The sequence below is a fragment of the Chryseolinea sp. T2 genome, from assembly GCF_037203685.1.
In the GTDB taxonomy this organism is placed as follows: domain Bacteria; phylum Bacteroidota; class Bacteroidia; order Cytophagales; family Cyclobacteriaceae; genus Chryseolinea.
In genome coordinates this window covers 922,744-1,153,429 of the sequence record NZ_JBBCAU010000001.1, presented here as the reverse complement: position 1 = coordinate 1,153,429, position 230,686 = coordinate 922,744, and the positions used below count along the sequence as shown (strand labels likewise).

At 46.9% G+C, this 230,686-nt stretch carries 157 protein-coding genes (1 of these 157 cut by a window edge); 74 read left to right on the top strand and 83 right to left on the bottom strand.

All coding sequences use genetic code 11. The features are described from left to right. Together WBG78_RS04650 and WBG78_RS04645 are read right to left on the bottom strand one after the other, a co-directional pair. Positions 1-642: the 5' portion of a hypothetical protein gene (locus WBG78_RS04650; protein WP_337325212.1), read on the bottom strand. The gene continues 555 nt to the left of window position 1, outside the view; only the first 642 of its 1,197 coding nucleotides appear in the window; it begins with the start codon at positions 640-642; its stop codon lies off the left edge, out of view. Continuing rightward, the gene (locus WBG78_RS04645; protein WP_337325211.1) at positions 643-2,061 is read right to left on the bottom strand and encodes a TPR end-of-group domain-containing protein; all 1,419 of its coding nucleotides are present in this window, start codon (positions 2,059-2,061) and stop codon (positions 643-645) included. It lies immediately after the preceding gene. A 286-nt stretch (positions 2,062-2,347) separates the two neighbouring features. Here WBG78_RS04645 and WBG78_RS04640 point away from each other — a divergent pair, with 286 nt between their 5' ends. The 8 genes from WBG78_RS04640 to WBG78_RS04605 all read left to right on the top strand — a co-directional run bounded on the left by WBG78_RS04640 (position 2,348) and on the right by WBG78_RS04605 (position 8,870). Continuing rightward, complete coding sequence (locus WBG78_RS04640; protein WP_337325210.1) at positions 2,348-4,726, top strand: ABC transporter permease; 2,379 nt, start codon at positions 2,348-2,350, stop codon at positions 4,724-4,726. Between the two features lie 145 nt (positions 4,727-4,871). After that, positions 4,872-5,450 carry a Crp/Fnr family transcriptional regulator gene (locus tag WBG78_RS04635; RefSeq protein ID WP_337325209.1) on the top strand — a complete coding sequence of 193 codons (579 nt, stop codon included), beginning with the start codon at positions 4,872-4,874 and terminating at the stop codon, positions 5,448-5,450. Between the two features lie 41 nt (positions 5,451-5,491). Next, the gene (locus WBG78_RS04630) at positions 5,492-5,956 is read left to right on the top strand and encodes an organic hydroperoxide resistance protein (protein ID WP_337325208.1); all 465 of its coding nucleotides are present in this window, start codon (positions 5,492-5,494) and stop codon (positions 5,954-5,956) included. Between the two features lie 155 nt (positions 5,957-6,111). Then, positions 6,112-6,651: a YceI family protein gene (locus WBG78_RS04625; RefSeq protein WP_337325207.1), complete on the top strand. Its 540-nt coding sequence runs from the start codon at positions 6,112-6,114 to the stop codon at positions 6,649-6,651. Between the two features lie 12 nt (positions 6,652-6,663). Continuing rightward, positions 6,664-6,882, top strand: a complete 219-nt coding sequence (locus tag WBG78_RS04620) for a tautomerase family protein (protein ID WP_337325206.1) — start codon at positions 6,664-6,666, stop codon at positions 6,880-6,882. 11 nt (positions 6,883-6,893) lie between these two features. After that, complete coding sequence (locus WBG78_RS04615) at positions 6,894-7,268, top strand: nuclear transport factor 2 family protein (RefSeq protein ID WP_337325205.1); 375 nt, start codon at positions 6,894-6,896, stop codon at positions 7,266-7,268. Positions 7,269-7,362: 94 nt separating this feature from the next. Beyond that, positions 7,363-8,433, top strand: a complete 1,071-nt coding sequence (locus WBG78_RS04610; RefSeq protein WP_337325204.1) for an NAD(P)H-dependent flavin oxidoreductase — start codon at positions 7,363-7,365, stop codon at positions 8,431-8,433. Between the two features lie 41 nt (positions 8,434-8,474). Next, a complete protein-coding gene (locus tag WBG78_RS04605; RefSeq protein ID WP_337325203.1) occupies positions 8,475-8,870 on the top strand; it encodes a response regulator in 396 nt (131 codons plus the stop codon). 146 nt (positions 8,871-9,016) lie between these two features. Here WBG78_RS04605 and WBG78_RS04600 read toward each other — a convergent pair whose 3' ends face one another. Further along, positions 9,017-9,556, bottom strand: coding sequence for a tetratricopeptide repeat protein (locus WBG78_RS04600; RefSeq protein ID WP_337325202.1), 540 nt, complete (start codon positions 9,554-9,556; stop codon positions 9,017-9,019). 495 nt (positions 9,557-10,051) lie between these two features. Between WBG78_RS04600 and WBG78_RS04595 the strand changes: the two genes are divergently transcribed. Both WBG78_RS04595 and WBG78_RS04590 read left to right on the top strand, forming a co-directional pair. Next, positions 10,052-11,821 carry a tetratricopeptide repeat-containing sensor histidine kinase gene (locus WBG78_RS04595; protein WP_337325201.1) on the top strand — a complete coding sequence of 590 codons (1,770 nt, stop codon included), beginning with the start codon at positions 10,052-10,054 and terminating at the stop codon, positions 11,819-11,821. A 174-nt stretch (positions 11,822-11,995) separates the two neighbouring features. Continuing rightward, positions 11,996-13,750, top strand: a complete 1,755-nt coding sequence (locus tag WBG78_RS04590; RefSeq protein WP_337325200.1) for a PAS domain-containing protein — start codon at positions 11,996-11,998, stop codon at positions 13,748-13,750. A gap of 17 nt (positions 13,751-13,767) precedes the next feature. Here the strand turns inward: WBG78_RS04590 and WBG78_RS04585 are convergent, their stop codons facing one another. From WBG78_RS04585 to WBG78_RS04570, 4 genes are all read right to left on the bottom strand, one after another. Beyond that, positions 13,768-16,149 (bottom strand): ABC transporter permease, encoded by a 2,382-nt coding sequence (locus tag WBG78_RS04585; RefSeq protein ID WP_337325199.1) that lies wholly within the window; start codon positions 16,147-16,149, stop codon positions 13,768-13,770. Between the two features lie 62 nt (positions 16,150-16,211). Further along, positions 16,212-16,832 carry a response regulator transcription factor gene (locus WBG78_RS04580; RefSeq protein WP_337325198.1) on the bottom strand — a complete coding sequence of 207 codons (621 nt, stop codon included), beginning with the start codon at positions 16,830-16,832 and terminating at the stop codon, positions 16,212-16,214. Further along, positions 16,829-18,796 carry an ATP-binding protein gene (locus WBG78_RS04575; RefSeq protein ID WP_337325197.1) on the bottom strand — a complete coding sequence of 656 codons (1,968 nt, stop codon included), beginning with the start codon at positions 18,794-18,796 and terminating at the stop codon, positions 16,829-16,831. Before WBG78_RS04575 ends, WBG78_RS04580 begins: the two co-directional genes overlap by 4 nt. A 67-nt stretch (positions 18,797-18,863) precedes the next feature. Beyond that, complete coding sequence (locus tag WBG78_RS04570) at positions 18,864-19,223, bottom strand: hypothetical protein (protein ID WP_337325196.1); 360 nt, start codon at positions 19,221-19,223, stop codon at positions 18,864-18,866. A gap of 34 nt (positions 19,224-19,257) precedes the next feature. Between WBG78_RS04570 and WBG78_RS04565 the strand changes: the two genes are divergently transcribed. The 3 genes from WBG78_RS04565 (at position 19,258) to WBG78_RS04555 (ending at position 22,055) form a co-directional block, all read left to right on the top strand. Continuing rightward, a complete protein-coding gene (locus WBG78_RS04565; protein ID WP_337325195.1) occupies positions 19,258-20,781 on the top strand; it encodes a hypothetical protein in 1,524 nt (507 codons plus the stop codon). A gap of 206 nt (positions 20,782-20,987) precedes the next feature. After that, the gene (locus tag WBG78_RS04560) at positions 20,988-21,551 is read left to right on the top strand and encodes a DUF4142 domain-containing protein (RefSeq protein ID WP_337325194.1); all 564 of its coding nucleotides are present in this window, start codon (positions 20,988-20,990) and stop codon (positions 21,549-21,551) included. A gap of 9 nt (positions 21,552-21,560) precedes the next feature. Beyond that, the gene (locus WBG78_RS04555) at positions 21,561-22,055 is read left to right on the top strand and encodes a hypothetical protein (protein ID WP_337325193.1); all 495 of its coding nucleotides are present in this window, start codon (positions 21,561-21,563) and stop codon (positions 22,053-22,055) included. A gap of 38 nt (positions 22,056-22,093) precedes the next feature. On the opposite strand, the gene WBG78_RS04550 is transcribed toward WBG78_RS04555, so the two are convergent. Continuing rightward, complete coding sequence (locus tag WBG78_RS04550) at positions 22,094-22,291, bottom strand: hypothetical protein (protein WP_337325192.1); 198 nt, start codon at positions 22,289-22,291, stop codon at positions 22,094-22,096. A gap of 226 nt (positions 22,292-22,517) precedes the next feature. Here WBG78_RS04550 and WBG78_RS04545 point away from each other — a divergent pair, with 226 nt between their 5' ends. Then, positions 22,518-23,447 (top strand): NAD-dependent epimerase/dehydratase family protein, encoded by a 930-nt coding sequence (locus tag WBG78_RS04545; RefSeq protein WP_337325191.1) that lies wholly within the window; start codon positions 22,518-22,520, stop codon positions 23,445-23,447. On the opposite strand, the gene WBG78_RS04540 is transcribed toward WBG78_RS04545, so the two are convergent. Continuing rightward, positions 23,448-24,128 carry a hypothetical protein gene (locus WBG78_RS04540; protein ID WP_337325190.1) on the bottom strand — a complete coding sequence of 227 codons (681 nt, stop codon included), beginning with the start codon at positions 24,126-24,128 and terminating at the stop codon, positions 23,448-23,450. It lies immediately after the preceding gene. A 313-nt stretch (positions 24,129-24,441) separates the two neighbouring features. Between WBG78_RS04540 and WBG78_RS04535 the strand changes: the two genes are divergently transcribed. After that, complete coding sequence (locus WBG78_RS04535) at positions 24,442-25,557, top strand: DUF2652 domain-containing protein (RefSeq protein ID WP_337325189.1); 1,116 nt, start codon at positions 24,442-24,444, stop codon at positions 25,555-25,557. Between the two features lie 27 nt (positions 25,558-25,584). Here WBG78_RS04535 and WBG78_RS04530 read toward each other — a convergent pair whose 3' ends face one another. Next, positions 25,585-26,619 (bottom strand): hypothetical protein, encoded by a 1,035-nt coding sequence (locus WBG78_RS04530; protein WP_337325188.1) that lies wholly within the window; start codon positions 26,617-26,619, stop codon positions 25,585-25,587. 686 nt (positions 26,620-27,305) lie between these two features. Between WBG78_RS04530 and WBG78_RS04525 the strand changes: the two genes are divergently transcribed. The 7 genes from WBG78_RS04525 to WBG78_RS04495 all read left to right on the top strand — a co-directional run bounded on the left by WBG78_RS04525 (position 27,306) and on the right by WBG78_RS04495 (position 42,165). Further along, entirely contained in the window at positions 27,306-31,001 is a 3,696-nt protein-coding gene (locus WBG78_RS04525) for a caspase family protein (protein ID WP_337325187.1), read from the top strand. Positions 31,002-31,025: 24 nt separating this feature from the next. Next, positions 31,026-33,668: a S8 family serine peptidase gene (locus tag WBG78_RS04520; RefSeq protein ID WP_337325186.1), complete on the top strand. Its 2,643-nt coding sequence runs from the start codon at positions 31,026-31,028 to the stop codon at positions 33,666-33,668. Positions 33,669-33,676: 8 nt separating this feature from the next. After that, entirely contained in the window at positions 33,677-35,425 is a 1,749-nt protein-coding gene (locus tag WBG78_RS04515) for a caspase family protein (RefSeq protein ID WP_337325185.1), read from the top strand. Continuing rightward, on the top strand, positions 35,415-36,608 hold the full coding sequence (locus WBG78_RS04510) for an AAA family ATPase (protein WP_337325184.1): 1,194 nt from the start codon (positions 35,415-35,417) through the stop codon (positions 36,606-36,608). Before WBG78_RS04515 ends, WBG78_RS04510 begins: the two co-directional genes overlap by 11 nt. Next, a complete protein-coding gene (locus tag WBG78_RS04505) occupies positions 36,605-37,780 on the top strand; it encodes a hypothetical protein (protein WP_337325183.1) in 1,176 nt (391 codons plus the stop codon). The genes WBG78_RS04510 and WBG78_RS04505 overlap by 4 nt, the downstream gene beginning before the upstream one ends. Further along, complete coding sequence (locus WBG78_RS04500) at positions 37,777-41,007, top strand: pYEATS domain-containing protein (RefSeq protein WP_337325182.1); 3,231 nt, start codon at positions 37,777-37,779, stop codon at positions 41,005-41,007. The genes WBG78_RS04505 and WBG78_RS04500 overlap by 4 nt, the downstream gene beginning before the upstream one ends. 153 nt (positions 41,008-41,160) lie before the next feature. Then, on the top strand, positions 41,161-42,165 hold the full coding sequence (locus WBG78_RS04495; protein ID WP_337325181.1) for a hypothetical protein: 1,005 nt from the start codon (positions 41,161-41,163) through the stop codon (positions 42,163-42,165). On the opposite strand, the gene WBG78_RS04490 is transcribed toward WBG78_RS04495, so the two are convergent. Next, positions 42,152-43,195, bottom strand: coding sequence for an SGNH/GDSL hydrolase family protein (locus tag WBG78_RS04490; protein WP_337325180.1), 1,044 nt, complete (start codon positions 43,193-43,195; stop codon positions 42,152-42,154). The two genes, WBG78_RS04495 and WBG78_RS04490, sit on opposite strands and share 14 nt — an antisense overlap. 302 nt (positions 43,196-43,497) lie before the next feature. On the opposite strand from WBG78_RS04490, the gene WBG78_RS04485 reads away from it, so the two are divergent. After that, entirely contained in the window at positions 43,498-46,755 is a 3,258-nt protein-coding gene (locus tag WBG78_RS04485) for a two-component regulator propeller domain-containing protein (RefSeq protein ID WP_337325179.1), read from the top strand. A gap of 312 nt (positions 46,756-47,067) precedes the next feature. Further along, a complete protein-coding gene (locus tag WBG78_RS04480) occupies positions 47,068-48,093 on the top strand; it encodes a DUF4097 family beta strand repeat-containing protein (RefSeq protein WP_337325178.1) in 1,026 nt (341 codons plus the stop codon). Positions 48,094-48,171: 78 nt separating this feature from the next. On the opposite strand, the gene WBG78_RS04475 is transcribed toward WBG78_RS04480, so the two are convergent. Together WBG78_RS04475 and WBG78_RS04470 are read right to left on the bottom strand one after the other, a co-directional pair. After that, a complete protein-coding gene (locus tag WBG78_RS04475) occupies positions 48,172-53,481 on the bottom strand; it encodes a CHAT domain-containing protein (protein WP_337325177.1) in 5,310 nt (1,769 codons plus the stop codon). A 23-nt stretch (positions 53,482-53,504) separates the two neighbouring features. After that, complete coding sequence (locus WBG78_RS04470; protein WP_337325176.1) at positions 53,505-54,281, bottom strand: hypothetical protein; 777 nt, start codon at positions 54,279-54,281, stop codon at positions 53,505-53,507. Positions 54,282-54,809: 528 nt separating this feature from the next. On the opposite strand from WBG78_RS04470, the gene WBG78_RS04465 reads away from it, so the two are divergent. Genes WBG78_RS04465 through WBG78_RS04450 form a run of 4 tightly spaced genes read left to right on the top strand, consistent with a single transcriptional unit; the run spans position 54,810 to position 60,703 of the window. Next, entirely contained in the window at positions 54,810-55,793 is a 984-nt protein-coding gene (locus WBG78_RS04465; protein ID WP_337325175.1) for a toll/interleukin-1 receptor domain-containing protein, read from the top strand. Further along, on the top strand, positions 55,790-58,093 hold the full coding sequence (locus WBG78_RS04460) for an ATP-binding protein (protein WP_337325174.1): 2,304 nt from the start codon (positions 55,790-55,792) through the stop codon (positions 58,091-58,093). The genes WBG78_RS04465 and WBG78_RS04460 overlap by 4 nt, the downstream gene beginning before the upstream one ends. A gap of 37 nt (positions 58,094-58,130) precedes the next feature. Next, entirely contained in the window at positions 58,131-59,723 is a 1,593-nt protein-coding gene (locus WBG78_RS04455) for a S8 family peptidase (RefSeq protein WP_337325173.1), read from the top strand. Continuing rightward, entirely contained in the window at positions 59,720-60,703 is a 984-nt protein-coding gene (locus tag WBG78_RS04450; RefSeq protein ID WP_337325172.1) for a DNA/RNA non-specific endonuclease, read from the top strand. Before WBG78_RS04455 ends, WBG78_RS04450 begins: the two co-directional genes overlap by 4 nt. A 7-nt stretch (positions 60,704-60,710) precedes the next feature. Here WBG78_RS04450 and WBG78_RS04445 read toward each other — a convergent pair whose 3' ends face one another. Both WBG78_RS04445 and WBG78_RS04440 read right to left on the bottom strand, forming a co-directional pair. Beyond that, complete coding sequence (locus WBG78_RS04445; protein WP_337325171.1) at positions 60,711-61,184, bottom strand: SgcJ/EcaC family oxidoreductase; 474 nt, start codon at positions 61,182-61,184, stop codon at positions 60,711-60,713. A 136-nt stretch (positions 61,185-61,320) separates the two neighbouring features. Next, on the bottom strand, positions 61,321-64,668 hold the full coding sequence (locus WBG78_RS04440; RefSeq protein WP_337325170.1) for an ELWxxDGT repeat protein: 3,348 nt from the start codon (positions 64,666-64,668) through the stop codon (positions 61,321-61,323). 384 nt (positions 64,669-65,052) lie between these two features. Here WBG78_RS04440 and WBG78_RS04435 point away from each other — a divergent pair, with 384 nt between their 5' ends. Further along, positions 65,053-65,340 (top strand): hypothetical protein, encoded by a 288-nt coding sequence (locus tag WBG78_RS04435; protein ID WP_337325169.1) that lies wholly within the window; start codon positions 65,053-65,055, stop codon positions 65,338-65,340. 70 nt (positions 65,341-65,410) lie between these two features. Here WBG78_RS04435 and WBG78_RS04430 read toward each other — a convergent pair whose 3' ends face one another. The 5 genes from WBG78_RS04430 to WBG78_RS04410 form a co-directional block, all read right to left on the bottom strand. Continuing rightward, positions 65,411-67,369, bottom strand: coding sequence for a tetratricopeptide repeat protein (locus WBG78_RS04430; protein WP_337325168.1), 1,959 nt, complete (start codon positions 67,367-67,369; stop codon positions 65,411-65,413). Between the two features lie 260 nt (positions 67,370-67,629). After that, complete coding sequence (locus WBG78_RS04425; protein ID WP_337325167.1) at positions 67,630-68,349, bottom strand: hypothetical protein; 720 nt, start codon at positions 68,347-68,349, stop codon at positions 67,630-67,632. Positions 68,350-68,454: 105 nt separating this feature from the next. Next, complete coding sequence (gene ligD / locus WBG78_RS04420; protein WP_337325166.1) at positions 68,455-69,378, bottom strand: non-homologous end-joining DNA ligase; 924 nt, start codon at positions 69,376-69,378, stop codon at positions 68,455-68,457. A gap of 66 nt (positions 69,379-69,444) precedes the next feature. Further along, on the bottom strand, positions 69,445-69,975 hold the full coding sequence (locus WBG78_RS04415) for a hypothetical protein (RefSeq protein ID WP_337325165.1): 531 nt from the start codon (positions 69,973-69,975) through the stop codon (positions 69,445-69,447). Between the two features lie 75 nt (positions 69,976-70,050). Then, positions 70,051-70,263 (bottom strand): hypothetical protein, encoded by a 213-nt coding sequence (locus WBG78_RS04410; RefSeq protein WP_337325164.1) that lies wholly within the window; start codon positions 70,261-70,263, stop codon positions 70,051-70,053. A 315-nt stretch (positions 70,264-70,578) separates the two neighbouring features. Here WBG78_RS04410 and WBG78_RS04405 point away from each other — a divergent pair, with 315 nt between their 5' ends. From WBG78_RS04405 to WBG78_RS04375, 7 genes are all read left to right on the top strand, one after another. Next, positions 70,579-74,697 carry a two-component regulator propeller domain-containing protein gene (locus WBG78_RS04405; protein ID WP_337325163.1) on the top strand — a complete coding sequence of 1,373 codons (4,119 nt, stop codon included), beginning with the start codon at positions 70,579-70,581 and terminating at the stop codon, positions 74,695-74,697. A gap of 1,080 nt (positions 74,698-75,777) precedes the next feature. Then, complete coding sequence (locus WBG78_RS04400; RefSeq protein ID WP_337325162.1) at positions 75,778-78,969, top strand: SusC/RagA family TonB-linked outer membrane protein; 3,192 nt, start codon at positions 75,778-75,780, stop codon at positions 78,967-78,969. Between the two features lie 21 nt (positions 78,970-78,990). After that, positions 78,991-80,691 carry a RagB/SusD family nutrient uptake outer membrane protein gene (locus WBG78_RS04395; protein ID WP_337325161.1) on the top strand — a complete coding sequence of 567 codons (1,701 nt, stop codon included), beginning with the start codon at positions 78,991-78,993 and terminating at the stop codon, positions 80,689-80,691. A gap of 96 nt (positions 80,692-80,787) precedes the next feature. Next, entirely contained in the window at positions 80,788-82,059 is a 1,272-nt protein-coding gene (locus WBG78_RS04390; RefSeq protein WP_337325160.1) for a glycan-binding surface protein, read from the top strand. A gap of 14 nt (positions 82,060-82,073) precedes the next feature. Then, entirely contained in the window at positions 82,074-84,071 is a 1,998-nt protein-coding gene (locus WBG78_RS04385) for a hypothetical protein (protein WP_337325159.1), read from the top strand. Positions 84,072-84,189: 118 nt separating this feature from the next. Next, positions 84,190-85,596 carry a glycoside hydrolase family 30 beta sandwich domain-containing protein gene (locus tag WBG78_RS04380; RefSeq protein ID WP_337325158.1) on the top strand — a complete coding sequence of 469 codons (1,407 nt, stop codon included), beginning with the start codon at positions 84,190-84,192 and terminating at the stop codon, positions 85,594-85,596. A 7-nt stretch (positions 85,597-85,603) separates the two neighbouring features. Continuing rightward, entirely contained in the window at positions 85,604-87,391 is a 1,788-nt protein-coding gene (locus WBG78_RS04375) for a hypothetical protein (RefSeq protein WP_337325157.1), read from the top strand. A 221-nt stretch (positions 87,392-87,612) separates the two neighbouring features. Here WBG78_RS04375 and WBG78_RS04370 read toward each other — a convergent pair whose 3' ends face one another. Further along, the gene (locus WBG78_RS04370) at positions 87,613-88,911 is read right to left on the bottom strand and encodes a Na+/H+ antiporter (protein WP_337325156.1); all 1,299 of its coding nucleotides are present in this window, start codon (positions 88,909-88,911) and stop codon (positions 87,613-87,615) included. A 127-nt stretch (positions 88,912-89,038) separates the two neighbouring features. Between WBG78_RS04370 and ligD (WBG78_RS04365) the strand changes: the two genes are divergently transcribed. The 3 genes from ligD (WBG78_RS04365) (at position 89,039) to WBG78_RS04355 (ending at position 94,339) form a co-directional block, all read left to right on the top strand. Continuing rightward, positions 89,039-90,478 (top strand): non-homologous end-joining DNA ligase LigD, encoded by a 1,440-nt coding sequence (gene ligD, locus WBG78_RS04365; protein ID WP_337325155.1) that lies wholly within the window; start codon positions 89,039-89,041, stop codon positions 90,476-90,478. 70 nt (positions 90,479-90,548) lie between these two features. After that, positions 90,549-91,835, top strand: a complete 1,287-nt coding sequence (locus WBG78_RS04360) for an MFS transporter (RefSeq protein ID WP_337325154.1) — start codon at positions 90,549-90,551, stop codon at positions 91,833-91,835. A gap of 116 nt (positions 91,836-91,951) precedes the next feature. Then, entirely contained in the window at positions 91,952-94,339 is a 2,388-nt protein-coding gene (locus WBG78_RS04355) for an arylsulfatase (protein WP_337325153.1), read from the top strand. 106 nt (positions 94,340-94,445) lie between these two features. Here the strand turns inward: WBG78_RS04355 and WBG78_RS04350 are convergent, their stop codons facing one another. The 3 genes from WBG78_RS04350 to WBG78_RS04340 form a co-directional block, all read right to left on the bottom strand. Then, positions 94,446-95,189 carry a DUF2490 domain-containing protein gene (locus tag WBG78_RS04350; RefSeq protein WP_337325152.1) on the bottom strand — a complete coding sequence of 248 codons (744 nt, stop codon included), beginning with the start codon at positions 95,187-95,189 and terminating at the stop codon, positions 94,446-94,448. 13 nt (positions 95,190-95,202) lie between these two features. Then, positions 95,203-95,649 carry a YqhA family protein gene (locus WBG78_RS04345; protein ID WP_337325151.1) on the bottom strand — a complete coding sequence of 149 codons (447 nt, stop codon included), beginning with the start codon at positions 95,647-95,649 and terminating at the stop codon, positions 95,203-95,205. Positions 95,650-95,746: 97 nt separating this feature from the next. Next, positions 95,747-96,418: a hypothetical protein gene (locus tag WBG78_RS04340; RefSeq protein WP_337325150.1), complete on the bottom strand. Its 672-nt coding sequence runs from the start codon at positions 96,416-96,418 to the stop codon at positions 95,747-95,749. Between the two features lie 162 nt (positions 96,419-96,580). Here WBG78_RS04340 and WBG78_RS04335 point away from each other — a divergent pair, with 162 nt between their 5' ends. Both WBG78_RS04335 and WBG78_RS04330 read left to right on the top strand, forming a co-directional pair. Next, a complete protein-coding gene (locus WBG78_RS04335; RefSeq protein WP_337325149.1) occupies positions 96,581-98,167 on the top strand; it encodes a hypothetical protein in 1,587 nt (528 codons plus the stop codon). A 135-nt stretch (positions 98,168-98,302) separates the two neighbouring features. Then, positions 98,303-98,962: a hypothetical protein gene (locus WBG78_RS04330; protein WP_337325148.1), complete on the top strand. Its 660-nt coding sequence runs from the start codon at positions 98,303-98,305 to the stop codon at positions 98,960-98,962. A 78-nt stretch (positions 98,963-99,040) separates the two neighbouring features. Here the strand turns inward: WBG78_RS04330 and WBG78_RS04325 are convergent, their stop codons facing one another. Continuing rightward, on the bottom strand, positions 99,041-100,723 hold the full coding sequence (locus tag WBG78_RS04325; RefSeq protein WP_337325147.1) for a sensor histidine kinase: 1,683 nt from the start codon (positions 100,721-100,723) through the stop codon (positions 99,041-99,043). A gap of 182 nt (positions 100,724-100,905) precedes the next feature. Here WBG78_RS04325 and WBG78_RS04320 point away from each other — a divergent pair, with 182 nt between their 5' ends. Then, positions 100,906-103,326 carry a glycogen debranching protein gene (locus tag WBG78_RS04320; protein WP_337325146.1) on the top strand — a complete coding sequence of 807 codons (2,421 nt, stop codon included), beginning with the start codon at positions 100,906-100,908 and terminating at the stop codon, positions 103,324-103,326. A gap of 36 nt (positions 103,327-103,362) precedes the next feature. On the opposite strand, the gene WBG78_RS04315 is transcribed toward WBG78_RS04320, so the two are convergent. Continuing rightward, the gene (locus tag WBG78_RS04315) at positions 103,363-103,953 is read right to left on the bottom strand and encodes a hypothetical protein (RefSeq protein ID WP_337325145.1); all 591 of its coding nucleotides are present in this window, start codon (positions 103,951-103,953) and stop codon (positions 103,363-103,365) included. Positions 103,954-104,002: 49 nt separating this feature from the next. Beyond that, positions 104,003-104,542 (bottom strand): lipocalin family protein, encoded by a 540-nt coding sequence (locus WBG78_RS04310; protein WP_337325144.1) that lies wholly within the window; start codon positions 104,540-104,542, stop codon positions 104,003-104,005. Between the two features lie 200 nt (positions 104,543-104,742). Here WBG78_RS04310 and WBG78_RS04305 point away from each other — a divergent pair, with 200 nt between their 5' ends. Then, a complete protein-coding gene (locus WBG78_RS04305; protein WP_337325143.1) occupies positions 104,743-105,636 on the top strand; it encodes a hypothetical protein in 894 nt (297 codons plus the stop codon). A 26-nt stretch (positions 105,637-105,662) separates the two neighbouring features. On the opposite strand, the gene WBG78_RS04300 is transcribed toward WBG78_RS04305, so the two are convergent. The 11 genes from WBG78_RS04300 to WBG78_RS04250 all read right to left on the bottom strand — a co-directional run bounded on the left by WBG78_RS04300 (position 105,663) and on the right by WBG78_RS04250 (position 117,583). Further along, the gene (locus WBG78_RS04300) at positions 105,663-106,733 is read right to left on the bottom strand and encodes a phytase (protein WP_337325142.1); all 1,071 of its coding nucleotides are present in this window, start codon (positions 106,731-106,733) and stop codon (positions 105,663-105,665) included. A gap of 6 nt (positions 106,734-106,739) precedes the next feature. Then, the gene (locus WBG78_RS04295; protein ID WP_337325141.1) at positions 106,740-107,768 is read right to left on the bottom strand and encodes a hypothetical protein; all 1,029 of its coding nucleotides are present in this window, start codon (positions 107,766-107,768) and stop codon (positions 106,740-106,742) included. Between the two features lie 12 nt (positions 107,769-107,780). Continuing rightward, positions 107,781-110,876, bottom strand: a complete 3,096-nt coding sequence (locus tag WBG78_RS04290) for a TonB-dependent receptor (protein WP_337325140.1) — start codon at positions 110,874-110,876, stop codon at positions 107,781-107,783. A gap of 138 nt (positions 110,877-111,014) precedes the next feature. After that, the gene (locus WBG78_RS04285) at positions 111,015-111,992 is read right to left on the bottom strand and encodes a FecR family protein (protein WP_337325139.1); all 978 of its coding nucleotides are present in this window, start codon (positions 111,990-111,992) and stop codon (positions 111,015-111,017) included. Positions 111,993-112,072: 80 nt separating this feature from the next. Continuing rightward, entirely contained in the window at positions 112,073-112,621 is a 549-nt protein-coding gene (locus WBG78_RS04280; RefSeq protein WP_337325138.1) for an RNA polymerase sigma-70 factor, read from the bottom strand. 143 nt (positions 112,622-112,764) lie between these two features. After that, positions 112,765-113,196 carry an rRNA adenine methyltransferase gene (locus WBG78_RS04275; RefSeq protein ID WP_337325137.1) on the bottom strand — a complete coding sequence of 144 codons (432 nt, stop codon included), beginning with the start codon at positions 113,194-113,196 and terminating at the stop codon, positions 112,765-112,767. 42 nt (positions 113,197-113,238) lie between these two features. Beyond that, positions 113,239-113,928: an outer membrane beta-barrel protein gene (locus tag WBG78_RS04270; protein WP_337325136.1), complete on the bottom strand. Its 690-nt coding sequence runs from the start codon at positions 113,926-113,928 to the stop codon at positions 113,239-113,241. Positions 113,929-114,158: 230 nt separating this feature from the next. Next, the gene (gene arr / locus WBG78_RS04265; protein ID WP_337325135.1) at positions 114,159-114,596 is read right to left on the bottom strand and encodes an NAD(+)--rifampin ADP-ribosyltransferase; all 438 of its coding nucleotides are present in this window, start codon (positions 114,594-114,596) and stop codon (positions 114,159-114,161) included. 175 nt (positions 114,597-114,771) lie between these two features. Further along, complete coding sequence (locus WBG78_RS04260) at positions 114,772-116,319, bottom strand: HEAT repeat domain-containing protein (protein WP_337325133.1); 1,548 nt, start codon at positions 116,317-116,319, stop codon at positions 114,772-114,774. A gap of 105 nt (positions 116,320-116,424) precedes the next feature. Continuing rightward, entirely contained in the window at positions 116,425-117,063 is a 639-nt protein-coding gene (locus tag WBG78_RS04255; protein WP_337325132.1) for a hypothetical protein, read from the bottom strand. A gap of 112 nt (positions 117,064-117,175) precedes the next feature. Next, a complete protein-coding gene (locus tag WBG78_RS04250; RefSeq protein WP_337325131.1) occupies positions 117,176-117,583 on the bottom strand; it encodes a hypothetical protein in 408 nt (135 codons plus the stop codon). 494 nt (positions 117,584-118,077) lie between these two features. Here WBG78_RS04250 and WBG78_RS04245 point away from each other — a divergent pair, with 494 nt between their 5' ends. Continuing rightward, a complete protein-coding gene (locus tag WBG78_RS04245) occupies positions 118,078-118,959 on the top strand; it encodes a hypothetical protein (protein ID WP_337325130.1) in 882 nt (293 codons plus the stop codon). 82 nt (positions 118,960-119,041) lie between these two features. Then, positions 119,042-120,118, top strand: coding sequence for a mannonate dehydratase (locus WBG78_RS04240; RefSeq protein WP_337325129.1), 1,077 nt, complete (start codon positions 119,042-119,044; stop codon positions 120,116-120,118). Between the two features lie 75 nt (positions 120,119-120,193). Here the strand turns inward: WBG78_RS04240 and WBG78_RS04235 are convergent, their stop codons facing one another. From WBG78_RS04235 to WBG78_RS04225, 3 genes are all read right to left on the bottom strand, one after another. Further along, positions 120,194-121,468, bottom strand: a complete 1,275-nt coding sequence (locus tag WBG78_RS04235; RefSeq protein ID WP_337325128.1) for an MFS transporter — start codon at positions 121,466-121,468, stop codon at positions 120,194-120,196. A gap of 72 nt (positions 121,469-121,540) precedes the next feature. Next, complete coding sequence (locus tag WBG78_RS04230; RefSeq protein WP_337325127.1) at positions 121,541-122,254, bottom strand: hypothetical protein; 714 nt, start codon at positions 122,252-122,254, stop codon at positions 121,541-121,543. A gap of 41 nt (positions 122,255-122,295) precedes the next feature. Next, positions 122,296-123,186: a hypothetical protein gene (locus WBG78_RS04225; RefSeq protein WP_337325126.1), complete on the bottom strand. Its 891-nt coding sequence runs from the start codon at positions 123,184-123,186 to the stop codon at positions 122,296-122,298. A 142-nt stretch (positions 123,187-123,328) separates the two neighbouring features. On the opposite strand from WBG78_RS04225, the gene WBG78_RS04220 reads away from it, so the two are divergent. Next, on the top strand, positions 123,329-123,862 hold the full coding sequence (locus WBG78_RS04220; protein ID WP_337325125.1) for an AAA family ATPase: 534 nt from the start codon (positions 123,329-123,331) through the stop codon (positions 123,860-123,862). Positions 123,863-124,305: 443 nt separating this feature from the next. Here the strand turns inward: WBG78_RS04220 and WBG78_RS04215 are convergent, their stop codons facing one another. The 4 genes from WBG78_RS04215 to WBG78_RS04200 form a co-directional block, all read right to left on the bottom strand. After that, complete coding sequence (locus WBG78_RS04215) at positions 124,306-124,569, bottom strand: hypothetical protein (protein WP_337325124.1); 264 nt, start codon at positions 124,567-124,569, stop codon at positions 124,306-124,308. Between the two features lie 129 nt (positions 124,570-124,698). Continuing rightward, the gene (locus tag WBG78_RS04210) at positions 124,699-125,766 is read right to left on the bottom strand and encodes an ABC transporter substrate-binding protein (protein WP_337325123.1); all 1,068 of its coding nucleotides are present in this window, start codon (positions 125,764-125,766) and stop codon (positions 124,699-124,701) included. A gap of 66 nt (positions 125,767-125,832) precedes the next feature. Next, positions 125,833-126,585, bottom strand: coding sequence for an ABC transporter ATP-binding protein (locus WBG78_RS04205; protein ID WP_337325122.1), 753 nt, complete (start codon positions 126,583-126,585; stop codon positions 125,833-125,835). Further along, positions 126,575-127,342, bottom strand: coding sequence for an ABC transporter permease (locus tag WBG78_RS04200; protein WP_337325121.1), 768 nt, complete (start codon positions 127,340-127,342; stop codon positions 126,575-126,577). Before WBG78_RS04200 ends, WBG78_RS04205 begins: the two co-directional genes overlap by 11 nt. A gap of 330 nt (positions 127,343-127,672) precedes the next feature. On the opposite strand from WBG78_RS04200, the gene WBG78_RS04195 reads away from it, so the two are divergent. Both WBG78_RS04195 and WBG78_RS04190 read left to right on the top strand, forming a co-directional pair. Then, positions 127,673-128,056 carry a hypothetical protein gene (locus WBG78_RS04195; protein ID WP_337325120.1) on the top strand — a complete coding sequence of 128 codons (384 nt, stop codon included), beginning with the start codon at positions 127,673-127,675 and terminating at the stop codon, positions 128,054-128,056. 158 nt (positions 128,057-128,214) lie between these two features. Beyond that, positions 128,215-128,475, top strand: coding sequence for a hypothetical protein (locus WBG78_RS04190; protein WP_337325118.1), 261 nt, complete (start codon positions 128,215-128,217; stop codon positions 128,473-128,475). Between the two features lie 64 nt (positions 128,476-128,539). On the opposite strand, the gene WBG78_RS04185 is transcribed toward WBG78_RS04190, so the two are convergent. The 4 genes from WBG78_RS04185 to WBG78_RS04170 form a co-directional block, all read right to left on the bottom strand. Beyond that, complete coding sequence (locus WBG78_RS04185) at positions 128,540-130,426, bottom strand: cytochrome c peroxidase (RefSeq protein WP_337325117.1); 1,887 nt, start codon at positions 130,424-130,426, stop codon at positions 128,540-128,542. A gap of 86 nt (positions 130,427-130,512) precedes the next feature. After that, the gene (locus WBG78_RS04180) at positions 130,513-132,024 is read right to left on the bottom strand and encodes a hypothetical protein (RefSeq protein WP_337325116.1); all 1,512 of its coding nucleotides are present in this window, start codon (positions 132,022-132,024) and stop codon (positions 130,513-130,515) included. Between the two features lie 282 nt (positions 132,025-132,306). Further along, the gene (locus WBG78_RS04175; protein ID WP_337325115.1) at positions 132,307-132,945 is read right to left on the bottom strand and encodes a lipid-A-disaccharide synthase N-terminal domain-containing protein; all 639 of its coding nucleotides are present in this window, start codon (positions 132,943-132,945) and stop codon (positions 132,307-132,309) included. Between the two features lie 5 nt (positions 132,946-132,950). Then, positions 132,951-133,907, bottom strand: a complete 957-nt coding sequence (locus WBG78_RS04170) for a glycosyltransferase family 2 protein (protein ID WP_337325114.1) — start codon at positions 133,905-133,907, stop codon at positions 132,951-132,953. Positions 133,908-134,018: 111 nt separating this feature from the next. Between WBG78_RS04170 and WBG78_RS04165 the strand changes: the two genes are divergently transcribed. Further along, on the top strand, positions 134,019-135,620 hold the full coding sequence (locus tag WBG78_RS04165) for an ArnT family glycosyltransferase (RefSeq protein WP_337325113.1): 1,602 nt from the start codon (positions 134,019-134,021) through the stop codon (positions 135,618-135,620). Positions 135,621-135,652: 32 nt separating this feature from the next. Here the strand turns inward: WBG78_RS04165 and WBG78_RS04160 are convergent, their stop codons facing one another. The 6 genes from WBG78_RS04160 to WBG78_RS04135 form a co-directional block, all read right to left on the bottom strand. Then, positions 135,653-136,321: a phosphatase PAP2 family protein gene (locus tag WBG78_RS04160; RefSeq protein ID WP_337325112.1), complete on the bottom strand. Its 669-nt coding sequence runs from the start codon at positions 136,319-136,321 to the stop codon at positions 135,653-135,655. A gap of 172 nt (positions 136,322-136,493) precedes the next feature. Then, positions 136,494-138,086 carry a glycoside hydrolase gene (locus tag WBG78_RS04155; RefSeq protein ID WP_337325111.1) on the bottom strand — a complete coding sequence of 531 codons (1,593 nt, stop codon included), beginning with the start codon at positions 138,084-138,086 and terminating at the stop codon, positions 136,494-136,496. Between the two features lie 106 nt (positions 138,087-138,192). Beyond that, positions 138,193-139,890, bottom strand: a complete 1,698-nt coding sequence (locus WBG78_RS04150; protein WP_337325110.1) for a RagB/SusD family nutrient uptake outer membrane protein — start codon at positions 139,888-139,890, stop codon at positions 138,193-138,195. 2 nt (positions 139,891-139,892) lie between these two features. Further along, entirely contained in the window at positions 139,893-143,018 is a 3,126-nt protein-coding gene (locus WBG78_RS04145; protein WP_337325109.1) for a SusC/RagA family TonB-linked outer membrane protein, read from the bottom strand. A 157-nt stretch (positions 143,019-143,175) separates the two neighbouring features. Further along, on the bottom strand, positions 143,176-147,324 hold the full coding sequence (locus WBG78_RS04140; RefSeq protein ID WP_337325108.1) for a hybrid sensor histidine kinase/response regulator transcription factor: 4,149 nt from the start codon (positions 147,322-147,324) through the stop codon (positions 143,176-143,178). 138 nt (positions 147,325-147,462) lie between these two features. Then, entirely contained in the window at positions 147,463-149,787 is a 2,325-nt protein-coding gene (locus WBG78_RS04135) for a T9SS type A sorting domain-containing protein (RefSeq protein WP_337325107.1), read from the bottom strand. Positions 149,788-150,113: 326 nt separating this feature from the next. Here WBG78_RS04135 and WBG78_RS04130 point away from each other — a divergent pair, with 326 nt between their 5' ends. The 8 genes from WBG78_RS04130 (at position 150,114) to WBG78_RS04095 (ending at position 162,098) form a co-directional block, all read left to right on the top strand. Beyond that, positions 150,114-151,283 (top strand): dipeptidase, encoded by a 1,170-nt coding sequence (locus WBG78_RS04130; protein WP_337325106.1) that lies wholly within the window; start codon positions 150,114-150,116, stop codon positions 151,281-151,283. Between the two features lie 27 nt (positions 151,284-151,310). Further along, positions 151,311-152,852, top strand: coding sequence for a phytoene desaturase family protein (locus WBG78_RS04125; RefSeq protein WP_337325105.1), 1,542 nt, complete (start codon positions 151,311-151,313; stop codon positions 152,850-152,852). Between the two features lie 90 nt (positions 152,853-152,942). Further along, a complete protein-coding gene (locus tag WBG78_RS04120; RefSeq protein WP_337325104.1) occupies positions 152,943-154,652 on the top strand; it encodes a choice-of-anchor tandem repeat GloVer-containing protein in 1,710 nt (569 codons plus the stop codon). 150 nt (positions 154,653-154,802) lie between these two features. Further along, positions 154,803-155,870, top strand: a complete 1,068-nt coding sequence (locus tag WBG78_RS04115; protein ID WP_337325103.1) for a linear amide C-N hydrolase — start codon at positions 154,803-154,805, stop codon at positions 155,868-155,870. 45 nt (positions 155,871-155,915) lie between these two features. Then, positions 155,916-156,812 (top strand): helix-turn-helix domain-containing protein, encoded by an 897-nt coding sequence (locus tag WBG78_RS04110; protein ID WP_337325102.1) that lies wholly within the window; start codon positions 155,916-155,918, stop codon positions 156,810-156,812. A 52-nt stretch (positions 156,813-156,864) separates the two neighbouring features. Continuing rightward, positions 156,865-157,212, top strand: coding sequence for a DoxX family protein (locus WBG78_RS04105; RefSeq protein ID WP_337325101.1), 348 nt, complete (start codon positions 156,865-156,867; stop codon positions 157,210-157,212). Positions 157,213-157,542: 330 nt separating this feature from the next. Beyond that, a complete protein-coding gene (gene glsA / locus WBG78_RS04100) occupies positions 157,543-159,333 on the top strand; it encodes a glutaminase A (protein ID WP_337325100.1) in 1,791 nt (596 codons plus the stop codon). A gap of 83 nt (positions 159,334-159,416) precedes the next feature. After that, positions 159,417-162,098, top strand: a complete 2,682-nt coding sequence (locus tag WBG78_RS04095) for an HD domain-containing protein (RefSeq protein WP_337325099.1) — start codon at positions 159,417-159,419, stop codon at positions 162,096-162,098. A gap of 547 nt (positions 162,099-162,645) precedes the next feature. On the opposite strand, the gene WBG78_RS04090 is transcribed toward WBG78_RS04095, so the two are convergent. The 4 genes from WBG78_RS04090 to WBG78_RS04075 all read right to left on the bottom strand — a co-directional run bounded on the left by WBG78_RS04090 (position 162,646) and on the right by WBG78_RS04075 (position 173,538). Beyond that, a complete protein-coding gene (locus WBG78_RS04090) occupies positions 162,646-164,598 on the bottom strand; it encodes an adenylate/guanylate cyclase domain-containing protein (protein WP_337325098.1) in 1,953 nt (650 codons plus the stop codon). 307 nt (positions 164,599-164,905) lie between these two features. Then, positions 164,906-170,215: a S8 family serine peptidase gene (locus tag WBG78_RS04085; RefSeq protein WP_337325097.1), complete on the bottom strand. Its 5,310-nt coding sequence runs from the start codon at positions 170,213-170,215 to the stop codon at positions 164,906-164,908. A gap of 282 nt (positions 170,216-170,497) precedes the next feature. Next, a complete protein-coding gene (locus tag WBG78_RS04080) occupies positions 170,498-173,194 on the bottom strand; it encodes an ABC transporter permease (protein ID WP_337325096.1) in 2,697 nt (898 codons plus the stop codon). Beyond that, entirely contained in the window at positions 173,191-173,538 is a 348-nt protein-coding gene (locus WBG78_RS04075; RefSeq protein WP_337325095.1) for a PadR family transcriptional regulator, read from the bottom strand. The genes WBG78_RS04080 and WBG78_RS04075 overlap by 4 nt, the downstream gene beginning before the upstream one ends. Positions 173,539-173,850: 312 nt before the next feature. Between WBG78_RS04075 and WBG78_RS04070 the strand changes: the two genes are divergently transcribed. The 3 genes from WBG78_RS04070 to WBG78_RS04060 all read left to right on the top strand — a co-directional run bounded on the left by WBG78_RS04070 (position 173,851) and on the right by WBG78_RS04060 (position 175,680). Next, positions 173,851-174,765, top strand: a complete 915-nt coding sequence (locus WBG78_RS04070; protein WP_337325094.1) for a helix-turn-helix transcriptional regulator — start codon at positions 173,851-173,853, stop codon at positions 174,763-174,765. Between the two features lie 183 nt (positions 174,766-174,948). Further along, positions 174,949-175,362 (top strand): DinB family protein, encoded by a 414-nt coding sequence (locus WBG78_RS04065; RefSeq protein WP_337325093.1) that lies wholly within the window; start codon positions 174,949-174,951, stop codon positions 175,360-175,362. A 6-nt stretch (positions 175,363-175,368) separates the two neighbouring features. Then, a complete protein-coding gene (locus WBG78_RS04060; protein ID WP_337325092.1) occupies positions 175,369-175,680 on the top strand; it encodes a DUF1330 domain-containing protein in 312 nt (103 codons plus the stop codon). A 63-nt stretch (positions 175,681-175,743) separates the two neighbouring features. Here WBG78_RS04060 and WBG78_RS04055 read toward each other — a convergent pair whose 3' ends face one another. Continuing rightward, complete coding sequence (locus WBG78_RS04055) at positions 175,744-177,150, bottom strand: RtcB family protein (RefSeq protein ID WP_337325091.1); 1,407 nt, start codon at positions 177,148-177,150, stop codon at positions 175,744-175,746. Positions 177,151-177,339: 189 nt separating this feature from the next. Here WBG78_RS04055 and WBG78_RS04050 point away from each other — a divergent pair, with 189 nt between their 5' ends. Further along, positions 177,340-179,079, top strand: a complete 1,740-nt coding sequence (locus WBG78_RS04050; protein WP_337325090.1) for a phytanoyl-CoA dioxygenase family protein — start codon at positions 177,340-177,342, stop codon at positions 179,077-179,079. Here the strand turns inward: WBG78_RS04050 and WBG78_RS04045 are convergent. The 11 genes from WBG78_RS04045 to WBG78_RS03995 all read right to left on the bottom strand — a co-directional run bounded on the left by WBG78_RS04045 (position 178,997) and on the right by WBG78_RS03995 (position 195,039). Next, positions 178,997-180,124 (bottom strand): Ig-like domain-containing protein, encoded by a 1,128-nt coding sequence (locus tag WBG78_RS04045; protein WP_337325089.1) that lies wholly within the window; start codon positions 180,122-180,124, stop codon positions 178,997-178,999. The genes WBG78_RS04050 and WBG78_RS04045 overlap by 83 nt on opposite strands. A 38-nt stretch (positions 180,125-180,162) precedes the next feature. Next, positions 180,163-181,278, bottom strand: a complete 1,116-nt coding sequence (locus WBG78_RS04040; protein WP_337325088.1) for a hypothetical protein — start codon at positions 181,276-181,278, stop codon at positions 180,163-180,165. Between the two features lie 268 nt (positions 181,279-181,546). Then, on the bottom strand, positions 181,547-181,828 hold the full coding sequence (locus WBG78_RS04035; RefSeq protein ID WP_337325087.1) for a GNAT family N-acetyltransferase: 282 nt from the start codon (positions 181,826-181,828) through the stop codon (positions 181,547-181,549). A gap of 47 nt (positions 181,829-181,875) precedes the next feature. Next, positions 181,876-184,035: a xanthine dehydrogenase family protein molybdopterin-binding subunit gene (locus WBG78_RS04030; RefSeq protein WP_337325086.1), complete on the bottom strand. Its 2,160-nt coding sequence runs from the start codon at positions 184,033-184,035 to the stop codon at positions 181,876-181,878. Between the two features lie 204 nt (positions 184,036-184,239). Continuing rightward, on the bottom strand, positions 184,240-184,683 hold the full coding sequence (locus tag WBG78_RS04025; RefSeq protein WP_337325085.1) for a DinB family protein: 444 nt from the start codon (positions 184,681-184,683) through the stop codon (positions 184,240-184,242). Between the two features lie 12 nt (positions 184,684-184,695). Further along, positions 184,696-185,019 carry a hypothetical protein gene (locus tag WBG78_RS04020; protein WP_337325084.1) on the bottom strand — a complete coding sequence of 108 codons (324 nt, stop codon included), beginning with the start codon at positions 185,017-185,019 and terminating at the stop codon, positions 184,696-184,698. Between the two features lie 104 nt (positions 185,020-185,123). Continuing rightward, positions 185,124-185,615: a nuclear transport factor 2 family protein gene (locus WBG78_RS04015; protein ID WP_337325083.1), complete on the bottom strand. Its 492-nt coding sequence runs from the start codon at positions 185,613-185,615 to the stop codon at positions 185,124-185,126. Between the two features lie 151 nt (positions 185,616-185,766). Beyond that, a complete protein-coding gene (locus WBG78_RS04010; protein ID WP_337325082.1) occupies positions 185,767-186,510 on the bottom strand; it encodes a LytR/AlgR family response regulator transcription factor in 744 nt (247 codons plus the stop codon). Continuing rightward, entirely contained in the window at positions 186,507-188,576 is a 2,070-nt protein-coding gene (locus WBG78_RS04005; protein WP_337325081.1) for a tetratricopeptide repeat-containing sensor histidine kinase, read from the bottom strand. Before WBG78_RS04005 ends, WBG78_RS04010 begins: the two co-directional genes overlap by 4 nt. Positions 188,577-188,770: 194 nt before the next feature. Further along, positions 188,771-192,331, bottom strand: a complete 3,561-nt coding sequence (locus tag WBG78_RS04000) for a hypothetical protein (RefSeq protein ID WP_337325080.1) — start codon at positions 192,329-192,331, stop codon at positions 188,771-188,773. Between the two features lie 218 nt (positions 192,332-192,549). After that, entirely contained in the window at positions 192,550-195,039 is a 2,490-nt protein-coding gene (locus WBG78_RS03995) for a mechanosensitive ion channel family protein (RefSeq protein ID WP_337325079.1), read from the bottom strand. Between the two features lie 532 nt (positions 195,040-195,571). Here WBG78_RS03995 and WBG78_RS03990 point away from each other — a divergent pair. The 5 genes from WBG78_RS03990 to WBG78_RS03970 all read left to right on the top strand — a co-directional run bounded on the left by WBG78_RS03990 (position 195,572) and on the right by WBG78_RS03970 (position 200,767). After that, positions 195,572-195,898 (top strand): metalloregulator ArsR/SmtB family transcription factor, encoded by a 327-nt coding sequence (locus WBG78_RS03990; protein WP_337325078.1) that lies wholly within the window; start codon positions 195,572-195,574, stop codon positions 195,896-195,898. Then, positions 195,895-196,398 carry an SRPBCC family protein gene (locus tag WBG78_RS03985; protein WP_337325077.1) on the top strand — a complete coding sequence of 168 codons (504 nt, stop codon included), beginning with the start codon at positions 195,895-195,897 and terminating at the stop codon, positions 196,396-196,398. Before WBG78_RS03990 ends, WBG78_RS03985 begins: the two co-directional genes overlap by 4 nt. Before the next feature lie 365 nt (positions 196,399-196,763). Further along, complete coding sequence (locus tag WBG78_RS03980) at positions 196,764-198,698, top strand: alpha/beta hydrolase family protein (protein WP_337325076.1); 1,935 nt, start codon at positions 196,764-196,766, stop codon at positions 198,696-198,698. A gap of 226 nt (positions 198,699-198,924) precedes the next feature. Then, positions 198,925-200,268: an NAD(P)/FAD-dependent oxidoreductase gene (locus tag WBG78_RS03975; RefSeq protein WP_337325075.1), complete on the top strand. Its 1,344-nt coding sequence runs from the start codon at positions 198,925-198,927 to the stop codon at positions 200,266-200,268. A gap of 271 nt (positions 200,269-200,539) precedes the next feature. Beyond that, on the top strand, positions 200,540-200,767 hold the full coding sequence (locus WBG78_RS03970; RefSeq protein ID WP_337325074.1) for a hypothetical protein: 228 nt from the start codon (positions 200,540-200,542) through the stop codon (positions 200,765-200,767). Positions 200,768-200,982: 215 nt separating this feature from the next. On the opposite strand, the gene WBG78_RS03965 is transcribed toward WBG78_RS03970, so the two are convergent. From WBG78_RS03965 to WBG78_RS03950, 4 genes are all read right to left on the bottom strand, one after another. Next, positions 200,983-202,014 (bottom strand): LLM class flavin-dependent oxidoreductase, encoded by a 1,032-nt coding sequence (locus tag WBG78_RS03965; RefSeq protein WP_337325073.1) that lies wholly within the window; start codon positions 202,012-202,014, stop codon positions 200,983-200,985. Between the two features lie 129 nt (positions 202,015-202,143). Continuing rightward, positions 202,144-202,590, bottom strand: a complete 447-nt coding sequence (locus WBG78_RS03960; RefSeq protein ID WP_337325072.1) for a KTSC domain-containing protein — start codon at positions 202,588-202,590, stop codon at positions 202,144-202,146. Positions 202,591-202,689: 99 nt separating this feature from the next. Next, entirely contained in the window at positions 202,690-204,096 is a 1,407-nt protein-coding gene (gene xrtN, locus WBG78_RS03955; protein WP_337325071.1) for an exosortase N, read from the bottom strand. After that, complete coding sequence (locus WBG78_RS03950) at positions 204,066-206,633, bottom strand: XrtN system VIT domain-containing protein (RefSeq protein WP_337325070.1); 2,568 nt, start codon at positions 206,631-206,633, stop codon at positions 204,066-204,068. Before WBG78_RS03950 ends, xrtN begins: the two co-directional genes overlap by 31 nt. A 269-nt stretch (positions 206,634-206,902) precedes the next feature. Between WBG78_RS03950 and WBG78_RS03945 the strand changes: the two genes are divergently transcribed. From WBG78_RS03945 to WBG78_RS03915, 7 genes are all read left to right on the top strand, one after another. Further along, positions 206,903-207,703 (top strand): helix-turn-helix domain-containing protein, encoded by an 801-nt coding sequence (locus tag WBG78_RS03945; RefSeq protein WP_337325069.1) that lies wholly within the window; start codon positions 206,903-206,905, stop codon positions 207,701-207,703. Between the two features lie 68 nt (positions 207,704-207,771). Next, positions 207,772-208,164 (top strand): VOC family protein, encoded by a 393-nt coding sequence (locus WBG78_RS03940; RefSeq protein ID WP_337325068.1) that lies wholly within the window; start codon positions 207,772-207,774, stop codon positions 208,162-208,164. Next, positions 208,164-208,532 carry a nuclear transport factor 2 family protein gene (locus WBG78_RS03935; protein ID WP_337325067.1) on the top strand — a complete coding sequence of 123 codons (369 nt, stop codon included), beginning with the start codon at positions 208,164-208,166 and terminating at the stop codon, positions 208,530-208,532. Before WBG78_RS03940 ends, WBG78_RS03935 begins: the two co-directional genes overlap by 1 nt. A 117-nt stretch (positions 208,533-208,649) precedes the next feature. Continuing rightward, positions 208,650-210,728 carry a PQQ-dependent dehydrogenase, methanol/ethanol family gene (locus WBG78_RS03930; RefSeq protein ID WP_337325066.1) on the top strand — a complete coding sequence of 693 codons (2,079 nt, stop codon included), beginning with the start codon at positions 208,650-208,652 and terminating at the stop codon, positions 210,726-210,728. A 137-nt stretch (positions 210,729-210,865) separates the two neighbouring features. Beyond that, entirely contained in the window at positions 210,866-211,648 is a 783-nt protein-coding gene (locus WBG78_RS03925; protein WP_337325065.1) for a hypothetical protein, read from the top strand. Between the two features lie 41 nt (positions 211,649-211,689). Further along, a complete protein-coding gene (locus tag WBG78_RS03920; protein ID WP_337325064.1) occupies positions 211,690-212,439 on the top strand; it encodes a carboxypeptidase-like regulatory domain-containing protein in 750 nt (249 codons plus the stop codon). 429 nt (positions 212,440-212,868) lie between these two features. Continuing rightward, on the top strand, positions 212,869-213,771 hold the full coding sequence (locus tag WBG78_RS03915) for a hypothetical protein (protein ID WP_337325063.1): 903 nt from the start codon (positions 212,869-212,871) through the stop codon (positions 213,769-213,771). A gap of 3 nt (positions 213,772-213,774) precedes the next feature. On the opposite strand, the gene WBG78_RS03910 is transcribed toward WBG78_RS03915, so the two are convergent. From WBG78_RS03910 to WBG78_RS03875, 8 genes are all read right to left on the bottom strand, one after another. Further along, positions 213,775-214,614 carry a cyanophycinase gene (locus WBG78_RS03910; protein ID WP_337325062.1) on the bottom strand — a complete coding sequence of 280 codons (840 nt, stop codon included), beginning with the start codon at positions 214,612-214,614 and terminating at the stop codon, positions 213,775-213,777. A 135-nt stretch (positions 214,615-214,749) separates the two neighbouring features. Next, a complete protein-coding gene (locus WBG78_RS03905; RefSeq protein WP_337325061.1) occupies positions 214,750-215,886 on the bottom strand; it encodes a PKD domain-containing protein in 1,137 nt (378 codons plus the stop codon). A gap of 9 nt (positions 215,887-215,895) precedes the next feature. After that, positions 215,896-217,245 (bottom strand): PKD domain-containing protein, encoded by a 1,350-nt coding sequence (locus tag WBG78_RS03900; RefSeq protein WP_337325060.1) that lies wholly within the window; start codon positions 217,243-217,245, stop codon positions 215,896-215,898. Between the two features lie 109 nt (positions 217,246-217,354). Then, entirely contained in the window at positions 217,355-218,674 is a 1,320-nt protein-coding gene (locus WBG78_RS03895) for a RagB/SusD family nutrient uptake outer membrane protein (RefSeq protein WP_337325059.1), read from the bottom strand. Positions 218,675-218,679: 5 nt separating this feature from the next. After that, positions 218,680-221,610 carry a SusC/RagA family TonB-linked outer membrane protein gene (locus WBG78_RS03890; RefSeq protein ID WP_337325058.1) on the bottom strand — a complete coding sequence of 977 codons (2,931 nt, stop codon included), beginning with the start codon at positions 221,608-221,610 and terminating at the stop codon, positions 218,680-218,682. A 288-nt stretch (positions 221,611-221,898) separates the two neighbouring features. Then, positions 221,899-223,917 (bottom strand): T9SS type A sorting domain-containing protein, encoded by a 2,019-nt coding sequence (locus WBG78_RS03885; RefSeq protein ID WP_337325057.1) that lies wholly within the window; start codon positions 223,915-223,917, stop codon positions 221,899-221,901. Between the two features lie 184 nt (positions 223,918-224,101). Beyond that, positions 224,102-226,474 (bottom strand): ABC transporter permease, encoded by a 2,373-nt coding sequence (locus tag WBG78_RS03880; RefSeq protein WP_337325056.1) that lies wholly within the window; start codon positions 226,472-226,474, stop codon positions 224,102-224,104. Between the two features lie 267 nt (positions 226,475-226,741). Beyond that, the gene (locus tag WBG78_RS03875; RefSeq protein ID WP_337325055.1) at positions 226,742-228,775 is read right to left on the bottom strand and encodes a M13 family metallopeptidase; all 2,034 of its coding nucleotides are present in this window, start codon (positions 228,773-228,775) and stop codon (positions 226,742-226,744) included. Between the two features lie 297 nt (positions 228,776-229,072). On the opposite strand from WBG78_RS03875, the gene WBG78_RS03870 reads away from it, so the two are divergent. Beyond that, a complete protein-coding gene (locus WBG78_RS03870) occupies positions 229,073-230,584 on the top strand; it encodes a hypothetical protein (RefSeq protein WP_337325054.1) in 1,512 nt (503 codons plus the stop codon). The last annotated feature ends 102 nt before the right edge of the window (positions 230,585-230,686 follow it).

Genomic DNA, 230,686 nt, shown 5'->3' with positions numbered 1-230,686 from the left:
ACTTGAATCCCACAACTCCTGATCAATAATTAAGAATGTCTTTTCAATCTGTTCGCCTCTTGAATTGACCAGCCTGATGTGCTTATAAACTTCGCCCGGCATCATCGGCCCTGAGAAGCAGATGTACATCCTCAACATATTTTCCGGCAACACGTCTGATTCCGGATACACAAACTCGACAAAAGTGCGAGAAACATTCTTACGAGGAACATGAAACTCAAAGTGCATTCTATCTGCCGGTGGGAGCACTCTGCTATCACCCGTATTCCTTAAAAAGCCACTTGAAGAAAATATGACGTGGTAGTTTGTTGCGTCCGAAAATGAATAAAGTGGAGTGAAGGACACGCCGTCGGAGGTCAGTGCGTAGGTACCAGCAACTGGTTGATTCAAGTTCCGGACATAGGCTTCTTCGGTATAGACAGAAAATATGTCTTCCCATTTCTCGGAGGATATGTCGGATTTGACGGAACCGTCTACTCCCGGTCTAAGCGAAAAATTGGAAACGTTATTTGTACCAGTCGAACCACCGAGACCAATGACATAAACAACACCATCAACAACGTTCATGCGCGGCGATAGCTGTCCTTCGGCGTCAAACACCGAGCAGGCCAGCATCACCATCGCTATGACTGAATACTTCATTTACTTCAACCGGGTTGAAAGCTCCTTCCAGCGCTTGTCACCTTTCAGAGAGACAAGGTCTGGATCGTTTTCATATTGTCCGCGCTCATTGTATCCAAGAACCAGTGCTTTGTCCAGATACTTGAATGCATTGTTAGTATCGTTACCCAATGCATAGGAACATGCAAGATTGTACCACATCACCGAAGTACTTCTTCGATCGCCGGTTGGTTCATACTTTACGATCTCATCTTCGGCCTGTTTCAACTTGCCTGCAAGGCGAAGTTCTTCAACCAGTCCGCGCACTCTGAATGTCGATGGCTTGAGTTTTCCCTTTGACCTCAGGTTCAAAGTACCGTCATCAACATTGCGCTGAACAACGAGATAACTTTGATCATTAAAGTCATCCAGTTGAAGAATACCAACCTCTGCTATGGAAAGATATTTTACGCCCACAGAAGCATACGGAGGCACTCGAGTGTCACCCTTTACGACTCCAGTTTGTTTATCGAGATCTTCCGATGATATCTGCATGAGTGTTCTGTCGCTGTTTGCAATAAGCATGTAATCAACATTGCCATCCTTGAATGAAATCATGTCGAGGGGGCGATTTCCACCGCCAAGTTCAGCAACGGTTACACCTCTTAGTTGGTCTTTGGATTGAACGTCGCTCAATTGAAATTTTGCCAGAGGCGCACATCCATATCCCGCCAGGATGTGCATCTTACCATTCACTGGAAATGGAAGAAAGGTTTCTATCGGCGCATTGGTCTCAAAACGATCGTGTGAGGGATGAAAGATCTCCAACTGAATTGCCTGCGTTTTATTAGTGAAGGGATATTGAAAACGCCGTAGTTTTGAATTGAATTCATCTCCCGAGAGACCGGCAACGTAAAGCTCACCGTCGATAAACGCCATGTCTGTAATTGCCGAGGATAGTGGAAAGTACTGATGTGGAGACTTGGCCGGTATATCAGCAAGTGATGTTTCATAGTAGCTCACGTTATTCAGGTTGAAAGCAGAAATGTTGCCCTTGCTGTCAACCCTCGCGATTGCCGGCTGCAGCGAAGCCCCACGGCGCGTAACAGCGAGGTACACGTCGTGTGAAGTCGGATTCACGGCCATATCCTCGATCTTTATATCCTTCGTGCTGACTCCAAGCAGAGCAGCAATCTTCTCATCGATATTTGTTACTTCCAGTTGTTCCACCGGCCCAGCCGTTGTGCGCTTCTCGTCTAGCGCATAGATCTTCATTCCTAATGGGTCCGCAAGGAAAAGGACGCCTTCTTTGCTGAATGCGATCGACGTCAATGACTTCAATTGAATCTCGCCCTTAAGCATCACAGGCGAAGGTTCAACAGGTTTTGCATGGGCATTCTGAAGCGTTGCTACAACAGCAACTACAAGCCAGAGTTTAAGTTTAGCAATAATTGATTTCATGATCTTTTCGGTTGGAGTCTTGAGATGGACTCAATGAATTTCGGGAAATTACCACTGAGTTCGAAGTCGCGGATATCAAATCACGACCTATGGGGGAGTGAAGATAGCGCCCGCCTGCGAACGATAATGCCCGCATTCGAAGCCATTTTGAAATTGATACCTGATTTCCATCGAAATTGGGCCACTTTCCCTGGCACGTGAATAGCAAGACCCCCAGACATGAAAAGTCGATTACAAGATCGGCCAAGCAGCAGGCTACTCATTCCTAACTCCTAACTTCGGTCCTATGTTCCGAAACTTTTTAATCACCTCACTTCGTCACCTCTCGAAGAACAAAGTATTCTCAGCAATAAACATTCTCGGCCTCACCGTTGGGCTTACTTGCTTCACCATTATCGCGCTCTATGTTGAGAATGAATGCAGCTATGATCGTTTTCACGATCGCGAGGAAGACATCTATCGCGTCGTAACTAACTTCATCAATTCCGATGGCACTATCATTCCTGATGCCACTACACCTTCTGCCCTTTCCACAGCACTTCGAAACGAAGTCACAGATGTTGAAAGCGCTACACGACTTTCTCCTGCAGCGGGCCGTCTCTACTTATTTGAGTACCAGGACAAGCGATTTTATGAAACGGAGGTAATCCGTATAGATACGTCCTTCTTTAAAGTGTTCAGTTTCCCGTTTGTAAAGGGTGATGCAAAAACTGCAACCGCGGACAATCGTTCAATTGTCGTCACAGAAAGCACGGCCAGGAAATATTTCGGTGATGAGAACCCCATTGGAAAAGTCGTAAGAGTTAATCTCAACGGAGGTACCGACTACAAGATCGCTGCTGTGCTGGCTGACATACCAGAGCAATCACACTTTCGTTTCAACTTTCTCTTACCGTTTGAAAGCAGGCGAAATCCCGATACCGACTGGGATAGAAGTGTCTTCTATACCTACGTTAAATTGCATCCTGGAACCAATATTGATGAGCTCAGCCAATCCGTAGCCACTCTATTCAAAAAGAATAAACCGCAAAGCATCGACGATCACATTATCCAGCGCCTCGACGAAATACACCTTCACTCCGATCTGAAATGGGAGCTCGGCGTTAATGGCGATATCGTTCGCGTGCAGGTACTCGTCGTTATTGCAATCTTCATTGTCGTGCTCGGAGGAATCAACTACATCAACCTTAGCACAGCCCAGGCGTTGCGCCGTTCCCGTGAGGTGGGCGTCCGTAAAGTCGCTGGCGCATTCCGCAGCTGGCTCATATTTCAGTTTCTCACGGAATCTGTCATCGTTGTCAGCATCTCATTGCTATTGTCCGTAATCGTTACTCAACTTTCATTGCCGCTGGCGCATTCTGTGTTTGGCAATGATCTGATCGCAGCATTTAATGAAAGTCGGTATGTGTGGTTTATCGTGCCAGCAGTCGCATTCGTTATTGCAATCGGGGCAGGCATGTATCCGGCATTCTACATGTCCTCTTTCAAGCCTGTGAAAGCATTGAAGGGTAACGTGCTTCAGGTACCAGAGGGCGTCGGACTGCGGCGCGCGCTGGTAGTGTGTCAGTTCGCGATTTCAACTATTCTCGTTATCGGATCCATTACTATCGCCAATCAGCTCGACTACATGCAGCGTAAGCAAATGGGGTTCAATGCTGATGACGTACTCATCCTTCCCAATGTTCGCGGCGGCATAGGCGCCACGCCAGTGGACAACGACGCGATGCTTCGTGAAATGGGCTCACTTGCGGGGGTTGAAAATGTGTCGCGTGCCGATGGTATTCTCGGATTCAACAACTCTGTGACTGGAGTAAGCACGAAGGGAACAAATCATACTGCCCTCAACTTCATTCGCATCGACTACGAATTCATCCCTACGCTTCAGCTGGACATCATTGCGGGTCGGAACTTCTCGAACCGATTTCCTTCTGATTCAGCAGGCATCATCCTGAACGAAACAGCAGCCACTCAGTTAGGACTTGACCACGAAGCAATAGGTGAGCAAATCGAATGGGACGATGCCTCGGGCACTCATCCGGTAACAATTCTGGGCATTGTGAAGGACTTCCATTTCCGCTCTCTTCGGGAAACCATTAAACCATTCGGCTTCATTCTGGAAGTAGGAAATGGGAGCAACTTCTTCGTGCGCGTGAATTCAAAACGTCAGCAACAAACTATCGCCGAAGTCAGTGGTCTCTGGAAGCGTCATGCACCAGAACATCCCTTTGACTACATATTTCAAAATGCACCATTGGCACAGTTTCACATCGCAGAGACCCGTTTTCAAAAACTCGTAACAGGCTTCACAGCCATCGCGATTATCATTGCCTGCCTCGGTCTTTTCGGCCTCGTGACCTATCTCACCGATCTGAAGACGAAGGAGATTGGCATTCGAAAATTATTGGGTGCCTCGTTGCCGCACCTGGTCCAACTCATGTCAAGAGATTTCTTCCTGCTAATTATCATCGCGCTAACATTATCCATTCCTATCTCCTGGTACATTATGAACCGATGGCTGGAGTCGTTTGCCTATCATTCAGACTTCCAGCTTACCACAGTACTAGCCGCGATTATGTCAATCCTCCTGGTGACGCTATTCACCATGGGATACAAAATTGTTCATACAGCACTTAGAAACCCTGCTGACAGTTTAAAGAATGAATAGTCGAAAACTGTAAAGAGCAGCTGTTGATAGCGCACATACGTCATCTAAACATACTCCACTCACGACTTTAGCAATTCACTGTGTCGCCCTTACCAGATAACCAAGAGACTTTTTACATATCTTTAGCAAAAGCCTGGAGTTTCCAATGATTGCTAAAGACATCCTGAAAGCTCACCTTTCTCAAATCATTACACTCACAGAAGCCGAGTTCGACTACTGCTTTTCTCATTTTAAACTCCTGTCGTTTCAAAAGGGGCAAACTCTTATTACCGCAGGCGATCACGTAGAGTCCGAATACTTCGTCGTCTCAGGTTGCCTGAAGTCTTTCTATATCAATGAAGACATGAAAATGTTCATCCTCCAGTTCGCCATGAAGAACTGGTGGACTGCTGACTATGCCGCACTATACAATGAAACACCAGCTACTATAAGCGTTGACTGTGTACTCGACGCCGAAGTGCTTTCGATAACAAACCGCGAACGTGAAAAGCTCTGCAAAGAAATTCATGCAATCGAGCACTTCTTTCGGTGGAGAACAAACAAGGGATACGTCGCTACTCAAAAGCGATTGCTTTCCATGATGAACAATAATGTCAGGGCCAGATACGAAGAGCTTATCAAACAGTACCCTGACCTTCATCAGCTTCTCCCCAAGACCCTGATTGCTGCTTATCTGGGCGTGTCACGGGAAACGTTGAGTCGTCTTTATAACGACGAAAAGTGATCTGCATCACAATTATTTGTGTACAATCAAAAGACAAAAACATGGAAACAACCAAAGTTGAAATGAAAGAGGGCAAACGGATTCTGTATACCGGCAAGACAACAACGGTGGGTGGTCGCGACGGTGGGTCGTCCGTTAGTTCGGATGGTCGCCTGAACATCAGGCTTGCGACACCCGGCACCGCTCAGGAAGGCACCGCTCAGGAAGGCACCAATCCGGAACAATTGTTTGCAGCCGGTTGGTCAGCGTGTTTCATTGGCGCATTAAAGCTGACCGCCGCAAAGATGAAAGTTCGATTTCCCGAAAACGGTGCTGTAGATGCTGAAGTAGACCTGGTGCTTACTGGCGATCAATACTCGCTGCGGGCACGACTGCATGTAACACTTCCTGGCGTTGATGGAGACATAGCAAAAGCACTTGTCGAGACCGCACATGCAACGTGTCCTTATTCAAAGGCCACACGCGGCAATATCGACGTAGCGATATCAATACACACGGACCTGTAAATTTGACCTCATCAACGTAACCGCTGAAGGCGCCGGTCAATCGGCGCCTTTTTTTATGTGATCTACATCACTATCGATTTGAATGTGATGTAGATCACTCGACCAACTTCGTGTTCCGGCGTTCATTTGTGTATAACATTTAAACAAAAGTAAAAATGGAAAACACAATTTTCAGAATCGCACCCGCTCAGAGCAGGATCGAATGGGTAGGAAAAAAAGTTACCGGTACGCATGATGGAACGATCCAATTGAAAGGTGGAGAAATCGTAATATCTCCAGATGGCAAACTTGTTGGCGGCCGGGTAATTGTTGACACCACAAGTATCAAAGTGCTGGACATTACCGACCCCACAACCAACACACAAATGACAGGTCACCTTGCCTCCGACGACTTCTTTTCGAGTGAACAATTTCCGGAAGCATACTTAACAATCACCTCAGTAGAAAACCATCATGTAAATGCCGACCTCACCATCAAAGGCATTACGCATCCTATCGCCTTCGACGTGTCCCTCAACACCGGTTCATCATCGCTGACGGTTTCTGCCAGGCTGCTCGTGGATCGAACGAAGTACGACATGAAGTTCCGTTCGGGAAACTTCTTTCAAAACCTGGGCGACACGCTCATTTACAACGACTTTGAATTGAATGTCAGTCTCACGGCAAAAGCAATATCAGAAACTGTGCTATCATAAAACAACAAAAGCATGCCATATATCAAGATTGAAGTTACCCGCGAAGAGGTGACCAAGGAAAAGAAGAGAGCGCTCATCAAAGGCGTCACCACACTGGTCACAGAGGTTTTGAACAAAGATCCACACCTTACTCACGTCGTGATCCAGGAAGTTGAATTGGACGACTGGGGCTATGCAGGAGAACAGGTCTCGGACCTCCGCTCAAAAGGAATTACCGCAGACAAGAATTAACTCCTAAGGCCATGAACACTGACAAGCAAGATTCTAACGCAATTTCAAAAGCTCTTGAAGAATTCTACTTCAAGGGCATCTACGAGGGAAATGTAGAAGCACTGCAAGAGGTCTTTCATCCAGGCACTTTACTATTCGGAGATGTAAAAGGTCAGCCGTATGCAAAGACGTTGGATGTCTACCTTGACGGCGTGAAAAACCGCCAGAGTCCTAAGGAATCCGGTACGCCATTCAATGGTACGATCAACTCCGTCGAGGTGATCAACTCCATTGCAATAGCAAGGGTACATGTAAAAATGTACGCCTTCAACTACGACGAGTTCCTGTCTCTCCATAAGATCGACAACCGATGGCTGATTGTGAACAAGATGATTACAGACAAGTAAGAATAATTACTCCCTACTGCCAACTTAAAGCACCAATTAAGGATACGCTTTCAGGAAGGACATAGTATAATTTTAATTCAATAACTTTAATAATATGTGGAACAAAACATCAGCCGCGAAAAAACTCGGCATTGAATATCCAATACTCCAGGGCCCCTTTGGCGGAAACCTTTCGTCCGTTAAGTTGGTCTCTACAGTATCTAATCTGGGAGGACTAGGAGGTTACGGAGCATATACATCAACACCTCATGAGATAAGTGAACTGTTCCGGCAAATCAAAGCATCGACGACCAAACCCTATAACATCAACCTCTGGGTTTCGGATAGTGATGCCGTTGATGGCACTATCACGGATGAGCACTTTAACAGAGTTAAGCAACTCTTTCGTCCCTATTTCGAGGAGATTGATGCTGAACTTCCGGTGAAGCCAGTGCCGTTTAAGGCGCGCTTCGAAAATCAGCTGGAGGTGATCCTTCACGAAAAGCCGCCGGTATTCAGTTTTGTATTTGGAATCCCTTCACAAGATGTCCTGGAACAATGCAGAAGGCTTGGAATCATCACCGCGGGTGCAGCGACTACACTGGACGAGGCAATCGCACTCGACGCAGCTGGTGTCGACATGATCATCGCCTCAGGTTTTGAAGCCGGCGGACATCGGCCATCATTCCTTGCCTCCGCGGAATCATCGGTCACAGGAACATTCGTACTCATACAACTCATCAAAGAAAAAGTAAAAGCTCCTGTGATTGCAGCTGGTGGCATAGCCAACGGAAAGGGAATCGCTGCTGCGTTCAAGCTCGGAGCTGATGCAGTACAAATAGGCACCGCGTTCTTAGCAACAGATGAATCCAACGCACCGGCTATTCACCGCGAGATGTTGTTCTCTGATGCGGCCAAAACCACAACCCTCTCCCGCGCCTTCACCGGACGACTCGGAAGGGGCATAGCCAACCGTGTTACTAACGAAATGCTTCATCAGGAAATAAACTTCCTGCCATTCCCCTTACAATCGCATTTCACGTCCCATCTGAGAAAAGCTGCCATAGAAAAGCAACGATGGGACCTTATCTATTTGTGGAGTGGGCAGATCGCGCCAATACTTAAACACCGAAGCGCATCGAACCTGATGAAGTCACTCATCGGGGAAACAAATCAATACTTCTAACTGGCGTACAAAATCCGGCGATTGCTATCTTGCATTCGCCCATGATAAATGCTAATACCATAATTGTAATCGACGATGACCTGGACGACCTCGACATTATGTCCGACGTCATTGCAACGGTTGATCCATCCGTCAATTGCCTTACTTTTAAAGATCCGGTGGAGGCGGTGAACGAACTACTATCGATCTCAGGTTCTCCACCCAGGTATATCTTTATCGATCATAATATGCCCATCATGCGCGGCGATGAAGTACTAAAAAAACTAAGAGCTGATGACCGCTTCCAGGAAAGCATCATCGTTTTGATTTCTACTTCCATGCCCATGACAACTTCATCATTGCTCTATGAAGGTGGTGCCAACTATGCCGTTGAAAAGCCGAACAGGCTGGCAAACTACTATACTTTGTTAAAGAGTATTTTTAGAAATCACCGTTAACAGTTAAACACATCGGACGACGCTCGCTTCCGTTCGGAAATCGCTATACGAACACAAGTCAAGATCTTGTAACGGAGGAAGACGAGTTACAAGTGTTTTGGGATAACAAACAATCAGACGACGCTAGAACAGCCCGGTGGTAGACTCTAACCCTTTTCCTTACTCAACAGCCACTCTCTGACTTTTTCCTTATCCACAAGGCTTTTCACGCCATCGGACATAGCCTTCAGGTAGCTGTTCCTATATCGCTTCGACAGTTCCTTATAACCCAATTCATCGTATGTCACTGCCAGCATGAGTTTCGAATCAGCCACCAGCGTCCGGCCAAGCGACTCCCACATGCAAGGGCAGGACTTTCCAAACTTCTCATCTGCAGGATCCTGGCAAGCCACCGATTCCCATATTCCAACTGCACTCTGCCGATCACCATGATCCCTCAAAAGATTTCCCATTAGCCACAATCCCATCGGACAATCATTATGAATCTCCAATGCTGCACCAAGATGCTGAACAGCCTTTTCAAAATCCTGCGTGTAATAGTAGCCCATGCCTGTCATACTTTGAAACCAATGATTGCCGGGCTCTATGACGGCAAACGGGCCAACAACGTCTATTATACCCTTCCAGTCTCTGGCACTGGCGAGGTGATGTACTTCTTCGACCAGTTGTTCGGATTGATGCGACATATTTGAACAGGTTGAGAGGATTAAGATATGTATTTAACGTACAAAAACTATCTGAGCCACAAGCGAGCCCTGGATACCTGTTAACGTAAATTGCCCGTTACTGTTTTGGTTCCTGCCTGCAGATCTTCAATTAAACTACCAAAGAATTTGCAACCATACAATGAGCCCTCTATTATTCCCTTGAGCTCCATTATTCCCTTGAGCTCCATGTGCCTTCAACACAGTCATAAGCAATCATCACCTACAAGCCACATCGACATTTGTGTGCGTTGTGTTTGCCCAAAAATCACTGCCCAAATTCATGTCTGAACATTCAAAGCGCGTTTTTATGCGATGGAAACGATCCTAGGGCCGGCCAACGCCGTCCCCACCCGTTGAAAAATTAAAATACTCGCCTGTTTCTTACATAAGCCACACACATCGCAATAGGTTTCCAAAATACATCATCAGCTCATGTATTTTTGAAGTTCCGTTGTACCCTAGACAACGAATTTCATGGAACACGTCGAAATTGAAACATTGCTTGATCAGGCGTACGCCACGCGCGGCAATGATATTCATGGTAGTATTCAGATGGCCGATGAGGCCCTTCGGCGCTGTCACGAAGTTCAAAATCATTCCGGAAAAGCAAAGGCCGAAAATCTGCTTGGATTGTTTCACCTGGTGAAAGGTGAATTTGAAAAGTCCCGCACTTTTTCCGAATCGGCACTCGCTTATTTTACGGATCGCCAGGATATCAAAGGAATTGCCGATGCCAACTACAACCTGGCCAGCATTTACTACAGGACTAACGACTATCATAAAGGACTTCGAATTCTGCTCGAATGCCTCAAAGCATATCGTTCGATTGATGATCTACACAATCAGGCAAGGGTGCTGATTCCCATCGGTACCGTTTACGAATACTTCGGTGACTATGAACATGCTGCCGAAGCATACCTTCAGTGCATTCAGATCAGCAAGGAGGTTAACGATCTCAACCTGGAATCAAACGCCTACAACCCACTGGCAGGCATATTCCTCAAACGTAACGAGATCGATCGTGCGTTTGAACTCATACAGAAAAGTATCTCTATCAAAACCATGACGGGCGACAAGCGGGGACTTGCATTCGCCCACTACACAAGAGGTAAAGGCCACCTGCGAAAACAGGAACTTGAAAACGCGCTAGAAGATTTCAATGTGGCCCTCACTATAACTGTTCAAGCAGCCGACAGACTTGGTCAGGGAATGGTGCTCAACAAGATGGGGTCCGCATGGCTGGCGAAGAACGACCTCCATCGTGCACGAAGGTGCTTTCTGCAGGCTGAAGAAGTGGCACGACGGCACAACATCACATTTGTTCTTTCAAGGGCACACTACAATCTGTACCTCGTGATGAAAGCGGCAAACCAGCCCGTAGAAGCGCTATCCTACCTGGAGCAATCGATCAAGATGAAGGATGCTGTTGTGAATAAAGAAACCTTCAATATCATCAAGAGCTACGATTCTCTCATGAAGATCGAAGCACTGGAGCACGAGGCCCGCTTGCAGAAGCAAAAACATGCTATCATCGAGCAGAAGAATGCCGAACTTGATTCTTTCTTCTACCGCGTATCACACGATCTGAAAGGTCCCCTCTCGTCATTGCTGGGACTGCACAATCTTGTTCAAACGGAGGTCGGCGATAACAAAGCTTTAAAGTTCTTCGATCTTTACAACGGTCAGGTTAACCGCATGAATAATATAGTCATGGGGTTGATCAATCTCACTCAAATCAAAAACACGAAACAGCTCAAGGCAAAGATCGACTTCAATAAGCTTGTAGATGAATGTGTCGAGTCGTGTCACTATCTCGATCAGTCTACAAACGTGGTTATTACCAAAAATATTGAGCAAGTTGAATTCGAATCGGAATGGGCTATCATTAACAGCATTTTGCAGAACCTCATTGAGAATGCGATCAAGTACGGTCGCACGGACATCACCCCAAAGGTCGACATATCCATCTTTGCTGAGGGCAACCAACTTGTAATTGAAGTCAAAGACAACGGTCAGGGTATCCCGGAACAACATGTCAATTTTATCTTTGACATGTTTTATCGCGCAAATGATAAGGTTAAAGGATCTGGTCTTGGACTATATATTCTTAAGCGCGCTGTAGAGCGTCTGCATGGCACCATCGCAGTCGACAGCGAGTTAAATGTTGGCTCCGTCTTCACTGTAAAGCTCGCTCTTGCTGACCACAGCGTTAACAGCAGCCCTGCCATCTCGCGTTCTGCTTGATTTACTGCACTGATTCTTTACACGGGAACCCGACTTCTTGCGCATGGAGAGACGGCCAAAGATCTTTTCAAAAAAAACTTGCTTTCTGTCCTGCCTTCACCTTTAACACGACGGTTACGGTATCACTGGAATACTCCTTTTAGTCACTACATTAGTTGATAAAATGACACTCTGATGGAAAAGGATATTCCTGCCGGGGAAAACATTCACTTTAATGCCAGTTTTGTCGAGGCGGTGCTTCACTCTTCCATAGTATCCAGAACAGATCGCTTTGGAAAAATCACTTATGTGAACAAGGCCTTGGAAGCGATCAGTCAATACACCAACCGAGAATTAATTGGTAAAGAATTCCGAATAGTCAGTTCAGGCACCCACTCACCCGAATTCTGGAGTGACATGTGGAGCACCATTGCAGGCGGAAATAGCTGGCATGGTGAAATCTGTAACCGTGCCAAAGACGGTTCATTTTTCTGGGTAGACATGTTTATCTATCCATATCACAATACCAACGGCGAGCTTGTAGAATTCGTTTCGATCGGCCACGACATTACTCAAAGCAAAAGTCAACAGGAAGCACTTACGAAATCCGAAGTGCATATGCGGGCAATCGTAAACAGTACAAGCGACATATACTTCTTACTTAGTCCGGAGGCAAAATTATTGAATATCAATCAAGCCGGGCAAAAAAATCTGGCTGAGTACTGGGATGCAAGGGCCAGCGAAAATTATGAAGCTGCCCTTTTAAAAGCGTTGAATACACATCCTGAATCATGGAATGATTTCAGACGAGCGCTCGCTGGCGAAATCGTCGAATTGGAAGTTAAACTCACGCGACTCGACGGCGAAAGGATATGGCATCACGTTCGACACCTTCCTGCTTACGGCGATGATCACATCATTATCGGCGTGTCTATCGTATTAACGAACATTCATAATAGAAAAGTTCAGGAGTTAAAACTTCGGGAATCAGAAATACGCTATCGTTCGATATTTAACAGTACCAACGATGCCTTCTTTTTGATAGGTCCCGACCTTCAGCTACTGGCATACAACAAACTAGCGCTGAAATTGCTTGGTGGTCATCCCAATCCGGAAGATGTCAGAGAGGCTTTCTTCCGGCTTTGGCGCATGCAGGAAGGTTCCCAGGAAAGACTGCGGCGCGCGCTGAACGGCGAGATCGTTGAATTAGAAAAAGTCTCCACACATTTTGATGGATCTAAGGCGTGGGATTTTGTTAGATACATGCCTGCGTACGATGACAACAACGCAATTATCGGTGTGTCACTTTCAGTTACCGACATACAGGCTCGTAAGACCCAGGAAATACTATTACAGGAATCGAAAGATCATTATCGTGCGATCCTCAACTCGACTTCTGACGTATACTTTCTCGTAAGTCCCAACTTGAAATTGCTGGCCACAAACTCCACCGGTGATGAGTCGCTGGAGCGCATTGTGAAAACGTACAAGCTAGCTGACAAGCAAACTGCATTCGAAAATATATTCAAACTTCAGGAAGTTTCTCCTGAGTTTTTTCAGCGTGCACTGGCTGGAGAAGTTGTTGAGTCGGAGCATCAGGTTACGCGTTACGATGGAACGAAAGTCTGGTACTATCATCGTTATCTCCCCGTTCTCAACGATGCAAAGGAATCGATTGGTGTTTCAATTAGTATGACTAACATACACACCCGGAAGATGCAGGAGCTGGAAATTGAAGCGAAAAATCAGGCGCTGATTAACATAGCTTGGTCGCATTCGCATGAGATGCGCAGGCCCGTTGCCAGTATCCTTGGTCTCATTCAACTAAAGAAGGCAGAAAAGGCGATGATCACTGATGAAGAGTTTATGTTTCACCTGTCAACCATGGTAAACGAACTGGATCTGTTCATCAGAAAGAATGTGGAACGCACCTATCTGGCAAGTCAATAAGTCCGCTTTGAGTTTCGTCAATGATCCTTTCTCAGACTGTCGACAGGATTTTTGAGCGCTACACGCATCATCTGATACGAAATGGTCACAGCGCCTACAATCAAAATCATCGCTGCTGACACGAGGAAACTCCACGTTGGAATAGTTATTCGGTAAGCAAATCCATTGAGCCACTGTTCCATCGTCCACCATCCCAACGGAAGCGCCAGAGCAACTGAAATAATAATCAGGCGCATGAAGTCGAATGTGATCAGCACAAACAAATTACTGACTGACGCTCCCAAAACCTTTCTGATCGACAACTCACGCGTCCTTTGCTCCGCGGCATACGCGGCCAGGCCAAACAACCCAATGCCTGCAATGACAATTGACAGAACTGCGAAAATGGTGAACAATTTCTCCATCTGTTTTTCACTGCGATAGACGGCCGCAAAGTCCTCATCCATAAACGAAAACTCAAAATCATGATCAGGATTCAATTGTTGCCATGATTCACGGGCAGCTGCGAGCACGTGCTCAAATTGACCAGGCGCCGTCCTCACAATCAAACTTGCTCTCCAGTCGCTCCCCAAAGTCATCACAAGCGGTGTGACATTCTGCCGTAAGGAAGTGAAGTTAAAATCCTTTACTACTCCTATCACAGTGAAGTGTTTGCCGTTAGCCTCAAGCTCTTTTTGCAATGGATCTTCACCTTCGAATAGAGTTATCGCTGTTGTTTCGTTTATGATTATTGAGGTGGAATCGCCAACGGCGTCCGCAATGAAATTCCTACCACTAACTATATTCATTTGTAAAGTTGAAACATAATCGCAGTCGACAGTCCAAAACTCCGTCATGACCCCTTGCTGACCGGCTACGGAAACAGGGCTTTGCCACCTAGCATCGTTAGTTGGAAGATAACCCGAAATCGATGCATTCACGACACCGGCTACCTGTTTCAAATTCTGTTGCAACAACACCGGATCATCCATAGAACCAGCATTGTTGATCACAAGCACCTGCTCTCGGTTAAAGCCGATATTCCTGGATTGAATAAACTTCATCTGGTGCAGTATCACAATTGTACCCAGCACCAGAGACGTAGCAATGCCGAACTGGAATACGACCAATACGCTTCTGAGTCTTGATCCTTTGAAACCTGAAGTTCCTTCGCTCTTCAGGACCTTCGCTGGCTGAAATGAGGAGAGATACACCGCCGGATAAAGTCCGGCAATGATTGAAACAATCATAGTGAGCACGATGGATAACGGAACAATTGCTGCGAGATCAATAAATGAAATTTTAAACTCCTTCCCTGAAAGAGCATTGAATGCAGGCAGGAGCAACACGGCCAGTACGACGGACATCAATATTGAGATCAAAGTCATTACAAACGCCTCAACGAGAAACTGCAGAACGATATTTCCCCGAACGGAACCCATAACTTTTCTTACGCCTACCTCTCTGAGTCGATTGGCTGATCTTGCTGTGAACAGATTGGTAAAATTGATGCAGGCAAGAATGAGGATTAAAACGGCAATCGCAGCGAAGATATACACGTAAGCTATATCAGAATTTGATTCAAGCTCACGCTGCTTGTTCGAAAGCAGGTGAATGTCATCCAGCGGGGTAAGGGCAAGCCTGATATAGTTTCCGCCTTTTTCAAAAGCGTCCACATTCATGTCGGTCCCCAAATGCTTCCTTAGAAACTGGGGCAGTTTTGCTGCGAGGCCTTCGGCATTCTGCTTGCTATTTAGCAGGACATAAGTATTAAAACTGAACTGATTGTAATGAGTTCCTTCGGCCTTGGCATTTCCCTGTAGAGGAAGAATCAGGTCGGCATGAAAATGAGATTGCCGTGGCATGTCCTTTACAACGGCAGAAACTGTGTAAAGAGAGTTATCATTTGCTGTGATCAGGCTTTTGCCAACCGCATTTGTTGTGTTGAAATACTTCAGAGCGATGCTTTCAGAAATTACAATGGACGCAGGATCTGTCAGCGCGTTCTGCGGTGTGCCGTCAATCACGTCTAATGTAAACACTTCAAAAATTGACTGGTCCGCATAAACAGCACGCTCTTCCTGTATGACCTCCTGTCCTATCTTCAACTGGATATTCAACGCCCTCTCTATGCGTGCTGCTTTCTGCACTTCCGGAAACTCCTGGCGCATGGCTTCAGCTACCGGCGGAGCCGCCAACGCAAAAGAAGTTACGGCTCCTCCATATTTCAATTCCGTATCCACACGAAATATGCGGCGATGTTTCTCATTGAAGGTGTCGTAATTCAATTCGTCGGCGACGAATAATATGATCAGAAGAAATGCCGTAAGTCCAATAGCAAAACCTCCAATATTGGACACAGCAAAGCCCTTATTGCGCGCAATATTTCGCAGCGCGATGGTAACATAATATCGAATCATAACTAAATTATTAGTTAATGTAGTCACATTGACTGAATATTACAACAGGACACTAAAGCCGGCTACGATAGCCCGTGCTCCTTTGCATATTGCATGAGCTGCGACAATGTGGTTAGCTTCAACTTGCGTTTAATGTTGGTGCGATGGGTATCGACTGTCCGGTCGCTTATGTAGAGCTCCGCCGAGATCTCCTTATTACTCTTTCCAAGAACAATTTGCTTGAGGATGTCTTTCTCGCGGTCAGTAAGTTCGTCGTCCGGAACGTTGACCTTCTTGTGAGCCAGTCCTTCAATGACAAAACTATTTCCCGACATTACGCGGTTGATCGAATCAATGAACGACTGACGCTTTACGTTCTTCAGTACATACCCATTGGCCCCTGCAACAATCATGCGATTCACAAAGTGTTGCTCATCATGCATGGTCAGGGCCATGATTTTCATATCAACAAATTTTTCACGGATCAGGCGCACCGTCTCAATACCATCAATGCCAGGCATTTCTATGTCTATCAGGCAAACGTCTGGGAGCCGCACAGTCTTAAGCAGGGTATCCAGCAGATCCCGGCCCGATGCAAATTTGCCAGTCAACTCAAGGCCTTCAATGCTGCCAATGAGCGATGCCAGCCCTTCAAGCATCAGGTGGTGATCATCTGCAATGAAGAGGCGTATCGGTTTCTTCATATTCCGAGCGTTAATTCAATACGTGTTCCCTTCGGCAGTGCACTTGAGATCGTTATCGATCCATTCATCATCTCGGCGCGTGTCTTCAGGTTGGAAAGACCAACACCCTGTGATGGAATCTGTGGATCAAAACCTTTGCCGTTATCTTCAAAGATCAGTTTCAATTTACCACTCTCAGATACGATCACCAATCGGACAAAAGATGCTTCGGCATGCTTGCGAACGTTGTTAACAAGCTCCTGAACAATGCGAAATACATTGATCGATTTACTTTCGCTGAGGTTCAGTCCACCGGCTGGCTTTTGGAATTCGTACTCATCAAAGTTCCTTGACATCAGCTCCTCCAGCGCTTCGACCAATCCACCTTTCAGTATCGAGTAAGGCAACACCTGATGTGAGATGGAACGCGCCTCCATTACAGCATCGTCAAGGATACCCGAAGCGGTTCTAATTTGCTGATGAAGTTTAAGCGGATCTGTGGTATCACTAACTGACTCCAGCGATAGCTGCGCAGCACCGAGTACCTGAACAAGCCCGTCGTGCAGATCGCGGGCAATTCGTTGTTGTGTTTCCTCCTGCGTGCGAACAACTGCCTGAAGACGAAGTTGTTTTTCATTTTGTAATCGGCTGCTACTGCGGCTTTTCAATACAATGAACACTACCGCAGATGCCAGGACAGCAATCACCAACGCACCTAACATCACTGCGCGTTGATACTTTTGCTCTTCAATCTGCAGCTCCTTTTCTGCAATTATCTTCTCCTTTTGCTCGGCCTCGTATTTCTCCCTGATCTCATTCACCGCCCGCAGGTGATCGACAGAGAAAGTGCTGTCCTTGTAAGCCACAGCTTTCACCATATCGCTATACGCCAGTCGATAATCGCCGGTTGCAGTGTCGAGCCGCGCGCGCATGTTGTAGAAGTATTTCAGAAATACAACGTCGTGAAGATCGTGTCCGATGGATATACCCTCGCCTAATAGCTTCCTGGCTTCCTCATTTTGCCCGATCATCATTCGAAGCTCAGCAACGTTAAGCAAGTCCTTTTGAAGTTGCCGTTTGTCATCAAGCTGACGATTGATTCGTATCGGTTCATCAGCAAAGTCGGCGGCGGCTTTATAATCGCCGTGCTCTGCCAGAAGAATGCTCCAACTGGAAAGAACATATGCCTTTAAGGGAAGGTATTCTGTTGACTCAACCCATCGCCGGGCGCGCCTTAGATTCTGTTCTGCCAGTTTAAGGTCTCCAGTCACCATATACGAGTTTGCCATACGACACGTCGTTCGGATATAAATTGGTGATGGCTTCAGTGAATCACCTAAGTCGTTGGATCGACGATAAAAGTCGAGCGCTACATTCATGTCGGGATTATGACTGAATAGGACGCTGCCAATGCTACTCAGAATGATTGCCAGAATATTGTCGTCGTGTATGGCGGATGCATTATCAAGAGCGCGGTGCAGAGCTTCAAGTGCTTTGTCGTATTGATTTTGCGCCTGCCAGTATCTGCCTTCTGCCTGATCGGCCTCTATGAGATTTCCGCGTGTCGAATCCAGCTCACGACTCAGCGCCAGATTCAAAAGCACCGAGTCGTAGCTCCCGTAATTAGTTTGCATACGGGCCAACCCGTTCAATGAACTGGCCCCCCACGTGCGATCATTTATCTTGCTAGATGAGGTAACGCCCTTCCTATACGCGACCGCTGCCAATGAGATGTAGCCCTGATCTTCGCATACACTTCCCAACATTGAATACAACGCTGCTGTCTTTGACGTTCCATCGTTGGGTTCTGAAAGCGATCCTTCTGCTCGAATATGTTTTTCCAGCATTTCCCGGGACGCCTGGAGTTTCCCGCCTTGCTGGAGTCTCTTTGCGGCTTCAAGTACGTCAGAAATTGAACTTTGCGCATAAACCAGAACGCTAAGCGCTGAAAGGATAATCGCTAATACTAAACGAACTTTCATCATTAAGGGGTCGCTAAAGATAAGCGGCTTCGTCCTTGGTGTCAACCAGCATTTGATCAACAACATGTTTTTACAACGCGCGCCAGTATCCGTAAGATTTTCTGTCGGATGAATCGGAACAATTAACAAGAACGAACACCGTTACAAGGGCTACGACTAGCCCAAGAACAAGCGTGATCAGTCGCGCTACGGACTTGCTCTGTCCAAAAGATTGATGCCGTTTAACCGGGATTCTGTTCATGGTGATCGTATGCAAGCCCATAACTGACGGATGACCATCAAAGTTGTACAGTCCCGCGCGTATTCTATTCGAAAGGTGCCCAAATACGGAGATTACCGTAGGAACGGTGATCAGCACTACGGGATTTACCGTATTTGTCACTCCCTCCACCCGAAACGGCAGCAGAATCGAAACCTGAAGGGCCATCATCAAGTTCAGTTCATCAGATTGAAAACTACAACTCGTGAAAACAAAACTCTCCTTCATTTCAATACTTCTTATACTAGCTGCGATCAGCTGCGACGACCACGAAACACCGATTGAACAATATGGTCATCTGTCGTTCCATATTACAGGCCTTACACCACGGTCGGGCGATAGCGCGGAGCACCCAACGCCCATGCTCTTACTAAGTCTTGAAACTTCCGATGGCCAGAAAATATTTGATCAGGAATCGTTTAACCTGGTGACTACGGGCCAGGAGTCGGAAACTGAAAAAGCAATTTTGCTTCCCGTGGGTGACTACGAAATAACGAAGGTCGTTTTGATTTCTGGTGATAAGGCATTTTATGCCATTCCACGAGAGGGATCAGCCCGGGCAAGCTCAGCCGCGAACGTAGCGCCTATACGCTTCGAAATCTTGCCGGGAAGTCAAAAACTATTGACACAGCATGTGATGGTCGTTCACGACGAAGATCGCGCGCAGGACTTCGGATATGACAGCTTCGGAGTGGGTGAAGAACCAGGCAACACTTCATGGATGGATATTCGCGTCAAATTCGAGCCTACTGTTGGCAAGATATTTTATGCCAACATTGATGCCGAATTTATGATCACCGGCTATGATGAATTTAACAATGAAAAATGGAGAGCCAGGCTTCCCTATACTGGCCCAGGCGACAACGATCTGAAGATCAGAACCGGATTTGACCATTATGTTTTTGAAGTGGAGAAATGGAAAGTGAAAAGCAGGCAGGAGTTTAAGGGCGCATACCTTTGGGAGCGTCGCGTACAGGCCGATGTTGTGCCAACAACCTTCGTATTTTCAGGCTCCACTGCGGTTAAGAAACTCGCGTACGTTGTTAATTACACCCGCAGCAATGGATCACTTACAACTGATGGCAAGACGAGTTATCAATACAACAACGACGGAACCTTAGCGTCGACTATACAGTATCAATACTCAAGTGCCAATAACTCGTTCGTGATTAGCGGAAACTCCAGGTTTACTTACCAATCGGGTCGCGTAAGCAAAATAGAAACCTTTAATGCAAACCGCACAACACCCAGTGAAACCACCATTTACGCTTACGATGAACAAAACCGACCTATACAGATACAACACAGACCTCAGCCCTCTGGCATCTCGACAGAAGTCACATTGCAATATTCATTTGGAGGAAGGGTTGTCAATACGATATACAAGTCTTCGAATGGGCAGCAATTTGAATACTCTCTTGTGAATGAGCTGGGCAGCATAAAGAGCGATAAAACTACCCGCGGCGATGCACTTTGCAGTGAGGGGACCTACAGCTACGACAAAGGCATTAATCCGTTCAGCCACCTCGGCTATGTGGACTTCCTCCTGCGAAACTTCTCTATCAACAACCGGATTACCGAACAGGTACAATACGTTGGATGCTCGTTCCCCAGCTTCATACCAGAATTCACAGACTACAATTACGATGGTGACGGATATCCTGCTTCGGCAACGAAGCATTATAAGGAAAGCGATGTTGAGTCTATTACCCGCTATTTTTATCAGTAGCTATGAAGTAACCAGCCTCAATTGTTGCGCAGTTTAATCATCGCGTGGGATTATTATTCCCAAACGATACCCAGTTCACAGTAAAGCAACGCACGTAATACTGCATAATTCTGTTCAAAAGGACTGCCGACACTCAGCGTCAGATCTTCAATTTCTCCCTGCCTGATGGCATATCCTTTGTTCCCGGTTCTAAAACAAATACTACTATGAAACCGGTAATTGTCATTGTATCAACTATCATCTCCTTAACCACAATTTCCTACACCTCACGATCCCAATCAACGGACGCGGTAGAGCAAGCAGAGAGATCCAACGATCGAAAATCTGACGACAAGGAGGTAAATGAAGAGGATGCAAATTTCCTGGCCCGGGTAGCTGACGGACGAATGGCCGACTTACAGCAGGGGAAGCTTGCAAGTGAAAAAAGTGCCAACGGCCTCATACGAGACTACGGAAAGCTGATGATGAAGGATCAGCAGATGCTTCTGGCGCAAGTCAAATTGCTGGCCGCTACCAAAAATGTCACCCTTCCTGACAACATGAGCGAAGGAAAAAGTGATGAACGTACTGATCTCGTAAAAGAAAGCGGGAAGAGCTTTGACAAAAAGTTTGTCGACATAATGATTTCAGAGCATGAACGCGATATCAGTTCCTTTGAAGAAGCAGCCCAATCCTCAGACAGAAAGATCAGTCAATTCGCGGAAAAATATCTACCCTTACTTGAGTCACATCTGGAAAAGATAAAAGACATCAAAGATCAGATGCAATAAGTGGGGGTAATGGAAACTTTGGTGAGCACGTTCAGCATGAATACATTGATTATTCCTAACTGCATAGAGGCCTTAAGAAGAAATGTATATATCGGATTATTATTCGGATGCGTACTATTTCTGTATAGTTGTGGTTCATCGAATCGTTTGCGTGAACCTGAAGGTGATTGGGTGTTCCTGGCTCAAGGCCACGCTAATCACATTCGCGAGACAGACGTCTTCAACATTAAGAGCAAAGAAAAGTTTGCAGCATTGAGGATATACGTATACGATCGGGCTATCTCAATCCGCAGTGTAAAGATCACGTTGATAAATGGTGACATGCTCACACCACAAATGGATAATCGCCTTAATGCCGGTCAGAGCAGTCGCACAATAGAGCTCGCAGCCGATGGGAGACAACTGGAAAAGGTCACAATTCGATATAAATCCGAGGGCAAACTTTTCACGGACAAAGGGCTCGTTCAGATCGGCGGGCTCAAGCCCAGCCGCGACATGCGCTAAACACGTCATACAAATATTCTTGCTCAAAGGGAAGTAGTCTATTTGCGGATCACTCCACCTCGATCGCGCATATCAATCTCGGACTGAATAGCGGAATAAAGATCAGCAAGAGTTTTCGAACCGTCGATCAATTTTTCCATATCCATATCCGCCACGAGTTCATCCTTAAACCTTTCCCGAACTGCGGATAAAATCTGTGTCTCTGTCAGATCCTTTATTAATGTAGTTGAGTTCATTATATATGAAGTTGATTCATTCCAGCATTTCAGCACAAAGATCAAACCAAACGCCGATTTCACCTCCCGGCGATTCTACGAACGCCAACACCTACGTGAAACGAATAAGTCAATTTGGTTTGGATTAACTACTTTACAGGAATTTGAATCAGTGACAGCTAAACTACTGGCCGAATACTGATAATGTAACAGAGACTAATAGAGCAACAATTCGCAGGTTCACAGTATGAAGGTGGTAGTTATCGGTGGCACAGGTCACATCGGCACGTTTCTAATCCCCCGTCTGGTAAAAGAGGGTTATGAGGTGACGGTCATCAGCAGACAGCAACATAAGCCATACGTCTCGGATGCCACATGGCAAAAGATTCAATGGATAAACGTCGATCGTGGTCAACTGGAAAAAGAAGGAAGATTCGGGCAGATGGTTGCCGACCTCGCCCCGGATGTTGTCATCGACTTGATATGTTTTACAGTGGAAAGCGCAAATCAGCTGGTTAGCGCGCTTCTGGACCGCGTGCAACACTTTCTTCATTGTGGAACTATGTGGGTACACGGCTACAAGGTCGAGGCACCTTCTGACGAGTCACATCCACGGCGGCCCCTTGGAGAATATGGTATCCGAAAGGCAGCAATAGAAGACTATCTATTGAATCAGGTCGACCAGCAGCGTTTACCCGTCACAATATTACACCCTGGACATATCGTTGGACCAGGATGGACGCCTCTGAATCCCCAGGGGAATTTTAACCGCGAAGTATTCACGGCACTGGCCAGCGGTCAGGAACTGATTATGCCCAACCTGGGTCTGGAGACGCTACACCATGTTCATGCCGATGATGTCGCAGCCGGATTCATGCAGGCACTTGTGAATAAAGAAAGGGCGACCGGCCAAAGCTTCCATGTGCTTTCGGATAAGGCGTTAACATGGCGTGGATATGCAGAAGCAATAGCCGAAGGTTATAATCAAAAGGCAAATCTCCTATTCAAACCCTGGGATGAATTTCGAACCATGGTGTCGGAATCCGATGCCCAGTGCACCTGGGATCATTTAATGCACAGTACTATCGGAAGCATTGATAAGGCCCGAAGGCTTCTGAATTATATGCCCCGGTACAGTTCATTGGAGGCAATTCGAGAATCGCTCAGTTATCAATAGTCAGACGGACTCGACAAATTCCACTGGGTTTCTTGACTTCGCCGACCACGATGTGAGCTGCCGCTTAATTCGACTTATTTCCTCCTGGGTCATCTCAGTCCGCGTGGGAATTGACCAATAATTGATTTTCTCCAGACAAAGAACCAATCTGCTCGCCGCTAGTTCAACGTCTATTTCGGCAATCCGCCCCTTGTCAACGAGATAAATGAAACCTCCGAGATCATGAAGTTTTAAGTGTACACCATCCTCGGCAGAAAGAGCCATGACCTTGTCCTTCTTGCGTCTCATTTCTGCGTTCTCATCTTTCAGTCTGGTGGAAGTGTGATATTGAACGTGCGTGTCGTCAATTTTTTCTAAAGTTGACCCAAATGGAATTTTTGATCTCAACTCATTCTGGCTACCGGCGGCCTGCTCCCTGCAAAAATGGACTTCTTCTTTAAGTCCCATTTTGCTGGCTGCGTCTGATAATCCGGCCCAAAACTCCTCTGAAAAATTGTGCCCCGTCTCCTCAGTCAGTTCTATCAGGCTATTCAAGGCAAGGCCCAATTCTCCCTGCTTAAAGTACTGAACACAGTTTTCAAACTGACGATGATTGCGGTAGAATTCGGGCATGTAATCAATCATGCGTTGAATAGTTCTTGCTGGATCCGACTCCCTTTTCTTAAAATTAAATAGTCCCATGATTGTTAATCGGTTTACGGGATAGGGTTTGTAGAATTCAAGGACGACCTGCAAGGGTCCGCCCATATAGCTGTCTGGTCAAAATAAATATAAACAATTAAGGGGAATTTATTACGCATCGCCTCGGCATCGCTCGAACACCATGCCTCCGCAACAAAGTTGAGGCGACAACTTTGTTGAAAAATTCAGATTTTATTGCTGCCCCACACACTGATCGGCATTAGCAACTCAGTCGCCTATTATTCCATCCTGGAAAGTTTTGCTATATTGAATAACCTAAGATTTGTCAACCGACAATGTTCCGGGCCCAATCATGAACCCACGAACTCAAAGAGGTTTTTTAATTCTGGCTGACATCACGGGATATACTCCCTTTGTCGCAGAAACAGAGCTTGAACATTCACAGGAGATCCTTCGGCGAATGCTCAACAGCATCATCTCAACGCTTACGCCCGTGTTCACTTTAGCAGAAGTGGAAGGAGATGCCGTGTTTGTTTATTCGAAGGACCCTCAAAACAATACGAATTCAACAACTGATAGCAACAGCCGTGGACGGCTCGCTGACATCGTACCGGATATGATTGAGTCGTTATACTATTCATTCAGAGATAAACGAAAGTCAGTCAATCGCGCCATGACATGCGAATGCAAAGCCTGCAAGATGGCAACTACATTGGACCTGAAATTTATCGTGCACTATGGTGAATACATTCTCAATAATGTTGGCGGCAAAACCAAGCCATTAGGTTCTTGCGTAAATGTGGCCCATCGTCTTTTGAAAAATCATGTCACAGAAACTACCGGATGGAAAGCGTACGCATTGTTCACGAAGGAGTGCCTCGACCACATTAAACTAAACTCTACACAATTACACTCCGAGACCGAAACGTTCGATCACATTGGAACCGTCGAAACCTTCAGCATGGATCTGGACTCGATGTATAGGAAGTTCGTCGATGAAAGAGTTGTCTATGTTACCGCCGATGAAGCTGACTTTATTGTACAGAGGGATTTTCCGGTAGCACCATCGTTGTTGTGGGAATGGTTCAACGACCCAAAGATGAAAACACGATGGAACGACGGCTCCAACTGGGATATCCTCGCCCGGCCAACGGGACGGCTAGGACGAGGAGCCACCAACCACTGTGTAAACAGCAAGGTCATTGAGCGGATACTTGACTATCGTCCTTTTGATTATTATACATCCTCGTTAGGTAGAGGTCCCGTTGATTTCACACTCACCTGCAAATTCCAGAGTGTCGGAGAAGGATGCCGACTAACCTGGTACATAAAAATGAATGGATTCCTGCCGGCGGGCATTAAGAAACCGTTAACTAAGCTTCTGTTCGAAAAGGGAATGGGCGTACACAAAAACTTGGACAGACTGCTCAACATTATTGAAGCAGAACAATTGATGGAAGAAGTCTGATCAAATTCATCCAAATAATCCGGTTCCTCAACCCACCGGTATGTTTGCGATAAAATCAAGCTGGAATGGCCGGACCTTATTAGCAATAGCCGGCCCCAGATCCTCCACCATCTCCTTGTCTAATGTAACCGTACCCGACGCATGTTTCAACGTAACACTCGAAGAGTTGAATTTGAAGAATAACACCTGAGTCAAATTATTCTTGCCTTCAAGTTCAAATGCCATCAACGATATCTTGCATCCGCCATCACCAATCGGTTCTACTACCGTAACCTGAAACTGAGCCACTTTTCCCCGTTCGCTCTTTTTCTTAAAGATCGTCAGCCATGGACCATCACCCATCTTCTCCAACGCATTCAATGTCGAGGTGATAATTGCAAGTGCGGTAGCGCCGGCACTGAACACAGTTGCAGCTACTGCCAGAATCGCCTTATGGACTTCGAACTCTTTGCCACTCTCCTCGTGTTCCGTAAAGCCCTGTTCCTGGATGACCCATCCCAGTGTAGTAAGCACATTGAAGTATGTCTTGTACCACTCGGTTGTCTTTTCGGAATCACCAACCTTCTTTGAAGCGGCCAGTTGTGCAAGCAGTAATGAGTTGGTAATTACGGTACGCATACCCTCTGGCAGTCCCGCAGCAAATGATACGATGTCAGATCCTACCATCACTGATTCTGATTTTTCAGTAGTGAACGAGATCACATCTTGTCCATCCAAGCCTCTCGTTCCGTCGGGTTGTGCGGGCAACGGCAATGCGGAAATGAAACGTAAGGCATCAACAAATGGTGACCTTGACACTGCAATGTCTGCTGCAGGTTTAACCTTCCTGGCAACTGAGGATTTTCGTTTAGTAACCTTCACAGGACTGGCCTTTCGTTTCGCAGCCTTCTTCGCAATTTTTACGCGCTTGCCACCCATTACGCTCTTCGCTGAACCAACTTTCTTCAACGACTTCTTCATTGTCTTTGAACTACTGAGCGTCCGCTTCCTCGCTGCGGACTTCTTTTTTTTGGGCGCCGACTTCTTTGTTGTCTTCGCTTTCTTCAATGGTTTCTTTGCCATAAATATTTCAAATCATTTGATGAATAAAGTCGGCATCAAAAATCTGGATCGATCGGGGTATTGATAGTCATGGCATGCACCATGAATGTTCATCTAAATTCTAACAAACGGAGAATCCCAATAGATAAAACAAACAATGAAATATAGATAGACAGGGAATCTTATGACTAAGTTAAGACTATTTCGTGATCTCACAACGGATGGCTATGACCCGGATGCTCTGGTATCAAAGCGCAGGGCACAACGGCCTTATTATATCCGATCCACATTTTCAGGGATATTGGCGACAACCTGTGTCACTACCTCTCAAAAATCTCAACTGTATAGATTGATCATCGTATCAAAATTGAATAACTTGATCCATCATCCGCGCTTCAATCGCCGTCGCCTGATGAATGGGAGAATTCTACTGTGCGGGCTCCGCGTTGCCGCACCCCAGCTATCGGGTTGTTTGAAGGGTAGGACATCGATCGGATTACAATTTTTGAAGTCTTCGCAGTAGGACACCTCGACCCGTTTTTGTCTGCCCGGTAATTTCATCTCTGTGTCCAGGCTGTGAGTGGATTTTGCTTCCCATTGTTGCTGCAGGCTATACGACGAACCTGCACGCAATGGAGCAGCCCTTGTTTCAAATGTAAGCTGGCTGCTTACGCGAAGTTTTGAAGTCGCCCGTTAATGTTAAACCTATGGCTAAGAAACCGACCAGGTCATCGTCAGGAACACCTTCACGCACATCGAAGCGAGCCCCTGGGGCCGCTAAGCGCACCTCAAAAAGCGCGTCCTTGCGCACAACGACGAAGCCATCAGTTCCAACTCCCAGGAGCAAACCATCAGCCCGGCCAGCTGCTGCAAAGACACTTCCCAAACTTTACGCTACGCTAATTGGGATAGATGCCTATCCCGACCATGAACTCTATGGTTGTATCCGCGATGTGCTCGATGTTGACCTTCTGCTGCGAGAACTTACCGCTCAACAACAGGATCGCAACTATGAGCCGCTCTATATGCTCGCGCCGAACAGTACTGACAAACAAATCATAAAAGAATACCAGGACAAGAAACGTGTCGATATCAAGTCAACAAGTCCCACGTTCGATAACATCACCTCAAAAGCCTTCGCTCACTTGAAGCAGGCAAAGGCGGGCGATGTGTGTTTACTTTACTACAGCGGTCACGGTTCGCATACGCAGGCACCAGAAATGTTCTGGCATACAAAGCCGGATCGTCAGAACGAAACGTTGGTTTGTGTCGATAGTCGAACTGCAAAATCCCGGGACATAATCGACAAGGAAATTGCCTATTTGCTTTGGGACGCACTCGACGGCAAAAAGGATGTGCATTGCGTTGTAATCACCGATTGTTGCCATTCGGGTGGCATTACCCGCAACGTCATTGAAAATAATAATGGCATCAGAGTTCGTCAGCTGCAGCCTTCACGCAACGACATCCCTCTGGAGAAATACATCGGATTCAAAACTGGCTATTACAGAGTTAAGAACAAACGAGCCGACATTGCCATAGCCCGCTATGTACATATGGCTGCCTGTCGCGATAATGAACTCGCGCAGGAGAATCTTAACGGCGGGCTCTATACTCGCAAGCTGGTTGAAATGCTTAGAGGTGGAGGTGGATCAAAGTCATACCAGGAATTATCAGGTAACCTCGCCATCTCCGTGCAGGGCAAATCTGGTCGTCAAAATCCCATCTCATTCGCCCGCGACCCTGAAGATCTGAACCTTACTTTCTTAGGCGGTAAGCTAAAACCATATATTTCTTCATTTGAAATCAAACGCGATGCATCCATCTCAAAGTGGGTGCTTTTTGCGGGACAAATGCATGGAATCTCCAACGATACATTGATCAACATTTCTGGTACGGAAACTATCGTCAAAGTAGAATCCGCCGGGACTGTTCGCTCCATCCTTGACATCAAAGAATCACTGCAGTTGAAAAGTGACCAGTCATACAGTGGTGTTATTGCATCGATGGGTGGTAAATCAATGGGCGTCGGTTTTTCCAGTAGTCTGCCAAAAACAAAAGCCACTGAGCTTCGAACAACATACAAGGGGAATGAATTCGCATATTTCAAACTGAACGATGATGGAAAGGAGGAGACCGATTTTATCATCGATATCACGAGTGATAGCGAGTACTCATTGATAAAACGCGGAGCAGGTTCACCGGTGATCATGCCGGAAAAGGACGCCGGAAAATTCCTGGGACAGGTAAACAGCGTTGGCAAGTGGTTGTCGGCGCTTGCATTGATAAATAGTCAAACGAAATACACACCGAATGATTTTGAGTTCGTTGTAGAACGAATCGAAGGTGAAGGAATCACCGCTGAAAACGCCGAAAGGTTAAAAGGCAAAATCGAACCAGTTAAGCCCGATGACGACCTGACATTGTCTTATGCTACAGACTCAAATGGAGAAGATCAGCAACCTGCCTTGCGATTCAAGATCGCTATTCCCGCTGTGTCAAAAGTACAGCAGTGCTACGTCGGCGCGTTGTTCCTCGATTTCGAATATGGCATCACGAGTCAATTCCTCACACCTGAAGGCACTTTGCTAAGGGCGGGTGAAGAGCTATCGCTCAACTATATATCGAAGTCGAACATCACTTATAAGACAATACCGTTATCCCTACCCGCTGAATATCGCAATGCGGGAATCAACGAAGCGTCCGAATACCTGAAAGTGATTATTTCAAGCGTTCCCCTGAACCTTAAGCCATACGATCAGGATAGACTGAAACTTTACGTTCCAAAGTCAGGATCACGCAGTATAGAATTTCAAGCACCAAAAACCGGTGATCGGGACGAATCGGAATGGGCGGTATTCACCTTTCCGATTCGATTACTTGGCCCTAATAAATCCAGATCCCTGTCTTCTGGTACCAACGACTTCCAATCTTTTACACTCAATGCTCCGGACAACTTTTCCGCCAAAAGTTACCTCATCACCCGCAATGACATAAACAGAAAGGCAACTACAGCTAACATGCGCGGAATGAATGAAGCTTCCGATCGTGCTTTGAAGAGCATTTCACCACCAGCGTCTCTCTGGGGCGATGATGCATTGGTTGAAGATGATGCATTCAACAACGGCCTGGGTATGCAGTCAAATTCGCTTGAAGCACTGGAGCTTCTTCCAGCCAATGGCCGTCCGGTTTCGCTGGATGGTAAAGAGATAGTGATCAAACCTAAAGAGACCTTGTCCCGAACACGCTCACTGGAAGGCAGTGACGAGTTTGTGCTCCCCTATGGCTATGATTCGAAAAGTGAGCTCTATTTCCCATTGGGGTATTCTGATAAAGACGGCAACATTCACATTCAATATCTGCCAGAGCCAACGCCTGGAACTTTACACGATAGCGATTCACTGATCTCGACGAGAAGTCTTGCTGGTTCTGTAAAATTGTTTTTCAAAAAGTTTATCAATCGCAAAAAGGACCTCAACACACTTGCTTTATATAAAGTCGACAAAGACAAAGTATGGTCACTCGTAACAACCGACCCTGTTGAGATGAAGTCGATTCTTCAAAAGGGGAAGGGTGCCCGTACGGTAATGCTTATTCATGGCATCACAGGCGACACGAAACACATGGTTGAGTCAATGAAGGAGATGTCGAATCTCTTCAAGGATGTGCCCTATGTACTAACTTATGACTATGAAAATCTGGCCACACCCTTGGAGAAAACGAGCAAGCACCTGAGTGAATCGTTGCAGGCGGCGGGCTTTGGGAATGGGAAAGACATGCCATCGCTCACCATTATTGCGCATTCGATGGGCGGCCTGATCAGTCGCAGACTAATTCAAAACGAGGGAGGAAACGCCTTCGTCAAGCATCTGATACTCGTGGGCGTTCCAAGTGGCGGATCCGAGATAGCGACGTTGGGCAAATCAGTACTCGGTCTGTTAACACACGCAATGAATGTGACAGGTCCTATTAAGCTTGCGATCTCAGGGCTATGCTTTCTGCTGAAGAAGATGGAACTGAATCTCACAGGCACACTGGAACAATTGCAGCCTACATCCGACTTCATTAAAGAGCTGACGCACTCGAAGCTTCCAGCGGGTGTGAAGGTTAGCATCATTGGTGGAGACACAACTCTCCTTAAGAAAAAGTATGATGGCGATGACTTCTTCCTTAAACGTTTGTCCGAAGCGTTGGTAAAGGGCACTGTGTATCCCGGCCTTACTCAATGGCTATACGACAAGGAATTGAACGACATGGCTGTGACCTTAAAAAGCATGAAGGATATCAATAACTATGATAGTTCTGTGTCGACAAACAAAGTTGTTGCGAGTAATCACCTGGCCTACTTCCGCGAAAAGAACTGTCAGGACGAACTGCTCGCACTGATCAAATCAGTAAAGTGATAACCATAACAAAACCCTCTATATATGTCAGTCGGTTATTCTATTCATATCGGGCTCGACACCGCCGACCCCAGTAAGTACCCAGGCCTCCCAAAGCTCAAGGCATGCGTAAAAGACGCTAAAGACTGGAAGTCGTTTGCTGTTAAGAACGGATTCAAAGCGACGAGCTTCCACGACAAACAGGCTTCGTCAAAAGCCATAGAAAAGGCTTTAAACGATCACGCAAAAAAGTTGAAACCAGGTGATATCCTTCTCTTAACCTATTCCGGACACGGAGGGGAAATTCCCAACGAAAATGGTTCCGACAGTGATAACGAATTGATTGACCAAACCTGGTGCCTCTATGATAGACAGTTCCTCGATGATGAAATCTTCGATTGCCTGAAGAAGTTCAAAAGCGGCGTGCGCATCACTGTGATCTCTGATAGTTGCCACTCGGGAACAGTTACCAGAGTGCAGGGCGAATTAAACCTCTCGGATCTCTTGACACAGGGTTTGACTACTGAAACCAACCGATCAGGTGCGCGTTCGAGAAAGATGACGAAGAAAGTTGCTGCTGCCTCATACAGAGCGTCTGAAGAACTTTACAAAGGCGTTCAGCAAAAAATAAAAGCACATCGTCAAAAGGAGAGCGAATCATCAACTGCAGGCAAGATCAATGCGTCAGTAAAACTTTTAGCTGCCTGCCAGGACGATGAGGAAACGCTGGATGGCAAATCGAACGGATTGTTTACAGGAACATTGTTATCGCTGCTGGGTGACTCCGAGTACACGACCAGTAATGCTGAAAAGATCATCGCAGGCGTAACTAACAAATATCACTTCCCGACACCCAACTTCTTTCAGTATGGCGGAATAATCGCCGCTTATGACTACGGTTCTCCGTTCTCAATAAAGATACCAAACGCCAGCGCAGTAACAGGATATAGAAAGCCCGACCCGATGTCATCGCGTAGCCCGAAAGTGGTTAAAAGCTTCGAAGGTCCCTGGGACACACTCGACTCGAAATGCCCGGCCGTGCTGCTGATCGAGTCGCCGCAAAAGTTGGAGAATGTTGTAGAAGGAACGCAGGCTACGATCCTGAAGAACGAACAAAAGAACGGTAAGCATCGAATTACCGTCGAGCTTCACAACGTACCGGTTGAGCGCGCCTGGAGTGCAGCGCATGCTTTAGCAACACAACTTTCGAAAGAAACACCCGGCGTAAAGGTGGAACCGTTGATCAGTAAAACTCCTGGCCAACGTGAAGCAGTAACACGTGCGGCCGATCCCAACAATACAGGATACATCAAAGAATGGCCTCCGGCGCCAGATCAGTCGCAGGACGGCACAAGAATAGGATGGCACCTCGACGACAAACACTCTCAGCTGGCTAAAGCGTTTAACACGGTCATGACTGCCAACCCTGACGCTACGGTCGTCGTTGGGCACTTTGATACGGGATACATCCCTGGACATCCGGCATTGCCAATGAATCTCCAAGTCGACAAAGCACGAAGTTTCGTGTCCGGTGACGATCCGAATAAAGCCATCGACAAGACCGACTCGGGTCAGGATGGTCACGGACTTGGCACCCTCACCTTACTGGCGGGCAACAAAGTCACTAAGGCACAGACATTCGATGAGTATGAAGGATTTGTTGGCGGCGCTCCATTTGCCAAAGTTATTCCCATTCGAATCTCGGAGTCAGTTGTTATCCTGAACACTCAAAACTTCTGCGACGCGGTGGACTACGCTATCGCAAATAATTGTGAAGTAGTGTCAATGTCTATGGCAGGAAAGCCAAGTGTGCGAATGGCGGAGGCAGTAAACGCCGCCTATGAGGCAGGAATAGTACTAGTCACTGCGGCAAGCAACTGTTGGTATAAGGGGACTGGTGCGCTACTTCCAAAATGTGTGATGTTCCCGGCAGCATTTGAACGCGTCATTGCTGCAACAGGTGCAATGTTCAACCACATGCCATACGATGTTGAATACGTGCAACAGTCGCGAATGGCAATCGGAACGCAATACATGCAGGGCTGTTGGGGACCTCCTTCCAGAATGAGAAAAGCACTGGCAGGCTACACGCCAAACATACCATGGGCATGTGTTACCCCGGAATTCGTCCGTAGCGGCGGTGGAACTTCATCTGCCACACCGCAGGTTGCCGCTGCAGCTGCATTGTGGATCGCGCATCATCGAAAAACACTGGAAGAAAAGGGCTACTACGACAAAGGCAATGGTTGGAAGAAAGTCGAAGCAGTTCGCAATGCATTATTTTCCGCCGCTGCCAAAGGAGAAGTCTTTCCCTATTGGGAGAAATACTTTGGCAACGGCATACTCCGGGCAAACGATGCACTCTCAGTAGGAGTGCCTGACATTACAAAACTGAAGAAATCAAAAGAAGCACAAAGCAGCATATTCGGGCTTACTGAAACCGTAGGTGCATTCTTCAAAAACAGAAAGCTCTTCCGTGGCAAATCCGAGCGACCAGAGCCAGATGCACTGGCCATGGAGTTGCTTGATCTCCTTCAAACAGATCCTGCATTCTATAAAGATTTCTCATGCCTGGATATGGACGATCCGACAGCCGTGAAGAAGCTGATCAATCGCGACGACTTTGCAACACGTATTCAACAATCGCCATACGCTTCAACCTATCTGAAGATGGCGGTGGCTAAGTAAAGTGAATCATGGTAGGTTTCGAAAACGACAGCGCGCAGTTAGCTCCTCCCAGGAAAATTGACAAGTACTATGTATTTGTCGTGGGTATAGATCATTACCAGGATGGCATTCCTCAACTGAAGAATCCTGTACTTGATGCTAATCGCGTCCTTAATACGTTACTGGAAATCTACAAACTGCCAACGCCGAAACCTGTCGGAGACCTGAGAGAGAAGTACCCAAAGTTGTATGGCGATGTCAAAGACCCTATTCCCATTTACGACGATGTCCAAATCACAAGCATTTACGATGGAGATGCTACTCTGGATGTCGTCGATGAAAAATGGAGAAGGATATTCAAAGTCATCGGTGAGAACGACGCGCTTCTGGTATACTTCGCAGGTCATGGCTATAAAGATTCCAATGAGTATTATATCCCAATGGCCGATAGCCCACCTGATAAATGGGCAAGGTGGTTCAACGTCTCACTGCTCTATCAGCGTTTCAAAAGCTATTCAGAAGACAAAAAATGCAAGGATTATCTTTTGATTCTCGATTGCTGCTATGGCGGACAAATCGCCCTGGGCACCGGCCGGCTAACCGAGCACGACTACTCGAGATATGTACTCACCTCATGCCTGCCGTATCAGTTGGCAAATGATGGGCCTCCTGGAAAGGGAAGCCCATTTGCCAACGCTCTTGTTAGATATTTGCGGAGTTATCGATGGCCCTTTCTCACCTTCGATAGAAGTGAATGGCAGCGGCTATCTACTTACTATATTGAGATTGCAAGAAGGCGTTCCGTTGCAAACCAGGAATTGTTATATGAACGTCTTCCGGAAGCAGACACCGGTCCAACGAAGTTTATTTTTGAAAAGAGAAATCACCGGCTCGATGTCACATTCCTGAAAGACTCAATCATCAATAACCTCAACTTCAGTTCTCAGAAATCAGACCTGGAAGACTATTACACTAACGCAAACGATCGTCTTAACTTCATTTACACGCAGGCCGAATCCAGCGAGATCAACGCCGTACTGCTGAAGGTAATTCTCAAATGGTTCTCCAATTCAAATTACGTTGAGTGGGAGCCGTCAGCATGCAATGGCATTGAGAGGGTAACAATCGATAAGTATCAGCAAGACGAAATCTGGAATGTACTCACAAAGCAAATACGCTCGCACGGCGAAGAAGTAACCCGCGAAAATGTACTTGAATGGTATTTCGAAAAACTTAGGAGTGACGAGCCTGACTTCGATGGCAAATGTCACTTGATCCTTTGGTTAAATTTCCGACCTGAAAGCAAGAATGTTGTGGAGCGCATTCGCTCGTTCATTCAGCAATTCAGCAAAATGTTCTGGGACCGTCTCGATCAGGAGCCGGAAGAAACGAGAAATGGCATGGGAAAACTCTTTATCATTTTTTCCGATGAGAATGTCGTGCCTGTTGATAACACGAATGAGTTGAAGACCATTGACAGGACAACGTTCAACTTCATCCCTACACGTCCGGTCTCAAAAGTAAGACTCCCGAATCTTAAGCCGTGGATGGAAACCTTCCGTGGTGACCAATTTGAAGAACGAATAAGCCACCTCAATGATGAGTCAATACTCCGCTCACTTGCCGGGACTGTGCGCGAATGGACTCTTCCCGACTTCATCAACATTGTTTGTAAACACTGCAAACTATCTCAAGCCGAAAAGGACGACTTACTCACCATGCTATACGCCTCGTGCGACAAATCATTGATTCCTAACAAAATCTCCGATGAAGATTAGAAGCTATCCAACGCCCAATCCACTGGTTCCCAACTCACGTTCACGGTTTGCCACTGGCACAACGACCATAAAAGAAAACGGAAAAGAAACTTCCGTCGATATCTTAAATGCGGTCCAGGCTAAGTGCCCCGTGTCGCGTTTTGCTTTCGACAAAGTCACGGGCACTGGTACCTTTCAGCATGAACTGGTCAACGGTGTCCCAAGGACGCAACCGGACAGGCTGTTATTCCCCTATATACCGACTGCCGATCTCATTGAACTTGTTCGTATCGCACAAATCCTGCAAAGGCCCATACTCATCAAAGGCGAACCCGGAAGCGGCAAGACACAACTCGCCAAGTCGGTAGCTTACGAGTGGTATGGCGACGAATACAAGGATCACTTCTTCGAATGGCCCATTAAATCAATGTCCAAGGCAGTTGACGGCTTATATACTTTCGATCATGTTGCACGCTTACGTGATTCGTACAGAGAACGCAGTGCCGGCGATAACGGTACACCTATCAGCAGTTCAGAAAGTGCAGCCCAGGAGGACAAAACAATTTACCGTCAATTCGGCCCTTTGGGCAAAGCCTTCCTGACTTCAACGGAGGAGAATCCTTCAATACTTCTCATTGACGAAATCGACAAAGCCGACATTGACTTTCCCAATGATCTTCTACTCGAGTTAGATGAACGACGGTTCAAGATTCCCGACTCTGAAACAGGAGAAGTAATTGCCGCCCGATATCCTCCGCTTATTTTCATCACCAGTAACGATGAACGTGAATTGCCCGAAGCATTTCTTCGTCGCTGTCTTTTCTTGTACATAAAGTTTCCCGATGAGCCAACCTTACTGCGGATTATCGACGCACATATCCCCGGGATGGTAGATACCTATAAGGAATTTGTCGGAAAAGCGATAACCAGGTTTGTGAAATTGCGCGATGAAATTCTTAAAGACCCGGGCGACAACAAACGGGTCTCAACCAGCGAGCTACTTGATTGGTTGAGAACGTATCACCATGACCTTCAGGAAGGACGATCACTCGAGGTGAGCGTCAATGGCAAGTCAGAAATGAAGCGCATCGACGAAGTGGATCTGACTAACCTTCCACTCTTTTATCAGGCATTGTTGAAAACTTACCAGTCGGTTAACCGCCGGCAGGTTGCTATTGATACAGCACAAAAGAAACAATCATGACAGCTGACTTACCGTTCTGGCATTTCTTTGAGGCACTCAGGCACGAGCTACGTTATTCGATCGACGTTGACAAATACAAGGAGTTCGTAAAGTTTGTCACAGAAAAAGTGCCCTCACTGGAAAACAAGGAAGCGTTGGGTCAGATTTGTAAATTCCTTTTCCTGCAAAATCTGAGAGATGAGGAAAAGTTCGTCCGGATTTTTAATGATGCCGTGAAGAAGGAGATTCAGCACGCTTTAACGAAAGCCGAAACAATCTCGAACACAAGTAATTCTTCGCCATCAGATCCTTCGAATCGCACGTCAACGCCATCTGATGTGAACAAAAAACAGCCGATAATAAATAAGCCAACACGCGAAAAGTCAGAGACCCCCGAAGACATCGAACACACGCGCGAGGTTCCGTTATACTTTCAACTTCCATCGCTCCAAAACGCGCAACAATGGCCTGACACAACTCAGGATAAGGTTATCGTGAATTACCTGCAGACAGATGAATACTTTCCGATCACCAGACGCAACATGGTAAAGGCATGGCAATTCCTCCGTCATAAGGATAAACAGGGATTCGAAAACGAAATTGACGTACAGGAAACAACGAAGCAGATCGCACGTGACTTCTTTTTTATCAATCCAAGATATAAGGTCAGTCTTGCAAACCGAAAGGACACGTTAATGATCTTTGCCGACTATCGTGGATCGATGGCACCGTTTCACGAGTTGAGTAACCGTCTTATACATACTGCCACCACAGAAGGCGGACATCCCAAAGCCTCGGTATGGTACTTTCAAAACTGTCCTTCTGGATATGTCTACAGGAAATCCAATCTCACGCAGCCTGTCAAACTCAAAGAGGCGTTGTCCTCCGCGAATAAAAACTTCACGCTTGCTATTGTGATCAGTGATGCAGGTTCAGCACGAGGCAACAAAGATCCGCAGCTCGTTAATTCAAGAATGAAGATGACATTGCCTTTCCTCGATTCGCTCGACAAATCCTGTGCTCACACCATCTGGTTAAATCCCATGCCAACGCATCGATGGAAAGGAAGCTGTGCAGAGCAGATCCTCAGCAAAGTATATCTGATGGCTCCCATCCTTGAGCACGACGCCTATAATTTCCAGGAGACATTGCGTTTGGTTTTGAAACAGGACAAGAAGCTGGCAACATCATGATTCCGGAAGACTTTTTGATCAACTCATTGCCCGACCTCGATGCATCGAAGGTTCGCTCATTCTGTTATCGTTTTGTCGATGACTTCTTCCTTGAATATCAGTTTGGCCATTTCATCTTCGCCGCCTACGCCTCGGTTCCGGCAACACTTACGCCCGATCTTCTTTACAAGCTCTGGCAGAACTTCAATCAATACACATGGATGGGCAATCCAACAATGATCCACCGCGTGGCCGTGGCCGATGTACTACTATCGCCTATGTGCGATGAAGTCGGGTTTGAGTTATATGAAATGAGCTATCCTATCCGGATCGAGTTTCAGCGCTGGCTAAAGGTCGCATACGACGATGAAGACGGCTTGTGGAAAGAGCGCGGACTTCACAGCCTTGAAGAGATCGCAGATTTCTCCGAACAATACTATCGTATTCCCAACGATGCCACTCAACGCTGGGGCACGGCGTACACCGAACACCAGGTAAACGAGGCACTATCGAATACAAATCCCGGCAAATACATAAGGGTGCTGCGCGACAAGTTCTACATAGCAGCCCGGGAAAACAACGAAAGTGATATGCTGCGGTTGCTGGACACCGTAGGCAATACCACTAAACGCTGGCAACATCTCCAGGGTGCGAATCCGAACAACGTTCTGAAGCAAGTGCAGGCACAATCGCCGTGGATGGACGCGCTAAAGTCACTACTGGAAAAAAATGATCCTGCCTTTCAAAAGCAACTCGACAACGAACCTTCAATTCTGTCGCGCATCGCCGACACTGACGAGGGAGGTGCCGTCACGGTTCCCGTGCAGATCACCGGCATTGACAAGTCCGCTCCAAAGAATCACTCTGACAGAAAGATCAGGATGCTCGTCGTATGTACAGGTCCGGATCCCATGGCAAAAGCAAATGGGACTTTCGATGTCAACAGTGCCATGCTGTTCACCAAAACAATCGAAGACTGTTTTGGTAAGAATAACGTAAAGGCTACGGTTCTTCATGACGACAAAGCCACGCGCGCGGGAATCCTCGATGCCTGGACCAAACTAATGAAGAGCACTACTGACAAAGACGACATCATCCTTTACATCGCCACCGATGGCACACGCGAAGACGACCATTGCCTGGCTCGTACGGCGGATTCTCAGGCATTGAGGGATGACAACATCAGCTATATCGCGCGCTCGGGAAAGTATCACTCAATTACGATCGTCCTGCAACTCGATTACGCCGGAACAAAATACTGGCTCGACGAAACGGACCCACGACATATGGTGTTTGCCGCATGCGGTCTCGAGCAACCGGCCGATACGATGAATGTGATGGAACATGACAAACCAATCTGCGCGTTCACTCACTCACTTTGTTTGGCGTTGCGGTCAGATCCTTCACTGCACTTTTCAAACCGTGATCTCTTTCAGTCTGCACTGAACTTCTACGATCAGATTGATCTCGTCCCAAATGAAGGCAGAAACAAAGCCACCGTATGGGATACTAAAGCCCCGCGACTCATAGGAAGCGAACAGGCTAAAGATCAATTCTTTCTCCGCGGACCGAATTTCATGATCCGTTTACAAACAGCCCTCTTCAACGTTGGGCTACTGGACAAGCCTCTGACAGGAAAACGAGATGCCAACACTTTACGCGTGATCGAACAATATCGAAAACAAAAGGCGCTGCCTGAACGCACTGATTTCAATGAGTACCTGGCTCACCTTGAAAAAGAACCCGCAAGAACTAATCCCGCAATTTTGCTTTTCATCTTTTCGGACAAGGTCAAAGCTCGTCTTCAAATCGATGATGAATATCAGGTAATTAAAGGAATGTTCGATTCTCAAAACCTTGATCCTGCAAGATGGCGTGTAGAGTTTATGTTCAATGTCCCTCTCACGCAAGTCATGGATTTCATCCTGAGTCCTGAGAATAGGGGACGCATCCAAATGATCTATTACGGCGGGCTGGACGACAAAGGCCGTTGGAGTTTTCCGGAAGATACTATCGGCATCGCCGAACTCAGTGGTATAATAGATCACCAGCGAAATCTTCAATTAATAGTCTCAAATACCTGTCGCTCAAAAATCTTGTCGCAATATGCGGTCATGCTCGGGGCCAGGGCAGCGATCGGCTTCGACGGAATAGTCGACGACACCACCGCCATTAGATTCTCCGAAGTACTCGTGGGCTGGATTCTATATGAAGACGAAAGAATTCTAAGCACATTCGGTGCGTATGTAGATAAGCGCATCACTTTTAGCGGAGACCAGGCGCATGGCAGTTTAAGACGACCGCTTTCAGTTTTCATGACAGACAACTCATTTCACATCAACTGGAACTTCAGGAAGGAAAATGATTCTTCAGAAAATACCATTAATGAGAGCGAAAGAGAATTCCGACTACTTGCAAGAGGGGACAACGAAAGCAGAACGATAATAGTCAAAGACGACCTTCAAAAACATCGCTGGGGAGGCCAGGCCACAAGAAACGGATTTACTTTTCTCGCCGATGTTGAAGACGGACAGTTCAAGTATTATCGTGTTACACTCGTCGTTGAAGCACCAGACCCAAGGATGCATGGCGAAGTAGCCTTTTTTCTTCATGATACGTTTACGCCTCAGGTCAGATTCACGCGGTTCAGATCGGGCGCGGCAATACTGCGCCTCTCTGCGGTGTATGAGGCTTTTACTGTTGGTGCCATGCTTGAAGATGGAACAACGCTTGAGCTGGATCTGAATGAAGGAGTCGACTATCCTAAAGGATTCTATTACCCTCGTGATAATTTCAAAGCAACCGTGCTCAATCTCTATGCATCGAACGCTATTACTATAAACACAGATCTTCAAAAAAACCGCTGGGGAGGAAAGGCCGAATCCAACAACAAACGTCTTCATGCAACCGTCAATGAGCGGCTGGTGCCTGGAGCATTTAAAGTTACACCCATTGTCTCTTCAACAAACGACATCCCTCTCACAGGCGATGTTGCCTTTTTTGTTCACGATTCATTTTCACAGGAAATTCAATACGCTAGAGCCGTGAGGGGAGAAGCGAGCATCACACTCATTGCTTACGAAGATTTCACTTTAGGCGCTTACACAGAAGACGGCACTGTACTTGAATTAGATCTAAGTGAAGTACAAGGGTACCCAAAAGGATTCTACTCCACACCTCCGCCAATCAATAATCCGGACACTTCACCGGGCGACAGAGAAAAGAAATCACCGAGAAAGAAGAAATAGCGAACGGTATTGTAACCGTTTGTAACTGTGATTTTTGATCACTTCCCGGATCACCTCGCATTTTGCGCCTCATGTGTCGTGATATGGGCATCAACCTTTTCGTCCATGTGCTATTTTTGAGCTCTTTGAACTGTTGTCCTTAACCTCGTACCTATGGACCTTTTTAGAACGATCGTGAGATCCGGCATTGAAGAAAGGATGACCTATAAGACGAAGCGATCAATTTTAATATCGAACTATCTTTCTCTCATTCTCACGGTCGCCATCAACGCAGTATTTATTTTCAGGCTTACAGTGTTTTCAAATCCACATGTCGACATACATTGGATACTGGGTACTATCATTTTCACATCTCCGATTTTCATGAATCGCCTGCATCTCACTACCGCAGGGCGTCTCGTCCTTTGTATCGGCCCGATTCTTTTTCTGTGGTACTCATTCATCGGTCAGATGCATGCGTCCACTGCGATTGAAGTAAGTCAATATGATGGACTTCGCATCTTCTTGCTCGGTGTGAGCTTTGTACCTTATCTTATTTTCGATAGAAGCCAGCTCCCTCTACTCATCCTTGGAATTCTTCCTTCGCTACTATCAGTTCTGTTCTTTAATAAGTGGATGAATCTCGCGGGCCTTGATATCTCTGAACGCATTTCAGGAGACAGTGACTATCAAATTATGTGGATGAGAACATTGGTATCATACCTGGTCATCAGCGCCGGATGTATTTCATTTCAATCAATCATCTCATACAATGACCGGTTAACTGAAAAGTTGATGCTCAAGGTTCGGGGGAATCTCGAAAAGATTGAAGATCAGAACCGGGCGCTGCTGCGACAAAGCCACGAGCTGAACATGCTCAATAGCGATCTTGGAGAGCTCGTGGAAAAGAAAACGCGAAGCATCAGAGATCAAAACGACATGCTCGTAAAGTTATCTTTCACCAATGCACACAAAGTACGTGGACCCGTCGCTCGGATCCTTGGCCTCATCTCTGTGTCCCGACTGAATACGGACCTGAACAGCGATTGGATCTTCGACAAAGTAGAAGGCGAGGCCCGGGACATCGACGAAATTCTTGTCGCCATCTCACGTGATCTCGACGACTCAGTGAGAACGCACAGCAGCGTGAACGCATCCCATGCGATCACCATCCAGTGATCTTCTTAACAAAAGGCAAAAGGACGGCTGCCATTTGCTCGTGTTCCTTTAAGTTAGGATGCCAGTCACTTCCATGTGAATCAATCCTGCCAAAGTAAAAATAATGTACCCGCTTGTCGCCGGGACCAAAATAGTCAGTCACAGCTCTTATGTAAGATTGGAATTTTGATTCCTTCTCGTCAACTCCATCCGGCCCTGCCGCACAAATGATCCTGGCATCTGCATACTGGCTCCTTATCTTTTTAACGAACTGAATATACGTATTGACAAAAGCTGCACTGTCGAGAGTTTTTGCAAGGTCATTCGAGCCCAGTTCAATAACCACCACATCCGGCTGATAGCTTTTATAATCCCACACTGACTTACTGCCCACAACAATCTCGTCATACAACTTAGGTTGTACAAACTCCTTCTCTCCGCCATAGGACTGATACATACCGATGCCTGATCGGCATACTGCTACATAATTCGCTTTCACCGCCCTTGCCACTAGTGTCCCGTAAGTATGATAATTGTTTTCAGTTTCGTACGCAAAGTGCTCTTCCCGGGTTTTCCCTTCATTCCCATAGCCACATGTGAGTGAATTCCCGACAAACTCAATTGTTCTTTTTAACTTCGGCAAACTGAACAGCTTGCTTCCGTCGTCAATGACGAATCCGTTAACCCTTGTCGTACCGCCGTGCCACTCGGTCCTCCTGCTGATTTCGATGCTGTGTTTGGTATTCCGCAGAGCATGTGCAAGCTCATACAGTCCATCCTTTCGGTCTGATTTAAAAATGAAAACGCTATCATCCAGTTTTACGGTATACCAGTTCCGGAGGCTGTCATCCTGTAGCCTCACCGTGAGCGACGTTCCGGTAAATCCTGTTCTGAGCATGCAACCGGAATACATAAAAGCAGGGCGCTGCCTGTCGGCAAAGTCAAATCTTCCCACATATTCGATGGATGGGTCAGTTGCGCTTATTACTTGCTGACCCCTTGAACTAAAGGAGGCAACAAGTAAGAAAGCCATTACAAGGATTGTTCTCATGATGCAATTTATGAGAATAGCTCGTATAGAATAACAGGCAGTTTCTGAGATGCGTATGGCGCGGCCAAACAGTCTCACAATCAAGATAACCGCGGTATCTGTTTCGATTGCCTTTCCCTCACTATATTTGTTTAACCCAGTCGATGCTGTATCCACGTCTCCATAAAAGAAAAGCCTGGCCTTTTGAGCTGTGCTTACGCGCACGCCTTTTAATTTTTGCAGTAGTCATTTTTGCTCAGCAGTCCCGTGCGCAGCGTATCACACATGACGCCAAATTCCGACGCCTGGTTGAAAATATTCAATTGTCCAATCTTAATATCACCACGATACAACAAGACTCAAAGGGATTTCTATGGGTCGGGACTATGGACGGGCTCAACCGTTTCGATGGATATGAATTCAAAATCTATCGAAATATCGAAAACGATACGACGTCCCTCGCAAAGAATCGGGTTGAGGCTGTCTATGAAGACAGGGAGGGGGTGGTTTGGGTATCAACTTTGAACTCCGGATTGCAATACTATAACAGGACTACCGATGCCTTTACCCGCGTGCCTGAATTTTCACAACGCTATTGCCAGGTCTTTCGCATCACCGAAGATGCCCAGCATAACCTTTGGATCGGCGGCGCTTTCAACGAACAGGCCTTCGTTGCAGTCAGGGACGCCAAAACCCATAAATGGGAAAAGTTCCTCCTCTTCCGCGCCGCCGAGGGCATCTATAGCATATTTCAGATCTCCGAGAATGAGTTCTGGTTAGGGTCGCAGTCGAACGGCCTCCTCAGGTGGAACAGGAAAACTAATATCATTGAGAAGCACTACATCCATGATCCAAACAATCCCAACAGCTTGCCCGGGAATGATGTGAGGAAAATTGTTCGTGACAAAAGCGGAAACCTTTGGATCGCAACCCACGATGGAGGCCTCTCGAAATTCAACATCAGAGACAATCAATACACCAACTATACGGCTCACTCGGCTCAGGGTTTACCCTCATTACCTAACAACACCATCCGGTGCATGATCGAAAGCGAGAATGACCTTTGGCTGGCAACTGAGAATGGCGGTCTCAGTCGCATGAACATGGAGACGGGCGCTTTAACAAACTTTCTTTATGACAAGTCGAATCCAAACACCATTATAAACAACTCTATCTGGTCCGTATGCAAGGATGCACAAGGTCGGATATGGGTGGGATCGTTCGCTAAAGGCTTATGTGTGCTGGATGTCCTCGAGGATAAACTTCCGATCTATGATCCAATGCTGAAAGACGATCTCGTCAATATCATTTTCAAAGATTCAAAAAACCGGATGTGGATAGGGACGGAAGATGGTCTTATACTCAAAGACAAGACAGGCTCACACCGCTTTACGTACGACCCAGCGAATAAGGGCAGCATTAGTAGCAATGCCGTGAACTGTGTGTTTGAAGACCGAAATCATCGGATCTGGATCGGAGTGTGGGAAGGTGGGGTAAACCGGTTCATCGAAGAATCCAGAAGTTTCGTACGATACAATCACGATCCACAACGCAACGAAAGCCTCTCAGATCCAAACGTCTTTAACATCACTCAGTCCTCTCAAACCGGTGAGCTGCTGGTGTCAACCTTTGGAGGACTGAATATTCTCAAAGATGAGAAGAAGGGAATCTTCGAGAATCCCTTTATCTATCCACACGAAGGCGATCAATTCCATTTCACTCTGCATGAAGACAAGGACCATAACATTTGGGTTGGTGCAAGAAGCGGCCTGGCTATTTATTCACTGGAAACAAAAAGAATCAAGCAGGTCAATGTCTGGGACGATAAGAACAAGACCAGCGAGCAGATCAATTGCATTTTCGAAGATCACAACGGAACACTATGGGTCGGATCAAGCGGCGGCCTTCACAGGATGGCGGCCCCAGGGAAGTTTGATTCCTATACCGTAAAAGACGGTCTGCCAGTAGATTTTGTTCAGGGAATATTGGAAGATGATAAGGGCAATCTTTGGCTGGGTACCAGCAAAGGTTTGTGTGTATTTAATCCTTCAACCAAAAAGTTCAAGACTTTCGATGAAAGCGATGGTCTCCTCTCAAACGAACTTAGAAGAAAAGCATTCCTCAAAATGGAAGATGGACGCATGCTTATCGGTGGAAAGGGTGTTAACGCATTCTATCCCGATAGCATCTCCTTCAATCCCAACCAGCCGTTCGTCTATATCACAGACCTGAAAATATTCAACCGTTCAATAAAGCCAAATGCTGACGACGGAATTCTGAAGACCGACATTGCCGAATCAAAGGAGATCTACCTCAACTATGATCAACTCTTCTTCACCATACATTATGTTGGCATAAACTTCACGTCCAGCTATAAGAATCAATACGCGTACAAACTTGAAGGATTCGATGCAAACTGGATCAACGTTGGCACGCAGCGCTTCGCCACGTTTACGAATCTCGATCCGGATAAGTATGTCTTTCGCGTAAGAGCCAGCAATAATGATGGCGTTTGGAATGAAGAAGGAGCTTCTCTTATTATACATGTTCTGCCGCCATGGTGGAAGACCTGGTGGGCACGATCACTCATGCTGTTGACTGCCGCCGGCATTGCTACTCTTATCTCGTTCCTTCGAACAAGAAGCATCCTCACTGCCAACCGTGAATTGGAAGAAGCAGTAAATCAAAAAACAGAAGAGCTCCAGAAAACGAACGTCGCCTTAAGAAAAAGCGAGGAAGAGATCATCGAAAAAAACAAACGGCTAACCGCGCAAAGCGAAGAACTGGCAGCTCAGAACGAAGAGCTGCTTCAGAGTCAGGATGAGGTGTCCAAGCAACGGGACCTGGTAGAAAAGCAAAATGAAAATCTTGAGATAGAGGTTGCCAAGCGCACAAACGAACTCGTTGACTACAACCAGCAGCTTCAACAATTTGCCTTCATAGCCGCTCATAACCTGCGGGCACCTGTAGCGCGGATACTAGGCCTGGGACAAATACTCGGAATGCTGGAGAATACACCTGAGAAAAAGAACGAGATCTATCCAAAGCTCATTCAAACTGCCAATGAACTCGATGGTGTCGTAAAGGACCTTAATACAATTCTCGATTCCAGAAAGAATAGCGAACTCCACCTAACAGAAGTGGACTTCGCCACGGAGGTCACCAAGATTCTGAGTACCCTCGAGCGCGAAGTTGCCAGCACATACGCACTCATTACAACAGACTTTAAAGAAGTAGAAAGCATTCGCACAGTAAAACCATACCTCGAAAGCATCTTGTACAACCTGATCAGTAACGCGATCAAGTACCGTGATCCGTTGCGTTCGCCCGTCATACATGTCAGGACCGAACGGCTTGAAAATGAGATCCGTCTAACTGTCTCCGACAACGGACTGGGTATCGACCTGGCATCACATCGCGATAAACTCTTTACTCTGTATAGCCGGTTTCATATTCATCTTGAAGGCAAAGGGCTCGGTCTCTATCTGGTAAAAACACAAATCACAGCGCTGGGAGGAAGAATAGAGATTGAAAGCGAAGTAAACAAAGGCTCGACGTTCAAGGTATATTTCAAAAGCTAGCATTCACGCACTTCAAAGCTATATCAGCGCCCACCCAAAACAACCGGTCAACCGTTTCGGAAATTTTCTGGCCACCCAGGTGCAACCATTTTACAAATAGCCAGTCTATAGTTTGTTCCTGAGAAAGCGCAGGAGCTGGAACGACACGTCTCACCGTCCGGATTCGCGCATCGAACAATGGAATTTGGACACAAGGGAGCGCGGACAAACTTTAGATAAGCTTGTTTCAGCCCTTTTTCCCGTGGCATACGAATTGAAAACAAGTAAACAACATTAAGAACCACCTACATCAGACATACCAAATCTCGAAATATGAAACACATCTTCACTCTTCTACTGTCCATCTGCCTGTTGGACATCACGGTCTTTGCTCAGGACCGCGCACCGTATCTGACAAAATCCTTGTCGGGTAGCAATGTTAATTCTGTGTATGCGCGTACATCCGGCGGCAATATCCAGGTAACAGGCGTGAGCGCCAGCGAAGCACGCATTGAAGTTTATATATCCGATAACGGAAAAAATCTTTCTAAAGAAGAAGTTAGTAAAAGACTGAAGGACGACTATGAGCTTACTGTTGAAATGGATGGAAACAAATTGGTTGCCACAGCCGAACCAAGACACTCATTCAGCAACTGGAGAAACCAGTTGAATGTTTCTTACAAGATTTATGTCCCCTCTGATGTAACTACAGACCTTTCTACAAGTGGCGGCGGCATTGACCTGACTAACCTTAAAGGTTTTCAAAACTTCAGCACCAGCGGCGGGGGACTTACACTCAATAAAGTTTCCGGAAAGGTACGTGGAAAGACCTCGGGCGGCAGTATCAACCTTAATGATTGCAAAGATGATATCGTACTCAGCACAAGTGGTGGCGGCATTCAGGCAGCAAATTGCTCTGGTAAGTTGCGTCTCAATACCTCAGGTGGCGGTATTGAACTTGAATCGCTCGATGGAGAAATCGAAGCTGAGACCAGCGGTGGATCAATTCGCGGAGAAGGAATCCGGGGAAACCTTTATGCTCACACCTCCGGTGGACCAATAAAGATGCGTAGCCTTTCTTGTGGACTTGATGCTTCTACCAGTGGCGGCAGTATCGATGTTGAGCTTACTGAAGTTGTTGCTGCAATTACATTGAACAACTCCGGTGGAAACGTTCACCTGAAGATGCCTTCTAACAAAGGTCTGAGCCTTCGCCTGCGTGGCGATAAGATCAGCGTTGTTGATCTCAAGAACTTCAGCGGAGATCAGGATGAAAACAGCATCACCGGTAAGATTAATGGTGGTGGCATTCCCGTAAGTGTTTCCACGAATGGAAATCTGACATTCGCCTTGAAATAGATTTTTTGAAACCTGACAGAGCAAGGGAAGCCTCGGGTAACCGGGGCTTTCTTTTTTACATTCAATCGGAGTTCACATTCATACGAGCTTCAACAGTTCCGTCTTCAGGTGTTGGAGCACCGTCAGCGCGCCGTTGCGTTTGGTCTTCGGCACTTGTCCATAAGCGTCGATGAGGAAATCAAAGTGCTCAATCTCACTGGATCGCTTCCCTATTGAACCTGCTTTCTTCCAGATGTTCTTATATATATCAAGCAGCGCATCGGCCGATGCAGACTTGGGCTCTAGCAAATGCAAGCATAATTCTAACGAGGCATGACCAACCAGGTCGCGATAGTCCATCTTGTCGGGGGGCATGTTCGCTAAAGCATCTCTTAAACTTGTCACGTCCTCTGCAGCTGCTTTCAATGATGCTGGCAAACGATATGCCTTTCTGCCGGAAGTCTTCGCGGAGTCACCCCACTTACGCTGACCTAACAACACAAGCACGTGCTCAGCCTCTATCCAGTTTGCAAATGAATTCGCTTTGTATGGATTGTTCGGTGCTGCGTATGCGAGCTGATAGAAGAGTGCAGTCTGCACATAGGCCTTTCCCTTTTGCACCTTTGGAAGCAAGATCGACTTTCTCTTAAACGTTGCACCCAAGCCGGCGTAACGCATAGGAGTGGCTCCAAGTCTTAACATGCTGTTGAAATCCTGAACAACATCATCAATCTTTTTGATATAGATATTTACGTCTTTAGGTGCTTTTGCAAAATCAAGAACGTACTGCTTCACACGGATGCTGCAATAGCGCTCCATCGCAGGGGGTGAAAAGGATACATTCTCTGCGCGCAGATTTTCAAACTTCGAAATGGCAAGCACATACTCATACAGGTCGGCGTAGATCATCGCCTCCTTTTCGGTAATCAGGTAATCACGAAGAGAACTCTCGTCAACAACTTTGGAGATCTCCACAAGTCTGTCGAGGTAGACATCCTTTCCCCAGTTGTTCGTTTCGATTTCGCTGTGCAGGTTAGCCAGCTCAATAAGTGCCTCTCCGGAAGTAACAAATGAATACTTCTTCTTCCCCGTACCCGCATCAAATTCGCGGAACTTATAAAACTGGTCACCATAACACTGATACGCACCCCACGTGTTGGTCGCGTGATCTTCATAAATCGCCGCACGGGCTTTCCTCACTGCGTCACCAAACGTGCAATCCTCAAACATGCTCTTATAGAAAACCTCGGTGAACTTTAATGCCTTTGAATCATCAACTGCCCATCCCGCAGCGATCACAGCCTTAACTCCATTTTGAATCAATTGTACACCTATGTTTGCTGCCAGCTTGTTCCGATTCTGATAATAACGCTCATCGCCACCATCGACTTTACCCAAATGGCAACAGTTTACAAATACCAGCTCCGGCACACTACTCATCTGACTGATCTCACCTGTGGTGAGAAATGCATTATTGCCAATCACCATTCCGGAATGTTCGGGTCTTTCGGGATCATACACGCCATGACCTGCGAGGTGAATGATCTTGTATTCGGCGCTAAAAAGTGCCTCGATAATCTGACCCGATGAACTCTTCAGCATCGGTGTTGTTTCGAATCCCTCAGCTGACAACAAAGAAGAAACGACCTGCGCTTCTTTATAAGCGCCTGGCAATTGGGAGATCATTCCTCCCAACTCAGGATCTCCAATAACAAGCGCCTTAGTATTGTTGACCGCGTTTATCTTAATCCTATAATCTTCTGTCACCAACTGGCGAACCATGCCAGCATTAATCGCTAATGGCTTCCCCGATTCAACGCTGTCCTGAAGAAGTTCCCAGGGAAAAGCAGCCGTATCTTCATCCAGTACCCAAACGATGTTGTTCTGCTTCTTTACCTGTTCTTTGAAATCATTAGGAATCAGCAGCTCAAAGATTGTTCTGGCCTTACCCAATGACCAGTTGTTTTCAACAGAGATTTCCTTCAACAACTGATCTATGATGTCCCTGCTGGTTTGTAAGGACCTCTGCTCCTCCCGTGATCCGCCAGTCGATATGTTGAATATGAGATGCTGGAGCTTGTCATTCCCCTTTTCTTTCTTGTCACGTTTCACAGTAATTCGGGTCCACCATCCAATTCCGCTGTCCAGCGTATAGCTCTCCGTTAACCCGGGCTTTTCAACGATGATCTTCTTTTCAAGAACTGCCGCCAATGATTGGTCGCTGTTCTTTTCTATCTTATACAGCGCATAAAGACAGCTCAGCGCCTTTCGCCGATCCTGCTCAACGAACTCAAGATTGTTGATTAGTTGCGCGCGATCACCATATAGCTTGCTGATCTTGTTATTCGCGTTATTGACTCCACTGGCAACTGCGTTGATCGAACTTTCTATGCTTAGTCCTCCATAGCCACATCCAATGATCAATGAAGTTATTCCCGGTTGAAGTTTTGCCTTCGCATGCTTATTGTTCAACTGAAGAAGGTAGTTACACGTTCCCTGCTCTACAGACTTCGCGAGTTGAAACGCAGTGAGGGTGCCAAAGTCCCCGAGACCGACAATAACCGCGCCCCTGAAATCGTCCTTTGAAAATGATAACATTACTTCGCTGGAACCAACGGGGCCTGGATAAAGTCCGAGGCGGTGCCTTTCACTCAAGGCTCCTTTCAAATAGAAGTCTATGGCCTTCTCAGCGTACAAAATACCGTCGCCAGTAAAGTGTCCGCAGAGTACCGGATACGTTGCATACTTCAAATCTCCATTGCAGACAGACAGCTTAAGCAAATGTTGACTTGATCTGACCTTTTCTCCAGGTTTAATTCCAAGAATACTATTCTCGACTCCTTCCGGTGTAAGATCGAAATCAATTAGCTCAGGACTTCTGAAAAGCTTTTGATCGCCGCGGACCGTCGGCCTGACCCGACTGAGCAGGTTTGTAAAACCATTTGTCAGAAGCTCGCTGATGCCTTCAAACATGCTCGGCTCATTCGCCAGTGAACCATGGGAAACGTCAACGTAATAGACGGAATCGCTCTTGATCATCCTGGAAGGAATGCCACTTTCCCATGTCACGCTTTGGTCACCCTCGGCAGTGCTGAGAAACACCAACTCCTTGCCTGCCGGACCATCATCAACCCTATAACCGCATGTTGTCGCCCGGTCTCTTCCGGCGATGTAAACAACGTTTCTGAAGTCGATATCATCCAATGCCTTGTGTATCTTATCGCGATACTTCCCAAAAGCCTTTAGATCTTCCGGCGCCGGCACGGGCCAGTCCGGAATGTCAATACCTGCGCGCATAGCCTCCCAGGTATCCGGATCGGAAAAGTCGTGTTCGCTGCTGTGAGGCAGCAAACTTAATATCCCCGGCAGCCGCGAAAAGATCTTCACGAGTTCCTTCTTCGTATGAAAGATATCGATCTTGCTGAGCTTGTCGATGATTCCATCGTGCCCGAAGAGAACAGAAGGAATCCGAAACGCACCTCCAAGTGGTGCGCCAAGAAAGATCAGACGAAAACCTGCCGAACGATTAAGTTTCTCCCACGTGTCTGACTGATACACCATGAAATCCCTGACAAGTACACCGCCCATCGAATGACCGATCACTTTTATCGGCTGATTGAACTTCAGGAGCGCTTCGATTGTATTGCTAAACTTTGCCGCTGACTCAGTCAAGGGCAATCTCCAGTCATAAGGGAAAGTAACCACATCATATTCCAGGGAAAGATGTCTGACAATTTTTCCATATGACGTCTTCACCAGCGACGGCGCGTCTATGTTTTTTGTCGTGATATCAAGCTTCCTGAGGTCTCCCCCTAAAAACTTCAAATAGTCAATCCATATCAGCACTTTCTGTTGTGCCAGATTGGAACCCATGATGCCAGGTAGCAGTACAACGATTGGCCTGGAGCCGCTCACATGATTCTGAAAGACCTGTCCTATTTCTAAACCAAAAATGCCACGACTTGCTTCAGAGGGCTGTACCTCCCGCACTCTAAAATCCTTAATCGTTTCACCTTCCTTTGCCTTAAGCGCATTAAAAAGAGCTTCGTTGGTCCGCTTGTTTTTGAAATAGTGGAAATGATCCACCTCGGCACCCTCATCGAAAAAGTATTGCACCTTCCCTTTCCTGCGCGTACCCAGATACATGGAATCCGTATTCACAACGAGATCATTCTTCTCTCCAAAGAAAAGCTTGGTAGCTATCACCAGAAGGCCTTTGAGATTGACCTTCATCTTACAGTTTCCCGATATGATGATCAGCGAATTGTCGATCTCCACAGGCGAACCGGGAAACACCAATGCCTCAATAAACGGCGACTTAGGACTCAATGCTTCAACTCCTGGCAGTGTATCGACATCATTCTTTGCCTCAATAACAGCAGAGATCAGGTTCCTGAATGCGGTTGTGATCGCGCCTCCTACCCCGCCGGTTCCGAAGGTGATCAGATTGGCAAGCACGTTCAACAGGTGATCGAGTCTTCGGGAAGCAAGTGTCGACCCCCCCGCAGGACAGGCAACACGTATGAATTTTTCAATTGTAATATTCTTTGTAGCGATCGCCTCCCGGATAAGTCTAATGTTTTTTACATCATCCGTTCTCTTCGACTTCTTCAGCAGATTGATCTCATCATCACCAAACCCAACATGATGCTGGTCGGAGTTACAAAATCGTGAAAGCAATTCGCCCACAAGCCCACCATGAGACTGCGTGATAATATGCAGCAAACAATTCTTCGGCAGGCTTTCAATTAACTCCAGCACGTTCTGAAGCGGTCCCTTCGTCAACGACTCATGCTGGAATGCGATAACACGTCCACCATAGTTTTCATGGATGAAGTTCCAGGGATCAGTTCCATCCAATCCGCCAAATGATCCTTTAGTTGACGTAGCGGTACCATGTATGAAAAGGAGGTAAGGCCGCGTAGACGTTTCTGCGATAAGCGGCTGCAGTTTAAAACTTCTGTCAAGGCGAAACAATCCGACCTGATTTTCGAGTTGCTTCATTTCAAGGTCCTGTGCCAGGTCCTTAACCTTCTTCGTCAACTTCTTCCTCGAGAAAATGTTGACAACTTTTAACAGGATGTTTCCTATCAGTCCCCGTTCAACGTCGCTGCTCACCAGCATAAGTGGGATCTCTGCCTTTTCAGATGCGGACCGGCTTGCAGTCGTTACTTCAGGGAATATCTCGTCGATCGTGTTCGAATTACAAATCCAAGTCGTACCATCTTCGAATACAAACTCTACAATTGAGTCATTGTTCAGGGGTACTTCGTGCCTTTCCGATGCACCACGGGTGCCGCTTCTGACAACGAACGATTCCTCAAGCTGAAGGTCATCCTGAGTCTCAGTAGACCTCACTTCAGAAATAGCCTGCCGTTCTCCCCGAATGACAATTTTGCTGATTCTCATATTATAAATGTTCTTTCAGATATTCATCGATTGTCTCCACGAAGGTATTTGCCACTGATTGCGAAGTAGGCATCTGATGTCATTCTTCCCGCCTTACCATCAATTCGCAACGGCACCCCTGCCCTGTTCAATAATCTCTGCAGCTCCTGTGCGTTTGCTTTGAATCTGTTGGGAGCAAATTCAACGGTACCTCCCAACGCTTTTATCTGAGATATGAGATCCAGCTGACCCGTCACGGCTATTTGTCTCTCGCCTAACCTTCTGAGCAGGACGGCCGCACCACATTGTTTCGATACTGCCGATTCGCTGAACAAGCCATCCTGAACAAACTTTCCTTTTGTATAATGATTCGAATAACTCCACAGGTAAGGCGATTCGATGCCATAGCGCCTGTAGCCAAAGCCGTTGTATCGTTCCAGTTGGAACAGTAGCCCAGGTATACTCCAGTCAGTCCATTGATCCAATGCCTTTTGTTGCAATGCATCAATAGCACTGACGGGCCAGGTAAAGGGCGGATTTCCGTTCCTCGGCCTTCCTGCCGGAACATGCGTTGTTCTGGCAGCCAGCGGATCCCCATTGTGCAGGTGTTTGGTCAGGTCGCTGCTGCATTCGAGGTTATGAACAATACCCACGAAATACCATGGAACACCAGTCGAGGTCTCCACAGCTTCATAGTTTGGTCTCTTCGACAGGATCGTTTGCATGCACTTGTCGATCTCGGTAAACCTATTCGGCTTGATCACGCAGCTATCGAACAGCCGCTGATAGTCGGATCTCAATTGGGGTGTTAATGTTGGCATATATCAAACTATTCTTCAGCACAAAGGCAAAGCTGAGCTGTCCACAGGATTAATCACAAAAGGAATAGACAACTCGTACAGACTAAAAAACTACTTCGACCGTAAAACAAATGATCGTGTTAGAAAAGGACCGAGCTAACTCGACGATCAACATCGGCACCCGACGTGGCACCATAGCTAAATTAAAGATAGGAACTTCATTCCAATGTTTGGAGGCCATTATTTCTCTCCTCACCGTAACCAGGTATATCATAATCATTACCTAGCCTTGCAAAACTCTCTCACTCTGGCTAACTTAGATGATAACCCATCTTATCATCAATTTTTAGCAACTGACAGGATGAGAAGGTTGGTTTTGTCCTCTGGCAAGAATGATATGCATCCCTGAGAGTCCTGATCAAAGGGCTTTTACTCAGACTGTTCTTAGAGCTTCAATGGTCATTTCAGGATCGGCGCTACTTACCTTTTTCGCATGCGATCATAAATGACATATTAGTTTGTTTGATGAGACCTTGAAAAATTAAAGTTATGGCTGAGATTTTTCTAAGTTATGCGCGGGCCGATAATGAAGATCCCGATGGATGGGTGATCAAATTTCATGAACAACTCAGGAAGCGTCTTGGATCAATCCTTGGCGAAGAGGTTTCCGTATTCCTCGACCAATACGACTTTAAAGGAAATCTCCTTCGGGAACAAATCATTGGCGAAATCAGAAAGGCAGAGATACTCGTAACGCTGCTCTCGCCCTGGTATCTCAAACGTGAATGGTGTCAGGAAGAGCGCACCGAATTTATCCGAAACCTAAGTCAGAGGATGCCTGATACAAATCCTGAAGAGCGCATCTTCGTCGCCATTAAGCGATTGCTTCATGGCCATAATCAGGTTGACAAAGAATTCATCAACAAACTACCTGTCGAATTTCGCGGCCAGCTCTTCTTCAATTTCTTTACGGTCGACAAGAACAACAACCTGACTCACCTCGATCCGAAATGCGAGGAGTTCGACACCGCTTTGAATAATCTGGCTAATAAGCTTGTTCATATCTGGGTAAATCTCCAAAGCCAACGCTCGAAGCGCTACGTCTATGTGGCGGAGACAACAAAGGACTCAGAATCGGCAAGAGCTGACATCGTTAAAGAACTGGAATCGCAGGGTTTCGTCGTGTTTCCACCAACCTATCTTTCAGACTCCAAAACAGAGGCAGAATCACAACTCGACGTCTATCTGAAAGATTGTGAACTGTCGATCCATATCATTGGCAAAAACTATGGACTGTTGCTGCCTGAGACCAGCGAATCGCTCAATGATCTCCAATATCAAAAGGCGATAAAGCGCGGGTTGCCCATGTTAATCTGGGTACCAAAGGGATTGTTGACGACGGACGAACGACAAAAGTCATTCATAGATAACGTCAGAAATTCAGTCAGCGAAACGAGTGACCTTATCGAAGGCTCGCTGCAGGATTTTCTGGCAGAAGTTTCCACGAGATTGAAGGAAACAGTGGAGAAATGAATCTCAACGACTTCAATATCTATCCGGGCATCAGGCCGTTTGACAAAGACGATGCGCCTTACTATTTCGGCCGCGACACTCAGATAGCCGAGTTGAAGGCACGTCTGATTTCTTCAAACTTTCTCGCCATCGTAGGATCCTCAGGAACAGGAAAATCATCGTTGGTGAGGGCCGGGTTGGTGCCTCAGTTGGAAAGAGCGGGTAACTGGCTCATTGCCGTATCACGTCCGGAAAACGCTCCTGTTTCAAATCTTGCTATTGCACTCAACAAAGCTGAAGTACTCGGTGGTCATGAAGACGTGTATGAGACCAAATACACGCGCATGAACCTGGACTACAGTTCACGCGGCATACTGGATTCATTGAGACAAAGCAAGCGACAGGAAAAGCTCTTAATAGTCATTGATCAGTTCGAAGAGATATTCAGGTTCAAAGACCAGGAAGAAAATCGCGACGAATCGCTCAGATTCATTAACCTTTTGCTTACAGCCGCCAACGATCCGGTGAGCAAAGTATACATCATTGTAACCATGCGCTCCGACTTTCTGGGCCGCTGCTCTGAGTTCCCCGGACTTCCGGAAAAAATTAACGAAGGCCAGTTTCTCGTACCGCGACTAACGCGCAGCCAGTACAAAGAGGCAATCTTAAGACCATTGGAGGTTTCGCGGATCAAGGTGAATATGTCACCGTCTTTAACTTCAAGGGTATTAAATGATATTCAGGATGATCCCGATCAACTGCCGGTACTGCAACATGCGTTGATGAGGACCTGGAAGTTGTGGCTGGCGAAAAGCCAGGAAGGCAAAACCTCCAGCATCATAGATATTGACGTCTATGAAGAAGTCGGAGGAATGCAAACAGCACTTGGGAAACACGCAGGAGAGATACTTTCTTCCCTCGCTCCAAATCTCCTGCGAATAGTCAAGGTAATATTTCAGCGCCTGACGGAATTCAACAGCGACGGTCTGGGTATACGCCGCCCGACGCAACTGGAGGATCTGGTGGCTGTTAGCGGTGCGTCTTATGAAGACCTGAAGAAAGTGATCGATGCCTACCGTGCCGAAGGTGTAAACTTTCTCATGCCGCCACCTGGCCAGGTTCTGTTACCTGAAACATTCATTGACATCTCCCACGAAAGTCTCATCCGGAAATGGCCAGAGCTGAATACCTGGATGAAAGAGGAACAACTTGATAAAGCAACGTTGATCAAACTGGCCGAAGACTCGGACGACTACGACTCAGGCAAAGCACGGCTACTTTCAGATAGACAGTTAACTGGGCTATTGAAGTGGGAAAAGCTCAACGACAAAAAGTTTTCGGAATGGGCTTCTATCTACACGAAAGATCCCAACAGGAAGCTCGATTTCCTGCAACGCAGCAAGAGTTCGAACTACCGAAGCTACCTCTTTAAGATCGCCGGCATCCCTGCATTCATAATTGCACTGCTCTCATTCGGATACTTGTACTACATCGGCCGTGTGGAGTCGGAAAAGGCCGCTAACGAGGTGCTCTTCAGCAGGTCTAAGGATTACGAGCAGATCAAAGCTCTGGTGGCCGACTCACTTAAACGAGCCAATCAGATTGTTGAACTAAACAACTCCCTTACTGATGCTCGTCAAAGAATAAGTGAGCTGGAGCGCTATCTGAAACCGGCCAGCAACGCAGTTCAAAAGGGACCATCAACAAGACTTACTGATGGACAGGCGCAGCAAAGTTCATACAACACCAAAGACGTGTCGATGCTCCGCAAGGAAAATGAAGACCTGAAAACACAATTGAAAGACTTAAAATACCAGCTCTCTCTGAGAACCGACAGTCTTGACATTCTCAAGAAAACCCTGGCAGATCAACGCACGCGATACGCGTCGCTATTGCGGGAGGTGAACAATTTGAAATCACAGGGAACAGCAACCGACGCCGACTTCTCAAAGCTTTCCGGCACACCCATACTGTTGTACTTCACATCTCAACAGGACTCCATCGACGGTGCAAGGGTAGTATCTGCAATTCGCAAAGGCACAAAAACTGTGGACGTAGAGCTTACCAACAACTCCGCCAGAATTAACGACCTGTTCATTAAGGGCACGAGGTATCCGAAGGGGATTTACATTGCAGGTGCATTCTCGGGAAATGTAGCAGATGACTTTGCCATACTCCGAAACCAGTTAAATAAAATGAATCTCGGTCCTTACAAAGTCGACAAGCTGACTGCAGGCGAATTCCAGGCTTTAACGAGGTCTAAGCACAATTCCGGTCTGGTGGTCCTGTTGGGAGAGCAACAGCCTAAATCGAAACAGTAAGTCAGAAGATATAGTAAAACCCTCTAATGCTCACGATATGTTTACTTATGAAATTGATGGAAAGAAACACGAGCTTGAATACAGCAACAAGTTCGTGGTGATCCGCACAAAAGGTAACAAGGCACTAAATACCTCTGTAAAGAACAAATCGAGCAAAGCGCTGCTCGATAAGCTCGAACCCTTTGACGAGTATCCGCATAAGGGCGTTTATATAATGAAAGTTCAGGAAGAAGCATCCCGCGCGATAACAGTTCGCAACGATGTCCGAGAAAAACTAAACAAGGAGGATAAGATAAGATTTGCCGGCCGGGCGTTGGAAGATCCAAAAACCGGAAGGCCGGTCATATACACCGAGAATGTCGTAGTAAAATTTAAAAGTGGCATCGGTGCAGAGGAAGCAGAGAAGCTCCTGAAGTCAAAGAAGCTGACTGTCGGCGCAAAGAAGGGTGATATGAATTTCACCAGTCTTCTCGACAATGTATATGTCGCGAAGATCGCCGAAGGTTCCGGCGCCGAATTGCTATTCGATACTGTGAACGAGTTATCAGCAAACAAGAGTGTCGAGTATGCATATCCGGAATTAATAACAAAGAGAAAATTTAAAACCGTTAATCCGCTACAATGGCATCTGATCCCCGCGACCATTAATGGATCTCCGGTAAAGGCAAACATCGATGTGGAGAAAGCCTGGAAAACTACCAGAGGAAAGAATGTAGTGATTGCTATCATCGACGATGGTGTCGACAACTCACATCCTGAATTTAAAGACAAGATCGTTCATCCATACGATGCATCTCTCCGCACCTCCAATCCTAATCCAAAGTATAAGGAAGACAATCATGGAACCGCCTGCGCAGGAGTAGCTTGTGCGGCAGGCGTGAAAGCGTCGGGTGTTGCACCGGAGTCAACACTTATGCCCATTCGATTGAGTTCTAACCTCGGATCAATTGAAGAAGCTGAAGCATTCGCCTGGGCGATCAATAATGGCGCCGATGTCATATCCTGCAGCTGGGGACCACCCGATGGTGCCTGGTGGGACCAGGTCGATGATGGTGACGAATTTCCTTTGCCTCCTCTTACAAGAGATATTATAAGGAAAGCAGTTACTACCGGCCGTCAGGGAAAAGGTGCCGTCGTCCTCTTCGCTGCTGGTAATGGAAACGAAAACATTGAGAACGATGGCTATTCAAGCAACGATGATGTCATTGCTGTTGCCGCATGCAACGATACCAATAAGCGCTCCGTATATAGCGACTACGGAAAGTCAGTATTCTGTTGCTTTCCAAGCAATGATTTCGAATACCTCGACTTCAACCATCCTGCACCGTTAACAAAAGGAATTTACACAACGGACAGGCGAGGCGCCAAGGGATACAAGAGAACCAACTATACCGACGAGTTTGGTGGCACATCAAGCGCAACGCCCGGCGTAGCAGGAGTAGTCGCCCTGATGATTTCAGCTAATCCCAACCTTACCATTGCGCAGATCAAAAAGATTCTGAAAGACAGTTGCTCGAAGATCGACAAACCCAAAGGTCAGTACGATGCGAAAGGGCACAGCATATTCTATGGGTATGGAAAAATAAATGCCGCCAAAGCCGTGCAAGGCGCAAAAAAATTAAAGAAATGATCTTCCCATCGTATCAGGAGAATTTCATCAGCGGCTTCTCCATTCCCCTTCCGAAGATTTCGAAAAGTATAACACAGATTGCTACGCTGATTGACTCCGACGATGCATCAATAATAGAGTATCCACATTATTGCTGCATTATGCACAAGACGCGGAAACTTGCATTTTACTCTGCCTGTAACATCGATGGCAACTCTGTTGATGATGTCAACCGTTCCGGAGATTTCAAATCAGAAACCAGAATTAATTCCTCCTTCCAAACGGGCGACGAATTTTACGAGGGAAGAAACGACATCTTCGATAAAGGTCACCTTACGAAATACGAGGACGTGATGTGGGGAACGAGCATCTCAGCCGAGCTAAAGAAACTTGGAGATACAACCTTCCGGTTTCCAAACTGCGTACCGCAGCATCAAACCTTCAATCGCGGTATGTGGAGCAGCCTGGAAAAGTACATCCTCGATCAGGAGACGGATAAACTTAATCTTCGGATATGTCTCTTCACGGGTCCGTTGCTTCAACAGAGTGACCCTGTTCTCGTTGAGAAGATCAATGGAAAGTCATACAAGGTTCCAATACTGTTCTGGAAGGTGGTCATCTATAGCCAGGACAACAAGCTTTATGGAGTGGCTTTTATAATGAGTCAGAAGACGTTGGTTAAGCAATCGGGTTTGGTTAAGACCAACAGGGTGATGGAAATTATCACCCGGGCTATGCGCAATATAGATGCTCCTGCCTTCATGGACTACAAACACAATAAACCTTATCAGGCAAGGGTCGAACTGATCCAGCAGCTAACAGGAATTAAGTTCAAATACAAGAATATTATCTTTCCCTATCAGGAGTCCAGGCCCAAAGAGCTGATATTTGAAGAGGTGGATATTATCAAGCCAAGGTCAATGGATGAGATTGATCACGGGCCTGCAAGCAAAGTAAATACACGAAGCAAATATGTTTTTAAGAATATGAAATTGTCATAAGAAAAGACTAGCTACTTAGCCTGTTTTCGTCTGCCACTTTTTGAAGTTCTTCCGTCAACTGTTTCTGCATTTCAGGTCTGCCATGGTATTGTGCGGGCGTGTTTTGAAATGAGGATATTTTAGCAACACCCTGATGATCCGCCGCAACCATCAATTGAATTGCATTCATTGAAGGCTCAATCGTCGACTTACCCGGCTGAATCATTCCTACCTGTGCGTGGAGAAGAAATACATCGTCCGTTAACATCTTTACATCGCGAACGATGGTCACATAGGTAGCCGTTTTATGATCATTGAAAATCTGTGACAGCTGCTTCAGAATCGTTGCCTTACCCGCCATTTCACTGCCATCAAACCCAATACAAATTGAATCATCAGCAAAGCATTCTGAAAATGCAGATGCATCTCTTTTGTTCCAGGCTTCGATTAAGCGCTGATATAGTTGGCGTATTTCCTGAGCATCCATAACTGATAGCATCATAAATATAGTTGCACGAAAACCGTTCCAAATCCTCCAACTAATATAGTGTGTCCCAGCACCAATGAAAATGAGTTTCCAGGCTCCAATATGATTCAAGGATGTAGAGAATTAGCACGTGTTCAAAAAAATGCTCCTACTAGTTCACCATAATCCTTGTGACATGAATTGATTCTCCGTCTCCTATCTGCAAAAGGTAAAGCCCATCAGGAACTTTACTGACATCGATAACAAAGCTGTCCACATTTACTTCAGACATCGACCAAACTATATTGCCAACGACGCTTATTAATGATGCCGACACTCCTTTCCGGTCGACATGAACCACTACGACATCATTTGACGGATTGGGAAATACTCTTAATAACTGGTCTGACTTTTCGATTGAAAGTACTGCCATCGCATCGAAGGTTTGTGCCACGTCAGCTGCAGGCTCATAAATGTTGTTACCTGGTTGAGATGCTTTCACAGTTATATTTCCTGCTCCCGTTATAGTAAGCGTATTTCCAGCTATTGTTGCAGGACCAGACTTGATCGAAAACACTACAGCCAACCCGGAAGTCGATGCCGCCAACAATGAAAAGGGGCTATCACCAACTGACCTATCTCCAATTTGCTCAAAAGTAAGCGACTGAGTTGCCTTTGCCACAAAAAATGATCTCTCAGCGTCGGCGGCCGGTCTATAAACAGCGTTTCCCTGTTGAGACGCCTTTATCGTAACCTTACCACTTCCTGACAGAGTAACTGTCGATCCGGAGATTGTCGCTGATCCTTCGACGACCGTCAGTGAAACCGGAAGTCCGGTGTAACTCATGGCGCTAATGGAGAACGGATCATCTGTAGCAACCTTATCAGAGATTGGATCAAACTTGATAAACGCAGGATCAAATGACCATACCTGCCTGCCATGGGTTCCGTCATCGGCTGTGAAGAATAGAAGGTTTTCAGTTGCTATCAGGTCTGACGGCATAGATCCATATTGAGAAGGATTTATGTCTTCCACCATATATGTACCATCGAAGGTTCCATCGCTCCTCCACAATTCTGTTCCGTGAACACCATCTTCGGCATAGAAATAAACGATCCCCTTTAGCTCTTGGAAGCGGGCACCTCCTGATCGTGATGATGCCGGCCCGGGAAAAATATCTCTAACCATTTGAGTGCCATCTGCCGTCCCGTCGCTTTTCCAAAGCTCTCTTCCGTGCTCACTGTCTTCACCCTGAAAGTAAAACATATCTCCAACGACGCACATCCCAATTAACATGGTTAAGGAAGCTGATCCGGGAGCGATAAGTTTTAACATGGACGTTCCCCCGTCCGTTCCATCACTTCTCCATAGGGCAGGACCATTTATGCCATCGCTTATCATTAAGTAAACAACTCCATTGACTGCACCAAAGAGACTATTAGGAAACTGTCCACCTGCACCTTTATAAATATCCTTGACCAGTACTGTTCCAACAGTCGTTCCATCGCTTTTCCATAACTGACAACTATTATTCGCGTCGACTGTCGCAAAATAAAGAATGCCATTGTTATTGACCATCCCGGAAATTGATCGACCTGTGCCCGAAGGATTGATGTTTTTTATCGCGAACGTTCCACCGGATGTACCATCACTTCTGTACAATAAATAGTCATCGAAAAAATAAAACAAGTTCCCTACCGCCAGCGTTTCTCGTGGTGCAAAAAAGATCATATCGTTAAATGGCTTAACTAATTTGGTACCTGCCTCAGTCCCATCGCTTTTCCAGAGCCCTCCACCAGTACCATCATTTGCCATGAAATAAACGTTCTCTTGCAATTGAGGCATTGGATGGAACAAGTAAGGTTCTAAGCCATTGGAAGATCCAACGCGGATATCCTTTACCATTTTGCTCCCTTCACTAGTGCCATCGCTTACCCATAGCTCGTTACCATGCATACCGTCATTAATCGAGAAGAAAATTTTACCAGATGTAGCAGTAGTAGAGCCTCCGGGTAAATCGAATGATACCGATCCGGGAGCAATATCTTTCGTGAGTGTTGTCCCTTCGGGCCTCCCATTGCTTTTCCACAGCTCATATTTTTTGTCGCCCGGACTGACAAATAAAATATTGTCTTTCTGCAACTGCATCAGACCATCAGGAGAATAGAAGGGGTTGTTGCTCAAGTCATGCACCATAAATGTTCCATCGCTAGACCCGTCACTACGCCACAATTCAAAACCATGAATGCCATCGTCAGCAGTACACAATAGCAAACCGTTCACTGTCGAAAAATCCATGGGAGATGAACCTGCATTGGGATTTATTTCGCGCACAACAACAGTTCCATCTGCCGTTCCATCCGAAATCCATAGCTCAGTGTTTGAGGTGCTACCTGTACCTTCGCCTGCTGCGCTAAAGAAAAGAGTGTTGCCTACTGCAATAAGATTAGAGATAGAAGGATCGCTCGATGCATTAATGTTCTTTACCATCATCGTTCCTGCACTTGTGCCATCACTTCTCCACAGCTGCGGAATATTCATGTCGCTTGCTGCGAAATAAAAGTAATCCCCAACAGCAACCATACCCTCGTTATTCTTGATGCCGGAAAACGATGAACCAGTGCCTGCGCTGATGTCCTTGACCATTACAGTACCGGCCGTCGTGCCATCAGTCTTCCACAATTCAATGCCATTGCCATCACGTGCAGAGAAATAAAGAGTACCATTAAAATTTATAAATCGCCCCGGCATGCTGCTTCCACTCGTCCAAATATCTTTAACCATTACAGTACCGGATTCTGTACCATCCGTTTTCCACAGCTCTTGTCCTGCACCAGCGACATTAGCGGAAAAATATAAGGTTGTATTAACTGCTATAAAGCTGCCGAAAGTGGTAGATAATATCCCCGGAGCAAGGTCGCGCACTAATACCGTTCCCTCGTCAGTCCCGTCACTTTTCCAGAGTTCTTGCCCATGCATTCCATCATCGGCAAGAAAAAAAACAATGTTGCCTACTCCAATTAGGGTTGAAGTTGCAAAGGTCATTGAACTACCTGAACCCGATCGGACATCCTTGATCATCGACGTGCCAGTAGCAGTTCCGTCACTTTTCCAAAGTTCTCGTCCGGTTTCCGGAGTAACGGCAGAAAAATAAACTGTACCGCCTGCATTTACCATATTCGTCGGCATGGATGAAACTATGCCGGGACTAATGTCTTTGATTAATTGCGTACCCTCTGCAGTTCCGTCAGATCTCCAGAGTTCTTGTCCATTCGAGGTACCGGTTGCATTGAAAATGATGTAATCGTTGAGTCGAGTTATAAATTCCGGGCGACTGTTGCTTAGTCCTGGATTAATATCTTTAACGAGCATTGTTCCTTCAGTTGTACCGTCACTCTTAAATAACTCATCGCCGAGGCTGGAACTGTGCGAGCGAAAATAAACAGAGCCTTTTAAGGCAACGCCGGCAAACGGTTCAGAACCCTCATTGCTTGTACCGTTATAATCAAAACTTGTCAATGGTCTTATTTGCGCAGATAGTGAAGTCGCAAAAAAGATACAAGAGGCATATAGGCACCCAGTGGTGAAAGATCGATGGTTAATGAAAACGAACATAGGTCAAAGAATAATGAGAAGTAATTCCGGATTCAGCTATAACTTTTTTTGTATCGCACCGATTAAATCTGTGCGAAGCGTGTTCTGCGAAGCTCCGGAACGAGAGAGGCGGCGAAATACTTCATCCAACAGGCCAAGACCCCAAGTGCGGTCTTGGGTCCAAGATATTGCAAACGACGCAAAATTAAAATCAATTTGACCAGAATCACCCTGCTAATTGTCGCTATCGGCCCCTCAATTACGGTAAGGTGGTCCTTACCTTTCCCACGGTTTAAAACATCATAAGCTATGATCATCGTACATGATATTTTCGTTTGCAAGCCCGGCAACGCCTCGAAGCTTGCAAAGCTGTGTAAGGAACACATGAGCAGCCAGAAAGAATTCGTCAACATAATGACAGACATGACTGGTCAATTCAATCGCGTCATCATCGTAACAAAATACGAGAACCTCACTGGTTATGAAAAAAGCTGGGAGTCGATGAGCGAAGAAGAAATGAAGAAAATGCAGGAGGCTATGAAAGGATACACCGAAATGTATCTGACAGGCTCAAGAGAAATATATAGAGTTTGGTAGCTCCGGCATTCATTTAAAGAAAGGCGAATCTCCCTGGGATTCGTCTTTTCTTCCCACATGGCTGAACCGATTACTGCCCGGCTTTAACACTTGCCAGTACTTCCCCCGCGTCCTTCCTTCCAAGACTCATCGCCTTATTCAAATCGGAGATCGCCTTGCCTGATTTACCTGCATGGGCATGTAGTTTCCCGCGCTCCAAAAAAGCTAGGGCGTTTTTCTTATCAACGTCAATGGCCTCACTAAGGATTTCAATCGCCTCATCATATTTCTTCGCACGGCTCCTGGTAATTCCCTTCACCGTAAGCAAATAAGAGTAGCTTGCTTTTGCGTTGACATTTCTGTTCGTAACCGCGTGATCAATCTCGCTGCTAACCTGGTCCCACTTACCCATGTTAATTAACAGTTTGATCTTGTGCGCATAGACATCCGTTATCCAGGGCGCCTTCTTTGTTATTGTATTAAGCGACCTGATCACCTTTAGAGTATCACCTCCTGCGACCAGCACGGAGTCAACGTATTGAGAAAGCTTCACCGCATCTATAGCATCAGACCTGTCTGCATTTACATAATCCACCGAACCAAGCAGGACATCATTCAATCGTACATACATTAATCCGCGATAGGCCATCACTTCCAGATTAGTGCTGTCAATCTTCAGGTATTGATCGAAGTCAGAGAAAGCCTCCGCAAAGTGATCACCCTTCAGATAGGACACGCCGCGGGCACTAAGTGCGATCAACATCTTCGGCCGATATTTCAACACAGTTGTAAAGTCGGCAACCGACTTGTCCCACATTTTCATTTCCTGATAGTAAATGCCTCGCTTCTTGTAAGCGTCAACGATATCTTTGTCGAGCTGCAATGCCCTGTTGTAGTATTCAAATGCTTTACCATGCTTCGATGTGTGCTCCATAGCAATGGCCTTGAAGTACACACACAACGGCTCAGAATCTGCGATACTCAACGCATCGATAACATTCACGCATTCCTCAGCTCTCCCTGACACGAGAAGGCAGTATGCCTTCTTAAGAGCCGTACCCTGCTCATCGGGCAATCCATAGATGCGGGATACCGTGTATGCCCCAAGATTTTGAATGTCTATCTTCTTGTCTGTCCACGTTTGCCTTCCCGTATATTCGTTATCATCGGACGCGGTTGATTCAACCAGTCGCTGAAAATCAGTGAAAGCACGATCGAAATCATCGAGATCACAGTAGACAATACCGCGGAGATAACGGCCTACAAGCATATTTGGATTTCTGATAAGCAGGTTGCTGAAGTCCCGTATTGCCAGCTCCTTATTATCTATTGTTCTTGCGAGACCACGTAATAACAATGCATTGGCGTTCAACGAATCACGTCGCAGCACTTTATTGAGATAGGGAAAAACATTATTGAGGTTCTTCTTTGAGCTGAGCATGGCAAGTCGCACCAGCGCATCATACATCGTAGAGTCCTTTCCAATACATTCACGATAGCTATTCATAGCGGCCTTGTCCATACCCCGAAGCATGTAGTTGTTAGCCTTCAGATAAAGCGCGTATGCATTGTTGTTAGTCGCTTTGATCGCTTTGTTATAGTAGCGATCCGACTCATCAAGGTCATGTTGAATTACTGCAATTTTGCCCAATTCAATCTGGCTAAAATATTTCTCTTTATTACCGTCGATAAGAAGCTTGAAATCCTTTTTCGCTTCGTCAAAATTCTCAAGGTTCTTATTAGCTATGCCACGATAGTAATAAACCTCCCAAAAGCCACCATCTTCTTCTATTGCTGAATTGAAATTTGTGATTGCACGTTGCTCATTTTCCTCAGCGAGATCATTTAGTCCTTCGTTAAAAGTCGCTTGTGCACGACCTTTCATTTTCCAGTCTATAGTAATATCGTGATGCGTATAGAGTTCGTTCGAAGAACTCAGAATAGCATCCACAGCAGTGGAGACGGGCGAGTTCTGGCTAGTTGCCGGAATTATAGAAATAACAAGCAGGAGTACGGCCAGAAGAAAACGGAACGATGATCTTGCACTCATAGCTATCGGATTTGTGATACGAAGCTCAAGTTAAATATCGGGACACCGGAGCATGTAACCGAAGACAAATGTCGTGCGTTGCGAAGATCAATATCATCTCCACAATCTCATACTGCTTATTTGAGGCGTTTCAGGCTTTTTCCGCAAATGGGACAACTTGCGGTCGGAAAAATTTAAGGTTCGCAATGTCCCTTGTGCGATTGAACTGGTCAGTGAAAAATCAATGAACCTGAAAGAGAGATAAATGCTACTCTCAGTTGCTAATGCTGCGCTTTGTCAATTGCATCTATAATCCTCTTCGACTTTACAATACAGGTGTCATAGCGACCTATGATCTCGTCCGTAAAATACAACGTGCGGCAAATGTTCCTCGCTTCGTCTGTTGCCATGATGGTGCTTAGATTATAAGTTGATTCGGACTCCTGCTTCATGTTTTTCGTAAGGTAATCAACAAGCTTTCCCTTGCGTTCGGAGAAGAAAGCGGTACTCGATACCAGCGCTCTGATGTCTTCCTGATAAAGATCCATGATGTCATTCTGCAACTCCTTGTCTTCAATATCGCCTACTTTGCCCGACGATTTGAATCCCTCGAATCTACCGTCATTAGGTACGAATCCAACTTCATTGAAGTACCAGTTGTAATAGAATTTCAGACTGTCTGCCAATGGTTTCTCATGGAAAGCAACGCCATTTATATACGCAAATGCCTTTTTCATTCTTGTGTAGCCTTTTCGGTCAGCCTCGAGCTCAACGATGTCACGCTGCAGGTCAGTCTTTAATCCTGCCAGAAATTCCGATACGTCGTGCTGCTTGTGCCTTTTTTCACTAAGATCGTGAAACCAAATGGTAATCGTGACAGCGAATACTATAATGACAATTTCAATCAAGAATTCCTTCACCTTGTGCCACCACGACAGCTCCTCGTTCTTCAAGATATTATGTATTTTTTTGGTGTGTTTGACTACTTCCAGTTCAGCCATATGGCGGGTCTGTTATTGAAATCCATTCCTGCAAAAGTGTGCTTTTTTTCGGAATTACGAGTGGTGGTACCGTTGCAATTACTTTCAGCTTTCGAAGTTCAAACACTACTTGTCCTTCCGTAAACCCAGAAACGATGGATGCCTCACATGGCCATCATCCGTCATTTCAGCATATTGAACCTGCGCGGAATACTTAGGTTTTGTCCAGTGAAAACCCTTTTCCTTTTTAACTGGAACATCCAGAGGGCAATCGTCAGTTTCCAAAGGACGAAGCTTCGTATGAAGGCTCTTTAGCAACTCATGTGTAAATCCGGTGCCCACTTCGCCGGCAAATATCAGTTGATCGTTCACCTCGTGCGCGAGGAGCAGCGCTCCAAAATACTGTCGGCTCGCCTTCGGATCAGTCCATCCAACAATTTTGAAATCATCGACATTTACGTTCTTGATCTTCAACCAATCTTTAGAGCGTTTGTCAGGCGAATATCTGCTGTCTGATTTCTTCGCTATTATTCCTTCAAGGTTGATCTTCCGTGCCTGTTCAAAAAGCGCGATCCCCTCGCCTTCAATGTGATCGCAGTACCTGATAATCTCGTTCTCCGGAAGTATATCTTTCAGGATCTCTTTACGTTCTATAAGCTTTAGTCTGGTGAGGTCTTCTCCCTTGTACTGGATGCAATCGAAAACGATAAACTGTATTGGAAGATTTTGTGTGCTCTTATAGTTTTGAATCGCCTGAAAGGAAGGCAAGCCATCTCTGAACACCACTACCTCGCCGTCGAGCACAGCATCGAACTTTAACTTTATCAGTTCGTTGTAAATCTTTGGATATGCCTTTGTATACGATAGCCCATTCCTCGAATAGAACCGCGTGTCTTTTCCTTTCAGCTCGGCAACAGCGCGATACCCATCCCATTTTATTTCGAAAAGCCAGTTCGGATCATCGAAGGCGGGCTTATCACTTAATCTGGCACTCATGGGCGATATGAATTTCGAGAGCTTAATACCACCCTCGATCTTGACATACTTCATTGTTCTGCAAATTGAAATTCAGAGCTCAGAATCGGACGACCGCGAATTGATTACCCAATATAGGATCTACATGTCAAAGTCGAAAAAATAAGCTTTGCCGGACTTGTCGTCATACCAGTAATACTTGAAGTGGCCGTGACCATCAGTCCAGGCGAGCTTTTGCAGACTTGCAATATGGTTTTTATCCCACCAATCGAAGTCATGCTGCATGCCAAATCCGTTATCCATGTTGGCGGTATCAATTTGCAGCACATTAAACTTTATTATCGCTGCCGATGTAACCGCATTGCAATCAAACGCAAACATGTAGTCCTGATCGATTCCTATGGCATCATCGAAACAATAGAGGTTCTTAACGTCTGGGCTAGGCTCGATCTTCAGAAAATCACGAAAGCGTTTCCTATTGTTTTCGGTATCCGGAGTGTAAGCATCAAAGGTTGGAAATACTTTTTCTACCTGCCGGGCAGCCTTGTTCTTTATTCTGTCGGATAATCCGTCGGCCTTTTGCTTCATCCTGTCGCATGAAGTTACCAGGAGCGCACACATCAGGTATAGTATCGTAGAACTGAAGGCTGTAGAAATAACACCTCTTAACATCAATTGGACTGTTTCATTGATCTGAAACGCTGTTCACAACTATTAGTTGCCAAGATGCGACTCAGTTCCCCCTTGTCAATTCAAAAACAAATTGTCGGTAAACTGAATCTCCTTCGAGGTCACAATCATAACGAACAGCGCAGTCAGTCCAACGCCTATAATGTAAGCCTCCCAGAAACTTCCCGATTTCAAAAAGCGGCTACCATCCGTCTTCACCATTCGATCTTTGATCATGGCAACCAGCAGCAGCGCGAGAATAAGCAGGTACGACATGAATATGAATATCATAACTAAGACATTTTTATCGAGGCACTAGCAAAGTCTGTGTCAGTCGAAAATGGGCTGATTTAAAGTACTCCCTCAAACCTTTGTTCAATCAGTGTGGAGTTTCGGCCTCAGGAATTGAGGTGAGGACGCAACTTTCGCATCTTCGCAAACGGACAGTCACCGCTGTCGTGTGCCTTAACATATAATGGATTGCCTACGATGTATTCCTCGCCTCATTGATAGGTAACATCCCCAGCTACCTTTTCAATAATCCGCTTTCTTTTATTCTTCTGTTTCGGTTAACTTTAGATTGGCCCCAACCAGGCACCCCAACTGATGCGCTACTCTTTGCTGCTTCTCGTCATCGTTACCTTAATTGGCAGCAAGTGTCTTGCACAATCGCATCACTATCAGTTCGGCCGTATTGACATTGCCAAAGGACTTTCACATCAAACCGTAAACGACATTCTCAAAGACAGCACTGGTTACCTGTGGTTTGCTACCGCCTCCGGGCTCAATCGATATGATGGCTATTCAATTAAAGTATTTCGGACTATCCCCGGCGATTCAACTTCACTTGGTGCAAATGAAATAAACAGAATATGCGAGGGCCCCAATGGCATGCTGTGGTTGTTTTCTCACGCCGGCAACAACGTATATAACCCAAAAACCGAAACTTTTATCAGGAACACAAACCAGATGCTCACCGAAATGAACATCGCTACCGGCCTGATTACGTTCATCAAGAAAGACAGGGCCGGAAACTTCTGGTTCATTCACTACAACCAGGGCCTCTACTGTTATAAGCCTGCCACGAAAGAAACGTTCCGCCTGGTGCCCAAGGAAGGTGATAATGGAAGCATCTCCTCCCTGAAGATGTCAGCGTTGGAGGAAGATTCAAACGGCCACATGTGGCTTGTTCATCAGAATGGTACCTTCGAAAAGATCGATCCGCTTACCATGCGTGTAGTTTATCGCAATGTCGAATTGCGCGAACGCTTCGGGAATCAACTCTTTGATTACATTCTGATGATCGACGCCGACAACGATCTGTGGATGGCCAGTGATCGGAACTTCGGATGCTTTCAATTTGAAGTAGCAGAAAATAGACTCACAAACTTTAATCGCTCCTCAGCAACAAAGCTAACATCTAACATTGTTAAGAAAGTTGTCCAGGATAATGAAGGAAAAATATGGATCGGTACAGAGAATGGCGGAGTAAATGTGATTGATAAAAATGACCACTCCATCATCACACTCCTTAACGATGAAGAGGACAATCGTTCATTAAGTGAAAATAGCATTCATTCGATGCTAAAAGACCGCGATGGCATCATCTGGCTTGGTACTTACAAAAGCGGGATCTCATTTTACCATCCCGATATCTTCCGGTTTCAGATGTATAAATATCAGCGCTCGAAGTCCAATGGTCTACCCTTCAGAGACATCAACGCGCTCGCTGGCGATGCACTGGGCAACCTATGGATCGGTACAAATGGAGGAGGCCTTATCTACTTCGATCGTGCAAAGAATTCGTACCGGCAATATCTCCACGATCCATCGAATCCGCATTCACTGAGCAATAATGTAGTTGTGAGTCTCCTCCTTGATCACGAGAACATGCTATGGATTGGTACGTACTATGGTGGGCTAAACCGGTTCGACGGAAAACAATTTCATCATTATCTGCACGATGCCTCAAATCCCAAAACTCCAGGCGATGACAATGCATGGACGATCATGGAGGATTCAGAACGCAATCTATGGTTAGGCACACTTAAGGCTGGTGTCGACGTATATGATCGAAAGCGAAATGAATTCTATCACTATAAAAACGGAGAGCCGAATTCCATCCATACTTCATATGTTCCTGCAATCGCCGAAGACACGAACGGCAACATCTGGATGGGTACCGGCTATGGCGTAGAAATGCTCGACAGGCAGTCAGGCCGATTTATTCACTATCTGAATGCTCCGAAAGATTCAACGTCAATCAGTGATAACGGCACTACTTCGATCATTCAGGACCACCGTGGATTGATTTGGATCGGCACTCATAGCGGACTGAATTTATACAATCCCAAGACGCGATCTTTCCGCGTGTACCGTGAAGAAGATGGCCTTGGCAGCAATTACATTTTGTCGCTCATCGAAGACAATGACCACAACATCTGGATAGGAACGCCACAAGGATTATCCAAACTGATGATAAAAGAATCCTCAGGCCCTCAATCGCCGGAGAAACAAGCTGAATTCTCGTTCACGAATTATGGTGAATCGGACGGCCTTTGGGGGAGTGCATTCCATGAGAATGCCGCTGTTAAACTGCTTACTGGCGAACTTGCATTCGGAGGATTGCAGGGCTTTATCATTTTCCAGCCCAACGGCATCACTGAAGACAAAACAGTATCGAATGTTGTCTTCACCGATTTCCAACTATTCAACCGAAGCGTTAAGATTGGCGAAAGCAGGAAGGGTGATGTGGTTCTCCCTGCGGCGATGCCCTATCTGAAAGAGATCATCCTAAAGCCGTACAACAACATCTTTTCAATTGGCTTTACAGCGCTTGACTTCTTCCATCCCGAGAAAACGAAATACAGGTACAAGCTGGATGGATTCAACAAGGAATGGCTCACAACGGAAGGCTCTCAACGTAGCATAACGTTTACCAACCTCGATCCGGGCGACTATAGTTTTCAGGTTCTCGCTTCCAATAGTGATGGTGGCTGGACTGCCGAGCCAGCAACTATTCACATACGCGTGCTGCCCCCGTTCTGGAAATCCAACACTGCCCTTGTGCTCTACTTTGTTTTCATCATGGGCAGTTTGTTACTAGTTAGATGGCTGACGCTTTCACGACTTAAAATGAACTTCCGGATTCATCATGAAAAGCTGGAGGCGCAACGCATGCATGAGCTCGATACCATGAAGATCAAGTTTTTTACCAACGTCAGCCATGAGTTCAGAACACCACTAACATTAATCATAACACCACTTGAAAAGCTCATTGCAAAATCATCCGGCGACGATGTGGCACAATTGCAGGTAATTAACCGCAATGCACGCAGGCTGCTGAATCTTGTAAATCAGTTGTTGGATTTCAGAAAAGTGGAAGTTCAGGAAGTAAAATTGAACACTTCCGAAGGAGACATCGTTGGTTTTATCAAATACCTTGTCTATTCATTCTCCGACCTGTCGGAGAAAAAGAACATCCATTTGTCATTCACCACCACAGTGCCTCAGCTTGAAACGTTTTTTGATCAGGATAAGGTGGAAAAGATTCTGTTCAACCTGCTGTCGAATGCATTCAAGTTTACTTCAGAAGGCGGCAACGTGAAGGTTGAACTGTCTCTGAAGGAAAAGGACGGCGACAACTTTCTTTTAGTTAAGGTGATCGATACGGGTATTGGTATTCCCGCAGATAAACATCAAAAAATATTTGAGCGCTTCTACCAGAACGATCTGCCTGAAAACCTTGTCAACCAGGGCAGCGGCATCGGTCTTTCGATCACCGCGGAATTCGTCAAGGTGCACGGCGGATCAATTGAAGTTGAAAGTGAGCCTGGCAAGGGAAGCTGCTTTACCGTTTCTCTTCCGATTACTCGTCTTGAGTCTGAAACCGTTATGAACTATGTACGCAACGGTGAGGAGGATGCCGAACTCTCCGAAGCACCGGAGCAGTCGGGCAAGCCCGTCATTCTTCTCGTAGAAGACAATGAAGACTTCAGATACTATTTAAAAGACAACCTGAAGTCGCACTACACAATTCTTGAAGCAGCTAACGGTAAGGCTGGGGTTCAAAAGGCTCAGGCAGTTGTTCCCGACCTGATCGTCAGCGACATCATGATGCCCGAGGTTCACGGAATCGACCTTTGCAAGAAGATCAGGAGTGATGTTCGCACGTCGCATATTCCTGTGATCCTTCTTACGGCGCGCGCGGCAGAAGAGCAAAAGATCGAAGGCTTTGAAGCAGGCGCCAACGATTATATCACCAAGCCATTTAGCTTCGAGATACTTCAGTCAAGGATCAAAAACCTGTTGTCTCAACGCGAAGCATCTCAAAAGCAATTTCAAAAGCATTTTGATGTGAAGGCCAGCAACATCGAAGTGACTTCACTGGATGAAAAGTTAATAAAGAGAGCAATTGAGGTTGTGGAACAAAATATAATGGAGCCCGACTTCTCAATCGAGAACCTCAGCCAGGAGCTGGGCATGAGCCGCGTCTACTTATATAAGAAGCTGGTATCGCTTACCGGCAAGTCACCATTGGATTTTGTAAAGTCTATACGCCTGCAGCAGGCCGCTCAGTTACTGGAAAAAAGTGACCTAAACGTTTCGGAAGTAGCCTATCGCGTAGGATTCAGCAATCCAAAATATTTCGCGAAGTGCTTCAAGGAAGAGTACAAAGTGTTGCCCTCTGCTTACGCCACATCTCAACAATCAGAAAAGAAATGAGCTGTTCTAGTCGAGCTACTGATGCAAATACCAGGCATCCACATTTAAGATCTGGGAAAGTAAAGGCGCAGTCTCCCGTCCCTCGGAATTAACCAACCTCTACGCACGAGCCGTCCAAACAACCAAAGCAAACGTGCTGAGCTTTCAAAATCAACGCGCCTCCCGAAAACTCTAAAACTCCCATTCCTCCCGATCCTGCATTTATTCGTGGCGACATACGCATAGCCTACAACGGACTGGACCGGACGTCCACAGTTAGTTGAAATAGAAAGAATGGCAATAGCTCTGTCAGAGAGCCACAAATTGTCATTGCGCTACAACCTCACCAGCTGATCAGGAACGCAATGAATACGGCGATCAACAAATAGACGACCATTTCTATAATCAATACGAGTCGGTTCTTTTTCTTCAGGTCATCCATGAATGCGCCGGATTTGCGATGGCACTAATCTACATGCGCATTCAATCATCGAGGGGCAACAAATCGTTATGATATGGGTGTGATTTGTTAGTAACGGCTTCAATACCCGAAAAAAATGAAAGAATCCGCCGCGTTCCGGGTCGTCTTGGATCCAACGGCACCACTATGCTCCTGAAGAAATATTACCCCTCCCTACGACTCAATTCACGATACCTGTTAATAGCGCCATTTGAAGGGTACGCAAATTGGAGAAATGTTCCGGGCAAAAGACAGCCGACATTAGAATTGTAGGCAGTAAGGAAAAACACGGACGCATCAGCAATCTCCATCAGATTCTTGTGTATTTGCTCCTGCAACATCCTGTTCATCAGATCACTTAGCCTCAAATTGACCCAACTCTTTGCAATCGATTGTTAACAATTGAACCCCTCATCGTTAACAATTTTTGGCCCGCAGTTAACAATTCCGGGAGCACTCCTGAAGAATCGAGTACCTCCGTCGGCTCGCCATCGGCCTAATTTACGCAATCGATCCCACAGCCGATTTCAGGACTAGCCCCAAAGCCTGTTCGATTGACGCCAGCCAGATCAAAACGACATTCCCAAACAGGAAACACTCAATTACGGAACTCACTAACCATCCAATTAACCATCAATTCTATGATCAAAAAACTCTACAGTAGCATGTTCGCAACTGTGGCGCTATTGCTCCTTCTCTGCTGCAACCTCTATGCACAGGAACGGGTGATAACCGGCACGGTTAAGGACAAGTCCGGGCAACCGGTCATCGGTACCAACATTTTAAGAAAGGGTACTGCCACAGGAACAACGACAGACACCAATGGCAAGTTTGCCATCTCAGCAAGCGACAACGACGTGCTGGTGTTTACATTCATCGGCTATGCCGCCCAGGAAGTAAAGGTCGGCACGCAAACAGCAATCTCTGTTGCCCTTGAAGAAGACGTAGCTCAGCTGAGTGAAGTAGTCGTTGTCGGATACGGCACGCAGAAGAAAAGCGACCTTACAGGCGCTATATCATCTCTCGCCGGTGACGTACTGAGAGAGTCAGTAACAGCGAGCGTAGACCAGGCGTTGCTTGGCCGCGTTTCCGGTGTCCAGGTAACTCAAAACTCTGGTCAGCCAGGTGGCGCCGTCTCTATCCGAGTGCGGGGCACAACTTCACTGACACAAAGCAGTGAGCCTCTCTATGTGATCGACGGCATTCAGGTTGGTGGAAATGCACAGGGTATCTCCGGCTTCGACTGGCAAGGTGGTGCCGGAGGACAACAGGCCGCTGCATCAAACCCGCTTGCATCGATAAACCCTAATGACATTCAAAGCATCGAAGTATTGAAGGACGCTTCTGCAACTGCTATCTACGGCTCGCGTGCTGCCAACGGCGTCGTGATCATCACAACCAAACGCGGAAGAAAAGGCAACTCCACCGTGAGTTACAATGGCTACTACGCACTGCAGGAAGTGTACAAGACTTTCGATATGATGGACCTTCCGACTTATGCCTCCTATAATAATGAGGTAGCCCAGGAAGTATCGACGATTGTCTCCAATCCCAACTTCGCAGATCCAAGCTTGTTAGGTCGCGGTACTGATTGGCAGGACGCCGTCTTTCAGGTTGCACCTATGCAGAGTCATACAATCACCGCCTCGGGTGGAAGCGACGGTACTCAATATATGGTATCAGGTGGTTACTTCGGACAGGATGGTGTGATCATAGGATCCAACTTCGATCGCTTTAACGTACGCACGAACATCGACAGCCGCGTGCGCGAGGGAATCAATGTAGGAGCCAGTATCGCTCTGTCCAGAAAAGATGAAAAGATCACACTCAATGATGGTGGTGATGGTGTGATCTCGCAGGCCGCACAGATGGGACCTCAAATCCCGGTTAAAAACTTTGATGGAACATACGCAGGACCAACTCAGCAAAACGGCTCTGCTCAGATCAGCTCTAACCCGGTAGCCCTGGCGTTACTGCGAAACAATACCGTGCTCAACAATCGAATCATGAGCAACCTGTTCGCAGACGTGCAGATCATCAAAGGACTTAAGTTCAGAACAGAGTTTGCCGTCGACTACAGCAACACGCTCAACAAAGCATTCCTTCCTACCTATAAATGGGGAACGCTTGTTAACAACACCAGCCAGTTTGCACAGCGTTCTGATCAAAGCTTCTTCTGGTTGTGGAAGAACTACCTGACTTATAATAAAACATTTGGTGCACACGACCTCACTTTGCTCGCAGGTACCGAAGCACAAAAGGGAACCTGGGAAAGCTTCACGGCCTACAAGATCAACCTGCCTAATGACATCCAGGTGATGAACCAGGGCCAGATCTCCAACATCCCTAATACAGGCGCATCCGTATGGAACTCACTGGCATCATTATATGCACGCGCCAACTATGGATATAAGGACAAATACTTATTGACAGCAACTGTACGCAGAGACGGATCATCCCGCTTCGGTCCAAACAACCGCTGGGGTGTGTTCCCTTCCGTATCCGGTGCGTGGAGAATATCCAATGAAGAATTCTTCCCTTCGAATGCAGAAGTATTAACGAGCCTGAAGTTAAGAGTTGGATGGGGTCAGGTGGGTAACCAGGAGATCAGGAACTATGCCTTCGGTTCTGCACTGAACAGCCTGAATTCATACTTCGGTCCTGCAGTCATCAACAGCGCTTACTCTAACCCCGATGTGCAATGGGAGTCCACTTCGATGACTAACGTCGGTGTCGATCTCGAAATGTTTAATGGTCGCCTCGATCTGTCGGTTGAAGCATACAACAAAATCACCGATAACCTCCTCCTTCAGGTAAACCTGCCCGCGACCTTTGGTGAACAGGTCGCCGGCCCTCAGGCAAACGTCGGTAGCATGAAGAACAAAGGCATTGAAGCAACATTGAACACAATCAATATTGACAAAGGAAACTTCAAATGGACAACCAACGCCAACATCTCTATTAACCGGAATATGGTTACAGACATGGGTGGCTACCCGATCTTCAATGCACTCTATTGGTATACCGGCTTCCAGACGGCCACAATGACCAATGCAGGTTATCCTGTAGGACAATTCTATGGATATGTGATGGACGGAATCTTCACAACGAAGGAAGAGATCCAGAATCACGCCGTACAAATTCCTAGTGACGAAGACCCGACCAAGAACAAGATTGAAAGAACAACCGGCGTGTGGTTAGGTGACATCAAATGGAAGGACCTCAATGGCGATGGCAAGATCACCAATGAAGATCAGAAAGTGATTGGTAACCCAAATCCCGACTTCACTTTCGGTTTCAATAACTCCTTCTCTTACGGACCTGTTTCCCTTGATGTGTTCCTCATCGGTTCCGTGGGTGGCGACATCCTGAACTACTCACGCGCACGAAACGAACAAATGCTCAGCAACTTCGACAATCAGTCGCTCACGGTACAAAACAGAGCACGCACTCAGCTCAAAGAAGGCGGTACAGACATCAACAATATTGATGATGTAGAACTCATCAACCCTGAGACCAACATGCCGCGCTTCGACAATGGCGGTGAAAACTTCAACCACTATATGTCTACACGCTGGCTGGAAGACGGAACGTATGTAAGAGTTCAAAACCTGAGACTCGCCTACTCGCTTCCCTCGTCACTCATAAGCAAAGCGAAGATCTCAAGACTGCAGTTGTACGCCAACATCCAGAACCTGGCAACTTTCACGAACTATTCAGGTTTGGATCCGCAGGTCGGCGCATTTAACCAGAGTCCGTTGCAGCAAAACATCGACATGGGACGCTATCCCCTGCCGCGTGTATACACGTTTGGTGTGAATCTCGATTTCTAAACGACTAGCCGAAGACTATTTATGAAAAGATATATAAAGTATTTTCTCGCAACTGCGCTCACAGTTTCATTGAGCGCTTGCAAGGATGAATTTCTGGAATATGTACCCCAGGACCAGGCAACGGTCGATGGATGGTATCGCAACGAAAAGGAGATCCGTCAGGCTACAGCATCACTGTACGGCCGTCCATGGTTTGGTTTCAATGATGAATTCAACTGGCTCGCAGGCGATCTTATGGCTGGTGATATGCACCACAACTGGGACCAGGAAGGTCAGTTCTTCTACATGTCATTCAATGAGAACAATTCTTACATTGGTGATGGCTGGCAGGGCTTGTACGACGTAATCTCTTACGCCAACCTGATCATCGACGACATGCCGGTGATTGCAGGTCGCTATGGCGTAAGTGAATCAACTATCAATGCCGGACTTGCTGAGGCACGCTTCATGAGAGGTGTAGCCTATTTCCTTTTGACTGAATACTGGGGTGAAGCACCTATTATCGAAAAGCCAGCTTCCAAGATCGCTTCCGGCGATCTGCAACTTCCCAAGAACACAACGGCCAGTCTATACGAGTTTGTTCGGCGCGATCTGGCATTTGCCGCAGACAACCTTCCCTCAACTGACGAAGCAGGTCGTGTCACGTCATGGGCTGCAAAGGGCATGCTTGCTAAGCTTCATGTCACCCTTGGCCAACGAAGCGTGGGTGGTTCCCCTGTCGGTTCCGCCGCAGATTTCACAACAGCTGCCAATTACGCTGCCGATGTAATCAACAATAGCGGCCTCACACTCTTCGCCAATTACGAAGACATGTTCAAGATTGAAAATGAACACAATCCTGAAATACTCTTCGCTCTTCAGTGGATTAATGGTGGTTATGGTTATGGCAACAGCCGCCAGGCACGCTTTGCACGTAGCAGTCGTCAAACCGGCGATTCCCAGGCATGGGGCGGTGGAAAGTGTATGACACAAAGTTTCCTCAGCACCTTCCAGGAGAATGCAGGAACGGCGGTCGACAAAAGAAGAAGAGGTATTTTCATGCAGACCGGCGATACTTATAACTATATCGCTACTGCCGATGGCGGATACAAGTATGAGATAGTCTCACGCGATGAAAAGGGAGTTCAACTCGAAGGAGCTACACCTACGCTCAACAGCCTTAAGAAATATGTAGTAGGCAGCGCAGCAGATCACGGATATGTAATCTCCAACCAGGATTCTCCCCTGGACAATTACATGCTGCGGTTGTCGGATGTTTACCTGTTGTACACTGAAGCACTCATGGGCGCATCCAACACACTGGCTAGTGGTCCAGGTCTCGATTCTTACAACGCAGTAAGAGATCGCGCTGGTCTTGCTCCCAAAACATCAGTGAGCTATGTACAGTTGTTCAACGAGCGCCGTATAGAGTTTGCCCTCGAAGCGCTCTCATGGCTGGATGTGAAGCGCCGCTACTATCGCGATGCATCCGATGCGCTCGCGTATCTTAATAGCCAGGGCCGAACCGATCGCTATTACCGGATCAATTCCAACGATAATCTTGAGAACGACCCCGCTGGTTATGAACTGGTACCTGCAGGTACAACGTCTTCTCACGGCAATCAAAATACGGACCCTTTAGTAACCTTTAGCGCTGCGAAGATGACTCTTCCTATTCCCGGCAGCGAGATGGTTGCCAACCCGCTGCTGAAAGAAGAAGCTGTTGACTATGAATTCGAATAAGGACTACGACAATGAAATCTCCTCGTATTGCTTTCAATGGCAGCAATGAAAATATGACTGGCGATTCAATGTCTTTGAACAAATAAATTCTAACACATGAAATTCACTCGATATAAAACTTCGCTGATTGGCCTGGGCAGGATTGTTCCCGGGTTGATGATCAGCGTCATGCTGGTCTTCTCGTCCTGCGAGCAGGATGGCGACGGCACGTCTCTCGAAACACCGAATGGTGATGCCGGCATTAATTACATCCGTCTGCCGGAACCGACCACATCAGATTCGTTACTGGTAAGCGCAACCCTTGGAACAGGAATCGTGATCGTAGGTGAGAACTTAGGTGGCACCCGCGAAATTTGGTTTAACGACCAGCAAGCCAGTCTCACTCCAACCTTTGTTACGAACAAGACCATCTTCGTGAGTGTTCCAAGTGTCGCTCCTTCAAAGGTCACGGACAAACTTTATCTCGTTGACGCAAACAAGGATACACTTGTCTATGACTTCGTCGTGTCGATACCCGTACCTGAGCTCTATGCCGTTAAGAACGAATGGCCGAAACCAGGCGAGCATCTCCTGATTGCAGGAAATTATTTCTTCGAGCCTGTTACAGTTACATTTCAGGGCGGCGGTGTCGGCGACATAGTTGCCGTCTCTCAAACTCAGATCGAGGTTGTTATTCCCGAGGGCGCTACTGAAGGTCCAATTAAGCTTTCAACCAACTTCGGCGAAACTGAGTCTACGTTTCACCTCTGGGACAAGCGCAACATCATCCTCAACTTCGATGATAAGGTTGCCAACGGATGGCGTATTGGTCTGAGGGAAGATCTCGATGGCCCTATTGATGGAAAGTATCTCGTTGTTCGTGGCAACATAGCAAAGAACCAACGCGATGAAGGGCCTGGAGCTCCTGCCGAATCACCTCTGACAATGGAATTCTGGGGTGGTCCCGCAGGTCGCACCGAAAACTTCTATCCCTCTTACCCGAATTCATATCGCGACTATGTATTGAAGTTCGAAGCTAAAGTGAAGAAGTGGTATGGCGGTTCCCTCAACCTTTGCCTGGCCACACCTGGTCACTCAGCAAGCAACCAGGAGATTTGGAGCAACAGCATCAACGCACGTGCAGTATGGGCACCGTGGGCTGCCGCTGGTGAAGAGTTCACTACAGGCGACGAGTGGATCACTGTGGTTGTGCCCATGTCGGAGTTTCAATACTTCATGGATGCTCCCAGCGATGTGGTCTACACACCAAATCAGAAGTTCGTCGAATCAGCAGCCGGATCTTTCAGCACCTGGATGTTGGGCTCGCCGGAAAACACCGGCAACGCCGTCGAGTTTTATATCGATAACGTGCGATTTGTTAAACCTTAGTAAATGCTTGAATCATGAGAAACATTATTCGATATAAGATAAAAGCATTTGCATTGCTGCTCGTATGGGCGGGATGGATATGCGCGACTTCGTGCCAGGAAGATGAACCGTCCGCAGAAGTTCAGTTGATGAGCTTTGGACCAAGCGGAGTTCATCATGGAGATGAAATAACATTCTTCGGTGCAAACCTTGATAAAGTGACCGAGATCGTTTTCAAGCCTTCCGTTAGCGTACCTAAAGGATCATTTGCCTCAGTTTCAAAAGACAGAATCAACATCATCGTTCCCGACGCAGCAGAAGCAGGGAAAGTGGTTTTGAAAACACCTGATGGAGACATCGAATCGAAAACGATCCTGAACTTTAAAGTTCCCGTTGTGATCACGAGCATCACACCTGAGGCGAAGCCTGGTACCAACGTCACCATCAAAGGTGATAAGCTGAACTGGATAGAAGAGTTGACATTCGCCAGCGATCTCACCATCAAGAAAGAAAACTTTGTAAGTCTTTCGCTTACGGAACTCGTCGTGACACTTCCTATGGAAGCACAATCAGGATACATCCTGTTCGCAACGGGTGGAACAGATCCGCTTACATTCGGCTCCGAAAATCAACTGCAGGTAACTCTTCCCGCAGTAACAGCATTCAATCCTTCATCGGCAAAGCACACCGAAGTGATCACACTGGAAGGAACGAATCTTGACCTCGTAACATCAGTCGTTTTCGCGGGCGGAACTGAAGTATTTGCTCAGGCATTTGTGTCTCAGGAAGAGACGGCCATCAAGCTTGCCGTCCCTGCCACAGCCATTAAAGGCAAAGTCACATTAAAGCAATACTCTCCCGTAGAAGTAACGCCGACCAGTGAGTTAACGATCATTCTTCCCACAGCGACGGCGGTGACACCATCACCGGCTAAGCCTGGCATAGATGACATCACCATCACTGGTTCCAACCTCGACCTTATTGCAGAGCTGGGATTACCCGGATCAGGTGCGATACTCGCATCGGCATTCAAATCAGTTTCAGATACACAGATCGTGTTGACGCTTCCGGCTGGCACTAAATCAGGAGGTATTACTTACAAGACCATCCACGGTTATTCCAATAACCTCGGTGTAACGGTACGAGTACCCGCTCCAGGCCCGGCTCCCCTGCCTATAACATTGTATGATGAAACAATCGCACCAGGCGGTGGTGACTGGAGCTGGAATAAAGTAGTGTCAGATCCGGCAAGCACCGAACAATTCTATTCAGGTGATGTTTCCTGGAAGTTCCAGACAAGCAGCGATGGAGGTCTTTCATCCGGCGGAATAACAGCGATCGATGCTTCCGGTCAGCAGGTATTTACTTTCGCCCTGTACGGCGGACCAGGTACTGACGGAGCCAAGGTAGCAGCAATTCTCAATGACAACTGGGGTGACTACAACTCGGTAACGCTTGTAGAAGGGAAATGGACTGAATATCAGATTCCGCTCACATCATTCCCGACTACCGATGTAACCAAGATCGTTCGCTTCGCATTCAAAGTCGATGATCGCTCTTCTTCAGTAATCTATGCGGATCGTGTAGGCTTTGGCCCTGCAGGTCCTCCACCATTGGACTACTATTTGTACAATGACGCAACCCAAAACGGATGGGGTGCATGGGACGGATGGGATATTGTTTCAAAAGACTTTGCTTCTGAAGAAGAAGTCTTCAAGGGGACAAAATCAATCAAAGCCGTTTACAGCGGACAATGGGGAGCAATTCAAATTGGACGAGACGACGCGATGGACATAACCGGTTATTCAAAACTCACGTTCCGTGTATACGCCGCCGCTGCACAGGACTTCATCGTTCAGCTTAACAACGACGCCGACAACTACATCAGCATACCGCAAGGATGGAGCGAGGTGAGCTTGCCGATTGCCACGATGAAGGGAAATACAAGCGCGGTGAAAGAGCTGCGCCTCAAGAATAACAATGGATCAACACCGGTCACCATCTTCTTTGACGAGATCGGCTTGAGAAATTGATGTCTTTAATAAATGTTGAAGTAGTGTTTAGTTAGTGTGAAGGGGTTGCTTTCGGGTGACCCTTTCATTTCTTCTATCACCTTCGGCATAATTCTTTTTTTATTTGAACTTACAGGAGATGTTGATTATGACTCGCAAGTGGTTGGTGATGGGATTTCTTTTTACTTGTAGTATGTTCTCATGTGGCGGCAGCGATCCTGAGCCTGAACCGGAAGAACCTCCGGTTACGGTCGCCGACAGCGTGGCAATCGTTGTGAACGTAGCAGACATTAAACAGGAAATGGTTGGCTTTGGAGGCGCACTTACCTGGTATAGCCCCTGGGTGGCAAACAACAACAAGGCAAATGAGATCGCCGATCTGATGTTTAGCGATCTGGGCATAGACATTATCCGATTTAAGAACTGGTACTATCCCAACAATTACCCGACCGACAAGACTACTACCGATATGCCCGACGACAACGCAAAAGCTCATTGGGATGCAACAAACAAACTGTATGATCTTGCCAAAGCCCGAAATCCGACTGCTAAAGTATTACTCAGTTCATGGGGCCCGCCAAAGTCTTTGAAGAGCAACAACAAGCTTCAGGAGGGTACACTCAAGAAAGATGACAATGGATTTATGTATGATGCATTTGCCGATTATTGGGTCGACGTGCTTGATCACGTTCCATTTAATCCGGACTACATCAGCATTCAAAACGAACCCACCTACATAAACGCGGGTTGGACAACGTGCGAATGGGCCATAACGGAAACTTCGGCCTTGCCCGGATACAATACTGCCTTCAATAAAATTTATGATAAGATAAAGGGCAGACCTCACGTTCCCTTAATGGTTGGCCCCGAATCGCAGGACATTCCAAAGTTTACTTCATTTGCAAATGTTTTGAAAGACAACGCCAACTGCAGCATCTACGGTTTCCATCCATATAACATCACTGAAGGAACTTCCGCTGATGCAACGATCGCGTCATTGAAAAGTGTAGGAAGCTTCTCCACCAAGCTCAATCTCATGACGGAGTTTTCAGACAATCTTCCTGACTGGCTGAGTACCGGAGTGTTTATTCACAACGCGCTGGTTCACGCCAATACCTCCGGCTACATCTACTGGAAGCTTGCCTGGAGCGCACCTGCATCAGGCGAAGATGCCGCTATGATCAGCGTTGCTTCGTCTTCGGCTATTGCCACTTACAAGGTTACTCCATACTACTACCTTATCAAACATTTCTCCAAACATGTCGATGCGGGCTATCATCGGATAGCAGCAAGCTCCACGAATACTTCCCTATATACATCTGCATTTATCAGTCCCGATAATAAACAAATCACTGTCATTGCGATTAACAGCGGAACGGAAGCAGCAAAAGTCTACGTCGATGCTACAGGAAAAACCGTCACCGCTCTTAAGGCTGACCAGAGCAAGTCGGATAGCTACTACAAGGCACTGGAATCAACAGCGCCTAAGAAGTCAATAAGCCTTCCGTCAAAGTCAATTACAACCATAGTTCTGAATCTCAATTGATCCAAGCATGAAAAACCTATATAGTGGTGTCTTTTTATTGTTGGCGTTAGCGCTGTTTAGCGGTTCCTGCAAACATGACGAAGATCCTGAACCAACTCCCGAGCCAACGCCCGACCCGACGGAAGAGACAGTGTTGGATTCTCTTTACCGTCCGGTCGATCCTGCCATCGCTTCATCGATTGGTTTCTTCCTGGATGATTGGACGCCAAAGTCTTTCGTCATACCCGCAGCAAGCGACGAAGGTACCATCACCGACAATGACGCAACGGATACTATCAACATCGATCTCAACAAGGTGATTACAAAAATTCCGAAATATATATTCGGCAACAATGCAAACCAATGGATGGGTCAGATCGCCGATCAGCCAGTACTCATGGGCTTCCTCAGAGATCTGAATACCGGAGTAATGCGTTTTCCGGGAGGAAGCATCAGCGATGTTTACTATTGGAATTCTCCCGTCAACTCCCCTCCGGCTGATGCTGCAACCACCATATACAATATTGACGGAAGCGCTAAAACAATGGCCGCCTCCGACTGGTGGTACGGCACACGTTCGAAAAGCGAAAACTGGACTATTGCGCTCGACAATTATTACACCATGCTTGAACAAACGAACAATGTGGGCATGATCACCGTGAACTATGGGTATGCCCGCTATGGAAAAGGTAATGACCCTGTAGCGGCTGCTGCACATCTTGCTGCCGACTGGGTGCGCCACGACAATGGCCGGTCAAAATACTGGGAGATCGGAAATGAAAGCGCCGGCACCTGGGAAGCTGGGTACAAAATCAACCTGGATGATAACAAGGACGGTCAGCCGCAGATCATAACGGGGGCACTATACGGAAAACACTTCAAAGTCTTTGCAGACTCAATGCGTAAGGCCGCGCAGCAGATCGGCGTTTCAATAAAAATCGGTGCACAAGTGATTGGCAATCCTCAGGCGAGCTCCGGACTGACCAACTCTACCTGGAACAGCAGCATGTTTGGCTCACTTGGCAACGACGCCGACTTCTTCATTGTGCACAACTATTATGCGCCGTGGCATCAAAACTCGACAGGAGCCGTCATCCTGAAATCAGCACTCACTGAAACAAAAACGATCAGCAACTATGTGACGAATAGTGCATCGACCAATCAGGTACAGATGAAACCCATCGCGATGACCGAATGGAACATAGAGTCCGAAGGAAGCAAACAGAAAGTCTCCGCTGTCGCCGGCATTCACGCTGTACTTTGTGTCGGCGAAATGCTCACCTATCGCATTGGCCAGGCCGCAAGATGGGATCTTGCTAACGCCTGGGAGAATGGAAACGATCACGGTCTCTTCAACAACAGCGCCGGTTCAGCCAACCCGGGTGAAGGTACCTGGAATCCACGCGCCGCTTTCTACTATTTGTACTACATGCAAAAGTATTTAGGCGATCGACTCGTAACAACATCGGTAACGCCCGCTAATTCCGACATCGTTGCGTATTCCTCTACCTTCAGCTCCGGTGAGGCTTCTACTATTGTTGTGAATACCGCCACCACCAACCGCACAGTAATGATTAATATCAACCACTTCAGGGCCGGAACAAAATACTATTGGTACTCCCTGAAACCGGGAACAGACAATGGTGAGTTCTCAGCTAAGGTGATGGTTAACGCAACCAATGGGGCGGGGACAGTAGGCGGGCCGTTGACCTATGCTTCAATCAAACCATTTTCAGCAGCGATGTCATCTCAGTCAATTAAGATCACAGTTCCAGCCAGGGCCACAGTTTACATTGTAGCGGAAAAGAAAAGATAATATTGTAACGGCATTGCAAGTCAACAACAAGTCCGCCGGCCCGATGCGTCTGTAAGGACCGCCTCTTTACAGACGCAATCTGTGCCATCGAGCTTTTTCCCCTACTTTGACAATTACCGGGGCTGAAGGGGCATGAACCTTTTTAATTACAGAACTCGACCTCTGAGCCACATGTCATGTCAGGTTCATTTTCAAGTCTCAATTGAGAAAACTTGCTCAGCCTATTGATTCACATGAGCCTCGCTTTCAGCCGAAGCATTGTTTTCTTTTCGAATCCTCTTAACAATAATCGGAAGCAACAATCCTTGCCCGAGGATCGTGAAAAGTACTACCGCAGTTGTTATAAAGATAATTTCATTGCGCATCGGAAATGGCTCACCATTAGCAAGTGTGACCGGCAAGCTGATGGCCATTGCCAATGAAACAATGCCTCGCATACCCGACCAACTAATGATCACACCGTCCTGAAAGGTTAGCAGCATACTTTGCGACACCCTTCGTTTTCCATTCTGATATCGTGGATTATGGAATACCATCAACAGTTTCCTTCTTTGTAACACCACGCGAACACTCCGAATGATCAGTGCCACAACGGTGATAATAAACGCATAGCCAATATATGGAAGCCATAAATGTTGGTCGATAGATTTCAAAACGAGCGGAAACTCAATTCCGATCAGAATAAAGATCAGTCCATTTAACAGGAATACCACAATGTTCCAGATCGTCTTTGATGCCTGCTTAAGATCAGCCGGGAACACCTTGTCGCTAAGTCTGGTGAAACCAAAACCAAGCGCCACCACAGCGATTACCCCCGACACGTGTACCTCCTCAGCTACCAGGTATGTAACAAATGGAAGGATGAGGATCAAACTGAGTAGCGCAAGATGCTGTGACCACACCAACCGAAGAAAGAATCTAAGCAATACAAAAATTACGGCACCCACGCCGATGGCGCCGCCGATCAGTACCAAGAATTTTAAAATGGCATTCCACCAGATAAATTCGGTACCCGCTACAGCAGCCACAGCAAACTGATAAGCAACCAGTGCAGACGCATCGTTGATAAGGCTCTCACTTTCAAGAATGGTTGAGGCAAGCTTCGTCATGCCCAGGTTCCTCGTGATGCTGATGGCAGCTACCGCATCCGTTGCCGCTAATGTCGAACCTAGAACAAACGCAACCGGCCACGTCATGCCGGGTATCATATAATGTGCTATTACGGCAATACCTGCAGTGGTGATGAATACCAACCCGAAAGCCAATGCGCCTATTGTATCCAGATTATCCCTAAAGTCCTTAAATGAAATGTTGAACGTCGCTTCGAACAATAGCGGAGGCAGGAATAACAAGAAGATGATTTCCGGCTGCACCTGAAGCGACGACATAGAGGGCACAAATCCAAACGCCAACCCCACGATGATTAATAGCATTGTTGACGATACTTTCAGTCGCTGCGACACACCCTGTAACACGGTCATCACGCCGAGCACCATCAAAATAGTTACATAGCTATCCATAGAGCTAATATATAATCGGAGCACATGAACCCACGTGCAGCTGAACCAAAATCTTTCACATAAATTTAAGATTACATGTCTGTGCTTCGGAAGAATTGTTAAACTTCACAGCTCAATCAGAATAAACATGCTGATCCGGAAAAATACCAAGGCATTCAAAACCATTCTGGAAATCGTCAGTACCTGCCAGGACCGTCCCGACCGCGACAAGCTCGTACGACTCTACATTACGAAGGCCGGACACTCAATCGATGATCGCATTAACGTCGAAGGCATTCAGGGTGAATCAGGTCTCTTTTACGAGATGACTTACCAAACCGTGCTGAGTAACCTTCAATCTTCAAATCATCAACTCTGCGTAAGCGATAACATACCCGGCATATACTTCTTTCACAGCACTTCCAACAAAATCTGGGACGAAGCGCCTTTCGAATTTGATGAGGAAATTAAATCGGAATTCAGTTCTCTGCCTGAGCTTCCTGCGGTTAGAAAGAAGGAGAAGACGGCAAAATTTGAGATTACAGGACCAAATCAAAAGTCAGAATCTTCCCCGGCCAAAAAAGATAAAGCAACGGCATCCAATACAAAAGCTGATGTCGGCAAGGCTGCCAAACCCGTCAAGCTGCAGGCGGTACCTACGGGTGCAAAGCAACCTGACTTCGATCTGAAACATGAAATTCATTTCAGCAACCTTGACCGGATCATCTTCCGCGATTCGAAACTCGACAAGCGGGGACTGTTAGAATACTACAATGAAATTTCAGATTACCTCCTGCCCTATCTCAAAGATCGCTTGCTTTGGACTAAACGGGATACGGATACTTTGAAGCCACCCATTGAAATGACGGTCGGGACTTTATTTAGGAACAACGAAGATGAACTCCCACGATGGATTAAGACACAATTAACAGGGAGCAGGCAAAAGAAAAACAACCTGCAATGCAACGACAGGGAACATTTGTTGTTCTACGTGGAAAACGGAAGCCTGCAGTTTGATCACGAGTTATCCAAAATCAAACACCACGATACACCCGACTATCTGATCATCGGCATTGATTCGCCTGAGTTCGACATCACAAAAGCCATTGATGTTGCCCTCGCAGCAAACGAGGTCCTCGAAGGGTTACAATTGCGCTCCTGTCCCAAGACCGATGGTGTTTCAGGATTTCACATTTACATTTCACTGGAAACAACCTCCACGTTCGATACAAGCTTTAAAGTTGCAGAGTACATCTGTAAGTTGATTGGCCTGAAAATCCCCGACCGTGTTTCGTTGATCGGATCCGAAAGCCATGGTTATGGAAAAGTGACTTTGGATTATTCAATGAACGCTCCAGACAAAGCAATCGTTGCTCCATATTCCCTCGTTCCCGGGCAGTCGACGATTGTGGCAACTCCATTGTTGTGGGATGAAGTGAGTAAAGACCTGCGCGTCGAAGAGTTTAATCATGAAACAATCTTCAAAAGATTAAAGCACTCAGGTGATCCGCTTGAAAATCTGAAGAAGAGAGTAAATGCTGATGATCTCCTGGAACGACTGGAGACTCATTACTCGTTTCTCTTTTAGCACAAACAGAAAATGTGGACTGCGTTTGGCCCGACAAATGCATAGATCAATTAAAGTCAGTGACACCAAATTGAAACGAGCAGTTGAACCGCGATTTCAGGCACTACGGCCTTTCGAAAGCAGAAACTACCGTCTGTATTTCTTTGGGCAATCGCTGTCATTGATTGGCACCTGGATGCAGCGAACTGCTGTCTATTGGCTGGTCTACGACCAGACATCATCGTCATTCATGCTCGGAGTTGCTGTCTTTTGTACACAGTTTCCCTCGTTCCTGTTGTCAATTCTTGGAGGCGTTATCTCCGATCGGTATAATCGCTTCAAAGTATTGCTCAGCACGCAGGTTGCATCGCTTATCCAGGCAGCCGCACTCACGGCACTTGTTATCTCTGGAAACTATGAAGTGTGGCAGATTCTCACGCTAAGTGTTCTATTGGGTATCATTAACGCGTTCGATGTACCGGCAAGGCAGGCAACCGTCTATGACATGATGAACAACAAGGACGACGTCCCCGGTGCCATAGCCTTGAACTCTTCTATGGTACATATGGCCAGACTCATAGGCCCTGCGTTATCTGGCATCGTTCTGGAGAAACTAGGTGCCGGCGTTTGCTTTGCTATCAATGCATTCAGTTTTATTGCCGTGATAGTGTCTCTGCTCATGATGAAACTTCCGCATCACAAGATCGCTTCCCATCCCACGAATGCACTCGCAGACCTGAAAAATGGTTTCACCTACTTACGAAACACACCCGAGATCAATCGCGTCATGATGATGCTGGCGCTCATCAGCCTGCTGTCGCTTCCCTACATCACCTTGTTACCGGTTTATGCCAAAGACATTTTCGCTGGCAGTGCATCAGTGTTTGGATATCTGAACAGTTTCATCGGATTGGGAGCGATCAGTGGTGCATATTTCCTTGCTTCAAGAAGTCCTGGCGCCGACCTCAAAGGAATTCTATTTATCAACACTATTGTATTTGGCGTCGGTCTGTTGTCCTTTTCACATGCAACCGTCTTTCCCATCGCTCTTGCATTCCTGTCTGTAACGGGCTTTGGCATGATGTCACAAACAACCATCAGCAATACACTTATTCAGCTGGCCGTAACACCAACGATGCGCGGTCGCGTGATCAGTTACTATGCCATGGCTTTCTTTGGTATGCAACCCATCGGAAGTCTCCTGATCGGCGCACTGTCGCATCGCATTGGCCCGCAAAACACAATGTTTGTTCAGGGCATCGTCACCATCATCATTGCATTGATCTTCATTCCGTTTCTAAAGGCAAAGTTGCTGCGACGCCGTGATAAGATGAAGATTGAACAACTGAAGGAAAGGACCATCGAAACCACCGGTTAGGATATCGTCATTGATCAGTGTTTGGGGCATTTAACGTCCGTTTAACAGTTACATGACATTTCTTTTCCGGGAGATTTTTTTAACCTTCACAGATTAATTCATTTCCATCACCCCCAATGAAAAACTCTCTCTCACGCCTGATTGTCCTGGCGCTGGTGCTTGCATTGCAAGCCTGCAATAGCAATGCTCCAAAAATCGAAAGCAATTCTCAAAACGCTTCAACGGGATCGCCGGATCGCACCATGCTGCCAATCCGCGAACCGATCTATCCTAAAGACACTATCCTGGACGCACGCAACGCTAAAGTACCTGCGCGCTTTGAAGTAAAAGCACCGCAGAATGCACCCAACGTTGTTATTGTGCTGATCGACGATCAGGGCTTTGGACAGTCGAGCGCATTCGGTGGTCCTGTTAACGAGGCAACGGCTGACAAACTCGCAGTAAATGGATTAAAGTTTAATCGCTTTCATACTACGGCGCTTTGCTCACCATCGCGGGTTGCAATTCTTACCGGCCGTAATCATCACCTTAACAACGCAGGGGCTATCATGGAACTGGCTACGGGCTTCCCTGGTAACACCGGCGTTCGCCCGAACAGTATTGCTCCACTCGCCGAAATGCTTCGACTCAATGGTTATAGCACCGCCGCTTTTGGAAAATATCATGAGACAGCTCCCTGGGAAGTGTCGGTGTCAGGGCCATACGATCGTTGGCCAACGCGTTCAGGGTTCGATAAATTTTACGGTTTCATTGGCGGCGAAACCAATCAATGGGCACCGGCAGTTTACGACGGCGTCACGCGCGTTGAGACGCCGAATGATCCCAATTATCATTTCACCACTGACATGACCGACCAGGCGATCAATTGGGTCAATGCTCAGCAATCGCTCACGCCTGATAAACCGTTCTACATATATTTTGCAACAGGCGCAACACATGCTCCTCATCATGCTCCCAAAGAATACATAGAAAAATATAAGGGTAAGTTTGATCAGGGTTGGGACAAACTCCGGGAAGAAACATTTGCGCGTCAGAAGGCATTGGGTGTAGTTCCGCAGGATGCCCAGCTTACTCCACGTCCGAAAGAGATTCCAGCATGGGATGATCAAACTGCAGATCAAAAGAAATTATTTGCCCGTCAGATGGAAGCGTTTGCCGGCTTCGCAGAACATACTGACCACGAAGTGGGGCGTTTGGTTCAGGCTCTGGAAGAGATGAAAGAACTTGACAACACGATCTTCTTATACATTATTGGTGATAATGGCGCAAGTGCAGAGGGAGGTCCTGAGGGAGCCTATAATGAAATGATGGCGCTCAACGGTATCCCGGGCAATGCATCACAAATGATGAATCATATCGATGACTGGGGAAGTCCGAATACTTTTCCGCACTACGCCATTGGATGGGCTCACGCAGGTAACACACCGTTTCAATGGACGAAACAGGTTGCTTCCCATTTTGGAGGAACGCGCAACGGCATGGTCGTTCACTGGCCAAATGGCATCAAAGCGAAAGGCGAGATCCGTTCACAGTTTACGCATGTAACAGATATTGCACCGACGATAATGGAGGTTGCCGGTCTTCCTTTTCCAAAATCTGTAAACGGAACCGAGCAAACACCGTTCAGCGGAGTATCGTTCGCGTTTGCCTTTGATGATGCAAAGGCAGCTGATCGTCATACTACTCAGTACTTTGAAATGTTCGGAAACCGCGGCATCTACGACAACGGTTGGGTTGCCTGTACACGCCACTCAATACCATGGGTACTTAACTCCACTCCACCATTAACTGAAGATGTATGGGAACTTTATCACGTTGATGAAGACTTCAGTGAAGCTGTCGATCTCGCCTCAAAAAATCCTGAAAAGTTGAAAGAGCTTCAGGCAATCTTCTTTAACGAGGCCAGGAAAAATCACGTCTTCCCAATTGACGACCGTCGCTCTGAAAGATTCGATGCATCAATCGCTGGCAGACCAGACCTGATGGGACCGCGCACTACACTTTCAGTGTTTGAGGGCATGACCGGCATTTCAGAAAATGCATTCATCAATGTTAAGAATCGAAACTATACGGTAACTGCGCAGGTGGATCTGAAAGACGGCAACACAAACGGAGTGATCCTTGCGCAGGCCGGACGCTTTGGAGGTTGGGTAATGTATATGAAGGGTGGAAAACTCCATCATGAATACAACTTCTTTGGAATCGAAAAAACGAACATTGCAAGTCCAAAGAATGTCGCTGCTGGCAAACACGAATTGAAATATGAATTCATTGCCGACAAGCCACTTCAGCCGGCCACGGGCGGCAAGTGCACGTTATACATAGATGGTCAGGTCGTGGCCAATGGTTACATTCCCAAAACACAACCCTTCGCCTTCTCCGCCGATGAAGGCGTTGATGTCGGTGTTGATAGTGAGACTAACGTATCTGGCGACTACAAGGAGCGAAACAATAAATTCACTGGTAAGATCCATAAGGTCACCGTGGATACCAGCAACAACTAAACTGATATCCGTTTCAGTGTATTTGCATGCGCAAAGAAAATGGAGCCGAATAAAGTCTGCACCTGAAAAAAAAAGAAAGAGCCCGGAATCGTGCTCTTTCTTTTTTTTAGTTGCTTATCCCATCAGTCTGCGATGGTTTCGACTTATTAAGAAAATGCTTGACCCGGATTCTGAAGATATTGTCCGTCGTTTCATAGCCATTATCAAGAGTATTCCTCGACATCTGCAAGGTGTACATCAACTCAAATCTCACGCTGTAGTTTAAACGATAGCCAATGCCCGTACGTAGTCGAAACCTATTGGCAAACCGCTCCTGCACATCCTGATCCATGACAATGAAAAATTCTCCATCCACGATCGCATACCATAACTTGTCACCGGCCTGCATTGATCTCTTGTTTATTGGCGTCAAAGTTTCCGCTCTCAGCCTTGTTCGCGTACTATGCTGCCATGTGTGAGTCTCCCTTTCCAATTGATTGCGCTGTTCAAATCGGATGAGAAAACGCGTGAGCACGCGCTTGTTTGGCGTAAAATGGATTCGGGCACCAAGCATCTCGCGTATTTCTGATGTCGTTACCGTCGCCTCCTGAAACGTTCGTCCGGCAAACACCGCCCCCATCAAATCGATATGGTTTGAAACTGAATACTCCGGCGTTATCTGGACGTCGAGCGATCGCCATTTTGGCTGCTCCAGCACAGTGCTGTAGGTGGAAGCAAATTCTATGTTCCATGAGTTGGCAAAGGGCAGGTTGAGCATGTACTCAGCCCATATTTGTTCACTCGGTGATTGAGCCAGCAGTGCTGCGGTAGTCCGGAGCAGGATTACAATCGATAATATCGTCCTTTTCACATGCAACTATTCTCTAATGTCGAAGGACTCTGGCACTCAATGCAAAGAGTAGAACGGAAACAGGAATGATCAGAAATGTCCATTGAAATGAACCGCTCGCGCGAAGCACTTGCGTACCGAATGTGATCAGGAGAGTGAGAAGAAAAGCGTTCCAGACAAGTTCCTTGAGTTGATTAAAATTGTCAATCTTTAGCCACGGCCATTTCAACGATTTGAATTCACGCATCTCGGGATAGAACAACTTCATAAAGCCCGCACCCAGAATTAGGAAAACCAGGGCCACCAGGAACAGGTCCAGTGATTCCACAATCTCAAGGCCCGGTTTTCCAGGGGCTCCATCCCTTAACAGCACATCGAAGCCATGAAAAGTTTTGTATACGCCAAAGCCGACGATAAATAAAAAGTTAACCAACATCGTGATACCAATAATGGCTATGGCTATTTTAAATACTCTTTCCATTTCACTTAGCGATGATAATTCTTCCTTCCTGTTGATGTGTCAGCTCGAATGTCACAAACTCAATGAATGTGGACCCGCGGTTGTAATAGTCCGGAGCCTACTTGACCCGGATCGTATAATCCTGATTCTGTGCATCGATGGTCATCTTCTTTGCCGGTAGGTCCAGCGTTGTCGTTGAAATGTGATTTGTACCGTTGCTGAACATCTCGTAGTTAAGTTCCCCCTCCAACTTGTCCTTTCCCAACAGGCTGCTGAATTCGCGATACCCGCAGAGGTAAGTGGTCGGATCAATGCGCAGCAATAATCTGTCACCCGGAACCTTCACGTCGCTCGCAACTGCTTCAATCTGTCCGTTTTTTTCTGTCACGGTTGCCTTGCTGAAGAAGTCGAGCATTTCACCCTTTGTCAGGAAGGTATACTGCAATGCAAGACCAAGGGCCTTTTCAATGTAATCCATTTTGTCCTCAGCGGCGTTTGCCTGGGCCGCACCTCTCAGACCTGGTTTCTTCTTCACCGTTGACTCTGCGTCTACAATTTTTGTGTCGAGCTTTCCGTCCGGAGTGAAGCTGAACTCAGTAATGGTTGTTAGCTTCAATTGGCTCTCAATAAATACCTGCGACTTCCGTTTCCACACATACTCTTTCAGCTTTTGCAGATTGGCGTCTTCAGCCTTCGAGATCTTCAATGACAGGGCTTCCTTGTCTGTTTGCGAAAAACCGTAGAACGGAGCGAATAATACAAAAACGAGAATCAGAGCAATTGCTTTCATGTACCTTCCTTTATTTGCTTGTTTTTCTCCCGTTCTATGAGATTCCGGGGAGACGGAATATGATGGCTAGAATTTGGCTGTGTATACCTTCCAACACATTATCGGACGAAACTAGAACCTGCTCTTTTATTGATCAAAAAGTTCCTGTTAATTAACTGTATAATGGCATCACCCACTCCTTTTAAAGCTGCTGAAATAAAGGCTCAACTTGAGCGGATCTTAAACTTTCCAGTATTTACAAACTCTCCGATACTTTCTGCATTTCTCAGATTCATCGTTGAAAGATCTCTGGCCGGCGAGACGCACGTCTTGAAAGAATACACCATTGGTGTGAATATCCTTTCAAAAAGGGACGGGTACAATCCACAAACAGATGCTACTGTCCGGATACATGCCGGGCGATTGCGCCGGGCCCTGGCTACGTATTACAGCGGTCCGGGACGAAATGATACCATCAACATAAGTGCGCCGAAAGGAAGCTACATTCCCAAATTTCAACTCCATGTCCCAACACCACAGCAGGAGGAAACGTCTGTTCAAATAATGCCAAGACTTGCCGTGCTTCCCTTTCATACAGGAGAAGAAAATACACTCATGTCATTGGCAGATGGGCTGTGCGATCAGATTTGCACTGAGCTCGGAAATTTTACCGAACTGGCAGTTGTGTCTTACTACGCTTCACGAAAGGCCTTGCTACAAAATGATGATCTCGTTAAGACGGCGTTGCTGCTGGATGCCGGTTATCTTCTAACGGGTAGCATACAGGCAATCGATGACACCGTGCGAATCCGCGCACAACTAATACAGGCACAGAACCAGCAACAACTATGGACAGTATCCTATGAAAAAGAGAGGTCCGCGCTGAACACCTTTCAAATTCAGGATGACATTGTCATTCACGTTGTTAATCAGATTGCCGGAAGTCATGGAATAATATTTCGGAACGTAGCACGCGTGACGCCCGGTAAAGATCTTCTTGATTTAAAGGTTTACGATGCCGTGTTCTGGTATTACCACATGGTCAACTATCAGAATTCAACAGTTTTTGGGAAGGCTCTTTCATCAATGAAAGAAGCGATTCGGCTTAGTCCCCAGTATGCATTGGGATGGGCAGTTCTCGGAGAGACTTACGTAGCGGGAGTATTTAATGACTTCGACTGTGAAACGGAAAATCCGTTGCACGAGGCTGTCAGGTGCGGGAAGGAAGCATTAAAAGTCGATCTCCGTTGTCATCATGCGTATCAAACGTTGTCACTTGCCTATCTGTTTCTTCACCAGAAGTCAGAGTGTCAGAAGATTATTGAGCAGTGGCTGAGTCTTAAATCCAATGCAGCAGGTATTTCCGGAGGTTTGGGTTTCTGCCTTATCTGTGCTGAAGAATATGACAAAGGCTTCGCCATGCTGATGGATTCAATACAGCTCAATCCATATTATCCATGGTGGTTCAATGGTGGCCTTTGCTTCTATTATTTTGTAACCGGCGAATGGGATGAGGTCATTTATTGGGCCGAGAAGATGCACCTTACAAGCGAATTATGGGAGCTTACGCTGAAGGTCGCTGCATATCACGAAATGGGAGACACCGCGTCAGCTCGTAAATTTGCAACCGAGGTACAGCAAAAGTTCCCGAATGTCAAAGACAATCCTGGTAATCACATCAATGCATTTCTACAAAGTGAAAAATTAATCGGACGACTCACATTTGCAGTGCAGAATGCTTTGAAAGACGTAGCCAGGGTGCCATCGTAACGGCACAAAATGTTTGACATAGCACGATGATGCGTTCAGTCGAAAAGCCGTTTAAAAGGCTTTTCTATTTTCATAATTTTATTGATGCCCCGCTCCCCGAGAACAACACATCCTCTTGTAATTTTCACCCTTGCGATGGCTGTTATAGTGATCGGCGTTGCCTGGCTCGAGTATAAAAATTCACTCACATTTGCGGCAATATTCTGGTCGACAATAGCGGTACTTTTTGGCGTTGCCTTTTTCCTTGCTAAGAAGCCGCGCAAGACAGATCCTGTTGCTAAACAAAATCTTGCCGATCTGCAGAACAAAGGCATTGCTCTTCATTATGAGCAGGAAACATCGCTAAGCAGCACAGACCTCGCCGCATTGTCAAAGACGATGCGCCAATCCATGGCAGTGTTACCAATATGCGCCATTGTCGGATTCGTTATCGTTTACTTCTTTATTGATGGCGGTCCTTTTGCGTATGCAATAGCCGCTGCTGTCTTGATCCTAATCGCAGTGTCATTGGCATCTGTGCTGAAAGCGTACCGCAGAATTGTAAGTCGGGGCGTAAAGACGGTGATCCGTGGTGTTGTTACAAACCGTCTCGAAACTACAGCAGACTCCGGTGACAATAAAAAGACAACGTACTATGTTATCATTGGTGACAGACAACTTCGGGTAGACCAGGAATTCTACAATGAATACCTTCCCGGAGACGCATTGGAAGTGCACTTCGCAGAAACAAATGGCATCATCCCTTACATATTCCAGGTCACTAGAATACCGATTGAAAATCAGGCCACCAATTGATACACCGATCCCTCCGTATTCTGTGATTTCAAAGAAAGGATTTTAGTCAGCTGCTTCCCGAATTCAACGATACGCGTCTCAGGCCAATGGCAGCTTCACCCAAACGGAGGTGCCCACGCGCGGTGTGGAAGATATACTAATAGTTCCTCCGAGTTTCTCAACAATCTCTTTGGTAATAAAAAGCCCCAATCCTGAACCGCTCGAATTCTCTGTAGCGCGATAGAACATTTCGAAAATCTTCTCGTGATGTTCCTTGCCGATACCGATACCGTTGTCATGCACTGCGATCATGCAGGCGTTGCTATCGAGCGTCGTCTCCAACTTGATGAAAGGCTCATCCTTTCTCGGATCGGAATACTTGATCGAGTTACCGATCAGATTTCCAAGTACCGTCTTCAGGCGACCGTAATCCGTTACTATAGTCACATCGTTGCTGACCGCTGGCGAGATGTCAATGGCCACTTTGGAATCTGCATACTTCAGCTCGTCAACGGTCTCCTTCGCCAGCTGTGCAAGCGAGACTTCCGACTTCACTACCTCACGGTGACTATTCCTGGAGTAATGAAGCACATCCGTCACAAATTCATCAAGCTTGCGCACCCGGTCACGTATCATACCGTGATACGCGTAAATCTCCTCCTTGCTGCCAGCCATCTCAGAAATCGTTAATAATCCGAGCACCGAACTCAAAGGCGAACGCAGATCATGTGAGGCACTATGAACAAGCTGATCAAGATCGCGGTTTGTTTTCTTTAACCATTCGTTCTGATCATGCATGAGTAGCTCGGCACTTTTCCTCTCAGTTATGTCAATGATCGAACCGACAACGACATCAATATTTCCATTCTCATCGGTGGTACTTAAACCACTGTCGTAAATCCAACGGTACGTCCCATTCTTGTGACGTCGGCGCGACTCATTCTGAAAGGGCTTCCGGTCAGCAAAATGCTCTTCAATTTTTCTGTGCAATTCAGGACGATCATCCGGATGCATGAGGCCCGTGAGATCCTCGATCATGAAGTCTTGCAAATCGTCGGATGAATAGCCCATGATCTGCTTCCACTCATTGCTGAGATAAAGCGTATTCGTTTTTACATTCCATTCGTAAATGCCTGCGCCGCTTCCCTTGATAACCAAAGAAAAGCGCTCTTTGCTTTTCTGAAGGTCGTCAGTTAACTGCAGGAGGTGACGTCGCTGTTGTTGCAGGTTCGCCTCCGTAGCCTGAGTTTGGCGGATCCAGAACTGCAATACGACCAAAAGACATACGATCGCTGTCGTTCCACTGGCAAAGAACACGACGGATTCTCCAGTCTCATCAATATCAACCCTGAACAGTTCAAAGTCGCCGAACAAACTGATGCAAAACAAAGTGTAGCTCAAGATCACAAATCCCCACCTGGCAGCTCGGTATTCAAAGGGAATAATTACCAAAGCCCCGACAGCGACCGGGGTGAACAGCATCAATACTTCATCCAGAGAAAGTGAGAATGAAAAGACAATAACATTGAGTGTGCCCAATGCCACATACGAAGACGCAGCAAACTTCCTTCTTTGGTTGAGATATAACGCCAGGCCTAAGCCTCCGAAAAGCAACGTGTAAAAAGGAAGAACTCCGGGAATAAGACCACGGATATGAAGCAGATCAAAGAAAAACAGAGCGGTAGCTACCGATAAGGCCAGCATGAGCACCTGAGTCCGTAACACAGCCTGCCTCTCCTCTGTAGAGCGCAAGTTTAACGTTATGTCCGGCTTAGGGGGCATGAGGGTCGTTTAGCCACAAGAAACAAAAATTACGCTAGAATACTATCATCCTCCCTCAGTCAAAACAGGAGACTCCTTCAACTATACCGATGGCATTCAAAAGCGGAGGATATTTCAATACATTTGAAGTAGTGATAACGTAACATATTTCATTACGACAAGACTTTGCAGAATAATAATTTATGATCCGACTCTGGATTCTATCGATTGCAGTTCTATGCTGCGCGTGCAGCCGCCGCGAAGGTACCGATTCAGTTAAACCTCTCCCTGTTATCAGGGACCTTCCTTCTATTACGGGGCAGCAAAATTATCTGCAATCTCCATTTGTAACCCCCGGAAATCGGGTCTACATGATTGGCAATCAGAACGGATCCTTCACCGACCTGGGATGGCATATCAATGGCGAAATGGGAGGCATCTGGGACCATCCTGTCAAGTTGCTGGATGGATTTACAGCTGCGCTCCAGTTAAATGGTGATAAACAATACTGTCTTGATTCCGCTATTCGATTTGTTAATTACCCGGTCGGAAATGAAAATTACTTTTCATGGCCTTCGGTTGATATTGATGTCGAGCGGTTTCAATTCGTTCCCGACAACACGGAAGGTATCGTCGTTCAATATAAACTGATCAATAAGAGCGCTGACCGAAAGCAAGTCAAACTTTGCATTAACGCCAAATCCGACCTCCGTCCAACATGGCTCTCCGATAGCCTGAAAATAAACGATGGCAAAGACGAAGTCCGGTTTGATTCAAAGCTCTCAGCACTGGTATTCAGAGACCAATCCAATCCATGGTTTGCTGTTGTCGGTTCGATGGCGCCAGTTGTACATAACGAAACAGGTATTGATTGCCAGCCTGCGCATGCGCCCGACAACGGTGTGACTGGCAGCCTTTGTATGGATGTCACACTGGAAGCAAATAGCGATTCGGTTATACCCGTCTACATTAGTGGCTCCTCTCAGTCGGAGGAAGCCGCGATAAATACGCTCGAACTGTTGCGTTCAAATGCCAGTGACTACTTGCTGAACAAGATCAAACGGTATGGTCAGATCGTTCATCGCTCTGCAATCACCATTCCCGACGAAGGCATATCGGACATGTATGCCTGGATGAAATTCAATACCGACTGGCTGGTTCGGGAAGTGCCAAATGAGGGCATTGGCCTTTCAGCCGGGCTTCCGGATTATCCCTGGTGGTTCGGCGCGGATGCAACCTATGCACTACAGGGCGTGTTGGCAACAGGTGACCACGAGCTCGTAAAGAATACCATCCTGCTGTTGAACAAAATTTCCAAACGCACAAACTCTAACGGCCGCATCATCCATGAGGTATCGACCAATGGCGTTGTGTACAACCGGGGAAATGTCAATGAGACTGCACAGTTCATAACCCTCATATATAATTACATGCAATGGACTGGCGACGTGCAATTAGTAAAAGACATATTCCCGGATCTGAAAAAGGGCGTTGAGTGGCTGCTTACCTCGAAAGATCCTGATCACAACGGATACCCTAATGGAAGTGGAATGATGGAGATCCCGGGCTTGGAGTCCGAACTCGAAATGATCGACGTTGCCGTTTACACTCAGCAGGCGTTGGCCAGTGCCGCAGCCCTGGCATCCACTATCGGCGAAACGGAGCTCTCAAAAGAGTATGGAGCGCAGGCCGAAACTCTAAAGAAAAAGATCGATACTCAGTGGTGGGTAAACGATCAGCAATCGTTTGGCGATTTCCGCTCGACGGCGGAAGAGGGCAGCCATATCCTTAACTCCGCATTGGTGAGGTCCGATACCATGAAAAAGATAGAGTCCGTAAAGGAATTGAAAGCATTGCAAAATCGACTTTCATCGAATCCGGTTCAGGGTCAGCGTACCTTCCTCATCTACAATAATTGGGTGGTCAACACACCGATGGAAACAGGAATCGCCAGCCGTGAACATGCCCTGAAGGCACTGAAGAAATCAGAAAAATTTCAGAATGTATTCGGTTTGTTTGTAACGGGAATCGACAAGACAGACGAGCCCGACAGTGTAGTCCTTGCATCCCGTAAGAAAATATTTTCGTATACGGGCGCCGTAATGACCTTGCCGACGGGAGTCATTGCAGTAGGCGCGACCCGCTATGGTCAGGTAGACCTGGCGTTGCGCATGATGAAAAAGCTCGGACGCTCTTTCAGCTATGCATTGCCAGGCTCAATGTATGAAGTCTCGCCCGACTTCGGAATGATCACACAAGCCTGGAATATCTACGGCGTGGCTGTACCTCTCGTATCTGGCATCTTCGGCATTCATCCCGACGCACCCAATAGGCTCATTCGACTATCACCCAAGCTTCCTGCTGACTGGAATGAAGCCGCGATCAGACATGTGCGAGTCGGGAATAATGAAATCAATCTTTCCGTAAAACGCGATGGCAAATTTCTGATCTGTGAAATCGAACAAACTGATCCAACATGGTTGATCGCAGTGAATGCAAATGGTTCCGAGGCGTCATCTGATGTAACCGCTGCCGATCAAGCTGCAATCATCAATGGATATCGCCACGCGACCGGAAAGAAGATTACTGTAAAGCTTGATCTGGAAATAGACATTACACGTTAAATCATCGTATGCACGATGAGAATGATGCATCCTGTATTAGTTGTTCTTTGTGTCTGTCGTGATCAGCCTGAGAATCTGCTCATAGTTCATCACCAATAACTTTTCACGTCCGGCAAGCTCCTGCATATTCATTAACAGGCCATTCATCGTGGCCTGCGGATCCTGTGTCGAACTATTTAGAATAATATCAGCAACGGCTGACACCTGATCAATTACATTCTGCTGCAAGGAGTAATTGTCAGTGAGCAACTCCAGATGAGTAAAATCAAATTCAGCAACAATGCCCGAAGCGTTTGCTGCATTCCACGAAGTCGCTCGTGGATAAACTTTGTAGATCGGTTGTGCACCCAATACGCGACGGATATCAAATGGTTTTTTCGAAAGGTAAGCCTGTATGGAATCCGAATGACTAAGTCGTCGGATAATGAGCTCGTGGTTTTGTACAGCCTCGGCAACAACATCTTTATTATGCGAAATCTCCTTGATTACCCTCGAAAGCGCAATCTCCTTCTTAGCTTCCACCTCCCGCTTGTCGGCTAGACTCTGAAAATAGAGACCCAGCAATATACCAAAGACGATGAGCGCACTCTCTACGAGCACGTCCGTCAATTTTCTACCCGATGACATAAGCACAAGGTCTTAAAATCGGAAGAATACGCGAAACCCAACGGTAACCTTATTGGTCGTGCTTCACCCAGATAAGGTTCTTAACCTGATAGCCAAGCGCAGACGCCTTCTGCAGAAATGACTTGCTTACACGCTCAGGCATAGTTGTTTCACGCGACAGCAACCACAGGTAATCAAGGTTGCGCCCGGCGACAAGAGCGTATTGATAATGCTCGTCAATGGCGATAACATTGTACCCCGCGTAGAACGGTCCGAAGAAAGAAACCTTAAGCTTTCCAACACTCGGGTCATCGGCAAACTTGGCCTTTCCAATACTTTCCTTCCACTTATTTTTTAACACATCGAAGCCTTTATTGTCAACCCGGATGGTCCCATCTTCATTGAGTGAATAGGTAGCAGTTACGTTGTCGAGGTTTTGCTCGAAATAGTAATCAAGTCGTGCAATCTCGTACCATTTTCCCAGGTACTTCTGCTTGTCAAATGAGGTCACCGGCTTCGCTCCGCTCGGTGCCGTTGAACGTGTATAGTAAAGGACGGGTACCATGGCCGCAGCGGCCATGGCCGTCCAAAAGAGTTTCTTGTGCTTCATGACTTGCTGCTCTCAAACCATAGACCAATCCGGTAAAAGGCCGATCCTTGTGGAAAAGCGCAACAGTTCAAAGCTTTTGGGAGCGCTCATTATTACACGATCGAGGTATTTACTCCACGAAAATGCGATAGTTTATTTTGATTCACCTCCAGTTGTTAACTTAGATGACCCAATCGCAAGTCGATAAAGCCTCCTCTCCAATGTCCAAAATAGAAAGTTTCTTTCTGAACACGTTCCTCGCAATGAGTATTGTGGGCACGTTGCCGGCGCTGGCTGCCAACATTATCCTGCATCCGTCGAATCATGTTTCCATCGTCGCGCAGACAATTGCATTGGCGGCTAATGTGATTGCCTTTATCATACGAAAGAAGTATCCAACGATCGCGGTACTGATCCTTACCGGGTTGATCCTGGCAACCATCGCCTTCGTAGCATTCACGCCACCCCACAATATTGTCACTCATCTCTCGGTAATCATCCTATGCGGATTTATTCATTCCGTGATGCTCAGAGGCAGACTCCTGGTCATCATGCACCTGCTATGTGTGATCTGTATTGTGCTAACCTTCCGGTCATCGATTGGTGACATCACCACCCGTTTCAGCTTGAACATGAACGAAGCGATCTCGGGAGCCATCACTTACTTTGTGCTCTATCTGGTACTCACTTACACCACCTACATTCTGAAATCCAGTTACGATAAAACGCAGGATAGTCTCCAAACAGCAAACCATGAACTTCATAACAAGGCTCACGAAATTGAAGCGCAGAATGAACAACTGGTCCATACGCAGGATGTACTTAGCGCAGTAAACCGGGACCTTGAAAAGATCGTCAACGAACGCACTAATCGCATCAAAACGCAAAACGATGTATTAATAAGATACAGCTATACAAACGCTCACCAGCTGCGGGGACCAGTTGCGCGATTAATGGGACTGGCTTCGATATCTCAGCTAACGGGTGGGCCGGACGCGCAGTTTATTATCCAAAAAATGGTGGCCGAAGCCCATGCAATCGATTCTGTCGTTAAACAAATCAACCGCGAACTGGACTCGGGCCACCTTGATTCAAGTAATATGGCAGTGTTGTAGAATGATAGCAGTTGTCGAGCTGATGATCAATCATCGAGCTTCATCCACTTCATAACATCAATCCAGGGATAAATCTGGAACGTCTTGTCATCGCTCATCGCAATGAAGAACCCCTGCGGATATCCTGGCAGGGCAACATTCGTTACCTCGTTCCCGTCGCTTTCAACCGTTGAAGCCTTTAGAATTCCCACGGATAGGTGTTTGTGCGGATTCGCACTTGAACCTTCGCGTCTGAAGAAATGGAATTGGTTAGCCTGCTGATCAGACACAATGATATATCCACGAAGCGAGTCACTCTTATAGATCGAAATTCCCTCATGATTATCAGCAAATCCCGACGTGCCAAAGAAGGCTAGCTCACGATTTGAACTGTCCGGATGCGCATAATATTTCCTGATACCCGCCCCTTCATCACTAAAATAAATGTAACCTGCTTCGTTATCGACGGCAACGGCCTCGATCTCGTGCATGCCGCTGTACTCCCCGAACGCGCGTACCTGGGTCGCCTTTAGCTTCCCGCTCTTACCATCGAGCAGGTACTGATGAAGATACGATCCTGACGGCCCCGACTTTCGTGAAACGATCGCGTATATATCCTCCTTGTGTTTATACAACGCTATGCCCATGGGCAAACGCGCGGTATCATTCTCGAATACGGGCAGTCCTCCACCGTCGAGGGCTTTCATGTCTGGCAAGCTGAATACGCGAATCGAGTTCGTATTTCGCTCCGTGCAAACTGCGACGTCAAACATTTCCTTACCGATCGTGAGGCCATAAGCGACATCGACATTGTTGGGACGCTTAATGCCATGAATCGTCTTCTCCTTGATCTCACGGCCGTCTAGGCCAAACACATACAATGCACCATCGCCGGTGTCACCACCTTTGTCAGTACCAATGATCAGACTCTGTGATTTGTCCAAAGGATTGATCCAGATAGCAGGATCATCCGTGTCATACTTAACAGAATCTGTTACAACTGCCGGCCTGAGCACCGATACGGAATCACGGTTTTCTTTAATCTGTTCCGAAGACTTGTTCTTGCAGGCAAATGCTGAAAGCACCATCAGCATGATCACTATTTTACGTACGTCCATCAGCGCTTAGTCTTTCTCAAATGTAAATATAGCACCGCCTTCTTCCGCATAAAGTTCATCGCCGTCCTCGAAGTGGTCTTCGTCAATAACCTTAAGGAATGAAATTGTCATCGTTTCAGTAGCAACATCATAAGTTGCCTCAATCTGAAAATCGAGTTCGTCTTCAACCTCACCGTCGTCACCAAGAATAAAATGGCTTCCCTCAAACGACAGCTCACCATCCTCAGCCTCATAATCTGCCTCGATTTCAATTTCCAAATGCTCCATCTCCGTTTCTGTCTCGCCGTCCTCGCAGGTAATAACCTCCTCCTCTTCAGCCAGCTCCACAACAAACTTCATCTCACCAAACTCAAACTCGGCCGTAACTTCTCCGGTGATATCTTCAAAAGATAATTCCTCTAATGAAGAATTCAACGGTCCAAATACTGCTTTGAATTTTTCAAAGGCTTCCTCAGAATCCAATTCCAGTTTCCATTCTCCGGCAACGTCAGAATCCAACACTTCATACTCAAATGTCAAAGGTGCCCCGAGGATCACATTGTCTCCGCCTGAAAGATCAGAGAGCGTAAACGAGAAGCTTCCCTCAGTGTTCTCCTTGCCCGGAAGTTTGAATACAATCTCAAATGACTCGGGAACCGTCTTCAGATCCTCATCAACATGAAGCGTAATCGTCCCCGAAGTACCCTCACCTTCTGCACTAAATTCTAATTCTCGCTCAAAGACACAATCATCATCTTCATATTCGTATATGACCTTTTCGATCATCACCGAACCGGCCATATCCTCTTCCAGATCTTCAATTACATAGTGCAACGTTAAGGCTTGACCGGGCAGATCTCCAATATGGTCTGCAAAAGCAACTTCGAGTCCGTAGTCCTCAGCATCGGCAAGGTCGGCGCCCTCATCCGCATCCAGAACCAGCTGCAATGGAAAGTTCTCATCATTTGGATAAACGTCGAGGTCGTTTTCGACGCACGACCATCCGAGTACAACAAACAGCAGGAATGTATATCGACTTAATTTCTTGATACGCATAGTAGTTCTGGATTAGAGATCAAACTTTAGACCGACGCGGCTCCACCACGAGTAGAACTCCCGTTGGATGTAATGATTTTCATCACCCATAAACACTTCGAAAGGCTGATTGGTGATATTGAGGAACTCTGCGAACAGACGCAGCCGCTGGGTTACGGCCACCGTTGCAGTAGCATCAAGTTGTACACGACGTCTTACGAAGAGATCCTCGCTGGCATCGCCGCCAACTTCACTGAGATATTCTCCATTAAAGTTACTTGCAATTCTGAAGTTGACGCGCTTATGATCATATGCCAACGAGAAGTTACCGACGCTGGTAGCCTGGCCCGGCAGTCTGATCTTTTCAGTACCACTGGCATTCTCACGTGATTGAATCCGTGCATCGGACGATGTGTAAGTGTAATTCGCGTAAACTGAAAGACCCTTAAGAAATCCTGGCAGGAATGTAAGGTTCTGTTGATACGCTACCTCAAATCCGACGAGATCAGCGCTCTCGCCATTTTGTGCCTGCGTTAAAGTCAGATCAACACCTTCCGCTCCTGGATAGTTAGAGCTTGCAAACCGATGATTAAAAATGAAGTTGTCGAGATTCTTATAGAAGAATCCACCGGAAAGAATACCAACGTTTCCAAAGTAATGTTCAACCATTAGGTCAATATTCGAAGCATCAACAGGTTTGAGGTCCGGATTGCCAATAGTACCCTCACGTGCACTGAACTCAATCTCCTGGCTCGGAATGATGTCCTGAAAATTAGGTCTCGCATAAGTACGCGTAAGAGCAAGTCGTACGTTCGTGTTGTTGTCGATCGCATACTTCGCATGCAATTGCGGAAGAAAGAAACCATAATCGGTAGACCCTTCAATGGGAACGATATCCTCTACTTCATCTTCGAAATTGTAGATCGCCTCGCTTGAGCGGTAGTCAACTTTGGTAAGTTCGTAGCGCATACCACCCAGCAACATCAACTTCTGAAACTGTAGCTTGGCCATCAGATAACCGGCGTATACATCTTCCGTTGCCGTGTACGCCTCCAGCGCTTCCGCGGTCTGCTTGTCTTCCACGTCAAGCTCGTAACCGTACTGGTTCGCATTAAAGTGTGAGATAACTTTTGAGGGATCTGCACTCGCGCGCAATGTATAGCGTCCTGAGAAGAAGTCTTTGTCGACAAGCCCGCCGGCGTATTTCTCAAGCGTATAATCGCCCGTTTCAAAACCGGGGAACGTCACATCCCCGCCGTTCCATCCAAACACATTTTCTGATACGCGATACTCCTTCTCCTTCATTCGTACCTTTCCACCAAACTTGATGAGCCCATCACCCGAACCTGCTTTGAACGGCACAGAGATGTTCATCTTCGCCGTCTTGTTTACATCCAGTGCGTAAGTCCTGCCCATAACGAACTCGTCGAACTCGTACAGCGTGTTATCGAGATAAGGATTCTCCGGGTTGTTCTGCGCGATGCCATCAACCGTAAAGCTTGGAAACTTCGGATTAGTAGTGTAATCGATACTCAGTGCATCAAACTCGCCAACAGATCCGATCTCCGTGTCAAATGGTGTATCCTGAATCGCTTCAGCATAAGCCACTTCGTAGTCGAGGCGGAATTTATTGAAGTCATGCTTAGCCCCAAGGTTGTAACTGGTGATCATTTGTTTCTCGAGGCGGTCTTTGGTATAGCGTTCAATCGAATTGTCTTCAAATGGCGACTCGTCAATATTAGGAACAAAGATGTAGCGACGTCTTACCTCGTGATCAGTAAATCGGTTATAGATCGTTCTGAAATAGATCTCGTTCTTGTCATTAAAGCGGTAATCCACAGTTCCACTAAGTCCAAGTCTGGTACGTTGCAGAATGTAATCGCGTAGCTCGAAATCATTGTCATCTCGTTCCCAGTCGTCGGAGCCGCGGTCAGTAACATAGTAGCTGGAGTTCAGCATAACGCCGAGCTTATTCTTGAGAAACCTCTTGCTGAGTTCAAGTGAGCCCTGGAAGTTGGCCTTCTCAACAAGGTTGTTGTAACCCGCCAGTGCCGATGCACTAATTCCAAGATTCTCCGATTGTGCCGTGCGCGTGATCAGGTTAACGCTTCCACCAATAGCATCGCCATCCATATCGGGCGTAAGCGCTTTGGTGACTTCAATAGATGCCAGCTGATCCGCCGGAACGGCATCAAGGGCAACATAGCGAACGCCTGCTTCAGGAGATGGGATCTGCTCTCCGTTAATACTCACATTTGTAAATTGAGGAGCAAGACCACGTACCAAAACGTATCTTCCTTCTCCCTGATCGCGTTCAATATTCACTCCCGGCACACGCTGCAACGCCTCGGCTACGTTCGGATCGGGAAAGCGACCAATCTGATCCGCACTAACAATATTCTTGATATTATCTGCTGTCTTCTGCTGGTTGAGCGCCTTTTGCTGACCCATCAGCGAACCAGTAATCACCACGTCGTCCAGCGTTTTGAAATCGCTGGCAAGCTTAATATCGTGTTCAATGGTTTGAGCGCCAGCAACGGCAACTGTCTCCGAAAGTACTGCATAACCGATATAGGTTACCTCAAGTACTATATCACCTTCCGGAACACGCAGGAGATACTCCCCGTTTACATCCGTCGTCGTTCCGCTAGCCGTCCCTTTAATAATGACTGATGCACCCGGCAACACTTCACTGGTTTGAGCATCTGTCACTCGTCCGCGAATAATTCCTATCGCGGTTGCCTCCGACCGAACCAGGTGTTTTGCCGTGGCCTTGACCATGATTGTATAGTTCGACTGTCTGAACTCAAGCGCTGCAAGTGAGGCGACCTGGTCAAGGGCAGCACCAACCGTGGTTTCCTTCGCCGATATTCTCACTTTACGACCGAGGGGCATTGCCTTGTTGCTGTACGAAAAATTAAAATCCGTACTGGCCTCAATAGACTGAAACAACTCGCTTATCGTCATGTCTACACGCGCGAATCGGATCGCGACCCGGTGAACGTCCTGTGCGTTGCCATCATTGGCAAACAGAACGTTGAACAGGCAGCATTGCAGCAATAGCGCAACCTTAATTCCCCGAAAAAGGAAACACGCGGCGCCGCACCTGAATGGTATTAGTTTATTCATTTGTTATTGTGGGGTTATTGAGTTAGTCTGTTTTCTCTCCTGGTCGGTGTAGTCTTCAAAGGCACTCACATCCTGAATAAGCGATTCTTTATATGATGTCATTGCCCGTCTATTATGATGTCATTTACAAAGCGCACATTACTCACATCCCTTTCCTGACAAAGTCACACGGCCGTTATCTGATATTTGAAACTGTGCACCTGTGGTGAAATGGATCGCTTCCAGCACGTGTCTTAAACTTTCACCTCTGTATGTACCAGTGATCCTGCAGTGCGACAATCGCGAACTTTCAAGTACTATCTTTACGCCATACCAGCGTTCAAGCTTTCGCGCGGCGTCGTCAAGTGCCACATCGTCAAATACAATGGTGTTATTCATCCATGCTAAGGCCACACCCAGTTCCACGTGCGAGCGATTCATTTCACCTGAATGTCGCACGATATCCAGGTGTTCATTCGGTAAAAGAATTTCCTGTTTCAAATGATCTGAAACTCTGACCTTACCCGTCGCCACAGTAACAGCAACCGTTGCACTGTCAGCATTTATATTAAAGGACGTTCCTAATACTTCAGTGGCAACGGCGTCGGTATGCACAATAAATGGTTTCGATGGATCGCGCGACACTTCGAAAAATGCCTCGCCCTCGAGAAAGACTTCACGCGTATCGTCATTGAGTTGTATGGGATATCGCAAACTACTGGAGGCATTCAGATGAACTGTGCTTCCATCTGCAAGTTGTATCGTGGTACGTTGGCCGGAAATTGTAGAGGCTACCGCGTATTCAATCTCACTTGGCGAAAGGACTACACTCCATACGAAAAAGCTGGAAATGGCAAGTATCGTGACAGTTGCTGCTATCTTAAGCCACAATGGTCGCGAGCGCTTCAAAGACTCTTCCTCGATCAGATCGATGTGCCCATTTAACGATTGAAGCGCCCGCGTCTTGTTAACTACGGGTATACGTACTTCATCCTTGTTCCAGGCAACGGCATACTGCTGAAATATTCTTTGATTGTCAGCGCTCGCACTCACCCAGTTCAGCAGTTCTTCCTGTTCTTCGGGTGTTGCCTCGTTCGATAAGTAGCGAACGATAAGATGTGAGGGTTCGTTTGACATGAGTCCGGTTTCTGATGTTGTAGAGCATCAAAACCAGCTCACCCACTATTTGATAATGTTATCGTTCGGTTAAGCGAATATTACGCTTTCTCATATTGCAGCAGGTTAGCTCGGATAACCTGCAGGGCCTTCACCAATTGGTTCTCCACCGTCTTCTCAGAAATGCCCATGATTTCCGCAATCTCCTTGTAAGAAAGTCCATCATAACGGTTCATGATAAATACCTGTCGACATCGGGGTGGAAGTTGTTGTACAACAGCAGAGACGAACGACTGCGTCTCCTTAAAAATAATGTCATCGTCCGGACCGCGCGATGCTGCAACATCTACAACGTCTTCGAGTTCGTCAAGGCTCAACGTATTTAGCTTTCTCGCAGATATGACGCGATAACATGCATATCGCACTGACGCATAGAAGTATGCGCGAACACTGCTTTCGATGCTGATCGTTTTTCGGGCACGCCAAACTCCAACAAAAACATCCGACACGAGTTCCTCGGCTTCACTGAGTGCCACATAGGAGCAGGCAAACCGGCAAAGCGGCACATAGTATTGCTCAAAGAGCTCGTTCATCGCATTGCGATCGTCACGTCTTAGTCGCGAAAACAAATTGGCCGGAGTAGTTTCCATTTCCGGCGAAAAGATGTGCCGGCAATTGGAATTGACAAAAATGTGCGGATTATCAAATTAATAAATCGGAGCAGACTACAGATTCAATGCGAGGCGGTGGCACAGCCCAATAAAGAGCCGCGACAGAAAGTTTTGGTTCCTGCTCACTCATCAGCCGTCACTCTGGAAAGCCCATTCATTATTCCCCCTCTGATCATATTCCCATATCCATCATCGTGCAGAAAGTTTGTGAACGAAAGCGCTAACTCATAATTCGCCTTCGCATCCTGAGGCCTTTTCAAATCTTCATAACATTTGCCGACGTTCAGATACAACGAAGGCCATGCTCCCTTTACGTTGGCATCATCAATTTCCAATGCCAGTCGCAATGCTGTTTCGTCCCATTCCAATTTTTCTGTTACGCTATTCTGATGCCGCGCAACATAATGCGCAGCGATAAATTTCTCAAAGTTGTTCGATGCCTCACCCCACGCCTGAAGAAATAACCTCAAGGCATCTTCCGACTTGCCCAATCCTTCGAAGTCCATGCCCTGAGCACAGAGCTTGACTACATGGTTATCTGCTGCGAATTCCATTTAAAGTCTTTGTTTTCGTCGATCCTGGATAGCTTTTCTAACCTACCTGCACATCATGAACAGAAACGTCACTCCAATTTTCATCCCACTCGGGTTGATCTCCGGCGCGTTGTCAACTGTGGCGTCATCAATCGTCCACTTGCTGCTTGTTTTGAATCCATAGCCAACATCGAGCACTATGTAACTAAAATCTCCGTCCCCGAGTGGCATCCATATCTTAGCACCCGGATTTACACTAAAAGTATCATTGTCCAGGGAAATGGAATTTCTGTCGGTCGTTACATTTTGAAACTCGAAGTTCGGGCCTGCCTTATCACTGATCTTTGTTTTGAATGTAGTTCGGGATATACCCAGGTAAGGCATTATTTTAAACTGATCATACAACTTAAGTTCATATCCATAATTTATATTCATTGAATAGCCATAACTCGAAGTACCAATATCACTGTCATTATACGCTGTCGTCTCATTTATATCTACGTCGCCAGCAACTTCAAAAAAATGCCTGTTGAATTTATAATTTATTCCGGCGCCAATATTCCCGTATCCGGACTTTACATCCTTTAAATCATTGCTTCTTAAAAAATCGTTCAGTTTACTGACATCTATATGATGATACTTTACAGACAGAGAGAGACCAAATGATAAAATTGCTGGTTCCTTGTCCACGAATTGTCCATGTGCTGATATGGACACAACAATCAATAGGGTTGATGCTGATAACGTTCTCATAACAAAGCTGAATTAAGAAAGCTCATCCTTTCCGATCGGTTAACCACAACAAAAGCAAATGGCCCAACTACATTGGATTTGTTCGTTTTCCGAAGTCCGGATTTACTTTCAGATTCAGATCCGTTACCGATTCCATACTTTACCGCACGAAATCTTTAAAATGCCTTACAAAGCGCAAATGGATTTGGCTCAGGCCTGTAGGCCACCATTCTATCGTCGATTTCCGTCATTCAATTGATGATCTCGGCTTTCGGATTTGCCTTTATGTTCGCCAGCCTCTCCTGCCACATCTGAAGTTCTTCGGGGGTTAATCTCACCCATTCTGTCACCTCGCCGATAATCTTCAACGGCGCCTGACTGCGATATGATCGGGTTGGGTTGCCGGGAAATTTCTTGTCCGTTACGTTGGGATCATTTTCAAAGCTACCCGTAGGCTCAACGATGTAAACCCGCTCAGTTCTGTCGCCAGGTGCCAAAGCCGCAGCGAGACCCGCTCCATTCACCAACGCAGTGAAATAGATGTGATTCATGATCACTTCCGGCTTGTAATTCGACCTGAATCCCGCGGTTAGAAACTCACCAATCTGCAGATCAGCCTTTGTCCCGTGATAAAACGGACCACTATCCAATACGCCGATACTGACTGTTACGATCTCTTTGTCTTCCATCCCCTTAATGTTGAAGTGCTCACTATATAAAAACAAATCGCGCTTGCAAATATATTTAACAAACGATCAATGTGATGTAATGCGCGTCAATCACCCCGACGAATCCCTGCACCAATAATATAAACCAGCCCTTCTCACCTCAAAGTAGCACCCGCAAAAATGAACGGTATCGTCTTCACAATTTCTCAATTCCATAAGGCAGTTCCATTTTATCCAACTGGTATGCTTTGTAAACACCCATCACATATTCCCCGTCTTCAGGATGCTGCGTCGTTCCAAGTCGTGTAGAATATCTGGACCATCGCTCCAGGAGTGCATAGCCAGTCTCTCTCAAATTCTTATCTTCCTCAACAATACTCTTGAGAAGATCTCCTGCAATACTCCATCCGCCAGCCGAACTTATAGTTTTCAGGATAAAACGTTTCGTCTCATTCGTTCCTCCGTCGTACATCGATCGAAGTGCCTCAACATCTGATGCAAGTATTCCCTTCTGAATGATTAAACAACTCATCTTCTTCACCGTGTTCGAGTCGTCGCTTAGGAGATCAAAGGCAAGCGACTTTGCACGCTGGTTGTCCAGAATAGAAATACCAAATAAACCTGCAGCTCTCAGTTTGGAAGATGGCGATTTTAAAAATGGCTCAAGGATACTCAGATCATTCTCGGCACCAACCTCTGCAAGCCCGACAATACTTCCAACTCCTGGCTCAACAACCAACGCATCCCGGTAGATCTGCGGAAAGTCATATTGACCCGTCCTGGAAAACATTCCCCTTACTGCTGCCCTTATACCCGCAGATGAGTCAAACAACAATTGAAGTATCGGTGTCTTGAAGGCGTCAATCTGACTGTCGGAAATCCTATTTACCGCGTATTGTCTGATCTTCTGACTTCGATCACCCAGAAGTCTCTTCATCAGCTGCAGATCATTTACAAAATCAACGTTTCGAATGACCAGCAACCTTATCAAATAGTTTTTATCCGATAAAAACTCCTCCATCGCGGAACCCGTCAACTTACCTCTCTGTATTAGGTTCCTGACAATGAAAAACCTGCTACTATCCGAATACTTTTCAAGCGACTTTAAAACCTTTCCTATTGTGTCGTCCGAGAATATAAAGGTCGTTATATCATCATGAATGTGTTTAAGATCACTTCTCCCAACCTTTAACAATGAGTCAATCAGTTTATGATGCCTGATCAGAAATTCAGGATCCTCGCGACGGATAACTTCGCCAATTGCTTTCTCTGCCGTTAATCTTATAGCCGGAACCCAATCCGATAATCTGAATAGGATAAACCGAAATGTCGATTGCTTTGGATTAATAAGCAGTCTGTTTAGCGCCTCCTGACGAACGTAGCCATCACTGTTCATCGATGCTATACTGAGAAGAGTCAACTTCAACACCTCCTCGAACCTGTCAAATTTTTCTAATTGCGACTTCTTAAGATAGATGTTGCGCAGGTCCTTATATAGCGGCTTCGTTTCGAACGAGGACTGTTCGAACGAGGACTGTTCGGAAAACAAGCGGTGAATTGCACGTGCGCATTTCGTAGCTATCCCGATATCAGCGTGAAATACCCAATCAAACTTACTGGCTATCTGCCCAAGATCCTGAATCGCATCAAAGTCCGGATTGTATTCAGTAACGGTCCTTGAATGAGATTCAATAGCCCCGCCCGTCGCTTTCTTTTGCACAAAGATCCAATCCCAGAAACCCATTTACTCTTTTTTTACCAGTTATATCTCAACAACGTCATAAAATACCCCAATGTTATAAAGTAACCAATCACCAGTAGGCAAACCGTCAACAGTCTATTTAATCCATCACTCACCAAACAATAGTTGAAGATCCTGAATAGGAAAATCATCCGTCTCTAACAACCTGATACCTCCCTGATACCTCTGCCATTCATAATCATACATGAAACGATTCAGCAGCACCCTCCTGCTCACAGTTTCAATCAGCCCTCGCTCACCATAAATTGGATGCTTGAAGTCTGTATGCGTATAGACCTTCTGTTCCTCTTCGTCCTTATCAGTTGCTACGGAACACTGATTGATAAAATCTTCTTCAGGCAATGCTGTCCCTGAGTTAATCGGGGCTTCAAGTTCAGCATTGATCCAAAATCTCTTGCTGCCCGATCCTGATTCATACAGCGAAAAGCCGCGCCCACCGGCACTATCATCGAGAAAGAATCCAAGTATCACGGACGAGTTAAACTCCCCGAAAATGTTGTTCTCCAGCTCCGAGACGTCAACATCAAACAGCATTCTGGTCAGATCCTCATTTGAGAAGAAGACGTTGCGTGTAGTCAACTCGAGATACATCCTGTTATCAGACCAGTCCTTGTCGTAATAGTTCCCGAACATGGTTGTAAGTATTCTGTGTAATCCGCGCTTTACATCGTCAAGTGATGTATCCTCCTTGAAGTCAAATCCAATTCCAAAACTTCCGTTTATCATAGTATAAATCAACAACGTATCGTCTAATATAGCATACAACTATCTATTGCAGCATACAACGTGGCCACCAGGGTACGGTTTTAATTTAAGTCGTCGCATGCCGTAACACATTTCATTCCAGCCGATGCATCTCAGTCGTTTTGCTCACCGTCAGCGCAGGGACAAAATCCGGACTAATTACTTTTAATCGATCCAGTATCTCACCAACCTTATCAACAATCGAATCTATATCCTCTCCGAAATCGTACAAAAGCACGAGCCATCTTTTCTCGCTAACTGTTTTGAATTGTTTTAGTATGTCCCGGGTCAACTCGCCAACGATCTTCTTTCCTTTTCCGGATACATTCTCGATGGAAACATAAAGCGTGAATCCGGATGCTTCCCGTTTGCCCATATAGTAGGCCATCGTCACGGATTGAAAAACTTTGATTACAATTTTTGGTGGCAAACCATCAACGGTTACCGTGAACGACATGTCATGTGAGATGTTATCGGTAAGAATCTTATGGAGTTCGTCCATTGTGGTTAAATCTTAATTCGCAGGTTTCCAAAGATAAGCAATGCACCAACATCGCATTGCTCATTCAAACTCCAGTTGAGGCAGCTAACGGAGAGGCGCGGCTCCCCTCGAACCACATAATATCCACTGAATATTTTCGGTCGACATTTTAGGAACATTTGCTCAGAGGATATTGTATATTCTAAGTTGGCTGGCCCGGAACTGTGTAAATGTTCCGCCATTTACTTCAGTCACCACCGCACCGCCCATTGTGCACCCCTTCTGCACTCATTCTGCACTCCTTCTGCACTCGGTGATTAAGTTTGGCGTCATCTGTCGTTCAACTTCGGTTAAACTCTCCGTGGTTCACCTTCAATAAGTGTAAAAAGGACACCCCTCTTTGCCTCTAAATTCAAACGCGCACCGAAGCTGCATTTTCTGAGAACGGAAAATTTTCCTCCTGCACTCAATTTACCTTTTCCTCTTTTCCCGTATATCGATTAAAAACTCTCAACATGGCTTATTCAGAAAACAACAACCTCACGAACAGCGTGAAAGGTAAACTGGGCGACTCCGTTGTGTTCAAACAGTATAATGGCAAGACCATCTACTGCAAAACACCGCAGTCACCCAGAAGCGAATCTTCGGATCAGAAGATGAACCGTGACCAGTTCCGCGAAGCATCGGCATGGGCAGTTAAAACATTGCTCAACCCGGTGGACAAAGAAAGCTTTCGCCTCGAAGCGAAGCGTTTAAAATTGAAAGATCCTTACACTGCTGCCCTCCAATTCAAACTCAGAGAGATCAAGGCACACATAACAGCGGGGTTCGAGTGGGCACCAATCCTCACGTTGAAGCAAGCAACGGAGGCAGCTACACGCAAAAGCAAAAGACTGGCAGAACGGGCAAGAGCATTAAATGCTTCACCAGCACCTGGGGTCCAATCAGTCTCGCCGACCGGCGGCATTGATTCAATTGAAGCAACTGAATTGCGCAAGTCGGTGGATGAAATGAACCGCTCACTGCAGGAGAATCTATTGGCAATGCAGAAGTCGATCCAGGAGTCATTATTGGAGATGAACAAGGCGGTGCTCGCGATCAGTGAACTGGTGAAGTCATCACTCGAAGCCCAGCGGCAGCCGCTTCAGCGCGAACAATTGAAGCAATCTATTCATACAAGTCTTCGCCCCGCAATTGCCTCAATGGAATCAGTTCGGCGATCATCGGAGTCTATGCCTGCAGCAGTCTCGAATTCTATGCTATCGCCTGGTACTGCTCTGCTGAATGATACGCTATTGCATGTTAATGCTTCCGAGACTAACCTTCTGAATTCAGAGATTAATATTCAGAAACAGAAATCCAACACATATGATACAACCTGTGACCGGCCTGGATAGGCCGCGCCTGTATTGTCCACACATGTAAATTATAAGCGGACTCTTAATTGTCAATTGTAAATTGTCAATTATCAATTTGCACGTGTCCAACCGAAGAGAATTCATTCGCAGGAGCGCAGCGCTTTCCGCACTGACCGGATTTGATTTCCAAAAGGTCACAGGAAGTGATGCCTCCATCGATCTTTGCCTCGCCTATTTCTATGGCGTGCAGGAACGCAAGATGGAACTGCAGAAGCAAATGGGAATTACCGGTGCCGTATCTCCGTCTGCTCCCGCAATGGCCGGCATGCCGGATGCAAAGCCATGGACACTTGAGGCCGTCACTGCAGTAAAAAATGCTTTTGCCCAGCGCGGACTTCGATGGACCGTTTTGGAGGGCACACCTCAACTCGACAAAACGAAACTCGGAATTGCCGGACGTGATGAGGAAATCGACAACTTCATCACCCTCATGCGCAACCTCAATAAGGTGGGCGTGAACACGATCTGTTATAACTGGATGCCGGTAATCAACTGGGCGCGTACCGACATGGCACGTAAAGGCCGCGGTGGTGCATTAGTCACTGCCTTCGATTATGATGCGATCAAAGATCAGCCCGTTACTGAGTTTGGCGAAGTGTCCGAAGAGCAGATGTGGAAGAACCTCACTTACTTCCTGAAGGCCGTAGTGCCCGAGGCAGAGAAGAATCAAATTAAACTTGCTCTTCATCCAGACGATCCTCCAATACCAAAGATCCGTGGCATCGCTCGCATCATGCGGACAGCAGAAGCTTTCAAGCGTATGATTGAGATTGCACCGAGTCCAAACAATGGGATTACTTTATGCCAGGGCACGTTCGCTACCATGGGTGAGGATATCCCTTCCGTTATTCAATACTTCGGCGAAAGAAAGAAGATCTTCTTCGTTCATTTCCGCGATATCCGTGGAGACAAATGGCACTTCGAAGAATGTTTTCATGATGAAGGCATCACCGATATGTACAAAGCGATGAAGATGTATCACCAGGTGGGCTTTAACGGACCGATGCGTGAGGACCATGTGCCAACAGTATCTGGAGACAGCAACGATCACCCTGGATACAGTGAGTACGGGACGTTGTTTGCAATGGGATATATCAAAGGATTGATTGAGGCTGCAAAAAAAGAAATGAAGGCCTGAACGCGAGGGACAACCACAACAAGCTTTACTTCACGAACCTTACTTCAGTTACCGAAGACGCACTATCAGGTTAACTCATCTTCTCATCAGCGACCTCGATGCAATTAATGCAACCGTGCTGATCGCCGCCCCAAAAGACAAGTAGTATCCCACATACGCAAGCCCATAACTGGTGGCTAACGTTGTCGCCAGGTATGGCGTAAGCGAAGCACCTAAGATCCCAGCTATTGTAAAACATAACGACGCTCCGGTGTAACGTACTTCCGGAGGAAAGATCTCCGCCAACGCAGTGCCTATGGGAGCGTAGTTTAAGCCCATCAGAAACAATCCAACGGACTGAAACATCACCGTCACCAGCAAACTCCCCGTACTGAAGAAGGGAGCAAAGAACAGCCCAAAAACAAAGATGCCGATGGTCGAGCCTATAAGAACATAACTCCAGCCCTTCCGGTCAGCGATTAATGCCGATATGGGAATACCCAAAGCAAAGAACAACATAGAAATCATCTGCGCGATAAGCATGCTCTCCCTCGGGTAATTCAGTGCCGATGTTCCCCAGCTCAACGTAAAAACAGTCATAAGATAGAAGACCAGAAACGTCGTGATAGTGGCAACCGTTCCCAGCAAGACAACTTTACCATGCCTGACAAACACCGTAACAACAGGCACCTTCACGCGCGCTTGATTGTTCATGATTTTTATAAAGTCGGGCGTCTCCGTTATTTTCAATCGAATATAAAGACCCACCCATACAAGCAAAGCACTCGCGAGAAACGGAATGCGCCAGCCATAATTCAGGAACTGTTCATCAGTGAGAAACTTGCTGAGGATGAAGAACGACCCGCTCGACAAAAGAAAACCGATTGGCGCACCCAACTGAGGAAACATTCCATACCATGCCTTCTTATGCTTTGGCGCGTTTTCCGTCGCCAGCAATACTGCCCCGCCCCATTCTCCTCCAAGTCCCAACCCCTGGCCAAAGCGACACAATGCGAGCAGAATAGGAGCAAGAATCCCGATGGTATGATAGGATGGCAATAAGCCAATTAACACCGTTGATGGACCCATAGTCATCAATGAAGCTACCAACGTGGCTTTCCTTCCCTTTCGGTCGCCAAAGTGACCAAACAACGCAGCCCCCAGTGGTCGGGCAAAGAATGCGAGCGCGAAAGTAGCCAGCGATGCCAGTGTTGCTGCCACGGGATCTGCCGCAGGAAAGAACAACTTCGGAAAGACAAGTACCGCGGCAGTTGCGTAGATATAGAAATCAAAGAATTCGATGGTGGTGCCGATCAGGCTTGCGGCCAGTATTCGTGCTGCTGAATTCGTAGCACGGGATGTTTCTGTCATAGCGACGGTGCGTATTACTTAAGCTATGCAAGATCACACTTTTTACTGGCAATTTGCCCGCACTTCTCCGAATCATTTCGTCTCCTTCTTGGGCACGGTGACCTTGAAACCCCAATTCAAATACTGAAGTTTTTGAAATGACTTGACGGGATCTACCGTATCAAATGTCAGGGTGGTATTTTGTTTGGCTCCGGTATAATCAATATAAAGAGCGCCTCCTATAATGTCCTTGATCAATGGAAATCTAAACTCCAGACCAGCAGTATAAGCAAACGCCACATTGTTGTCGAAATTCACTGCCTCCTTTATAATCTCGTTTCCGGAATTATCATACACCCTGATACCAAAGGCTCGCGTGTTGTTGAACATAATACCCGCAGTTCCATTCAATACGAGCTGAAGCTTTTCTGTTAACGGGATCCGATAGGATGGTCCGAGCGTTGTAAGCAACGGCGCATAGCGGCTCTCCCCAACAACGGTACGGTAGCCCAGGGATTCCGTAAAAGCAGCAGAGATTTTCTCATTGTCCATTTCATTCCATTGATAGGTGGTATGAACATAGAGAGAAAGGTTTTCAGGAAAGTACTTTGCCCGCGACTTCGAATCGAAAACCAAACCCCATCCTGTTTTTGCAAACCCTCCATCCTTTATGTCCGTCGATTTGAAACTTCCTACGGGCATAGCAACAAAGGCACCAAATGAACTGCCCTCCTGTGCCCTGCTTACAAAAGGCATCAGCACTACTGCAAAGGCCAGAAACCACGAAACACCTATCATTCTTTTCATATCAATTGGTTTATCTTTTTCCATATCTCCAACTACCCCGGCTACTTCGCCTTCGACCCAAAGGGAGTGCGCTTACTCATGTAATCCAGCGATCCGATGTACGCATCTATTGTCGACCCAAACGTATCGCGCTTCTGTGAAAACACAGAGTTTCCTTCGTCGTCATAGATATCCATAGCTACCTTCGTTCCGTACTCAATAACGGTTGTAGAACTGGAAGATGAGACCGCTGTACCCGACGACTTGGAATTCTTCTTATCACCATCCTTATTCTGGCTGTCTTTGTCTTTATAGGTTGATACACCAGAACCATAACTTTGTGTACCCTTATTCATAATCTCGGCCCTTCCAACAACAACGTATTGCACACCTAACATAAGCGCAAGATCCTTTGGAGCTGTTGTCGTCAATTGCGCTGATGTAACATTGTGTTGCGCAAGCAATGCGTTGACGGTCTGAGGATCCACAACGGTAAGGCCATGAGTATACTTCCTCATCGCGGTAATACAGTCCGCCTGTATCTGCTGCGACATTTTCTCAGGGCCAATACCAGGATCATTCGTGTTTAAATCAAATGGAATAACTGCAATCTTTCCCTTGCGATCTGCAGCAGACGTCGATGTCATTGCAGTTGCGGCAGTCGTGGCCGCGCCAGCGTCTGGACCTTTGAAAACTTCTGTGCGCCTACTGGCAAACTGAATTTTATCAATATCGGATTTGTTTAATTCGTATTCGAGGTCCTCGCCTTTATACTTGAACTTGATTGTCGTTTGATTTACAGCGACAACTTTTCCTTCCTTCTTTTCGCCATTCGACATAATGACGACATCAACGGGTTGCTGTGCGTTAACAGAGGGTAACACAACAACCAATAGCAACCACGCTACAACCAACCTGGTTATGGCGCTCACAACGAAGCGTTTGTTGTTCATCTTAAGTGGGTTTTTTGGGCAATATAGCCAAAGATCGCTATCGACCTATCGCAGCAAACGCTATGTATGATTGGAATATCGTTTGCTATTTCTAAGCTCGTGTATTATCTTCTCTAACTTTTTTTTGCAACCGTTTACTGCAATGCAAGGCGACACCAAAGGCAAGTTCGTATTTTTCCTGACCGGCGCCTCTGGCGTTGGAAAGACAACCCTGGTGCGAGCACTTGAACAATCACAGCTCAACAAGGACTGGCTGTTCTTCCATTTCGATTCAATCGGAGTTCCTTCTGCTTCAATGATGCAACTTCATTATGGCTCACCTTCCGAGTGGCAGAAGGCGAAGACGTTTGAATGGGTTGATCGTTTACTTTCACTTGAAACTAATCAAAAGATTATTCTGGAAGGACAAGTGAACCTTCAGTTCATTCGCGATGCCTTCAAACGTCACGACTTCAATGACTACCTTATAATTCTCATCGACTGTCATGAACTGGATATGGGTTCAAGACTCGCCCTTCAACGCCAGCAACCCGAACTATTTACACCCGATATGAAACGGTGGCGCGAATACTTAAGACAACAGGCCAAACAGTTTCAGACAGACATCATCGATACTAGCCAGCTCTCACCAGACGAAGCAGTGCAGGCACTGGCACGAATTATCGATTTAATCTAACCTTCCTCCCGACCCTGCATTTCCCTACGGCCCCGCACACTGTACTACTTCTGAATATCAATGCCGACCTCTGCACATTCGACTACAACAGTCATTAACCGAATTTAAAATGTGGGAAAGCAAAGCCGCAGTCTCCCCTGCCTGCGGCGCTCCGCGCTTTCTCGGAACTAAACAGACTACGAAGCACAACCTATCCAAAAACAACTTTAGCAAACGCACTGACCTTCCAAATCAACGCACCTCCCGAAAACTCTAAAACTCCCCTTCCTCCCGACCCTGCATTTTATTCGCGACGGCCCTGCACACTGTACTACAACAGTCATCAACCGAAATTAAAGTGTGGGAAAGCAAAGCCGCAGTCCCGCTGTCTCATGATTATCATAAAGACACAAAAAAAGGCATTGAGCTTAAAACCCAATGCCTTCGAAATATATCGTTGCTTGTTATTTCTTGATCGCTTTCAAAATCGACTGCTGATTCTTAACAATCGTATCAAGCGTCTTCTGATTTCTAAGTATCGCATTCTGATTCTTAATGATGGTCTTCTGATTACCTACTATAGTACGCTGATTCTCCTTCAACGCTCTCTGATTCTCAACTATAATCTTCTGATTGCTTTTGATAACATCCTGATTCTTCAGGATCGATCCTTGATTGCCTTTGATCTTGCCTTGGTTAGCAAGGACGAGCTTCGTTGATTCTGCCATGTTCTTTTTGTTTAAAGGGTATGTTTTTTCTTTAAAGTTATGCTCAAAAGCTTAACTATTTGGTAAGTTATAAAATTGGAAATCGTTTTACAATTCGGTGCCTGACTTCACCGTGACGCCAACATCAAACTATGGATTACCTGCCGGTATCTTAGAGGCATCTATCGGAGCCGGGCTCACAGCCTCAGGCACGAACTCGCGATCAATCAACTCATCCATGGGTACTTCTTTCTTCAACATCCCCATCCCCAGTCCCATCTGTTGTATCATCCGAAGATCAGCATCGGTAGGGACAAGGTTCACATAACTCACACGCTTTGGGTCCGCCGTAAGCACATAGTTCAACACCTTTTCATCCTGACGATAATAGGGCGCAACAAGTTTGGCTGCTTCCGCCCGATGCGTTTCCGCCCACTCTCCCGATGCAGCTATGCCGCGAACGAGGTCTCTAACGACGTCGGGATTACTGTTGATGAGGTCCTCATGAACGACGAGTGCACATGAAATGAAGTTGGGCCATATATCCCGTGCATAGTAAAGGACCCGACCGATGCCATCAAGTTCGGCCTTTGCACAGAACGGCTCTCCAACAAAGTAAGCATCAATGGCACCGGCAGCGAGTGAAGTCGGCATGTCGGGCGGAGGCAAAATAACAAAGGTCACATCCTCTTTCTTCAAACCGTAGTCGTTCATCAACTTATAGAACACAAAATGCTGATTGCTGAACAGGCTAGGAACGGCAACCTTCTTTCCCTTCAGGTCGGCCATACTTCTTATCTTGCTGTTCCTTGCCACCACGATCTCGGATCCATCGCGATGACCGAGATAACAGATCTTTACAGGCACGCCTTGTTCGCGTAACTTCATGGCCAGGGGAACAATCATGAACGTTGCCTGCACCTGCTTTGCCTCTAGCGCCGAAACCACCGTAGGAAAATCGGTGAACACGCGTGAATTGAAATTTGTATTTGTTTCGGTAGTCTTTGATGCGTAATCCGTAACGGGACAGGTAAGGTGACAGGTAACAGGAAGAAATCCGACGGTAAGCTCGCGTGTAGCTTTGGTGTTGGATCCTTCGTGAATCACATCACGCACGTTTGCCGCGCCCCGATTATTCCAGGGGCGATATCTTAACAATCCCAATGCTGTGATGGCAAGTACTACACCAATAACAACGCGGCCGAGTGTGGGTTTCATACTATTTAATTATCAAATGATAACTGAAAACTACGTTAACATCTATCCAATGAGATTCGGATCCAGCTAGTGTGTACCCGGCGTATTCAACCCGAGCTCTTTCAATATCTCTTCCATTGCACCAATCACCAACGGATCGGACAACCGCCTCGGCTGACTGGCATCAATTCGCAATTCGCGACATATTGTTGCTGGCCTGTTCGACAATACCAGTACGCGATCAGCTATCTGTGCCGCCTCCTCAATATCGTGCGTGACAAACACGACCGTACGAGGACGCTTCTCCAGCAATAGTATCAGCTCACGGCGCATCCGCAGACGCGACTGATAGTCAAGCGCAGAGAATGGCTCATCCATTAAAAGGATATCGGATTCGCCGGCGAGCACCCGGGCGAGCTCAACGCGTTGCTTCATACCTCCCGACAACTCATGGGGGTAGTGATTCTCGAAACCCTGCATCCTGATCAACTCGATCAGCTCCTTTACTTCATTGCTTTTTGAGCTTCCACCTTTCGAATGGCCGTTACTATTTTCAGAAGAACGCAATCCCATGGAAATATTCTCCGACACCGTAAGCCATGGAAACAAACCATCCTGTTGATAAACCGTCCGCGTGATGCCATCCTTGGTCACGCGGCCATCCCGCGGGCGAAGGAACCCCGACAACAAATTAAGTATAGTTGTCTTTCCACATCCCGATGGACCAACCAGCACAACGATCTCGCCGCGGTTGACAATAAGATTTAGATTATTCAATACCTCAACATTGCCATAGCCATGAGAGACATTCTCAAGATGAAGTGCACGCTTATCTTTCATATCCCCATCTGATTCCAGGCAACTTGGTCAACTGCGCAAGCAGGCGATCAATACCCATACCGAGCAAACCTATCACGATCATATAACATACTGCAGAATCAAGCCGCAAACCATTGCGTGCCTCCCATATACCATATCCCAATCCATCCTGACAACCCACCATCTCTGCCGCAACGATCACCACCCAGGCTATTCCATAGCTCACGCGTAAGGCAGTGATGATCTGCGGAAGTGCAGCAGGAAAGGTTACTTTAGTTAGCAGCTGCACGCCCGTATAATGATAGTCTCTCGCTACTCTAAAGTATATACTTGGTATCGACGCAACGGCAACCATAGTGGCCAGCGTTAGCGGAAAGAATGTTGCCATGAAGATGAGGAAGATTGCAGGTTTGTCACCGATGTGAAACCAGAGTATGGCAAAGGGTATCCACGCCAGGGGAGACAGGAACCTGAAGAAGTTTAGCATTGGCACGAACGACTGGCGTATCATCAGATGCTGACCTAGCCAGAGACCAATGGGGATGCCCAATACCACTGAAATCGAGAATCCAATGGCGACGCGCCATAACGAGGCGATAATGTCGTTGAATAACCTTCCGGTAGCAATCTCCTCCCTGAAACTGGTAAACACCGCCGCCGGCGACGGGAACGCATAGGCAGGGAAAAGGTTGAAGTAGGAAATCAGAAACCACAGCAGCAGTGCGCCAAAGAGTACGACGACAGGCAGCGACAGGCGCAAAACATCAGTTTTCTTCATAGCGAGGGACAACACGAAAATAGAAAGAATCCGGTGATAATTGAATATCACCAAATTCCCACGACGGTAGAGACGCAATGCTTTGCGTCTCCCACGCGTTGGTGGTTTATCGGCGCAAACACCTTATGAAATAAAACCAAAAACATCCCTCCACAACATCATACAGATTTTATTCCGACTTCCTTTAACGTTAACACGTAATGCACTCACAAAAAAAGCCTTCATGTTAGCTTTGCACCATAGCATTTGACTAGCAGCCGAACACTGCCATATGACATAGGGATTGCCTGTTTCAAAGGCCAATATGACGGACACATATAAACGAAAAGCATGATGATGAACACAGCAGAGGTAAGAAGAGTTTCGTCAATACTAACCAGCCATGCAATTGTCAGAACTTTTTTAATGGGTGCACGACATCCACAATATATCTCCGACAATCAGGCCGTGATTTATGCAAGCCTTCGTTGCTACAGCAAATACAAGATATATGAGTGCAACGCGGAGATCGCGATTCCCGTCAACTTCGGCGATTCAGATCATCTCATGCTCCTGGATGGCGATCAGCTTCTTTTCGAGACGTACATCATCGACCTTCTTGAATACGATGATATCATTTACTCATTTGGACGAACAAAGAACGTGCTCATCGCAGAGAGAGAGGGTATGCCGCCGGGCAGATTTCATCGAATCGATCTCGAAGAGTTATCATAACCTTTCGCGGTATTGAATACATCCTCCGCGTGCCGAGTTTGCGCCAACACCACACAACGGTACGTGTACATCAGCAAGCTTCCTGTGTTAAGTTTCTGTTAAGTCGTGGCAATATCGAATTAACACATCTATGTTTGTCGTCACGAACTTACGCCCAAATGAAAAAAACTGTAAAAGCCGAGATCAAAGCAAACGTCGACAAGGCGGTCTCGGGAGCTGTGGAATCTCTCCACGTAGCCAAACCCTCAAAGAAGACACGTAAGGCCATTGACAAGGTGGCCAAGAACCTCACCCGCGACATCAGAGACGAAAAGAAGAAGGTGGAGAAGGAAGAGAAGAAGGTTGAGAAAAAGGTAGAGAAGGAAGCACGTCGCGCAGCGAAGAAAGAAAGCAAAATCGAAGGAGCCCAAAAGTCCTAAATCGCAGAGGCAGCAGACCCGACATCAACTGACAACTGATTGCCACATATCGCTTGCAAATGCCTCAGTATTCACCGCCAATCTTCCTCTTATTCAGTTGATCATCCGACAACATTGGTAGATGCGTCGGCTTGCTCGTGAGCGCCGTTGTATCAGTAAGCGTATACAGAAACTTAATAATGTCACGCTGCTCAGCAATCGAAAGATTGAGCTTATCCGATGGCAGCGTTTGATTGTCCAGTTGAATACCAATACCTTTGCCTCCACCCCGATTATAAAAGTCCAGAACATCCTCGAGAGAATTGTACACGCCATTGTGCATGTAAGGCGCCGTGAGCGCAATGTTGCGTACCGTGGGCGTCTTGAATGCGCTTTTGAATAACTCACGTGGATAAGTGCTGTATTTCCCAGGATCACCATCCACGGTTGCGTTAACAGTATCCGGACTGGAAGGAACACCCAGCACCTCAGACTCCGTCTCAGCATACATCGGTGGAACGGAGCCATTGAACAAAGGCATGAAATGGCATGTAGCACACTTCGCCTTTCCCATAAATAAATTGAAACCATTAATCTCCTCCTTCGAGAGCAACGCGGTACTGTCGCGCATGTACTTGTCGAAGCGGGATTCAAATGAGCTAAGCGATTGCACATATGCTGCAAGTGCTGATCCGATCATCTTCGGCGTGATCGGTTCGTTGCCGATGTCTTTACGTAACGCATCATTGAAGGCTGACTTGAAAGCTTCCTGATATTCCTTGCTGGCATTTAATAGTTCGCTCGCCTTATCAAGTGAGTTGTGCATCTCGTGACGATTGCTCAAAACGTCTGTGATCTGATCCTCTACAAACATCACGCGCTGGTCCCAAAACTGCGAGCGCTGAAAGGCAGCATTTATGAGCGTGGGTGCATTGCGGTCAACTGATCCTTCAAAATCAAAAGCAACGCTCCGAACCTTGCCATCCGTAAATGCAAGCTCTGGCCTATGACATGATGCGCATGCCCTCTTGTTATTACCCGATAGCGCCGGATCAAAAAAGAGCATCTTGCCGAGAGCAACTAATTGCGCACTTGCAATCTGTCGCTCATTGGTGAAGAAACCTGCCTGGTATACATTGGGCTCAAAGAAGTCCTGCTTGCGCATATCGAGAGCCTCCTTCCATTTGTTATCATCAATTCCAAGCTCATTCTGAAAACTGAATATCGACCTCGAAAGCGGATTGAGAAATCGTCGGATGAAAGTGGCACGATCAAATGAATCGAAGTTGTCGTGGCTGCCAAGATATTGCTGAGCTCGCATAAGGATGCTCAATGTTCTTCCCCATGACGGCGAATCGTCAGAGGCAAAGGGCATCATAAGTTGCTGCATTCCGCTAAGCGCGGCACCACATTCCGGAATAGATAACAAAGCAACCGGTGAATCGAATCCTGTTATCCCAAGACTCATAATGCGAAGAACGTGCAACCGAACGGCCTGAAAGATATTCTGGTCAGTCAATTCAGTACCCTTCATCAGTGCATGGATCCTCACACCACACGATTGAAGAACAGCAACTTCATGTTTTAATTCCTCAACACGGACAGTGTCCACATTAGGATAAAGAAACTCCTCTGCCACCTGGAAGCCCGTAGCATAGTTTACTTTGTCGTCGTGCTCATCGGCCTTGTCGATAGCCGGCCCGTTGATGGCCTTGCCTGCCCCGGCAAAATAAAAATCGATTATCGGCTCGATATGTTTATACGTGTGTCTCGCTCTTTCAAATTGCACCTTCGCGCGATCGTACTGTCGGTTGTCGACGTTGGCAACGAGACTATCCAGCTGCACCTGGAGTGAACCCACCTGGTCCATGACATAATCTTTTACAAGCGCCAAACGCTCTTGTTTTTCTCTGGTGCCGCCACAGGCGAACAGCACACCCGCCAGCAGTAACATAAATAGGCTTCTTCTCATCTCTAATAAACCATTCGCGGGAGCACCGGGGCCGTTGTTTTGAATACAACCTATAGGAAATCAGGTTGTACTAATATTTTGAATATTTATCTCGCCAGCCCTTTCACGATGATGATCTGGCTACCCTGTCTTTCAGACGCACGCAGTGCTCCTCCATCAACACCAGCAAACTCCGGTCTGAGCCATGTGTGTGGTTGAATGCAAAGCATAAACACGTCGTCAATACCTATGATGCCGGATATGTCTGTCATCGCGCCATATTCCCACGACCCTTTCGCCGATGATCTTGACATAAACTTATCGCCGAGCGGATCATTCGCATCACGATGATGATCAAGTTCAAAAACAGGCTTCAACTCCTTAGTATCAAGATTGTACTGGTATATGTACGAGTCGTGTGTCTCATCGCCATATCCATTCGGATCTTCCTGTACGTAGAGATAGTTTTTAGTAACAACAATATTATCAACATTCTGGAACAACCTTGCCTTCCCTGTCGTTTTGTTGTCGCCATCGAGAACCAGCTGCAATGTTCCTTTCAGTGGATCAGTTGCATCGAGCACGAGTTTGTAGGTACGTCCGTATTTGCTGCGATCTGCGTTGCCGGTGTGACCTGGTACGTTAAAATAGATCTCACGTCCAAAACCATCCTTACGATAGTCGATGTCTTCAACGCGACCAAACGCCATGCCGTTAAGTGCAAGTACTTCGCTGTTGATCTGAGCACCAGTGAGAGTTGTGTGATTGGCGATTTCAACGAACTCAACGCTCGTTGCAGTTGCGTCCTCAACGAAATCCATTTCGCGCATATTAAGATCTGTCCTTCTCAGCGCGTACAACTTCCCCTTGTCAAGGTCTCCAACTTCGCCAGAAAGATACATCGCCAACTGACCACCTGCAGTTCCTCCTGCATCGTCATCACCGATGAGTACCACAGTCTTACCTGGATAGGCAGTCTTGGGTAGAGGCACGGCATTCTCCGCACTCCAGCGTCCTAAGCCTGCAAGCTCTCTCGAAACAGAAGCATTCGCCGCACTCGCGAATGGGCTGATAGCATGTACTCTTGATTCAACACTGCTTTCACCACACGTGATATAGATCGGGCCAAAGCCGTGCTCCTCCACAGTTGCTAAAGTGGCAGAACAAAGTTTCCACAGCCCTCCGTCGGAATTAAGAATGTATTCGCCACCAACTGGTTTAAATGTTTTATCAAGCGTGATGCGTGAAACAGAAAAATTTTGTTCATGGTTTACAAGCAGCATGTAGCCGTCCGTTGCCTTCACCAATCCCGAGCCGTCGGCCGTCCCACCAAATGTGTAAGAAGGGGCACCGATGAGTTTGTCTTCACTGCTGATGAGTGAGAAGACTTCAACACTTTCAAAGCCACTGAGCTTTTTAACGAGCGCAGGAGTAATAGAATGATTTTGAAGAACGACATCAGTAGGGTAATCGGCACCGTTTTCTCCAGCGTCGCCCTTGTCCCCTTTATCACCCTTGTCGCCTTGCGGACCAATCTTCCCTTCGGGACCTTCACAGGACACAAAGGCAACGGTAACTGCCATCAGTAAGACTAACAGTTTTGTAACAACGTGTTTCATTGTAACGGATAGATTAAAGACAAAGTTAATTGGATAATCGGTGACTTCATATATGTATTCCGACCGGAGGATCACCGATCTGTAGTGGGCGAACGTTCAGGGTACACGTGTCGAAGGAACATTAATTGCTGTATGAAACATCGTAACGCACGCAATGAATTTCGATCGTGTAATCCGCGCAATTAACGTACGACATTTATTGAACACGTCAAGCGTCGCAGGAAGAATGTTAGCGACGTTAGTGGCTGTTAATCGGTGATTCTTGCCGGAGCGGGATCCTGTTCAGCTCTTCACGGTCGCGCTTCTTAACCTAACAATATTCCTCGCATATACGAACATCGACGCGAATTGCACAAGAAGCAAAACGACGTCGCTGCGAAACCAGGCATATATTATTACCAGCAGACTTCCCGCCAGGCTGATTATCCAGAACTCCCGCGGCAGAAGAGAAACTTTCCTTTTCTCTGAATAGTAGAGCTGTACGACGAACCTGAACGACAGAAAGAATTGTCCGCTTCCACCGGCCAAAACAACCCAGTCGCTGGTACCGGAAAATGCCGCATCCACTTCACCTGCTGCTGAACTGTGAAGTAACAGGCCTCCGATTCCGACGGGAAGGCACCAGATCACGGCACGCAAACTTACAGGCACCGTCATCCATACGTGCTTAAGCTGAAGGTTCCTGATATAAATAAAATATGAAAGAACCTGCGCCACCACAATGATTGGATCATGCCGCAGCAATCCATAAATCATGAATAATGTGGAACCGGCAAGACTTGCATACCAAAAGTAGATTGGAGAAACAACGGCACCTTTTCGTTCTGTCTGCCACCACTGAATTACTATACGCAGTCCGAAAAGTGCCTGCGCCACAAAACCTATCCCATACACCCAGATTGCAGAAGCGCTTGCATTCATAGATGTCAGTACTCCATCTGGTACGATAAATTGATGGGCTTAAAGATCTCTTTGATCTGGTAAGTCTTCTTGTGCTGTGACTCAAAATAGACACGCATCACAAGTTCGGCAATGATTCCGAACGTGAGGAATTGAATACCGGCAAGAACCAGAGTAATGCCAAGGATCAAAAGTGGTCTTCCCCAGATGTCATGGCCCATCAGCTTCACCGTGAGCAGGTAAAAGCTGATAGCAGAGCCTGCACCAAAGCAGAGAAGTCCGAGTGGTCCAAACAAATGAATGGGTCGTCTGAAATACTTTTGGAGAAACAGCATAAGGATCAGATCGCTGACGACCTTAAACGTTCGACCTAATCCATACTTCGATTGCCCGAACTTTCTCGGGTGGTGTTTTACCGGTACATCTGTAATTCGTCCGCCTTGAAGAATGGCAAGGATAGGTATGAACCGATGAAGCTCTCCGTATAATCCAAGACTCTTTGCTAGGTGGCTGGTGAAAACTTTCAGCGTACATCCGTAATCACTGATCGTAATGCCTGTAAGTTTTCTGATGAGCATATTGGCCATGCCGCTGGGGACCTTACGAAGCAACGTGTTGTCCTTTCTATCCTTCCGATTGCCCGCAACCATGTCCCACTCCTCTGTCTTAAGTTTATGAAGCATGAACGGAATGTCGGCGGCGTCGTTCTGAAGGTCAGCGTCCATCGTAGCAATGTAATCACCACTTGCCTCCTGAATTCCCGCCGACATGGCAGCGGTTTGTCCATAGTTCGAATTCAGCACAATAAGCTTGACGTGTTCGTCGGCGTGTTGTTTAACGCGCGACACCGTGCGGTCCGTAGACCCATCGTCGACGATGATAACTTCGTATTCGAAATGCGAAAGATTTCGTCGGATGTTTTCAAATAACGGGCCGATGTTATCCTGCTCGTTAAATGCGGTGATAACGACAGATAATTCCATGATACAAGGTCACTATTCGCTATGTCGCTATCATGAAGCGGTCGTTGTGATATCATTAATTATGTGATGCTCTCACCTGGCTGTTCAAAGAGCGCTTAACTTTGCGCTGAGATGAATACACGATTCCTCGTATTGATGGCGATTGCCGTCCTGGTCTACTTTGTAAACCTGAATGGCTCTTCAATCTACATACTGGATGAAGCCAAGAATGCCAGCTGTGCGATGGAAATGGCAGAAAGAAACGACTGGGTTGTCCCCACTTTCAATGGTGAATTGCGTACCGACAAACCACCGCTCCATTACTATGCAATGAGACTGGCGTATTTCGTCTCGGGTGGTATAACACCAGGTGCCGCACGATTCTTCTCTGCAGTATGCGGTGTGTTAATGATCATGCTCGTTTATGGCGGTACAAAGAGGATCTTGAATGAACCCATTGCGTTCTGGTCATCACTTATTCTGTTGAGTTCGGTACAGCTCAGTATTCAATTCCGTCTTGCTGTTCCCGACCCGTATCTTATTCTTGCTATAACCTCCACGTTGTATTGCACCTTCCTGGGAATTCATGGGAACAGGAAGGCCATGGTGGGCGCCTACGCCTTTGCTGCGCTCGCCTTCCTATGCAAAGGATTGATCGCACTTGTTTTACCATCGCTCGTCGTTTTCGTGTACCTTATCGTTACGCGACGACTTAGTTTAAAAACCATCAATCTCCTTCGCCTGCAGGTAGGTATTCCGTTATTTGCAATCATCGCTCTTCCCTGGTATATCGCGGTTGGCGTAGCAACAGACGGAGCATGGTTGCACGGATTCTTTGTTGAACACAACGTCAGCCGCTATACCAGCACAATGGAAGGCCATTCGGGATTCCCTCTGGCTCCGTTCGCCATTATGATCGTTGCATTGCTACCTTTTTCACTCGTCGTCGTTCCGGCAATTATAAACGCTGTACGCCACAGAGCAGAACAACCCTTTATTCTCTTTGCCCTCATCGTAGTAGCCGTAGTTGGCATTTTCTTTTCAATATCCAGAACGATGCTGCCAAGCTATCCGGCACCTGCCCTGCCCTTCCTGGCCATTGTACTGGGTGCGTATATTCAACAGGTGATCGTACGGCAGGATTTGCAGCGACTCGCTGTTAATGTTCTGTTCTTAATCGCCTCGGTAATTGCATTAGGTGTACCTGCTGGCATTTATATCGCTCTGAAGCAGGAGGTCCAACTGATGATACTGACGGGACTTGCCTGGGTATTTACATTTCTTCCGGTAGGATCTTTCACCGCCTGGTTCCTGTTCTTTAGAAACAGATCAGCGTCGCTTTACGTTCTGGCCCTCACGTGGACAATGGTTTCAATTGTCTTCTTCACGATCGCGTATCCTCAAGTCGATGCGCTGAATCCGGTGTCGATGGCAATGAAAGTCAAAGAACAGCAATACAAAGATCTGCCGTTGTTAAGTTACAAACGCTTCAATCCGGCATTTGTTTTTCAGGCGAGGCAACCGATAGATGTCGTGAATAGCGATCAGGAGCTAAAAGCCTGGCTCGATAGAAATGGAGATGCCTTCATCATTTCACGTGCAGACGTTGCAATGGAATCAGAAGTATTGAATGGCCTTACCGTTGCTTATCGAGGTAGAGATCTTTTTGAGAGAACGGAGACTGTGGTACTGGTATCACATAAGAAGTCCGCCGCGAAAGTAACGGACAAGTAAGAGTCGTTCGATTGCAACCCGGCACCGTCTGCTCAGCTCCACGAACTGCGGCTTCGGTCGCGGAATGCAACTTCAAGCCTCTGATACATCCACTTCGGCTTCACGATGTTTTGTGAAACAAAAAAGGCAAACATACCTATAGCCGATCCGATTACTGCACCCGCCGCCACGTCCCACAGGAAATGCTGAAGCAGGTACACTCTTGATATCGCCACAAGTGTCGCAGCAATCATCAGCATCCACGACGCGCCCCGGTTATTAAGATACAATGCAATGAAGATGAAGATGCCAAATGCCGTCACCGTATGTCCCGATGGGAATGACATGAGCTTATGAATCTTAACCTCTGATATGATGTGAATTGTATCATGGTCGAGAAAGTTGATCGGCCGAAGTGCATGAGGAAACAGAATCCGCTTGCAGAGACTTACCACTCCGCCTTGAAGAATTCCATTAAACAACAGACCCATGGCCCAGTACACTCGTTTGAATAAGAGGAATATGAAGATAGGAAGTATAATCACTCCATCACCAAGATTGGTGACACCCGATATAAGGGCATCAACCAATGGTGAATGAGCGCCATTAATAAGTTCAACTGCCTGCAACGGCGCAAGCATCAGAGATGACACCATCAGGGAGATGGTCGCAACGGCAAAGATTTGTAGTGCATGTCTCTGTTCCGCCGTGGTGTTGAGCATATGACTGGTCCCACTCAAACTTACCACAACGGTGCAACGGTAGGGTTAAGCTAACGTCAAGCACTTCTTAAGATCTTCTGGAGCCAGTAATATTTTCATAACGATCATGCTCCAGATGCAAGGCCGTAAAATCCAAAAGACGTACATAGGCAATGCATTGCATCTCCTGTACCTACTCCATCTTCCCCACAAACGTCGTCACCGAATTCCTTACCAACAAAGCCTTATTCCCCGTTACGTCGCCGGCGGGTTTCAGATTCTCATCGCTGGCAGTTCCCGTTACATATGACTTGAATTGCTTCACACTGCCGTTCTTAAGCTCAAACGTTATCTCGCGATCCTTATCTGTGTTGTTAATCGCCACGATCACCACTTCATTATCTGCGTTGACATAAGATGAAATCAACGCTCCTTCAAAAGCATTAATGTCTGATGCCTCTGCAGAAACATTAACTCTCACCGCGCCAGGCCGGATGAACCGGCTGAAGTTGCCAAGCGCCCACAGCAGCTTGCTATCGGTGATATTTCCATCCGTTTTCGATTGATCGATATAAACGAGACCATCTTTGTAGTCATACGGAGATATCGATAACCACCAATGCCAGGCCGACGCATTGGCCACGGTAAGATCATAGTGGATCGTTCTTGCTACATAAAGCGCAGGAGCAATTGATGTATCCCTGCCACTGCCCTTCACCTCCTCCTGGTCGCCCAGGATACAATACTCGCTCTGCCAGAACTTCAACGGCACAGAAGCATTCGCCGCTGCTATTCCAACTTTTCTTCTTACTTCGCGAAGCGAGTCGCGAGGGGTTGTGCTGAAATAGCTATGACCTGATATCGATTTGTCTACGTGCTGAAGCCCGCCAACGTAATAGGGCGAGCCTTCACGAAAGAACTCACCGATCTGATTTCCGCGTCCGGGTTTGTCACCAACGAGGTACAGGTAGTTGAGTACTGCTGCCTCCGATATTTGAATCCTTGTGTTGAGATTGGCTTCGGCCAGTTTCTTGTCCAGTCGCTTCGTTACTTCATATATGTCCTTGTTCAGAAATGGCGTTCCCTCTTGTGAATTCTCCGTCCAGTCCCACTGAGGCTCATTGAACGGACTGATATAATCGAACGGCCTTCCGGTGTCGTTGAAGTTCTTCAAGACACTTACCAGGAAGTCTGCAAAGGCATCAAACTTTTCGGGCGACAGGTTCGTCTCGTCACCCTTCGATGAGAAACCTTTATGATTCGCTGTCATGACAACGGGGGGACTATTCGTGAAGGCAAGAAATTTCTCAACGTTTCGTTTCCGCGCTGCCTCCAGAAACCATTGCTGGCCGGCCTGCTTTGTGAAATCATATCCCTTATCGGACAGAAAACACTCGGCTGCACGCCATTCATCTTTTATATTACCCTGGCCCGCGCTGCCTGCACCGATGTTGAATCGCCACATGGACAATCCGATGCCCCTAGGCCTGCCGTTAGCATCCATTTCCTTACTAAACAACCAGTCAGCAAGCTGATTGCGTTTCGCGTCCGGCCATAGTCCGGCATACTGTGCACTCCAGGCGTCCGAAGCGCCGAAATGTTCGATCGTTTGCTTCCGGTCTGCCAAATCAATCACCACCAGACTCTGTTCAGCACTGACGTCGGGCTTCGTCGTCTCCTGCCGGCACGCGCTGAGCAGTAAAGCGAACGTCAATGAAAAGGTCGCGACGATGGTCGCGGCTGTTAGTCCTTGGTGAAAAGAATAGCACCTGCCAACTAGTATCATCTCACTTTGCTTTTGAAGTTCATTATTCAATTTACGTATGGGCTGGTAAAACAAATGGTGAAGGTCAGGACAACCTCCACCATTGCTATTCAAACCCAAGTCTTAATTATTTGTAGTCAGGATTCTGATCCAGAGCACCGTTGGAAGCATTGATCTCCTCGATAGGTATAGGGAACCAGTAATGCTGTTTTCCGAAGGTCCTTCCACCAAGAGCAATCTTCTTCGTGAACGTAAGCGTGCTTCCGCTCTTTGTTATTGAAATACCCTCGGCTGGTTCGTTCTCAACAGTTTCTGCAATCAACCAGCGACGCACATCAAAGTAGCGATGCTCTTCATACGCCAGCTCTATACGACGCTCATTCCGAACGCGATCGCGCATCTGTGCCTGAGACAATCCCGCAGGCAATGCAGGCATTCCCGCGCGCTGACGCACTGCGTTAACGGCACTGTAAACACTTTGATCAGGTCCAACCGCTTCGTTCTGCGCCTCAGCATAGTTAAGGAGCACTTCGGCGTATCTGAAGTAGCGCCATGTCGCAGTTCCCATGTTGTTCCAGTCCTCAAGGCCCACGGACTCCTTCAAAAACTTCCTTAAATAATATCCGGTTGGCGATGTATTCCAGGGCTCGTTGCCATCGGGGCTATCCTTTCCGGATGGAAGAAACGTCTCAACCTGTCTGCCACGATACGCTGCACCATTAAATAAGATGGTTGCATAGAAACGCGGATCGCGATTCACGTATGGATTCTGTGGGTCATAGCCCGATGCAGGATCAGATATCGCTCTGCCATCCATGGTCTCATAATCATCCACCAGATTCTGCATTGGACAGTTACCTCCCCAGCCGCCATATCCATTGGGAGCATTCATCCGTTCCATCGCCATGCTTGGACTTGTATTCGTATACTCACGGAAAAAGATGTCTTCCTGCGTTGGAGTGGATACGAATAGCAAGCGGTAATTCTCTGCAGCATCTGCTGCAAGATTGGTGACCAGCGAGAACTGATTAAGATCCATGATTGCTTTGGCTGCATTTGCAGCTGCCTGCCATTTGGCAACGTCACTTGTTCCGCCTGTGTACAACGGACTGGCTGCATACAGCAGAACACGTGACTTCAACGCCATGGCTGCTGCTTTCGTAGCGCGACCACGCTCCCAATCGCCATTCGGCTGGGCCGGCAATATTCCAGCGGCAGCATCCAGTTCGCTTGCAATATAGGCAACGGTCTCCGCTACAGATTTGCGGTCATAGAGATCAGAAAAGTCATCAGTAAGTTCAGTAACGCGATCGCCCACAAGAGCAACACCACCAAACCCCTTCAACAGATCGAAGTAACGGAAGGCACGAACAAATCGAACTTCTGCCGTCAGGATCTCACGACGGACATCCGATACAGGCGTCTTGTACAGGTTTGCAAGGGCGAGATTGGCTTCGCGTATTCCGCGATAGCTGCGACCCCACACGGTGCTCATCCATCCATAGTTGCTTGGACTAAGCTGTCCTCGCTGAACGAGATACGTCTGATCGTCATTGCTATACACGGCCTCATCAGTAACTGACGCGTACATGGCCCAGTGGAAACCTCTGCCGAAACCAATGTAACGTTCACCCTTACTCGGCTCTTTCTCTGTTAGTCTGATGCCGGTGTAAAGATTGATGATGTATGCCTCCGTGAGGCTGGCATCCTTCCATACCGCCTCATCAGTCAACTGTGTTGGCTTTACGTTCAGGAAGTCATCGTTACACGAAACGAGACAAACGCAAAGTGTCGTGATCAGAATATACATTGAATACTTCTTCATAACTAGAATTTTAGATTGACGCCTACGTTGAAGATCCGCATCTGTGGATAGAACTGCGCGCTCTCACTCTGACCTTCCGGATCAAAGTCTTTCACCTTCGTAAATGTGGCCAGGTTGAATGCGCTCACGTAGATACGTGCACCGGTTAGCAATACACGGCTTGCCGCAGCAGACGGTATGTTGTAACCGAGTTCAATGTTCTTGATGCGCATGAACGCCGTATTGTAAAGCCAGAAATCATTTCTGTATAACGAGCCGTTAATGCTGGATGAAGTCCGAACATCAACACGTGGATAGGTACCGTCGGGATTGGTAGGGCTCCAGCGATTAGAAGCCCATGAGTCGAAGTAGTTACCGACTTCACCAGCTTCTGTCAACACGTACTGCACTGACTTCGCCTGACCTTGCAACAACATTGAGAAGTCGAAGTTCTTGAATGCAAGCGTCGTATTGAAACCATAGATGATCTGAGGAACATTGCTGAGGTTTTGTCTAACCATATCGTTGGCTGTAACAGAACCATCACCGTTAGTGTCCTGATAAATCAAATCACCTGGTTGATTGCCTGGCAAACGTGGATACTGTGTCAACTCCTCAGCAGAGTTAAATAGGCCGATTGTCTTATATAACAACTGCGATCCAAGTGGAGCACCTTCGCGACGCTGATAGCTTGGAATGCCTTCGGGGTCATCCATGAATACTACTTCGCTCTTATTATAAGTGAAGTTTCCGCCAACGTTCACGAGAAACTGTCCGAAGCTGTGAGTATATCCGAGTTGTGCCTCAAAGCCGCGGTTCTTCACGATACCAATGTTCTCATCAGGAATAATAGCTGCAGGATCCGGAGGCGTATGCTGCGAACCATACTCATTTACGATACCGGATACATAAGGAATCGAACCGGTACGCGGAATAAGCAGGTCCTTGCGCTCTTCACTGAAGTAGTCCAACTCAAGTGACCAGTCCTGGAACAGCTTGGTTTCTATACCGATATCAAGCTTGCGCGCTGTTTCCCAGGTGATGTTTGGATTTGCAAGCTGAGCAATACCAAAGGTTGATACCGGGGTTCCATCAAGTACATAGTTCGCAGTTCTGATGTTGAACGTGTTCAGATACTGGAACGGACGAATGCGGTCGTTACCCAACAAGCCATATGATGCACGAACCTTCAGATTGTTGATGGCTGCCACACTGAACCATGATTCCTCCGAGATCCTCCATCCCACCGATGCACTTGGGAAAAATCCATACTGATTGCCTTCCTGGAAGCGGGATGATCCATCATAACGGAACTGCACTTCGGCGAGATAACGCGACTTGAAATCGGCAGACAAACGTCCGAAGTAATTCCTCCTCGTAAAGCGCTCGCTGTTACCGGAGTTCGTACGTTCTTCCGGCGCCGATCCACCAAGATCAATTTCCGGAATCGCTGGCGACAGAAAACCTCTTCTGAACGTTTCAAACCAGTTGGCTTCCTGAGCATTTTGCTCATAGGCAAGGAATGCTTTGATGAAGGTACTGCCAAACATCTGCTCATAGTTGATGCTGATGTTCGCTGTATTAAGTACATCGTTACGCTGACGTTCGGTCAACTCAGCGGTTACGGGGCCGCGCGATACCGGATCGAATGTTTCCGGATTAGTGCTGTTGTTGATTGTATATACTGTCCATGGCTGTCTGAAGTATTTGCGTGATTCGAATATGCGGTCATACGCATAGAACCCTTTCAAAGAAAGCCCTTTCAGGAAGGGCACTTTGTAGTCAAAGTTCAGCAACGTGTTGACTACTGTTTTTGGTTGCTCATCAAATCCCGCTTGTGCGGTTGAAATGACAACAGGATTCAGGCCGGCCTCAATACCTGGTGATGGCAAATTTCCCGGGTAATACACAGCCATTGTCGGGTAGGTACGGAAGGCCGAACGGAAAATGCTTCCGGCAGATTCGGTGGGAAACACACGATCTTCCTGACGACCCGCGACGTCGACACCGATCTTCAGGTCCTTCGTAACATTGATGTCGACGTTGGAGCGAATGTTCCACTGCGTATAGTCAAGGTTGGTATTCTTATAGATACCTTCCTGGTGTCTTCTTCCCAGCGACACAAAGTATTGAACACTTTCACCGCCACCAGACACTGACAAATTTTGCTGGTCCTGCAGTGAGTTATCACGCATCACTGCACCGATCCAGTCACTGTTGGCATAGTTCACAGGATCTGTTCCATTGCCAAACTTAGTGATCTCGTCAGCTGAATAGATCTGATTCATACCACCGGTTGGAGTCCGATAATAGTTGATCTCGTTGAGGATGGTGGCATACGTTGGAGCATCCGCCATCTTCGGCAAACGGGTGGGCTGGGCGACACCCAGGTTGTAAGTGAAATTGAAAACGGGCGCACTTGATTTTGTTCCCCGTTTTGTAGTAACGAGAATAACACCGTTAGCTGCCTGTGCACCATAGATCGCTGCCGACGCATCTTTAAGAACAGACACGCTTTCGATGTCATTCGGATCCAGACGCTCAAGACCACCTAGCCGGTTGGCGACGCCATCAATGACGACCAATGGTGAGTTATCGCCTGTTGTGCTTTGTCCGCGAATTAGCAGTCGTGCATTGTCGGAGCCGGGCTCACCACTCGATGTATTCGCAACGACACCGGAGACGCGACCGGCAAACGAGTTTGACAGGTTGGGCTGAGGGCTTTTCACAAACTCTTTACCCTTTACCGAGCTGATAGCGCTCGTCAATGATTCTTTCTTCGTCTCACCATAACCGACCACTACGATTTCGGAAAGCGTTTCTGTGTCGGCATCGAGGACAACATTGATAGTGGTTTGCGATCCTGCGGTGATCTCTTTCGATTTATAACCGATAAAAGAGAACACGAGTACCGCATCAGCGTTCGGGACGTTAACGACGAAGTTTCCCGATTGATCAGTCGTCGCGCCTGCGGTTGTGCCTTTCACCACGACGTTCACTCCGGGGAGTGGTGATGCGTCATCACCGGATGTTACCGTCCCGCGAATTGACGATTGGGCAAAAACCGGTACCAGCGCCAGTTGCAACACTGCGATCAACGTCATCGCAGCAAACAACTTCATGCTTGATTCCTGTAGTGTTTTACTCATATACTTTGGGTTAGATGGAAATTAACTGACCCACACACCGATGTTGCGGGCTGATGCAAATGTTGCCGGAATCGATTGTTCGAAACGGGTGTTAATTGTGATAAAAGAAGGGGTAAATGTGGAAATCTGACCCGCTAAAACGTTTGTAGGCGGCGTTTTAAGGATTTTGAGACTCCACTTGCCTGATGTAATCGGAAGGCGACACACCAAACTCTTTCGCGAAACACTTTCTGAAATACTTGAGGTCCGAGAAGCCAACCATGTACACAACCTCGAACACTTTATATTGATGCGTGCGCAACAATTTCGCCGCCTCCTGCATCCGCAACGAACGCACATACTCAACAGGCGACAGACCGGTAAGCATCTTCACCTTCTTATACACCAGCGAACGACTCATATTCAACACATCCGCAAGTTCATTGATGTTGAAATCGGTCTTGCTGAGGTTCGCTTTCAGCTGATCATATATAGAGTGAAGAAATTTCTCATCCATCGCATTCCTCTCCTGCTCAGGTTCTGGCTGCGACGTCTCCATAAAGAGGTTGCGATAGAAACGCATGAGACTTGTGCGCGACTTAAGGAGGTTAGATATGGTGAGCGATAGTATCTCAGGGCTAAACGGCTTGGTCATGTAGGCATCTGCACCGATCTCGATCCCTTCCTTCTGATGTTGCAACGAAGTGCGCGCCGTGAGCAGAATAACCGGAATATGACTCGTCCGCACGTTTTGTTTCAGCTGACGACAAACCTCGATGCCCTCAATTCCAGGCATCATGATATCGCTGATAATCAGATCAGGATGTTGCGTCTGCGCGATCTCCAGTCCCTCCGTTCCGTTTTCTGCTTCAAGAACACTATAGGTGTCAGACACATATTCCTTTATAAATCCACGAATCTCTTCGTCGTCTTCAATGATCAATACAACATTTTCATTCTTGCGATGTGGCGCTCCATCTGCCAGCTCACCCATGTCGTCATGACCATTAACAACAGTAGCAACAGGGTTGTCTTCCGGTTCTGAGGTTACAAATGTCACTTCACCCTCATTGAAATGGGCCTTGCCCAAAGGTATTTTGATGCTGAATGTAGACCCTTGCCCTTCTGTGCTCTCGACATAAATATCTCCCTTATGAAGATGCACAAGCTTTCTGGCAAGCGACAATCCTATCCCCGAGCTCATGGCAACTGAGTTGTCACCCTTGTAAAACCATTCAAAGATGCTGCTCATGTGCTTCTTTGATATACCCATCCCGTTGTCGCGTACTTTAATGACAATTCTTCCTTGCGGATACTTATCTGAAAAATGAGAACCAACGGTGACAGTGATTTCGGTCCCTTCGCCTATGTATTTGAATGCATTGGAGATGATATTGCTGATGACCATCTCAAGCCGCTCGCGATCAAACCAGACCCGGACTTCTTCCTGTTCAGCGTGAAACGTGTAACGAACATTCTTCTTTTCTGCAAGATCGTTGAACATTGAAAAGATCTCACCGGTAAACGAAACAACATCGTCTTCACGTACTTTCAGCATAACACTGCCGCTTTCGATCTTCCGATAGTCGAGCAGTTTGTTAATGAGCTCAAGCAACTTATGCGCATTTCGATGAACCATCCGCAGCTTTCGTACATGCGGTGAATTGAGAGACTCCCGTGACAATAACTCCTCCAACGGACCAATAATTAAAGTCAAAGGCGTTCTGAATTCGTGCGAAATCTCGGTGAAGAAGGTAAGCTTCTCCATTGCCATTCTCCGGTCATGCTTGCGTTGTGCCTTCTCAATCTTTAGCCGCTTTCGAAGACTTATCTGGCGACGACTGACCCGATAGATGAGAATACCAAGCAGCATTGCCGTTGCGAAATACAAGGCATAAGCCCAGGGCGTACTCCAAAACGGAGGCTCGATTACAACGGTAAGCCTGGCGTATTCGTCCGACCAGCGATCGCTCTCGTTCGATGCCTTCACTTTAAACACATACTTACCGGGTTTCAGATAGCGATACGTGGCCGTTCGTTGATTGCCTACGTAATTCCAGTCGTCGTCGAGCGCCTCCAGCTGATATGCATATTTCATCCTCTCTGTGTGACTATAGTCCAGACCGACAAATTCCAGAGTTATAACCGATTGATCATGACTAAGCGTGATCTCATCCGTCTTCGAAATCACCTTTGTCAATATGGGCTTACCACTAGCCCTGTCTCCCAATGATACCGGCCGATTAAATAGCTGCAGGCCAGTGATCATCACTACTGGCTTGTTGACATGTTCTTCCATTTGCTCGGGGTGGAAAACATTGAGTCCCTGAGTTCCACCGAAGCACATATAGCCCGCTATATAATTATAGAGTCCGGACCCTGGATTAAACTGACCTTCCTGCAAACCATCAATGGCCTGATAGTTAGTGAACCTGCGCGATCCCGGATTAAAACGCGATACGCCGGTATTTGTGCTTACCCAACACTGGTTGTTATTGTCAATGAGTATTGCATATATAGTATTGTTGATGAGTCCGTCCCTCTCTGTGTAGTTGCGCAGATTCTTTCTTTTAGGGTCATACTGATATAAGCCTCCACCGGCAGTGCCAACCCAGAGATTATTTTGTCTGTCGAGGGCAAGCGAGTACACAATCCGATTGTTCAGTTGGCCACGCGGATCCTCTTCTCCAAAATAATGCTCCAGCTTTCCACTCGCGGGTTCAAAGCGATGTACACCATCACCATAGAACCCAAGCCATAAACTGCCACCTTTATCTTCTATTATCGTTCGGATGTCTCCACTATATAGAAGGTCGGGTAGCCCTGCCGGTGTAGCGTAACTTTGGGATTGCTCATCAACAAGGCAAATGCCACCACGGTTTGTGCCTATCCACAGCCTGTGCTTGCTGTCTTCAAAAATTGCACGGATGTCGTAGCCGCCGGAGCGAACAGCGTCAGTGCCTTTGAACGCATAATGCACAAATGCATCGCGCTGCTTGTCATAGCGGTACAGCCCATGCGAATAGGTGCCGAACCACAGTCGTCCTTTGGAATCGCAAAGTGCCGCTTGTATAGCGTTGTCTTCAAGACTGCCCGGCTCTCCGTCAGCAATGAAGTGCCTCCGGTCCTTCCCCGACTGTTCCTTTACAATCAGTCCATTACCATCTGTTCCCAGCCAGAGATTTCCATCATGGTCGTAACAAATGCCATAGTAAGAGACAAGGCTCATTGCCGATTGGTTATACAACGGTGTCTGTACGCGCGCAAACTTTTCTTTATCATGACTGATCATGTAAAGGCCGTCACCGAACGTTCCTAACCAGAGGTTCTTGTTTTTGTCCTCATAGAAGCACTGAATCGTGCGCTTAGAAATATCGTAGTCGGCAAGATGCGTATGGCGGGTGAAGATGAAGTCGTTCGGCTGTCGTGTGTTAAACTGCCGCAGATCCAGTTGATATAGACCTGAGCCCTGCGTACCTATCCAAAGATTGTCATTGCTGTCAACAAGCAATGCAAAGATCCCCTTGCCGGAAACCTCAAATCTGGGATCATCAAAAGTATAGAACTTGTTCTGCTGCCGCAGGTAGACGGTTATGCCTTTCGAAGTTCCTATCCAAACGTTGGTGAACCTATCTTCGACAATCGTGCGCACGTTTGCCGACGGCAGTTGTTCCTGGTCTGAAAGCATCCCGATCCGCTCACCTAGTTGTCCGTTCGATACCTTGTATACGTTCAGCCCCCCGTTTTGAGTGCCGATCCACAGGAAGCCAAGCTTGTCTTCGTGTATCGCAACGGTGTGACTACTCGATAGTGAAGAGGCAGAAGCAACGTATGGCGTAAATTGTTTCGTGGTTTTATTGAACGACGCCAGCCCTTCTGCATACCATGCCACCCAGAGATTTTTGGATGCTCCCTCCGTAATGAAGCTAACATCATTGATGGCCGACTTGCCTGTATATCTGAAACGCTTAAATGATTCCCTACCGGGATCAAAACTCAACAAGCCGTTGCGTGACGATATCCAAAGTGTATCATTCGAATCGCGAAAAAGAGATTGGATGAAATTGTCCGAATTGACCTTGCCATCGCCCTGGTCCTGCTTGAACACTTTGAAGTTGTAGCCATCAAAGCGGTTAAGGCCATCCTCAGTGGCTATCCATATCATATTGTCCGCGTCCTCGACAATACTATTCACAACTCCCTGCGAGAGACCGTCGCGAATGCTGTAATGCTTAATGAGCGGGTTGGGCTGGAACTGAGCAAAGCCAATATTTCCCGTGACGATTCCCAGGCAAACACACCAAACCAACTTCGACACTCTTATCATAGGGTCCCCGGTCCAACAGTGCCGGTTTATACGCCGCATAAATCTAGTGCATTCGTGTGCATGCGCATAAGAACCACGATGCATTTATGGGGTACGGTTGGATATTTCGGGAGGGGCAGATGTGGAAAGGGGCCTATTTCAGCGCTTGATGATCCCCCGACGATAGTCTATTCTCCCATTTGTGGCCCTGATAATATAGTACCCCGAATGGAGATTTGTGACGTCCAGCGCGCCACCACGAGCATCGGTCATTTGGTTTTTTTGAATGACATGACCCATCATGTCGTATATCACAATGGTAGCCGGACTTTGCGCTGACATGCTGATTTCCACATTCACAATGTTGTCAACAGGATTGGGAAACACTGTGAACGATTCTTGACCTGGAAACTCAATAGCAGTAACAACGTCCTCAACAGTAAAGTCAACAGTGCTTGTTGTAGTCTGTCCAAGCGCCATCACAACAATTTTACCCGTTGTAGCGGTCGAAGGTACGGTGACCGTTAGTGTCGTGGCAGTAGCACTAACAACTTTTGCCGCTACACCATTAAAGGCAACCGAATTTCCATCCGGAGTAGTGTCGAAGTTATTTCCGGTGATGGTTACCGTGGTTGAAGGTGGACCACTCAGGGGTGAAAATGAAATCATCTTAGCTGCAAAGTCTGAGAGAGATCTGACCCAGATGCTTTGATGTCCTGTGAATCCACCAAAGAGTTTGTCATTGTATACGAACAGGGCAGTGTTACTTCGCGACGAAAGCCCCGCACCCCCATGCACGAAACTGCCGCCGGAGTCCTTTGACCACATTACGACATTGTTAGACAAAGACTCACCTAAAAAAATATTTGCTTCCTTTAACTCTAAAGAAGTCTGGCCCGAGATCGAACCAACGTTCAGAGTTTGCCAATTTGCGCCACCATCAACAGACCGAAACAACTGGTGGAACAGCACATAACTAATTTTGTCGCCGTCTGCCGCAAGCGTCATAAGGTAGTCTCCGCCTGACGTATTCGACTTCAGCAAAGTCCAGGTGGCGCCGTCGTTGGTTGACTTATATAGTGACGCGTCCACGCCAGCATACAAAATTCCATTTGTAGATACCAGTGCACCCACCATCGAGCTCGCAGGTAAGTTGCTCGTTAATTCGGTCCAAATAGAGCCATCAGTGGTAGAATAAATTCGTGTACCCTGATCAGGTCCGAAATTTGAAAAACCGGCAAGGATCTTATCCTTGTGCTTAACAAATTTTGTTGGCATGTGATTTATCGGAATTCCATTATTGGAAAACTCCCAGTGATCCCCATTGTCATTGGAGACGTATACTCCCTTTTGTGTCGCTGCGTATAGCCTTGTACCATCCGATAACAAGTTCAGCACATAAATCCCGGTACCCGTAAGCTCGGTTCGTGCCGACCGCCATGTGACACCTTCGTCGGCCGAACGAAACACACCGGCATTGGTACCTGCATAGATATTGCCATTAGAAGAAATAAAACATGATACCTGTGGATTGTTAAGGCCTGAATTAACTGCCGACCAGTTATTTGCGTTGCTGGCAACATAGATACCTGTATTTGTTCCGGACAATACTTTTCCTCCATGAACAACAAAGGCATACACACTTGTTTCATCGGGCAACGCATCACTCGATAATGTCCAATTCGACGCCTGAGCGTCTGCCCGATAAACACCCTTCGTGGTAGCGGCAAGAATCTCATCACCGTATGAAAACAGTCTCGTCACACGTACGTCCACGGGCAGTCCGTTGGACACAATTGACCAGTCTGACCATCCGCCCTCATTAAGCGTCGATTTTCGTACTTCGTTTCCTGCCGATACATATAGAGTCTCACCTTTAATTATGACCGTCGTTGTTGCAGAGATGTTTGCACCGACTCGCGTCCATGACGTACCGTCGTTCTTACTTTCATATACACCGTCACCGGTTGAAACAAAAATGCTGTTCTCGTTGCTTGTAAAAGACCATACAGTATTGTTATTGGAAAGTCCACTATTGGCCAAATTCCAGCTGCCACCATTGTTGGACGATGTATAAACTCCCACTGAGGTTCCGGCGAAAATTCTGTTATGAAATATATGCACGGCTCGAACCGCGCTGGTTATTTCTGAACCTGCTTTTGCCCATGTCTTACCGCCATCTTTTGAGCTGAACATTCCACCAAAGTTGGCACCTAAGTACAGATTAGCACCTGATCCTGTCACGCACCTTGGCTGAAAGTCACCGATGCCAAGCGAAATAGGTCTCCAGAATTGTCCGCCATCTCCTGACACGTACAAGCTCGCGGACGTAGCCGCAAAAATGTTCACGCCATCCGAATACAAATCAGAAACCTGTCCTCCCTCGAGGCCATCGCTTTGAGGCTTCCATTGTGATAACGCTGGGACTATACTACAAATGATGAACGAAATCGCCATGCAGGCGATGGAGAACCTATGCTTCATATGGTGGAGATGACTGACATCGATCAATGTGCCGGCATGAGGACTTTACAGAATAACCGCCGATACAACCTTATGCATAATAAGCAACACTAACTTAATATGCCACGCGCTTTGCATGTAAATATTACACAATGATCGACTTGCGAATATTCCAGGCGTTGCGGGCCGGCAATTCAATCGGGAATAGAGCTTTGTCAATTTGCATTCGGATTCAAGGGCAACTCTGACATCGCAACTTCATAGTCAGGCAATGCATAGAGTTTGGATCCAAATGGCTATTTTGGGTGTTACCAACTCATTCTGAACCAAAACCTGAATTCTACCCTGTGAACACGAAATTCCTGCTCATTTTCCTCCTTTTCGCCTCTTACACGTACGGTCAGTCATACAAACAGATCCATCAAAAGGCCATCGTCGTCGATACTCACAATGACATTCTTATGAAGGCCGACGACCAGAAACTTGTATTTGACCAGGACTTGCGTGGGAAAGCAAGTACCGACCTTAAGCGATGGAAAGAGGGTGGCCTCGATGTTCAGGTGTTTTCTGTATACTGTGATGGTGCCGCTGAAAAACCCTTCGCCTATGCCAACCGTGAGATGGACATCCTGGATGCAGTTGCTGCACGCAATCCCGATAAGATCGTAAAGGTGTTTAACTATGCAGAGTTGATGAAGGCGGTAAAGCAGGGAAAGATCGCTGCCATGTTTGGTGTAGAGGGTGGCCACATGATTGAAGACGACCTCAACAAGCTTGAAGCACTTTACAAACGCGGAGCAAGATATCTCACATTGACTCACAACGTAGCACCGTCGTGGGCTACAAGCGCTGCCGATGAAACAACAAAGCCTGATCTTCCTCACAAAGGACTTACTGATTTTGGAAAGCAGGTAGTGCAACGGATGAATCAACTGGGAATGATGGTTGATGTTAGTCACGTCGGCGAACAAACGTTCTGGGATGTAATCAAGCTTACCTCAAAGCCAATCATTGCTTCTCATAGCTCTGTTTATGCACTCACATCACACAGACGAAATCTGAAAGACGATCAGATAAAAGCAGTAGCCAAAAATGGAGGAGTGATTCAGATAAACTTCAATCCCGGATTTATCGACAGCACATTCAGCAAAAAGGAAAATGCTTTTTTCAAGAAGCACGCCGCTGAAAATGATTCACTGATGAAAAGTGGTATGGATGATTTCTATGCCTCTGATTATTTGTTCCACAAATACGCCGACGAAGTAAATGCAATTCGGCCACCACTTCCCCTGGTGATCGATCACATTGATTACATCGTTAAGCTGGTCGGCGCCGACTATGTCGGACTCGGTTCTGACTTCGACGGGATCACCCTCAACCCACGTGACCTTGATGACGTGACCTCATATCCTTTGATTACTAAAGCACTGGTTGAAAAAGGATACAGTGAAAAGGACATTGACAAAATTCTTGGAGGAAACTTTCTGAGGGTCTTGAAAGCAAATGAAGCACGGTAAAAGGATACGCATGTTTATATCGGAAACATGAGCACGAAAAAATATGACGTGGTGATCATCGGCGCAGGGCACAACGGCCTGGTCGCTGCGGCATATCTCGCTAAGGCTGGCAAGCGTGTAATCGTTCTCGAAGCTAACTCAGAAGCCGGCGGAGCGACAACCAGCGTGCGCGCGTTCCCCGAATTCGACGCTCACCTTTCACGGTATTCCTATCTCGTTTCGCTGCTTCCCGATAAGATCATCAGGGATCTCAATCTCAACTTCAAAACCATTTCCCGGAGTGTAGCGAGCTTTACCCCATTCTCTGACGAGCGCGGACATCGTGGTCTTCATATTTCAAGAGTTTGGGATGACAAAACATCGGCATCTTTCGAAGCAATGAAGCTTGGTCGTGAAGACATGAAGGCATGGAAAGCATTTTATAGCGATACGGCTGAATTCGCCAAACGTATAGCACCTTCGTTACTTCAACCTCTTCCGACACGTTCGTCACTAAGAAATGAGATAGGACTTAATGCAACATGGGACCAGCTTATCGAAAGTCCAATTGGTAACACTATTACTGCAAGATTCAGAAGCGATGTTGTACGCGGCATCGTACTTACCGATGGACTGATAGGCACATTTGCATCTGCATTCTCACTGCAGGCGAATAAGTGTTTTCTTTATCACATCATAGGAAACGGCACCGGAGAATGGAAAGTCCCCCAGGGAGGAATGGGACAACTCACCGAAGAGCTAATGCACGTAGCACAAAAATCGGGAGTGACTGTTCAGCTAAGTAGTCGTGCAGCGAAAGTTGAAACCTCGGCGACTGAAGTAAGCGTCACACTGAGTGACAATACTTCTGTTGTTGGAGACTATCTTCTCTCCAATGCCGCTCCTCAGGTGTTGTCAAAGCTCCGTGGACAAGTTGCAACGGACAGCCTGGACGGAGCGCAGCTGAAAGTGAATATGCTGGTGAAACGATTGCCTGCACTAAAATCCGGTGCTGATCCCCTGCACGCATTTGCAGGAACATTTCACGTGAATGAAGGCTTCGACCAGCTCGAAGAAGCCTACCAGCAGGCATCGTCAGGAGAGATCCCATCGCCGCTGCCATTGGAGTTGTATTGTCATACGTTGACCGACAACAGCATAATGAGTCCGGAATTGCAGCGCAGGGGATATCAATCACTCACACTCTTCGGCCTTCACACACCGGCTGCACTCTTCGACCAGCATCACGACAACCAAAGGAAAACTGCCCTGAACGCTGCACTCGCTTCATTAAACGAGTGGCTTGCCGAACCAATCGAGTCGGTACTTGCTCAATCGAATAATGGTGAGCCGACTATTGAAGTAAAAACACCTCTGGATATAGAAGCTGCTATTGGCATGCCACGAGGAAATATCTTTCACCGCGACCTTAGCTTTCCTTTCCGCGAAGATGATGCTCCTCCCGGCTGGGGTGTAGAAACTGATCATCCGAAAATCTTCATCTGTGGTGCCGGTGCTATTCGGGGCGGCGGTGTAAGTGGCATTCCTGGCCACAACGCAGCGATGGCCGTCATCAACGATCGCCGCTGAATTGAATATATCCGTTCGGGTCTTTGCTGAACTCAGCGTGAATCGATAAATTCACTTGCTCCCCAAAAAAGATCCTTCACCTTAGCCACTATGAATACCCTCCGTAATCTCGTCCTCGGTTGTTTGCTCCTATCTGCCCAATCCGGAATTTGCCAGGACAAAATCCTGGGTATGACGGCAACGGGTGGCGAACATGACTATGGTGTCATCTACACCACCAACGCGGATGGATCAAACTATCAGGTCATCCATCACTTTGACAGTATCAATGGATCGTTACCGGAAAGCAAAATGCTCAAAGCTCCAAACGGCAAATTGTATGGCATAACTCACAGTGGTGGACGACATAATGGAGGAGTGATCTTTGAAATCGATCAGAACGGAGCATACCACAAAAAGACTGAGCTTGAATACTATGCAACAGGATCAGGCGCAATGGGTGGACTCACCTGGGCTCCCAATGGCAAATTGTATGGCGCGGCCTGGTCAGGCGGCGTCAATCACGATGGAACGATCTTCGAGTATGACATTGTAACGAACCGCCTTCGTAAGGTGGCAGATTTCAGCAATGAGGCGCTTTCTACGGGTGTCTTTCCTTTTGGCTCATTGGTTCTCGCTTATGATGGTAAGTTATATGGAACAGGCTATGAAGGTGGCAAGTACACGCTTGGTGTTATCTTCGAAGTTGACCCGAACAAAGGAACACTAACGAAAAGATACGACCTGGATTTTGTTACAGGCAATAGACCTCCGTTCAGTCTTACTCTTGCTACAGATGGAAAACTCTATGGCATGGCCGGTGGTGGCGGCGAATATGGCTTCGGTACAATCTTCGCCTTCGATCCTGCTACCGGTAATTGCGAGAAACTTCACGACTTTGATGGTCCGAAAACCGGATCGAATCCCCTGGGTACTTTGACGCTCGGATATGATGGAAAGCTTTACGGCACTACTTCATGGGGTGGTCAATACAACGACGGTGTCATTTTTGAGTTTGATTATCATACCCGAACACTTGTTACCAGATTCGAATTCGATAGCAACAGCAATACTGGGAAGGCTCCCCGGGGCGGCTTGCTTCAATCGTCCAATGGTAAGTTTTATGGAACCACTGAACAGGGAGGAACAACTAGCCAGGGCGTTCTTTTCGAATTCGATCCTCACACAGATGCCTTTGCAATAAAGCGCGATTTCTCAAGACCGTCAGGCGGAATGCCGCAAAGCTGTGAGTTGATATTGGTGCGGAATCGCGACGACAGAGCCTTTCAGGCAATCCAGTTTGAACCATTTGAGAAGGTTTCATTGGAGGAAAAGCAAATCAAAATGCCACCGACAGCAACCAGTGGATTGCCCATAACCTATTATAGCTCGGATCCCGACATCGCATCAGTATCTGAAAATGTATTGTCACTTAATAGCACCGGAACAATAACAATAACGGCAACGCAGTCCGGCAACGCCAGCTTCCAGCCTGCTCCCGATATCGCACGGGTGATAACGGTTGACAATGAGTCGAGAACTAATCTGATCACTGGAGCAGGTGTTTACGATGCGTCCTTCAATGTCGTGCTGAGAGAGAATCCTTTTCATGGCACGCTGAAACTGCAGGTGAACTCCCCCCGACAGACATCGGCTTCTATAACCTTGTACACAATAACCGGTCAGCGTATTCATGAAGCGACAGCGGAAACCAACGCACCGGTTGAGCTTCAGACGAATGCTAGCCCTGGCCTCTATCTTCTCGATGTCCAAAGTCCTCACGGGCGAAAGGTTCTTAAGGTGTTTTGCCAGAACCCTTAGCTTTAACGCCTTCGGGACCCAACGCCAATGAAGGCGTCACTGTCTTCGAAATCAGCTCAAATTTCAAAGAATGTCGGGTAAATGACGGGTAAACTCCTGGTCTAAAAATTGGTGAGCATCAGTGCCCGGTCTACCATTGTGTAAAAAATTATGAACCTCACCACGATCCTCCGCCTCCCGGTAATTGCCTTTCTGTGCGTTTGCGGCATTTCATCTGAAGCCTGTACAACGTTCTGCTTTCACAATAAAGATCAGCTCATCTTCGGGAAGAACTTTGACTTCTACATGGGCGACGGACAAATCATAGCAAACAAGAGGTCCATATCCAAGACATCATTTCCAATGCCGGGTGAACCTACCATCCAATGGACTTCGAAGTACGGAAGCATTACTTTCAATCAGATTGGACGGGAATTTCCCTTTGGCGGCATGAACGAGAAAGGTCTGGTAGTAGAGCAAATGTATCTGGCAGACACCGGTTATCCTGAAACTGATAACCGTGCCGGCCTGGCTGAACTGCAGTGGATTCAATATCAACTTGACAACAGTGCGACCGTTGATGAGGAATTAGCCACCGACGCCGTTGTGAGAGTCTCTAAACATTCGGCTCCCATTCACTTTCTCATTTTTGATGCAAAAGGAAATACTGCTGCGCTGGAGTACATCAACGGAAAACTGGTAGTAAGAAAAAACGGAGATCTTGAAGTATGTGCGCTCACCAACGACACCTATAACAACAGCTTAGATTATTACCATTCCGTAAAGGACACGAACATGCCGACCGGATCATCTTCATTTGAAAGATTCGCTATAGCCGGAAAGATGCTCGGAAACTTTGATGTGAGCAGACCGGTGGACTATGCTTTCGGTATTCTCTCTGCATCAGCCCAGCCTGAACTTACTTTCTGGAGCATTGTTTACGACGTGAAGAATTTAACCATTCACCTGCAAACGCGGAGTAACACGAACAGGCGTCAACTCAACCTTCGCACATTCGACTTTGCGTGCAGCTCACCCGTTATGTTTGCAGACATTGATACGAATTTAAAAAGTGCTGGCGATTTCAAGCCTTATTCGCCATCCTCAAATGCAGAAATTATCCGGCGTGTTTTTAGAATACTGTCAACCAAACCATTGTTTGCTAACCTGATTCCAAAAGAAGAAGAACAACGGGCACTGGCCACTTACCCGGAAACCACTCATTGCTCTCGACCATAATTTGGGCGACCTTCAGGCATACTTTCCAGGACAACTCATACGAACATGAAGCAACCAGACCTTGGCAAGAAATTAACTGAACTCCGAAAGAACCGCGGCCTCACTCAGGAAGAGCTGGTCGAACGCTGCAACATCAGTGTTCGAACAATTCAGCGGATCGAAACCGGAGAAGTAATGCCACGCAGCTATACGATAAAGACGATCGTCACTGCTCTGGACTACCCGTTCGAAGAAATCTTCGGCACTTCCAATGATGAAACTCAAAGTATTAATCACGAGCACAATGAAGATACGGCTAACGCGGATAAAGTTCCGATCACTGCAACAACATCCACATCAACCAATACTCAAAGACTAAGAGTTGCCCTGGTGTTCGGCTTCATCTATTTCATCCTCACGTTTCCCGAAGCATTTGCCGAATACTATCGCTTCAGCACGGACCTGATTGTCTTCGGCGACACACCTTATACACTGCTTAAGATCCTGATTGGAATTTCGTTTATTATATTTCAACTAGGATACGTCCATATAGGAAAACTTGTTGATAACTATCTGATCCGTATCGCGGCAACTACGCATATCGTCATTACCGCTGCCATCTGCATATATGATGTCATCTCAGTATACCTCGTTCATGATCGCACGTTCTCGATCTTCACTATCGCCATGTTGTATGGATCGATTGGTCTGCTGTATGGCTATGCGATTATTAAACTGCGACGCGTGTTGGGTGTCATTGCGTTCATCGCCGGCGCATTGGAGATTCTGTCAGCCTGTCTTTTCCTCACTGTTGTATTGATTCCACTGGCCGATGTCATCAATATGTTCGCTGAGCTGCTGGAAGTGATTATCGTCTTCAAGGTCTTTGACATGCTAAAAGAGCCGGTGACCGGAACGGTTCAGAGAGATAGGTCATCAGCAGCAGCGAGTTTGCAAAGGTAAAGTGTCTTTGATGAGATCGGATAATGTTATATTTAGAGAAATGTCTCTCGTCATGGTTTTGAAAATCATCAATGGTATCCTGATAGCTGTTGCCGTATTCATGGGCCTCAAACAAGGCTGGGCGATGCTCTCGGGCAAAGAGGAAATGCTCACCATGTTTGGCAAATGGCATTTCAGTAAAACTGCGGTTGCCATCAACGGCGCAGTAACGATCATCAGCTCCCTGTTGATCCTCTTCCCAAAAACATTTCTGTGGGGTAACTTCGTTATGGCCGCCAGCATACTCCTGATCATTTGCTTCCACCTGCTGGAGAAAGATCTTAAAGGTATGGCGATAGAGTTGCCGTTCTTTTTCCTCAATCTCATCATCATCTATTTGGGCCATCCTTTGAAGAGCTAAAAATTTCTAAGGACTGAAATTGATACGTTATCAAACCAGAATAGTCAAAAAACTGCCGGATGCTACAGCACTATTTCAGATCAGAAGTCATCCGCGAACGATTGCATTGATTATGTCTCCAGCGCCTGCGGAAGAATGCATCACAAGGACGCAATCGCCTCTTTGTATTTTGTCGGCAGTTCACTATTTTTAATTGACGCCCCGAAGGTTTTCAATTTTTCTTTTGCTGGCATTAAGACTTGGTTGTCTGCTGAATCCAATAAAACTGGATTGTGTATAACTATTGTCCCGCCTAAACCTTTACACCCCCCTAGCGTCCCAGTCATGAACATGGTCGACAAAATCCTCTCGGAGCTCTATGAAGATTTCCGCAGAAGAGATAATCACGGCAAACTTGCAGATTACATCCCCGAGTTGAGCAGAGTAAACCGCGCCAATTTTGGTATCGTGCTCACAACAATTGATGGCTATCAATATTCCTACGGTGACTCCGAAGTAGAATTTACTATCCAGTCTGTATCAAAGCCTTTTATTTATGGAATGGCTCTCCAGGAATATGGAGTCGACAAGGTGTTGGAAAAGATCAGCGTCGAACCATCCGGCGACGCTTTTAATTCCATCAGCCTTTACCCTGAATCAGGCCGGCCGTTCAATCCTATGATCAATGCCGGTGCCATCACCGCCACCGATATGGTATGGCAGTTGTATAAGGACGAAACCTTCGACCGTATCCTCAAGAACTTCAGTACATATGCAGGATCGCCCCTGAAACTTGACACCTCCGTATACAATTCGGAGAGCGAAACTGGGCACCGAAATCGCGCTATCGCCCACCTCCTTCGAAACTTTAATATTCTTCGATCGGAAGTGGATGCGCCGCTGGACGTCTACTTTAAACAATGCAGTATCAAAGTAACCTGCCGGCAGCTGTCTATCATGGGGGCAACTTTAGCCAGCCATGGTACGAATCCGATCACCGGGAAGAAAGCATTGAAGGGAAAGTATGTCCCTAATGTACTCAGCGTAATGGCCTCCTGCGGAATGTATGACTACTCTGGTGAATGGATCTACAACGTGGGTCTACCCGCCAAGAGCGGAGTCGGAGGTGCTGTGCTTGCCGTGCTTCCCGGTCAGTTGTCGATCGCTGTGTACTCACCTCCGCTTGACAAGAAAGGCAATAGCGTATTCGGCATAGATCTTTGTAAGACAATAGCAGAACAGTTCTCTCTTCACTTATACAAGACACCGCGACAGATCAAACACGTGCTAAGACGACAGCTTACGCTCCGTACGGCACGATCAAAATTCAAGCGCGATCTCGGTGCCGAAAATCTCTTTGACAGATTTGGAGGCGACTATCACGTGATGGAATTGCAGGGCGACCTTTGCTTTGCCACCTGCGAGCTGTTCATGAGAAAGATCTCCGACGATGCTCAAACTCTTGTACTGAATGTACGTCGATGTACCACCATCGATGATGGTGCTTTCATGTTGATCTATAAGTTGCATGAAGACTTTCGTCAGTCAGGCCGTTGCCTATACATCACGGATTACACCCATCTGGACCTGCTCTTTGGGTGGTCGCAGAAACAGGTTGAATTCCTTCGGTTCAGGGAACATGACGACGCACTGAATTATCTTGAAAACATCATTCTTGAGGCCAACGACTACGAAGTGAAGCTGGAGCCCGTTTGTCTGATGGATCAACAACTGCTCGCAAATCTGACAGAGTGCGAAATCGAAGAACTGAAAAAGCACCTCGTTCACAAAACCTATTTGCCCGGCGAAACGATCATCAGAAAAGGCAGTGCAGCCGAACACATCTTCTTTATAGAGTCAGGGCGGGTTTCGATTCATGACACTGTTGATGGGCACCGGGATGTGACGTTGGCCGTGATCAATTCAGGTAATTGCTTTGGTGAAATGGCGCTGCTTGACAAGCAAAGCCGGTCGGCAGATGTAAAAGCACAGACTACGGTTGCATGCTTCGTCATGCTCTACGAGATTCTGGACAGGATAGAAACGCTGGCCGGCATCAAGGTAAAGATCCTCACGAACCTGGGAGCTACGCTATCCTCCAGGTTACGAAGGGCCAACAAGGAGATCGCCAGTTTCACCTGACCTATAGTCAGCATACACGTCGCAGCTTCATTAATTTCGGGTCGGCTTATTGGCATCAATGCCTCAACTTGGTATATTGGTAGATGCCTTCCATTCTACCTGGTTACGAATACGACATCTTTATCTCGTACCGTCTTAAAGACAACCGTGTTCCGTTCAGTTCGCCAGGTCAGACCAACCATGGAAGCGGCAGCGGTTGGGTAACGGGCTTCGTACAAAATCTCAGGACCGAGATCGAAAGTACGTTCAAGGAAGATATCAGCATCTATTTTGATTCCAACGCGCACGACGGTCTATTGGAGACACACGACGTCGACAAGAGTCTTGAGAACAAGGTGAAAAGCCTCGTTTTCATACCCATATTATCTCAGATCTATTGCGACCCAAAAAGCTTTGCCTGGCAACAGGAGTTTTGTGCTTTTAATCGGTTTGCACAGACAGATGGAATAGGCCGGGAGGTGAGATTACGCGATGGCAATGTTAGCAGCAGGATCCTTCCGGTGATGATCCATCAGCTGGACACCGACGACCTTGGCCTCATCGAAACTGAAATGCAAAGCCGCCTGCGGTCTATTGATTTCATTTTCCGATCGCCAGGAGTGAACAGACCGTTAATGCCCGACGATGCGCGGCAGGGTAATACTAACAATCTGTCTTATCGCGACCAGGTCAACAAAGTAGCAAACGCTATCAAGCAGATCATCCTTGCCATGAAATCTCCGGTTCGCCCGGGGGAGACACCCGCAGCACCGACCGAGTCAGCATTTGCAGACGCCGAACCAAGAGAAGAAAAGAGTTCGGCTGAAAACAAGCTTCATGAGAAATCCATTGCCGTTCTTCCTTTCGTCAATTTGTCGAATGATCAGTCGCAGGAATATTTCGCCGACGGCATAACGGAGAACATTGTCATTCAGCTGGCATCTATGTCGCAGTTGAGAGTGATCTCCAGAACATCGGTAATGCGATACAAGAAGTCGATGAAGTCGGCCCCGGAGATTGCCTCTGAGTTGGGCGTGAAGTATATCCTGGAAGGCAGTGCTCAGGCGCATGGCAACAAAGTGCGGATCAATGTGCAGCTGATCGATGCTTTGCAGGACCAACATGTTTGGTCGCGAATATTCGTTGAAAGCATGGACGACATATTCGCCATCCAAAGCAATGTTGCCGAAGTAGTTGCCAACGAGCTCAACTCTTCTATTAATCCGAAACAAACAGAGAAGCTAAAAGAGATACCTACGAAGAATCTTGAAGCGTACGACCTTTTTCTCAAGGGACGACATGCTTTCAATCAATGGGGAGTGAATGGCTACCGCGCCGCGACTGAATACTACAAACACGCGCTTGCGAAAGACCCCGACTTTAAACAGGCATATTCTGCGTTAGCAAGTTCTTATTCGGCAAGAATGTCCTGGAATGGTGATCTCTCGCCAGACGAGGCGGAGCCTTTCATTGAACATTATCTGAATGAAGCACGAAAGAGAGGCCCATCAGACAATGACTACCTGACCAAGGCATTTGTACAGTTCTTCATCAAGAAGGATTTTCAATCGGCAGAGAAGTCGTTGCAGCAGGCGATGGAGCTTAGTCAGAATAATTCGACCGTGCTCTACACCTACAGTTACCTGCTCAATATGATGGGCAGGTTCGGGGAGGCTATTCAATTTGTGACAAAGGCTAAAAGCATCGATCCCCTGACTGTTGCTTACTTTAACTATCAGACTATTTGTCTCTACTTGCTGAACCGTCAGGAAGAAGCAATTGAAACACTAAAGGAAGGTCTTCAATTGTATCCTTCTGTATTGCGTTTCTACGATTTCCTGGCGCGTATCTATCTTGTTCAGCGGCGATACATCGACGCGATAGAGGCCGTTGAATCCGGATTCAGGACTACAACCATCAGACCGCCTTCGATGGTAGCCTATATCACTGCGGCCTACGCGGGATTACAGCAGGATGACAAGGCAAAAGTCACTCTGTCTGAGTTAATCACCAGGAGCCAGGCGAACGAAAAAGGTGTGAACATGTCTTTGGTGTATGCCTATCACGGCATGGGAGATGAATCGGCAGCATGGATCGCTTATGACAAGGCGAGAAAGAGCAATGATGTCGATTTGATCTGGTGGAACGTTGATCCGTTATTGAAAACCCTCAGAGAACAACCCCGGAATGAGATACGTATGCAACCAGATTTCCAAGGCGCTGAGGAGCACATCAAAGACTTACTCGGCAGAGAGATGCCTAAGCTTCCATATCACAACGTATCGCACATATACGACGTACTCGACGCATCTCTGAAAATCGCGGATAGCGAACAATTAGGCGTGGATGATATTAAACTGCTTCGTGTAGCGGCCCTGTTCCATGATGCAGGCTTTATCAGATCGGCCGCCAACCATGAAGAGCATGGCGCACAGATGGCAAGAGAGATTCTTCCGACGTTTGGTCTTAACGGAGAACAAATAGAGAAGATCGCCAGCATGATCATCGCCACACGCATACCTCAATCTCCATCTTCACAACTTGATAAGATCTTATGCGACGCTGACCTGGATTACCTTGGCAGAACAGACTTCTATTCTATCGGCGGGACACTTTTCGAAGAACTGAAGGCGGCAGGCGTGGTAGAAACGGAAAGAGAGTGGAATCTTGTGCAAAAGACTTTTCTTCAATCGCATCGTTACCACACGAACTTCGGAAAGTCTAATCGTGAAAGTTGTAAGCAGGAAAGGTTAAAAGAGATTAATGCTAAACTGAACAACCGCTAGCGACAAATTGCACAGACCCTTCTGGGTAGTTCGTAGTCTGTTTAATTCCGAGACGGCGCGGAGCGCCGCAGGCAGGGGAGACTGCGGCTTTGCTTTCCCATACTTTAATTTCGGTTGATGTCTGTTGGTAGTACTGTGTGTAGGGTCGCCGCGAATAAAATGCAGGATCGGGAGGAACGGGAGTTTTAGAGTTTTCGGGAGGTGCGTTGATTTTGGAAGCTCAATGCGTTTGCTATAGTTGTTTTTGGACAGCTCGAGCTTCGTAGTCTGTTTAATTCCGAGGCAGGGGAGACTGCGGCTTTGCTTTCCCACATTTTAAATTCGTTAATGTCTTTGTTGTAGGTGAATGTATAGGGTCGCCGCGAATATAATGCAGGGTCGGGAGGTAAGTGCGCTTTAGAGTTTTCGGGAGATGCGTTGCTTTGGAAGCTCAGTGCGTTTGCTAAAGTTATTTTTGGATAGGTTTTGCTTCGTAGTCTGTTTAGTTCCAAGACGGCGCGGAGCGCCGCAGGCAGGGGAGACTGCGGCTTTGCACTTAAGACACGCATCACGCTATTTGTGTCTTGCCGGATTCGACAAAATACATATCGACTTCTCCAATATTCTTTGCGTAAATCTTTCCTCTGTAAGTACAGTTGTAATGGTCCTGCACCATCATGTACAGCGTTGACGATATGTTGACGCGGCCTGACTCACTGCTTGATTCCATGCGACTGGCGATGTTAACCGTATCGCCCCAGATGTCGTAGGCATACTTCTTCTTTCCCACAACACCTGCCACTATAGGTCCAACGTGGATGCCTATACGCAGTTCCCAGGTATCAAGCCCTTTGGCGGCCCGCTCTACGTTCTTTGCAGTGATGTATTGCTGCATCGCCAGGCCCGCCTGAATGGCATGACGCGGATGAGTGTCATCGGGTGTAGGTATGCCGCCAGCACACATGTAAGCATCACCGATCGTTTTGATTTTCTCAAGCTTGAAGCGCTCCACTATGTCATCAAAGGCGATGAAGTACTCATTAAGCTCTGCCACAAGTTCCTGTGGCTTCCTTGAACGTGCGATAGACGTAAAGCCTTTGAAGTCGGCAAAGAGTACGGTTGCATTGTCATAGAAGCGAGCCTGCGCGTGACCATTCGTTTCCAGCTCACGGGCAGTTTCTGCGGGCAGAATGTTCAGCAACAGTTCCTTTGATCGGTCGCGTTCCGACTTGATGATTTTGTTTGTTCGTTGAGTGAACTGATGGCGGTTATAGAATCCGATCAGCAGTAGTAGCAAGAGACACAACGTGATGCCTGTAGCAAAGTTAGCAATACGCTGCCGCTGTATGGTGGCCTTCTGCAAAGCACGATCTTTCGTCAGCAGGTCGATCTCAGCTTCCTTTTTACCCAGTTCGAAATTGAAAAGCGCCTGTTGTATTTTCGTCGTATTGTCCTCGTTATATAAAGAGTCTTTCACGCTTGCAAGCAAAGCGACGTATTGGTAGGCGCTCCGGAAGTCGCCATGGCGTGCATAGAGATCTGCCAATCCCTCATACGTTTCCTTTTGCTCTTTCCTGGCGGCGATGCCTTCCACAATAGTCTTCGCGCGCATATAGGTGTCGATAGCAGGCAACACACGCCCCTCAAGCGCCTGAGTCTTCGCCATGCCAATTATGCTTTGACCCAATTCAAGTTTTGCATCCAGCTTTTCAGCCAGACGGATAGCCTGTTCGTGATAAGCATACGCACCTTTAAAATCGTGCTGCTTTCCCCGAATCTCGCCCAGATAGGTCATCGGAAATGTGGCATCTATGGAATTATCGAAGAAGGCCAGCGAAGTCTTAAAGAATATGCTGGCTGAATCGTACTGCTTCTGCTTCATATGAATCTCACCTGCATTCATCGAGGCAGTCGCCATGCCGGCCATGTTATCTACCTCCTTGAAAATGGGGATGGCCCTGAGAAAATAATCTAGAGCCTTCAACTCGGTAGCAGGTTTGTTGTTATACACGCCACCAATGTTGTTCATGAGCGTAGCTATCCGAAGTTTGTCATCAACTTCTTCCGCAATTTTCAAAGCACGGAGGTAGTAATCAATCGCCTTCGAATCATCGCCGCCGTTGAAATAGACGACACCAAGATTGCTGAGCATATTAGCAATGCCAACCTTAAGGCCAATCTCTTCAAACACGGCAAGTGAATGTTCGAATTGAACGGCCGCCTCCGGGAAGTTTCCCTGTGTGATATTTCCCAGGCCAATTGCCTTATATCCATAGGCCTCGCCTTTCTTGTATGAAATCTGTTCTGCAAGAGATACAGCCTCTCCTCCATACCGAATGGCCTCCTGCAAATCCGTGCTGAGATATTGTGAACTGAGAGCAATCAGCGTGTTAACTTTCGATGAATCGTCACCCAATCGGGCAACAACGTTTTTCAAACTGTCGATTTCACGCGTCTGCGCCTGCACGATTGAAACCCAAAACCACGCAATGCAAAAGAGACAAATCGAGAGGAGGCGCATTTACTTTTTACGAAATCTTTCAATTTACAAATCATTTCAAAATTCCTAAGGCCCAAAATTCGGGACGGAGGGTTACTTAGAATATTTTTTCAAGCCAAGACTCTTTAGGACCTCTTAAACTAGCCCTCTTCGAAGCCACGCACCTCAAGGCAAAACTTATCAAACCCAGACTTTTTCAAGCCTAAGACTTTTCAAAACCGAGGACCTTCATAAAAGAAAAAGGCCAGCCTTTTGGAGCTGACCTTTTCCGGCCTTAAAACATTATCCTTTCGGTATAAATCTTCTTTGCACTTGCAAAGAAGTGCCGTCAATTCTTGTAAAGTTTTACCTGCTTTATGCCGTCAGACTGCTGAATCACGATTGAGTAAAATCCCTTTGGATAACCAAGCAGATCAAAAGTCAACGTCTTTGCATCGCCATTCCAAATCATGCTCACCTGGTACTTGCGCCCGCCCTGATCAACGATTATGACTTGCGAGCTGGAAGGTGCCTTGGTCGCCGTTGGAATATAAACGACCGTGTATCTATCAACCGGGTTCGGATATGCTGTCAAGGGAAGCATAGAACCGTCGTTGCCTTTCTGACACCTGTTTGAAGTAGAGCTCGCGCTAGACGCGATTGCAGTCTTCTTACTCTTGTCGTAAGACGTAAGCGTCCAAGTAAGCCTTTCACCGTTAAATAGTACCTCAAATGAACCACCACCTGGTTGGAATATTTCCGGCTGAGTGCCTGAGAAAGGTTTTGAGCTCACGAGCGAATTGTCCGGACCAATCGGGATGCACACCGCGGTTGAATTTTCGTTAACGTATTCAAAGATTGCCTTCAGTGTGTAATTGGGATTTCCAGTAACTACTTCCACGCAACGGAGCACAGGTCTGACGGCCTTACATAAGCTCACCTTTGGATTCACAAACAGCACACCTGTCTTATACTCTATGTTGTAGTTACCCGGCACAGCGAAAATAGCCCCGCTCGGAGTTATGGTATAGATACCCGGGTTACCTGTATATGTCGGTGTGGTTGAATACTGAGGCCCGCCGACAATTACATCTCCATTGACAATTCCAGTTGACGTGTACTTATACTTTGGTGTTTCTCCGGCAACAATAATTACATCGAGCGCCTTAATTGTTAAAGGCACCTTGTTAACGGTGAGAGCTCCGTTTGTCACTTTAGTTACATAGTTTACAGGCTCACCAGGTTGAAGTGGCGACTGCTTCAAAGTTACTGCCGGAACGATTTTATAGATGCCTGCAGCAACAACACCAGTGGCTGGCTTGGTATTTCCATTCCCATCTTTGAGCGAGTAGGTAACACCATTCACAACGGATGTAAAATTGTCGTCGTATTTGTACCCGGTCACGATGGTTGTGTACGCTGGCTGAACAACACCATAGTTGATTTGTGCTGTCGGACCAACGACGGCCAGCGTGTCTTTGAGTATGCGCAAGTTGCCAGGGACATACGAAACTTCGAAGTTGTTCGACAACTCAGTAAGATACGCTCCTGCAACTATGAAGTGATTTCCTGCCGTGAGACCCGTAGCAACGTTGATGGAAAATAGCGCCGGTAATTCATAGACTTCAAGTCCATCGACAATGATCGGAGGATCACTATTAAATACGTCTGTAGAATCGACAATCACGAGTGCGCTACGGTTGCTGCTCGTACCGTCTTCGCCCACAGTCTCGCTATTCACTACGGCGCCGCTATTCGCAATTGCTCTGGAGTTAACCAGGGCACGTGACGAATTCACGATTCCTCTTGAATAGTTTACCAACGCCCGTGAATTCACAATAGCTCTCGAATTAACTATTGCCCGCGACGCATTTGCTATTGCTCTGGAATTGAACACCGGGGTAATGAGGCTGGCGGTGTCGGGATTCTCAAAATAGTCAAGCATTGACTGTTTGTCGAAGTCGACGATGTTTGTGGAGTTCACTATTGCTTTTGAGCTGTTTGCAATCGCACGACTGTTCGCGATGGCACGGGAGCTCGCAAGGAAACTGAGGTTCTGAAGATCCGCATTCACAAGAGGACGCGAGCCGTTTGCTATAGCACGCGAGTCAACAAGCGCCAGCGCATTCGGTGTGATTACCGACTTGTGGTCAACTTTCAGACTTTCGATTATCGTCTGCGGTGACTCGATCAACACGCCATCGAACTGATAGTTAAACGTAATCTTATCATCGAACTTTGCTCCGTATTGAACCTGCAGATCGTTTGGTATAATCTTCAGCGGAAGTTTCTCTACGGCCAGAAGTCCGTCTTCGAAATGATATTTATAAAGTTCCTTCAATGGAACTGAGATCTCTTTGGAAACCGTTATCAGATATTTATCGACGCTACTGAGACTGTTCGCCGGAGTTTGAAACTGCAAGTTGGTAAGTCCGAGATCCGAAGGCTGAATAGCCGAATTTGCATCAAGCGTATCATTATCGACAATGATTGTCGCCGTGAACGCCGGCAATATCTCACCATACTTTTTGGTCTTGTTGTCGGCTTTAACGACTACATCGATCAGCTTATGATCCTTAAAATAAAGAGTATCTGATCCACCACCATCACGACCACTTGGAGAGATTGATGCTGTTACAACGTGGATGGCCGGGTTGCCTTCAAAGGGCGTAACCACAGCCTGCAGTTGAGTAGAGTTTATGAAGGTTGTTGCCAAGGGTGTGTCGCGCATCAACACTTTGGATTCAGGCGTCAGGTTCTGACCCTGGACAATCAAATTGAATGTCGACTTGCCTGGTTCCACGCTGGCGGTGTCGTACGACATTTCAACCAGCTGAGGTATCGGTGCTGCAATAGTACGCATCGATGCATCGGCCTGGATAAAACCGGCACCCGATTTTACGTCATAGTTAGGCTCGTGCATATTCAACGCCGTTGTTTTCAGGACCTGCTTGACTTCAGCCGGCGTGTATCTCTGACCGTTGTAATACTTCTTCTTTCCCTCCATAAGCAATGCCGCCACACCGGCAGCATGTGGTGCAGAAGCTGAGGTACCGAAGAAGTTATAGAAACCATCGCCCGTACCCAGATCATAGTCGATATCAAGGTCTCCTAGCTTTACCGTTGTGTTCACGCCATTGGGAGCAATGACATCCGGTTTCGACCGGTCTTCACCATTCACCCGATGTCCACCTATAGAAGAAAATGAAGCGACCGTAAATGCTGCTGCATCCGCCGGCCGCTTGTAATCAAAAGCGGCGGTGTTACTATACAAAACAGCTCCTACTGTGATGGCACCCTTTGAGTTTGCCTGACCCACAATGGTCGATGAACCTCCGTAATTATCATTGAAAGCAAACTTATCTCCACGGAATACGATGTACTTAAAGTTGACATTGGAAGTACCATCCGCTCTTACGATCATGATGTTTGTGTTCGTCTGTTCCCTGACAGTAAAAGGCAACACTTCAATAGGATCAGAACCCAGGTTGTTCCGGTTAAAGCCGAACAGCGTGGCACCAGCATCAGTAGTAAGGTAGAGGTCAAGATCATTTTGCGTGCCTGCCGTTTGCCCAAGTGAGTACATGGCATCCTCCCATTGCAGTACGATCGTATACGTGCCGGGGCCGAGTGAAATACTTTGAAAGATATCACCACCGCTAAAGTCGTGAGCATTCCCTGTTACCCCGGTCGGTGCAGGTGCGGGTGCAAAGGTGCCGGTGTACGACTTGTTTCCATAGTTACCCGCTGAAGTAAAGTAAGTAACACCTTGCGAAGTTACCAGATCGACAGTGGCGGCCACCTGGCCATCCTGGAAGAAAGGTTCGGTGATGTACGTCAGGTCATCGACAATTATGTCGCATGAGTCTTCCTTTAACTCTTTTATGCCCTTTGCAAAGTCACCAGAGCTGATCGCGCCGGTGCGGAAAGCAAGTTTTGCTCCGGGAGCGACGTCATGTACGATCTGAAGCATAGCCCGACCCTCGTCGGTGCCAACTAGATCCTTCAGAACGTCTACAGCGCTGAGATCACCGTTTCCTATATTGTTTGCAGCCTGGTTGTTGGGCAGACTATTATAGCTATCGGAAATTATACCCACCTTAATGCCCCTTCCTGAGAGATCATATCCTGATCGTACGAGGTCTGAACGTTGAGAGATGTCGCCCTTGGTGGTGGTCACGCCGACATTGCTAACCGGCGGATAAGCTGGTCTCACATAATTCACTGAACCAGGAAGGTCATTAAGCAATGGCAGATTTGCTATGGGGAAATAACCTGTGATGACGCGCTGGTTATCATTGTCTACTTCGCCAGTTAAACCATAAGAAGGACTTCTCAACAAGGCCAATAAATTGTTGTACTCACCTGCTGCAGCAATCACCTCTATCAGAACCTTGTCGTTGGATATATTATAAATGAAGTTGCTGGTCGTTCCCGGCTTAAAGTTTGCAACCAAAGAAGTTAGCTCGGAACCGATAAGGTCATTTACTTTTCCTGCAACGCTTGGTGTATAGTACGGGCAAACAACATCCCGCGTCAATGAGAGCGAGCAGTTCGTCTGCGTCGCGGTATTCGATGCATCCTTTACCTTCACAGACACAGAAGCCTGAGGAACATCATTCCAGTTAACGCTGATGTTTGCAGTTCCCTGACCGCTCTGTATCGTGCCACCGGTAACAGTCCACTCGTAAATGGGGTTGGTGATATTTGTAACTACATTGTATTGATAGGCGATACTGGTACAGAATGTTCCGTTTCCTTTCACTTCACAAGATGGAACAAAGCTCGGCTTGAGTGCACTCACCTGAAGGGAACGATCGACAAAACTCAGCTTTGTATCCAAAGCCACAATCATCGAACGATAAGGAGAGTAATACATGTCGGTATAAACATTCTGAGCTCCCCAGTCAGCCTTTGTTGCAATGTGTCCACCCCAGGCGAGCACAACAGTCTTTGATGATGTGCCACTCACTTTAAAGGTAAACTTCATTTTGGTCGGCGCGTACCAATCACCAGGATCTCCTTCGTAGAAATAGGAGATGCCAGTAGGCGACGCGTTGTAGATCGCCACCTGGCGCTCTGCTGCTGAAAGCTTGTTAAAGCTGTAGGCGGGCTGCAATTGTGCACCATTACTTCCGGTAACAGACTTGTTACGCTGCGGCGCCGGAATATTGAAATAATTCGCCTGCCCGAAATTTCCGGAAAGACCTTTCAGCGGATCAACGTTTTCATTTATGCGCTGATAACTGGTGATATAGTCGATCGCCGTCTTCTTATCGCGGCGGAGATCCCACTCTACTATAAGAGTATGCGTACCCGGTGAAACATTACTGAGTGTAAGGCGATAAGGAATTGATTGTCCTTCACTGAAATGGGAATTTGTTCCGCTGCCATTTCCAGCAACCCAATTAACAGGACTTACGACAGTGCGACTAACACCTCCGTTTTGTCCCTGCTCAAATTTAATGGAGGAGCCATAGTCGCCTCCGTCCAGTGAAAACAGGGACGAGGTGCTGCCAGTTAGACTTTGCTGACCGGAAGCCACAGCCGGCAGCAAGAGACTGAATAATGTGATGCATACTGCTCTACTTTGTCGCGATAGTTTGTAGACTTTAAGTTTCGAAAATTTGGTTAGCCAACCAATAGACACGGTTTTCATTGTAAGGGGGTATAGGTATTCTACATATAGAAATTGGTGTTCTCATAACTGGGATAAGACCTGGGGAGGACTGGGGATCGCAGTAAACTGGGTAATTATCTAATGTAGAGAATTTGCCTACAATTACTTTCGGGGGACGAAAAAAAAGAACGAAATGGTGCTGGATTGAAACATTAACCCAGGTACAAGTTGGGACGCCGTCTCAATTGGAGCCAATGCGTGGAGAAGTTGCTGATTTTGGGATGGACCTCGGGCCGTTTCGTAACAATGTCTTAACAATGCTTATTCTGTCCGAAGGCTGTTTACCGGATTTGATCTCGCGGTTTTGATAGCCTGGTAGCTCACCGTGAGCAAGGCAATCGAAGCGGCAAGCAGTGCAGCAAGCAGGAATACCCACCAGCTCACTTGGATATGGTAAGCAAACTCTTCAAGCCACTTATGTGTCGCCCACCACGCCGGGAAAAAAGCAATGGCGTTTGCCACGAGTACGAGAACGATAAACTCCTTCGACAGCAGCGCGAACAAATTCATGAAGCTCGCACCAAGTACTTTGCGCACACCGATTTCCTTAACTCGCTGCTCCGTCGAATAGGTGGCAAGTCCAAACAAACCGAGGCAAGCTATGAATATCATGGCCGATGCCACTGCTATCAACAGTGTCTGCCGACGTCCATCTTCTGCATAAAAGCGGGCCAGCTGATCATCAAGGAAGTGATATTCGAATGGTTCTCTTTCGTCATTCTTTACCATAACCGCCTTCAATTGATCAAGCGTCTTCGTGATATCGGTTGGAGCTATCTTCACTGAATAATAGTCGATACCGTGTATAGGGTTCTCATTGTAAGCAATCATAAGTGGCGCGATCTTTTCACGCAGTGATTGGAAATGAAAGTCCTTAACAATTCCAACAACACGTGGGGTGAAAGGAATGCGTTGATCATTCAATGCAGAAAACGCTTCGTCGCCACTGGATACTTCAGGAATTTCAACTGCCTGGCCATGCGCATCTGTAATGCCGAGACGACGTGCTGCCGTTTCGTTCAATAATACACTTAGTGAGTCGTGACGGCCATCAAAGTTCCGTCCACTCAGCAGTGTGATTTCGTAGGTAGAAATAAACTCCGGATCCGCCCCTATCATATACGAAACGAAATGATCATCAGCCTTATCCTCACGTTTAATCTTTATCCTTCTGAAAGTCTTCCACTCACCGGGTACCCTGGACGTGACAGAAACACTTCTCACGGAAGGAATCTTTGCCATCTCATTCTTAACTGCCTGAAAATTCGACCTGGCTTTTCCTGTATTCACATCTATCACTACCATCAGATCCTTGGCGAAACCTAGCTCCGTGGTGTTCACAAAGCGCACCTGCATAACCAGCACTATCGTTCCAACGATCATGATTGCAGAAAGAGCGAACTGAAGAACTACGAGTCCCTTCCTGACAGACAGATCGCCTGCGTTACTAAGTTTAAAGCCCTTCAACAACGTAATCGGCCTCATACCCGACAGCAGCCAGGCAGCATAACCACCGGAGAAGAACGCCATCGACACAATGAAGGCTATTGCATATAACCAATAACGGTAACCCGTAATCAAATCAAGTGAAAGATTCTTATTGACGAACCCATTGAACATCGGCAATAGCAGGTAAACCAGGAGAACGGCAAGAATGAACGATATCGATGTTGTCATCAGAGATTCTACCAGAAACTGCCCAACGAGACTTTGCCGCAAGGCTCCGATCGTTTTACGAACACCAATTTCTTTAATGCGCGTTGATGCTCGTGCCGTGGTGAGATTAGTGTAGTTTATTCCGGCAACGAGTATTACAAATATTGCTGTGATAATGAATGCAGTAATATAAAGAGGATTTCCTTCCACAATGGCATCAACATTTGTATTGCGTGCTCCATCGACGATGCCCTGAGAATGCAAATGCATGTCGCCAAGAGGCTGCAGTCCAAACGACAAGGTTGTACCAGGATCAAGCTGGCTGTTCGCCATTACAAGCTGATTCATTTTTCGTGCGATGGAGTCCTTGTTAACGCCCTCCTTCAGCAGTACATAAATTGAAAACTCCTCCGATAACCAGTCACTCGCCATGGTCTGCTTGAAAAAATCAAAGTTGTAGGCACTTGACTCCGACATTACACTGTTGAATGTGAAACTTGAGTTGAGCGGATGTTTCTTCAGGATGCCCGTTATCTTCATCGGTGCATCCATGTGACTAAACTGAACCAGCCTGCCCAGCACATCTTTCGAGGCGAAGATGCGCATGGCAAGGTCCTCGCCAATAACAATAGTGTTCGGTTCCATTAAAGCCGTGCGGCGATCACCTGCAACCAACGGGAAGTCAAAGATTTCGAGGAATTGGTCATCTGCGATCGTAACAGTCTCCTGAACAGGGACGGGATGTTGGGGATCGACGAGATTAGCCCGTCCGGTCCGGATCATTCTCGTGACATTTTCCACACCCGGAATGGTTTTGCGCGACTCCTCGGCAAGCTTAAAGCTGCCGGCGGCGACAGTCGTAGACTCGCCATTCACATTGCGATAACTTACGACGCGACAAATGCGAGCGCTGTTCTTATGCTGCCGGTCAAAGGAAAGCTCATCAAAAACATACAGCCCGATTAGAAGAAAACAGACTATACCGAAGGTTAATCCAACGATATTGATTGTTGAATAGAGTTTGCTCCGCCGGAGATTTCTCCATCCGGTCTTAATATAGCTTTTCATCATACCGGTGTGCGATACTTGTGAATAATCATTGAATGATTTGACGATGCCTGGCCTGCATAATAGCAGGACGTCGATGGCAAACATCAGGTCGGCCTTCTTCTTTCCCCCTGCCTTTAGACGTCGGCGATAAAGTTCGATGAGATCTCCTTCGATGTAGTCCTGTATCTGCGGATGACAGTACCATCGGAAGAATCGCATCAGTGATGCTGGGGGTTCGTTGTGAACGTTCATGACTTTGCCGATAGTTTTGTTTGCCACGCTGTACCGGGGATTGCCTTCCACAACTGATCGCGGGTTTCCTTAGCATATTGCAATGCTTTCTTACCCATTGCTGTTATCTCGAAGTAGCGCTTGGGGCGCCCCGCGCGATCGTCGGTAGCATCGCCGGCGTATGACTTAAGGTAGCCTTTGTCCTCCATCCGCTTTAATGCCGTATGCAGTGCACCAAGACTAACAGTTCTTGATAGCCTCGACTCGATCTCATCTTTAATAGTAACACTGTAAGCGGTGTTGTTCAATATTGCGATGGTCAGTAAGACAATCTCCTCAAATTCTCCGAGCTGGTACTTCTTCATAGCCGAATATACTCCAAATGTATAAATAACCAGGCAAGTGACTTTTTGAATTGCCCTGGATTCATTTCAAGCACCGACCATCGCATTTGTTTTGGGTACTGCATCGCGGAACGCTGGATTTAGCTGCTTTCTCCAGGGACGAGCCGTTTTCCAAGCCAATTTCTCAACATTCCAACTCGCAAAGTCAATTTGCAGCCCAATTTCTCATTTTTTAAAGTTTTATGACCTACGATGGACCTATGGTGGACCTTGGATGGACCTACGGTGCCGGGTCTTGGAAGCCACTTATTGATCAGTTAATTGCTGTCAATAGTGAAGTACCTAAAACTATCTCACCAGGAAAGCCGTTTTCAAAAAGAAGGCATGGAAGCAGACATTCATATACTATTCGAATCTGAGTATTATCGGATCAAGGACTTCAGGTGTCGCTGCCTGGATTGTTCGGTATCAAATCCGGAGTACAACGATGCGTTTTGTATCAGCTTCGTTCGAAAAGGAAACTTCCTGTTTAATGTGTTCCGTCTGTCACTGGATTCATATTCAGGTTGTGTGCTCGTGACAAAGCCCGGCTACAATCGCACTGTGGCACACATACATACTGTTCCTGACGAATGCACGATCATCGAATTCAAAGAGCAATTCTATAAAGAACTGCTTGAACAGTATGAAGGCCTGAACTTCATGCTTAACAATGATAAACATGCTACGCTCATAAAGATCAACCCGGATGTCGAGTTGCTTCACTACAAGATATGGGAACACATCACGACTCGCCGTGCATTGGCTCTTCCGTGCGACAAGCTTTACATTGACGGTCTGGTGAGTGAAATGGTGGAAACCGTCTTCGGAAAGATATCCGATTACAAACCCGATTTCGACATCTACGACAGCAACAAGCAAAATCATTTGATTACGATAGAACGGGCGAAACAATACATCACCAATCACTTTCAGGATAACATCTCATTAGCTGAGATCGCTGATTTCAGCAATGTAAGTGCCTTTCACTTCAGCAGACTGTTCAAAAAACTGACGAAGTGGTCTCCGCATCAGTTTCTGCTAAATGTGCGACTGAAACACTCCGAGCTATTATTGAAAAATACAGAGATCCCAATCTCCGACGTTGCCTATAATTCAGGATTCAACAGTATCGAACACTTTTCATACGCGTTCAGATTACGGTACAAAGAACCGCCGCTCAATTTCCGAAAGGGGCTGTACGATTAAGACCCGGTCAATTTCGGTCGCACCATCATTAGGGTAACACCGATCGCAGACCAGATCACTAAACAGCCAGACGATTAACGCTGCACGGCAATTTTGCGGCAACTAACTAAGCGCGTTTACAATAGCAAGAATTCGTAAGCCCTCGTGACTTCTCAGGTATAATTTTGATAAAAAAAACAGATCATGAAAACACAATTGTTGAAAAGAATCCACGATTCAAGACAGTATACCTTGTCTGTTGCAGAGGTGATGCCGGAGAAGCATTACGAATCGAGTATTGCCAAAGGTGCCTGGAACTTCCTGGAGCTCATGAACCACATTGCCTACGGTCTAACCTGGTGGGAAAGTAATTTTATCAAAGGAAAAGAAGTCGCATGGGAACCTCCAACAGGAAAAGCAACGAAAAAGGAAGCCATAGCACTACTGACGAACGCATTCGATTCATTGGAGAAAAGTGTCTCGAACTCTACAGCGTCGGAAAAATTAACGAAAGGAGTTTGGGCAACGCTTGATCATGTTACTCATCACCGCGGACAAGCAGTTCTTCACGTGAGAAATCAGGGGATTACACCACCGGAATATGTCGGTATTAACTAGTATCATATGAAAGCCTATTATATTATCGGATATGATATTGATGATATGGAGACATTTCAACAATATCCTCCACAGGCTGCCGCACTCATTCATGAATATGGTGGCGAAGTATTGGTATCGGATACTGCCGCTGTTGCTGTAGAAGGGCATGCAAAACAGATGAATGCTATCGTCGTGTTTCCTGATAAGGAAGCTGCGGTCACGTGTTATAATGACAAACGGTATCGCAGCGTGATGAAGATAAGACACGATTCAACATCAAATTGCAGTATGATATTGGCTTCTGCTTTTGATTCAGAGCAAAATCCAGCCATGTAAACAAACAGCCATGCGTAGATGTCTATGCATGGCTGTTTAAATATGTATGCTTGTGCCAACGAATCAATCGACTTCCTGAAACTTCTCATCGCCACACATCCTCACGATCTTTGGCATGAAAGAACCCAGTACTTCAACAAGGTCCTGCTGATAATTCATCACCTGATGGATGTCTTTGTAGGCCATGGGTGCCTCGTCCAGGCCGGACCCAATGAGCTCAACACCCGCTTCCTTCAGGAACTTATTAACGTGTCCCGGAAGTATTGTTGACTTCGCTTTGGTCCGGGACATCGTCCTTCCGGCTCCATGTGACGCCGAATTGATAGAGGCAGAGAGTCCCTTCCCCCTCACGATGAACCCAGGCGTGGCCATTGAACCCGGAATGATCCCCAGAACACCCTTACCTGCCGGTGTCGCTCCCTTTCTATGAACGATTACTTCGTTGCCCAAAGCATCTTTTTCCTTCCAGGCAAAGTTGTGATGGTTCTCGATCATCGCCAGCGGCGTTTCACGCAACCCAACAGCCATACGTTCATGGATCTGGTGATGACACGCCGAAGCATAGTCACCGGCAAGATTCATCGCGAGCCAGTATTCCTGCCCTTCTTCAGTATCGAGGTCGAGCCAGGCCAGGTGTCTTGCCTCTGCCGGAAGTTTACATTTTTCCATTGCAACCTTTGTATAGTGCCCGGCGATATTGGCACCAAGCCCTCTCGAACCGGAATGCGACAATACGGCAACATAGTGGCCGGGCGCAACATTAAACTCATTAATCGATGAGGTGATCTCAACTACACCAAACTCGACGAAGTGGTTCCCACCACCGGAAGATCCGATCTGTTGCCACGCGCGGTCTTTCATCTCACGCACGATGCCCAGCTCACTGAACTCCCTGCGCTCAAAGATCTCGTGATCCGTTGGCTTCTTGAATGATTCTCTCCCAAACTTAGTGTTAGTTATAAGTAACTTCTTAAGATCTTCCTTCTTCGTTGCCAATACTTCGGACGGAATATCGTATAGCGTCATACACATTCTGCATCCAATATCGACGCCGACGCCGTAGGGTATTACAGCATTGTTGGTGGCGAGAACACCTCCTATCGGGAGTCCATATCCCTGGTGAGCATCGGGCATGAGCGCACCGGCGACTGTTACCGGCAACCTCATCGCTGTCTGCATCTTATTCAACGCCCCCTGTTCAATGCCCGCCGCTCCGTATATCTCATACGACTTACCTTCGACATGAAGTGCAATGATTTCGTCAGGCACCGGCAACAACTCCTTCACTAACGGAGCAAGTTTCTCATCATTCATAAATGAAGATGGATTGCCCAATATATTCTTCAGCAATGATAGCTTCTCTCCGAAGCTAAGATACTGATACTGCTGCTCTATCAGGTCCAGTGCAAGACCAAGTGCTTTACCTTCATTAAATCCGAGCTCTTTAAGAGCGTTTCCTGTGAGTTTCATAAGTGAATAACTAAAATACATAAACATACCTGAATGACTTCGCGAAGTTTGCACAGTGCATTTTCTTTGAAACCACTTTTGAACTTCGTATCACTGCCACTTAGTTGATGATTCAAAGGTTCCCTGGTACTACGCAGCCTTTTTGCGCAGTTTATCTTTTTTCATTTATTTTTATATTATTTCTTTCCGATGCCTGTCAACAGAAACGCCCTGATCCGTTACAGAACCATAGATAATTGCCTCCGCAACCGTCTGAGGCGATGGACGCTGGAGGATCTCATAGACGCCTGTTCGGATGCCCTTTACGAATACGAGGGTATCGATAAGGGTGTGAGCCGCCGCTCCATTCAAATGGACATCCAAATGATGCGCAGCGAAAAGCTGGGTTACAATGCTCCCATTATTGTCCTGGAGAAGAAGTACTATACCTACGACGATCCTGACTATTCTATAACCAACATTCCGCTCACTGATCAGGACCTGGGTAAACTTACGGAAGTGGTCGAAATCCTCCGCCAGTTCAAAGGCTTCAGCCATTTCCAGGAGTTAAGTGGGATGGTACAACGCCTCGAGAACAAAATACATTCAGCAAAAACAAATCAGGAACCGGTCATAGACTTCGAAAAGAATGACTCGCTGAAGGGTCTTGAGCATATCGACACATTATATCAGGCAATAGTAAACAAGCGCACGGTGCGGTTATGCTACCAGTCTTTCAAAGCAAGAATGCCGAATGTTTTTGATTTTCATCCCTACTATTTAAAGGAGTACCGGAACCGTTGGTTCGTGATTGGTATTCAGCAGAAAAGCGCACCGATTATGAATCTGGCTTTGGATCGGATCATAAGTATTGAGGATTGTCCTGCCAGGTTCATCCCGCGAGACGACTTCAATTTATCCATCTACCTCAATGATGTGATCGGCGTGTCCGTGAATCGGGATGGGCAAAAGGAAACTGTGCTATTTCATGCCGATCGGGAAACGGCCCCCTATATTCTCACAAAACCACTTCACCAGAGTCAGGAGGTCGTTGAAGCAAACTCACATGGGACAACGTTCTCGATATGCGTGCAGCTTAACTTTGAACTGGAGCGTGAAATACTGGGATTTGGGGATCGTGTTAAAGTAATAGCACCCGACAAACTGAAGAGAAGGATCAAAGACATTCTGCAGCAGGCGATCGAGCAATATCAATTCGAGTTCAACTCAGCAACACTAAGCCATCACGTTCAGAAGCTCCTTTACAAAGGATTCAGCATCATCAGCTATGTGTTTACAAAGCGCGAGGTGAACGGCATGAAGTCGGCCATCGACGCCTATCTTAAAATAGCGGGCAAAAATGAACAGGCACATTCCATCCGGGGATTGATTCAAAAAGTCCCGCAGCTGAAGCAACTGGTGTTTAATGTGAACCTGTTAAAGATCCTGGACAACATCGATCCGAAACTCTTCCTCACCAAGGTGCTCTACTTCGATAAGACCCAGGAATCGAACTGGTATGTCACCTGGCATCAGGATACTGTGATTAACGTAAAGGGCCGTGTGCAGGCTGAGGGGTTCACGGGCTGGACTAAAAAGGAGGACGCTACCGGAGTCATTCCACCTGATGAATATCTGTCTCATATGATAACGGTGAGGATTCACCTTGACGACGCCGACGAAGATAATGGTGCTCTCAAAGTACTTCCTGGTTCGCATAAGAAACGGCTAACAAATGATGAGATTAGTCTCATCACACAAAACAGCATTTCGCATATTTGTGAGGTCAAGGCCGGCGGCATTCAACTGATGAAGCCTTTAATTTTGCACGCCTCGTCGAAGGCAGTTAACCAGAAACATCGTCGCGTTATTCATCTGGAATTCTCCCCGCGCGATCTGCCCGGGAAGATGGAATGGGCTGAAAGGGAAGAGCTACACTTCCCGGGCTGACGCGAACATCCCTTTCGGCAACTGTCATATCTCGTTCAAATGGTCTGCTAAGATTGTTTCCCGAGAGGTCCTCCAGGCGTGTTTCGATCTCCAGCATGTACGCTCCCGCTTTCCATTCGGATTGTGGCTTGAAACAAGCGACGGTTTCCTCTTCGGAAAAGGTCCATACTCCTCTGATCAAATCCCTTGAGTTCACTTTTGATGAATACACATGCAACGTACCATTGAGCAGGCTATAGTCGACTGGCTCATGAAAACGCACGCATAGATTGTCCGTTGTATTTGACTTCGGAGGTTCGATTTTCCAGGCGGACGGAACAGGAGACAGACTATCGCGGCCAGCCACCAAAAAACTTTTCACAAAGTCTTTGCCCAATGGCAATCCATTAATGTCCTTCCAGTAACGCGATACGATCAGAGAGTATTGCCGGCCTCTGACAAGCGGCTGCCCAAGATCGTGGTTAGGATGAAGTCCTCTTTTTATTCTCCCTGGATCCAGCCATACCGTTAGCATATCCCGCCGGTCATTCCAAAGTTCGGGTTTCAGATCCAGAAATGTTCCGCGGACAGTATCCTTCTGCTCATTCAACAGGGTTATATAAGTAAGGGCACGTCCCTGCTCCATAGGACGCGAGAACCTGAGATACACCTTCAACAAATTTTCAGGCACAGTATCCTGCGATGGATATATCAGAAGATCTAAATCCGAGGTACCTTCCGCCATCGGTACTGAAACTTCTGCAACTACCTTTTCATTCACAACGACTTCGTAGCTCAGGCCGCGAGTGAGTGGAATAAGAGGGCGAAATATCAATTGATGAGCTTCCCGGTCGATATCACCAAGCATCATGACCTGTTGTCCCTTGACACGGACATTAAATACTTCTGCCTCGGTTACGGAAGAGATCAGAGACAATGGAACCGATAGCCCGACCGCCTCGTTATCAAGCCAGACTAACGCAACACGATCGTCCTTGTGAGATGTACAATTACTCAGAAGAGCTGCAAAAAAAATCAGGTTGCGTATGAAGCGCAACCTGATCATGGTGGTATGTCGAATGAAAAGAATCAAAATACTTCCAACTACTGGAGAAGCCACTCCTGTTTGTCACTAGACCATAGGTCGAGTGAACCATCTGCTCTACGCTGTAACATTACCATTCTTGAATCATCAAGTTTGTCGAGTTGCAAAACGTTTGTCAGTGGCATTGAAACAAAAGGTACTCCCTCCGTTGCGAAATTCTCAGCAACCGGAGTGGTGAGAGAACCCTGAAAATCCTCAATGTTCTTAAAATTCACCCTGAACACCGGACGGTTATTGTTCGCCATCACCAGGTAAGACTTTCCATTCTTTGACATCGTGATCATATCGAGCGGTTGATTGCCGCTACCCATTTCAGCAACAGTTCTTCCTTTTACATGCATACCAGGCTTCAACTCATCCAAAGGAAATAGCACAAGTGGCGTGCACGTATAGCTGGCAATTAAATACTTCTTTCCCTTGATCTCAGCTGTCGTGAATGTCTTGATGGGCGAAGTTGTTTCATACTTTCCGTGCGCGGCGTGATAGATCTCCAGCGATGACTGATCCTGTTTGTTGCCAAAAGGAAACGGAATGGTTCGGAAAGATGAGCTGAACTCCTCGTTTGAAAGTCCGCTGACCATTACCTTACCATCGGAATAGGTCAGGTCAGAAATGGAGGAAAGCCTGAGCGGTTGGCCGCGGCGATCCTTTTTATCTTCCGATGGGGCACTATTAAGAACAATGCTCGAATAGGAAACGTCTTTCAACGGAACGGCTTCAATCTTGTCGCCATCTACTGTGAGAAGAGCAGGATCGCCTGCTGTTGTCTGCACGGAAAAGTAGATCTTGCCTGAGATCGGATTAACAGCCATATCGGTGATCACTATGTTCTCAGAAGTGGTACCCAGCGTCGCTGCGATCTTCTGATCAACGTTCTTCAGATCGACGGCTTTCACCTGCGCCTTTGATACGTCCTTAGTGTTTAAAGCTACAACCGAAGCGTTACGTGAATCGCCGATGAACAGAATGCCATCGGGACCAAATGCCAGCGATGAGATGGACTTGATCTCAGGCGAACCCGTAGTGAATCCATCGGGCATCGTAGAAATCTTCGTAAATGCCAATGCTACTACGAGCAAGAGCACAGCTGCGAGTGAATAGAGGATCTTTTTCATAGCGGTCACTTTGAGTGATGGTGACTAAAGAAAGCTATTCAAATTATTCTATTACAGCAAGTACTTTAGGTAGGGAAGGCGGAAGGAAGCTGAATAAGGCAAGATGGGATTGGCGGAACAGAGATGAAGTTTGAGTTCTGAGGCGGTAGAAATCTGAGCGGGTTAATGTTCAACCAGGTTATACGTCTCAGCGGGTGAACCGCAAAATGTAAAATTATGAATGTAAAATGTAGAAGTTTTGTAGGCCGTTGGATGAAGCCGAAAAGCATCAGGCTAGGACATCTTTGTAGTCCGGAGTCTTGCGGAATAACGCGGCAGCGAAAGGGCACAAAGGGAGGATCTTAATGTTCTTCTCACGTGCAAACTCCACAGCTTTGTTCACCAGCTGTTTGCCGGCATTCTTTCCTTTCAGCACTTCCGAAACCTCGGTGTGATCAATGATGATCTTATCAGGTCCTGCCCATACATAAGTAGTTTCGCCTGCTTTCCTGCTATCGACCTCGATATAGAAACTTCCCTTGCTACCATCGTCCTTATGCTTGATCTCCATGGGCATGAAGATAATGCAGAAGTATAAATGCACAAGGCAATGTTATTCTAAACTTCGATTAATGCGAAGGGTAACGTCCGCACACGTTTTCCAGTGAGATCATAGAGAGCATTGCAAAGGGCCGGAGCAAACGCTGGTAGTCCGGGCTCTCCAACGCCGCCAGGTTTCTCCTCATTTTCCATGATATGAACCTCAATTTCGGGTATGTCACCAATACGAGGCATTCGATAACTGTTGAAGTTCTTTTCGATGGCGCGACCATCTTTGAAATGAGTACCGTGAAATACGGATGCACCCATAGCCATCACGATGCTTCCTTCAATTTGCGCCCTGATGATATCCGGGTTGACATAAATGCCGCAATCAATCACAGCAAACACTTTGTCAATCGTAACCTTGTTACTGGCATTGCGTGATACTCTCACGACCTGGCCCACAATGCCTCCGAAACAATCCGTAATAGCAACGCCCCATCCCTCTCCCTTCTTTCTCGTTGGCCATTTGCTGACATTCCTCAATTTCTCTACCAGTGCAACATAACGCGGAGACACGAGGTGAGCGCTTCGAAACTGAAGTGGATCCTGACCCGCTGCGTGCGCCAGTTCGTCGATAAAACTCTCTCCGGCAAACGCTGCCGTGTTTGCTCCCGGCGCGCGCCACCACATTGTTGGAATGGGGAACTTCGTTGAGATGCCACCGAAACTGTAGTGAGGAATCGCACTGTAGTAATCGGTAAGGAGCCCCGGCAACTCCCCGTTATTTTGTGACATCGGATGAGGCTTGGCATCATGGTCCTGCCCGGGGCCCATACCCGGTCCGGATGTTATAACCTGAAATGCCGAGATCTTCTTTTGTGCGTTTAGCCCACCACGGCATCGATATACGCCACCACCCCTGAAAGGCCCCATCGTCATGTCATCTTCACTCGACCACACAACCTGGACAGGAGCCTTCATCTCCTTTGAGATCATCGCCGCTTCATAGGGATAATCTGTGAAACCCTTACGACCAAAGCCACCACCGAGGAAAGTCATGTTTACGCTGACATTGCTCTTCGGTGTATTAAAACGCTCGCTCAGATCCGCCTGGATCCAGTTCGCCTCCTGTATTGGTCCCCATATAGTAATGCTGTCGCTTCTAACATCTGCCGTACAGTTCAGGGGTTCCATACAGCTGTGGGATTGAAACGGCAGCTCGTAGATAGCATCGACTTTGGTACTGCAATTCTGGAGAGAAGTTTCGAATATGTCAGATGGTGTTGGTTTGGCAAGATCATCGTGCATTCGTTTCAGAAGTGCCTCCGAATCGAGGTGTTCAAATGTTGAATCATCCCACTCGACCTTCAACAACTTTCTCGCCTGCATTGCTGTCCATAGAGTGTCGGCTACTATCGCAACACCTTCAAACATGACACCGAAGATCACTCTGTCGACCTTGAAGACCTTCTTCACACCTCTTACGGCCATCACCTGCGTATCGTCAATGCGCTTTACTTTGCCTCGTATTCTGGGGCTGCGCTCAACCACTGCATACAACATTCCGGGAATCTTCACATCCATTCCGAACACCGCAGTGCCGTTTACTTTTGCTGCAGTATCCTTTCGGCGCTGAGGCTTGCCAATCTGCGTATAGTCTTTCCGTGACTTTAAGGGAACATCTTCCGGAGGAGTAAGGACCGCGGCTTCTTTTACCAGCTCTTTATACTCCAGTGTAAGTCCCGTAGGCCTGTGAATTACCTGGCCGTCCTTTGCATAACACTCAGCCCTTGGAACTTTCCATCTCTTTGACGCAGCTTCGATCAACATCTCCCTGGCCGAGGCGCCCATGCGAAGCAACTGATCGTACCATCCACGAATGGAAAAGCTCCCTTCCTGCGGCTGAGGACCAAACTTATCGGGACTTGCCGGAACGTACTGAACATCGACGCGCTCCATGCTCACCTCCAATTCCTCGGCAATGATTTGAGGAATAGCCTGAAATGTTCCCTGGCCCATTTCGGAACGATGATTGAACAACGTTATCTGCCCCGATTCATCGATAGAAATCCAGTTCATCAGGACGGTCGCGCCACTCCCCGATTCGGCGGGAACCAAACCAGCAATTGCCTTGTCGGTTGAAACCCAATAGCAGCCCAGCGTGAGTGAAGTGGCTGACAGGCCGACGTTGCGCAGAAATGTTCGTCTGGTTTGCGTGCTTCTTTGATCCATTGCAAATGAGTTCCCAGGTAAATTCAAACTAAATTGTATCATCCAAACTCCGCGACTTGCCCGATCATGTCAAAGGTCCATTTAACGAACGAATTCCAGAAATCACAGTTTAGTGAATTTGACCAACGGCTCCTAGCAAATTCTGACTATGCGCGGGGAATTGATGAACGCCATGAAGTTTCTTCGTCTCGAAAAGTAGCAGAGCTATTCCAGCGCCCGCCTCAGATAATTTACCTGTCCAAGATGGTAATTCAAATGTGTAAGAAGCTGCACCAATACGTACCGTTTTGATTGTACACCGCCATCAAACATTATTGGATAGTCATCATCCATCTGTTTGTCCGTTATGGTATCAAGTACGTCTGTGATCAATGGAATCAATGCTTCTAGTTGGGAAATCAGCGCTGCCCTGGGCACATCTTTGATAGCGAACTCCTGGTCGCGGTTACGAACATAGCCTGTGCCTCCCAGCTGCGTTCCAAAAAGATAGTTTGTACCTCCAATGATATGCAATGCCAGATTGCCGGCGGAGTTTTTCATTGAACCATGAATCTTCCAAAGATTCGCTTCATCGCGAAACAGGCGCAGCTCGCCGATCAGCTTCAGGACATCGCGCTCATAGAAGGTGGCAAGTATATCGCTAAGCATCGCAAGAGAATTCTATTTATCATTCTCATCGAAGTACCAAACCTTTCCAAAGGCACCCACACCAACGATCTTTTCTTCCCCGTCTATCTTTTTCTTAGTTAGTGAAAAGATCTTATAATCATCGAAGATGACTTTCTTTTCGTTAAGCTCCTGCTTCAGATCTTTCTTCATACTAGTGAGTTTCTTGCTGTGATCATCAAAGTTTGGGTTAGAGAAGAATGCGATGACAGCAACAACGAGAATAGCTATCAATAGCCACTTAAATAGCGTCTTGAACAACTTGAATACCAGGTAAAGGACGAGGAGAATGACGGCTACGACTATGACGGTTTCCATAACGTGGCAGCTTTTGAAGTGATGCATGTAAAGTTAGACGAATTACGGATTCAAGTCAATGCCAAACCAGAGTGCATCGTTCTCACGCTTATCGCCGACAAACTCTAGTTTATCTTTGCCGGTTCCAGCATCACCTTTCCGGCCAACGGCTCAAGCATCATTCCAGCGAGCGTTCCCTGCCAGTGTACGAACTGCCAACGTCCATCCCTGTACAGCCATCCAGTTGTGTACAACGCTTCGGCCACCTGCTGAGCGCCAATGAAGACTTTCAACCTCCCCGTCCTCACCACGAAGTTTCCAAAAACCCGCTGCCGCTGCTCGCTGAGCTCGTTAGTGGCCCCCTTGAACCTGGGAACGCTTCGTATGGCCTCCTCGAGGGTTGCAGTTTCACCGTTTGCATTGATAGTGAAGTAATCAGCGCCACACACCTTCCGGAATGCAGTAGAGTCACCGTTGGATGTAGCAGCAAACATCGACTGTTCAACGCCATCAAGTTGTTGAAGCACGTTGGATGTTACAGAAGATTTTTCGCTTTGACACGAAATTACCGCGCAGCAAATGCCGGCGAGCAGGACAATTAATAATGTGTTCAGCATAATCATTGTGTTTGTTTTCACCTCAATTTGTACAAACTCAGAAAATGAAATGTGCCTGATGTGCAAATGGAGCATTGGCCTGAGCAAACTGCAGGTGTGAACGATCAACAAAATGCTGACTAGCTATAAAATATGGCGATGGTACTGGAGCCTAGAGATTCAATGCCTTCATGACCTCTTCTTTCCGCTGTCTTGATACGGGGAGCTGACTTCCGTTTGCCATTTCTATTGACCCGCCTTCAGCTTTAACATATCTGTTGACGTGCTTCAGATTGATGATAAAGGAATTGTGAATGCGCAGAAAGTTATAATGAGTGAGGACCTCCTCGACTTCCTTTAATGTTTTGGAAACAACGAGCCTGGTACCATTCGCAAAGAACAACGTCGAGTAATTACCATCTGACTCACTGTATAGAATTGTCTCTGGCCTGATAAAATGCACAGCTTGTTGCGTAGCAAAGCTTACCTTTTCCGGCAGGACGTCCGGTTGATGGTAATGTTGCATGAGCATTTCCAGTTGCTGTTTAAACCTTCCATCGCTCCTGTGCTCAAACCGTTTTAACGAGTTGACAAGATCATCTGCATCGATAGGCTTTAGCAGATAGTCGAGCGCTGCAAAGCGGAAGGCCTTTATTGCAAACTGGTTGTACGCAGTGGTGAAGATCGTCTCAAATGCGGGACTCGGGAAAGCCTGCAGCACTTCGAAGCCATTTTTTTTGGGCATCTCAATGTCAAGGAACAGAAGCTCTGGACGATGTTGATGAATGGCGGCAATACCTTTATCGGCCGAATCGCAGATGGCAACGACCTGCACCTGCGGACAATATGTATGCAGTTGCCATTCCAGCATCTCAAGTGCATTCTTTTCGTCGTCGATAAGCACTGCTTTTATCATGATATTGGAATATTGATAATGATCTTCGTGCCCGCTGCTCCGCCAAGACCATCTAACAGATCAATCACGGTTACAGAGTTGTTCAGCTTGTACAGATTATTGATGATTTGAATTCTCTCGCTGCTGATCTGCATTCCATAAGACTTATGTGTAACAGAGCTTTTACTCTTTAGTGCTGCGGCATTCCTTCTACCGATACCATTGTCTTCAATTTCAGCCTGAAGAATGTGACCGTTCACTTTTCTGAAGCGAAGCCACAACTTCCCCTTCTCCTCTTTATGTAGCAAACCGTGCCAGATGGCGTTCTCCACGTAGGGTTGAATAAGCATGGAGGGCAACTGTACGGTGTCCTGCAAATTTTCATCTGTCTCAATTTCAAATTCAAAACCGCCGTCGAAACGCAGTGACTCCATCTCAAGATACAATTGCAGTGTTTGCATCTCTGCTTCGAGGCTTATGTGATCGCTGGTGGAGTTATCCAGAATCATGCGAATGAGCTTGGCGAACTTTGTGAGATAGTTGGAGGCGGTCCTCGTGTCGCTCTTGACAATATAGCGATTGATGCTTCCCAGGCAATTGAAGATAAAGTGCGGGTTCATCTGCGCGCGCAATGCCCGCATCTCGATTTCCTTCATTCTCTTGTCATATCCGGACTTAAGCCTGATGCGGTGACGAACCCCGAAAAGCACAACGATTGCAAATACGAGCACCAGCCCATACGTTATGAAGCGCGAGCTCTGTTGTCTTTTGCGGGCAGCCGTTTCCTGTTCCTTGATCTTTTCATTGAAATAAGTATCGAGGGCACGACGCTCTCTTTCCTGGTTTACCTGCCTTGAACCCGATTCAATTACCTGCTTCTGATAAAACAGCGCGCTGTCGAATTGACCTCTGTCTTCGAACAATCTTGCCAGTGTGGTGCCACTCGCACTAATAGCCTCATAATTACGAAGAGTGTTGGACAGCTTAAACGCACGTCTTGCGTAAATCAGCGCTGAGTCAATTTGATTCATTTCCTCAAAAAGTGCGGTGATGCGCTGATACGATTGAAGGGCCACATTGTAGTTGTCATCGTGATGTATTCCAAGACGAAAAGCGTCGTGGTAATGCAGCAGCGCTGCCGACAAGTTATGCTCCGCCTGTGAAATGTCGCCCCGGAACAAATCAGTGATGGCAGATACTTTATCGCCTACCTCCGAAGCTTTCATGGCGTACCACTTTGCCGAGTCCAGTTGTTTCCGCCCCAGGCAGGCACGTCCCATATTGCAAAGCCTGTTACAAATGGTCTCGTGAAAAGGATGGTAATAAACGTATGGTTGTGTCCACCGCATAGCACGGCGGTAATTTTGAACGGCATTCAGCGTGTCTTTCATTAGCCAATAAACATTGCCGATCTGATTATATAGGTAAGCAACCGACCCGGAATCATTGTGAGTGCGGAAATCCAGTCGCATCTTTAATCCTTCCTGAAAAAGTTCAAGGGCCTTATCGGTGTTGCCGAGTTTCACCAGTACTTCCCCCTGCAGATTTACTGCATATGCTTTCATCAGTATACTCACATTGGCTGTGCGCTCGAATGTTTGCAATGCATACTTATAGCTGCTGTCTGTGTTTATGTTCAGATACTTGTATCCATTTGATATCGAAGAGGCCAGGCGGGCAGAATCAGAGAATCGTTCCGGGTTTTTCAATTCGTCCTTCCATCCTCCGACTGAGAACAGCACGGTGGTATCTCCCCGAAGCCTGATTATGCGGTTGATTATATCATCGCCCTCCCCGGTTGTCTCGATCGTTTCATTGCTTCCCTTGGTCAGTTTAAATGCATACTCCCCTGGAGCAAGTCCGGTGAGCACTATTTCCCACCTGAAGTAGTTGATACGCCTGAGTGCGTATCGGCTGTCTGCAGGATTCCAGTTGTTCAACGAACCTGCCAGAAACATTTTGTCGGCCTGGCGAAATGCGTTGACTTTGATAATAAGCGTATGCTGGGCAAATGCGCCGGCGGAAAAAAGCAGGCCGCCTATCGTTGTGCAGAAAAGAAGGAGGTATCGCGAAATGAAATTGATCACAACCTGAACAGAACTGAGTGCTTAAGTAAGTTAGCGCTTTTCCGGCAGGCAATCGCGAGTGTTGTTCAATTGGAGAATAAAGTCATTTGAATTGCAGGTTTGAATGTGTCACTGACGGCAGCGATGGCAAAAAAAGGACCTGCCGGTTGGCCGACAGGTCCTCATTTCTCATTACTAATTCAGATGTCAGTGTCTCATCGCTTCACGATCAGCTTGCCACTGCAAACCTTCTTCGAACCGCTGCATCTGTAAAAATAGATCGGTTCTTTGCATCCGTCAGGTTTCCACTCACAGGAATAGCGCTGTCCTTTCTGCACGTTGCCGTCGAACAGACCTTCAACACGGTTACCGCGGATGTCATAGATCTCGACGCGCATTCTTTCGTTAGCACAAGCCGTCCATTCGAGAGTTACCTTTTCATGGAAAGGGTTAGGGTAACACGACACCACTACTTCCGTAGGAGTTTCGGGTTCCTCCACTTCAGGAGTTTCAGGCTCAGGCTGAGGCGTTGTCACAACCGGAGGTGTTGTCGTGGTCGTAGTGTCAGGAGCTGTAACGCATGGCTCATTTGAGCTTGGATCACCACCACCTGTGTTGTCGCGTTCCTCGCATCCACCAGACACTGTGTACGAACAAGTTTGCGTACATCCGTTCTTCACAACGGTAAGGGTAAACGTTGCCGTGCTTCCGGGATTACCTGCCGTGAAGACAATTTCAGCAGCTGAACCACCGGCAGTTATAGCCCAGTTGTTGTCGCTGCTCGTAACTGTCCACTGATACGATGTCGCATCAGTGAGTGAAGTATTGAGAGTGTTACCAACCGATCCGCAAGCTACTGCACTTGAAACCGGATTGATCAGACATGACCAGGTCAGTTGTGTTGCATTGATGACAAACTGCTTCGTCGTCACGCATCCACCTGCATCCTTAACCTCTACGCTGTACGTCCCGGCATTGAGGCCTGAAAGGTTCTGCGTGGTTGCACCATTTGACCATGTGAATGTATAAGGAGACTTTCCTCCTGTTGCTGTCACGTCAATTGTGAACGAGCCTGTTGCTCCGCACTGTGTGCTGCCAATCGTTCCGCCGGCAACCAGCGGTGCCGGATTAACGATCCAGAATGACTGGAACTCGCTGCAACCTGAAGCATCGGTAATATTCACTGTGTAGTTGCCTTCAGGCAGCTGTGATACCGAATTGCCAGTAGCACCAGTTGACCATTCGTAGGTGTAAGGACCTGTTCCATCAACAGGGGTAACCGTGATAGATCCGGTGCCATTTGAGCAGTTAGGCTGAACAATCTCGCTGTTTATTTGCAACGTCTTTCTGTTAACAAATACTGAAGCTGTAGTTGAGCATCCGCTGGCGTCTGATACTGTAATGTCATAAATGCCAGGTGCGAGACTGCTGCGATCCTCAGTAGTAACTCCGTCGGCCCATTGAACCTTGTAAGGCGCCTGTCCTCCAGATATTGAAACATCAATACCACCGGAATTGTCGCCTGCACATGTCGTTGGTTTCACAATGTATTGAACGAGGAGTGTGCTGGTAACTTCAAGCGAATAGTACTTGTATGCATAGCATCCACTCGCATCAGTGATCGTTACGAGATACGTGCCGGCTCCAAGTCCGCTCACATCTTCAGTAGTCGCGCCAGTGCTCCAGGCAAAAGTGTAAGGAGCGCTTCCGCCAACAGGTGTAATGTCGATGGCACCATTGCTACCAACGCAAGTTGGATTTTTGATGGCAGACTCAGCAGAGATCAGCGTTCCGTTTGTCAGCATCATCGCCTTGGAAGCCGAGCAGCCCTTAGAATCGGTTACTGTTACCACGTAAAATCCACTTGGAAGTTCAGTAACATCTTTAGTGTCCGCGCCGCTGTTCCATGAGTAGGTATAGTTACCTGCACCTCCACTGACATTCAGTGAAATGGAACCATTGTACTGGCCACTGCACGAAGGGTTAACCACCTGCTCAACGATAACAATCGGAGAAGGAGCTGTTATTTCTCCCTTCAGTGTCAGCACGTTTCCTTTAGAGTCCTTCACTGTAACGGAGTAGATACCGGCTGAAAGATTCTGCGCAATATCCGTCTTCGAACCGTTGGACCATGTGTAGGTATAAGGAGCCACACCTTCGGTTACGACAACTTTCAGCTGACCATTTGACTGATCAGCACATATGATGTCCGTCACTTCCAATGATGCACTCAATATAGAGCACGTCTGTGTTGGAGGAGTAGTCGGAGGTGTTGTAGGAGGTGTCGTTGGAGGTGTTGTAGGCGGCGTAGTTGGAGGAGTTGTTGGAGGAGTGACAGGAGGGGTTACGAGCGTGTCATAATCCACGCACTGACCTGCCTTGTAAGCTACCACTCCGATATCCTTCTTACACGTACCACTTGAGCACCACGTAAAGTTAACGATAAAGCTATCCGCACCGCGGTCGCCGAAACCGTTGACGTTGTCTACTTTAAGTCCGTAAACACCAGTGGTCTTGTCCTGACCAAACACCATTGGATAATTCTTGGTGTTGGTGGCATCCTTTATTTCACCGCAAGGTATTGCCATTGAGTAATGTGAAAGAGCAAACGTCTTAGTTCCATCATATGAAACTTTGATCTGATACTTCACACATGTCTCCGATACCTGTTCAACTTTCAACACTTCTGACGAGAAGCTGTCGCTGTCGCAGGAAGGTTGACCACCGCCGGGAGGCGTGGTTGGAGGAGTTGTAGGAGGTGTTGTAGGAGGTGTAGTCGGAGGCGTTGTAGGAGGAGTTGTAGGCGGCGTAGTTGGAGGAGTTGTCGGAGGAGTTGACAACGTATCATAATCCACACACTGACCTGCCTTGTAAGCAACAACGCCGATATCCTTCTTACATGAAGCACTTGAACACCAGGTGAACGATACGATGAAGCTGTCTTTACCGCGGTCGCCGAAGCCATTGACGTTGTCCACTTTAAGACCGTATACACCTGTTGTCTTGTCCTTGCCGAACACCATTGGATATTTCCTGGTGTTGCTGGCATCCTTTATTTCTCCGCAGGGAATTGCGATCGAATAATGTGAAAGCGCAAATGTTTTTGTTCCATCATATGAAACCTTGATTTGATACTTCACACATGTATCCGAAATCTTTTCCACTTTCAACACTTCCGACGAAAAGGCGTCGCTGTCGCAAGTAGGTTTTCCACCGCCAACGGGACCACAGGTCTTGTCATCCTTGGGGTCATTGGGAGTTGGGTTTTGTGTTGGAGGAGTTGTTGGCGTCGGGTTACTCACCGGCGGCGTCTTCAAGGTTTGATAGTCCACACACTGCCCGGCTTTGTAAGCCACCTTGCCGAGCTGTTTGTTACATGAGCTTGCTGAGCACCATGTAAACTTCACGATAAAACTATCCTTACCGCGGTCACCGAAGCCATTTACATTGTCGACCTTAAGACCATAAACCCCAGTGGTCTTGTCCTGCCCAAACACCATTGGATAATTTTTGGTGTTACTGGCATCTTTTATTTCCCCGCACGGGATTCCAATTGAATAATGGGAAAGAGCAAACGTCTTCGTCCCATCATAAGAAACTTTGATTTCGTACCGTAAGCACGTCTCCGAAATCTTTTCCACTTTCAATACTTCCGACGAGAAGCTATCGCTGTCGCAGTTGGGTTTATTCCCTCCTGTTGTTGGCTCTTTCGTATGAGCCACAGCTAGCTGCCAGACGAGAAGCAATCCCACCAATACCGTAAAGATTCTTTTCATAGCAGTTGAATTTGCTATACATACAGCATGATGAGATGATCATTCTTAAATAAGAGAAAGAGGTGTGTTTCAATCGTTGAATTGTGATATATCAGGACGAGCTGAACTTACCATTTTTGCCTCGCAAAATTGCGATTAAAAAAGTATCGAATACATTCTGAAAATGATGATTATGAACTCTTAGTTTACTATGTGCGAAATCAAGGCGTTATAATGATTTACTTCGTTGCAATACCTTTCACTTTGAATTCCCGATGCAATTGATAACGGACATCACTTTTAACAATTTCTGCTTTCAAAACATCGTCACACCAGAAATAAATTTTCAGGGTTATGTCCGAATCTTTCACTCCATCCACCAATACAATCGGATCGCGTTTATGGAGCACGTGCTTTGTTGACTTAATTACTTCTTTAATGATTGCAATAACAGAGTCTTTATCCTCGGTGGTCAACAGAGTGACTGTAAAATCAATACGACGGAATGTATTGCCTAACGTCCAGTTTACGATCTGCTGAGAGAGTACATCGCCATTGGGAATGATCACATCGGCTCCATCGTTTGTTACCAGTGTGCTGGACCGAAGTCCGATTTCTTTCACACGTCCTGAATGACTTCCCACTTCGACACTGTCGCCAACTTTGAGGGGTCGGTCAAAAATGAGAATGATACCTGAAACGAAATTATTGACGATGTTCTGCAAGCCCAGACCGATACCCACGCCAAGTGCACCAAGCACGATGGTTACCTTATCAACGGGCAGGCCAGACGCAGATATTGCCAGCAAGTATCCTGCGCTCAGTACGATCAGGCGGGTCACCAGCAATTTTGAGCGGTGAGCAAGACCCTCACCGTCGTCGTCACCGATGTCGCCCAGCAGGTATCCGACATATCGCTGGAGGAAATGTGCCAGCCATATGATGACAAAAAAGAGTAAGATGCTTCCGAATGTAAATGAAGTGCTTCCTATGAATCGGGGCTCGTTGAGAAAATCGCTGATCCGTGTGAACAGATTATCGTAGATGTTAAGGTTGGACGTGAATACAATAAGCCACATGATCACCACTACCCAGAGCAGCGGCTTGCGGAAGTTATAAACAATTTGATTGTGATCGAAAGGCGCATCGAGACGATTGCTTGTACGACTGGTATGGATCTGCAGCAACACCGCCTCAATCAATATTTCCATCAGCGCTGAGAGGCCCATTACCTGGGTCACGGCAAATATAGATGTCGCCCCCAGCATTTGTGATAATGTGATGCGTCCGGCCAGGTTGAAGATGATGGCCAGGAAGTGTAAACCAATCTGCAGAACGAGAACGAGTCTTATGAATCGTCTGAGTTGAATTTTATCAGGGAGATTTTTCAGGAACAGGAATGCCACAAACGCTCCTGCGACATTCATGGCGATGATCACCAGGCGTTGAAATATCGACGGCACCAGCAGGTGGCTTGTAAAGCTGAATGCCAGAAAGAGTGCGATCACACCTATCCAGGGATAGAACATCGACCGGGGCCACTGTTTTCGAAATAGAAAAGTGAGTGAGATTACCAGGAGGAATTGAACGAACTGCGCATAAGCCACCGGAGCATGGAGATCAATAAGTGGCGCAATGCTGAAGATGACGGTAAACGCAGAAGCGAAAGGCTGAAGTGTCAAAAATGTAATATCGTATTGTTTGAGCGTGTCGAGTTTGTCTTCGCGTTTAAGAATACGAAGGTTGCGCATCACCCACCAGAAAAATGCAATGCCGATGATCCATCGGATGAAACGGTTCTCAGATGAAGTTGCAAAATATAGATTGAGCGCTCGTTCATCGTCAGCAAAGAGTTTTCCGATGGTTTCCCCTTTCATCGGCATATGACCCGGCGATTCCCAGAGGTAATTCATCTCCTTTGAAAATACCCTTGCCCCTGCTGTGCTGAGTTGGTTCTCGAGCTGACTCATGAGCTGTGCCGATTTGATTGAGGCGGCTGATGCCTGGGTCTTGTACCGGTTGATCGTCGTAAGGCTGCTTCGCAATAGGCTATCCGTTGTGCGGCGTCTTGATCGCAGGCCTGCAAGCTGCGGGAGGAACTGTTTTCGTGCGACGGTGTCACGGAACAACTGGCGAAGCAGCGTATCCCGACGGAACGTACGCATCTTGGTGCGCAACGTCTCGAGTTCTTCATAACGACCTTTGAAGTCCTCATTATAACCACGCAAGTCACGCTGAACGTTTTCCAAAAGGATCTTCAGCATCTCCAGGTTGCGCAGGTTGAGCGTCTGATCGTACAGCGAGAGATTGCGTTCAACGAAATGAATTACGGTATCTGTCTCTTTAAGGTCTTCACCGGCCTTAATTATCTCAGGGCCAAGCTTAGTCTCGGCTCTGATGGAATCAAATTTCTGATAGACTGCTTCAATGTGAAGCATGTACTCAGCAGAGATTGCGCTAGCCGAATCAGCAAACAATGAAGCTGAATTTGCGCGGTTCCTCCAGGGGCGATTACCCTGTCGATCCTGAGGATTTGCCTGGCTCTCCTGAGGGCTCCTTTGATCGTCCTGTGGAGCGGCTTGTTGATCCTGGCTCCTCTGTCGTGTGTTTTGCCTGTCCGGTCGGCCTGCCTGGGTATCCTGGCTTTGCTGGGCCCATAGGATGGTACTGACCATAACAAGTAGTACTGCGAGAACAGTTTTGCGAATGTATAGGAACTGCTGTGCCATAGGTTTGGAGATGGCCCAAATGTAAAGGGTTCGCTATAAAAAATCAGGGTGAGGAGCAGTGTGAGAGCGACGGTATTATCACTCCCACACTGTTCCTCACTCTGATTTTGACAGTATGACATGTCGCAGTATTTGAATGCTTCCAGACCGAACCTCAATCGACCCTCAATCGAAGGTCAATAGAACCTGCACTAACTTTTGAATGAGGTAGAATATGTCGCAAACAGACCGTTGGATAGGTCGTTTGCCCTCCCAGGTAAAGAGACCATGGTCCTAAACTGACGTTACGTCATAATCGAAGCGAACAAACGAAAGAGTCGCCAAGCTCTTAAAAGTTGGGGTCTTCCGGATGTAAGGAAAGGCTGTTGGACAGGCTGTTCAATGCTGGGCTGGTTTCAGATCAAGCCCAAAAACATGGCGATTTTAGGCTTGAAAACGGCATTATAAATAAGTAGCACCAATATGTAGCTAAATAGCTTCACATTTGTATATATTTGTAGCCACATAGCTACACGATCAAACCAAATAACCAATGAAGCTTCGCAGAGATCCATTTCAGGCCATCGCCGACCCCACCAGGAGGGCGATCCTTGTGTTGCTTGCTGCTCAAACTATGTCGGCCGGCGCCATCGCCGAAAAGTTTGACGTTGCCAGACCTACCATTTCCAAACACATGCAGGTGTTGAGCGAATGCGATCTGATCGCTGCGAATCAGAAGGGACGAGAAATCTATTATGAACTAAGAGTAGACAAGATGAAAGACATCGACAACTGGTTAGCTCAGTTCAGGAAGATCTGGGAAGACCGCTACAATCAACTTGACGAATTACTATCAACTATCAAAAAGAACGACTTATGAAAAACACATTGCAATTTGACTTCATCGCCGACAAGAAGAACAATACACTCACTATTCAAAGAGAGTTTGACGCAGATCGTCAGCTCGTGTGGGATTGTCATACCAAACGGGAGTTGCTCGACAAGTGGTTTGCACCGAAACCACTTACGACAAAGACCAAGTCGATGGAGTTTCGCGAAGGGGGTCACTGGCACTATGCGATGGTCGATCCTACGGGACCGGAGTACTGGGGACTAATGTCGTATCAAAAGATAAAGCCCATCGATCGTTATGAAGGCCTTGATGCTTTCTCGAATGAAAAAGGCGAAATCAATTCTGAACTGCCACGAGCGCACTGGAATGTTACTTTCGAGGATCGCGGCGAACTTACACTTGTGCAGACCATAGTGACTTATAAATCACTGGAAGACCTGGAGCAAGTTATTCAGATGGGCATGAAGGAAGGAATGATTTCGACAATGGAGCGACTGGATGACCTGTTAGAAACATATAAAAAGTAAAGTCATGAAGAGGAACAAGATCATATTTTGGACGGCAACCATATTCCTATCAGCCATGTGGTGATCGATGGCCCTGTGATGGTAAGCTTCTTTCCGTTGCTCATCATGGCCATCGCAGTTGTATCTTATATCTCTTACTTTAAAGTATACGGTACCGATAGAATCCAAATCAGTCGATACGTTACGTCACTGCAAGTCAATTAATATAATTCAATGAAGAAGCAATGATCGACATGTCATTGCTTCTTCGCTTTTTCTATTGTGCTATTCGGCAATTGCTGCCAAATGCTTTCACACAGGGCTTCGTCTAAGAACTAGCGTTTCAGCTGTTGAATGATTATCTTGTTAGACAACCCCTCTCCAACATGAAGCCAACTCTCGTGTCAGTTGCCATTACGATGGCGACAATTGCGTTCCTTGGTGCCTGCTCACCCGCAGAAAAGAAATCTGAACTCAAGCCTGCCGATCCTGTTAAGATGGAAGACTTCTTCCGCGATCCGGACAAGGGTCAGTTCAGGATCTCACCCAATGGTGAAATGATTATCTTTCTTGGTCCTCACAAGGGACGAAAAAATGTATTCGTTCAACTCCTGAATGATACCACGTCAAAGGCGATCACTGAAGAAACTGAACGCAGCATCTATGATGCATTCTGGGAAAGCGACAACAGGATCATCTTTGTAAAGGACTCTGGTGGAGATGAGAATACGCACGTGTTGTCAGTAAAGCCAGACGGAACAGATTTGAAAGATCATACTCCGTTTGACAAGGTTCGTTCGGAAGTGGTTGACATCCTTGAAGACAAACCCGAGGAGCTTCTCATTCAGTCAAACAAGCGCGATCCACAGGTGTTTGACTTGTATCTGTTGAACACGGCCACGGATAAGATGACGCTTGTGGCAAAGAACCCTGGCAATATCACCAGTTGGATAACCGACCACGACGGAAAGGTGCGCGCGGCAGTTACCGCGGATGGTGTTAACGCGAGTTTGTTGTACAGGGAATCGGAGAAGGATGAATTCAAGCCGGTAATTACTACTAGCTTCAAGGAAACGCTTTCTCCGTTTCTGTTCACATTCGACAATAAGAATCTGTATTGTGCTTCTAACCTGAATAACCGCGACAAAACCGCGTTGGTGGAGTTCGATCCCCGGACTGCAAAAGAAGTTAGAGTTCTGTACGAAAATCCAGATGTAGATATCGATGGTGTCGACTTTTCAAGGAAGCGAAAAGTACTGACTGCTGTTTACTATGAGAATGATAAGGCGGGCAAGCATTTCCTGGATCCTGAGTTTGAAAAGATAAACAAGCAGATTGAGACGCAGATACCGGGTTACGAATTTCAGATTACGCGACATAATGAGAACGAGGACAAGTTACTGGTGTACGCAAGCAGCGACAGGTACTTCGGCGGATACTACTACTATGATATAGTTAAAAATGAATTTAAGAAGCTGGCTGATTTTGCACCATGGCTGAAGGAAGACAATATGGCTGTGATGCAGCCAGTAGCCTATACGTCGCGCGATGGACTCACCATACACGGGTATCTTACGTTACCTAAGGGAATGGAAGCGAAGAACCTTCCTGTCGTAGTTAACCCTCATGGTGGTCCCTGGGCTCGCGACTCATGGGGATTTAATTCGGAAGTCCAGTTCCTGGCGAATCGGGGTTATGCGGTGCTGCAGATGAATTTCCGCGGCTCAACAGGCTATGGCAGGAGGTTCTGGGAGTCGTCGTTCAAACAATGGGGTAAGACAATGCAGGACGACATTACGGATGGTGCACGGTGGCTGATCAAAGAGGGGATTGCAGATTCTACGCGCATAGCGATCTATGGAGGCAGCTATGGTGGATATGCTACACTGGCAGGGATAACGTCAACTCCGGATCTATACGCCTGCGCCGTAGACTATGTTGGCGTTGCCAACATGTTCACGTTTATGAATACTATTCCTCCTTATTGGGAACCCTTTAGAAAGATGTTCTATGAGATGGTTGGCGATCCAAAGAACGACAGTCTTTTGCTGGCAGAAGCGTCGCCTGTGATGCATGCCGATAAGATCAAGGTTCCGCTGCTCGTGGCTCAGGGTGCTAATGACCCCAGGGTTAATAAGGCAGAGTCGGACCAGATGGTTGACGCGCTGCGGAAGCGTGGCCTTACCGTTGAGTACATTGTTAAAGACAATGAAGGGCACGGTTTCTATAATGAAGAGAACCAGTTTGAGTTTTATGCCGCTATGGAAAAGTTCTTCGACACGCATCTAAAACGTTCGATGCCTGAGAAGAAGGACATGTGAATGTAACCAGGAGCGTATTAAAATAAGGAAGGAATTACATGTAAATTTCAGAGGGAAATCACAATTCCTTCATTCAAACGTATGCATTAATTAAGTTCATTTCCCTCGAGAAATAATCGAAAAAAGCATGATCATCCGATCCATTCCAACGTATTATTTGTTGGTATAACAGAGAGATATTCCAGGTCACAACGCCTGGGATATCTGCCTCTGGAAAAGGAAGATTATGAGACGCAACGACTTAGAAAAACCCCGCATCGTCGTAGTCGGCGGCGGGTTTGCAGGACTGAATTTTATTAAGCACCTATCATCCAACGAGTTCGAAGTAACACTGGTAGACAAGAATAACTTCAACTACTTCACGCCGCTGCTTTACCAGGTTGCAACGGGTTTCCTGGAGCCTTCGAGCATCAGTTATCCATTGCGGAAACTGGTGAACACGAAAGGCTTCAACTTCAGACAGGGCGAACTTTCTTCTATTGATAACGACAACAACCGTATAAAATTCACCGATGGTGACGAGCTGGAATACGATCATCTTGTAATCGCTGCCGGCACCAAAACAAATTTCTTTGGCAACGCCAACATACAGGAGCATGCCTTTGAACTAAAAGAGATTTCGGACGCACTGAGCATGCGCAACGCGCTTATCAGAATCCTCGAGCGCGCATCCCGTGAATCTAATCCAAACCTTCGCAGCAAGCTGCTTACGATTGTAATTGCAGGTGGTGGCCCTACGGGTGTGGAGGTTGCCGGAATGCTCGCCGAAATGAACGACCAGATTGTTGGTGAAGACTATCCCGAACTTGAAGACGAGCGACTGGAGATTCACATCGTTGATGGTGGACCTCATTTGCTTGCTCCAATGAGTGATAAGAGTCATCGGGCCGCGTTCAACGTGTTAACGCGACTGGGCGTGCACGTGCATTTGAACGAATTGGTGAAGCGCTTCGAAGAAGACACGGTTTATCTCTCCAGCGGAAATACAATTGAAAGCGCCACGTTAATCTGGTCAGCAGGTGTGGTGGCCAATTCATTCGATGGAATAGCTCCCCAGGTAGTGGGCAAGGGAAAGCGGCTGCTTACTGATGCGTTCAACAAGGTAAGTGGATACAGCAACGTTTACGCTATTGGCGACATCAGCATCCAGTTTACTGACCCTGTGTATCCAGACGGTCATCCTCAGCTGGCACAGCCAGCGATACAGCAAGGCAAGACACTCGCGAGAAATTTGAATGCACTGGCGAAAGGTAAGAAGCAGAAGCCTTTCAAATACTTCGATCGCGGCGACATGGCCATCATCGGAAAGGGATACGCAGTAGCTGATCTTTTCAAACACAAGGTCCACATGGGCGGCCTGCTGGGACTTATGGCCTGGTTACTTATTCACGTGATCTCACTGGTTAACTACAACAACAAAGTGAAGACGCTTTATAACTGGGCAATTGCTTACCTGACATCGGATCCTTCACTTAGAATGATCTTTCAGCCTAATGGCAAACAACACAACTTTAAGCCGCAGCCAGAACCACTTATTCCGCAACTGGACAAAAAGTCGCAGGTAGCGTAAGCAGCAAGTAGGGGTGTTTAATACCCATTTGATGATTTATTGATCCCGCTAAAGCTGGACAGGTTTGTTGATCCCGCTAAAGCTGGACAGGTTTGTTGATTTGGGGTCACCAGCAAAGCTGCTGCTGTGGGCAGCGTTGAATAGTATTTTAGGCTTTAACTGTGGCGAGGGCGATTTCCGAAGACCAGTGATTTTAGTTATGCCTGGATGGTATGGTTTTTTCAGGTGGTTTGATGACCTAGAATAATCTTAACATCAAACAACTGTAAACATGAAATCAATTTCGAAACTACTTGCCATCGCTTTAGTAACAGGATTTGCTATGGCGTGTTCGACGCGAAATGATAATACATCGCGGGGCGAGGAAGATACACAGGCAGACTCAGTAGAGCAGGTGTCGCCTGCCAGTGATGGAATGCCGGATCAAAGTTCTCCAAGCAATCCTGGTTCACCACCAGATTCGGCTGCGCAGGCTGTGGAGCCTGACTCCATACGCTGATCGATTTCAATCAGCTAAACTAACTGCCTGGCGGAATGCCAGGCCATGGTGTGAGCAGGCATTGACGAGTGTATTTCATTTGTCAATGCCTTTCACTTATCAGCATTGCTTCCAGTGGAGCAAACTTCCTTTTCCAGCAGATCAATCTTTTCCAGCAGATCAATCTTTCTCTTACACAGCTGACCCGGTACATCGCAATCAGCGACAGAGCTAACTTATTTCTTCAAGGCTTCTCTGATCTTAGGAGCTATCTTCGTTCCGAATATCTCGATCGACTTCATCAACGATGCATGTGAAGGACCACCAACATCCATGTGCGCAGAGAAGCGCGACAGGCCGAACATCTCGTGCATGTGCAGGATCTTATCAACAGACTCGTTTACATCACCAATAATATAGGCCCCTTCGGCGCTGCGACCGAAATCATATTGTTGCCTGCTGAATGGAGGCCATCCACGGCTGCGTCCCACGCGTGTCATTTGAGCTGAGTAAACAGGGAAGTATTCATCAGCCGTTTGCTTGCTATCTTCTCCGAAGAAACTGTGCATATGAACGCCTACTTTGAAGTCGGCCACATTGTGACCATGGTGCTCATACAATTCTTTGTAGTACTTAAAGAGAGGCTGAAACTGGGCGGGATTGCCTCCAATGATTGCGAACATCACGGGTAATCCGAGACGTGCTGCACGAACTACAGATTCAGGAGTTCCTCCTACCGCGACCCAGATATTCAACTTATCATTGAAAGCGCGGGGCAATACCTGCTGGTCCTGCAAAGCCGCGCGGAGTTTACCTTTCCAGGTGATCGGGTTCTCGCGATTGATCTTCAGCAATAGTTCAAGCTTTTCGTCGAAGAGCGAGTTGTAATCGTTGAGGTTGTAGCCGTACAGAGGGAACGATTCTATGAAACTTCCCCGTCCCGCCATGAGCTCAGCCCGGCCGTTGCTTATCTGATCTACAGTGGCGAAACTCTGATATAGTTTTACCGGATCTGAAGAGCTGAGAACGCTTACGGCGCTACCCAGTTTAATTCTTTTGGTGACAGAAGCGGCGGCAGCCAGTACGATCTCAGGGACTGAAACTGCATAGTCCGGACGATGGTGTTCTCCTATTCCGAAGAAGTCGATGCCGACTTCATCCATCAGTTTGATTTCTTCCAGCAACTCGCGAAGCCGATCGCCTGCAGAGAGAGGCTCGCCCTTTTCGTTGTAGTGATTGTCGCCGAACATGCCTACTCCCAATTCCATAAGTTATATCCTGTTTAGAACTATCTTTTAAACAGGAAACAACTTAATTGGTTCCGTTGAACTGGCAAAATCGGTCGAGCGGCTGATCCTGAATTACACTGAATCCAGGTCATGCATCCTGCAGCTTACTTATTCAGCTGTGGCCTTTGTTACCATCCTGTAAACATAGGAATGGTAGATGTGTCTCCTGGCAAAGCGATCGGGCGCCTCGGAATTGATCAGTTTGAGGTAGATGTTCCGTGGCAGACCGAAGTATTCGTATGCACTGCCGTCGGCAAAGTTCACCAGCAGGGTTGTAGATTTGTACTGGAAGTCGGTGATCTTGCTTGAATTCACGATCTCTGAATATCTTTCAGCATGCTGCTCGTGAGTTTCAGGGGCAACGCTTACCAGTAAGTGATAGGCCTCGATAAAAGACTTGCTTTTCTCTTCGGCTTCTACCTTGAGATCGTGGTTGTCCTGAAACTTGTCGGGATGCCATTCCTTCATGAAGTTGCGATAGATGGACTTCAATTCCTTCAAATCGGCGTCTTTAGTAACACCTAACAGCTTCCTGGACTCAATTATTCTTTTCATTGGGCCGCAAAAATACGCTATTTATTCCAAATGAGGGCTTGCAAAATCAGAGCAGCGTCCGTAACCGTTTGAACTATGCTGATGACAACGAAAGGGCGGTTACAGCTCGTCGCCGGAGAGAAGCTTCTCATCACCCTCCAGAAGCATCTGCTCCACATCGCGGATCAATGTTTGCTCACTGCTGGCTGTGACATTTATCAGATAGTACTCTGCCGCACCAGTCAGCATTTCGCTTCTCCATGTAAACTGGCTGATCGTTTGGGTCTTTCCATTGCTATACCACCACGCGGTGAAGAGAACGTGATCGCTCTTAACCAGCCGGCCGATGTATATTCGCCGGCCGGCAATATCAACTTCCCTGATCTTATTAATCACGTACCCACTTCCTTTCCAGCAGTATAACGGCGTGTGCTCGCTTGTGAACCACTCGGGAATAGGTTTGACATATACCAGCAGATTGTTCGTGAATATCTTCTTAACATCCATAGCGCGCGACATCTGAGTACCAGGGGCGGCTGAATTAATGGTATTTCTGTGGTCAATGTTCGCTCGTCTGCTGGCAATGATCACTCCAATTGAAGCCACCAGCAAAACAACGATCACAGAAAAGATCTTTTGAGTTGTTGACAATGCGATATGATCAACTTCACTGCGAAGTATCTGCTGTCCTCTTTTAACAATCCATCCGCTGATAAAATACAGAGGTATGACAGTATAACATACAAAGCACATCAAGCCGATAATCTCATGCGACGCTGCTTCAGGCGGAACACCCAGCACAACCAATACAACAATCCTGCACAGATTTGTAACCAGATTAAGAATTAGTGCCGCCGCAAAATATATGACTAGCTGCAGAGGTTTCAGCGTTTTTCCCACCGAACGATATTGATAGCTCAGGAGAAAAGTTCCGATGAGCATTGATAGGGCAAGCATATTTAAGCCCATACATGCATCGTCAACAGTAAAGGCAATCTTATCTAAGATTATTGAATTTCCTTCTACAATAGCATCAATACCAAGCATACGCAGAATGCTACCAGCCATTGCGCTGAGTTTTAATCGTATCGGGAATCCAAGAATTGTTGCTGCCTGGTCAAATACAGGCGACATGAACACCAGCAGAAAGGTTGCCAGCGCATTGCTACGGCCGATGCAGTATTCTATCACCCATAATATGATAAAAGACAGCGTGAAGAAATATGCGAGGCGCATGTTGTAGCAAAGCGCAATAGCACAGAACACTGCGGCGCCTATGAGCAGCCAAAAATTATTCCGTCGCTCGTTAGCGGCTATGAATGTTACAAATGGAAGTAACAATAAGCCAACGATCACATTCGTATGAAGCACGTACGATGCAGGAAAGCAGAATACTCCTCCGCTCAGTGCAGTGAGAATGAACAAAACGGCAAACGTTTCATTCCTTCTCAACCAGGCACCTCTTTCCGGCCAGAGTGATAGAGAGTCGTTAACCATTACTTCTGGATAGCGCGCCTTCCGTGCCACTGTTTATTTATGCAAAAGATCACCAGCATACCAAAGACAATAATCAACGCCCACTCATGAGGCTCAGGTACAGCACCAGCAGAAGCTTTTGACGCATTGTGAAGACTGTTATTGCTGTCCTCAATTCCAAAGCTATCGTAGTCTTCCTTGGTCTCCAGGACGATTAAGCTTGATACAGGCGAAACCACATAGGCCGAAGTTGCCTCCTGAACCAAAGCTTCATCGATAAAATCACCAGAGAAGAAATTCACTCCCACCTGGCGCATAATGTTGTTGTATGCAAAGAGGCGTGCGAGATGGTCAGGAGCATTGTCGCGAAATGTGCCGGAAGCCGGTTGCCTGGTGATGCATATGCCTGCGTCGTGAAGAACTATCTGATCGCTGCTTTCATCATATACGGGAAACGTTTTGGTCTTCAGCAACTGAAGCAAATCGCTTGCTGAGCCACTGGCATAGTCTATTGCTCTAAGTTCTCTCAGCGATCGGATATACGTTGAAGTGGAAGTTGAAAGATTGAAAACCGACACCCTTACCTTTGAAGCAAAATAACTGGCTGTCTGACGCGCAAACTCACTATCCTTGAAGTCAGCGAGGAATGGTGAAAGCTCTTTGCCTTTTGAAATGACAAGAGAGGTCTTTGTATCGCTGATTTTATAAAAAGGAAATATTGAAAAATTTCGCGTGAGATGTTTTGACACCAGCTCATGCCAGTTCGCTTCATTCATTTCTACGAACGCGTCATCGACGTTAACGAAGATCTTATAATCGGAAAGTAACCGATGCATCGAGTCCAGCTCATCGCGCGACCAGGTTTTATTAATATCCAGGTACAGCGTTGAAACGGGCCTGGATTCAAGAGTTGGTTTCAGCGGCGACATCGAATAGCTAAATCCATTGAATGTAAATTGATTCTTTCCCAGTGGAATAGTTTTGAAGCTTAGGGTCGATGACGGATCGTATTTATCATCGCGTATGTACTCGCCATTTTCATCGAGATCGAAATCACGGGACATTTGAACTTCAGAAGGGTCGCCGATAATTCGCAGTCTTGTCAGTTGCGTGGCCCCGAACGGTGACGGACCTTTGAAGTTTATGCTTTTGAAATACACGCGGCCATTTTCCTCACTCAACGGCGACGTAATCCCTATCTTAAATTTCCGTTTCTCATCAGTCGTACACGGAAACACTCTTACAGTAACCGTGTTGCCCTCCTGCCAGTGTACAACTGAGGGATCACGAACTTCCACACCAACGACAGTTTCATAGGCTTTAGAGGCCTTTTGTTTGGACGTAAGAATTGCCTTTTCTTCTTTTCCGTTTATCCAAAGAGACAGGGAGGTAATCACAGAGCCCTCCGGCAATTGAAAAGTATAGATCGCCTCCTGGGGAAGTGCCCAGGCGTGTCGATTGTCATTGCGAACGCTCAGGTACATTTCAGTATAGGCCAGCTTAAGGTTGGCGAATATATCGGCATCAACCACAATATCGGATGTCACCAGATTATTACCTGACCAAAGTCTATCCTGTGCTTCATGGCGGCCTTCCATAACACTTTCCAGAATTTTGATCCGATCCTCGCGCGATAAAGACAGCACGCGAAATTGACTGGCTATGATTATCAATGGGTCGTGCAGGGGCTGCTCACTCCATGATCGGCGTTCAGGCGTGAATGACCATCCTCCACCATCGCTCGCCCGATAAGTAAGATTGGACTTTAGTATTCTTTGTGTAATCCAATCATCGGGTAAGCTACTGGCAACTCGCACCCACAGCGGAAGCTCGGCATCCTTGTGCAGCACCGAACTCGTGTCCATTTTTTCGATAGCCTTTATCCTTGAATTCCAAACGACGACAAACGAGGTGACGAAAGAGATTGTAATGAATGCGCCAGCCAGAATCCATGTATACGAGAAGCCTTTTTGGGTCGACAGTTGTATGATCAATGAAATCGATGCAATCACGAGGAACATCGGCACGAAAATGTGACCTCCAATTCCAATTGCTATAAGACCTATAAATCCGAAGCCATAATATATCACGCAGTTGACGGCCAGGTAAATATAAAACAGAAGTGATGTCCCAAGCATCGTAAGCTGGAGAACTTTGACCTGCCTGGGTAAATGGTCGTACCAGGCAAAGCTCAGCATGGTAACAGAAGTCGAAAAGATATAGACGCATAGCCATGCCGTGGACTGATTAAAGACGGCGATCTCACGATTGAGTGCATAGGCACTTACAAGAAAGAGATTCAACAGAACGACGGTACGATGAATGTGTTCTTTACGCCAGCTTCTTGCAAGGCCCAACGCTCCGTTGTACCATAGAATTAAGGTGTAAGCGAGTGCAATGATGTAATGGGCAAAGAAGACTGCAAAGTCGCCATTCGTGGTGAATGAGCGGCCCAGGCTTTCTTCAATGGCGTAAAGGATCAGCGAGGCAAGGAGGAACAAGTACCCACAGTATCGCAGGCCATCGTGTGCTTGTTTTTTGCCTGGAATCAGGTGATCGAGGTTGATAGTGGGATTAACGGACGTCATATTGAGGAGTATTAGAAAGTACTTTGCGTTTCAAAGTACATGAACGTGCAATTGAGATTGTTGGATATAAGAATCTTAACTTTTGCTAAAAGGTTAAGGTAACACGCTGAATATCAATGGGAATATTTATGAAGACTGATCACTATTTATCAACACATAAAGCATGAATCGTAGGACAAACACCCACCGTAATCCATTCGCTATTGCGTATCTTGATGTGATTTGATCTTTGAGCCAGTCAAATCAGTGAAGAAGAGAAACCTGAGGCAGTGACATCACAGCAATACAATATGTTTGAACCCGGACCTGAGTTGCGTGACATCGTCAGGTACTTCTGGACCTTTGAGGGCGTCGCCACCCATGAAGAACCCTACGTCTTGCGTACAGTTGCCAATGGCTGTCCGGAGTTCGTGTTTCATTACAAAGGAACTTTTGAGGAGTTGGGCCGTGATGGTAAAAGCCGTACCTCATTTATTACCGGCATTCATGGGCAGGCTGGTGAACATCGGCGTTTCATAGTTAAGGAGTCATTTGGAATCTGTGGCGCTTACCTTTATCCGTACGCACTGCATGCGGTCTTCGGAATTCCAGGAATCGAGTTTACCAATCAACTTTCCGGTCTTGAATTACTGCCCGGCGCGGAATCGTTTCAGGTTATGGATTCATTACACGCTGCCCTCAACAATCAGGAGCGGCTGCGGATTATGAGCGACTTCCTCATTCGAAAAAAGCGACCTCTGGTGCAGAAGGATATTGCAGGTGCAGTGCGCACCATACTAATGCAAAAGGGTTTGGTGAGCGTCAAGAATCTCAGTGAACTGTATTTTCGCTCGCATCGCCAGTTTGAACGCAACTTTAAGGAGCACACCGGATTCACGGCAAAGACATTCTCGCGCATTGTCCGTTTTAATTCTCTTATGCAACGGCACCTCAATACGCAGAGCTCGTTAACTGAAATCGCCCTGGAGTTCGGATACTATGATCAATCGCACTTCATTAATGATTTCAGGGCATTCTCAGGATACTCACCCCGAACCTACTTCTCAGGCAAGGCAGCAGAACTGCTTTGAGAATGTCGTTTTCTTCCAAGTTGCCCACTCCGCTGTTGTGCAGTTTTGTCTTGTTAAACAACAAGAATATGAATACAACAAAACGAGTTGCGCCGGCCGGCAGCACAACGCTATGCCCTTACCTTATGGTGCCCATTGTGGAGTCGCAAATAGATTTCCTTGTGAAGGCATTTGATGCCCGCGTTACAAACGAAACACGGGGTGCCGATGGAAACATTCAACACGGAGAAGTAGTGATTGGCGATACGAACGTCATGATGGGCAGGGCCTCTGAGCAATATCCTTCGCGCACGACAATGTGTTTTGTCTACGTATCAAACGTTGATGCTTTGCACGCACGCATGCTCAGCCTGGGAGCAACAGAAATCATGGCGCCAGACAACAGACCCTACGGCATGCGTGAGAGTGGCGTCAGAGATCTCTTTGGCAATGAATGGTGGATAGCACAACTCATGGCCTGATGAACGTAAGGGAGCGTGGCCTTTTACAGCAATCCCTGGCTTGGGATGAAGCAATTGTCTCCAACGATGTAAGCCGTATCAGATCCTTTATGACAGAAGACTGGATCTGCGTGGCTACTCATGGAGGTACGACGAACGTCGATTCATTCCTTGATCAGATAGCACAAGGCGAGCTAACACATACTGAAATGTCGGCCGAGGAAAGCCAGGTACGCATTTATAATGAAGCTGGTATCGTGATTGGAAAAGGATACAGTAAAGGAACCTTTCGTGGCAAACAGTTCTCGTTTTATGAATGGTCAGTGAGCGTTTTCATTTTGAAGGACGACTCATGGAAGTGTGTATTGACGATGCTTGCAGATGCCTGAATAACTACGCGACAGGATGTATCTGGAGGATATTTATTCTATATTATGTAATGGATAAGTGTTCACCTGAGGCACAGAAGCATCAGAGTGATTGTCGATCCCTCCAATGCGATACAAATGAATAACTTCCTTCTGATTTCAGCAGCATTGTTAATAATAAGTTGCTCTGGTCCTACCGAAGACGAAAAGATTGCCGACGAAACCAACACGAGCGAATGGCTTGCGTATGGTCGCACACACTCGGAGCAGCGTTTCAGTCCAATAGCAGATATTGATACAAGCGCAGTGAAAGGACTGAAGGTTGACTGGTACCTTGATTTACCTCGTGATGCAGGCTTGGTCTCGACGCCGCTTGTTGTTGATGGCGTTCTGTATTTCACAGGAACAATGAATCGCGTACGTGCCGTTGATGCAATCAATGGGAAACTGTTGTGGTCGTTCGATCCTGAAGTAGCAAAACATCTCGGTAAAACGCGTAAGCCTGGCTGGACGCAAAGTCGCGGCCTTTCTTATTATGCCGGCAAGATATTTACCGCCACATGGGAAGGGCGACTCATTGCACTGGATGCAAAAACCGGAAAAGAACTTTGGTCGGTACTCACGATCGATCCTGACAAACAAATGAGCATCACCGGGGCGCCAAAGGCATTTGCAGGAAAAGTCCTTATCGGGAATGGCGGATCGGAAGCGGCACCAAATCGCGGCTATGTGACGGCGTATGATACAGAAACCGGAAAGCTGGTCTGGCGATTTTACATAGTTCCGGGTAACCCGGATGACGGTTTTGAGAATGACGCAATGGCCATGGCTGCAAAGACCTGGACTGGCGAATGGTGGAGGTATGGCGGTGGCGGAAACTCGTGGCACGGGTTTACCTATGACAAAGAATTACACACACTATACATCGGCACAGGCAATGGAGGGCCGTGGAATCCTAAAGTCCGAAGTGAAAATGGCGGTGATAATCTATTTCTTTCATCCATCATCGCGCTTAACCCTGACAATGGTGGATACAAATGGCATTACCAAACTTCACCCGGTGATGCATGGGACTACAACTCAAACATGGATATCGTGCTAGCAGCGCTCGACATCAAAGGAGTGAAGACTAAAGTGCTGATGCACGCTCCGAAGAATGGGTTCTTTTACGTGATCAATCGTGAAACAGGAAAACTTATTTCTGCGAAGCCATTTGTTGAGACGACGTGGGCCACGTCGATAGATTCCATTACAGGAAGGCCTAACATTCCGCCCGGTGCAAGGTATGAAAACGGTCCTGCCTACATCACCCCAAGCCCTCACGGTGCCCATAGCTGGCATGCCATGTCATTCAATCCAACTACAGGGCTAGTGTACATTCCTGCCATTCACGATGCAGTTATCTTTGATGACTCTCGAACAAATCTGAAATCCTGGAAAGACAATCCTTCAAAAGGAGGCATAGCAGTTGGCCTTTCAGATCCAGATTCATTACCCCGGCCATATACCGGATCCCTGGAAGCATGGGATCCCGTCAAGCAAAAACTAAGGTGGATCGTTCCCCTTAAAGAGTTATGGAATGCTGGGACGCTCACTACGGCAGGAAATCTTGTCTTCCAGGGCACAGCCGACGGAATGTTCAATGCCTACAATGCGTGGACTGGCAAATTGCTATGGTCTTATAACGCTGGATTGGGAATCTCAGCACCGCCCATTACTTATAAGATCAACGGCCGACAATACATTGCGTTGCTGGTCGGATGGGGAGGTGCATTTGCCGGCGTTGGCAATAAGGTACTCGGATGGGAATACAACCGACATATCAGAAGACTATTGGTGTTCTCGCTGGACGGGAAGGCCATTGTTCCTCCACAACCCCCGCCCTATTTCGCGAAGCCGCTCGTGGATAAAACATTTATAATTGATGATTCAAAAGTTCGGGCAGGATTTGAGTTGTTTTTCAAATGTACTGGTTGCCACGGGGCGGGCGCAGTTGCAAAAGGCATGGCACCAGATCTGCGCGCATCACCAATTCCACTTTCAAGTGATGTGTTCACGGACGTTGTACGAAATGGAGCTAAGGCCGAAATGGGCATGCCGGCATTTGGTGATTTGACTGATGATCAATTGGAAGCAATGCGACATTTTATCCGCCGGCGTGCTCATGAAGATGCTGCTCAGACTAAAGTTGAATCTGAACGGGCCGCAGAGAATTAATTAAATTGTCAGAGAACTTATTGATGGAACTGATACAATAAGTTCATCGCTTTAGCGTACCTTACCTAGACGGCGATGCTGAGTTGGAAGCGCTGAAGGTGAACGCCTGACAAGATTAATTTCCCAAATGCCGTTATATGAAAAACTATCATGCCCTTACTATTCTCCTTCTACTTTCAATAAGCTGTTCTGAGAAACGCGAAGCATCATCATTAGTACTGCTCGAGACTAAGGACCAGCCATGGACAACCTTTGAAGGGAACATGCGATCACCTGAAGGTGAGATAATGGAGGTAGAACTCTCTCTTCAGGAAGCATCGCCCGGAGTCAATTCGCATTATCGGCTGAAAAGTATGATCGTCACCGACAAATACGCCTGGAATACCGGTAGCGAGGGTGAATACGAGGTGACGCCCCTGGGAGATAATTTGTTTGGCATTACGTTGCTGGAGGCAAAGACCGGACGTCGCATTTCATCGAACGCGTTCTTTAAAAGGAACATTGATCGTATGCGAAACGTACCTTCTGTGGCTCCACCAATGAGCACAGAGGATTTCTACTTCATCACCAAAGGCGACGGCAGGCTTACTCTTGCTGATGACGATTTCTATCGCATTGCTGCTGATGACCAGTTTACTCTTCACAAGAGATCGGATCTGTTTACAGTCGAGGGTTATGTTACGGTCGAGCCAGATTGTAAGATGGAGTTCTTTGAACGCAACACATTTGAAAAATGGCATGTATCAAAACTTGGTCTGTACAATGCGATCGAAGAGAACTATGTAGGCCTTGCAAGTGAGCCGTGGGAGGGAATCTATATACGTGCACTTGCGTACAGTGTTCCCGACAGCACCGACGAGTCTGGCGAAAGCCATAATCTCGTAATGAAGAAAGTTATTGCCATGCAAAAAAAGCATTAGGCACAAAACTTTATTGAACATGGCTGCATCATATATCCATTATGCAGTCATGGATCCAACTAATCTGTATCCTCATCACAATAACAGTATGCGCCTCCATCGATGCGTATTCACAGCGTACAACCGTTTCAGGAATTGTTTACGATTCGTTGACGCTGGTGCCGCTCCAGTATGTTACCGTTATCAATCAGACGACAAACAACGGCACCGCTAGTAACGAAAACGGTGCGTTTAAACTAAGTGTCAGTCCAGGGGATACAATTCTGTTCACTATGCTCGGATACTCCCGGAAACTAAGAGTAATACGGTGGGGAGAAGAAGTCATGGTTGTATTCCTTCGTGAGTTTGCTTTGACCCTCGCTCCAGTTACCATTTACAGCACATTTAAACCGCATGGTTCTGATCAATGGAAGAGTGTTATTGAAGTGCCAGGCTTCATTCGAAATCCGGCTGGTCCTGGTTCAGGTTATGTAGTTGAGACATTTGGTCCTGGTGTTTCTGTTGGTGGGCTCATCAGTAAAATGTTCAAGTCTGAGAAGGAAAAAAAGAAGCTTAATACAGTCCGGGAGAAAGCCAGACAGTCTGAGACGTATTTGAGTGTAGTGATGTCTGATGATACCAGGCGTTACTTTCAAAAGACATTCTCTATGTCAGATGATGACTACAATAAGTTTATAGAGCAATTCAACATTTCTCATCCTGAGGCGGTGTTCATTGAAAGCAGAGAGGAGATTATGAATTTGATGGTGGGGTTTGTGGCCACGAGAGCGGGAGAGAAAATTAAGAATTAACAATTATTAAGAATTATGAATTATGAATTTGCCGGTCGGCCTGCGGCCGTTGAAGGAAGGTTATGCTACCAAAAAGTGACAGCTCTATCTCGCTTATTTGAATGAGATAACCGCTGATAATTGTCAATACAATCTTTCCCGGGCCCAGCGACATTGCCAATGAGATGGTATTCTTCGGTAATAAAAAGTGACCATGGCAGACCCGTATAAACCCTGAGGAACGAGAACTGCAATCGTTTCAGGTGGAGGTCAGAATTTCTTCAGAATCAGAGATGTGACGTCACCGTCTTTGAACCGTCAACTGTTTCGCCACGACTACATTACACACAGTTCAGGCACTTGTTCTGCCGGCTGGTAAGCGCTATCATTACTCTGCGCATAGCGCACTTTTTGAGTTGAGCTTGCCTCGAGGCGGCTCGGAATACCACCATGACAAAGATTGAAAACTTTTTCCTCAACACGTTTCTTGGGATAAGTGTAGTTGGAACCGTTCTGGGATTAGGCGGAACAATTTATTTTAATCCTGCCAATCATCTTTCAATAGGGGCACAATTCGTTGCGTTGGCCGCCAATGTAACGGCGTTTCTCATCCGCCGAAGGTACCCTGCAGTTTCGGTCGTAATACTTACGTCGATAATACTGATTACAATAGGCTTCATGAGCTTTCAGCCGCCGCACAATATTACCACGCAACTAACGGTAATAGTGCTATGTGGCTTCATACACTCAGTGATGTTAAAAAAAAAACTGCTTGGAGTGATGCAGGTAGTTTGTGCCGTCTGCATTTTCCTGGTGTTCAAATCAAAAGTCGGAGACCCATCGGCACGATTCGCGATGACGCTTGGTGAAACGCTCGCTGCGTCCATTAGCTATTCCATCCTCTATGTACTTCTTACGTACACGACATATGTATTAAAATCAAGTTATGATCGCATTCATGGCTCACTGATCAACATGAACATGGAGCTTCATGAGAAAGCATATGAGATCGAAACACAGAATGAAGAGTTAATGCAAATCCAGGACAATCTGAATGAAGTGAACAGGAATCTTGAGCAGATTGTAACAGAAAGGACCACAAAGATCCAGCACCAGAACGAAATCCTGATCAGGTATAGCTTCACCAACGCACATCAGTTACGAGGGCCTCTTGCGCGTTTGCTTGGTCTTGCCGCTTTACACCGTCTCGACAAAGAATCCGATACAGACTTCATCATAAAAAGCATGGTGAACGAAGCCCACGCCATCGACAATGTTGTAAAACAGATCAGCATAGACCTTGAGTCTGGTCGTCTCGACCTCGGTACAGAGCCCTACTCAAAGGCAGGGTAAACATTACTTCAGGCTGAATGTCTCGCCTGCGAGATAGACGTTCATTACAATTCCTTTCGCACTCAGCTTTCCATCTTTCACAGTCTTGGAACGCTTTGGATTTTCAAATACAATTACCTGAGAATCGCCAACGACTTCAGCGGTATTACCTGAAACGAGTATTGCGGTAGCTTCGTCAATGCCGATACCCTTCACGTTGGGATATTCAATTATCGCACTGATCAATCTGTTATAACGGCTCCGTTTCACAAAGTGCTGGTCAATGATGGCGTTGTCGATGAAACCCAGGCCCTCCTTTGTTTCAATGTTCTCAGCTTCGATGTTGCGGAATGTCGAAGAGTATTCCGGATGCTTGAGCTCATTACCAGTGATCATGATCTTGCTCATTACGGCTGCGCCTGCACTTGTTCCTCCCACGAGGGCGCCTTTGTTGTAAGCATCGTGAATTGCTTTGCCGATATCAGTGCCCTGGACTACGCCCATAAATCTCACCTGATCTCCACCTGTTATGTAGATAAGCTTTGCATTCCTGACAGAGTCAAGTTTTGCCGCGCTGTACGACTGACCTTTGCGGAAGTTTACTCCGTATACCGTTTTGATGCCCTTTTTGATGAATTGCTGATTTGCGTACCAAACAGAGGAGTCAGGGTCCTCACTTGACATCGGAAGTATCACACCATATCCGCCCTGGAGTAGCCCCGCCTCTTTTATGATGCGATCGACCATACCATCAGGTCGGGAGCCACCGCCAATAATAAAGAGTTTCCCTTTTGGCGTTTTGGATTGCGAAAAAGCAAGTGTCGAACAAAGGACAACGACGATTAAAGTGAGTATTCTTTTCATAGGTGTATGTGTCAAAAAAATGTTCATGCCCGCAGCATTGCTTTGAGCATGAACACTCAAATCTCAAAGTCTGTTCGTCATGTACCGCGACTGAAATGATTTATCGAAGTACATGACGAGCAGAAATTATCATTGTTACTTTTTCTTTCCGATGGCAATCCCTCTTGGCGATGATGAAGTCGATAGCCAGGTTTCTGTTGATGTTCCATCGAGATTTGACCGTGAGATCTTATTCAGATTGCGATCCACCCAATAGATCTTTTGCCCATTCTTGTCATAACCCAGGCCATAGACAACACGTGTGATACTGGTTGCGACTGTAGCAATGCCAGTTCCATCGAAGTTTGCGTTTCGCAGTTGAATGTCACCGCTTGCAACGTAGTCATCGAAGTAGATTTTGCTACCCACTACAATTATGCTACCTCCACCTCCGTTTGTGATCAGCAGTTTCTCTCCGGTGCCATCCAGCTTTTTAGTCCAGACGTTACCGTTGTAGTTGTTCCAGAACATTGTCCGCGATACCGGATCGATTGCCATTCCTTCCGGGTCGTCAGCACTGTGGCCCGTGACAAATTCATCGAACTGATTCACGTCAGTATTTGTCATGTCTGCCTTACGTATGCCGCTATCGGTGTCCCAGTACAATGTTTTTGTTTCATAGTCAATGACAACTGCATCGGGCTGTCCGATGTTTGATCTGAACGTCGCGTAATTCTTTCCGTCGAGATCAGAAACGAAGATACTCTTGGCATCGAAGTCGGCTATGTATAACTTATCATTAACCGTATCAACGGCCATGCCATACGAATCCTGAAGCGAGGTAATGCCCAGTGACGCAGCTATAGGCGCACCAGAATTGATGATGCTCCCGAATACTTCGGATCCATCAGTAAAGAACAGCGGAGTTCCGGTAGCGTTGGGATCGCGTACTACGACCGTTTGTGTTGTTTCCTTAATTTCAAGTGATTCACTTGTAACAACAACAAGGTTAACCGAGTAAGCGCCGGGCGCCACAAACTTGTGAGTTGGGCTGGCCTCAGATGACGAGGTGCCATCTCCGAAATTCCACGTATAGGCTACTGTTCCGGCCCGCTCTGGCACGATCGAGTTGTTGGTGAACGTGGCTGTCGCTGGTGCGAACGCATCGTTGTCGATTGCGTATGTAAACTTCGGAACCGTACTTGCCGGAGGCACCGGATAACTGTCATCAGAACAGCGGGTGGCTGTTATGGTAGCTATCGCGATCAATAATGTTTTGAATATTGTCTTCATGCCTCGCTATTATTTTCTTAAGAATATTCCACGCGGGCTAGCAAGACCTGATTTCAGTGTCACCTGATTGCCACCGTCGAGATCAGCTTCTTCGATGGTTCCAGAATCCCGCCCTGCCCAATACAGCTTATCTGTTTCGTTGTCGATGGCGAAACCATAGATGCGTGTACCATTGTCGTCAACGGTCTCGACGTTGCTGCCATCAAGATTTGCCCTTTGCAGCTCTTCGGCATTCTGTTCATCGAAGTAAATTTTGTCGTGTTCTGTATCTACAATGAGCGCATAGCCATAAATACCGGAAAGGATTGGTGCCGCATTAGTGCCATCGAGGTTAGATTTGTATAGATCCTCGTTGTTTACTTCATAGAAATACATCTGTTGGTTCTTCAGGTCGAGGGCAACGGCACGGAACTCAGCATCGGCCATTGTCACAATTGCCTCCATGCTACTTCCGTCAAAGTTGGCGCGGTAAACGTGGCCGTCACCATTGTCATCGGTGTCATCAACCCAGTATATTTTTCCATTGGCGACATCGAGGGCAATACCATAAGGATCTACCAGATCGGTCACAATAGCCACCAGGTCAGTGCCATCAAGATTTGCGCTCCAGATTTTACCTGCACCGGTTTCATTGAAGTCGCTGAAATAAACCTTGCCATGAACATCGTCATAAGCGATTCCAACGCCTGCCATACCGGCCACATCAAGGAAATTCGATATTGATCCACTTCCATCGAGGGCCAATTTCTTGATCATTTCGCTGCCGTTCTCGGCAAAATAGATCTCAGAGGTAGCAGCCTTCACAACAACGGTCTTATCAGTTGTTGTCGAACCTTCAGGGCTTGTTGCCGTCAACGTCACTTTGTAAGAACCTGCCTTCAGATAGGTAAAGATTGGGTTCTCAGCTGTTGATGTTGAGCCCGCTTCATTACCAAACGACCAGAGATACGATGTAGCTCCCTTTGTGGCGTTTGTAAACTGAACCGGTGTAAGGGCCATCAGGTTGTCAGCATCTTCGACAGTAAATGCCGGTGATGGAACAATTTTTACGGTCAGGCTGGAGATGGTTGATCCACCTTCGCCTGTGCTTACGAGGCTCACGAGATAAGTACCTGATGATTCGTACGTCTTCTTAGGTGCAACGTCCTTCGAAGTCGTTCCATCGCCGAAGCTCCATTTAAAGGCCGTGGCATTCTCCGAGGTGTTGGTGAACTGAATTGTTTCCCCAACTTGTGCCGTGCTTTTGTCTGCGGTAAATTTTGCTGCCGACTGCGGTGCCGGATCTTCATCGTCCTTACAAGACATTACGCTGGCAATGACCAGAAAGATGGTGAGGTATGCGTATAGCTTAGATTTCATGTGTTAAGATTTTTGATTTATTCACACGAGATCGCCATTGCTGTTGTCAACCTTACAAGTGACGTGCATGACGATTTCATCTGTTCTTCGGTTTAAACTGTTAGATATTTTAATAGCCAGGGTTTTGCTCCATGCCGTCGCTCTTGTTAGTGACGATTTCGGTTAATGGAATTGGCCAGCGTGTTTGATTTTCACCGTTCACGGTAAGGAGCAATTCGACTGCACGTCCCGTACGTACAAGATCGAACCAGCGATGCCCTTCGAAAGCGAACTCTACTCTCCGTTCCCGCTCGATAGCGCGAATGAGCTGATCGTGTGTGTTCGCAGAGGTATCAGGCAATTTTGCCCGTGTTCTTACCACATTGATATCTTTCTGAATGACCTGAATGCTGCCGGTGAGATTAGCCTCTGCCTCAGCGCGAATGAGATACATTTCTGCGAGGCGCAAGATGATCACGTTGTCAGCACCGAGGCTTAGGTCGTCGTACTTGATTGGATAAGCGAGACTTCCTGAAAATGCAATCGAGGCAGGATAACGTGCATCGCCAATTTCGTATGACGCCAGTACCGATGCCGTTGGGGCCACTTCTCTCCGGCCGTTCAGGGTCTTCGGAAAGTTGTACTCTGCTATACGGTTCCGGTTGATCTCAGTAAAGTCAATCTCAAAGATTGATTCGGCTGATTCGTCGGTCCAAACATCGGCGTAGTTTGGCAGCGTGTAGCCACCGTGATCTATTACGTCGGTAGCCTTCGTCTTCGCATTGGCATAGTCGCCTTTGTAGAGGTAAACTCTTGCAAGCAGTGCAGTGGCCGCATACTTTGATGCGCGCACTTTGGTGCCTCCTGCGGGGAGGTTAGCCTCAGCAAAAGTGAGGTCAGAGATGATTTGCTCGTATACCTTTGCCACCGGATCGCGCGGCACATCAAGACCGCTGGCGCCTATCGTAGGCGTTGTCTTGATGGGTATCGCACCAAACCAGTTCATCAGGCTGAAGTGATTGAATGCACGGACAAAATACAATTCGGCCAACGCGACATTCTGCTCATCGGTTGTCATGTCTGCCATTTCCGGCACCTTTGCAATGATATTATTAGCAATGTTAATGCCTTCGTAACCGCTGTCCCATATATCAGAGACGGCCCCGTTCTCAGGGAGCACCGCATTGTTATCAATCTGCGCATAATTCTGTGCCGTACCATCGACAGAGTGTTCAAGGTTATCGGCGGCCAGATCCGCAAAGATTACATAGGAGCGGCCGAAATATCCAAGCGCCTGAAAGGATGTGTAGGATCCCAATATTCCTTTTTCAATTCCGGCTTTGTCTTTAATGGCTTTGTCTTCAGGTATTGCATTCTGTGATTCAACATCCAGCACATCACATGAGGACAGCGGAAGAAAAGCGATGATGAGTATAAATATCTTTCTCATGTGTGTCAGAATTTAAGGTTGATACCCAATGTAATGGCACGCGCCTGCGGGAATGTGAAGAAATCCGTACCGACCACTGTTACATCATTACCACTGTAGTTTACTTCCGGATCAAGTCCGCTATAGTTGGTAAACGTGAATAAGTTCTGCACGCTGGCATAGACACGGACGCTGGACAGCATAATCTTGCTGGAGAATCGCTGTTGTAGCGTGTACCCAAGTGTTACGTTCTTTACTCTCAGGTAAGAACCATCTTCAATAAATCGCGAAGACTCGCGTTTGTTAGACGCAGCCGCTACAGGATCTGAAGTGGCTCTTGGAACATCAGTGATGTCCCCCACTTGCCTCCATCTACGGACCACGGCAGTAGTTTGATTGTCGCCACCCTGCAATGATTCAAGATAAAGGCGTGATCCATTGAAGACATCGTTGCCGTATGACCACTGCAGGAACAGACTAAAATCGAAGCCTTTGTAGTTGAGGTTGTTTGTGAAACCACCGATGAACTGAGGATTTGGATTTCCTACAACGGTACGGTCATCCGTCGTGATCTCCCCGTCGAAATTGGTATCTGCGAAAACTATGTCACCGGTAGAAGGGTCAACACCAAGTGATTTCAAATCGTAGAACACACCCACAGGCTGACCCACCATGATTCGGTTGTTTCCCCGGCCAGCATCAAGAGGCTGATTTTCATAGAGACGTGTCACTTTGTTTCTGTTGCCCGAGAGGTTGAGACGCGAATTCCATCGCAGATCGCCAAACTGAGCATTGTAGCCGAGGCTGATTTCAATGCCCTTGTTTTCCAGCTCACCGACGTTCTGATACATCGTTGTGAATCCGGACGAACCAGGAAGAGGGCGGTCTAACAACAGATCCGTAGTCTGCTTATCGTAATAATCAAAAGAAAGTGTAAGCTGGTCTTCAAAGAATCCGGCATCGAGACCCAGGTCAAGTTGTGCTGTCGTCTCCCACTTAAGGTCTGGATTAGGAATCTGATTCGGGAAGATGGCCGGCTGACTACGATACGATGAAGTTCCATACGTAGCCTGATATGAGAACGCTCTGATGTCTTCATTTCCCAGAAGTCCATAACTCGCTCGCAGCTTCAGTTCCGAAACAACTTTTATATTGTCTCTGAAGAAACCTTCCTGGCTCACACGCCACGCGGCAGAAGCTGCAGGGAAGAATCCGTATTGATTGTCCGGGCCAAAATTGGTGGAGCCATCTATACGACCCGAAAGAGAAACAAGGTATTTTTCTTCAAAGTTATAGTTAAACCTTCCAAAGTACGAGAGCAAACCGTGGTCCCTTGCACCTGCTGTAACGTCAACTTTCGTTGCCGCTGAGTTGATGTACTGAAGGTTTTCGTCGGCATAATCCTGACCTCTCATATAAGAGAAACGCTCCTCACGCTTCTCGAAGCTCATACCCACTGTTGCATCAATGTCGTGTTTACCAAACTTCTTTTCGTAACGGATGGAGTTGTTACCTACCAGGTTGAGGACGTTCGTGTACGTTTCAAAACCAAGGCCGTTATACTTTTGTCCCTGAACGGTGTTGAATTCAAATGCATGTTCGCGCAGGTTGTAAAAGTCGGCGCCCCACTTGGAGGTTAATGTAAGGCCATCGATGATGCGATAGTCAGCAAAGATGTTTCCCAGCGTGCGATAAGTGAAGTTCTCGTTGGTGGCTTCGTTGGCGATAGAAACTGCATTTGAGTATGGACCACTTTGGTTATATGTGCCATCAGGGTTGTACACCGAGATCACTGCAGGTGTCGAAATACCGTTTGGAAGCGGGCCGTGTAATGATGCGTCACCCTCTACACGATTTGTTTTTGAATAAGTCAATCCAATGCTCGTACCCACATTAAGCCGATCATTGACTTTGTGGTCGATGTTAACGCGGGCATTTGCCCGCTGAAAGCTTGTTCCAATCAGAATACCATCCTGATCGAAGTAGTTTCCAGAGAGAAAGAACTTCGTGCGATCGTTACCGCCGACAGTAGATAATTCATAGTTGGAGATCGGCGCCGTGCGAAATATCTCTTTCTGCCAGTCGACATCGACACCGTTGTCTGGGAGTTCCACACCAGTAAGGTCCTTGCGATAGTCACGCCATTGTTCCGCGTTGAGCATGTCCAACGTATTCCATACCTGCTGAACACCACGATACATATTAAAATTAACTACTGAGTTTCCAGTTTTTCCACGCTTGGTGGTAATGAGGACGATACCATTTGAAGCGCGTGCCCCGTAGACAGCGGCCGCGGCCGCATCTTTCAGAACGGTGACTGATTCAATGTCGTTAGGATTAATGTCGGAAAGCGAGTTGATGCCTTGTCCTTCATAGCCGATCATGCCGAAGTCGCCAGTAGTCATGGGGATTCCGTCAATTACGTACAAAGGCTGACCGGTCCCACTGATAGAAGTATTTCCCCGAACGCGCACCGACATTGCACCACCTGGTGTTCCGGAGTTCTGACTAACCTGTACGCCGGTTGTTTGGCCTTGCAATATGCCATCGACAGTTGGTACCGGTAAATCTTTGATGGCATCCGATTTAACCACACCGACAGCTTCGGTCATGAGAACCTTTTGCTCAGTACCGTATCCGATAACAACAACCTCGGATAATTCTGTTACGTCGGATTTCAATTGGATGTCGATGACATCGCGTGTGCCTACTGTAATTTCCTGAGGCAACATACCGATGAAACTAAAGACCAGCACATCATCGGGCGATGCCTCGATACGATACTGGCCGTCAGTATCTGTAACGGTACCTCTGGGGGTACCCTTCACGACCACGTTTACCCCGGGCTGTGTAGTGCCATCAGCCTCGGCGGTCACCTTGCCGTGAACCGTCCGCTGCTGTGCCAGCGAGCTCCAGGATAAAAGTGAAAAGATTAAGAACAGTAAAGGTTGCTTCATAAGCAGTCTGGGTTAGTTTATCACAAAAAAAATTCTTCAAAAATGGTAAGCTTTCAACAGAAACCAAGTGATGGGTCCATTTTAAACTTCAAATAGAAAACCAGAAATCAAAATTCACATTTACATCAGGGCCGTTTGGTGCTCAGATCATTAAAAGATGTTTTTCTGTCGGGACGATTAGCACAACCTTAATTATCACAGCAGGGAAATCGATTATGTTAGGATTACAACGCGACCCCTAAGCCCTGACTCTATACGTGCCTTCCCACGCCCTCTGCAGAATATGAATCAATTAGATCTCTTAATCACTTTTATGGTACTTATCTCCAGTCCTGATTCAATTCGCAGGAGGTAAATGCCATCCGGTGAACTGGACAAATCCAGAATTTCATCCGGACTTTTAACACGCTGTACGTGCAAAGTCCTACCCATAAAGTCTGAAACTGTCAACTTGCTTCCTTCAGAAAACTGGGGATCTCTGAAGATGTGAAATCTACCATCCGCCGATGGGTTTGGAAATATTTGAAGGGATGACTGGTTGAATTCATGTTCAACAGCGAGAATCGGATACTCGAACTCTTCAGGTTCGTCTGGAGAGACGGAAGGCGCGCCAGCCCCAACTGTCATTTCTCCATTCAACAAAGCATATCGCATAGAGGCAAATCCGGCGTAGTTGCGGGCGGCCTCTCCGTTACCAACAGGCTGGAAAGCGACATTAGCATTGGTTCCTTCGTTCATCAGCATCAGGACAGATTGATTGCCTGAACCTTTCAAATAGCTCGTTCCCTCCTGCTGATAAAACCTGATCATATTCTTTGCATTCAGATAGATCCCAAATCGCGCACTATCGGCCACCATCGCATAGGAGATTGCCGCGGTTGCATTTTCAATGAAGTCTGACGTAGCCGGATCGAACGTGTTGGGCATGATTACAGAAGTTGATAGTAATCTAAGCCCTTTCCTGTAACTGAGCCTGCCGTAATAAGCGGCATATTTGTCTGTGCGATAATTAGTAGGGAATGATCGACCTGCATATCGGCTGTCCTCACCTGCAAATGCCACGACCATACCGTTGCGCCGGATGTGTCTGTAGAGCAACTGCCCCGTTCGACCACCATTCAGAAAATCGAACAGGGCTTCATCAGCGTTTTCGGCAAACAACACTTTAGTTGAACGGCGGATAGCGTTGCGTAAGTCTATCTTGCCGGCGTCGTTGACCGCTGTTGAAGTTTCCACTACCAGTACTCTCGCTCCAAGTTCAACAAGCTTTTGACTGAACGCCTTGCCCATACCAGGAGCAGTCACCAGAACCACTGAATCGTTTAAGGCCCCATTCTCCCGTACAATAAAATTCAAAAGGGCGGAGTTTTGTGCGATGTCATTGCTACCACTAAGGGCAAGTTTATAATTACCATTTTCTTCAGCGGGCGTTGGCCTGACCTGACCAGCGGGCCCATCCAATACCTGGTTAGTCGCAAGATCTATTCCCTGTCCATGCAAAAGCTGAACAACGCCTATTGAACTAGAAACGGGTATCTCATCGCGGACGAGAGACCAGGAGGATGCCCGATAAAAAGACACTGTTCCTGTTCCAAGGACTTTGGCCATTTTGTTCGTGTCAATACAAAGCGCAGTCCGGTCATCAATGCCGATCCCAGTGAGCTGCTCACCATGGTCGTAGTACCAACGCGACAGGAAGGGCAACAGTCGCCCTACCCGCCCACGTTCTGTAAAGTGAGAATCAGCGAGGTATCCGGGAAGGAATGTTAAGAAGTCATTGGCAAGGGTTATCCTTTTGTCGTAGATATTGGCGAGTGTTTCATCGGGATAAGCGGAGTCGTTTTTCGCTGTATACACAACGCCAGACAAAATGGCCATTCCAGCAGACGTGCCAGACATCACACCTCCCGCCTGGAACTTATCAATAGCGGCCTGCAACGTTCGGGTGCCTTTGTATTGAGTGTAATAAATCGATTGATCACCTCCTTTAAAAAAGAAAGCATCGTAGGTCATCAGGTTGTCGTACGTGCTTTGATGGTCTGCAACGGTACGGCTGGCTATCTTAATGTTTGTTGCAGCCGCCGCACCTAACGAAAGAAAGTAATCGGGGATCCAGTTGTCCTCATCCGAATAGCTGATTACGGCTATTCTCTTGTTGGGCGCGTGGTCTACGATCCATCTATATGGCTCGTCACTCCATCCGCCTTCAGCTTCAGAACCACCACCGACCATCACCAGGCTGCCTTGCGCAGCAGCGAACAAGGACAACAGCTGAAGAAATAGAAAGGACCCGACAAGTCGCATCATAGTTTGGCTTCGATCATCACGAACATTCGGCGCAACGCTAAACTCAACGTTCGACGAACTATGACTGAGCGAACCAAAGTGCTGAATGTTTCGGAACCAATCAATTTAAAATATGATGAGTGCATGCGATCGGTGTAACAGTGGTCTGCCTTACCGATTGCGTGATTACTTTGATAATGTTCTCCTATTCCGATCGCAGGGACTTCACGGGATTCGTCGTGGCTGCTTTGATTGATTCGAAGCTCACCGTCAGCCATGCAATAAGCAAAGCAGATACAAAGGCAATCAGGAAGATCGTCCACTCAATCGACACGTGATAGGCGAATCCACTCAACCACTGGCTCATTCCATACCAGGCCAAAGGTACTGCGATGACAGTAGCGATCAGGATCGGACGTGTGAATGTAGCGGATAGCAGATATACAAGCTGAAAGCCGGATGCTCCTAATACTTTTCGTATACCTAATTCGCGGGTGCGTCGCTCGGCGAGGTATGCAGAAAGACCATAAAGTCCGAGGCATGATATTACGATAGCCAGAATAGCAAACACATTGAACAGGCTGCCGAGTCGTTGTTCCGCTGCGTACATATTAGAGATATCCTGGTCGAGGAAGCTGAAGGTGAAAGGATAGGCGGGATTCATCTCCTTGCACATGTCCTCGAGTGCAGCAATTGTTTTTTCCGTTTCGCCTGCCTTTGTACGGATCATTGCGTAGCCACCCCACGTGTTACGATTAAGGAACATTGGTCCAATCGACTCTTGTATCGGTTTGAAATTGAAATCCTTCACAACGCCGATTATGGTACGCTCGCGGTCCCAAACAGTAATTTTTGTTCCCACCGCTGTCTCGAGCGACATATTCATTGTTTTAAGCGCCGTTTCATTGACGATAATATTGACCGAATCGGCTTTAGCATTTACTCCATAACCATGTCCTTCGAGGATTGTCGCCTTGAACACTTCTTCAAAGTTCTCATCGATTGCCAGGTTATAGAACAATGGCTGGCTGTTAGGGTCTTTGCCGGCCCACTCAACGCTAACTGTTGCGCCTGAAGAAGTCGTAGGAAGATCTGAAATAAATGAAAACTGGCTCGTCAGGGTGTTCGCTTCCAGCCTGCTTCTTAATGATTCGTATTTGGACCAAAGCTCTCCTGTCATCGGCACGTACAAAAGATTCTCCTTGTCGTATCCGAGGTTCAGTTGCTGGATGTACTTCAATTGACGATAGACTATGCCGGTACCAACAATTAACGATATCGATACTGCAAACTGGATCACTACCATCGAATTTCTAAACAGACTACCTGCTCCACCGGCGGTGAAGTTGCCTTTCAATACTGTTGCCGGAACGAATCCCGACAGGTAAAGTGCAGGATAACTTCCCGCAAGTAAGCCAGTAAGCAGGGTCACTCCTATCAGCGAACCTACCAGCTTGATGTTGGTGAAGTCAAGGACAAGATTCTTGCCACCGAGGGTATTAAATTCCGGAAGCGCCAGGTATATAATCAAAAGGGAAAGGACAAGTGAAAGCAAAGCAACGACGACGGACTCAGCCAGGAACTGAGCCATCAGGTGCGTGCGAATGGCGCCGACTGTTTTTCGAAGCCCTACCTCCTTCGCGCGGCGTGCAGCCCGGGCGGTAGCGAGGTTCATGAAGTTAAGACAGGCAACGACAAGTATGAAAACCGCGACAATCATGAAGATGTAGACATTCTGGGCGCGTCCGTGGCCTGGCAGGTCTGCGAGGAAATTAGAGTGAAGATGAATGTCTGTTAACGGCTGCATTATGAATGACACCTTTAACACTGTTTCGTTTTTCCGATAGATCTCTTGTGTCTTCTTTTCCAGATCGGCAATCGCCTCTTTTGTACGGGACGTTTTGTCGGTCAGTTTCAAGTAGGTATACCAATTGTAGTTGTCCCACTTGTTTTCCTTCAGGTCATAGTTTGTGCGGGCCAGGTAACGCATGGGCTGGACGAAATCGAAATGCAGGTGGGAGTTCTCGGGCACATTGGCCATCACCCCCGTTACTGTGAAGTCATCCTTATCATTCTTGCGTATCGTCTTGTCGATCACGTCGGTGGAACCGAAATATTTGATTGCCATCTGTTCCGAAATCACAATGCCCTCGGGATTATCAAGAACGTGATTGCGATCGCCTTTAATCAATGGAAAAGTGAAAACGCGGAAGAAGTTTGAGTCTGCGTAGAGCAGGCCTTTCTCTTCAAATTTGACATCTCCGACCTGAATCAGGTCCCGATTGAGGCTTGAGATCCGAACAGCTTCATCAACAATGGGCAGCTCCTCTTTCAATGCTAACGCCAATGGCGCCGGAGTTACAGCAGCATGCACTTTCATTTCAGGCAACGTTGCCGTTACGCGATACATGCGTTCGTTATCCTGATGGAACCGATCGAAACTCAGCTCATCGTTCACCCACATGCCGATGAGAGCTGTACAGGATATCCCCAGTGCCAGACCGAAGATGTTAATGAAAGAAAATACTTTTTGGCGAAAGAGGTTGCGAAAGGCAACCTTCACGTAATTGCTGAACATAGGCAGGCCGTTGATCCGAAACTAAGACGTCGATTTCATGGCAAATGTTGCAGCTGATAATTTTTACTTTTTGAACGGCCAGGCGTAATGTTAATAACCCGCAGAAAAAATGGCGTTCAGGGCTGCGTATGAGGCGATTAGGGGTCCGCAGAGCAACTTAAAAAGTTTCATTGCCTCGACGTACAATGAAACTTTCCAAGCATCTAAGTATCAGAATTTGTGTAATAGAGCATCAAAGCGAACAGTTGACGTTCGATAACGAACGCGTTACCAGACAACAATTCTCTCGCTTTCCGGCTTATACATTTTGTCCCCGGGCTGCAGGTTAAATGCATTGTAGAATGGTGTAGTGTTCATCAACGGCCCGTTTACACGCCACCTGGCTGGCGAATGCGGATTAGTTTTCACATAGTTCCGCAGAAACGCATCGGTAGTCTTGACCCGCCAGATGCGTGCCACCGAAATGAAGAAACGCTGATCGGGCGTGAAGCCATCCAGTTTTGTCGTGTCCTGTCCCTGTTGCGTTAACTTGAACGCGTCATATGCAATGGCAACGCCTGCGATATCCGCCGTGTTCTCACCAACTGTTAATGCGCCTTTTACATGGACAGTATCTAGCACTGTGAACTTGTCATATTGATCGATCACCTGTTGCGTCTTTGCCTTGAATTTCTCGTAGTCGGTTTTCGTCCACCAGTTTGTTACGTTTCCAGCTTTATCGTATTGCGCTCCCTGGTCATCGAACGAGTGGGTGATCTCATGTCCGATCACCATCCCAATACCACCATAGTTGAGTGCATCATCAGCATTTACATCGAAGTAAGGAGGCTGCAGAATGCCGGCAGGAAATACAATTTCATTCAGAGGAGGATTGTTGTATGCAGTAACCGTTGGAGGCGTCGTGAGCCACTCTGTACGATCCACGGGTTGACCAACCTTGGCTATATCGAATGCGTATTCGTTGCTGTTCGAAGACAGCAAGTTTTCGAAGTAGCTATCACGTTTTACCTCCACTTTAGAGTAATCTTTCCATTTATCAGGATAGCCTATTTTTCTCGAAAAGGCGTGCAACTTCTCCTTAGCCTTTGCCTTTGTGGAATCACTCATCCAATCGAGACGATTGATGCGCGCTTCGAATGCCTTTTCGAGATTATCTACCAATGTATTCATCCTCTTCTTTGCATCTTCCGTAAAGTATTTCTTGACGTACAATTGCGCGAGGGCGTGGCCCAGATAGCGATCGACGGACTGTGTCATTTCTTCTTTGCGTGGCTTCTTTTGTGCCTGTCCAGTCAGTACTTGCGTATAGGCAAACGTTGCATCGACGAATGGCTTGCTTAGTTCATTCGCAAATGTGTTCATGGAGCTGGCCTTCAGATACACTTTCCAGTCAGCAAGGGAAACACTTTTTAAGAGTTTATTGAGCTGATCGTAGTAGGCCGGCTGCTGCACATTAACCGAGTCGGTCTTGGCTCCAAGTTCTGCAAGAAGGGTTGTCCATCCGATGTTAGGATGGCGCTTGTCGAGGGTGGCAACAGCGAGCTTGTTATAGTTGGCCTTGACATCCCTGAGTTCTACGTTCGTGCGGTGGGATGTCGCCAATTGCTTCTCTATTTTGTAAACTGTCGAGGCATTTTTGGCGGCAGTTGCTGCGTCGGCACCTGTGAGCTCAAATAAAGTGGTCACGTACTTCTCGTAAGCCTTTTGAGTTGCCAACGTAGATTCGTCCGATCTGAAGTAGTAATCTTTTTCAGGCAACCCTATGCCTGCCTGTACGAACTGAGCGATGTTTATCGCACTATGCTTGTCGTCAGGGCCGACATAAAAACCTATTATTGAATTATCTGCAACCTTAATTTCCTCTGCAACAAACTTCATAACTCCTGCCACATCGTTGATTGCATCGATGCGGGCAAAAATAGGTTTGATGGGTTCATATCCGCGCTTGTTTATGGTAACGGTATCCATACCCGACGCATAGAAATCACCAACCTTTTGTTCGAGACTTCCCGAGGGATGTGTTCCTGACGACACACTGTCAAGAATCGCCTGAAGACGCAGGCGTTGCGGGTAGTTAAGGAAAGAATAGGACCCGACGCCTGATTGCGTCCCCGGTATTTTTACGGTATCCCACCAAATGCTGTTGACATATGAAAAGAAGTCGTCTCCGGGCTTCCTGGAAGCATCTATGCCAGAGATAACGGTTCTGTTTGTTTTCGCCTCCTCGTGCTTTTGGGTACAGGCGACGGCAGATAAAATGATAAGTGTCAGGCAGAGTGCCCTGGTAAACGGTCTGAACATTTGGTTTTCGGTTTAAATAAGGCGTTCATTGAATCGCAAGTAAAGATAGCGACTGCGAACACACCGCAAACGACAGGATAGACAATAATCATTGGTCGAGTATTATGCGCGGCCGGCGTTGCGAAAATGTTTCTATAGCATACCGTTATGATTGTTCGCCAGCGACCCCGAAACTTGCTATCAAGTACCCTCCACAAACGGACGTTTCGCAATCAAGTCCATCCTTTCAAATCCTGTTGCAGCTTGACCAACGGTGCGTCGATAATTAAACCCCAAACGCCGATTCAATATTCACGTATGAAATTCTTCCTGGCACTTCTCCTCACGGTTTCGTCCTCATTGTCGCTCTACAGCCAATCCATAGACATTGAGATTGGCCCGATGATTAACACTGAGGAAATCGAAAAGCAAGTTGAAATACCCGAGGCGAGTCCTGCCACACCGCACAAAAACTTTTCATACTCCAGCGCTTTGTTCTTTGATCCGGAATTGAAAAAGGCATACAACGGTTTCGGGTTTCAAAACAAGGCATTTCAATTCAGTGTATTCGATAACTACCTCAAATACTCCGGGCTCAAAAAGCTTACTGCGGGCAACCTAAACGAGCAGGTAATTCTAAATGCCTTCATTACAATCAACAAGAAGCTATACCTCCTGTACACGATCAAAAACATAAAGCAAGATCAATTCACCGTGTATGCAAGCGAGATCAGCGCGGATTTTGAGTTAAGTGGAAGCCCTTCAGTAATCCACAATTTTAGCGAGCTGAAGAATTATGGGGCAACAATACACGTATCGTCCTCACAGGACAAGAAGTACTTCCTGTTAACAAGAGTACTTGATCCCAAGCCGAAGGAGATCCAGAAGTTTGACTGCAAAATGATTGACGGCAGCTTTTCGGAACAATGGAGTAAACGGATTGAGACGACAGTGACCGGGAAAGAACACAACCTAGAGTCGATAAGCGTTGACAATTCCGGAAATCTTTATGCACTCGTCGAATATCAAAACGGTCGAGATCCGAAGCCGGTCCTATTTGCATACAATTGGCAAACAAAGGTCTTGAAGACTTTTGAGCCGGGCCTTGCCACGGGCGTTAACTTTGGTACGAAGCTCGAACTACTTCATGGTGTCGATCCATACTTTGTCGGTTTGAATGAAACTGAAAAAGGGAAGGAAATCGAAATCAAATACTACGTCGACCATATCAACTTAAAAGCACAAGCGCTGGAGAAGATTGGTTCGGGCGACATGCCTGCTGACTTTCGAAAAATGTCAAATGCCAATCTGTTCGATATGCGTCAATGGAACGTGATGAATGTCCTTGCCGGCGCAGATGGTGGACTTGTCGCTTCAATTGAAGCCGTTGTGATGGAGGAAAAGTATGGAGTACAACACTCTTTCAATGCATTTGTATTTTCCTTCAGGAAAGATGGATCGGCCCTATGGTCGCGTACGATACACAAGAAACAAAGTGCGATGCCAGGTATGGCGGGCCATCTACTCGTAAGTTCCGGGGATAAATTATTGTTTGTTTACAATGATGACGCGAAAAATCTGGCAAAGGCTGTTGACGATGATGAGGTCGCCGTGTTCACGAGCAATAACGCCATGGCTATGGTACAGGAAATTGATGCGCTTGGGAAAGCACAGAAATATCAATTGACAAAGAACAAAGAATTCGAGGGCTTTGCACTGAACTTCAATACCATGGGAAAGATCGAAAATGGTTACTACTTCGATACAGCACTTCGGATAAGCGGCCGAAAGACGATTGACTCCCGGAACGTGACCCTAAAAGTAAAGTAAAAGCGCACTTCGCTGGCGTGGTTTGCCGCTTGCACCTCCTGCTACCATTGGGAAGTATATGCTGCCGCGGACAGACAAGCAAACTTAATTTCCGCTCACTTA

Excerpts from the sequence above, each read along its gene's own strand:
- WBG78_RS04615 (WP_337325205.1), top strand. The coding sequence starts at position 6,894 with ATGAACACTGACAAGCAAGATTCTAACGCAATTTCAAAAGCTCTTGAA.
- WBG78_RS03950 (WP_337325070.1), bottom strand. The coding sequence starts at position 206,633 with ATGACGTCCGTTAATCCCACTATCAACCTCGATCACCTGATTCCAGGC.
- WBG78_RS04640 (WP_337325210.1), top strand. The coding sequence starts at position 2,348 with ATGTTCCGAAACTTTTTAATCACCTCACTTCGTCACCTCTCGAAGAAC.
- WBG78_RS04445 (WP_337325171.1), bottom strand. The coding sequence starts at position 61,184 with ATGATGCTATCAGTTATGGATGCTCAGGAAATACGCCAACTATATCAG.
- WBG78_RS03995 (WP_337325079.1), bottom strand. The coding sequence starts at position 195,039 with ATGGCACAGCAGTTCCTATACATTCGCAAAACTGTTCTCGCAGTACTA.
- WBG78_RS03910 (WP_337325062.1), bottom strand. The coding sequence starts at position 214,614 with ATGAAAAGAATACTCACTTTAATCGTCGTTGTCCTTTGTTCGACACTT.
- WBG78_RS04010 (WP_337325082.1), bottom strand. The coding sequence starts at position 186,510 with ATGATAAAAGCAGTGCTTATCGACGACGAAAAGAATGCACTTGAGATG.
- WBG78_RS04635 (WP_337325209.1), top strand. The coding sequence starts at position 4,872 with ATGATTGCTAAAGACATCCTGAAAGCTCACCTTTCTCAAATCATTACA.
- WBG78_RS04085 (WP_337325097.1), bottom strand. The coding sequence starts at position 170,215 with ATGAAAACCGTGTCTATTGGTTGGCTAACCAAATTTTCGAAACTTAAA.
- WBG78_RS03930 (WP_337325066.1), top strand. The coding sequence starts at position 208,650 with ATGAATAACTTCCTTCTGATTTCAGCAGCATTGTTAATAATAAGTTGC.
- WBG78_RS04415 (WP_337325165.1), bottom strand. The coding sequence starts at position 69,975 with ATGTTAAGAGGTGTTATTTCTACAGCCTTCAGTTCTACGATACTATAC.
- WBG78_RS04575 (WP_337325197.1), bottom strand. The coding sequence starts at position 18,796 with ATGATGAAAGTTCGTTTAGTATTAGCGATTATCCTTTCAGCGCTTAGC.
- WBG78_RS04035 (WP_337325087.1), bottom strand. The coding sequence starts at position 181,828 with ATGGAGATCAAGCATAAGGACGATGGTAGCAAGGGAAGTTTCTATATC.
- WBG78_RS04205 (WP_337325122.1), bottom strand. The coding sequence starts at position 126,585 with ATGAAAGATAAGCGTGCACTTCATCTTGAGAATGTCTCTCATGGCTAT.
- WBG78_RS04620 (WP_337325206.1), top strand. The coding sequence starts at position 6,664 with ATGCCATATATCAAGATTGAAGTTACCCGCGAAGAGGTGACCAAGGAA.
- WBG78_RS04380 (WP_337325158.1), top strand. The coding sequence starts at position 84,190 with ATGTTGATTATGACTCGCAAGTGGTTGGTGATGGGATTTCTTTTTACT.
- WBG78_RS04625 (WP_337325207.1), top strand. The coding sequence starts at position 6,112 with ATGGAAAACACAATTTTCAGAATCGCACCCGCTCAGAGCAGGATCGAA.
- WBG78_RS04430 (WP_337325168.1), bottom strand. The coding sequence starts at position 67,369 with ATGAGTGCAAGATCATCGTTCCGTTTTCTTCTGGCCGTACTCCTGCTT.
- WBG78_RS04145 (WP_337325109.1), bottom strand. The coding sequence starts at position 143,018 with ATGAGTAAAACACTACAGGAATCAAGCATGAAGTTGTTTGCTGCGATG.
- WBG78_RS04090 (WP_337325098.1), bottom strand. The coding sequence starts at position 164,598 with ATGCGCCTCCTCTCGATTTGTCTCTTTTGCATTGCGTGGTTTTGGGTT.
- WBG78_RS04120 (WP_337325104.1), top strand. The coding sequence starts at position 152,943 with ATGAATACCCTCCGTAATCTCGTCCTCGGTTGTTTGCTCCTATCTGCC.
- WBG78_RS04470 (WP_337325176.1), bottom strand. The coding sequence starts at position 54,281 with ATGCCAACATTAACACCCCAATTGAGATCCGACTATCAGCGGCTGTTC.
- WBG78_RS04020 (WP_337325084.1), bottom strand. The coding sequence starts at position 185,019 with ATGGAAACCGTCATAGTCGTAGCCGTCATTCTCCTCGTCCTTTACCTG.
- WBG78_RS04530 (WP_337325188.1), bottom strand. The coding sequence starts at position 26,619 with ATGGCAAAGAAACCATTGAAGAAAGCGAAGACAACAAAGAAGTCGGCG.
- WBG78_RS04190 (WP_337325118.1), top strand. The coding sequence starts at position 128,215 with ATGAAAAAAACTGTAAAAGCCGAGATCAAAGCAAACGTCGACAAGGCG.
- WBG78_RS04500 (WP_337325182.1), top strand. The coding sequence starts at position 37,777 with ATGATTCCGGAAGACTTTTTGATCAACTCATTGCCCGACCTCGATGCA.
- WBG78_RS04065 (WP_337325093.1), top strand. The coding sequence starts at position 174,949 with ATGAAAACACAATTGTTGAAAAGAATCCACGATTCAAGACAGTATACC.
- WBG78_RS04150 (WP_337325110.1), bottom strand. The coding sequence starts at position 139,890 with ATGAAGAAGTATTCAATGTATATTCTGATCACGACACTTTGCGTTTGT.
- WBG78_RS04140 (WP_337325108.1), bottom strand. The coding sequence starts at position 147,324 with ATGATAAGAGTGTCGAAGTTGGTTTGGTGTGTTTGCCTGGGAATCGTC.
- WBG78_RS04055 (WP_337325091.1), bottom strand. The coding sequence starts at position 177,150 with ATGAAACTCACAGGAAACGCTCTTAAAGAGCTCGGATTTAATGAAGGT.
- WBG78_RS04285 (WP_337325139.1), bottom strand. The coding sequence starts at position 111,992 with ATGTCAAACGAACCCTCACATCTTATCGTTCGCTACTTATCGAACGAG.
- WBG78_RS03965 (WP_337325073.1), bottom strand. The coding sequence starts at position 202,014 with ATGGAATTGGGAGTAGGCATGTTCGGCGACAATCACTACAACGAAAAG.
- WBG78_RS04345 (WP_337325151.1), bottom strand. The coding sequence starts at position 95,649 with ATGGAAAGAGTATTTAAAATAGCCATAGCCATTATTGGTATCACGATG.
- WBG78_RS04050 (WP_337325090.1), top strand. The coding sequence starts at position 177,340 with ATGCCTGTCAACAGAAACGCCCTGATCCGTTACAGAACCATAGATAAT.
- WBG78_RS04260 (WP_337325133.1), bottom strand. The coding sequence starts at position 116,319 with ATGGGTTTCTGGGATTGGATCTTTGTGCAAAAGAAAGCGACGGGCGGG.
- WBG78_RS04320 (WP_337325146.1), top strand. The coding sequence starts at position 100,906 with ATGATCCGACTCTGGATTCTATCGATTGCAGTTCTATGCTGCGCGTGC.
- WBG78_RS04595 (WP_337325201.1), top strand. The coding sequence starts at position 10,052 with ATGGAACACGTCGAAATTGAAACATTGCTTGATCAGGCGTACGCCACG.
- WBG78_RS04555 (WP_337325193.1), top strand. The coding sequence starts at position 21,561 with ATGGAAACTTTGGTGAGCACGTTCAGCATGAATACATTGATTATTCCT.
- WBG78_RS03935 (WP_337325067.1), top strand. The coding sequence starts at position 208,164 with ATGAACGTAAGGGAGCGTGGCCTTTTACAGCAATCCCTGGCTTGGGAT.
- WBG78_RS04165 (WP_337325113.1), top strand. The coding sequence starts at position 134,019 with ATGAATACACGATTCCTCGTATTGATGGCGATTGCCGTCCTGGTCTAC.
- WBG78_RS04525 (WP_337325187.1), top strand. The coding sequence starts at position 27,306 with ATGGCTAAGAAACCGACCAGGTCATCGTCAGGAACACCTTCACGCACA.
- WBG78_RS04560 (WP_337325194.1), top strand. The coding sequence starts at position 20,988 with ATGAAACCGGTAATTGTCATTGTATCAACTATCATCTCCTTAACCACA.
- ligD (WP_337325155.1), top strand. The coding sequence starts at position 89,039 with ATGCTGATCCGGAAAAATACCAAGGCATTCAAAACCATTCTGGAAATC.
- WBG78_RS03980 (WP_337325076.1), top strand. The coding sequence starts at position 196,764 with ATGAAGCCAACTCTCGTGTCAGTTGCCATTACGATGGCGACAATTGCG.
- WBG78_RS04605 (WP_337325203.1), top strand. The coding sequence starts at position 8,475 with ATGATAAATGCTAATACCATAATTGTAATCGACGATGACCTGGACGAC.
- WBG78_RS04300 (WP_337325142.1), bottom strand. The coding sequence starts at position 106,733 with ATGGACGTACGTAAAATAGTGATCATGCTGATGGTGCTTTCAGCATTT.
- WBG78_RS04075 (WP_337325095.1), bottom strand. The coding sequence starts at position 173,538 with ATGAAGAAGTACCAGCTCGGAGAATTTGAGGAGATTGTCTTACTGACC.
- WBG78_RS04520 (WP_337325186.1), top strand. The coding sequence starts at position 31,026 with ATGTCAGTCGGTTATTCTATTCATATCGGGCTCGACACCGCCGACCCC.
- WBG78_RS03870 (WP_337325054.1), top strand. The coding sequence starts at position 229,073 with ATGAAATTCTTCCTGGCACTTCTCCTCACGGTTTCGTCCTCATTGTCG.
- WBG78_RS03890 (WP_337325058.1), bottom strand. The coding sequence starts at position 221,610 with ATGAAGCAACCTTTACTGTTCTTAATCTTTTCACTTTTATCCTGGAGC.
- WBG78_RS04330 (WP_337325148.1), top strand. The coding sequence starts at position 98,303 with ATGGCTGTTATAGTGATCGGCGTTGCCTGGCTCGAGTATAAAAATTCA.
- WBG78_RS04080 (WP_337325096.1), bottom strand. The coding sequence starts at position 173,194 with ATGAACGTTCACAACGAACCCCCAGCATCACTGATGCGATTCTTCCGA.
- WBG78_RS04185 (WP_337325117.1), bottom strand. The coding sequence starts at position 130,426 with ATGAGAAGAAGCCTATTTATGTTACTGCTGGCGGGTGTGCTGTTCGCC.
- WBG78_RS04510 (WP_337325184.1), top strand. The coding sequence starts at position 35,415 with ATGAAGATTAGAAGCTATCCAACGCCCAATCCACTGGTTCCCAACTCA.
- WBG78_RS04295 (WP_337325141.1), bottom strand. The coding sequence starts at position 107,768 with ATGCGTATCAAGAAATTAAGTCGATATACATTCCTGCTGTTTGTTGTA.
- WBG78_RS04110 (WP_337325102.1), top strand. The coding sequence starts at position 155,916 with ATGAAGCAACCAGACCTTGGCAAGAAATTAACTGAACTCCGAAAGAAC.
- arr (WP_337325135.1), bottom strand. The coding sequence starts at position 114,596 with ATGGAAGACAAAGAGATCGTAACAGTCAGTATCGGCGTATTGGATAGT.
- WBG78_RS03990 (WP_337325078.1), top strand. The coding sequence starts at position 195,572 with ATGAAGCTTCGCAGAGATCCATTTCAGGCCATCGCCGACCCCACCAGG.
- WBG78_RS04570 (WP_337325196.1), bottom strand. The coding sequence starts at position 19,223 with ATGATGGCCCTTCAGGTTTCGATTCTGCTGCCGTTTCGGGTGGAGGGA.
- WBG78_RS04245 (WP_337325130.1), top strand. The coding sequence starts at position 118,078 with ATGGCTTATTCAGAAAACAACAACCTCACGAACAGCGTGAAAGGTAAA.
- WBG78_RS04370 (WP_337325156.1), bottom strand. The coding sequence starts at position 88,911 with ATGGATAGCTATGTAACTATTTTGATGGTGCTCGGCGTGATGACCGTG.
- WBG78_RS04450 (WP_337325172.1), top strand. The coding sequence starts at position 59,720 with ATGATCTTCCCATCGTATCAGGAGAATTTCATCAGCGGCTTCTCCATT.
- WBG78_RS04580 (WP_337325198.1), bottom strand. The coding sequence starts at position 16,832 with ATGAAGAAACCGATACGCCTCTTCATTGCAGATGATCACCACCTGATG.
- WBG78_RS03970 (WP_337325074.1), top strand. The coding sequence starts at position 200,540 with ATGAAATCAATTTCGAAACTACTTGCCATCGCTTTAGTAACAGGATTT.
- WBG78_RS03975 (WP_337325075.1), top strand. The coding sequence starts at position 198,925 with ATGAGACGCAACGACTTAGAAAAACCCCGCATCGTCGTAGTCGGCGGC.
- WBG78_RS04465 (WP_337325175.1), top strand. The coding sequence starts at position 54,810 with ATGGCTGAGATTTTTCTAAGTTATGCGCGGGCCGATAATGAAGATCCC.
- WBG78_RS04180 (WP_337325116.1), bottom strand. The coding sequence starts at position 132,024 with ATGAAACACGTTGTTACAAAACTGTTAGTCTTACTGATGGCAGTTACC.
- WBG78_RS04125 (WP_337325105.1), top strand. The coding sequence starts at position 151,311 with ATGAGCACGAAAAAATATGACGTGGTGATCATCGGCGCAGGGCACAAC.
- WBG78_RS03895 (WP_337325059.1), bottom strand. The coding sequence starts at position 218,674 with ATGAGAAAGATATTTATACTCATCATCGCTTTTCTTCCGCTGTCCTCA.
- WBG78_RS04025 (WP_337325085.1), bottom strand. The coding sequence starts at position 184,683 with ATGCTTAGCGATATACTTGCCACCTTCTATGAGCGCGATGTCCTGAAG.
- WBG78_RS04545 (WP_337325191.1), top strand. The coding sequence starts at position 22,518 with ATGAAGGTGGTAGTTATCGGTGGCACAGGTCACATCGGCACGTTTCTA.
- WBG78_RS04425 (WP_337325167.1), bottom strand. The coding sequence starts at position 68,349 with ATGGCTGAACTGGAAGTAGTCAAACACACCAAAAAAATACATAATATC.
- WBG78_RS04585 (WP_337325199.1), bottom strand. The coding sequence starts at position 16,149 with ATGATTCGATATTATGTTACCATCGCGCTGCGAAATATTGCGCGCAAT.
- WBG78_RS03900 (WP_337325060.1), bottom strand. The coding sequence starts at position 217,245 with ATGAAATCTAAGCTATACGCATACCTCACCATCTTTCTGGTCATTGCC.
- WBG78_RS04490 (WP_337325180.1), bottom strand. The coding sequence starts at position 43,195 with ATGAGAACAATCCTTGTAATGGCTTTCTTACTTGTTGCCTCCTTTAGT.
- WBG78_RS04495 (WP_337325181.1), top strand. The coding sequence starts at position 41,161 with ATGGACCTTTTTAGAACGATCGTGAGATCCGGCATTGAAGAAAGGATG.
- WBG78_RS03985 (WP_337325077.1), top strand. The coding sequence starts at position 195,895 with ATGAAAAACACATTGCAATTTGACTTCATCGCCGACAAGAAGAACAAT.
- WBG78_RS04275 (WP_337325137.1), bottom strand. The coding sequence starts at position 113,196 with ATGGAATTCGCAGCAGATAACCATGTAGTCAAGCTCTGTGCTCAGGGC.
- WBG78_RS04210 (WP_337325123.1), bottom strand. The coding sequence starts at position 125,766 with ATGAAACCCACACTCGGCCGCGTTGTTATTGGTGTAGTACTTGCCATC.
- WBG78_RS04475 (WP_337325177.1), bottom strand. The coding sequence starts at position 53,481 with ATGAGAATCAGCAAAATTGTCATTCGGGGAGAACGGCAGGCTATTTCT.
- WBG78_RS04455 (WP_337325173.1), top strand. The coding sequence starts at position 58,131 with ATGTTTACTTATGAAATTGATGGAAAGAAACACGAGCTTGAATACAGC.
- WBG78_RS04160 (WP_337325112.1), bottom strand. The coding sequence starts at position 136,321 with ATGCTCAACACCACGGCGGAACAGAGACATGCACTACAAATCTTTGCC.
- WBG78_RS04175 (WP_337325115.1), bottom strand. The coding sequence starts at position 132,945 with ATGAATGCAAGCGCTTCTGCAATCTGGGTGTATGGGATAGGTTTTGTG.
- WBG78_RS04115 (WP_337325103.1), top strand. The coding sequence starts at position 154,803 with ATGAACCTCACCACGATCCTCCGCCTCCCGGTAATTGCCTTTCTGTGC.
- WBG78_RS04225 (WP_337325126.1), bottom strand. The coding sequence starts at position 123,186 with ATGAACAACAAACGCTTCGTTGTGAGCGCCATAACCAGGTTGGTTGTA.
- WBG78_RS04030 (WP_337325086.1), bottom strand. The coding sequence starts at position 184,035 with ATGGATCAAAGAAGCACGCAAACCAGACGAACATTTCTGCGCAACGTC.
- WBG78_RS04535 (WP_337325189.1), top strand. The coding sequence starts at position 24,442 with ATGAACCCACGAACTCAAAGAGGTTTTTTAATTCTGGCTGACATCACG.
- WBG78_RS03880 (WP_337325056.1), bottom strand. The coding sequence starts at position 226,474 with ATGTTCAGCAATTACGTGAAGGTTGCCTTTCGCAACCTCTTTCGCCAA.
- WBG78_RS04250 (WP_337325131.1), bottom strand. The coding sequence starts at position 117,583 with ATGGACGAACTCCATAAGATTCTTACCGATAACATCTCACATGACATG.
- WBG78_RS04270 (WP_337325136.1), bottom strand. The coding sequence starts at position 113,928 with ATGAGAACGTTATCAGCATCAACCCTATTGATTGTTGTGTCCATATCA.
- WBG78_RS04645 (WP_337325211.1), bottom strand. The coding sequence starts at position 2,061 with ATGAAATCAATTATTGCTAAACTTAAACTCTGGCTTGTAGTTGCTGTT.
- WBG78_RS04515 (WP_337325185.1), top strand. The coding sequence starts at position 33,677 with ATGGTAGGTTTCGAAAACGACAGCGCGCAGTTAGCTCCTCCCAGGAAA.
- WBG78_RS04395 (WP_337325161.1), top strand. The coding sequence starts at position 78,991 with ATGAAAAGATATATAAAGTATTTTCTCGCAACTGCGCTCACAGTTTCA.
- WBG78_RS04255 (WP_337325132.1), bottom strand. The coding sequence starts at position 117,063 with ATGATAAACGGAAGTTTTGGAATTGGATTTGACTTCAAGGAGGATACA.
- WBG78_RS04340 (WP_337325150.1), bottom strand. The coding sequence starts at position 96,418 with ATGAAAGCAATTGCTCTGATTCTCGTTTTTGTATTATTCGCTCCGTTC.
- WBG78_RS04155 (WP_337325111.1), bottom strand. The coding sequence starts at position 138,086 with ATGATACTAGTTGGCAGGTGCTATTCTTTTCACCAAGGACTAACAGCC.
- glsA (WP_337325100.1), top strand. The coding sequence starts at position 157,543 with ATGGTCGACAAAATCCTCTCGGAGCTCTATGAAGATTTCCGCAGAAGA.
- WBG78_RS04460 (WP_337325174.1), top strand. The coding sequence starts at position 55,790 with ATGAATCTCAACGACTTCAATATCTATCCGGGCATCAGGCCGTTTGAC.
- WBG78_RS04315 (WP_337325145.1), bottom strand. The coding sequence starts at position 103,953 with ATGTCATCGGGTAGAAAATTGACGGACGTGCTCGTAGAGAGTGCGCTC.
- ligD (WP_337325166.1), bottom strand. The coding sequence starts at position 69,378 with ATGAAGTATGTCAAGATCGAGGGTGGTATTAAGCTCTCGAAATTCATA.
- WBG78_RS03925 (WP_337325065.1), top strand. The coding sequence starts at position 210,866 with ATGAAAAACTATCATGCCCTTACTATTCTCCTTCTACTTTCAATAAGC.
- WBG78_RS04095 (WP_337325099.1), top strand. The coding sequence starts at position 159,417 with ATGCCTTCCATTCTACCTGGTTACGAATACGACATCTTTATCTCGTAC.
- WBG78_RS03915 (WP_337325063.1), top strand. The coding sequence starts at position 212,869 with ATGACAAAGATTGAAAACTTTTTCCTCAACACGTTTCTTGGGATAAGT.
- WBG78_RS04230 (WP_337325127.1), bottom strand. The coding sequence starts at position 122,254 with ATGAAAAGAATGATAGGTGTTTCGTGGTTTCTGGCCTTTGCAGTAGTG.
- WBG78_RS04200 (WP_337325121.1), bottom strand. The coding sequence starts at position 127,342 with ATGAAGAAAACTGATGTTTTGCGCCTGTCGCTGCCTGTCGTCGTACTC.
- WBG78_RS04060 (WP_337325092.1), top strand. The coding sequence starts at position 175,369 with ATGAAAGCCTATTATATTATCGGATATGATATTGATGATATGGAGACA.
- WBG78_RS04405 (WP_337325163.1), top strand. The coding sequence starts at position 70,579 with ATGCGCTACTCTTTGCTGCTTCTCGTCATCGTTACCTTAATTGGCAGC.
- WBG78_RS04280 (WP_337325138.1), bottom strand. The coding sequence starts at position 112,621 with ATGGAAACTACTCCGGCCAATTTGTTTTCGCGACTAAGACGTGACGAT.
- WBG78_RS04590 (WP_337325200.1), top strand. The coding sequence starts at position 11,996 with ATGGAAAAGGATATTCCTGCCGGGGAAAACATTCACTTTAATGCCAGT.
- WBG78_RS04220 (WP_337325125.1), top strand. The coding sequence starts at position 123,329 with ATGCAAGGCGACACCAAAGGCAAGTTCGTATTTTTCCTGACCGGCGCC.
- WBG78_RS03940 (WP_337325068.1), top strand. The coding sequence starts at position 207,772 with ATGAATACAACAAAACGAGTTGCGCCGGCCGGCAGCACAACGCTATGC.
- WBG78_RS04375 (WP_337325157.1), top strand. The coding sequence starts at position 85,604 with ATGAAAAACCTATATAGTGGTGTCTTTTTATTGTTGGCGTTAGCGCTG.
- WBG78_RS04335 (WP_337325149.1), top strand. The coding sequence starts at position 96,581 with ATGGCATCACCCACTCCTTTTAAAGCTGCTGAAATAAAGGCTCAACTT.
- WBG78_RS04600 (WP_337325202.1), bottom strand. The coding sequence starts at position 9,556 with ATGTCGCATCAATCCGAACAACTGGTCGAAGAAGTACATCACCTCGCC.
- WBG78_RS04355 (WP_337325153.1), top strand. The coding sequence starts at position 91,952 with ATGAAAAACTCTCTCTCACGCCTGATTGTCCTGGCGCTGGTGCTTGCA.
- WBG78_RS04400 (WP_337325162.1), top strand. The coding sequence starts at position 75,778 with ATGATCAAAAAACTCTACAGTAGCATGTTCGCAACTGTGGCGCTATTG.
- WBG78_RS04435 (WP_337325169.1), top strand. The coding sequence starts at position 65,053 with ATGATCATCGTACATGATATTTTCGTTTGCAAGCCCGGCAACGCCTCG.
- WBG78_RS04385 (WP_337325159.1), top strand. The coding sequence starts at position 82,074 with ATGAGAAACATTATTCGATATAAGATAAAAGCATTTGCATTGCTGCTC.
- WBG78_RS04290 (WP_337325140.1), bottom strand. The coding sequence starts at position 110,876 with ATGAATAAACTAATACCATTCAGGTGCGGCGCCGCGTGTTTCCTTTTT.
- WBG78_RS03920 (WP_337325064.1), top strand. The coding sequence starts at position 211,690 with ATGCAGTCATGGATCCAACTAATCTGTATCCTCATCACAATAACAGTA.
- WBG78_RS04015 (WP_337325083.1), bottom strand. The coding sequence starts at position 185,615 with ATGCTGAACACATTATTAATTGTCCTGCTCGCCGGCATTTGCTGCGCG.
- WBG78_RS03885 (WP_337325057.1), bottom strand. The coding sequence starts at position 223,917 with ATGATGCGACTTGTCGGGTCCTTTCTATTTCTTCAGCTGTTGTCCTTG.
- WBG78_RS04195 (WP_337325120.1), top strand. The coding sequence starts at position 127,673 with ATGATGATGAACACAGCAGAGGTAAGAAGAGTTTCGTCAATACTAACC.
- WBG78_RS04480 (WP_337325178.1), top strand. The coding sequence starts at position 47,068 with ATGAAACACATCTTCACTCTTCTACTGTCCATCTGCCTGTTGGACATC.
- WBG78_RS03905 (WP_337325061.1), bottom strand. The coding sequence starts at position 215,886 with ATGAAGACAATATTCAAAACATTATTGATCGCGATAGCTACCATAACA.
- WBG78_RS04135 (WP_337325107.1), bottom strand. The coding sequence starts at position 149,787 with ATGAAGCATAGGTTCTCCATCGCCTGCATGGCGATTTCGTTCATCATT.
- WBG78_RS04170 (WP_337325114.1), bottom strand. The coding sequence starts at position 133,907 with ATGGAATTATCTGTCGTTATCACCGCATTTAACGAGCAGGATAACATC.
- WBG78_RS04390 (WP_337325160.1), top strand. The coding sequence starts at position 80,788 with ATGAAATTCACTCGATATAAAACTTCGCTGATTGGCCTGGGCAGGATT.
- WBG78_RS04305 (WP_337325143.1), top strand. The coding sequence starts at position 104,743 with ATGTCCAAAATAGAAAGTTTCTTTCTGAACACGTTCCTCGCAATGAGT.
- WBG78_RS04630 (WP_337325208.1), top strand. The coding sequence starts at position 5,492 with ATGGAAACAACCAAAGTTGAAATGAAAGAGGGCAAACGGATTCTGTAT.
- WBG78_RS04610 (WP_337325204.1), top strand. The coding sequence starts at position 7,363 with ATGTGGAACAAAACATCAGCCGCGAAAAAACTCGGCATTGAATATCCA.
- WBG78_RS04105 (WP_337325101.1), top strand. The coding sequence starts at position 156,865 with ATGGTTTTGAAAATCATCAATGGTATCCTGATAGCTGTTGCCGTATTC.
- WBG78_RS04045 (WP_337325089.1), bottom strand. The coding sequence starts at position 180,124 with ATGATCAGGTTGCGCTTCATACGCAACCTGATTTTTTTTGCAGCTCTT.
- WBG78_RS04235 (WP_337325128.1), bottom strand. The coding sequence starts at position 121,468 with ATGACAGAAACATCCCGTGCTACGAATTCAGCAGCACGAATACTGGCC.
- WBG78_RS04325 (WP_337325147.1), bottom strand. The coding sequence starts at position 100,723 with ATGCCCCCTAAGCCGGACATAACGTTAAACTTGCGCTCTACAGAGGAG.
- WBG78_RS04215 (WP_337325124.1), bottom strand. The coding sequence starts at position 124,569 with ATGGCAGAATCAACGAAGCTCGTCCTTGCTAACCAAGGCAAGATCAAA.
- WBG78_RS04550 (WP_337325192.1), bottom strand. The coding sequence starts at position 22,291 with ATGAACTCAACTACATTAATAAAGGATCTGACAGAGACACAGATTTTA.
- WBG78_RS04310 (WP_337325144.1), bottom strand. The coding sequence starts at position 104,542 with ATGAAGCACAAGAAACTCTTTTGGACGGCCATGGCCGCTGCGGCCATG.
- WBG78_RS04410 (WP_337325164.1), bottom strand. The coding sequence starts at position 70,263 with ATGATATTCATATTCATGTCGTACCTGCTTATTCTCGCGCTGCTGCTG.
- WBG78_RS03875 (WP_337325055.1), bottom strand. The coding sequence starts at position 228,775 with ATGTTCAGACCGTTTACCAGGGCACTCTGCCTGACACTTATCATTTTA.
- WBG78_RS04040 (WP_337325088.1), bottom strand. The coding sequence starts at position 181,278 with ATGAAAAAGATCCTCTATTCACTCGCAGCTGTGCTCTTGCTCGTAGTA.
- WBG78_RS04505 (WP_337325183.1), top strand. The coding sequence starts at position 36,605 with ATGACAGCTGACTTACCGTTCTGGCATTTCTTTGAGGCACTCAGGCAC.
- WBG78_RS04000 (WP_337325080.1), bottom strand. The coding sequence starts at position 192,331 with ATGAAAAGAATCTTTACGGTATTGGTGGGATTGCTTCTCGTCTGGCAG.
- WBG78_RS04540 (WP_337325190.1), bottom strand. The coding sequence starts at position 24,128 with ATGGGACTATTTAATTTTAAGAAAAGGGAGTCGGATCCAGCAAGAACT.
- WBG78_RS03960 (WP_337325072.1), bottom strand. The coding sequence starts at position 202,590 with ATGAAAAGAATAATTGAGTCCAGGAAGCTGTTAGGTGTTACTAAAGAC.